The 226,722-nt window shown below is 59.0% G+C and carries 214 protein-coding genes and 6 tRNA genes (2 of these 220 only partly in view); 126 read left to right on the forward strand and 94 right to left on the reverse strand.

Features of this window, described 5'->3' with window-relative positions:
* On the reverse strand, positions 1-1,422 hold the 5' portion of the coding sequence (locus tag WNZ14_RS12170; protein WP_342868923.1) for a hypothetical protein. 3,933 nt of this gene lie to the left of the window's left edge; the window shows 1,422 of its 5,355 coding nt (coding positions 1-1,422); its start codon is at positions 1,420-1,422; its stop codon lies off the left edge, out of view.
* Positions 1,423-1,797: 375 nt separating this feature from the next.
* Between WNZ14_RS12170 and WNZ14_RS12175 the strand changes: the two genes are divergently transcribed.
* The 3 genes from WNZ14_RS12175 to WNZ14_RS12185 all read left to right on the forward strand — a co-directional run bounded on the left by WNZ14_RS12175 (position 1,798) and on the right by WNZ14_RS12185 (position 3,683).
* A complete protein-coding gene (locus WNZ14_RS12175) occupies positions 1,798-2,166 on the forward strand; it encodes an Hpt domain-containing protein (RefSeq protein ID WP_342868924.1) in 369 nt (122 codons plus the stop codon).
* 143 nt (positions 2,167-2,309) lie between these two features.
* Entirely contained in the window at positions 2,310-2,630 is a 321-nt protein-coding gene (locus WNZ14_RS12180; protein ID WP_342868925.1) for a 2Fe-2S iron-sulfur cluster-binding protein, read from the forward strand.
* A gap of 27 nt (positions 2,631-2,657) precedes the next feature.
* On the forward strand, positions 2,658-3,683 hold the full coding sequence (locus tag WNZ14_RS12185) for an NAD(P)/FAD-dependent oxidoreductase (protein WP_342868926.1): 1,026 nt from the start codon (positions 2,658-2,660) through the stop codon (positions 3,681-3,683).
* Between the two features lie 509 nt (positions 3,684-4,192).
* Here WNZ14_RS12185 and WNZ14_RS12190 read toward each other — a convergent pair.
* Positions 4,193-4,810, reverse strand: coding sequence for a DUF922 domain-containing protein (locus WNZ14_RS12190; RefSeq protein WP_342868927.1), 618 nt, complete (start codon positions 4,808-4,810; stop codon positions 4,193-4,195).
* 106 nt (positions 4,811-4,916) lie between these two features.
* Here WNZ14_RS12190 and folP point away from each other — a divergent pair, with 106 nt between their 5' ends.
* Genes folP through folK form a run of 3 tightly spaced genes read left to right on the forward strand, consistent with a single transcriptional unit; the run spans position 4,917 to position 6,664 of the window.
* Positions 4,917-5,795, forward strand: a complete 879-nt coding sequence (gene folP / locus WNZ14_RS12195; RefSeq protein WP_342868928.1) for a dihydropteroate synthase — start codon at positions 4,917-4,919, stop codon at positions 5,793-5,795.
* The gene (gene folB, locus WNZ14_RS12200) at positions 5,788-6,156 is read left to right on the forward strand and encodes a dihydroneopterin aldolase (protein ID WP_342868929.1); all 369 of its coding nucleotides are present in this window, start codon (positions 5,788-5,790) and stop codon (positions 6,154-6,156) included. Before folP ends, folB begins: the two co-directional genes overlap by 8 nt.
* Positions 6,149-6,664 carry a 2-amino-4-hydroxy-6-hydroxymethyldihydropteridine diphosphokinase gene (gene folK / locus WNZ14_RS12205; RefSeq protein ID WP_342868930.1) on the forward strand — a complete coding sequence of 172 codons (516 nt, stop codon included), beginning with the start codon at positions 6,149-6,151 and terminating at the stop codon, positions 6,662-6,664. Before folB ends, folK begins: the two co-directional genes overlap by 8 nt.
* Before the next feature lie 22 nt (positions 6,665-6,686).
* Here the strand turns inward: folK and WNZ14_RS12210 are convergent, their stop codons facing one another.
* From WNZ14_RS12210 to WNZ14_RS12225, 4 genes are all read right to left on the reverse strand, one after another.
* Positions 6,687-7,226, reverse strand: a complete 540-nt coding sequence (locus WNZ14_RS12210; RefSeq protein WP_342868931.1) for a hypothetical protein — start codon at positions 7,224-7,226, stop codon at positions 6,687-6,689.
* A 97-nt stretch (positions 7,227-7,323) separates the two neighbouring features.
* Entirely contained in the window at positions 7,324-8,433 is a 1,110-nt protein-coding gene (locus WNZ14_RS12215) for a TIGR01620 family protein (RefSeq protein ID WP_342868932.1), read from the reverse strand.
* The gene (locus WNZ14_RS12220) at positions 8,430-9,902 is read right to left on the reverse strand and encodes a YcjX family protein (RefSeq protein ID WP_342868933.1); all 1,473 of its coding nucleotides are present in this window, start codon (positions 9,900-9,902) and stop codon (positions 8,430-8,432) included. Before WNZ14_RS12220 ends, WNZ14_RS12215 begins: the two co-directional genes overlap by 4 nt.
* 111 nt (positions 9,903-10,013) lie before the next feature.
* Positions 10,014-10,523, reverse strand: coding sequence for a histidine phosphatase family protein (locus tag WNZ14_RS12225; RefSeq protein WP_342868934.1), 510 nt, complete (start codon positions 10,521-10,523; stop codon positions 10,014-10,016).
* A 317-nt stretch (positions 10,524-10,840) separates the two neighbouring features.
* Between WNZ14_RS12225 and dksA the strand changes: the two genes are divergently transcribed.
* Positions 10,841-11,260, forward strand: coding sequence for an RNA polymerase-binding protein DksA (gene dksA / locus WNZ14_RS12230; RefSeq protein ID WP_342868935.1), 420 nt, complete (start codon positions 10,841-10,843; stop codon positions 11,258-11,260).
* A gap of 110 nt (positions 11,261-11,370) precedes the next feature.
* Here dksA and WNZ14_RS12235 read toward each other — a convergent pair whose 3' ends face one another.
* Positions 11,371-12,552, reverse strand: coding sequence for a hypothetical protein (locus tag WNZ14_RS12235; RefSeq protein ID WP_342868936.1), 1,182 nt, complete (start codon positions 12,550-12,552; stop codon positions 11,371-11,373).
* A 309-nt stretch (positions 12,553-12,861) separates the two neighbouring features.
* On the opposite strand from WNZ14_RS12235, the gene WNZ14_RS12240 reads away from it, so the two are divergent.
* The 3 genes from WNZ14_RS12240 to WNZ14_RS12250 all read left to right on the forward strand — a co-directional run bounded on the left by WNZ14_RS12240 (position 12,862) and on the right by WNZ14_RS12250 (position 16,939).
* The gene (locus WNZ14_RS12240) at positions 12,862-15,468 is read left to right on the forward strand and encodes an ATP-binding protein (RefSeq protein ID WP_342868937.1); all 2,607 of its coding nucleotides are present in this window, start codon (positions 12,862-12,864) and stop codon (positions 15,466-15,468) included.
* Between the two features lie 123 nt (positions 15,469-15,591).
* Positions 15,592-16,239, forward strand: a complete 648-nt coding sequence (locus tag WNZ14_RS12245) for an OmpA family protein (RefSeq protein WP_342868938.1) — start codon at positions 15,592-15,594, stop codon at positions 16,237-16,239.
* Positions 16,240-16,372: 133 nt separating this feature from the next.
* Positions 16,373-16,939, forward strand: coding sequence for a hypothetical protein (locus WNZ14_RS12250; protein ID WP_342868939.1), 567 nt, complete (start codon positions 16,373-16,375; stop codon positions 16,937-16,939).
* Between the two features lie 105 nt (positions 16,940-17,044).
* On the opposite strand, the gene WNZ14_RS12255 is transcribed toward WNZ14_RS12250, so the two are convergent.
* From WNZ14_RS12255 to WNZ14_RS12265, 3 genes are read right to left on the reverse strand one after another with little or no spacing between them, the layout of a single operon-like run.
* Complete coding sequence (locus WNZ14_RS12255; protein ID WP_342868940.1) at positions 17,045-17,278, reverse strand: BrnA antitoxin family protein; 234 nt, start codon at positions 17,276-17,278, stop codon at positions 17,045-17,047.
* A gap of 42 nt (positions 17,279-17,320) precedes the next feature.
* Positions 17,321-18,244, reverse strand: a complete 924-nt coding sequence (locus tag WNZ14_RS12260) for a pseudouridine-5'-phosphate glycosidase (protein WP_342868941.1) — start codon at positions 18,242-18,244, stop codon at positions 17,321-17,323.
* A 24-nt stretch (positions 18,245-18,268) separates the two neighbouring features.
* Entirely contained in the window at positions 18,269-19,219 is a 951-nt protein-coding gene (locus WNZ14_RS12265) for a PfkB family carbohydrate kinase (RefSeq protein ID WP_342868942.1), read from the reverse strand.
* A gap of 244 nt (positions 19,220-19,463) precedes the next feature.
* Here WNZ14_RS12265 and recA point away from each other — a divergent pair, with 244 nt between their 5' ends.
* From recA to WNZ14_RS12280, 3 genes are all read left to right on the forward strand, one after another.
* Positions 19,464-20,558: a recombinase RecA gene (recA, locus tag WNZ14_RS12270; RefSeq protein ID WP_342868943.1), complete on the forward strand. Its 1,095-nt coding sequence runs from the start codon at positions 19,464-19,466 to the stop codon at positions 20,556-20,558.
* 216 nt (positions 20,559-20,774) lie between these two features.
* Entirely contained in the window at positions 20,775-23,426 is a 2,652-nt protein-coding gene (gene alaS, locus WNZ14_RS12275; RefSeq protein ID WP_342868944.1) for an alanine--tRNA ligase, read from the forward strand.
* Between the two features lie 181 nt (positions 23,427-23,607).
* Entirely contained in the window at positions 23,608-24,459 is an 852-nt protein-coding gene (locus WNZ14_RS12280; protein WP_342868945.1) for an AraC family transcriptional regulator, read from the forward strand.
* A gap of 92 nt (positions 24,460-24,551) precedes the next feature.
* On the opposite strand, the gene WNZ14_RS12285 is transcribed toward WNZ14_RS12280, so the two are convergent.
* The 4 genes from WNZ14_RS12285 to WNZ14_RS12300 all read right to left on the reverse strand — a co-directional run bounded on the left by WNZ14_RS12285 (position 24,552) and on the right by WNZ14_RS12300 (position 27,349).
* Positions 24,552-24,866: a DUF1883 domain-containing protein gene (locus WNZ14_RS12285; protein WP_342868946.1), complete on the reverse strand. Its 315-nt coding sequence runs from the start codon at positions 24,864-24,866 to the stop codon at positions 24,552-24,554.
* A 216-nt stretch (positions 24,867-25,082) separates the two neighbouring features.
* On the reverse strand, positions 25,083-25,709 hold the full coding sequence (locus WNZ14_RS12290; RefSeq protein WP_342868947.1) for a VTT domain-containing protein: 627 nt from the start codon (positions 25,707-25,709) through the stop codon (positions 25,083-25,085).
* Entirely contained in the window at positions 25,706-26,134 is a 429-nt protein-coding gene (locus WNZ14_RS12295) for a hypothetical protein (protein ID WP_342868948.1), read from the reverse strand. The genes WNZ14_RS12290 and WNZ14_RS12295 overlap by 4 nt, the downstream gene beginning before the upstream one ends.
* A 3-nt stretch (positions 26,135-26,137) precedes the next feature.
* Positions 26,138-27,349: an NADP-dependent isocitrate dehydrogenase gene (locus WNZ14_RS12300; RefSeq protein ID WP_342868949.1), complete on the reverse strand. Its 1,212-nt coding sequence runs from the start codon at positions 27,347-27,349 to the stop codon at positions 26,138-26,140.
* Positions 27,350-27,626: 277 nt separating this feature from the next.
* Between WNZ14_RS12300 and WNZ14_RS12305 the strand changes: the two genes are divergently transcribed.
* The 5 genes from WNZ14_RS12305 to WNZ14_RS12325 all read left to right on the forward strand — a co-directional run bounded on the left by WNZ14_RS12305 (position 27,627) and on the right by WNZ14_RS12325 (position 32,295).
* The gene (locus tag WNZ14_RS12305) at positions 27,627-28,220 is read left to right on the forward strand and encodes a GNAT family protein (protein WP_342868950.1); all 594 of its coding nucleotides are present in this window, start codon (positions 27,627-27,629) and stop codon (positions 28,218-28,220) included.
* Complete coding sequence (locus WNZ14_RS12310; RefSeq protein WP_342868951.1) at positions 28,207-29,016, forward strand: RNA methyltransferase; 810 nt, start codon at positions 28,207-28,209, stop codon at positions 29,014-29,016. Before WNZ14_RS12305 ends, WNZ14_RS12310 begins: the two co-directional genes overlap by 14 nt.
* Complete coding sequence (murI, locus tag WNZ14_RS12315; protein WP_342868952.1) at positions 29,013-29,804, forward strand: glutamate racemase; 792 nt, start codon at positions 29,013-29,015, stop codon at positions 29,802-29,804. Before WNZ14_RS12310 ends, murI begins: the two co-directional genes overlap by 4 nt.
* 136 nt (positions 29,805-29,940) lie before the next feature.
* The gene (locus WNZ14_RS12320; protein WP_342868953.1) at positions 29,941-31,467 is read left to right on the forward strand and encodes an ATP-binding protein; all 1,527 of its coding nucleotides are present in this window, start codon (positions 29,941-29,943) and stop codon (positions 31,465-31,467) included.
* Between the two features lie 24 nt (positions 31,468-31,491).
* Entirely contained in the window at positions 31,492-32,295 is an 804-nt protein-coding gene (locus WNZ14_RS12325) for an AAA family ATPase (RefSeq protein ID WP_342868954.1), read from the forward strand.
* 78 nt (positions 32,296-32,373) lie between these two features.
* Here WNZ14_RS12325 and WNZ14_RS12330 read toward each other — a convergent pair whose 3' ends face one another.
* Entirely contained in the window at positions 32,374-33,594 is a 1,221-nt protein-coding gene (locus WNZ14_RS12330) for an MFS transporter (RefSeq protein WP_342868955.1), read from the reverse strand.
* 31 nt (positions 33,595-33,625) lie between these two features.
* Between WNZ14_RS12330 and WNZ14_RS12335 the strand changes: the two genes are divergently transcribed.
* Positions 33,626-34,120 carry an Lrp/AsnC family transcriptional regulator gene (locus WNZ14_RS12335; protein WP_342868956.1) on the forward strand — a complete coding sequence of 165 codons (495 nt, stop codon included), beginning with the start codon at positions 33,626-33,628 and terminating at the stop codon, positions 34,118-34,120.
* Positions 34,121-34,281: 161 nt separating this feature from the next.
* Here WNZ14_RS12335 and WNZ14_RS12340 read toward each other — a convergent pair whose 3' ends face one another.
* Positions 34,282-34,530: a hypothetical protein gene (locus WNZ14_RS12340; RefSeq protein WP_342868957.1), complete on the reverse strand. Its 249-nt coding sequence runs from the start codon at positions 34,528-34,530 to the stop codon at positions 34,282-34,284.
* Between WNZ14_RS12340 and WNZ14_RS12345 the strand changes: the two genes are divergently transcribed.
* Both WNZ14_RS12345 and WNZ14_RS12350 read left to right on the forward strand, forming a co-directional pair.
* A complete protein-coding gene (locus WNZ14_RS12345; protein ID WP_342868958.1) occupies positions 34,529-35,017 on the forward strand; it encodes a twin-arginine translocation pathway signal in 489 nt (162 codons plus the stop codon). The two genes, WNZ14_RS12340 and WNZ14_RS12345, sit on opposite strands and share 2 nt — an antisense overlap.
* A gap of 12 nt (positions 35,018-35,029) precedes the next feature.
* A complete protein-coding gene (locus tag WNZ14_RS12350) occupies positions 35,030-35,641 on the forward strand; it encodes a ferric reductase-like transmembrane domain-containing protein (RefSeq protein ID WP_342868959.1) in 612 nt (203 codons plus the stop codon).
* A gap of 36 nt (positions 35,642-35,677) precedes the next feature.
* On the opposite strand, the gene WNZ14_RS12355 is transcribed toward WNZ14_RS12350, so the two are convergent.
* The 3 genes from WNZ14_RS12355 to pepT all read right to left on the reverse strand — a co-directional run bounded on the left by WNZ14_RS12355 (position 35,678) and on the right by pepT (position 38,245).
* Complete coding sequence (locus tag WNZ14_RS12355) at positions 35,678-36,196, reverse strand: YetF domain-containing protein (protein ID WP_342868960.1); 519 nt, start codon at positions 36,194-36,196, stop codon at positions 35,678-35,680.
* A 72-nt stretch (positions 36,197-36,268) separates the two neighbouring features.
* Positions 36,269-36,904, reverse strand: a complete 636-nt coding sequence (locus WNZ14_RS12360; protein WP_342868961.1) for a DUF998 domain-containing protein — start codon at positions 36,902-36,904, stop codon at positions 36,269-36,271.
* Positions 36,905-37,012: 108 nt separating this feature from the next.
* On the reverse strand, positions 37,013-38,245 hold the full coding sequence (gene pepT, locus WNZ14_RS12365; protein ID WP_342868962.1) for a peptidase T: 1,233 nt from the start codon (positions 38,243-38,245) through the stop codon (positions 37,013-37,015).
* A 318-nt stretch (positions 38,246-38,563) separates the two neighbouring features.
* Between pepT and rpsD the strand changes: the two genes are divergently transcribed.
* From rpsD to WNZ14_RS12385, 4 genes are all read left to right on the forward strand, one after another.
* Positions 38,564-39,181 carry a 30S ribosomal protein S4 gene (gene rpsD / locus WNZ14_RS12370; RefSeq protein ID WP_342868963.1) on the forward strand — a complete coding sequence of 206 codons (618 nt, stop codon included), beginning with the start codon at positions 38,564-38,566 and terminating at the stop codon, positions 39,179-39,181.
* Positions 39,182-39,372: 191 nt separating this feature from the next.
* Positions 39,373-40,302 carry a glutaminase gene (locus tag WNZ14_RS12375; protein WP_342868964.1) on the forward strand — a complete coding sequence of 310 codons (930 nt, stop codon included), beginning with the start codon at positions 39,373-39,375 and terminating at the stop codon, positions 40,300-40,302.
* 32 nt (positions 40,303-40,334) lie between these two features.
* A complete protein-coding gene (ttcA, locus tag WNZ14_RS12380) occupies positions 40,335-41,231 on the forward strand; it encodes a tRNA 2-thiocytidine(32) synthetase TtcA (RefSeq protein ID WP_342870219.1) in 897 nt (298 codons plus the stop codon).
* Positions 41,228-42,064, forward strand: a complete 837-nt coding sequence (locus WNZ14_RS12385) for an inositol monophosphatase family protein (protein ID WP_342868965.1) — start codon at positions 41,228-41,230, stop codon at positions 42,062-42,064. Before ttcA ends, WNZ14_RS12385 begins: the two co-directional genes overlap by 4 nt.
* Positions 42,065-42,076: 12 nt before the next feature.
* On the opposite strand, the gene WNZ14_RS12390 is transcribed toward WNZ14_RS12385, so the two are convergent.
* Positions 42,077-43,273, reverse strand: a complete 1,197-nt coding sequence (locus WNZ14_RS12390) for a multidrug effflux MFS transporter (protein ID WP_342870220.1) — start codon at positions 43,271-43,273, stop codon at positions 42,077-42,079.
* 477 nt (positions 43,274-43,750) lie between these two features.
* On the opposite strand from WNZ14_RS12390, the gene WNZ14_RS12395 reads away from it, so the two are divergent.
* On the forward strand, positions 43,751-44,800 hold the full coding sequence (locus tag WNZ14_RS12395; protein ID WP_342868966.1) for a Gfo/Idh/MocA family oxidoreductase: 1,050 nt from the start codon (positions 43,751-43,753) through the stop codon (positions 44,798-44,800).
* 51 nt (positions 44,801-44,851) lie between these two features.
* Here WNZ14_RS12395 and WNZ14_RS12400 read toward each other — a convergent pair whose 3' ends face one another.
* The 4 genes from WNZ14_RS12400 to grxD form a co-directional block, all read right to left on the reverse strand.
* Positions 44,852-45,565, reverse strand: a complete 714-nt coding sequence (locus WNZ14_RS12400) for a TIGR02453 family protein (RefSeq protein ID WP_342868967.1) — start codon at positions 45,563-45,565, stop codon at positions 44,852-44,854.
* Positions 45,566-45,592: 27 nt separating this feature from the next.
* Complete coding sequence (locus WNZ14_RS12405; protein ID WP_342868968.1) at positions 45,593-46,474, reverse strand: hypothetical protein; 882 nt, start codon at positions 46,472-46,474, stop codon at positions 45,593-45,595.
* Between the two features lie 95 nt (positions 46,475-46,569).
* Positions 46,570-47,055 carry a YtoQ family protein gene (locus WNZ14_RS12410; RefSeq protein ID WP_342868969.1) on the reverse strand — a complete coding sequence of 162 codons (486 nt, stop codon included), beginning with the start codon at positions 47,053-47,055 and terminating at the stop codon, positions 46,570-46,572.
* A gap of 122 nt (positions 47,056-47,177) precedes the next feature.
* Positions 47,178-47,510: a Grx4 family monothiol glutaredoxin gene (grxD, locus tag WNZ14_RS12415; RefSeq protein WP_342868970.1), complete on the reverse strand. Its 333-nt coding sequence runs from the start codon at positions 47,508-47,510 to the stop codon at positions 47,178-47,180.
* Between the two features lie 234 nt (positions 47,511-47,744).
* Between grxD and WNZ14_RS12420 the strand changes: the two genes are divergently transcribed.
* Positions 47,745-48,449 (forward strand): phosphodiester glycosidase family protein, encoded by a 705-nt coding sequence (locus tag WNZ14_RS12420; protein WP_342868971.1) that lies wholly within the window; start codon positions 47,745-47,747, stop codon positions 48,447-48,449.
* Between the two features lie 16 nt (positions 48,450-48,465).
* Here WNZ14_RS12420 and WNZ14_RS12425 read toward each other — a convergent pair whose 3' ends face one another.
* From WNZ14_RS12425 to purC, 7 genes are all read right to left on the reverse strand, one after another.
* Entirely contained in the window at positions 48,466-48,762 is a 297-nt protein-coding gene (locus WNZ14_RS12425; RefSeq protein WP_342868972.1) for a hypothetical protein, read from the reverse strand.
* A 9-nt stretch (positions 48,763-48,771) separates the two neighbouring features.
* On the reverse strand, positions 48,772-49,005 hold the full coding sequence (locus tag WNZ14_RS12430) for a BolA family transcriptional regulator (RefSeq protein WP_342868973.1): 234 nt from the start codon (positions 49,003-49,005) through the stop codon (positions 48,772-48,774).
* A 20-nt stretch (positions 49,006-49,025) separates the two neighbouring features.
* Positions 49,026-51,257 carry a phosphoribosylformylglycinamidine synthase subunit PurL gene (gene purL / locus WNZ14_RS12435; protein WP_342868974.1) on the reverse strand — a complete coding sequence of 744 codons (2,232 nt, stop codon included), beginning with the start codon at positions 51,255-51,257 and terminating at the stop codon, positions 49,026-49,028.
* 145 nt (positions 51,258-51,402) lie between these two features.
* Complete coding sequence (locus tag WNZ14_RS12440; RefSeq protein ID WP_342868975.1) at positions 51,403-51,780, reverse strand: hypothetical protein; 378 nt, start codon at positions 51,778-51,780, stop codon at positions 51,403-51,405.
* A 140-nt stretch (positions 51,781-51,920) separates the two neighbouring features.
* Positions 51,921-52,595 carry a phosphoribosylformylglycinamidine synthase subunit PurQ gene (gene purQ, locus WNZ14_RS12445; protein WP_342868976.1) on the reverse strand — a complete coding sequence of 225 codons (675 nt, stop codon included), beginning with the start codon at positions 52,593-52,595 and terminating at the stop codon, positions 51,921-51,923.
* Between the two features lie 3 nt (positions 52,596-52,598).
* Positions 52,599-52,841, reverse strand: a complete 243-nt coding sequence (purS, locus tag WNZ14_RS12450; protein WP_342868977.1) for a phosphoribosylformylglycinamidine synthase subunit PurS — start codon at positions 52,839-52,841, stop codon at positions 52,599-52,601.
* An 18-nt stretch (positions 52,842-52,859) separates the two neighbouring features.
* Positions 52,860-53,624, reverse strand: coding sequence for a phosphoribosylaminoimidazolesuccinocarboxamide synthase (gene purC, locus WNZ14_RS12455; RefSeq protein WP_342868978.1), 765 nt, complete (start codon positions 53,622-53,624; stop codon positions 52,860-52,862).
* 224 nt (positions 53,625-53,848) lie between these two features.
* Here purC and WNZ14_RS12460 point away from each other — a divergent pair, with 224 nt between their 5' ends.
* Both WNZ14_RS12460 and WNZ14_RS12465 read left to right on the forward strand, forming a co-directional pair.
* Complete coding sequence (locus WNZ14_RS12460; RefSeq protein ID WP_342868979.1) at positions 53,849-54,169, forward strand: DUF1476 domain-containing protein; 321 nt, start codon at positions 53,849-53,851, stop codon at positions 54,167-54,169.
* Positions 54,170-54,286: 117 nt separating this feature from the next.
* On the forward strand, positions 54,287-55,048 hold the full coding sequence (locus WNZ14_RS12465) for an aldolase/citrate lyase family protein (RefSeq protein WP_342868980.1): 762 nt from the start codon (positions 54,287-54,289) through the stop codon (positions 55,046-55,048).
* Positions 55,049-55,064: 16 nt separating this feature from the next.
* On the opposite strand, the gene WNZ14_RS12470 is transcribed toward WNZ14_RS12465, so the two are convergent.
* The 6 genes from WNZ14_RS12470 to WNZ14_RS12495 all read right to left on the reverse strand — a co-directional run bounded on the left by WNZ14_RS12470 (position 55,065) and on the right by WNZ14_RS12495 (position 60,366).
* The gene (locus WNZ14_RS12470) at positions 55,065-55,619 is read right to left on the reverse strand and encodes an alpha/beta hydrolase (RefSeq protein WP_342868981.1); all 555 of its coding nucleotides are present in this window, start codon (positions 55,617-55,619) and stop codon (positions 55,065-55,067) included.
* 136 nt (positions 55,620-55,755) lie between these two features.
* Positions 55,756-55,989, reverse strand: coding sequence for a hypothetical protein (locus tag WNZ14_RS12475; protein ID WP_342868982.1), 234 nt, complete (start codon positions 55,987-55,989; stop codon positions 55,756-55,758).
* Between the two features lie 135 nt (positions 55,990-56,124).
* Entirely contained in the window at positions 56,125-57,453 is a 1,329-nt protein-coding gene (gene purB, locus WNZ14_RS12480) for an adenylosuccinate lyase (protein WP_342868983.1), read from the reverse strand.
* Positions 57,454-57,531: 78 nt separating this feature from the next.
* On the reverse strand, positions 57,532-58,116 hold the full coding sequence (locus tag WNZ14_RS12485; RefSeq protein ID WP_342868984.1) for a hypothetical protein: 585 nt from the start codon (positions 58,114-58,116) through the stop codon (positions 57,532-57,534).
* Positions 58,117-58,261: 145 nt separating this feature from the next.
* Entirely contained in the window at positions 58,262-59,269 is a 1,008-nt protein-coding gene (locus WNZ14_RS12490) for a P1 family peptidase (protein ID WP_342870221.1), read from the reverse strand.
* Between the two features lie 11 nt (positions 59,270-59,280).
* Complete coding sequence (locus tag WNZ14_RS12495) at positions 59,281-60,366, reverse strand: ABC transporter substrate-binding protein (protein ID WP_342868985.1); 1,086 nt, start codon at positions 60,364-60,366, stop codon at positions 59,281-59,283.
* Between the two features lie 215 nt (positions 60,367-60,581).
* Between WNZ14_RS12495 and WNZ14_RS12500 the strand changes: the two genes are divergently transcribed.
* The 6 genes from WNZ14_RS12500 to WNZ14_RS12525 all read left to right on the forward strand — a co-directional run bounded on the left by WNZ14_RS12500 (position 60,582) and on the right by WNZ14_RS12525 (position 66,033).
* Positions 60,582-61,076, forward strand: coding sequence for a flavin reductase (locus WNZ14_RS12500; RefSeq protein WP_342868986.1), 495 nt, complete (start codon positions 60,582-60,584; stop codon positions 61,074-61,076).
* Positions 61,077-61,120: 44 nt separating this feature from the next.
* The gene (locus WNZ14_RS12505; protein WP_342868987.1) at positions 61,121-62,044 is read left to right on the forward strand and encodes a MoxR family ATPase; all 924 of its coding nucleotides are present in this window, start codon (positions 61,121-61,123) and stop codon (positions 62,042-62,044) included.
* Positions 62,044-63,270 carry a VWA domain-containing protein gene (locus WNZ14_RS12510; RefSeq protein ID WP_342868988.1) on the forward strand — a complete coding sequence of 409 codons (1,227 nt, stop codon included), beginning with the start codon at positions 62,044-62,046 and terminating at the stop codon, positions 63,268-63,270. Before WNZ14_RS12505 ends, WNZ14_RS12510 begins: the two co-directional genes overlap by 1 nt.
* A 61-nt stretch (positions 63,271-63,331) precedes the next feature.
* Positions 63,332-63,679 carry an XdhC family protein gene (locus tag WNZ14_RS12515; RefSeq protein WP_342868989.1) on the forward strand — a complete coding sequence of 116 codons (348 nt, stop codon included), beginning with the start codon at positions 63,332-63,334 and terminating at the stop codon, positions 63,677-63,679.
* A complete protein-coding gene (locus WNZ14_RS12520; RefSeq protein WP_342868990.1) occupies positions 63,679-64,389 on the forward strand; it encodes an XdhC family protein in 711 nt (236 codons plus the stop codon). The genes WNZ14_RS12515 and WNZ14_RS12520 overlap by 1 nt, the downstream gene beginning before the upstream one ends.
* 3 nt (positions 64,390-64,392) lie before the next feature.
* Entirely contained in the window at positions 64,393-66,033 is a 1,641-nt protein-coding gene (locus WNZ14_RS12525) for a molybdopterin-binding/glycosyltransferase family 2 protein (RefSeq protein WP_342868991.1), read from the forward strand.
* On the opposite strand, the gene WNZ14_RS12530 is transcribed toward WNZ14_RS12525, so the two are convergent.
* A complete protein-coding gene (locus tag WNZ14_RS12530) occupies positions 66,030-66,188 on the reverse strand; it encodes a DUF2256 domain-containing protein (RefSeq protein WP_342868992.1) in 159 nt (52 codons plus the stop codon). The two genes, WNZ14_RS12525 and WNZ14_RS12530, sit on opposite strands and share 4 nt — an antisense overlap.
* 109 nt (positions 66,189-66,297) lie before the next feature.
* Here WNZ14_RS12530 and WNZ14_RS12535 point away from each other — a divergent pair, with 109 nt between their 5' ends.
* Positions 66,298-66,615 carry a TfoX/Sxy family protein gene (locus tag WNZ14_RS12535; RefSeq protein ID WP_342868993.1) on the forward strand — a complete coding sequence of 106 codons (318 nt, stop codon included), beginning with the start codon at positions 66,298-66,300 and terminating at the stop codon, positions 66,613-66,615.
* A gap of 107 nt (positions 66,616-66,722) precedes the next feature.
* Here the strand turns inward: WNZ14_RS12535 and WNZ14_RS12540 are convergent, their stop codons facing one another.
* Positions 66,723-68,282, reverse strand: coding sequence for a DEAD/DEAH box helicase (locus WNZ14_RS12540; protein WP_342868994.1), 1,560 nt, complete (start codon positions 68,280-68,282; stop codon positions 66,723-66,725).
* A 295-nt stretch (positions 68,283-68,577) separates the two neighbouring features.
* On the opposite strand from WNZ14_RS12540, the gene WNZ14_RS12545 reads away from it, so the two are divergent.
* Positions 68,578-69,075: a fasciclin domain-containing protein gene (locus WNZ14_RS12545; RefSeq protein ID WP_342868995.1), complete on the forward strand. Its 498-nt coding sequence runs from the start codon at positions 68,578-68,580 to the stop codon at positions 69,073-69,075.
* Between the two features lie 86 nt (positions 69,076-69,161).
* Here WNZ14_RS12545 and WNZ14_RS12550 read toward each other — a convergent pair whose 3' ends face one another.
* The 3 genes from WNZ14_RS12550 to bcp all read right to left on the reverse strand — a co-directional run bounded on the left by WNZ14_RS12550 (position 69,162) and on the right by bcp (position 71,902).
* A complete protein-coding gene (locus WNZ14_RS12550) occupies positions 69,162-70,463 on the reverse strand; it encodes a M23 family metallopeptidase (protein WP_342868996.1) in 1,302 nt (433 codons plus the stop codon).
* A 108-nt stretch (positions 70,464-70,571) separates the two neighbouring features.
* Positions 70,572-71,345 (reverse strand): ferritin-like domain-containing protein, encoded by a 774-nt coding sequence (locus tag WNZ14_RS12555; RefSeq protein WP_342870222.1) that lies wholly within the window; start codon positions 71,343-71,345, stop codon positions 70,572-70,574.
* 89 nt (positions 71,346-71,434) lie between these two features.
* Positions 71,435-71,902: a thioredoxin-dependent thiol peroxidase gene (gene bcp, locus WNZ14_RS12560; RefSeq protein ID WP_342868997.1), complete on the reverse strand. Its 468-nt coding sequence runs from the start codon at positions 71,900-71,902 to the stop codon at positions 71,435-71,437.
* A 126-nt stretch (positions 71,903-72,028) separates the two neighbouring features.
* On the opposite strand from bcp, the gene WNZ14_RS12565 reads away from it, so the two are divergent.
* A complete protein-coding gene (locus WNZ14_RS12565; protein WP_342868998.1) occupies positions 72,029-75,421 on the forward strand; it encodes a DUF3971 domain-containing protein in 3,393 nt (1,130 codons plus the stop codon).
* 60 nt (positions 75,422-75,481) lie between these two features.
* Here the strand turns inward: WNZ14_RS12565 and tyrS are convergent, their stop codons facing one another.
* A complete protein-coding gene (gene tyrS, locus WNZ14_RS12570) occupies positions 75,482-76,735 on the reverse strand; it encodes a tyrosine--tRNA ligase (RefSeq protein ID WP_342868999.1) in 1,254 nt (417 codons plus the stop codon).
* 218 nt (positions 76,736-76,953) lie between these two features.
* Between tyrS and WNZ14_RS12575 the strand changes: the two genes are divergently transcribed.
* Positions 76,954-78,096, forward strand: a complete 1,143-nt coding sequence (locus WNZ14_RS12575; RefSeq protein WP_342870223.1) for an anhydro-N-acetylmuramic acid kinase — start codon at positions 76,954-76,956, stop codon at positions 78,094-78,096.
* A gap of 46 nt (positions 78,097-78,142) precedes the next feature.
* On the opposite strand, the gene WNZ14_RS12580 is transcribed toward WNZ14_RS12575, so the two are convergent.
* Positions 78,143-78,218 (reverse strand) — tRNA-Val (locus tag WNZ14_RS12580).
* Between the two features lie 247 nt (positions 78,219-78,465).
* Between WNZ14_RS12580 and WNZ14_RS12585 the strand changes: the two genes are divergently transcribed.
* A tRNA-Asp gene (locus tag WNZ14_RS12585) sits at positions 78,466-78,542 on the forward strand.
* A 303-nt stretch (positions 78,543-78,845) separates the two neighbouring features.
* On the opposite strand, the gene WNZ14_RS12590 is transcribed toward WNZ14_RS12585, so the two are convergent.
* Positions 78,846-79,313 carry an SRPBCC family protein gene (locus WNZ14_RS12590; protein WP_342869000.1) on the reverse strand — a complete coding sequence of 156 codons (468 nt, stop codon included), beginning with the start codon at positions 79,311-79,313 and terminating at the stop codon, positions 78,846-78,848.
* 45 nt (positions 79,314-79,358) lie between these two features.
* Between WNZ14_RS12590 and WNZ14_RS12595 the strand changes: the two genes are divergently transcribed.
* From WNZ14_RS12595 to WNZ14_RS12710, 24 genes are all read left to right on the forward strand, one after another.
* Complete coding sequence (locus WNZ14_RS12595; RefSeq protein ID WP_342869001.1) at positions 79,359-79,931, forward strand: TetR/AcrR family transcriptional regulator; 573 nt, start codon at positions 79,359-79,361, stop codon at positions 79,929-79,931.
* 272 nt (positions 79,932-80,203) lie between these two features.
* Positions 80,204-80,569, forward strand: a complete 366-nt coding sequence (locus WNZ14_RS12600; RefSeq protein WP_269386589.1) for an NADH-quinone oxidoreductase subunit A — start codon at positions 80,204-80,206, stop codon at positions 80,567-80,569.
* Complete coding sequence (locus tag WNZ14_RS12605) at positions 80,560-81,135, forward strand: NADH-quinone oxidoreductase subunit B (protein WP_342869002.1); 576 nt, start codon at positions 80,560-80,562, stop codon at positions 81,133-81,135. Before WNZ14_RS12600 ends, WNZ14_RS12605 begins: the two co-directional genes overlap by 10 nt.
* A gap of 11 nt (positions 81,136-81,146) precedes the next feature.
* Complete coding sequence (locus WNZ14_RS12610) at positions 81,147-81,749, forward strand: NADH-quinone oxidoreductase subunit C (RefSeq protein ID WP_342869003.1); 603 nt, start codon at positions 81,147-81,149, stop codon at positions 81,747-81,749.
* A gap of 11 nt (positions 81,750-81,760) precedes the next feature.
* Positions 81,761-82,951: an NADH-quinone oxidoreductase subunit D gene (locus tag WNZ14_RS12615; RefSeq protein ID WP_342869004.1), complete on the forward strand. Its 1,191-nt coding sequence runs from the start codon at positions 81,761-81,763 to the stop codon at positions 82,949-82,951.
* Positions 82,952-83,034: 83 nt separating this feature from the next.
* Complete coding sequence (locus WNZ14_RS12620) at positions 83,035-84,291, forward strand: NADH-quinone oxidoreductase subunit E (RefSeq protein WP_342869005.1); 1,257 nt, start codon at positions 83,035-83,037, stop codon at positions 84,289-84,291.
* A gap of 9 nt (positions 84,292-84,300) precedes the next feature.
* The gene (gene nuoF, locus WNZ14_RS12625) at positions 84,301-85,608 is read left to right on the forward strand and encodes an NADH-quinone oxidoreductase subunit NuoF (RefSeq protein ID WP_342870224.1); all 1,308 of its coding nucleotides are present in this window, start codon (positions 84,301-84,303) and stop codon (positions 85,606-85,608) included.
* 78 nt (positions 85,609-85,686) lie between these two features.
* A complete protein-coding gene (locus WNZ14_RS12630; RefSeq protein ID WP_342869006.1) occupies positions 85,687-86,541 on the forward strand; it encodes an NADH-ubiquinone dehydrogenase in 855 nt (284 codons plus the stop codon).
* Between the two features lie 106 nt (positions 86,542-86,647).
* Positions 86,648-88,729, forward strand: a complete 2,082-nt coding sequence (gene nuoG / locus WNZ14_RS12635; protein ID WP_342869007.1) for an NADH-quinone oxidoreductase subunit NuoG — start codon at positions 86,648-86,650, stop codon at positions 88,727-88,729.
* A 14-nt stretch (positions 88,730-88,743) separates the two neighbouring features.
* Positions 88,744-89,790 carry an NADH-quinone oxidoreductase subunit NuoH gene (gene nuoH / locus WNZ14_RS12640; protein WP_342869008.1) on the forward strand — a complete coding sequence of 349 codons (1,047 nt, stop codon included), beginning with the start codon at positions 88,744-88,746 and terminating at the stop codon, positions 89,788-89,790.
* Between the two features lie 55 nt (positions 89,791-89,845).
* Positions 89,846-90,337, forward strand: a complete 492-nt coding sequence (gene nuoI / locus WNZ14_RS12645) for an NADH-quinone oxidoreductase subunit NuoI (protein WP_342869009.1) — start codon at positions 89,846-89,848, stop codon at positions 90,335-90,337.
* Between the two features lie 143 nt (positions 90,338-90,480).
* Complete coding sequence (locus tag WNZ14_RS12650; RefSeq protein ID WP_342870225.1) at positions 90,481-91,095, forward strand: NADH-quinone oxidoreductase subunit J; 615 nt, start codon at positions 90,481-90,483, stop codon at positions 91,093-91,095.
* A 26-nt stretch (positions 91,096-91,121) separates the two neighbouring features.
* Positions 91,122-91,430, forward strand: a complete 309-nt coding sequence (nuoK, locus tag WNZ14_RS12655; RefSeq protein WP_047029814.1) for an NADH-quinone oxidoreductase subunit NuoK — start codon at positions 91,122-91,124, stop codon at positions 91,428-91,430.
* 7 nt (positions 91,431-91,437) lie between these two features.
* On the forward strand, positions 91,438-93,423 hold the full coding sequence (gene nuoL, locus WNZ14_RS12660; RefSeq protein ID WP_342869010.1) for an NADH-quinone oxidoreductase subunit L: 1,986 nt from the start codon (positions 91,438-91,440) through the stop codon (positions 93,421-93,423).
* Entirely contained in the window at positions 93,423-94,934 is a 1,512-nt protein-coding gene (locus WNZ14_RS12665) for an NADH-quinone oxidoreductase subunit M (RefSeq protein ID WP_342869011.1), read from the forward strand. The genes nuoL and WNZ14_RS12665 overlap by 1 nt, the downstream gene beginning before the upstream one ends.
* A 20-nt stretch (positions 94,935-94,954) precedes the next feature.
* A complete protein-coding gene (gene nuoN / locus WNZ14_RS12670) occupies positions 94,955-96,397 on the forward strand; it encodes an NADH-quinone oxidoreductase subunit NuoN (protein WP_342869012.1) in 1,443 nt (480 codons plus the stop codon).
* A gap of 18 nt (positions 96,398-96,415) precedes the next feature.
* Positions 96,416-97,159, forward strand: a complete 744-nt coding sequence (locus tag WNZ14_RS12675) for a biotin--[acetyl-CoA-carboxylase] ligase (RefSeq protein ID WP_342869013.1) — start codon at positions 96,416-96,418, stop codon at positions 97,157-97,159.
* A 135-nt stretch (positions 97,160-97,294) separates the two neighbouring features.
* Positions 97,295-98,965: a ribonuclease J gene (locus WNZ14_RS12680; RefSeq protein ID WP_342869014.1), complete on the forward strand. Its 1,671-nt coding sequence runs from the start codon at positions 97,295-97,297 to the stop codon at positions 98,963-98,965.
* Between the two features lie 10 nt (positions 98,966-98,975).
* Positions 98,976-99,380, forward strand: a complete 405-nt coding sequence (gene mce, locus WNZ14_RS12685; protein WP_342869015.1) for a methylmalonyl-CoA epimerase — start codon at positions 98,976-98,978, stop codon at positions 99,378-99,380.
* Positions 99,381-99,391: 11 nt separating this feature from the next.
* Positions 99,392-99,673: a DUF1467 family protein gene (locus tag WNZ14_RS12690; RefSeq protein ID WP_342869016.1), complete on the forward strand. Its 282-nt coding sequence runs from the start codon at positions 99,392-99,394 to the stop codon at positions 99,671-99,673.
* A 131-nt stretch (positions 99,674-99,804) separates the two neighbouring features.
* Positions 99,805-100,038: a hypothetical protein gene (locus WNZ14_RS12695; RefSeq protein WP_342869017.1), complete on the forward strand. Its 234-nt coding sequence runs from the start codon at positions 99,805-99,807 to the stop codon at positions 100,036-100,038.
* A gap of 484 nt (positions 100,039-100,522) precedes the next feature.
* Positions 100,523-101,866, forward strand: coding sequence for a proline--tRNA ligase (gene proS / locus WNZ14_RS12700; RefSeq protein ID WP_342869018.1), 1,344 nt, complete (start codon positions 100,523-100,525; stop codon positions 101,864-101,866).
* 27 nt (positions 101,867-101,893) lie between these two features.
* Positions 101,894-103,189, forward strand: coding sequence for a lipoprotein-releasing ABC transporter permease subunit (locus WNZ14_RS12705; RefSeq protein WP_342869019.1), 1,296 nt, complete (start codon positions 101,894-101,896; stop codon positions 103,187-103,189).
* 4 nt (positions 103,190-103,193) lie between these two features.
* Positions 103,194-103,883, forward strand: coding sequence for an ABC transporter ATP-binding protein (locus WNZ14_RS12710; RefSeq protein ID WP_342869020.1), 690 nt, complete (start codon positions 103,194-103,196; stop codon positions 103,881-103,883).
* Between the two features lie 425 nt (positions 103,884-104,308).
* On the opposite strand, the gene WNZ14_RS12715 is transcribed toward WNZ14_RS12710, so the two are convergent.
* Positions 104,309-104,902, reverse strand: a complete 594-nt coding sequence (locus WNZ14_RS12715; protein WP_342869021.1) for a TetR/AcrR family transcriptional regulator — start codon at positions 104,900-104,902, stop codon at positions 104,309-104,311.
* A gap of 541 nt (positions 104,903-105,443) precedes the next feature.
* Here WNZ14_RS12715 and WNZ14_RS12720 point away from each other — a divergent pair.
* On the forward strand, positions 105,444-105,809 hold the full coding sequence (locus WNZ14_RS12720) for a hypothetical protein (protein ID WP_342869022.1): 366 nt from the start codon (positions 105,444-105,446) through the stop codon (positions 105,807-105,809).
* A 352-nt stretch (positions 105,810-106,161) separates the two neighbouring features.
* Here WNZ14_RS12720 and WNZ14_RS12725 read toward each other — a convergent pair whose 3' ends face one another.
* On the reverse strand, positions 106,162-106,938 hold the full coding sequence (locus WNZ14_RS12725; protein WP_342870226.1) for a hypothetical protein: 777 nt from the start codon (positions 106,936-106,938) through the stop codon (positions 106,162-106,164).
* A gap of 17 nt (positions 106,939-106,955) precedes the next feature.
* On the reverse strand, positions 106,956-108,263 hold the full coding sequence (locus tag WNZ14_RS12730) for a hypothetical protein (RefSeq protein ID WP_342869023.1): 1,308 nt from the start codon (positions 108,261-108,263) through the stop codon (positions 106,956-106,958).
* 504 nt (positions 108,264-108,767) lie between these two features.
* On the opposite strand from WNZ14_RS12730, the gene WNZ14_RS12735 reads away from it, so the two are divergent.
* Both WNZ14_RS12735 and WNZ14_RS12740 read left to right on the forward strand, forming a co-directional pair.
* Positions 108,768-109,769, forward strand: coding sequence for a TAXI family TRAP transporter solute-binding subunit (locus tag WNZ14_RS12735; protein ID WP_342869024.1), 1,002 nt, complete (start codon positions 108,768-108,770; stop codon positions 109,767-109,769).
* Between the two features lie 101 nt (positions 109,770-109,870).
* Positions 109,871-111,952: a TRAP transporter permease gene (locus WNZ14_RS12740; RefSeq protein WP_342869025.1), complete on the forward strand. Its 2,082-nt coding sequence runs from the start codon at positions 109,871-109,873 to the stop codon at positions 111,950-111,952.
* Between the two features lie 283 nt (positions 111,953-112,235).
* Here the strand turns inward: WNZ14_RS12740 and WNZ14_RS12745 are convergent, their stop codons facing one another.
* Positions 112,236-112,913, reverse strand: a complete 678-nt coding sequence (locus WNZ14_RS12745) for an alpha/beta hydrolase (RefSeq protein WP_342869026.1) — start codon at positions 112,911-112,913, stop codon at positions 112,236-112,238.
* 245 nt (positions 112,914-113,158) lie between these two features.
* Between WNZ14_RS12745 and WNZ14_RS12750 the strand changes: the two genes are divergently transcribed.
* From WNZ14_RS12750 to sufA, 9 genes are all read left to right on the forward strand, one after another.
* Positions 113,159-114,331 carry a cysteine desulfurase family protein gene (locus WNZ14_RS12750; RefSeq protein WP_342869027.1) on the forward strand — a complete coding sequence of 391 codons (1,173 nt, stop codon included), beginning with the start codon at positions 113,159-113,161 and terminating at the stop codon, positions 114,329-114,331.
* Positions 114,332-114,482: 151 nt separating this feature from the next.
* Positions 114,483-115,952, forward strand: a complete 1,470-nt coding sequence (gene sufB / locus WNZ14_RS12755; RefSeq protein ID WP_342869028.1) for a Fe-S cluster assembly protein SufB — start codon at positions 114,483-114,485, stop codon at positions 115,950-115,952.
* Between the two features lie 81 nt (positions 115,953-116,033).
* The gene (locus WNZ14_RS12760) at positions 116,034-116,243 is read left to right on the forward strand and encodes a hypothetical protein (RefSeq protein WP_342869029.1); all 210 of its coding nucleotides are present in this window, start codon (positions 116,034-116,036) and stop codon (positions 116,241-116,243) included.
* The gene (locus tag WNZ14_RS12765; RefSeq protein WP_342869030.1) at positions 116,236-116,664 is read left to right on the forward strand and encodes a DoxX family protein; all 429 of its coding nucleotides are present in this window, start codon (positions 116,236-116,238) and stop codon (positions 116,662-116,664) included. The genes WNZ14_RS12760 and WNZ14_RS12765 overlap by 8 nt, the downstream gene beginning before the upstream one ends.
* Positions 116,657-117,412 (forward strand): Fe-S cluster assembly ATPase SufC, encoded by a 756-nt coding sequence (gene sufC, locus WNZ14_RS12770; RefSeq protein ID WP_342869031.1) that lies wholly within the window; start codon positions 116,657-116,659, stop codon positions 117,410-117,412. Before WNZ14_RS12765 ends, sufC begins: the two co-directional genes overlap by 8 nt.
* Positions 117,413-117,456: 44 nt before the next feature.
* A complete protein-coding gene (gene sufD, locus WNZ14_RS12775; RefSeq protein ID WP_342869032.1) occupies positions 117,457-118,728 on the forward strand; it encodes a Fe-S cluster assembly protein SufD in 1,272 nt (423 codons plus the stop codon).
* Entirely contained in the window at positions 118,721-119,959 is a 1,239-nt protein-coding gene (locus WNZ14_RS12780) for a cysteine desulfurase (protein ID WP_342869033.1), read from the forward strand. Before sufD ends, WNZ14_RS12780 begins: the two co-directional genes overlap by 8 nt.
* A 103-nt stretch (positions 119,960-120,062) precedes the next feature.
* The gene (locus tag WNZ14_RS12785; RefSeq protein ID WP_342869034.1) at positions 120,063-120,452 is read left to right on the forward strand and encodes an SUF system Fe-S cluster assembly protein; all 390 of its coding nucleotides are present in this window, start codon (positions 120,063-120,065) and stop codon (positions 120,450-120,452) included.
* A 106-nt stretch (positions 120,453-120,558) separates the two neighbouring features.
* Positions 120,559-120,948 carry a Fe-S cluster assembly scaffold SufA gene (gene sufA / locus WNZ14_RS12790; protein ID WP_342869035.1) on the forward strand — a complete coding sequence of 130 codons (390 nt, stop codon included), beginning with the start codon at positions 120,559-120,561 and terminating at the stop codon, positions 120,946-120,948.
* Between the two features lie 130 nt (positions 120,949-121,078).
* Here the strand turns inward: sufA and WNZ14_RS12795 are convergent, their stop codons facing one another.
* The gene (locus tag WNZ14_RS12795; RefSeq protein WP_342869036.1) at positions 121,079-121,891 is read right to left on the reverse strand and encodes a fumarylacetoacetate hydrolase family protein; all 813 of its coding nucleotides are present in this window, start codon (positions 121,889-121,891) and stop codon (positions 121,079-121,081) included.
* Between the two features lie 4 nt (positions 121,892-121,895).
* The gene (locus WNZ14_RS12800) at positions 121,896-124,451 is read right to left on the reverse strand and encodes an FAD-dependent oxidoreductase (protein WP_342869037.1); all 2,556 of its coding nucleotides are present in this window, start codon (positions 124,449-124,451) and stop codon (positions 121,896-121,898) included.
* 188 nt (positions 124,452-124,639) lie between these two features.
* On the opposite strand from WNZ14_RS12800, the gene WNZ14_RS12805 reads away from it, so the two are divergent.
* The 7 genes from WNZ14_RS12805 to WNZ14_RS12835 all read left to right on the forward strand — a co-directional run bounded on the left by WNZ14_RS12805 (position 124,640) and on the right by WNZ14_RS12835 (position 135,371).
* Positions 124,640-125,146: a DUF1993 domain-containing protein gene (locus WNZ14_RS12805; protein WP_342869038.1), complete on the forward strand. Its 507-nt coding sequence runs from the start codon at positions 124,640-124,642 to the stop codon at positions 125,144-125,146.
* A gap of 254 nt (positions 125,147-125,400) precedes the next feature.
* Positions 125,401-127,206 (forward strand): autotransporter assembly complex family protein, encoded by a 1,806-nt coding sequence (locus WNZ14_RS12810; protein WP_342869039.1) that lies wholly within the window; start codon positions 125,401-125,403, stop codon positions 127,204-127,206.
* 1 nt (position 127,207) lies between these two features.
* On the forward strand, positions 127,208-131,404 hold the full coding sequence (locus WNZ14_RS12815; protein ID WP_342869040.1) for a translocation/assembly module TamB domain-containing protein: 4,197 nt from the start codon (positions 127,208-127,210) through the stop codon (positions 131,402-131,404).
* A gap of 140 nt (positions 131,405-131,544) precedes the next feature.
* Positions 131,545-131,994, forward strand: a complete 450-nt coding sequence (gene msrB, locus WNZ14_RS12820; protein WP_342869041.1) for a peptide-methionine (R)-S-oxide reductase MsrB — start codon at positions 131,545-131,547, stop codon at positions 131,992-131,994.
* Positions 131,995-132,501: a peptide-methionine (S)-S-oxide reductase MsrA gene (gene msrA, locus WNZ14_RS12825; RefSeq protein WP_342869042.1), complete on the forward strand. Its 507-nt coding sequence runs from the start codon at positions 131,995-131,997 to the stop codon at positions 132,499-132,501.
* A 102-nt stretch (positions 132,502-132,603) separates the two neighbouring features.
* A complete protein-coding gene (locus tag WNZ14_RS12830; RefSeq protein ID WP_342869043.1) occupies positions 132,604-134,082 on the forward strand; it encodes a YdiU family protein in 1,479 nt (492 codons plus the stop codon).
* Between the two features lie 83 nt (positions 134,083-134,165).
* Entirely contained in the window at positions 134,166-135,371 is a 1,206-nt protein-coding gene (locus WNZ14_RS12835) for a sodium:proton antiporter (RefSeq protein ID WP_342869044.1), read from the forward strand.
* A 21-nt stretch (positions 135,372-135,392) separates the two neighbouring features.
* On the opposite strand, the gene WNZ14_RS12840 is transcribed toward WNZ14_RS12835, so the two are convergent.
* Positions 135,393-135,611 (reverse strand): alkylphosphonate utilization protein, encoded by a 219-nt coding sequence (locus tag WNZ14_RS12840; RefSeq protein ID WP_342869045.1) that lies wholly within the window; start codon positions 135,609-135,611, stop codon positions 135,393-135,395.
* Between the two features lie 187 nt (positions 135,612-135,798).
* Here WNZ14_RS12840 and WNZ14_RS12845 point away from each other — a divergent pair, with 187 nt between their 5' ends.
* The gene (locus WNZ14_RS12845) at positions 135,799-137,016 is read left to right on the forward strand and encodes a glycerophosphodiester phosphodiesterase family protein (RefSeq protein ID WP_342869046.1); all 1,218 of its coding nucleotides are present in this window, start codon (positions 135,799-135,801) and stop codon (positions 137,014-137,016) included.
* Positions 137,017-137,120: 104 nt separating this feature from the next.
* Here the strand turns inward: WNZ14_RS12845 and WNZ14_RS12850 are convergent, their stop codons facing one another.
* Positions 137,121-137,870 (reverse strand): metallophosphoesterase family protein, encoded by a 750-nt coding sequence (locus WNZ14_RS12850; RefSeq protein WP_342869047.1) that lies wholly within the window; start codon positions 137,868-137,870, stop codon positions 137,121-137,123.
* Positions 137,871-138,289: 419 nt separating this feature from the next.
* On the opposite strand from WNZ14_RS12850, the gene WNZ14_RS12855 reads away from it, so the two are divergent.
* Positions 138,290-138,616 (forward strand): DUF6481 family protein, encoded by a 327-nt coding sequence (locus WNZ14_RS12855; RefSeq protein WP_342870227.1) that lies wholly within the window; start codon positions 138,290-138,292, stop codon positions 138,614-138,616.
* Between the two features lie 892 nt (positions 138,617-139,508).
* On the forward strand, positions 139,509-139,871 hold the full coding sequence (locus WNZ14_RS12860; protein WP_342869048.1) for a DUF559 domain-containing protein: 363 nt from the start codon (positions 139,509-139,511) through the stop codon (positions 139,869-139,871).
* A 149-nt stretch (positions 139,872-140,020) separates the two neighbouring features.
* Here WNZ14_RS12860 and WNZ14_RS12865 read toward each other — a convergent pair whose 3' ends face one another.
* From WNZ14_RS12865 to gpt, 5 genes are all read right to left on the reverse strand, one after another.
* Positions 140,021-141,388 carry a hypothetical protein gene (locus tag WNZ14_RS12865; RefSeq protein WP_342869049.1) on the reverse strand — a complete coding sequence of 456 codons (1,368 nt, stop codon included), beginning with the start codon at positions 141,386-141,388 and terminating at the stop codon, positions 140,021-140,023.
* A gap of 197 nt (positions 141,389-141,585) precedes the next feature.
* Positions 141,586-145,419 carry a vitamin B12-dependent ribonucleotide reductase gene (locus WNZ14_RS12870; RefSeq protein WP_342869050.1) on the reverse strand — a complete coding sequence of 1,278 codons (3,834 nt, stop codon included), beginning with the start codon at positions 145,417-145,419 and terminating at the stop codon, positions 141,586-141,588.
* A gap of 744 nt (positions 145,420-146,163) precedes the next feature.
* A complete protein-coding gene (locus WNZ14_RS12875; protein ID WP_342869051.1) occupies positions 146,164-146,664 on the reverse strand; it encodes an NUDIX hydrolase in 501 nt (166 codons plus the stop codon).
* 252 nt (positions 146,665-146,916) lie between these two features.
* Positions 146,917-148,614, reverse strand: coding sequence for a methyl-accepting chemotaxis protein (locus tag WNZ14_RS12880; protein WP_342869052.1), 1,698 nt, complete (start codon positions 148,612-148,614; stop codon positions 146,917-146,919).
* A 661-nt stretch (positions 148,615-149,275) separates the two neighbouring features.
* Positions 149,276-149,773 carry a xanthine phosphoribosyltransferase gene (gene gpt, locus WNZ14_RS12885; protein ID WP_342869053.1) on the reverse strand — a complete coding sequence of 166 codons (498 nt, stop codon included), beginning with the start codon at positions 149,771-149,773 and terminating at the stop codon, positions 149,276-149,278.
* 195 nt (positions 149,774-149,968) lie between these two features.
* Between gpt and WNZ14_RS12890 the strand changes: the two genes are divergently transcribed.
* Entirely contained in the window at positions 149,969-150,565 is a 597-nt protein-coding gene (locus WNZ14_RS12890) for a LysE family translocator (protein WP_342869054.1), read from the forward strand.
* Positions 150,566-150,605: 40 nt separating this feature from the next.
* Here WNZ14_RS12890 and WNZ14_RS12895 read toward each other — a convergent pair whose 3' ends face one another.
* Both WNZ14_RS12895 and WNZ14_RS12900 read right to left on the reverse strand, forming a co-directional pair.
* Positions 150,606-151,448, reverse strand: a complete 843-nt coding sequence (locus WNZ14_RS12895) for a universal stress protein (protein WP_342869055.1) — start codon at positions 151,446-151,448, stop codon at positions 150,606-150,608.
* Positions 151,449-151,531: 83 nt separating this feature from the next.
* Complete coding sequence (locus tag WNZ14_RS12900) at positions 151,532-152,293, reverse strand: competence/damage-inducible protein A (RefSeq protein WP_342869056.1); 762 nt, start codon at positions 152,291-152,293, stop codon at positions 151,532-151,534.
* A gap of 190 nt (positions 152,294-152,483) precedes the next feature.
* Between WNZ14_RS12900 and wrbA the strand changes: the two genes are divergently transcribed.
* Both wrbA and WNZ14_RS12910 read left to right on the forward strand, forming a co-directional pair.
* Entirely contained in the window at positions 152,484-153,083 is a 600-nt protein-coding gene (gene wrbA / locus WNZ14_RS12905) for an NAD(P)H:quinone oxidoreductase (protein WP_342869057.1), read from the forward strand.
* A 140-nt stretch (positions 153,084-153,223) separates the two neighbouring features.
* Positions 153,224-153,310, forward strand: a tRNA-Leu gene (locus WNZ14_RS12910).
* A gap of 45 nt (positions 153,311-153,355) precedes the next feature.
* On the opposite strand, the gene WNZ14_RS12915 is transcribed toward WNZ14_RS12910, so the two are convergent.
* The gene (locus WNZ14_RS12915; RefSeq protein WP_342869058.1) at positions 153,356-154,882 is read right to left on the reverse strand and encodes a methyl-accepting chemotaxis protein; all 1,527 of its coding nucleotides are present in this window, start codon (positions 154,880-154,882) and stop codon (positions 153,356-153,358) included.
* An 86-nt stretch (positions 154,883-154,968) separates the two neighbouring features.
* Positions 154,969-156,423, reverse strand: coding sequence for a TrkH family potassium uptake protein (locus WNZ14_RS12920; protein WP_342869059.1), 1,455 nt, complete (start codon positions 156,421-156,423; stop codon positions 154,969-154,971).
* A gap of 74 nt (positions 156,424-156,497) precedes the next feature.
* On the opposite strand from WNZ14_RS12920, the gene ilvA reads away from it, so the two are divergent.
* Positions 156,498-157,772, forward strand: coding sequence for a threonine ammonia-lyase IlvA (ilvA, locus tag WNZ14_RS12925; RefSeq protein WP_342869060.1), 1,275 nt, complete (start codon positions 156,498-156,500; stop codon positions 157,770-157,772).
* 24 nt (positions 157,773-157,796) lie between these two features.
* Here the strand turns inward: ilvA and WNZ14_RS12930 are convergent, their stop codons facing one another.
* The 3 genes from WNZ14_RS12930 to WNZ14_RS12940 all read right to left on the reverse strand — a co-directional run bounded on the left by WNZ14_RS12930 (position 157,797) and on the right by WNZ14_RS12940 (position 161,379).
* Positions 157,797-158,756 carry an alpha/beta hydrolase gene (locus WNZ14_RS12930; protein ID WP_342869061.1) on the reverse strand — a complete coding sequence of 320 codons (960 nt, stop codon included), beginning with the start codon at positions 158,754-158,756 and terminating at the stop codon, positions 157,797-157,799.
* Between the two features lie 133 nt (positions 158,757-158,889).
* Positions 158,890-159,198 (reverse strand): PilZ domain-containing protein, encoded by a 309-nt coding sequence (locus WNZ14_RS12935; RefSeq protein WP_342869062.1) that lies wholly within the window; start codon positions 159,196-159,198, stop codon positions 158,890-158,892.
* 189 nt (positions 159,199-159,387) lie between these two features.
* Positions 159,388-161,379 carry a bifunctional 2',3'-cyclic-nucleotide 2'-phosphodiesterase/3'-nucleotidase gene (locus WNZ14_RS12940; RefSeq protein ID WP_342869063.1) on the reverse strand — a complete coding sequence of 664 codons (1,992 nt, stop codon included), beginning with the start codon at positions 161,377-161,379 and terminating at the stop codon, positions 159,388-159,390.
* A 218-nt stretch (positions 161,380-161,597) separates the two neighbouring features.
* Between WNZ14_RS12940 and WNZ14_RS12945 the strand changes: the two genes are divergently transcribed.
* The gene (locus WNZ14_RS12945; RefSeq protein ID WP_342869064.1) at positions 161,598-161,894 is read left to right on the forward strand and encodes an HlyU family transcriptional regulator; all 297 of its coding nucleotides are present in this window, start codon (positions 161,598-161,600) and stop codon (positions 161,892-161,894) included.
* 85 nt (positions 161,895-161,979) lie between these two features.
* Here the strand turns inward: WNZ14_RS12945 and WNZ14_RS12950 are convergent, their stop codons facing one another.
* The 3 genes from WNZ14_RS12950 to WNZ14_RS12960 form a co-directional block, all read right to left on the reverse strand.
* Positions 161,980-162,348, reverse strand: a complete 369-nt coding sequence (locus WNZ14_RS12950) for a hypothetical protein (protein WP_342869065.1) — start codon at positions 162,346-162,348, stop codon at positions 161,980-161,982.
* A gap of 103 nt (positions 162,349-162,451) precedes the next feature.
* On the reverse strand, positions 162,452-163,198 hold the full coding sequence (locus WNZ14_RS12955; RefSeq protein WP_342869066.1) for a siderophore-interacting protein: 747 nt from the start codon (positions 163,196-163,198) through the stop codon (positions 162,452-162,454).
* An 80-nt stretch (positions 163,199-163,278) separates the two neighbouring features.
* Positions 163,279-163,743, reverse strand: a complete 465-nt coding sequence (locus tag WNZ14_RS12960) for an Lrp/AsnC family transcriptional regulator (protein ID WP_342869067.1) — start codon at positions 163,741-163,743, stop codon at positions 163,279-163,281.
* Between the two features lie 165 nt (positions 163,744-163,908).
* On the opposite strand from WNZ14_RS12960, the gene ald reads away from it, so the two are divergent.
* Positions 163,909-165,027 carry an alanine dehydrogenase gene (gene ald / locus WNZ14_RS12965; protein ID WP_342869068.1) on the forward strand — a complete coding sequence of 373 codons (1,119 nt, stop codon included), beginning with the start codon at positions 163,909-163,911 and terminating at the stop codon, positions 165,025-165,027.
* A gap of 99 nt (positions 165,028-165,126) precedes the next feature.
* Here ald and WNZ14_RS12970 read toward each other — a convergent pair whose 3' ends face one another.
* The 6 genes from WNZ14_RS12970 to WNZ14_RS12995 form a co-directional block, all read right to left on the reverse strand.
* Positions 165,127-165,606 carry a DUF1203 domain-containing protein gene (locus tag WNZ14_RS12970; protein ID WP_342869069.1) on the reverse strand — a complete coding sequence of 160 codons (480 nt, stop codon included), beginning with the start codon at positions 165,604-165,606 and terminating at the stop codon, positions 165,127-165,129.
* A gap of 66 nt (positions 165,607-165,672) precedes the next feature.
* A complete protein-coding gene (locus WNZ14_RS12975) occupies positions 165,673-166,254 on the reverse strand; it encodes a GNAT family N-acetyltransferase (RefSeq protein ID WP_342869070.1) in 582 nt (193 codons plus the stop codon).
* A gap of 1 nt (position 166,255) precedes the next feature.
* On the reverse strand, positions 166,256-167,119 hold the full coding sequence (sseA, locus tag WNZ14_RS12980; protein WP_342869071.1) for a 3-mercaptopyruvate sulfurtransferase: 864 nt from the start codon (positions 167,117-167,119) through the stop codon (positions 166,256-166,258).
* 158 nt (positions 167,120-167,277) lie between these two features.
* Positions 167,278-167,607: a hypothetical protein gene (locus WNZ14_RS12985; protein WP_342869072.1), complete on the reverse strand. Its 330-nt coding sequence runs from the start codon at positions 167,605-167,607 to the stop codon at positions 167,278-167,280.
* 315 nt (positions 167,608-167,922) lie between these two features.
* Entirely contained in the window at positions 167,923-168,648 is a 726-nt protein-coding gene (locus WNZ14_RS12990; protein WP_342869073.1) for an alanyl-tRNA editing protein, read from the reverse strand.
* Between the two features lie 5 nt (positions 168,649-168,653).
* Positions 168,654-169,691: a cysteine synthase A gene (locus WNZ14_RS12995; RefSeq protein ID WP_342869074.1), complete on the reverse strand. Its 1,038-nt coding sequence runs from the start codon at positions 169,689-169,691 to the stop codon at positions 168,654-168,656.
* On the opposite strand from WNZ14_RS12995, the gene WNZ14_RS13000 reads away from it, so the two are divergent.
* The 3 genes from WNZ14_RS13000 to WNZ14_RS13010 all read left to right on the forward strand — a co-directional run bounded on the left by WNZ14_RS13000 (position 169,681) and on the right by WNZ14_RS13010 (position 171,494).
* Positions 169,681-169,956, forward strand: a complete 276-nt coding sequence (locus WNZ14_RS13000) for a hypothetical protein (protein WP_342869075.1) — start codon at positions 169,681-169,683, stop codon at positions 169,954-169,956. The genes WNZ14_RS12995 and WNZ14_RS13000 overlap by 11 nt on opposite strands.
* Before the next feature lie 6 nt (positions 169,957-169,962).
* Complete coding sequence (locus WNZ14_RS13005; RefSeq protein WP_342869076.1) at positions 169,963-170,607, forward strand: ChrR family anti-sigma-E factor; 645 nt, start codon at positions 169,963-169,965, stop codon at positions 170,605-170,607.
* Positions 170,608-170,690: 83 nt separating this feature from the next.
* Positions 170,691-171,494 carry an SDR family NAD(P)-dependent oxidoreductase gene (locus WNZ14_RS13010; RefSeq protein WP_342869077.1) on the forward strand — a complete coding sequence of 268 codons (804 nt, stop codon included), beginning with the start codon at positions 170,691-170,693 and terminating at the stop codon, positions 171,492-171,494.
* Positions 171,495-171,504: 10 nt separating this feature from the next.
* Here WNZ14_RS13010 and WNZ14_RS13015 read toward each other — a convergent pair whose 3' ends face one another.
* The 7 genes from WNZ14_RS13015 to WNZ14_RS13045 all read right to left on the reverse strand — a co-directional run bounded on the left by WNZ14_RS13015 (position 171,505) and on the right by WNZ14_RS13045 (position 179,423).
* Positions 171,505-172,869: an MFS transporter gene (locus tag WNZ14_RS13015; protein WP_342869078.1), complete on the reverse strand. Its 1,365-nt coding sequence runs from the start codon at positions 172,867-172,869 to the stop codon at positions 171,505-171,507.
* Between the two features lie 139 nt (positions 172,870-173,008).
* Positions 173,009-173,971 (reverse strand): YihY/virulence factor BrkB family protein, encoded by a 963-nt coding sequence (locus WNZ14_RS13020; protein WP_342869079.1) that lies wholly within the window; start codon positions 173,969-173,971, stop codon positions 173,009-173,011.
* A 257-nt stretch (positions 173,972-174,228) separates the two neighbouring features.
* Entirely contained in the window at positions 174,229-175,479 is a 1,251-nt protein-coding gene (locus WNZ14_RS13025) for a cyclopropane-fatty-acyl-phospholipid synthase family protein (RefSeq protein WP_342869080.1), read from the reverse strand.
* Positions 175,480-175,513: 34 nt separating this feature from the next.
* Positions 175,514-176,344, reverse strand: a complete 831-nt coding sequence (locus tag WNZ14_RS13030; RefSeq protein ID WP_342869081.1) for a DUF1365 domain-containing protein — start codon at positions 176,342-176,344, stop codon at positions 175,514-175,516.
* Between the two features lie 26 nt (positions 176,345-176,370).
* Positions 176,371-177,711, reverse strand: coding sequence for an FAD-dependent oxidoreductase (locus WNZ14_RS13035; RefSeq protein ID WP_342869082.1), 1,341 nt, complete (start codon positions 177,709-177,711; stop codon positions 176,371-176,373).
* The gene (locus WNZ14_RS13040; protein WP_342869083.1) at positions 177,708-179,168 is read right to left on the reverse strand and encodes a deoxyribodipyrimidine photo-lyase; all 1,461 of its coding nucleotides are present in this window, start codon (positions 179,166-179,168) and stop codon (positions 177,708-177,710) included. Before WNZ14_RS13040 ends, WNZ14_RS13035 begins: the two co-directional genes overlap by 4 nt.
* Before the next feature lie 180 nt (positions 179,169-179,348).
* A tRNA-Asn gene (locus tag WNZ14_RS13045) sits at positions 179,349-179,423 on the reverse strand.
* A 171-nt stretch (positions 179,424-179,594) separates the two neighbouring features.
* On the opposite strand from WNZ14_RS13045, the gene WNZ14_RS13050 reads away from it, so the two are divergent.
* Entirely contained in the window at positions 179,595-179,921 is a 327-nt protein-coding gene (locus WNZ14_RS13050) for a hypothetical protein (RefSeq protein ID WP_342869084.1), read from the forward strand.
* A 3-nt stretch (positions 179,922-179,924) separates the two neighbouring features.
* Here WNZ14_RS13050 and WNZ14_RS13055 read toward each other — a convergent pair.
* Positions 179,925-179,998, reverse strand: a tRNA-Cys gene (locus WNZ14_RS13055).
* A gap of 202 nt (positions 179,999-180,200) precedes the next feature.
* On the opposite strand from WNZ14_RS13055, the gene WNZ14_RS13060 reads away from it, so the two are divergent.
* From WNZ14_RS13060 to WNZ14_RS13085, 6 genes are all read left to right on the forward strand, one after another.
* Positions 180,201-180,875 carry a protein-L-isoaspartate O-methyltransferase gene (locus tag WNZ14_RS13060; RefSeq protein WP_342869085.1) on the forward strand — a complete coding sequence of 225 codons (675 nt, stop codon included), beginning with the start codon at positions 180,201-180,203 and terminating at the stop codon, positions 180,873-180,875.
* A 184-nt stretch (positions 180,876-181,059) separates the two neighbouring features.
* On the forward strand, positions 181,060-182,409 hold the full coding sequence (locus WNZ14_RS13065; protein ID WP_342869086.1) for a TolC family outer membrane protein: 1,350 nt from the start codon (positions 181,060-181,062) through the stop codon (positions 182,407-182,409).
* 172 nt (positions 182,410-182,581) lie between these two features.
* On the forward strand, positions 182,582-183,391 hold the full coding sequence (locus WNZ14_RS13070; RefSeq protein ID WP_342869087.1) for a DUF2497 domain-containing protein: 810 nt from the start codon (positions 182,582-182,584) through the stop codon (positions 183,389-183,391).
* Between the two features lie 301 nt (positions 183,392-183,692).
* Entirely contained in the window at positions 183,693-186,506 is a 2,814-nt protein-coding gene (locus WNZ14_RS13075) for a valine--tRNA ligase (protein ID WP_342869088.1), read from the forward strand.
* A 505-nt stretch (positions 186,507-187,011) separates the two neighbouring features.
* Entirely contained in the window at positions 187,012-188,736 is a 1,725-nt protein-coding gene (ilvD, locus tag WNZ14_RS13080; protein WP_342869089.1) for a dihydroxy-acid dehydratase, read from the forward strand.
* Entirely contained in the window at positions 188,723-189,520 is a 798-nt protein-coding gene (locus WNZ14_RS13085; RefSeq protein ID WP_342869090.1) for a tetratricopeptide repeat protein, read from the forward strand. The genes ilvD and WNZ14_RS13085 overlap by 14 nt, the downstream gene beginning before the upstream one ends.
* Before the next feature lie 72 nt (positions 189,521-189,592).
* Here WNZ14_RS13085 and WNZ14_RS13090 read toward each other — a convergent pair whose 3' ends face one another.
* The 3 genes from WNZ14_RS13090 to erpA all read right to left on the reverse strand — a co-directional run bounded on the left by WNZ14_RS13090 (position 189,593) and on the right by erpA (position 191,129).
* Positions 189,593-189,868 carry a hypothetical protein gene (locus tag WNZ14_RS13090; RefSeq protein ID WP_342869091.1) on the reverse strand — a complete coding sequence of 92 codons (276 nt, stop codon included), beginning with the start codon at positions 189,866-189,868 and terminating at the stop codon, positions 189,593-189,595.
* A 90-nt stretch (positions 189,869-189,958) separates the two neighbouring features.
* Entirely contained in the window at positions 189,959-190,741 is a 783-nt protein-coding gene (gene xth, locus WNZ14_RS13095; protein ID WP_342869092.1) for an exodeoxyribonuclease III, read from the reverse strand.
* Positions 190,742-190,793: 52 nt separating this feature from the next.
* Positions 190,794-191,129: an iron-sulfur cluster insertion protein ErpA gene (gene erpA / locus WNZ14_RS13100; protein ID WP_342869093.1), complete on the reverse strand. Its 336-nt coding sequence runs from the start codon at positions 191,127-191,129 to the stop codon at positions 190,794-190,796.
* 139 nt (positions 191,130-191,268) lie between these two features.
* Here erpA and WNZ14_RS13105 point away from each other — a divergent pair, with 139 nt between their 5' ends.
* The 14 genes from WNZ14_RS13105 to WNZ14_RS13170 all read left to right on the forward strand — a co-directional run bounded on the left by WNZ14_RS13105 (position 191,269) and on the right by WNZ14_RS13170 (position 207,865).
* Positions 191,269-192,474 (forward strand): deoxyguanosinetriphosphate triphosphohydrolase, encoded by a 1,206-nt coding sequence (locus tag WNZ14_RS13105; protein ID WP_342869094.1) that lies wholly within the window; start codon positions 191,269-191,271, stop codon positions 192,472-192,474.
* A 64-nt stretch (positions 192,475-192,538) separates the two neighbouring features.
* Positions 192,539-194,299 (forward strand): arginine--tRNA ligase, encoded by a 1,761-nt coding sequence (gene argS / locus WNZ14_RS13110; RefSeq protein WP_342869095.1) that lies wholly within the window; start codon positions 192,539-192,541, stop codon positions 194,297-194,299.
* Between the two features lie 60 nt (positions 194,300-194,359).
* Positions 194,360-197,473, forward strand: a complete 3,114-nt coding sequence (locus WNZ14_RS13115; RefSeq protein ID WP_342869096.1) for an SPOR domain-containing protein — start codon at positions 194,360-194,362, stop codon at positions 197,471-197,473.
* Positions 197,474-197,592: 119 nt separating this feature from the next.
* The gene (gene nagZ, locus WNZ14_RS13120) at positions 197,593-198,609 is read left to right on the forward strand and encodes a beta-N-acetylhexosaminidase (RefSeq protein ID WP_342869097.1); all 1,017 of its coding nucleotides are present in this window, start codon (positions 197,593-197,595) and stop codon (positions 198,607-198,609) included.
* Positions 198,610-198,696: 87 nt separating this feature from the next.
* Positions 198,697-199,497 (forward strand): ScpA family protein, encoded by an 801-nt coding sequence (locus WNZ14_RS13125; RefSeq protein ID WP_342870228.1) that lies wholly within the window; start codon positions 198,697-198,699, stop codon positions 199,495-199,497.
* Positions 199,498-199,565: 68 nt separating this feature from the next.
* Entirely contained in the window at positions 199,566-200,252 is a 687-nt protein-coding gene (gene scpB / locus WNZ14_RS13130; RefSeq protein ID WP_342870229.1) for an SMC-Scp complex subunit ScpB, read from the forward strand.
* Between the two features lie 32 nt (positions 200,253-200,284).
* On the forward strand, positions 200,285-201,406 hold the full coding sequence (locus WNZ14_RS13135) for an ABC transporter ATP-binding protein (protein WP_342869098.1): 1,122 nt from the start codon (positions 200,285-200,287) through the stop codon (positions 201,404-201,406).
* A gap of 38 nt (positions 201,407-201,444) precedes the next feature.
* Entirely contained in the window at positions 201,445-201,648 is a 204-nt protein-coding gene (locus tag WNZ14_RS13140; protein WP_342869099.1) for a twin-arginine translocase TatA/TatE family subunit, read from the forward strand.
* Between the two features lie 41 nt (positions 201,649-201,689).
* Positions 201,690-202,430 (forward strand): Sec-independent protein translocase protein TatB, encoded by a 741-nt coding sequence (tatB, locus tag WNZ14_RS13145; RefSeq protein WP_342869100.1) that lies wholly within the window; start codon positions 201,690-201,692, stop codon positions 202,428-202,430.
* A complete protein-coding gene (gene tatC / locus WNZ14_RS13150) occupies positions 202,427-203,263 on the forward strand; it encodes a twin-arginine translocase subunit TatC (protein ID WP_342869101.1) in 837 nt (278 codons plus the stop codon). The genes tatB and tatC overlap by 4 nt, the downstream gene beginning before the upstream one ends.
* 80 nt (positions 203,264-203,343) lie before the next feature.
* Positions 203,344-204,627: a serine--tRNA ligase gene (gene serS, locus WNZ14_RS13155; RefSeq protein ID WP_342869102.1), complete on the forward strand. Its 1,284-nt coding sequence runs from the start codon at positions 203,344-203,346 to the stop codon at positions 204,625-204,627.
* Between the two features lie 25 nt (positions 204,628-204,652).
* Positions 204,653-205,411, forward strand: a complete 759-nt coding sequence (surE, locus tag WNZ14_RS13160; RefSeq protein ID WP_342869103.1) for a 5'/3'-nucleotidase SurE — start codon at positions 204,653-204,655, stop codon at positions 205,409-205,411.
* Between the two features lie 3 nt (positions 205,412-205,414).
* A complete protein-coding gene (locus WNZ14_RS13165) occupies positions 205,415-206,068 on the forward strand; it encodes a protein-L-isoaspartate(D-aspartate) O-methyltransferase (protein ID WP_342869104.1) in 654 nt (217 codons plus the stop codon).
* Between the two features lie 105 nt (positions 206,069-206,173).
* Positions 206,174-207,865, forward strand: coding sequence for a peptidoglycan DD-metalloendopeptidase family protein (locus WNZ14_RS13170; RefSeq protein WP_342869105.1), 1,692 nt, complete (start codon positions 206,174-206,176; stop codon positions 207,863-207,865).
* Between the two features lie 78 nt (positions 207,866-207,943).
* Here WNZ14_RS13170 and WNZ14_RS13175 read toward each other — a convergent pair whose 3' ends face one another.
* On the reverse strand, positions 207,944-208,813 hold the full coding sequence (locus WNZ14_RS13175) for an ATP-binding protein (RefSeq protein ID WP_342869106.1): 870 nt from the start codon (positions 208,811-208,813) through the stop codon (positions 207,944-207,946).
* Between the two features lie 301 nt (positions 208,814-209,114).
* On the opposite strand from WNZ14_RS13175, the gene yajC reads away from it, so the two are divergent.
* The 5 genes from yajC to WNZ14_RS13200 all read left to right on the forward strand — a co-directional run bounded on the left by yajC (position 209,115) and on the right by WNZ14_RS13200 (position 213,975).
* Positions 209,115-209,444 (forward strand): preprotein translocase subunit YajC, encoded by a 330-nt coding sequence (gene yajC / locus WNZ14_RS13180; protein ID WP_342869107.1) that lies wholly within the window; start codon positions 209,115-209,117, stop codon positions 209,442-209,444.
* A 94-nt stretch (positions 209,445-209,538) separates the two neighbouring features.
* Entirely contained in the window at positions 209,539-212,109 is a 2,571-nt protein-coding gene (secDF, locus tag WNZ14_RS13185; protein ID WP_342869108.1) for a protein translocase subunit SecDF, read from the forward strand.
* A 3-nt stretch (positions 212,110-212,112) separates the two neighbouring features.
* Entirely contained in the window at positions 212,113-212,499 is a 387-nt protein-coding gene (locus WNZ14_RS13190) for an Mth938-like domain-containing protein (protein ID WP_342869109.1), read from the forward strand.
* A 5-nt stretch (positions 212,500-212,504) separates the two neighbouring features.
* Complete coding sequence (locus WNZ14_RS13195) at positions 212,505-213,371, forward strand: phytoene/squalene synthase family protein (RefSeq protein WP_342869110.1); 867 nt, start codon at positions 212,505-212,507, stop codon at positions 213,369-213,371.
* 145 nt (positions 213,372-213,516) lie between these two features.
* Complete coding sequence (locus WNZ14_RS13200) at positions 213,517-213,975, forward strand: hypothetical protein (protein ID WP_342869111.1); 459 nt, start codon at positions 213,517-213,519, stop codon at positions 213,973-213,975.
* A 37-nt stretch (positions 213,976-214,012) separates the two neighbouring features.
* Here the strand turns inward: WNZ14_RS13200 and trmFO are convergent, their stop codons facing one another.
* From trmFO to WNZ14_RS13220, 4 genes are all read right to left on the reverse strand, one after another.
* Positions 214,013-215,449, reverse strand: coding sequence for a methylenetetrahydrofolate--tRNA-(uracil(54)-C(5))-methyltransferase (FADH(2)-oxidizing) TrmFO (trmFO, locus tag WNZ14_RS13205; protein ID WP_342869112.1), 1,437 nt, complete (start codon positions 215,447-215,449; stop codon positions 214,013-214,015).
* A 110-nt stretch (positions 215,450-215,559) separates the two neighbouring features.
* A complete protein-coding gene (locus tag WNZ14_RS13210; RefSeq protein WP_342869113.1) occupies positions 215,560-215,706 on the reverse strand; it encodes a DUF1127 domain-containing protein in 147 nt (48 codons plus the stop codon).
* A gap of 321 nt (positions 215,707-216,027) precedes the next feature.
* On the reverse strand, positions 216,028-216,171 hold the full coding sequence (locus tag WNZ14_RS13215) for a DUF1127 domain-containing protein (protein WP_290772570.1): 144 nt from the start codon (positions 216,169-216,171) through the stop codon (positions 216,028-216,030).
* A 423-nt stretch (positions 216,172-216,594) separates the two neighbouring features.
* Entirely contained in the window at positions 216,595-216,735 is a 141-nt protein-coding gene (locus tag WNZ14_RS13220; RefSeq protein WP_342869114.1) for a DUF1127 domain-containing protein, read from the reverse strand.
* A 269-nt stretch (positions 216,736-217,004) separates the two neighbouring features.
* Here WNZ14_RS13220 and WNZ14_RS13225 point away from each other — a divergent pair, with 269 nt between their 5' ends.
* The 5 genes from WNZ14_RS13225 to WNZ14_RS13245 all read left to right on the forward strand — a co-directional run bounded on the left by WNZ14_RS13225 (position 217,005) and on the right by WNZ14_RS13245 (position 222,334).
* Entirely contained in the window at positions 217,005-218,117 is a 1,113-nt protein-coding gene (locus WNZ14_RS13225) for a DUF2157 domain-containing protein (protein WP_342869115.1), read from the forward strand.
* A complete protein-coding gene (locus tag WNZ14_RS13230; protein WP_342869116.1) occupies positions 218,114-218,722 on the forward strand; it encodes a GDYXXLXY domain-containing protein in 609 nt (202 codons plus the stop codon). The genes WNZ14_RS13225 and WNZ14_RS13230 overlap by 4 nt, the downstream gene beginning before the upstream one ends.
* A gap of 150 nt (positions 218,723-218,872) precedes the next feature.
* Positions 218,873-218,957 (forward strand) — tRNA-Leu (locus WNZ14_RS13235).
* Positions 218,958-219,137: 180 nt separating this feature from the next.
* Positions 219,138-220,559 carry a trigger factor gene (gene tig / locus WNZ14_RS13240; RefSeq protein WP_342869117.1) on the forward strand — a complete coding sequence of 474 codons (1,422 nt, stop codon included), beginning with the start codon at positions 219,138-219,140 and terminating at the stop codon, positions 220,557-220,559.
* A 197-nt stretch (positions 220,560-220,756) separates the two neighbouring features.
* A complete protein-coding gene (locus WNZ14_RS13245; protein WP_342869118.1) occupies positions 220,757-222,334 on the forward strand; it encodes a cryptochrome/photolyase family protein in 1,578 nt (525 codons plus the stop codon).
* Here WNZ14_RS13245 and radC read toward each other — a convergent pair.
* The 4 genes from radC to phaC form a co-directional block, all read right to left on the reverse strand.
* On the reverse strand, positions 222,331-223,140 hold the full coding sequence (radC, locus tag WNZ14_RS13250; RefSeq protein WP_342869119.1) for a DNA repair protein RadC: 810 nt from the start codon (positions 223,138-223,140) through the stop codon (positions 222,331-222,333). The genes WNZ14_RS13245 and radC overlap by 4 nt on opposite strands.
* 65 nt (positions 223,141-223,205) lie before the next feature.
* Positions 223,206-224,033: a type I methionyl aminopeptidase gene (map, locus tag WNZ14_RS13255; protein ID WP_342869120.1), complete on the reverse strand. Its 828-nt coding sequence runs from the start codon at positions 224,031-224,033 to the stop codon at positions 223,206-223,208.
* A 46-nt stretch (positions 224,034-224,079) separates the two neighbouring features.
* Complete coding sequence (sfsA, locus tag WNZ14_RS13260) at positions 224,080-224,802, reverse strand: DNA/RNA nuclease SfsA (RefSeq protein ID WP_342869121.1); 723 nt, start codon at positions 224,800-224,802, stop codon at positions 224,080-224,082.
* A 93-nt stretch (positions 224,803-224,895) separates the two neighbouring features.
* Positions 224,896-226,722 carry the 3' portion of a class I poly(R)-hydroxyalkanoic acid synthase gene (phaC, locus tag WNZ14_RS13265; protein WP_342869122.1) on the reverse strand. It continues 9 nt past the right edge of the window, so 1,827 of the gene's 1,836 nt are visible here — the last part of the coding sequence; the start codon falls outside the window, past its right edge; its stop codon occupies positions 224,896-224,898.

A 226,722-nucleotide genomic window follows, 5' to 3' on the forward strand; every position in this document is an offset into this window, starting at 1 on the left:
AAAGCCGGAGCGCAGGTCGAGATCCATGATCGCGTCGTCGGCGCTTGACTTGAGCGCCTGGCTGAAGCTCGAGCCCTTTGCATCAAGCGAGGAGTTGAGCGATGCGAGCGTTTCCTCGAGGCCTGAGGAAATCGCCTGCTGGCCTGCAAACAGGCTGTCCGAAATCTCGCGGGTGCGGGCGATGAGGGTCTCGTTGAGCTGACGGGCACGCTCGCCCAGAGCCGCATTGAGCTTTTCGGTATTGGCGTCGAGTGTCGATGCCCGGGTTTCGAACTCCGACAACAAGGCCTTGCCGCGATGGTTGAGCTGGACATTGAGCATTTCCAGCCGCGTGTCGAACTCGTCGGTCAATTCGCCGCCGGAAGTCCTCAGCGTTGTCATCAGCGCTTCGGTGCGGCCTTCGAGCATGTTTTCCAGCTCGCGGCTGGTTTTGCTGGTGCGTTCCTGCAGGGCAGCCGCACGGGTTTCCATAAGCTGGGCGAAAGCCTCTCCCGACGTCGAAATACGGTTCGAGATTTCCTCGCTCGCGGTCGTCAGTTCTTCCTTGAGCTGCTCATGAGCGCCGGCGATCGAGGCGCGAATGCGCTCGGCGTGGCTGACGATGGAATCGCGCTCGCTTCCGAGTTCCTGAACAAGGCCACGGACGCGCATCTCGTTGTCGGAATAGCTGCGCTCGAGTGCGTTGACTTCGGAATGGACAAGTGTCTCGAGTTCCGAGGCGCGCGCAATGGTGCGCTCAATGCCCTCGTTCATGGCCGAGACTTCGCGGCGCACAGCCTGGCCGACGGTGAGGATGCGGTCTCCGGCAACGTTTTCCGGTTCAGCAAGGCGAAGTGCCACTTCGGCCATCGAACGGGCCGCAGACCGCATCTCGCGGGCGCGGGCCATCATGATAGAGAACGAGAAGAACACCATGATCGGGATGATGATTCCGACCAGCAGGCCGATGGCTGCCGGCATCGCCAGAAGATCAGCCATGGAGCGGATCTGCCAGATTGCCGGTGAATAAAGCAGGTTGGCCAGGCCGATGCCGCCAACGCTCCAGAGCACTGACAGGATGACGGCGTTGCGGAAAGCGCCGCGGCTGGAACGGCCTTCGAGCGTGCGCAGCAAACCGGCCGTGTTCTTGCGGCTGTCGTCGTTGGCAGGCGCCATCGGGCCTGCGGGCGTGAAGGGGGGTGTCGGTGTTCTTGGCGCTGTGTTTTCGCCCGGGACCGGTTGCTGGGATTGAGTCGAGGCCCGAGGTGTTGCGCCTGCGCTCTTGAGTTCGCGGGCGGCATTGGAAACCTTGTCTTCCAGCTCGTCCAACGAAATATCATCGAGCACACCGAGGCCGTCATTGCCCAGATCGATTTTCAAAGCGTCTTCAAGCGCTTCGAAAGTCTGCTCTTCAATGGTCTTGTCCGCTGGTGTCTTACTCATGCCACTCAAGCCTCATTACTCCAAACAGGGTTCGCGCATGTTCCCCGTCATTTTCGCACTCACAGATCAGCGCACCGGGCGCGCTCGTGACGTGCGACGAGACCCGGAAAACAGCTTTCCGGCCCCTTAAACTACCAATTAAGTGACACACGCGGCTCCAATTCACAAATGAAACCGGTGGGATGGCCCCTGAATCCACTGGTTTTTAACGCTCGCCTGTCTCAAAAAGATGCACAAACGTCAATGAAACGCCACATTTACGGGTCGTTAACCATTTCAACAGGTTTCGTGGCTCGCACCCTCGAGATGTTTACCCGATCTAGAGACTGCGTGCGGCATTGTTGTCCCACTATTGTCAAGCAAAGGAAAACCGCCATGGCGGCACTTGGTATCGCGTTCGAAGTTCAGGAATTAAACCCTCAGCCGCGCCCATCGGGTGGCAGGCCGATCGATCTGGTGCATCTTGCACGCCAGACCGGCGGTGACAAGTCGCTCGAAACAGAGGTTCTGGCGCTGTTTGCGCGTCAGGCGCGGCAGGCTGTGGCCCAAATCGGCAATCTGGAACAACAGGCACGCTCCGAACTGGCACACAAGCTTGCTGGTGCGGCAAAGGGAGTAGGGGCGTCCGATGTGGCCCGCTGCGCCTCTGCGGTTGAGCTCGAGCCTGGCAACTCGGCAGCGATTGCAGCGTTCACCAAGGCGGTTGTCGACGCGGACAACTTCATTGTCGGGCTGATGCGCTGAAGCTTCCTACGATTTCTGCCCGGAAATCGGCAAATTGGAAAACCATGCCGCGAATCGAGGTCGCAGGGTGGTTTTCATTCTTGCCTCACACAGTCCAGCGTGTATGAAAGCCTCATATCCCTGAGACTATGCCAGAGGCCGTAATGACCAAAATCACCCTCGTCGCTTTTGACGGTACGCGTTTTGATGTTGATGCCGAGAATGGCTCGACCGTGATGGAAAACGCAATCCGCAATTCCGTTCCAGGCATCGAAGCCGAATGTGGCGGTGCTTGCGCCTGCGCAACCTGCCATGTCTATATCGATGAAAAATGGACCGAGATTGTCGGTGCGCCGGAGCCGATGGAGGAGGACATGCTCGATTTCGCATTCGACGTGCGTCCGACCTCGCGGCTGTCCTGCCAGATCAAGGTTCGTGATGAACTTGACGGTCTGGTGGTCAATGTGCCCGAGCGGCAGGCCTGATTTCCCTCATTATACCGGATGCATTCCATGTCTACCCCGATTGAAACCGATGTCGTGATTATTGGCGCCGGGCCGGTTGGCCTGTTCGCCGTGTTTGAACTTGGCCTGTATGACCTCAAGTGCCACCTGATTGATATTCTCGATCGTCCCGGCGGCCAGTGCGCCGAGCTCTACCCGGAAAAGCCGATCTACGACATTCCGGCCTGGCCGGAAATTTCAGGCCAGGCGCTGACCGACCGTTTGATGGAGCAGATCGCGCCGTTTTCGCCGCAGTTCCATTTCAACCGCATGGTCCAGGGCTTCCGCAAGCTGGAGAACGGCCGGTTTGAAGTCGAGACCGACGAGGGCGAGCTGTTTCATGCCCATGCCGTCGTGGTCGCTGCAGGTGGCGGATCATTCCAGCCCAAGCGGCCGCCGGTCCCCGGCATTGAGGCCTATGAGGCAAAGAGCGTGTTTTACTCCGTGCGGCGCATGGAAGAATTCCGCGACAAGGACCTGCTGATTGTCGGCGGCGGCGATTCAGCGCTTGACTGGACGCTCAATCTTCAGCCGGTGGCGAAATCGGTCACGCTGGTGCATCGCCGGCCTGATTTCCGCGCGGCTCCAGACAGTGTCAACAAGATGTTTGCCATGCGCGAAGAGGGCAAGATTGACTTCCAGGTCGGGCAGGTGACAGGGCTGAAGGGCACCGACGGCCAGCTCGAGGCTGCGACCATCAAGGGTCCGGACGGCGAAGTCGAGGTCGCCTGCAACCGCATGCTGCCGTTCTTCGGCCTGACGATGAAGCTCGGCCCGATCGCCGACTGGGGCCTCAATCAGCACGAAAACCTGATCAAGGTCGATACCGAGAAATTCGAAACCAGCATTCCCGGCGTGTTCGCCATCGGTGACATCAACTGGTATCCGGGTAAGCTCAAGCTTATCCTGTCGGGCTTCCATGAAGCAGCCCTGATGACCCAGGCCGTCAAGCGGCTGGCGCATCCGGGCGAGAAGATGGTGTTCCAGTACACCACGTCGTCGACCAGCCTGCAGAAGAAGCTCGGCGTCCAGTAGACGCGGCTTCGGCCTCTCGTCCTCTCCAGATAGCAGCCAAAAAAAGCCTCGCTTTCCCGTGAAGGGAAAACGAGGCTAATGGGCGCTTCGGTATCAAACCTGACGAGGGAGGACCGCCAGGTGGCTTCCATGCGCCGGGGAACCCGAATCAATTGCTTAAAACTGCCCCTTAAGTCAGAGCTTACCTAATGTAGCTTGAGCGAATATTGCCATTAATGCCGGGTGGAAACTTGGGGTGTGCACTATTGCTGCAGTTTATCTGAGGTTCTATTTGGCCGCACAGCGGAAATATTGGAATTTTCCGCAGCCGAGCGACGGTAAGGCGATCAAGGTTGCTGCTGTTGTTTTGAGGGGCAAGATCAGAGGCGCGGGTTTCATTCTTGCCGCAGAGGCCCAAGCCGAATTGAGGGCTTTGAAGTGGCGACTCTCATTGTCCCCGTTTGCCATGCAGCTTTCAGCTGGCCATGAGGACAGTAGTAATAGAGGCACGCAGTCAATTGAATGCGGGATCAGCTGCGGCCGTTGAGTTTTTCCACCTTGAAGCGCAGCATTCTGCGCATGCGGCGTTCGAAGCTTGCTGCTTCGGCCCGGTCGAACCTTTGCTGGTCGGCGGAGTGCTTCTCTATGATTGACTTGCTGGTCTCCGCGACGCGGGCTTCCATCCGTTCGCAAGTGCTCTGTGGATAAAGCGATTCGAGCGCCTGTTCGAGCTTGCGGGCCCATTGCCGGGCAATCTCGGCATGGCGTTCTTCATGACGCTTGATGTCGGAATACAGTGTGTCCCAGACCAGCACCGTTTCCCTGTTGGCCCGGTTGCGGTCTTTCCAGCGCGGCAGGGTCAACTGGGTCTCCAGCGTGACTTTGGCGTCGAGCACCCTGCATCTCCGATCGGCTTTCTGATAGTCAACCGATCCGCCGAGCTTGATCTTGGTGGCGCCGGGATGGCGGGCGCCGGTTTCTGCCAGCAGCGGGCCGTGCTTTGACAATTCGCGCTCGAGATCGGCTCCGGTCAGTCCGCTGATGGTGAAATAGGAATAGGTCTTCTTGATCTCCGGGGCCGATGCGACCGTAACCGCTGATGCACACAGCAACGTCAGGGCCGTGACGGCGAGGCGTAGGCTGTGCATGGAGAACTCCCGGTGAGAAACACTTCCACCGAACTTGCGCCATGGAGCCGGGTCATGCAACAGGAACCGGCAGCCATATTGCCACAGTTCACGGGATAAAAGCCTCATGCAGTTGCCGCCCGACAGCGTCTTTCATCCAAGAACCCTGCGGCTTGGCCGTGGCAGGGCGATGGAACTTGGCCCGCGTTCACGGCTGATGGGCATTCTCAACGTGACGCCGGATTCGTTTTCCGATGGCGGGCTTCATGTCGATGCGTCGAGCGCCGTTGACGCCGCACTGCAAATGATCGGCGAGGGCGCCGACATTATCGATATCGGCGGTGAGTCGACACGGCCCGGGGCCGATCCGGTGAGCGCGCTCGAGGAGCAGCGCCGGATCATGCCGGTGATCGAGGCGCTGGGCGGGCGTGAGGATGTGCTGATCTCGGTTGATACTTGGCGGGCTCAAACGGCGCGGCTGGCGCTGGCAGCCGGCGCGCACCTGATCAACGATGTCTGGGGGCTGCAGCGCGAGCCGGAAATGGCGCGGGTTGCTGCGGACGCCGGCGCTGCGGTTGCCATCATGCATACGGGCCGCGAGCGCGAGCGCCTGCCGGATCTGGTACAGGACCAGTTTCACTGGTTTGCCGCTTCGCTGGAGTTGGCCCGGCAGGCTGGTATCAAGGACGACCAGATCGTGCTTGATCCGGGATTTGGCTTTGCCAAGGATGCGGACGACAATCTCGACCTGATGGCCCGGTTTGCCGAATTGCACGGCCTGGCGCTGCCCTTGCTGGCGGGCACCTCGCGCAAACGGTTTCTCGGTGGCTTGACAGGACGTGACGCATCTGACCGGGACGTGGCAACGGTAGCGACCAGCGTTGCGCTGAGGCTCGCCGGGGCTGCGATGTTTCGGGTCCACAATGTCGCTTTCAACAAGGACGGGCTTGCGGTTGCTGACGCTATGGTTCAAAGCAGCCGCAAAAGGGAGCCTGGCCATGGCTGACAGCTATACAATCCGCCTTGCCAATTGCGCGTTCTTCGCCCGCCATGGCGTGCATGACGAGGAAGAATTCCTCGGCCAGCGCTTCTTTGTCGATGCCGAGCTTGAGGTCGATCCCGGTGACGCGCTTCAAACCGACGACATCGAAGGCACGGTTCATTACGGCATTGCATTCAAGGTGATCGAGGACATTGTCATGGGCAAGCGTCGCTACCTGATCGAAGCGCTGGCGATGGACATCGCCAAGGCGCTGACGGACCGGTTTTCGCAGATCCGCCTGGCGCGCATCACCGTGCGCAAACCGAGTGCTGCTGTGCCCGGTATTCTTGATCATGTCGAAGTGATGGTCGAACACCGTGCCTGATCGCAAGACCGACATCGCCGCGATCGGGCTGGGCGGCAATATCGGCAATCCGCGCAGAACGATGGCGCGGGCCTTGAAGCTCCTGGATGCGCGCGACGATATCACCATCCGCACAGTGTCGCGGCTCTACCGGACGCCGCCGTGGGGCAAGACGGACCAGGAATGGTTTCACAATGCCTGCGCGCTGGTGGAAACCACGCTCGATCCGCATGAGCTCTTGAAAGTCTGCCTGGATATCGAATTGCAGCTCGACCGGGTGCGCACCGACCGGTGGGGGCCCAGAACGATCGATCTCGATGTGCTGCTGCACGGCGACTTCCTGTCTGACCACGCCGACCTGACGGTGCCGCATCCGCGCATGACCGAGCGGGCCTTCGTGATGGTGCCGCTGGCAGACATCGCGCCTCAGGCTGTGGTCAATCTGCAAAGTATCGCGGACTGGTCGAGCGAAGTGGATTCGGAAGGTATCGAAACGCTGAGCCGTTCCGGCGACTGGTGGCAGGCCTAGGATTAAACCGGGCTGCTTGAGCTCAGCGCAACGCGCCGGTGGTGATCTTCTGGGCGCCGCGCTTGAGCGTCATGCCGATGACCGGGACCATTTCCTTGCCGACCTTGACAGAAATCGTCACGTTCATGGTTTCCTCGTCGTGGAGGCGAGCAATCATGGCGCCATCAAGCGTCTTGCGGTTGATGGCCATCACGGCGCGGTCGCCTGTGATCTTGCCCGAGACGATGTCGAGGCCGTCGCCGGCCGAGCCGTCAAGGAAGCGACCGGTATAGGTCTTGCCCTTGCGGGTGATCAGGGCCGACATTTTCTGGTTGAAGACGCCGACACGGCAGGTGCCGTCAAGCGAAATGCCGACGGCAATGCCCTCGACGGAATCACCGATGAGATTGCAGACGAATTTCGTGCCCTTGTATTTGCCGGCAACGATTTCGCCGGGGCCCTTCCAGGTGCCAGCCACAGATTCGAAGAACACAGTGTCCTTGTCGCGCGACAGTGCAGGGGAGGCTGAGAGAAGGGCAGTTGCCGCAAGACAAAGCGGAATGATGCGAAACTTGGAGAACATGGTCACACCTGTTGCGGCTGGAAACGAAATCTGAAAATGACCCAGAATGGTTAATGGATCGTAATCAGCGCCGATATATCCACATTTTCAGCGGATTTCATAGCCCGTCGGTGGGTTTTCCAGTCTTAGCCGACTTGCCGGCAAAGTTGGCGATGTCTGACATGAAGTCGCCGATGCCGGGTCGTTTGAGCGCCTTGAACGGCATCGGGCGGCACAGATCCATCGCGGAAATACCAATGCGGGCGGTCATCAGCCCGTTGATCACGCCTTCGCCAAGTCGTGCGGAGAGCTTGGCCGCAACCCCGTGGCCGACCACCTGCTGGATCAGGCTGTCGCCTGCGGCGATGGCGCCGGTGACGGCCAGATGGGCAATGACATCGCGAAACAGGCGGAACATTCCGATGGTGCCGGGCCGTCCGCCATAGAGTTCCGCCAGGGCGCGGATCAGGCGGATGGCTTCATAGCCGACATAGGCAAGGTCGACAAAGGCGCGCGGGCTGACGGCGGTGACAACCGAGACGCGCTTGGCCGCATTGGCGGTCAGAAGCCGCGCCTGGCGGTCAAGCGGGGCCATCAGTTCGCGTTCGGCAAAGGCCAGATAATGCGGTCCGTCGATGATCTCGTCATCGAGTGACTTGAGGCTCTTGCGTCCGCGCGCCGAAAGCGGGTTGACGGCGATGAGGCTGGAGACCTCTGCGGTGAGGGCACGTGCTTCCTTGGCCGTCGCTGACATGGCTATGGCTGCGATGCCTTCACGCAAATGCGCCACTTTGGCCAGGCGGCGGATGCCGAGGATTTCCTTGATCACAAGGGCTAGCAGCGCCAATGCCGCGATTGCTGCGACGATTGTGGCAGCCCAGCCAAGCCAGGGTATGCGCTCGAACAGGCTGCGGATCAGCGTGTCGGTCCAGATGCCCACCGCCAGGGCGAGGAGGAAGCCGAGGCTCGCTGTGAGCACCTTGCCTGCGGTCAGACGCCGGGGCCGAGATGTTGCCGGCGGCGGCGTCAGTGCCTCGAGTTCTTCCTGCCGAGACAGGAACGGGTCATCTTCTTCCATCGTCATCGAGACGGTAACAGGCATGGCGGCGGGCTTGCGCGCTGGTTTGGTCTGCTGGCCCGGTGCTTCGGGCTTTGCCTTTGTTGCAGGATCGTCAACAGTGAAAGAGCGTGGCTTGCGGATGGGCGATGAGGCATCTTTTTCGGTCATGCCAGGCGGTCTCCCAGAAGATATTGCATGGCCCGGTCGAGGCGAATGTGGGGCAGTGAAAGCTTGATGCCGCTGTCGCTCTCCTCGATCAGGGGCGGGCGGAAGCGGACGATGTTGAGCTCCGGCAAAAGCGGTTGCGACGATGAATCAACTGCCTTGAAGAATGAATCCGGATTCGTCGGCAAGTCCCCGGGAAATATGGCTGTTTTACGGTTGCCATCAAAAAGTTCGCCGGCGATGCGTTCGCCCTCCAACGGAGTGCCGACGATAACCGGAAGCTCCTCGCCATCCTGCCTCACGGTGGCTTCACGGGTGGCCCTCACTGCAGCCAGCGCCAGCACTTCAATATTGGCGCCAGATGAGCCGATATTGCTCGAGGCGCGTTCGACAATGCGCCGCGCAATGGCCTCGAGCCGGTCGTGGCTTTCATGGTGCAGGTGATCGGCCTTTGTGGCGGCGATCAGCACCTTGTCGATGCGCCGCGAAACCAGGCTGGTGAGAAGGCTGCCGCTTCCCGGACGGAAACAGGAGAGCACGTCAGAGAGCGCGCGTTCGAGATCGATGACCGCTTCGCGGCCGGCGTTCATCGCCTGCATCGCATCAATGAGCACGATCTGGCGGTCGAGGCGGGCGACATGCTCGCGAAAGAAGGGTTTGACCACGACCGACTTGTAGCTCTCGAACCGCCGCTCCATCATCGCCATCAGCGAGCCTTTGGGCGCAGATGTGTCAGGCAGGTTGGGCAGTGGCGCGAAGGTGAGCGCTGGTGATCCGTCGAGATCTCCGGGCATCAGGAAGCGACCCGGGGGAAGGGTGGAGAGGGCGCGTTCATCCTTCTTGCAGGCTCTGAGGTAATCGGTGAACAGCCGCGCCAGATCGCGCGCATCGGCTTCATCGGCCGGTTTGAGCGGATCAATGGAATTGGCTTTTTCGAGCCAAGGTGCTGCCAGATCGGCGCGGACGGGGGATCGGGCGAGCGAGGCGGCGTTGAGCGAGAAGGCCGCAAAGTCCTGGCCGAGCAACGGCAGGTCGAGCAGCCATTCGCCGGGATAATCAACGATATCAAGGCATAGCCTGCCGCCTGAGAAGAAGCGGTTCCAGCCGCTGGCCGATTCATACTCGATAACCAGCCGCAGCTCTGAAATGGCGCGCGTCGAGTCCGGCCAGATGCGCTCGCTGATCATTTTGGCTGCATGATCCTCGTATTGAAACCGGGGCACAGCATCATCAGGCTGGGGTTCGAGAAAAGAACGCGCAAGCCTGCCAGAATGGGCGGCTTCGAACATCGGCAAGCGGCCGCCATGCAAGAGGTTATGGATCAGGGAGGTGATGAACACCGTCTTCCCGGCGCGCGACAGCCCGGTGACGCCCAGCCGCAAGGTGGGCTGGATCAGATTGCTGGCACGGTCGGTCAGCGTGTCGAAGGCGATTAAGGCCTCATCGGTGAATGTGGTGATTGACGATGACACGTTGAGATCCGCTCCGAATTGCTTCTAACGATATAGGAGAACGCCGGAACGATTAAAAGCGGGCGAGGGAAATGCAGTGCCGGCGAAAGTCTTTGGCCGCCGGCGTTGAGTTCAAGCGTCAACGGGTGAAAGGAGGCTCGTGAACCTTGCGCCGCCATTGACAACGCTGTCGCCGCGCTGGTCGGAATCAAGGATCAGCAGGCCCGCAGTCGGGAAGCCAAAGCCAAGTGCGGCTTCATAGGTTGCCGGGTCATTTTGCAGCAAGGCCTGGGCGGTGTCTTCGAGCATCGGATTGTGCCCGATGATCATGATCGACTGGACGGCTTCGTCGCGCACGGATCCGATCAGATCGAGATAGACGTCATGGCTCGCGGCATAGAGCGCGTCGCGGTATTCAATCTTCGGTCTGATGCTGGTGCGTGTTCGCACGATTTCGAGGGTTTCCAGACACCGACGAGCGGGGGAACAGTAAACCAGGTCCGGTTCAAACCCGTTGACCGATATGGTTGCTGCAAGCCGGGCGGCTTCCTCGCGACCCGGTTCGTCAAGTGGCCGGTCGAAATCGCGCACGCCGGGCAGGGCCCATGCGGCATGGGCATGGCGGATCAGAAAAATACGCAAGCTTGGGTGCGATACAGGGTTCATTTTCTGAATGTAGCTATTTGCGGCCGCGCTTCAATTCACCAAAAGCACAAAGTGCACTGCAATAAAAAATCGCTTTTGCGAGTGGTCCGCCTTGTGCATCGCGTCAGAAATCCGTTTTTGGACGTATTGGTTTGCAAGAGCTGCCTGTTTCAGTCGAAAAAGCCTGTATTTTTCAAATTACTAAAATGATTCAACAGTTCACTGAAATCGCACTGGTCGGACACTTTACCGCTTGTACGGTTGCCCCCGTCTGGCTATACAGCCCCCGAATTGGCTTAGCCGGGAGAATCGTGATGAGTGAAGACTTCGATTTTTCCTCTTATGTGCCCTCTGAAAACGAGGATTTCATGAACGCCAAGCAGAAGGCCTATTTCAGGTCCAAGCTGATTGACTGGCGCAATGATATCCTGAAAGAGGCTCGCGAGACGCTTGACCATCTCGCGGAGGAAAGTGCCAACCACCCAGATGTGGCCGACCGCGCATCTTCTGAAACTGACCGCGCAATCGAATTGCGCGCCCGTGACCGTCAACGCAAGCTGATCGGCAAGATCGATGCGGCGCTGGGACGAATTGATGACGGCACCTATGGATATTGCGAAGAGACCGGCGAGCCGATCAGCCTGAAGCGGCTGGATGCACGGCCGATCGCGACCTTGTCGATCGAGGCGCAGGAGCGGCACGAGCGGCGCGAGAAGGTCTACCGGGACGAATAGGCTTTGCCTGATGATGCAGCGCTTGCAAGTTAGGGCCTGACACATCCAGAATATAAAAAGCCGGCCTTGCAAGGCCGGCTTTTTCATTTTCCGTAAACTGGCGGAGACCTTCAGGGTCTGCGCGAGAGATCCCCGAGCAGTTTTTCCATCTCAGCCTCAAGTGAATCGCGCGATGGCTGCGGCTCGGGCGCAACTTCCGGCGCTTCCAGACGATCAGCTTCGTCATCGTCGAGCTGGTGCTCGTTGTACTGAGCAGTGATGAAACTGCTCCGGGGAGGTTCGATTTTCAGATCCTGCGACAGTTCCTCGGCAAGTACGGTTTCGAAATCGGAAGATGCTGGTGCCACCGGTGTCGCGGGCTCGGCAGCCGGCGCAAATGACCGTGGGGCTGGCGAGGCAGGCTCGTTGGCTACCGGATCAGCCGTCAGTTCATCAAAGGCGCTCTCATCAAAGCTTGGTTCTTCGAAAACCCGTGTCCTGACATTTTCAAGAACGTCGGCGGCTTCTGCCTGGGCGGGATCAGCCGGAGTGGTGGCTGCGGGAGCCCTGGGTGATGATACCGCAGTGGGGGCGTTCTGTGGTGGTGCGGGCCTTGTCGGAGCGACAGGAGCCGGAGCCATCTGGGCAGGCCGCGCGGGTGCGACCGTCAAATCATCAAAATCGGCTTCGTCGAAGCTCGGCTCTTCGAACACCCTTGTCCTGACTGTCTCAAGCAGATCGGCGGCTTCGGTGCGGATGGAGCTTGCCGCACCGGCGGTCGCGGCGGTTGCCGCCATTGCAGGTGCGGAAACTGAAGGCTGCTGGCGGGTGCCCGGTTGCGGCGCGACCTCTGGCCGTCTTGCTGGGCTGTCGAGCGATGGGGCGACAGGCTGGGCCTGCGCCGGGCTGCGCGGTTGCTGGGGGGCGGACGGACGCGCGGCGGCGGGCGAGGCTACTCTTGGCTCTCGCTGGGGCGTTGGCGATGGTGCAGCGTGGTCGGCTGGCTGGGGAGCCCGGCCATGATCGCCGTGCTGGATGCGGCTTTCGATGACGATATCGGTCGGTCCGCCGATCATGACAAGATGCTCGACGTCATCGCGGCGGATCAGCACCAGCCGGCGACGGGTGTCGACGGCGGTCGCGTCCAGAACCGCAAGCCGCGGCAAGCGGTTCTTGCCGCCGCGAATAAAGGTCGATGCCGCACGATTGCGGATGAGCCAGAAGACTCCGACAAGCGCCAGAAGCGCCACTGCGACGATGATGATGGCGGTCAACAATGTTGCACCCTGGCCGCCCAAGAGATTATCCGGCATCCAGTGTCCTCCGGTTTCATTCGATACAAGTCGATATTAAAGTGGCGTCTTGCCGGATTTGATCGTTAGCAGGCTTCATTTGACGTTTTTCCGCCGCGTCCACAAGCCGTGGAAGGCGTAATTCCCATGAGATAATGACTCTATGGCGAGGATATGATCTTCGTGCGGAAATCTTTTGGGCGCGTCCGGTGTGTCGGTTTTCCCTGCAAACTCGGTAGCTAAACTGGCGGCAGCGGTGTTTGGGCTTCCCATCAGCGGCGGAATGTGATTCAAACCGGACGGATCCGTTGCGGGGCGAAAGAGCGATTCATGACCGAGACGACACCAGCGGCGGCAAACCCGGCAGCGCTTGTAGACAGAAGCGCAAAATCACGCTCGGTGTCGAGGCTGATTTTCCTCGCTGTCGTGATGATCGGCGCGTCGATCGTGTTCTTTCTGTTCAAGGACAGGCTCAACAGTCAATTGATGCTCGGCATTCTCGGTGTGCTGGCGGTGGTCGGGATCTTCTTCCTTGTCTCCACTGTAATCGGCTTTGTCGACATCATGCCGAAGACGACCGCTGATCCGCTAGCCCGTGCCTTTATCGATACCCATCCCGAAGGCACGCTCGTAACCGACGAGAAGGGCCGGGTGATCTACGCCAACCACGCCTATGGACGTCTGACCGGATCGACCAGTGCCGCTGACGTGCAATCGATCGAGGCGATCCTGTCGCGCCACCGCGAATCCGCTGAAGCGGTCTACCGGCTGACCAACCAGATGCGCGAAGGAAAGGGCGGCCAGGAAGAATTCCGCATGACCCAGCCGCTGGGCAGCGCGCAGGACAGCACCGAAGCAGGGCACTGGTACCGGTTGCGCGGCCGCCCGATCGTTTCAGGCGACAAGGGCGCCCAGCTGATGGCCTGGCAATTGTCCGACATCAGCCATGAACGCACCGAACAGGAAATGGTGTTCAAGGAACTGCAGAACGCCATCAATTATCTCGATCATGCGCCGGTCGGCTTTTTCTCGGCCGGTCGTGACGGCGATATCGTATACGTTAACGCAACGCTCGCCGACTGGCTTGGGATGGACCTGACGTCGTTCCTGCCTGGCAAGGTGATGCTGCGCGATCTGGTTGCCGGCGCAGGCATGGCGCTGGTGGAATCGGTGCAGGCCGAGCCGGGCCTCAACCGCACGGCCCAGCTCGATCTTGATCTGTTGAAATCCAACGGCCAGAGCCTGCCGGTGCGACTGGTGCACCGGGTCAGCGCCACACGCGACGGCTCGCCTGGCGAAAGCCGCACCATTGTCATCAGCCGGGAAGACGGCGGCTCGGGCGTCCAAGACGCCGCGAGCGCTGAAATGCGGTTCACCCGGTTCTTCAACAACACGCCGATGGCCATTGCCTCTGTGGACGGGAACGGCAAGATCCTGCGCACCAACGGGCCATTCCTGAAGATGTTCAATGGTCTGGTGACGCGTGACGACATGGAACGCGGATCGCTGTTTGAAACCGTGCTGCGCGAGGATGACCGCAAGGGCTTTCAGGATGCGCTGAGGCAGGCAGCGGACAAGCAGGGCGATATCTCGCCGATCGACAGCCGCCGCGCCGACGATGAGGAGCGGCATTTCCGCTTTTACGTCAATGCCGTGATCGAACATTCGGAAGAGGCGCCCGAGGAAACAGCGATCATCTATGCGGTGGAGACCACCGAGCAGAAGGCGCTGGAAGCGCAGATGGCGCAGACCCAGAAGATGAATGCGGTCGGCACGCTCGCCGGCGGTATCGCGCACGACTTCAACAATGTTCTGACCGCCATCCTGCTGTCAGCCGATCACCTTCTGATGTCGCTCAGGCCAGCCGATTCCAGTTTTGCCGATCTCATCGAGATCAAGCGCAATGCCAACCGGGCCGCCGTGCTGGTGCGCCAGCTGCTGGCGTTCTCGCGCAAGCAGACGATGCGGCCCACCGTGCTGTCGATGACCGATGTGATCGGTGATCTGAGGATGCTGGTCGACCGTCTGATCGGGACCAACGTCAAGCTCGAGCTCGAATTCGGCCGCGATCTGTGGCCGGTGAAGACCGATCTGGGCCAGTTCGAGCAGGTGCTGATCAATCTCGCGGTCAATGCCAGGGACGCCATGCCGGAAGGCGGCACGATTACCGTCAGGACCCGCAATGTCGAGGCGGACGAGGTCGAACGGCTCAATCACCGGGGCATGGAAGTGGGCGATTATGTGCTCATCGAACTTGCGGACGCAGGCACAGGGATCCCGCCCGAAGTGATGGAAAAGATCTTCGAGCCGTTCTTCACCACAAAGGATGTCGGCAAGGGCACCGGGCTTGGCCTGTCGATGGTTTACGGCATCGTCAAGCAGTCGGGCGGCTATATCTATCCGGAATCAGAAGTCGGCAAAGGCACCACATTCCGCATCTACCTGCCACGTCATGTCGAGGATGAGGCCGAGAAGGCTGTTGCTGCGGCCGAAGCCGCAGCTGCGCTTGAGGCGGGCACAGCCAGACAGGCAAAGATTGCCGCTGAGGGGCCGGAAGATCTTACCGGCGGTTCCGCGGTGGTGCTGCTTGTGGAAGACGAGGAAGCGGTGCGCCGGGGCGGCAAGCGCATGCTCGAGGCGCGCGGCTATGAAGTGCATGAGGCAGGCACAGGCGTGGAAGCGCTGGAGGTGCTGGCCGAACTCGATGGCAAGGTCGACATCGTGGTCTCCGACGTGGTGATGCCGGAGATGGACGGGCCGACGCTGCTCGTCGAGCTGCGCAAGGACTATCCCGACATGAAGTTCATCTTCGTCTCGGGCTATGCCGAGGACGCGTTTGCGAAGAACCTGCCCGCCGACGCCAAGTTCGGCTTTCTGGCAAAGCCGTTCTCGCTCAAGCAGCTGGCGACCTCGGTGCGTGAGATGCTGGACGAATAGGTCTGTTCATGCCGCCGGTGGTGGCGCGCGGCACAGGGTTAATTTCGCGGTGACGAATTGTTCATCATCCTGCCGCATTTTCGGCTAGACTTCGCATTTCGAGTTTCGCCAAGAGGGGCCATCATGAAATCCAAACTCCTGATCGCGGCGCTGGCTGCCGTCTTCGTATCCGGCTGCACGACCGATCCTTACACGGGCCAGTCCAAGGTCTCCAACCTGGCTGGTGGTGCGGCGCTTGGCGCGCTTGGCGGCGCGGCTCTCGGTACGCTTGCAGGCGGCGACGATCGCAGGAACGCGCTGATCGGCGCTGGCATCGGCGCACTCGCCGGTGGCGCTGTGGGCGGCTACATGGACCAGCAGGAAGCGCAATTGCGCGCCCAACTGCAGGGCACCGGCGTTTCGGTGACGCGCATGGGCGACCGTATCGTGCTCAACATGCCGTCCAACATCACCTTTGACAGCGACCAGGCCGCGGTGAAGCCGGAATTCTACGGCACGCTCAATTCGGTGGCCCTGGTGCTGCAGAAGTTCAACCGGTCGCTTGTTGATGTTGCCGGACACACTGATTCGACCGGATCTGACAGCTACAACCTGACGCTCTCGCAGCAGCGCGCGCAGTCGGTGTCGAGCTACCTGATCTCGCAGGGCAACGACCCGCGCCGGTTCTACACGCAGGGCTTCGGCGAAAGCCGCCCGATCGCCGACAATGGCTCGGATGCCGGTCGCGCCGCCAACCGCCGCGTGGAAATCCAGATCTCGCCGCTGAGCTGATCAGCGACACCAAATCGTTTGAGGCGATATCAGACCCGGCTGCGAAAGTGGCCGGGTCTTTTTTGTTGAAAACATATCAACCTTTTATTGTTATCCGGCGATGGTATTTTTAGATAATCTCAAGGAAACCAGAATGGCACTTGATTTCAATTCTGCCCATAAAGCCTATGCCAATGCAGTGATGACCGCTGAAGCCCACAAGGCATTCGGCAAACGCGGACCATCGGCAGCGGTCGCCAAGAAGGCGAGCTGGAGCTCATCGGTTGCTGCCGACAAGGCGGCGCGCGGCAAGGAGAGCGGCTACGCCAAGTCCTGGAGCACCTACACCGCCGACCGAATCAACGATGCGATTGAAGGCGCGGCAAAATCTGCCATCAAGACCGCCTACAAGGACTGGAAGAAAAACAACAAGGGGAAGAAGAGCTCCGCTCTGGACGTCGATCTTCTTGTTGCCCCTGCGATGCTCGGTCTTGCGGTTGCAGCAAAGAACCAGGCTGTGGCCGGTGGCGAAGGGGGGATTTCCCGTCGTCACCTGCTGACCGGAATGGGCGCATTCGCTGCGGTGACACTGCTTGGGACGACTGCGGCTTTTGCCAAAAACGCTGCCTATATCAGCACGGTGAAACGGGCGTTGCAAAGCTACACAACTTCAAATTCTCCGGCCATTATCCGCGGCGTCGGTGCTGGCATTCGCGGATAGGCCGATGGCACCCAATCACAAGATTGCATGACGCGATCCAAGACCCGGCGGCGAGAGCTGCTGGGTCTTCTTGTTTGCTGCTGGCGGCCGGACTGTCGCTTGTGGTCAGCTATCCAGCCCTGCAGCCTTTCGCAGCGCCGCGTTGATGCGATCCTGCCAGCCGGGGCCGTCTTCCTGGAAATGCTCAAGCACGGCGCGGTCGAGCCTGAGCGAGACCATTTCCTTGCCTTCGGGCACTGTCGCTGGTTTGGGCGCTGCTTCGACCGGCTTGGTGGTTGCTGACTTGAAGGCTGCTTCGGCGCGCTCGAAGGCGCTGCCGGTGCGTCTGGGTGGCTTCATCGAAAATGTCCTCTCATTTTGACACCAGGCTTAGGCTTGCAATCACCTTGTGCCAAGTGTCAGCGCTGCGGCAATGCGCGCTGCGAGCCGTGCATTGTTGAGCACCAGGGCTATGTTGGTTTTCAGGCTGGCGCCATCGGTCAGGTTCAGGATCTCGCCCAGCAGGAAAGGCGTGACCGCCTTGCCTTCGATGCCCTTGGCTTTGGCCGTGGCCAGTGCTGATGCGATATGGCGGTTCATCTCGGATGCTGCGATTTCGTCTTCGAGCGGCACAGGATTGGCGATCAGCATACCGCCATGGCCGCCAAGTGCGCGACGTTTGCTCTCAAAGCGGGCAATGGCGGTGGCGTCATCGAGACGCAGCGGCGCCTTGAGACCGGAATTGCGTGACCAGAAGGCGGGCATTTCGTCCTGCCCAAAAGCCACAACCGGGACGCCGCGGGTTTCGAGCGCTTCCAGCGTCTTCGGGATGTCTAGAATGGCCTTGGCTCCGGCGGAAACCACGATCACCGGCGTGCGGCCCAGTTCATCGAGATCGGCGGAGATATCGAAGCTGGTTTCCGCGCCCTGATGCACGCCCCCGATGCCGCCCGTGGCAAAGACGCTGATGCCTGCTAGCTTGGCTGCCATCATGGTGGCTGCCACGGTGGTGGCGCCGGTGCGGCCTTCAGAGAGGGCAAAGGCAAAATCAGCGCGCGACAGCTTCATCACATCTTTTGCCTGGGCCAGCTTGGTGATGGTGGCCTCATCAAGGCCTGCATGCAGGCGGCCGTCGATGACGGCGATGGTGGCGGGCACCGCGCCTTCGGCACGGATCACCGCCTCGACCTCAAGCGCCATGTCGCGGTTTCCCGGCCAGGGCATGCCATGGGTGATGATGGTGGATTCGAGCGCCACCACAGGCCGGCCTTCGGACAGCGCGTCTTTCACCTCCGGGGTGGTTTCGATGGTGATGGGTCCGGTCATGGGTGGGCTCCTGAAAGCTGGGGTCTAGGTTTGCGCTGGCTTTGGCATGGCGGCAAGCGCCTGAGCAAGCAGGTCTCGCGACAAATCCGGCCGCACCGGACCGCGGATGCCTGCCGTCAGCCGTGCCAGAGCGATGCCACGCGTCAGATTGACCTCGATAGCACCGCCCGAAAGCAGGCCATCAAGATAGCCCGAGGCGAGCGCATCACCGGCGCCGATGACATCCTGAAGGCTGTCCAGCCCGGGTGGCAGAAGCGTTATTGTATGGGTGCCGGAACGATCGGTAGCAAAGGCTGCCACCGCTCCGGCGCCTGCGCTCACCAGCCCACCGCGCAATCCGCTACGGGTGAGCAGCGTGAGCCATTGCTCCGGGGTTTGTACATCCGTCCCGGTCAGGGCTGCGGCCTCGGCTGTGTTCATCGCCAGACAGCTGATCTTTGAAAAGCTTGTGCGCCAGCGAACCACTTTGGCAGGAGAGACCGCGATGACGGCAAGTGGCACGTCAAAGTCTGATGCGGCATCAGCGAGTGCCACCAAAGCGCTTTCGGGCAGATTGGAGTCGGCCAGCAGCAGATCGGCCGCAGCCAGCCGCTTGCGCAGCCGCGAGCTCAGAAGTCGTCGCGCCGGAACCTGATTGTAAAGCGCCATGTCGGCAAGCGCCGTCACCAGATTTCCATTGGGCTCGAGGATCGCCGAATAGCTCGGCGTTGTGCGATCGAGAAAGGTGAGGGGGCAATCCTCAATGCCTGCGTCTTCGGCTGCCCGGGCGACCAGATCTGCCGCAGCGTCGCCGCCGCGGGGTGCGACAAGCGCGACCTGGTGGCCAAGGCGTGCGAGATTGCGCGCTGCGTTGAAGGCGCCACCGCCAGCCTCGGTTTCCCAGTGGCCCGGGTTGGAGGCGCCGGTCTTGTGCGGGCTCGACAACCAGCCCTTGCGGTCGATATGGGCGCCGCCAATCGCCAGAATTCGCGCCATGCCTATATCTCCTTGACCAGTACGCCTGGGCGAATCGCGGAACCGCAGGATGGGCACGAAAGAGTGCTATGGGTGAGCTGGTCGGATTTCAGCATCGTGAAAAAACAAAAAAAGAACACGGTCTCGTTTATCATTTCTTTTCAGTGCCTTGACTGGGTCTTGCGCATGCGGAACAAATAGGGTACAAATTAGACAAACGAGCACTCATTGCTTGCTGCGGCACGATAACCTAAAGGTGAACGAAATGGCACAGAACTCTTTGCGACTGGTAGAGGAAAAATCCGTGGATAAAAGCAAGGCGCTCGACGCCGCACTTTCCCAGATCGAACGTTCGTTCGGCAAGGGCTCTATCATGAAGCTCGGCGCCAATGAAGGTGTGGTCGAGATCGAAACTGTTCCAACCGGTTCTCTGGGTCTCGACATTGCGCTTGGCATCGGAGGTTTGCCGCGCGGCCGGGTGATCGAGATTTTCGGACCGGAAAGCTCGGGCAAGACCACGCTCGCACTGCAGACCATTGCCGAAGCACAGAAGAAGGGCGGCATTTGCGGCTTTATCGACGCTGAACACGCGCTCGACCCGGTCTATGCCCGCAAGCTCGGCGTCGATCTCGAGAGCCTTCTGATTTCGCAGCCCGACAATGGCGAGCAGGCGCTCGAGATTACCGATACGCTGGTGCGCTCCGGCGCTATCGACGTGCTGGTCATCGATTCGGTGGCGGCGCTGACGCCGCGCGCGGAAATCGAAGGCGAGATGGGCGACAGCCTTCCCGGCCTGCAGGCGCGCCTGATGAGCCAGGCGCTGCGCAAGCTGACCGCGTCGATCTCGCGCTCGAACTGCATGGTGATCTTCATCAACCAGATCCGCATGAAGATCGGGGTGATGTTCGGTTCGCCTGAAACCACCACTGGCGGCAATGCGCTGAAATTCTACGCCTCCGTGCGGCTTGATATCCGCCGCATCGGTTCGGTCAAGGACCGCGACGAGGTGGTGGGCAACCAGACCCGGGTCAAGGTTGTCAAGAACAAGATGGCACCGCCCTTCAAGCAGGTCGAATTCGACATCATGTATGGCGAAGGCGTTTCCAAGGTCGGCGAGTTGATCGATCTGGGCGTCAAGGCCGGGATTGTCGAGAAATCCGGTGCCTGGTTCTCCTACAACAGTCAGCGGTTGGGCCAGGGACGCGAGAACTCGAAGCAGTTCCTGAGGGACAATCCGGTGCTGGCTGACGAAATCGAGTTGTCGCTGCGCCAGAATGCCGGGCTGATTGCCGAGAAGTTCCTGGATGAGGACCGCAGCGCGGGTGAGGATGACGACACGCCAGATAGCGCTGAAATGTAGATCTTTTCGACGCTCTTGATGATGGTTTCAAACCGGCCGTCGGTCCTCAAGCGGACTGACGGCCGGTTTTCCTTTGATTGCAGGGGCTCTGGCGTCTGGACAGGCATTCGGGCGAGCGATAAAAGCGGCGGTCCGTCAGTGGCACGACGGATCTGAAAACGGTGCCCCCGAAACGGTTCCAAGTGCACTGCCTGCCTATCAGACAAAGGGTTGATCATGAGTGGCGTGAATGAAATCCGGTCGGCGTTTCTCGACTATTTCAAGAAGAACGGGCACGAAGTTGTGGCCTCCAGCCCGCTGGTGCCGCGCAACGACCCGACACTGATGTTCACCAATGCGGGCATGGTGCAGTTCAAGAACGTGTTTACCGGTCTCGAACAGCGTCCCTACACTACGGCGACAACCTCGCAGAAGTGCGTGCGCGCCGGTGGCAAGCACAATGACCTCGACAATGTCGGTTATACCGCGCGCCACCACACCTTCTTCGAGATGCTCGGCAATTTCTCCTTTGGCGACTATTTCAAGGAGCGCGCCATCGAGCTTGCCTGGAATCTGCTGACCAAGGATTTCGGGATCAACAAAGAGCGTCTGCTGGTTACGGTTTACCACACAGACGACGATGCATTCGACCTGTGGCGCAAGATCGCCGGTATCCCGGAAAACCGTATCATCCGGATCCCGACCAATGACAATTTCTGGGCGATGGGCGACACCGGGCCGTGCGGACCATGCTCGGAGATCTTCTATGATCATGGCGACCACATTTGGGGCGGACCTCCCGGTTCAGCTGATGAGGATGGCGACCGGTTCATCGAGATCTGGAACCTGGTTTTCATGCAGTTTGAACAGACCGCTGATGAACGGCTTGATCTGCCGCGGCCATCGATCGACACCGGCATGGGCCTCGAGCGCATCGCGGCTCTCCTGCAGGGCAAGCACGACAATTACGATATCGACCTGTTCCGGCGTCTGATTTCTGCCTCGGTGGAGGCCACCGGCGTGCCTGCAGAGGGCAAGAACCGCGCTAGCCACCGGGTGATTGCCGATCATCTGCGTTCGGCGGCTTTCCTGATTGCGGATGGCGTTTTGCCGTCCAATGAAGGCCGGGGCTATGTGCTCAGGCGCATCATGCGGCGTGCCATGCGCCACGCACAGCTGCTGGGTGCGCGCGATCCGCTGATGTACCGGTTGCTGCCGACGCTTGTAGCCGAGATGGGCCGGGCCTATCCGGAACTGCAGCGTGCCGAAGCGCTGATTTCGGAAACGCTGAAGCTTGAGGAAACCCGCTTCCGCAAGACGCTGGAACGCGGTCTGAGCCTGCTTGATGATGCCAGCGCCGATCTTGGCGAAGGCGACCGGCTTGATGGCGAAACCGCGTTCAAGCTCTATGACACCTATGGCTTTCCGCTTGACCTGACCCAGGACGCGCTGAGGCAGCGCGGTGTGGATGTCGACACCGACGCGTTCAATGTGGCGATGGAGCGGCAGAAGGCCGAAGCCCGCAAGCACTGGTCGGGTTCGGGCGATGCGGCGACGGAGACCATCTGGTACGAAATCAAGGACAAGGCCGGGGCTACGGATTTCCTCGGCTATGACACCGAGGCCGCGGAAGGCGTCATTCTGGCGCTGGTGCGCGACGGCAAACAGGTTGATGCAGCCCAGTCCGGTGAGCTGGTCGATGTGGTGGTCAACCAGACGCCGTTCTATGGCGAGTCAGGTGGCCAGATGGGCGATCAGGGCACAATTTCGGGCGAGGGCTATCAGCTTGAAGTGAGCGATACCCAGAAGCGTGGCGAAGGGGTGTTCGTGCACCGGGCCAAGGTTGTCAAAGGCAAGGTGACGCGCGGTGCTGTGGCGCAGCTCGCGGTCAATCATGGCCGGCGTGCCAAGATACGCGCCAATCATTCGGCAACCCACCTGCTGCATGAAGCGCTCCGCGAAGTCCTTGGCACTCATGTGGCGCAGAAGGGCTCGCTGGTTGCACCCGAGCGGCTCAGGTTCGACGTCTCGCACCCCAAGCCGATGACAGCCCAGGAGCTTGCCGAGGTCGAGACCATGGCCAACGAGATCATTCTTCAGAATAGCCCGGTGACAACCAGGCTTATGGCAGTGGATGATGCGATCGCCGAAGGTGCGATGGCACTGTTCGGCGAGAAGTACGGCGACGAGGTTCGTGTCGTGTCGATGGGCACTGGTGTGCGCGGGGCGAAGGCGAACCGGTCCTATTCGACCGAATTGTGCGGTGGAACCCACGTTGCGGCCACCGGCGAGATTGGCCTTGTGCGGGTGCTCTCCGACAGCGCGGTCAGCGCCGGCGTACGCCGCATCGAGGCATTGACCGGGGAGGCGGCGCGCCAGCACCTGACCGATCAGGACGAGAAGCTCAGGCATGTGGCGTCTATCCTGAAAGTGCAGACCGGCGATGTTGCCGCGCGGATCGAATCGCTGATGGATGAGCGCAAGAAGCTCGAGCGCGAGTTGATGGAAGCGCGCAAGAAGCTGGCGCTTGGCGGCAGTTCAGATGGCGGTGATGAAAGCCGCGACATCGGCGGCGTGAAATATCTCGGCAAGGTGGTCACCGGCGTTTTGCCGAAGGATCTCAAGGGTCTGGTTGATGCAGCCAAGGCTTCGCTCGGCTCCGGCGTGGCGGCCTTTGTTGCTGTCGGGGAAGACGGCAAGGCAAGCGTTGTCGTCGGTGTCACCGAAGATCTGACCTCACGGCTGTCGGCGGTTGATCTTGTGCGCGCGGCCTCTGAAGCCATCGGCGGCAAGGGCGGCGGCGGACGGCCCGACATGGCCCAGGCCGGCGGCCCGGACGGCGTCAATGCCGATGCTGCAATTGATGCTGTGGCTGCCGCGTTGAGCTGAAGTCGAGGCTGCCAGACGGCAGCGATAAATGGAATCATCAAACGCTCGGGATTTTGTCCCGGGCGTTTTGCGTTTGGGTTGCCCGAAATTGCTTGTGGGGATGCAGTTGCCATTCCTCAACTCAGCAAGATTTGTGCGGTCTAAGCGTGCTGTTAGTGTGGGGACCGACGGAGGGACAGGGATGGCGAAAGACGCAGGCATCAGGGACTATCGTGCGCGACTTGCGCGGGTTCGGACCTATATCCGGGCCAATCTTGATCGACCGCTCAACCTTGATGACCTGGCTGATGTTGCCTGCCTGTCCCGGTTTCACTGGCATCGCACCTATCGCGGCATGACCGGTGAAACCGTGTGGCAGACGGTCAAGCGGCTGAGACTGCACCGCGCGGCCTCCGACCTCGTCAATGGATCATTGTCGATCGAGGAGATCGCCAAACGCTCGGGATATACCAATCCGCGCGCTTTCAGCCAGGCCTTCAAGGCCGATTTCGGTCTGCCACCGCTTCGCTACCGCGCCGAGGGCGGTCACCGGCGCTATGACAATCCTGACTGGCAGGAGACTGAAGATATGTATGACGTGCGAGTAGAAGACCATGGTCCGGTGACAATCGCGGGCCTGATTCATACCGGCCCCTACATCGATGTCGGCGCCACTTTCGAGCGGTTTGGCTCGCATCTGGCGATGACAGGAGGTTGGGAGAAATCGGCTGGCATGGCCGCGGTCTATTTCTCCGATCCCGACATCACGCCGCCCGAAGAGCTGAAATCACTGGCCGGCATGGCGCTGAAACCTGGCGAGGCGCCACCTGCTGGCGTGGAGACCTGCGCGTTGCCGGCTGGACGATATGCGGTGTTGACCCACAAGGGTCCCTATGCGGAGCTTGCCAAGGCCTATCACTGGTTGTTCGGCGTATGGCTGGCTGAAAGCGGCGAGAGTGCCGGGCCGGCACCGGCGGTGGAGCGCTATCTCAACACGCCGCTCGATGCCGCGCCGAGCGAGCTTCTGACCGAGATCCAGATGCAGCTTGGGTGAACAGACTGGTTGCCGTCCTGCGCTTCGGACTCCGACCCTCAAGAAGGGTGGTTGGCGAATTCGTCATCCGTGGCAGTGGGATCCGCGTTCTCTTACGCTGCGGCGGATGACTTTGTCTGTTTTGGACCGGGTGGCAACATGGCGCGGACATTGGAATTTGCCAGAGTCTGAAATTCGGCCTTGTCGACAACAACGTGCCATTCACCGTTGGCCGGGATGGTTAGGCGTGCTGGCGATTTCTCTGCTCGCCCGCCTATGGCCTTGTAGGATTTGGCTTCCGCGTAGCGGGCGAAATTCTCCTGGTCCATAAGGAAGACGTTGTTGATACAGGAGAGCCTGACTTCGACGGTTGTTCCGAACGGCTGTTCGCCAAGATTATAATGCTTGTAGCGTGGGGAAGGTTTCACGGTCCGATCCTGTTGATGTTGGCATTAGCCGGAACATGCCAGCCGGCAGTTAATGTTTTACTTATGTCGAGTAACAGAATAAGTGAAATAATTCTAATTTAACAAGTACTTAAGTGGCTAAAGATCTCGCCTTCTGTCCAGGCAGAACAGCATGTTCCTGCTGCGCGGGGCGGTCTCTGTCGAGAGCTGACCAGGTCTGCACTCCCTGCCACGTCCTCATGGCAGGTCGTCGGGGCTTTGGTGCGCGCGGGCGTGCGCGGATTGCAACGCCAGCTTGATCCGCCAGCCAAGGAAAGCAGCCAGTGCCAGCATGGCGAGCGCCATCGAAAGGTTGCCAAGGATGCCGGACAGGGTCTCGATGTTGGAGCCGAAGCTGTAGCCGAGCCCGATATAGATCGAGACCCACACAACTTCGCCAGCCACGGCCCATGCGGTGAACCGGACCCAGGGGAGGCCTGTGATACCGCTGGCGATGTTGATGGCCGGGCCGAGAGGTGTGAACAGCCAGCGGGTGAAGAACACGCCGCTTGCGCCCCATTTTTCAAGCTTCGGCTCGGCCGCTCGGGCTTTCCTGGCCATTCCACTGAGGAAACCGGGGCGGCCCTCGGCGGAGCGGGCGACAAAACGACCTGCAAGAAAGCCAGCCTGATCGCCCAACGTCGTGCCGGTGAGCGCCCATATGAAAGCGGTCCAGAGCTCGGCGTCGCCATTGGCCGCCAGCGCGCCCAGTGTCAGCAATGCCAGCGAGGTTGGCAGGGGCGCGCCGAACTGACCGATGGCCAGAAGGAGTGCGGCGGCAGCAACGCCATAGAGTGTGAGAAACTCGAGCAATTGCCCGGTCATGGCTGCGGTTTGGCCGGTTCGGTGGCTTGCGGCAATGCTGCGCTGGAAGGGGTCGTGGAAGTCCCGGGGAGTGCGTGGGCCGCACGATCCAGCCTGATTGCGTCGAGGATGCGCGCAGTCAGCACATCGAGCGGCTGTCCCTGTTCGCGGGCGATCTTGATCAGAGGCCGGCGATCCGGGCCGCTGTCGGGCAAGCCCACGGCGTCATGAACGATCTTCGGATCGACCCGGTAGGACCGGGCGACATAGCGGACGGTCATCCAGCCTTCGATCGGCTCATCCGCGTGGCTTTGCCAATAGGCAAAAAAAATGCTGGCGCGGATGATGAACACCAGCGCCAGCGTCAATGCAATTATGAAAGCGAGGGCGAGCCACCGGTTCTGCCGCCACAGCTTCTTGAGCGTGACGACAGGTCCGGTGGCCATCAGTCAGCCCATGGCCTTCTGCAGGTTCTCGTCGATCTTGTCGAGGAAGCCGGTGGTCGACAGCCAAGGCTGGTCGGGGCCGATCAAGAGCGCCAGATCCTTGGTCATGAAGCCTGATTCGACGGTCTGGATGCAGACGCGCTCCAGCGTGTCAGCAAATGTGGCCAGTTCTGCATTGTCGTCGAGCTTGGCGCGGTGAGCGAGGCCACGTGTCCAGGCGAAGATCGAGGCGATCGAGTTGGTCGAGGTTTCCTCGCCCTTCTGATGCTGGCGATAGTGACGTGTCACCGTGCCGTGGGCGGCTTCGGCTTCCACGGTCTTGCCATCCGGGGTCATCAGGACCGAGGTCATCAGGCCGAGCGAGCCAAAGCCCTGGGCAACGATGTCGGACTGGACGTCGCCATCGTAGTTCTTGCAGGCCCAGACGTAACCGCCGGACCATTTCAGCGCGGAGGCGACCATGTCGTCGATAAGGCGGTGCTCGTACCAGATCTTGGCTTCCGCATACTTGTCCTTGAATTCTGCCTGGAAGACCTCCTCGAACAGATCCTTGAAGCGGCCGTCATAAGCCTTGAGGATGGTGTTTTTGGTCGACAGGTAGCAGGGCACGCCGCGCATCAGCGCGTAGTTGAGCGAAGCGCGGGCAAAATCGCGGATCGAATCATCAAGGTTGTACATGGCCATTGCAACGCCGGCGGACGGCGCGTCATAGACTTCGTGCTCGATGGTTTCGCCATCATCGCCAACGAACTTGATCGACAGCTTGCCCTTGCCGGGGAACTTGAAATCGGTGGCGCGGTACTGGTCGCCGAAGGCATGACGGCCGACGATGATCGGCTTGGTCCAGCCTGGAACCAGACGCGGCACGTTCTTCATGATGATCGGCTCGCGGAAGATCACGCCACCAAGGATGTTGCGGATGGTGCCGTTTGGCGAACGCCACATCTTCTTGAGGCCAAATTCCTCGACGCGGGCTTCATCCGGCGTGATGGTGGCGCACTTGATGCCGACGCCGTGCTTCTTGATGGCGTTGGCCGCGTCGATGGTGACCTGGTCATTGGTTTCGTCGCGATACTCGACCGAGAGGTCGTAATAGTCGATCGGCAGATCGAGGTAGGGCAGGATCAGCTTTTCCTTGATGAACTGCCAGATGATGCGTGTCATCTCATCGCCGTCGAGATCCACGACGGGGTTTGCAACCTTGATCTTTGCCATTCGGGGTAACCTTTTGAGAGGGTTGTCGGAGGGAGGCCGAAAGCCACCCGTTCAATTGGCGCTTCTCTTAACAAAACAGTGGGCGGCGCACAACATGCCGCAGGGCCGCAGCTGCATGTTGGTACGGATGATTTTGACTTATGGCCCGAGGCCTGGCCGCTGGTGCAGCAATACCCGCATGGGGGATTCGGGTGGTCGGTGGTTGCCGGGTTCGCGCCGCCTTGATTGTGCGGCATGGCGGCAGTAGTGGTGTCGGCCTGACAGAAGCGGGGCCGCCTTGGCTGATTTGACCCATTCCATTGCAACCGAGAGATTGCTGCTGCGTCCGTTCACGCTGGCGGATGTGGATGCCGTGCATGCCTATCACAGCCTTAAAGCAGTTGCCCATTATCAGATGTGGGAGCCGCGAACGCGTGATCAGGTGGCGGCCGAGATCGAGACATGGACTTCGCAATCCCTGGATGCCGGAGGTGTCTGCCGTGCAGTGATTCTAAAGGCCGACGGCAAGCTGATTGGCGATATCACCCTGATGCATCGTGACATCGAGGCGCGGCAGGCCGAGATCGGGTTTTCCTTCAGCCCCGAATATGGAGGGCAGGGATACGCCACGGAAGCTGCAATCGCGCTTATGGCGTTTGGCTTCGGTCCGCTGAAGCTGCACCGGATCTTTGGCCGCTGCGATGCGCGCAACACGCCGTCCTGGCGGGTGATGGAGCGGATCGGCATGCGGCGGGAAGCCCATTTTCGCGAGCATGCGATATTCAAGGGCGAGTGGGATGAAGAATTCTACTATGCAATGCTGCACAGCGAATGGGTTGCAGGGCGAATGGGCGGAATTGCGCCGGGGAGCGGATTGAGTGGCCGGAACTGACAGGAAACGCGAGATCATGACCGGTGGCCCGGCGATCATTCTGGTGGAGCCGCAACTGGGCGAGAACATCGGCATGGTGGCGCGTGCGATGGCGAATTTCGGGCTGTCCAATCTTCGCATCGTCAATCCGCGCGATGGCTGGCCGAATGAAAAGGCGATCAGCGCTGCAGCTCGCGCCGACCATGTGATTGAAGGCGCGATTGTGTTTGCGACGCTGGAGGCAGCACTTGCGGACCTGAGTTTTGTCTATGCCACCACTGCGCGGCCACGCGACGGGCACAAGCCGGTCAAGGGGCCGGTGGAAGCGGGCGAGATATTGCGCGGGCGGGAGAATTCGGGCGAGCGCACCGGGATCCTGTTCGGGCGCGAGCGAATCGGCTTGCGCAACTGGGAAGTCGGGCTTGCCGACGAGATCGTCACATTTCCGGTCAACCCGGCCTATGCGTCGCTCAACATCGCCCAGGCCGTGCTGCTGATGTCTTATGAGTGGATGAAATCCGGCCTTGCCAGTCCGCACCAGACCGCCTTTGACAAACCGGATGTCGAGCCGGCGGCGAAAGCCGATCTGCACGGGTTGTTCGCCCAGATCGAGGAGGGGCTTGAGGCGCGGGGGTATTTCCGCTCCGAGACCAAAAAGATGAAGGCGGTCGACAATTTGCGCGCTGTTCTGACAAGGCCTGGATTTTCCACTGACGAAATCAACGTGCTGCGCGGTCTTTTTGCCTCATTTGACCGGTTTGCTCGTCCCGGGCAGCGGTTGCCTGCAGGTGACGGCGAAACGGGAGATGACGAATGAGGGAACAACCGGTTCTGGTGTTTGACAGCGGCATTGGCGGGCTGAGTGTGTTGCGCGAGGCACGTGTGATCATGCCGGGGCGGCGCTTTGTCTATGTTGCCGATGATGCCGGCTTTCCCTATGGACGCTGGGAGGAGGGCGCACTGAGCGACAGGATCGTCGAGCTGTTTGCCGGGCTGATCAAACGTCACGACCCCGCTCTTGCGCTGATTGCCTGCAACACCGCCTCGACCATCGTGATGCCTGCGCTTCGGGCGGCTTACCCGGATCTGCCGTTTGTCGGCACGGTGCCGGCGATCAAGCCTGCTGCCGAGCGGACACGGTCGGGTCTGGTCTCGGTGCTGGCGACGCCGGGCACGGTCAAGCGGCAATATACACGAGACCTGATCCGCGATTATGCCGACAAGGTGCATGTGCGGCTGGTGGGGTCTGAAAATCTCGCAAGCCTGGCCGAGACATACATGCGCAAGGGCTTTGTCGACGAGGCGGCGGTGAAGGCGGAAATCGAGCCGTGCTTTGTCGAGCTTGACGGCAGGCAGACCGATATCGTGGTGCTGGCCTGCACCCATTTTCCGTTTCTGGTCAACCGCATGCGCAAGGTGGCTCCCTGGCCGGTGGACTGGATCGACCCGGCCGAGGCGATTGCCCGCCGGGCGCTGGCGATTGTCGAAACGCTTCCCGGCGGCGACGCGCTGCCCGACGCCAAGGACACGGTCGTTTTCACCTCGGGCGATCCGGACACAAACCTGCAGCGGTTGATGCACGGGTTTGGACTAACGGCTTCCTAAGCGGTCTTGCGCCTTAAATCCTGTGTATTTCCCAGATCGCAGGCGGCGCGGCAGCAATTATCTGCTAGACGGTGCGATGGCCGATTTTTGTGAGAATCGGTGAGATGCCGCGTCGTGTTTACGGAGTAAAGCCAGAGTGAAGGTCGGAATTGACATGGGGAGCCTGACCGGCGGACAGCCGGCCAAGCTCGACATTGAAGAGCTGCTGGCGACCCGTCTTCTGGTGCAGGGCAATTCCGGTTCCGGCAAGTCGCACCTTCTCAGACGCCTGCTGGAACAGTCGGCGCAATGGGTGCAGCAGGTGATCATCGATCCGGAAGGTGACTTCGTCACGCTGTCGGACAAATACGGCCATCTGGTTGTCGAAGGCGAGCGCAGTGAGGCGGAACTCGCGGGTATCGCCAGCCGCATCAGGCGGCATCGCGTCTCTTGTGTGCTGTCGCTGGAAGGGCTTGATGTCGAGCAGCAGATGCGCGCGGCTGCGGTGTTTCTCAATGCCATGTTCGATGCCGAGCACGAGTTCTGGTATCCGGTTCTGGTGGTGGTGGACGAGGCGCAGCTGTTTGCGCCCGCCGTTGGTGGCGACGTCTCCGAGGACGCGCGCAAGATGTCACTTGGGGCCATGACCAACCTGATGTGTCGCGGTCGCAAGCGCGGACTGGCCGGCGTGATTGCCACGCAGCGGCTGGCAAAACTTGCCAAGAACGTGGCTGCGGAAGCCTCTAACTTCCTGATGGGCCGGACATTCCTCGACATCGACATGGCCCGCGCCGCCGATCTGCTCGGCATGGACCGGCGCCAGGCGGAGATGTTCCGCGATCTGCAGCGTGGCAATTTTGTCGGACTCGGACCGGCCTTGTCGCGCAGGCCGCTGCCGATCGCGATTGGCGCGGTAGAGACGCAGGCGCGTTCCTCGAGCCCCAAGCTGATGCCGATGCCGGAGAGCTTGGCCGATGTGGAAGACCTGATCTTCACGCCCGACCCGGAAGAACTCAACCGTCAACTGGCGCCGCGCCGTGCGCGCCCGGCACCTCGGCCGACAACCGACATTCTGGCGGAACTCTCGCGTGCGACGCCGCTCAGCGATGCACCGATTGCGAAGTCTGGCACGGATTCTGCAGCGCCCGGCATTTCGGCGGAAGAGCGCGAACAACGGGTTGCGGCTGTGCTTTCCGAGATTCTGGGTGATCCGGAATCGGGTTACCGAACAGATTCCGCGCTGTATCAGGACTTTCTGGTGCGGCTGAGGATGCGGCGCGTGAGTGGCTCGCCTATGTCGCTGAGTGCCTTCCGTCACCGCGTTGCGGTGGCACGTTCCGGGGTTGATGCCGAGACCGCCGCAACCGAAGCCTGGGAGACGGCGCTGAGGCTCTCGCGTGCAGTGTCCGAGGATCTGCAGGGCGTGTTCCTGATGCTCGCCAATGCCGCGATCCGGGGCGAGTCGTGTCCATCAGACGCTCGCATTGCGCGGGCCTACGGCACCCATTCGGCTCGCCGGGCGCGACGGCTTCTGGGGTATTTCGAGGAGCAGGAGCTGATCATCGTGCATGCCGATCATTCCGGAAAGCGTATCGTCGGCATTCCCGAGCTGCAGGCGGAGACTGCGCCGGGAGCTGCGGATGCGCCGGATGAGGATGCCGGGAGCGCCGAAGCGGCGGAGTAACGTCCTGCTCCAACGCCAAAGGAAATGTCATTGGCCCGCGACAAGCGACAAACCAGACTGCCAGCACCCTATTTGAAGCGGCTGACGCTTCAAGATGACAAGATGGCGAACAAGACCGGCTATCCGTTTGATTTGCCCTGGTTGCGTGATGAGAGTTTCGATCTTCGTTTTACCACCCCGGTCACCATTATCATCGGCGAAAACGGGACGGGAAAATCAACGCTGGTGGAGGCCATTGCGGCTTTATGCGGCTATGACGAAGCGGGTGGCGGAAAGGGCTATAGCCCGGTTGATCACGACAGGGCGATCGACAAAAGCGGGGCCGGGCTGGCGGAGATGTTCAGGGGCGCATGGTTGCCCAAAGTCACAACGGGCTGGTTCTTCAAGGCCGAGACATTCTTTTCAGTGGCGCGCTATCTTGATGTTGCTGCGCTTGACGATCTGCGGCCGGGAGCACCGCCGCCACCTGATTTCCTGTCATGGAGCCACGGCGAAGGTTTTGTGCGGTTCTTTGAAGAACGGATGTCGAGACAGGGCATCTACTTCATGGATGAGCCGGAGAGTGCCTTGTCGCCCAAACGCCAACTGGAGTTGGTGCGGATCTTAAATACCATTCAGGAGCGCGCGACGGCGCAGGTCATCGCGGCGACCCATTCGCCTATCCTGATGGCCTTGCCAGGTGCCCGTCTTCTGGAAATCACCCGGCACGGCATTCAGGAGACAAACTACCGCGATACCCAGCACTTCAAACTGTATCGGTCTTTCACGTCTGATCCTGAACAATTCATCGCAGATGCTATCGGCGAAGAGGGAGAGTTTGAATTCTAGGTTGGATTTGACCGCTACAGGCGTTTGCCGACCTCCGCGAGCGCCGAGTTGACACTCATCTGGCTTAGGCGCTAAGGGTCACGATACGGAACGAGTTGGCGATGCAGCAGGGGCTTCAATCGACTTCCAGCTGGCAACTGCGCCGATCACCACGAAGGCGGCAGCAAGACCGGATACTGCTGAAAAACCAGCTGTCGCGTAGACTGATCCCATCACCACCGGTCCTGTGAAAGCGGCAAAATAGGTAACGGCGCTGTTCAAACCCATGACCGCCCCGCGGGCTTCGAATGCTCGCTGGTTCAAAGACACAACAATCGCGTTCAGCCCAAGCTGATTGAGAAACCCCCACATTGCGGCGGCTGCGAAAGCCACGGAAGGCGTCGCCAGCGCGAAGCGCCAGCAGAAATAGCTGGCCGCGATGCTGCACAGGACCAGCACGATATATCCCCGACTGATTTTTGGCGCGAGGATGCTGAGGCCGACACCCGCTACACCAAATCCAAGCCCATATGCCAGGACAAACAAGCCGGTGCCTTGCGCTGAGAGAGCAAAGGCGTTTCGCAATCCCTCTCCGAAAAAGGCAAAACAGCCGTAGAACGCGGTCATATAGGCGAACAGCACCACAAGCAGTCGTGCAACGCCCGGCAATCGCACTGCACGCCATGGCGACGTTCGCATTGCCGGTCCGGCCAAAGTGCCGCGCAGCACCAGCATCAGAACGATGCCGACCAGCAGGGACAATCCGGCCAGAAGGGCATAGACCGTCCGCCATCCGAATTTTTCTGTGACAACTGCAGCCAGCGGAACGGCAAGCACCAGAGACAGCGCCCAGCCCGTCAGCACGAGCCCTAAACGGGCAGCCTCGCGGCCCTTCGGTGCGGTCGCAGCTGCCGTTGCATAGGTGCCGGGCAGAAGAATGCCCACTGCAACCCCTGCGATCGCCTGCGACAGTCCGAGCCAGAGCCAACTCTGGCTCAGTGCACTCAACATCTGGGCCAAGGCGAGCAGCAGTGCTGCCCCGCCCAGGACGCGCCCTGCCGGCATCCTGTCGATCAGCCCGGCCAGCGACAGGGCGGAAACCGCCGTTGCGGCCCCAAAGGCTGAAATCGACCAGGCGATGCGGAACGCTTGGGTGTCCAGATCCTTCGCCACGTCCGACAGGATGGGACTGAGCACAAATGCGTTCGACCCAACAAGGAGAATCGCGCCGAGCAGCGTGATCGGGAGAATGTGCCGAATAGCATTCGGATTTTTATCAATTTCACGGTATGACATATTGGCTTTAGGCACGAGCGGCATGACTTAGGCAACTAAAAATGGGCAGATAGAGATGAAAACGAACCCTATTCGGCAAAAGGAGCCGCATCTGTCAGGTCTCGATCGCACTGACCGAATGCTGTTAAGGCTTCTGGCGGAACGGGCTGATCGATCCTATGCCGAACTTTCAAAGCTGGTTCATCTTTCTGCTCCGGCCGTGCACGAGCGGGTGAAACGTCTCAGACGCGACGGTGTCATTCAGGCCACTGTGGCGAAACTCGACGGCGAGAAGATCGGCTGCATGCTGCTGTCCTTCATTCATGTCGCCACCGAAGGCTGGAGCATGACCAAGCCGATCCTCGAACTCAAGGCTCTGGCCGATGTGGAGGAGATACATACGGTCACCGGGGATGCCGGTCTGATCCTGAAGGTTCGCACCTCCGGCCCCGCCAGCCTCGAAAAGTTGCTGTCGCGCATTCAGGAAATCCAGGGGGTCCGTTCAACCCAAAGCTATGTTGCGCTCGGCACCTATCTTGAGCGCGGGCCGATGCCAGAAATGCCTGAATAGTAGGTTCGGTGTTGAAGCGAGTGTTTCGGGCCGTTTCCTCCCGGATGTTGCCGTACGGCACCCGGCCCAGCGGTGTTCGTTCAAATCTGATTGTGTACTTGATCTTGCGAGGCGATCGAATTCATGTTGCGAAACAATCATGACAGGCTGGCCCCCTGTGTTTATGTCCGCTCTTCCCAGACCTTTTCCGGCAGCAAAATGCGTTCCACCGGCATTTCCACGTCTGGGGAGCTGAGCAATTCCCGCCGGCGCATATCCGTGGCCATGCTCACAAATCCGTGACGATCGTTTTTCATGTTCTTGTCCATCTGCACCTTGGGATTGCTCGGTCGCGCGCTATAGTTACCCATGAGCCATGATCGGGTCGTTTTTCGACCTTGAACCACATAGCCCATGAGGAAAATCATCATGACCGACATCATCACAACCCGCCGTACATTGCTGGCCGCCACCGGAGCGATCGTTTCCACCGGGATAGCTGGCCTGATACTGCCTGCACAGGCCAAGGGCGTTGCTGCGACGCCTTCGATGCGGGGTGGAGCCAACAATTATCTTTCCGGCGCCCCAATCGTGGAGCGGATCGGCGGTGGCGGGTTCTGGATGACCGGTACCGTTCGCCGCGCGGGTGATGGCGCTCCGCTTCAAGGTCAACGTATTCAGGTCTGGGCCCATACGACAGAGGGCGATGAGCGTGATGCCAGAAGCCATGGTGCCACGTTGACCGATGCAAATGGCGAGTTTCGCCTTGAGATGCCGCAGATTGTGCCTGCTTTCGGGCAGGCTCATGCCCATCTGGCCTATGACAGCGATGAGTTTGAAACGGTCTTCTTGCGCCCCGTCATGGCGAGCGCAAGCGAAACCAGGCTCAGTGCGGACTTCGTGCTGCAGCCGGCCTGACGCCCTTTGCCAATGAAAGGATCGAGCCGGGCCCACGCTGCCCTGATCTGGGCCGTGGTCGTGACCGCAATTGCTGTGCCGATAGCGGCAGCCGCCATGAGCCCGCTGCTTCAGTGGCGGGGGGCGGTTTATATTGCCGCGGGCTTTGCAGGCATTGTCGCCATGGCTCTGCTGCTGCTTCAACCACTGCTTGTCGCCGGCGCCCTGCCGGGCCTTTCCGGTCGGAGCGGGCGTCTCGTGCATCGTTGGGCCGGAGGGCTTCTGGTAGTGACGGTTGTCGTTCACGTCGCTGCCCTTTGGGTAACCAGCCCGCCGGATGTCATCGACGCACTTCTGTTTGCATCACCAACGCCGTTCTCGTTCTGGGGTGTTGTCGCCATGTGGGCAGTCTTCGCGTCCGCACTTCTGGCCGCCTTGCGCTGGCGTCTGCCGCTGCGGCCTCAAACCTGGCGTCTGGCTCACACGGGTCTGGCGGCGGTGATTGTCGTGGGAAGCGTTGTCCATGCGATGCTGATCGAGGGCACGATGGAGACGATATCGAAATTTGTGCTGTGCGCCTTGGTCACCGTCGCGACGCTAAAGGTGATCGTTGGATTGAACATCCGTATTCGGCGAAGTCGATAGCGGTACAGGGAAGTTGAGCCGGTCTGGCTGTGAGTATCACGGCATACGGTTGACGCTGTCTAGAAGGCGTTCCTGCAATTTGGGGCCGTGGAGGACCGAGATGTCTCCCGTCGTCTCCAGAACCACTGCCCGGACATCGGCAAAATCCAGCACATTGGCCTCCCGCAGCTTGGCGATCAGATCGTCCCTGGCAACGCGCGTGGCGGTGAGTGCATCTTCATTGATCTCGCCGTCACGCATCAACAGGACAGGGGCATTCTGGACTATAGCTTCAAAGCGTTCCGATCTCTTGCGCAAGCGGGCGGTGACGTACTGAACGCCGAGCAGGCCTGCCATGGCGAGCGTCGCCTGGAAAAAAGCAGGCCAGGTTGTGGCCTGAGCGGCCCCGGCGAGCAGAGAGCCGGTGGCAACAGTTACGACAAAATCAAACGCCGTCATCTTCGAGAACGCGCGCAGTCCGATGACGCGAACAAGCAGGACGACCCAGACGACCGCTATCGCGGAAAGGGCAAAGGCTCTGACAATGGTATCGAGGTATTCTGTTGCAAGAAACATGATCTGATCAACCTTTCTACGGCAATTGGGAGGAGCGGGCGAGGGGCTTTGCCGAAACCTCGATTGGGCGCATCACCGCAGACGGATGGCATGGCGGATGAAGAGCCACGCCATCGTACCGACGGTGAAAAAGGAAATGAGCCCGAGATAGCGTTCGTAAATGCCGTCAATGTCGTTGGGAAGGAAGAAGAAGACTGGCGCGGACAGGCTCCAGAGGATCGAAATCGCGATCAGGATGCGGCTGGCGTTGCTGCTGATTCGCGCCGCGCCTCGCGACATAGCCCATGGCAAGAGCGCCATCAGGAGCCCCAGAGCGTAAACCAGATAGACATGGATGATCCAGCCGTCGCTGTCATTGTCACCATATTCGTTGCGAGCGCCGACCAGAAAGACGATCAGTCCGAGGACAGCAAAACCGACTGCTCCCAAGCTCCATCTCCAACCGCCGAGGTGGTCATGGGCGGCAAGCAGAGCAATCGAGATCAGCGATGCGGCAAATGCGTAGATGCCGATGTCGACTATGAATTCGTATTTGCCCGCACCCAGATCGCTGATCGTGTCTGCGATCCAGTTGTGATCGGGCACCACGAAATCGGCAATCAGTATGGCAATGGCGAACAGGATGCAGCCCAGCAGCGCATAGGATCCGAGCGATATCATGAACAAGGGCCTTAAATTGGCCTCGGGCAATCCCGTCTCGTCCCGCATTGGTTGTGTCCCCTCTATTGTGGAACCCAACGTCGCCAGGAGCAAATCGTTCCTCGGGCTACCGATGCGCGCTTGTTTGGTCCGGCAGGAGAGGGAGGCCCGGTATGCTCACGCTCGCTCTTCCCAGACCTTCACCAGTTCGACAATCGTCTCGACCGACTTCTCCATATCCTGGACGCTGATCCATTCCAGCGGCGAGTGGTAGGAGTGGCCGCCGGTGTAGATGTTGGGGCAGGGCAGCCCCATAAAGGAGAGGCGGGAGCCGTCGGTGCCGCCGCGGATCGAGTTTGTGACTGGCTCCAGGCCGACGCGGCGCACGGCCTCGACCAGATTGGCCATTATTTCGGGCTGGCGGTCGAGCACTTCCTTCATGTTGCGGTACTGTTCGGTGACCTTGAAGCTCATGCTCGAGCCCGGATAGGCGGTCATCACATCCTCGGCGATTGCCTTGAGCAGCGTCTCTTTTTCGGTGAGGCCCTCGTTGACGAAATCACGGATGATGAATTGCAGCTTGGCCTTGTCCATCGAGCCGGAAATGCCGGTGGGATGGATGAAGCCTTCAAGTCCTTCGGTGGTTTCAGGCGCAAGATCCTTTGGCAGACGCGCGACGATGTCGCTTGCGATCTTGATCGCGTTTTCCATCACACCCTTGGAGGTGCCCGGGTGCTGGGCCACGCCGACAATCTCGATCTCGACGCCATCTGCCGAGAAGGTCTGGTCGTCGACTTCGCCAATGGTGCTGCCATCCATGGTGTAGCCGAAGGCAGCGCCGAGCTTCTTGATGTCAACCTTGTCGGCGCCGCGGCCGATTTCCTCGTCGGTGGTGAACAGGATCCTGATCGCGCCGTGCCGGATCTCCGGATTGGCCAGAAGTGTTGCCGCGGCAGTCATGATTTCCGCGACGCCGGCCTTGTCGTCGGCTCCGAGCAGTGTGGTGCCGTCGGTGGTGACAATGTCGTGGCCGATCTGGTCATTGAGGTCGGGATGCTCGCTCACGCGGATGATCCGGGTTGTGTCACCGGTGAGCTGGATATCGCCGCCCTGATAGTTCCTGACGACGTTGGGCTTTACATTTGTCCCGGTAAAGTCGGGGGCGGTGTCCATGTGTGAGCAGAAGCAGATCACTGGAACGTTCTTGTCAGTGTTCGATGGAACCGTTGCATAGATATTGCCGTGCTCGTCCATGTGCGCGTCGGAGAGCCCGAGCGCCAGCAGCTCGGCAACCAGCACGCGGCCGAGGTCTTTCTGTTTTTCAGTCGAGGGCTGCGCGGAGGAAGTTGGGTCGGACTGGGTGTCAATGACGACATAACGGAGCAGGCGGTCTAATACAGTGTCAGTCATGGCAGGGTCCGATTCCAATTGGGGGCAGACCCTGCTATAGCCGTCCTTGCGCGGTTCGGGAATATCGTGCGGCCCTGCAGTCGCACCTGGCCATGGCCGCTTACCGATACCAGCGTTGACAGCTCCCACGGGATACTCTAGACACCCGGCCAGCGCGAGGGTTCATGCCCTCGCGTTTTCTTACGTGTCCCGTGGACGGTTTATCACAATGCGTGCGTGAACCGTTCTGTCAGGTCTCAAAAACAGGGGCCAGAGGAGGGCGCGTTTCCTTAATCCGGTTTGGCGACAGACCGGATCAACCTTTTGAGAGGAAATGCGATGAGCAAGCGCGAATCGGCAAAATACAAACTAGACCGCCGCATGGGCGAAAATATCTGGGGTCGTCCCAAGTCCCCGGTCAACCGCCGCGAATACGGACCCGGCCAGCATGGCCAGCGCCGCAAGAGCAAGCTTTCCGACTTCGGTGTGCAGCTGCGCGCCAAACAGAAGCTTAAGGGCTACTACGGCGATATTTCGGAAAAGCAGTTCCGCAAGATTTACGACGAAGCCAACCGGTTGAAGGGCGATACGCCTGAAAACCTGATCGGCCTGCTCGAGTCGCGTCTGGACGCTGTTGTCTACCGCGCCAAGTTCGTTGCAACGATCTTCGCAGCACGCCAGTTCGTCAACCACGGTCACGTCACCGTCAATGGCAAGCGCGTCAACATCGGTTCGTACCGTTGCAAGCCGGGCGATGTGGTTGCGGTCAAGGAAAAGTCCAAGCAGCTGGCGTTCGTTATCGAAGCTTCGCAGCTGGCTGAACGCGATGTTCCTGAATATGTTGAAGCCGACCACCACAAGATGAGCGCCACTTACGTTCGCGTGCCGGCACTCTCCGACGTTCCTTACGCCGTCGTGATGGAACCGAACCTGGTCGTCGAATTCTATTCGCGCTGATCCGTTTATTACGGATCGCGCCAGATCAAGGCCGCCCTTCGGGGCGGCTTTTTTGTGTCGGTGATTGTCACGCTACAGCGCCGCGCATCCAATTTGATGCGCAAAGGTCGCTGTAACACTTTGAATGAATGCATGTACGTTATCGCTCAATTGAGCGCGACACGCATTAGGCTGTGCGGGGGAGGCAGGGAATGATGGACCTGCAGCAAGTGCTTGACGAGATCGCCTTCGATGCGGCCGTTGCCGCTGATCGGGGCGTGGTGGCGCAGTATATTCCGGAACTTGCCAAGGTGGATCCGGGCCAGTTCGGAATTGCCGTGGCGCTGCCCGACGGGCAGGTGCTGTCTGCCGGTGACGCGGGGACGGCGTTTTCGATCCAGAGCGTGTCCAAGGTGTTCACGCTGTCGCTGGCGCTTGGGAAGCTCGGCGATTCGCTGTGGGCCCGTGTCGGGCGCGAGCCATCGGGCAATCCGTTCAATTCGATTGTCCAGCTTGAGCAGGAAAAAGGCAGGCCGCGCAATCCTTTCATCAATGCCGGCGCCATAGCGGTTGCCGATCTGATCCTTTCCGGCCACCAGCCGCGCGAGGCGATTGGCGAGATCGTCCGCTTCATGCGCTATCTGGCCGATGACGACACGATCCTGATTGACGAGCGTGTGGCCCGCTCGGAGACGGCGCATGGCGACCGCAACGCGTCGCTAGCGCATTTCATGCGCTCTTTCGGCAGCATCGTTCACCCGGTCGACCATGTTCTGGGCGTTTATTTTCATCAGTGCGCCATTGCCATGAATTGCAAGCAACTGGCACGCGCGGGCTTGTTTCTGGCAAGCCAAGGGCAAAATCCGCTGACCGGCTCGCAAGTGGTGCCACCGCAGCGGGCGCGGCGCATCAACGCCATCATGCTGATGTGCGGCCATTACGATGGTTCTGGTGAATTCGCCTATCGCGTCGGCCTGCCAGGCAAGAGCGGTGTCGGCGGTGGAATTCTGGCAATTGCGCCCGGAATTGCCTCGATTGCGGTCTGGTCGCCGGGCCTTGATACGGTCGGCAATTCGAAGCTCGGCAGTGCAGCACTTGAACAATTGACCAAGCGGATGGAATGGTCGGTGTTCGGGGCTTGACTGTTCTTGTCAAAGCCATCATCCCCGGGGCCATGAGTGACGTGACAGACCAATTGGACATCAATGAGTTGGAGCCGAAGCCCGAGGCAGGGCCGTCGCTCTATTCCGACGCGCCGTCGAGCGTGTCGTTCAACAAGCTGCGCAAGCGGCTGATCCGCAATGTGCGGCAGGCGATCGATGATTTCTCGATGGTGTCTGCGGCGGGTGAAACCGGCACGCGACCGCGCTGGCTGGTGGCGCTGTCGGGCGGCAAGGATTCCTACGGGCTGTTGGCGCTGCTGATGGATCTTCAGTGGCGCGGCATGCTGCCTGTCGATCTGATTGCCTGTAATCTCGATCAGGGTCAGCCGAATTTTCCCAAACACATTCTGCCCGACTATCTCAAAGCGCATGATGTGCCGCACCGGATCGAATACCGCGACACCTATTCGGTGGTGACATCGAAGGTGCCGGAAGGCGCAACCTATTGCGCGCTCTGCTCCCGGCTCAGGCGCGGCAACCTCTACCGCATCGCGCGCGAAGAGGGCTGCGAGGCGCTGGTGCTCGGCCACCACCGGGATGATATTCTCGAGACCTTCTTCCTCAATTTCTTTCATGGCGGGCGGCTGGAAGCGATGCCGCCGAAGCTGCTAAACGATGACGGCGACGTGATGGTGCTTCGCCCGATGGCCTATTGCGCCGAGGAAGATCTGATGCGCTTTGCCGAAGCACTGAAGTTCCCGATCATTCCGTGCGACCTCTGCGGTTCGCAAGACGGCCTGCAGCGCAACGCCATGAAGCTGATGATCGGCGATATCGAACGACGCATGCCGGGCCGCAAGGATTCGATGATCCGGGCCTTGTCCAACACACGGCCGTCACATCTGCTTGATAGATCGCTGTTTGATTTTGCAGCACTTTCGGTTCAACCCAAAAAGGCAGACACATGACCATTCTCAGCTCGGAAGATATGGATTGGCTGGCGGCGCTTTTGCTCGATGTCGGCACAGCCGAAATCATGCCGCGCTTCCGCAATCTGGGCGATGGCGCCATCCAGCAGAAAACATCTGCCGCTGATCTTGTCACCGAAGCCGATATCAACGCCGAGCGAGTGATCACCCAGGCCCTGCTTGAGCGGTATCCGGATGCCATCGTGATTGGCGAGGAAGCGGTTGCCGACACGCCAGCGCTGCTTGATGGCTGGAGCAAGACAGAAAAGCTGGCCTTCGTGATCGATCCGGTCGATGGCACCTTCAATTTCGCGTCCGGCGTGGCCTCTTTCGGGGTGATGCTGTCTGTGGTCAGCAATGGTGAAACGATCGCGGGCATCATTCATGATCCGGTTGGCAAGGACTGGATCATGGCTGAGAAGGGCAGCGGGGCTATCCTGCGCCGGCTTGACGGTCGCGAGAGCGCTTTGAAGGTGGCACAACCCGTGGGCTCCGTCGGAGCGATGATCGGGGCGGCCTCATGGCAATACATGCAGGAACCGGAACGCAGCACCATTGCGCGCAATCAGGGGGTATGTCTCGGCAGTGTGGCCTACCGCTGCGCGGCCCAGGAATACCGGTTGCTGTGCGGAGGGCATATTCACTTCGCCCTCTACAACAAGCTTATGCCCTGGGATCACCTGGCCGGCACGCTGATCACTGAAGAAGCGGGCGGCTATGTCCGCCGTTTCGATGGCAGCGTCTACCGGCCCGAGCATCTTGATGGCGGCATCCTGGCGGCAACGGACCTCGACAGCTGGCACATGGTGCGCGAAGAGCTGTGGCGCGCTTAGACTGACCCCAAATCAGTCCGGCGATCCGACGCCGAACAGCTTGCCTTTTTCCGCGATCAACACCATCACCAGCGCAACCGCCGAGACCATTGCGTAACCGGCGGCGAGCGGGAAGACCGTTCCGTTGTAAGCCTGGCCAATGAGCGCACCAACAACACCGCCGCCAACTGTCTGGGCAAAGCCCAGCGTCGAGGATGCGGTGCCGGCAATTGCGCCCAGCGGCTCCATGGCTATCGAGTTGAAGTTCGAGCCGACAAAGCCGAACAGCGGCATCATCAGCATTGAAAGGCCGAAGAACAGCCAGAACGGGATCGGACCCATAGCCGTCAGCCCGGCCAGAATCACGCCCAGAACGAGATAGGCGATCAACGCACCATGGGACAGCCTGCGCTGGCCGAAACGGCCAACAAGCCTTGAGTTGAGAAAGGACGATCCGGCCATCACCACGGCAACCGCTGCGAAGGCAATGGGGAAATAATTTCCCAGACCGTAGATGCCGACATAGATCGGCTGCGCGACATTCAGAAAGCCAAACAGGGAGCCGAAATAGAAGCTCGTCGCCAGCGTGTAGAACAGCGCGATGCGGTTGGTCAGGACGATGGCGAAGGCTTCGCCGATGCTTTTGAGCGTCAGCGGCCGACGGTTTTCTTCCCTCAGCGTTTCAGGCAGCCGGAAAGCCGCCCAGGCGCCAACCAGAAGCGACACCACGGCCATGAACACGAAAATCAGATGCCAGTCGCCGGCCAGAATGATTACCTGGCCGATCATAGGGGCGAACACTGGAACCACCATGAAAACCATCATGACCAGCGACATGGTGGCGGCCATGCCGCGACCAGAGTGCGTGTCGCGCACCACGGAAAGAGCGATCACGCGGGTCGCCGCGGCGCCAATGCCTTGCAGGAAACGCGCAACAAGCAGGAATTCGAAACTGGGGGAGAATGCGCCGGCGACGGAGCAGATCGCATAGAGCGCGATGCCGACGAACAGCGGGGTGCGCCGACCGAACCGGTCAGAGATCGGTCCGAAGAACAGCTGTGCGCCGCCAAAACCGATGATGTAGGACAACAGCACGAACTGCACCTGATTGGCGTCGACTATGTCCAGGCTCTCGGCAATATTGGGAAATGCCGGCAGCATGATGTCAATGGCAAGCGCGTTGAGCGCCATCATGGACGCCACGATCGCGATGAATTGCGAGCGGCCGATGCCACCGATTTTTTCAGGCTGGCTTGCGGGGTGCGCCGTTGTTCCGTGCATCGATGATTCCATCCTAACGGGAACAGAAAGAGACTGAATATCTGTTCATTGCAAAGCCGAGCCCCACATGTGCCCGTTCGGGGCGTGCCATGCCTGGACCAGTCGAGGTCTGGGGATCGGGAGGCGGGCCATCGTGGCCTTTACCGGGGTCGTTCTTAAACCGCGTTTTCCGATCCGGCAAGCCTCTGAATTGGCGGGGTGTTTGGTTGCAACACTGTTCTGCGATCGAGCCAGCACCAAGCTGCAAGACTGATGCAACTCAACGAAAGTGAACCGGGCCAAAAGCGGCCAATAGGGAGGCTATGGCCTTTGGGGTACCTTGCTGCGTGGCTGGATTTGATCACAACAAAGTGAAGCTGCTATGCATCGTCTGGATAGGCCGCGCTGAGCGTTTGGTGTGCCGAATTGTCCGGGGAGAGACCAAGCATGGATGAAATCAGGCCCGTGCGCCTTGCGCTGATCGGCCTCGGCATGGCGACGAAACCACACCTTGAAGCGCTGATGGATCCATCCTGTCGCGTTGAGGTGGCGGGTATCTATAACCGCAGCCGCGCCAGGGCCGAGATTGTCGCCGAAAGCAACGGCTACAGGATTTTTGAAAGCCTTGAGCAGATTGCAAACGACCCGGATATTGAAGGTGTGATTGTCACCACCCCGCCAGACCAGCGTCATGAGATCGTCGAGATGATGGCGCGGACGGGCAAGCACATCCTGATGGAAAAGCCGATCGAGCGAAGCTTTACAGCCGCCATCAACCTGGTGGAGATCTGCGAACGCCATCACGTGCATCTTGGCATCGTACTGCAGCACCGGTTTCGCGCAGGCGCACAGCGCTTGCAGAGCCTGACGGAAAGCGGCGCTTTGGGGCAGATCGCGCTGGTCCGGGTCGAAGTGCCGTGGTGGCGCGGTCAGGATTATTATGATCAGACCGGGCGCGGCACCTACGCAAGGGATGGCGGCGGAGTGCTCCTAAGCCAGGCAATCCACGTGCTGGACCTGATGCTGAGCCTTGTCGGTCCTGCCGAGACGGTTCAGGCCTTTTTCGCCACGACCAGCCTGCACAGGATGGAAGCCGAGGATTTTGCCACCGCCGGCGTCAGGTTTGTATCAGGGGCGGTTGGCTCGATCGTGGCAACCACGTCGACGTTTCCGGGCTCGGCTGAATCCATAGTGATTGATGGCGCCTTGGGAACTGCGGTGCTTCGCGCAGGTCATCTCGAAGTGAACTGGCGCGACGGGCGCAAAGAGGAAACAGGTGAAGCTGCAGCGACCGGTGGTGGAGCTGATCCGATGGCGTTTCCGTGCGACTGGCACAAGGCGCTCATAGCTGATTTTGCGACTGCGATCCGTGAGGACCGGTCACCACGCATTACCGGACGCGAGGCGCTCAATGTGCATGCGCTGATCGAAGCGATGACAAGATCTGCCAGCGAAGGAGCGGTCGCGCAGGTTGCCTCTGTTGCAACGTCCCGATGAGAAGTTCACGGCAGCTGGCACCAAATCTGTCGATCGAGCAAAAGCTGTTGTCTATTGATTTTTCTCGTCGCGGGCGGCGCGGACGGGATCAATCACGCGCCAGCCGAAGCTCAGAAACGGCTGCGCAACGGTCGCGAGTTCGGTGAGATCATCGAGCAGCGCCGTGCCTTTGAGCCTGTCTTCGGAAAAACGGCGCGACAGCGTCAGGTGCTTGAGACGGAGCAGATCCAAGATCGCAGGATCGGTGATGTCTTCAAAGCCGCGCGGCGTGCGCTTGAGGCTGTTTTCCTGGTCAAACACGAAACCCAGCGTCGTGAGCGGTTTTAGAGCTGCGTCGAACTGGTCCTTGCGGGCGACGATGGCCTCGCGGAATGCGCGGAGCTCGTCAGATTCCATCGAATGGAAACCGACGGCCAGAAAGGAATCATCCGGCGAGACATGCAAATAGAGCAGGCCCTGGTCCTTCTTTGTGCCGGAGCGGGTGACCACCGCGCTGACATGGGTGTTGTAGGGATGCTTTTCCTTGGCGAAGCGAACGTCTCGGTTGATGCGAAAGGTCGAGGTCTTGCGGTTGCAGGTGAGCGGGATCTTCGTCTCCGCCAGACGCACGGCCAGATCGTCAATCAGCCTGCCACGCGGCTCATTGAGGTTTGCCTCGAAGATGTACTTGTTTTCATGAAACCATTCGCGGTTCTGGTGAAACCCGAGCGCCTTGAGGAAGGGAAGGGCCTTATCGCCAAAGCCAGTGTAGGAGGTATCAGTCATTGTTCATCGCCTTCATGGATTTCGATTTCAGGCGCCGTTACCTGTTTCTACCGGAATCAGACAGTCAGTATAATAGCCTGTCGCAGGCAAATTGACCGGCGCGTTGATTGTGTGGGTAAAAATCCTGTTGTTCGAAATGATCCCGGCGGCGTCTCCAACCTGATCTTTGGGCACTGTCACAGCGAAGAGATCAAGTTCGTCAATTTGCCGGTAGGATTCTTCAGAAGGAGGCAGACGATAGGTTGTCAATATGACCTCCTTGTATCCGAGTTCCCGTACGGCGCTGTATTCGGAGACATCATATATCTGCGGTATGAAGCGATGCTGCAGTGACCCAGCCCGGCTGGCGATCAGGGCCAATCCTTCAATGTTGTCCGTCTTGAAATCGGTGACAACCTGACCCGGATTGGTGCGGAGCCACTCGATCAATGTGTCCAGTGTCAGGCGGGTCAGTCCGAAGTTGGGTGCGCTGGCCTGCAAGCTGACGGAGGAAGGTACGGCATAGAAGGACGCCAGCCATTCACTCCAACCAAGATTGTTCCAATACCGATATTCATCTTTCCAATCATGGACGATCGCCAGCTCGCCATCGCTGGTCCAGTTGAAATCCAGTTCGAACAAGATGAAACCGTTGGCCGCCGATTGGTCTAGCGCTTCTTTCGAGTTCGAATAGTCGCCCTGCTTCAGACCTCCGCCAGCATGAGCAATCAGAGTGACCCCCGCTGGTGCACTCACATATGCGCTACACTGGTGGCGGTCGCCCTTGTTGAGCCGTTCTATAGCCGGTGTCGAGACAATGACGGACAAGCCAACTGTAGCAATGAACACCAGCAGCCAAGATGATTTCGACATCAGCGGTTTGCCCGCTTCCTTGCTGCCTTGTCGGGGCGGGGGCGGCTCTGTGATCAACTCGGAATCCTAACATGCAAACATGCAGCGTGTGGAGTTCGAGCTTGACCTGCAGAAATTAAGATTTTCCGCAGCCAACGATCCTGATCGGTGGTTTATTGCGCGGCTTCCTGAACCTTGTCGGTGTAGCCGGGCAAAGCGCCGTTGATAACGTATTGCAGGATCGACACGACCTGATCTGGCGTCTTGGCGACGGCAAGTGCAGCAGCATCGACTTCCTTGAGCGCATGGGCGTGCTCGTCCTGATGCAGGATGATCAGGGGCTTGCCGAGTGCCGCGGCATAGCCGGCGTCAAACGCCGCGTTCCATTGCTTGTATTTCTCGCCGAAGCGGACGACGACGATATCGGCCTTTTCGAGCAATGTGCGGGTGCGGATGGCATTGATCTGCGCGCCCTTGTGATCGTGCCAGAACTTGTCGGGCTCTGCTCCCAGAATGGCGACGCCGACATCATCGGACGCTTCGTGATGGGTTACCGGGGCGCTGAAGCTGACAGGGAGGCCTGCAGCACGTGCGCCGGTTTCAATCTGTTCGCGCCAGTCGGAGTGGATTTCGCCCGAGAGATAGATTGTACAGGTCATGATCATGTCTCCAGTCGTATTTTCTTATGGTCGGGAAGGACGGTTCTCGGTTTTCCTTGCCGCTGAAACGAAAAGAGGCGGAAAATCCGCCTCTTGCCGCATCGTCAGTCAGATAGATGGTGTCAGGCGGCTTTGACCGGCACGCCGGCGTCGGTCATGTGCTGCTGCAGTTCGCTCGACTGGAACATCTCGCGGATGATATCGCAGCCGCCGATGAACTCGCCCTTGACGTAGAGCTGAGGGATGGTCGGCCAGTTGGAATATTCCTTGATGCCGTTGCGCAGGGCATCGTCAGCCAGAACATTCACGCCCTTGTAGGGAACGCCCAGGTAATCGAGAATCTGGACGACCTGACCGGAAAATCCACATTGCGGGAATTGCGGCGTGCCCTTCATGAACAGCACCACGTCGTTGCTTTTCACTTCGTTGTCGATGAAATCATTGATGCCGGACATCGTTGGATCCTTTCAAAACGTGTGGCCACGATATTTCTTGCCCTTCAGATAACGCGCGCGGCATGACAAGACAAGAACCTAGGCCCTATAAGTGATGAGATGTGGATGGTGCGCGCCGGTTATTTTGTCTTGGTGCTGCTGGCGGTCGCCGGCGGCGTCGTCTTGTGGCTGGTGCTATCGCCCTCGGGCTCGCGGCCCGGGCCGGAGGTGACGGGGCAGAACGGGAGTGGGACAATGACGCAAGCGAAAAGTCCGGACATCTGCGAGGAAACCGTGTTCGAGGGCGCGCGGGCAATCCTCTGCGTCGCTGATCCCGAAGTCCATGATATCCGTGTGGTCTACCGGGGCAAGGAAAGCGAGCCCTATGCAAGTGTGCCCAAGGCTGTTGTGGCATTGGCAGCAGCCGGCGAGACACCGGTGCTGGCCATGAATGCCGGCATGTATCACGCCGACATGATGCCGGTGGGGCTCTATGTCGAGAATGGCACGGAGTTCTCGCCGCTCAATCATGATGACGGGTTCGGCAATTTCTTTCTCAAGCCGAATGGCGTGTTCTTTATCGACAAGGATAATAGCGCCGGTGTGATGGAGACCGAAACCTATGCGAGCGCAGGCATTTCGTCGATGTTTGCCACCCAATCTGGCCCGATGCTGGTGATCAATGGCGCTATCCATCCGCGCTTCCTACCCGATGGAACGACGAAGTACATTCGCAACGGGATCGGGGTGAGGGCGGACGGCAAGGTGGTCTTGGCGATCACCCGGGATCCGGTGAGTCTGGGTTCCTTCGCGCGACTGTTCAGGGATGTAGCCGAGTGTCCCGATGCGCTGTTCTTTGACGGCGGCGTCTCAAGCCTTGCCTGGGGCACCGACATGGAGATCGATTCGGGCGACCCGGCGGGGCCGATTGTGGCGGTGTTTGGCAAAACAGATGGCTGAAGGCCAAGGGCCTGACCTAAGATGAGCGCTTGCTTGCTGTAGACTTGCGCCGTGTCGTGCGCATTTTCTTGGCTGTCGTCCGGCGGGTTCGGGTGCGCTTGGCTGACGGCTTTTTGCCGGTCAGCGCCTCGATCAGCACCTTCTCGATTGTCGATGTCGTGGCCGGGCGCTTGCGTCGTGCGGTGGTTTTGCGGCGGGTCGTCTTGCTCCGCGTGGTTGAGCGGCGGCGTTTGCGGGTGACGGCGCCTTTGGCCATTCCATCAACGACGCCGTCGATAACCTCGGTGATCAAACCTTCCAGAAAGCCCGCCACCGCTTTCGCCTACTCCGGGATGCTGGTCTGCAGGGCGAGAGCGTGCAGAACGCCGCCCATGTTGCCCTCAAGCGCGTTGTAGACCATCTGGTGCTGCTGTACCCGGCTCTTGCCGCGGAAGCTCTCTGAGACAACCTCCGCCGCATAGTGATCGCCATCGCCGGCAAGATCGCGGATCGTGACCTTGGCGTCAGGAATTCCGGTCTTGATAAGTTTTTCGATATCGCCTGCGTTCATTGGCATTTGGGAAGGCTCCTGATTGGCTATTCGGCGGCAAGCGCTGCGGGGGTGTCCATGAATGCAGGGAACCACGATTCATGGGTGCTGCGCAATGCGGATACGGGGACCGACATCAGTCCTTCGATCTTCAGGCTGTCACCTGACATGGTGCCGAGATTGCGGAAGGGAACACCCGCGCCTTCGGCGCTTGCCATGATGTAACCTGACAGATCGGAAGGCACTGTGATGACATAGCGTGCCTGGTCTTCGCCAAACAGCAGAGCGTGGGCCGGGCCATTGCTGGAGGACAGGTCGAGATCCATGCCGAGATCGGAGGCCATGGCCATTTCAGCCAGGGTGGTTACCAGTCCGCCCGACGAAATGTCGTGGCAGGATGTGACCTGACCATTTCGGATGGCGGAGCGGATGAAAAAGCCATTGCGGCGTTCTTCGGCCAGGTCAACGGACGGCGGAGCGCCTTCGGACCGGCCAAGGCAGTCGCGCATCCAGGCTGACTGGCCGAGATGGGTGCCATCGCCGCCGATCAGGATAACAGCGTCTCCGGCCTTGGCGCCGCCAATGCGGGCCATCTGGTTCCAGTCATCAATCAGGCCGACGCCGCCGATGGTTGGTGTGGGCAGGATCGCCTCGCCATTGGTCTCGTTGTAGAGCGAGACATTGCCAGACACGATGGGGAAATCGAGCGCCAGGCAGGCTTCTCCGATGCCCTGGATCGCCATCACCAGCTGACCCATGATCTCGGGCCGCTCGGGGTTGCCAAAATTGAGGTTGTCGGTGGAGGCCAGCGGCTCGGCGCCGGTGGCAGTCAGGTTGCGCCAACATTCGGCGACGGCCTGCTTGCCGCCCTCATAGGGGTTGGCTTCAACATAGCGCGGCGTCACATCAGACGAGAAGGCCAAGGCCTTGGTTTCATGGCCTTCCACGCGGACGACGCCGGCGTCGCCGCCGGGGATCTGCAGCGAGTTGCCCTGGATCAGCGTGTCATATTGCTCCCAGACCCAGCGCTTGGACGCATTGTTGGGCGAACCGAGCAGGTCGAGCAGCGCCTGGCCATAATCTTCCGGCTCCTCGACATCGGAATAGGAAATCGCGGACAAGCCACCGATTTCGCGCCATTCGCGGTCATACTCAGGGGCTTCGTCGCCCAGATCCTTGATCGGCAGGTTGGCGACTTCCTCGCCCTGATGCAGGATGCGGAAGCGCAGGTCATCAGTCGTCTTGCCGACAATGGCGAAGTCGAGGCCCCATTTTACGAAGATCGCCTTGGCTTCTGCTTCCTTCTCGGGCTCGAGCACCATAAGCATGCGCTCCTGGCTTTCCGACAGCATCATCTCGTAGGCGGTCATGTTCTCTTCGCGCACCGGCACCTTGTCGAGATCGAGCTCGATGCCGAGGCCGCCCTTGGCGCCCATTTCGACTGCCGAGCACGTCAGACCCGCTGCGCCCATGTCCTGGATGGCGATGACCGCGCCGGTCTGCATCAGTTCAAGGCAGGCCTCGAGCAGGCATTTCTCGGTGAACGGGTCACCAACCTGAACGGTGGGGCGTTTTTCCTCGATCGATTCATCAAATTCGGCCGATGCCATGGTGGCGCCGCCAACGCCGTCGCGTCCGGTCTTGGCGCCGAGATAGACAACCGGCAGGCCGACGCCCTTGGCTTCGGACAGGAAGATCGCGTCGGTTTTGGCAATGCCTGCGGCAAAGGCGTTGACCAGGCAGTTGCCGTTGTAGCGCGCGTCGAATTCGACCTCGCCGCCGACAGTTGGCACGCCAAAGGAATTGCCGTAGCCGCCAACGCCTGCAACGACGCCTGATACCAGATGGCGGGTCTTCGGGTGATCGGGCGAGCCAAACCGCAGTGCGTTCATGGCCGCAATCGGACGCGCGCCCATGGTGAAGACGTCGCGCAGAATGCCGCCGACGCCGGTGGCCGCACCCTGGTAGGGCTCGATGTAGGAGGGGTGATTGTGGCTTTCCATCTTGAAGACCACGCAGTCGCCGTCGCCGATATCAACCACACCGGCATTCTCGCCGGGCCCCTGTATGACCCGAGGTCCGGTGGTCGGCAGCGTTTTCAGCCACTTCTTCGAGGATTTGTAAGAGCAATGCTCGTTCCACATCGCCGAGAAGATCCCGAGCTCGGTAAAGCTCGGTTCGCGACCGATGAGATCGAGAATGCGCTGATACTCGTCGGGCTTGAGCCCGTGAGCAGCAATCAGATCTTCGGTGATAGGGATGATATTTGGAATGTTCATGGCGGTGGTCGCCCTTTTTATCCTGCGCGTGCTGCAGCCTATAGCGCAATGGCGGGCCGGTTGGCACCTGGAAATTGGGTTTCAGGCAGAAAGAAAGCGCTATTCTGTGGACACCGGTGGCAGTGAACCACGTGGTTTGTACCCTTTAGCAGCCGGTTCCGCCCGATGCCCAACGTGAGATATCGCTGTTGATCCGTCCAGCCAGCGGCGAGGTCGAGAGGGGACCGTAGAACTGGGCATTGCCGGCCGAAGCAACGATCACCGCCTGAGGCAGTGATTGTGGCTTGCCGCGCGGAATGATCAGCAGTCTTGGCGTGCTGGTGGTGTCGAGTTCGGGCACGATGCCATAGCTGGCAAACTCGTTGTCCTTGAGCCAGCAGGCATGAGCCTGGCTGTTCACCCGTTGCAGTGTCGAGACTGCGACTAAATTGGAGCTTATGCTGGAAGCAGGGCCTGCGGCGGGCGAACAGGCTGACATGGCGAGCCCGGACATCAGCACCAATATCAACGAATTCTTGTTCAAGGGTGCTCCGGGCATCAGCCAGATGACAGTGAAGGGAAGGCTGCAATAGCACGATTCCCGTTCGCGCGATTGCTCGCAATCGGGCCGCACGAAATCATTGCTTATTCAGGCGAGTGGCCTGCGACGTCGCCCGCGTCTTGTCAGGCGTTGACGAGTCCGAGCGCGGATTCGAACAGCGCGCGCCCATCGGAGCCGCCGTGCGCGTCCTCGATCAGATTTTCCGGATGCGGCATCATGCCCAACACGTTGCCCGCCTTGTTGACGATGCCGGCGATGTTGTTGAGCGAGCCATTCGGATTGGTGTCGGCCGTGTAGCGGAACGCGACCTGATTGCCAGCTTCGATTTCGGCCAGCGTATCAGGATCGGTGAAATAGTTGCCGTCGTGATGCGCCACCGGGCAGCGGATGATCTGGCCCTGCGAATAGCCCTGCGTGAAGGCTGTTCCTGCGTTGGCGACTTCGAGCTTCACTTCGCGGCAGACGAACTTGAGCGATGCGTTGCGCATCAGTGCGCCGGGGAGGAGCCCGCTTTCAACCAGGATCTGAAAGCCGTTGCAAACGCCGATGACACGGGTGCCTTTTTCGGCCTTCTCGCGCACAGCCTGCATCACCGGCATGCGTGCGGCAATCGCGCCGCAACGCAGATAGTCGCCATAGGAGAAGCCGCCGGGGATGACAATCAGGTCGACGTCGTCGTCAATCGATGTCTCGGTCTGCCAGATGGTTTGCGGTGCCTGGCCTGAAATCTTGGTGAGCGCCGCAATCATGTCGCGATCACGATTGAGGCCGGGAAGCAGGATGACGGCAGCTTTCATGGCTCAGAGCACCTCGACCGAGAAATCCTCGATCACCGTATTGGCGAGCAGTTTTTCGCCCATGGCCTTGAGTTCGGCTTCGGCCTTGGCGCGGTCGGATGTTTCTAGAACCACGTCAAACACCTTGCCCTGGCGAATGGAATCGACGCCGGAAAACCCGAGGCCGCCGAGCGCATGTTCGATGGCCTTGCCTTGCGGATCGAGAACACCGTTTTTCAGCGTCACGGTGACGCGTGCCTTGATCATGTCCGGATCTCCTGACGCTTACTTGACCAGAACCGGTCCGGAAGGACGGTTCATCTCGTTCTCGTTCATGATTCCGAGCCTGCGGGCGACTTCCTGATAGGCTTCGACAAGATTGCCGAGATCGCGACGGAAGACGTCCTTGTCGAACTTCTGGTTGGTGTTGACGTCCCAGAGGCGGCAGGAATCGGGCGAGATCTCGTCGGCGACGACGATGCGCATCATGTCGCCTTCAAACAGACGACCGCATTCGATCTTGAAATCGACCAGCTGGATGCCGACGCCCAGGAACAGGCCGGTGAGGAAGTCGTTGACGCGGATGGCAAGCGCCATGATGTCGTCGATTTCCTGCGGGCTGGCCCAGCCAAAGGCGGTGACATGCTCTTCAGACACCATCGGGTCGTCGAGCGCATCGGCCTTGTAATAGAATTCTATGATCGAGCGGGGCAGGACGGTGCCTTCCTCGATGCCGAGGCGCTTGGACAGCGAGCCGGCCGCAACATTGCGCACAACCACTTCAAGCGGGATGATCTCGACTTCCTTGATCAACTGCTCGCGCATGTTGATGCGCTTGATGAAGTGGGTCGGGATGCCGATCCGGTTCAGATGCGAGAATATGTACTCGGAGATCCGGTTGTTGAGCACGCCCTTGCCATCAACAACGTCATGTTTCTTCTTGTTGAACGCGGTTGCGTCGTCCTTGAAGAACTGGATCAATGTGCCGGGCTCGGGGCCTTCATACAAAATCTTGGCCTTGCCTTCGTAGATACGGCGGCGACGGGTCATGGGGCATCTCTGTCAATTTGTGCCGGCTGAAGCCGCGGCAACTCGGCTGAAGGATATTTTGAGCCGTGGTTTATCGGATTGTCCGGGCTTTCACAACGCCGTTGTAGGGTATGTCCCCTGATTTGCACGGTTCATGCGGGTTTAGATTGCACTTTCGGCGGTCTTTTGTTTTATGGGGCAAACACCCATATAGGGTTTATCGATTCAACGACGGGAGCCAGCTCATGAGCAACATGAATGATCGCGAAAATGCATTTGAAAACAAGTTTGCCCATGATGCGGAGCTGAAATTCAAGGCAGAAGCTCGCCGCAACAAGCTTTTGGGGCTTTGGGCCGCCGAATTGCTGGGCAAAACAGGTGAAGAAGCCGAAACCTATGCCAAAAGCGTCGTCATGGCCGATTTCGAGGAAGCGGGCGATGAAGACGTTTTCCGCAAGGTGCGCGGCGATTTCGACGAAGCCGGTGTAGATCAATCCGACCACCAGTTGCGTCGCAAGATGAATGAACTGCTGGTCGTCGCCGTCGAGCAGATCCAGAGCAGCTGACGCACTGCTGCCTGAGTTACATGAAACCGCCTGCGGCTTGCCGGGGGCGGTTTTTTGTTGGAATGAAGGTCAGGAGCGCCCGTTGCGGGCGAAATAGCGATTCGGGAGGAGTTAGCCGTGCAATTGCGAGACAAGTTTGATCAGGACAAGATGCTGATCACCGCCTGGTCGACGTCACCGTCTGCCGAGATGGCAGGGGCGCTGGCTCGCTGTCCTTTCGATACAGTCACCGTCGACATGCAGCACGGCGCGCACAGCGAATCGACCGCTTTTGCCTCTGCCAAGGCGATCTTTGCTGCGGGCAAGCCTGCGATCATGCGGGTACCTGTGGGGCGCAATGATCTCGCCAGTCGCGCGCTCGACATGGGTTTCGAGGCTGTCATTGCACCGATGATCAATTCGGTCGCCGACGCCGAAGCCTTTGCAAATGCGATGAAGTATCCGCCGATCGGAGAGCGCTCTTGGGGGCCGACCAAGGCGCTGCAGATGCATACGTCCTACTCGGCGGAGAGCTATTTCCGGGCTGCCAACACCAAGACAATGGCGCTGGCGATGATCGAGACACGGGAAGCGTTCGCGGCACTCGACGGAATTCTGGCAACCAGGGGAATTGACGGGATCTTTGTCGGACCATCCGATCTCTCGATTTCCTGGTCGAATGGCGCTGGTGTTGATCCCCAGAATGAAGAACTTCAGGATGTCATCGCCGAAATTGGCGGCCGCGCACGCGGTGCAGGCAAGTTTGCGGCGATTTTTGCCGTTGATCCCGCCGATGTTCCGCGCTTTGGCACGATGGGCTACCGGCTTGCTGCCTTGAACACCGATCCAGGGATCATACACGCCGGTGCGGCCGTGATGCTGGACAAGGCGCGGGGCTGACGTCTGGTTTGGATCGTCAGGGCTTCAGACGGGCGAGGAAATGGGCAAACACCATAATGCCTTCCGGCCAAGGACCGTGGCCTGATTCGGCGTTGATGTGGCCTGCTTCGCCAGCGTCCACCAAAACCGATCCCCAGGCGTTGGCCATATCGCCCGCATGCTCGAAGGATCCGAACGGATCGTTGTGGCTCGCCACGACGATCGACGGGAAGTCGAGCGGATCTTGCTTGTAGGGCCCAAAGGTCATCAGGTGCTTTGGCCGGATTTTCGGATTATTGACTTCCGGCGGCGCCACCAGAAACGCGCCGGCAATCTTGTTCCTGCAGTCCGGCAAGGCCTGTAACACGGTCGCCACTCCCAGCGAGTGGGCAATCACGACAACCGGTTTCTCGGCCTCGTTGACGGCTTCGGCGAAGCGCGCGGTCCAGTCTTCACACACGGGTTTTGCCCATGAGTCCTGTTCGACGCGCCGGGCTGTCGACAGCCGCGTCTGCCAACGCGATTGCCAATGGTCCGGGCCGGAGTTTGTGTAACCAGGGACGATGAGGATGTCTGCTTCGGCAACTTTCATGCAGCCGAGTTGGGCGAGGCCGGATCAAATGTCAACCGGTGGAGCGGCTTGAAAAAGCCCGCTGGCGCCTCAAATTGTTTTTGAGCCACAATTCCGGATCGGTTTCGGGGCTGCGGCCCGCTAATCGAAGGATTCTCTAACGGTTGGCTGCGGGGTATGCGCTGATCTGGGTGGGTGGCGTGATGACGAATGGTCCGCCGCCGTTCTTCAACTGGCCTTGGCTGAACACCATCAAGATGCCAAGCGAGATGATCACTGCCGCAACCGCAATCCAGATGCTGATGCCGGAGTCACGGCTCTGGCGGAGTTCTGAATCGGTTTCGCGGTGTCGTTCGCGGCCGTGATCGGCAAGGGGCGGATAGTCCTGCATGATATGTGCTCCAGTCTGTCGGAAGATCCACAGAATGGGTGGCAACCGCGGCAAGATGGGGGCAACAGCAGGGCGAGATAATGACACACATTCACTTCGTATGAATGCGTGTCATTAATGTCTCAGATGGGCTGATCAGCTCTCGCCGAACACGCGTGTAAAGATGGTGTCGACATGCTTGGTGTGATAGCCGAGATCGAAACGGTCGCGGATCTCCGTTTCGGAAAGATACTTGCGCACATCTTCGTCGGCCAGAAGCTCGGTGAGGAAGTCGACCTCTGAATCGCCTGAGACCTGGTAGCTGTTCCAGACCTTCATGGCATTGCGCTGGACCAGGCGGTATGCGTCCTCGCGCGATGAGCCTGCCTGGGTGAGCGCCAGCAGGATCCGCTGCGAGTGCACCAGACCGCCAAGACGGTTCATGTTGCCGGCCATGCGCTCTGGATAGACCATCAGCTTGTCGATGACATTGGTCATGCGGGCCAGCGCAAAGTCGAGCGTTACAGTGGTGTCCGGACCGATCATGCGCTCGACGGACGAGTGCGAGATGTCCCGCTCATGCCACAGGGCAACGTTTTCCATCGCCGGCGTGACGGCCATTCGCACCAGCCGAGACAGGCCGGTGAGGTTTTCGGTCAGCACGGGGTTGCGCTTGTGCGGCATTGCCGACGAGCCCTTCTGGCCGGGTGAGAAATACTCCTCGGCTTCCAGAACCTCGGTGCGCTGCAGATGGCGGATTTCGGTGGCGACGCGCTCGATCGACGAGGCGATGACACCGAGCGTTGCGAAGAACATCGCGTGGCGGTCGCGCGGGATGACCTGGGTCGAGACCGGTTCTGAGGTCAGGCCCATGGCCTTGGCGACATGCTCTTCAACGCGCGGATCGATATTGGCGAAGGTGCCGACGGCGCCCGAGATGGCGCATGTGGCGATTTCAGCCCGCGCATTGACCAGGCGAGTGCGGCAACGGTCGAATTCGGCATAGGCTTCGGCCATCTTGAGGCCGAATGTCACCGGTTCGGCGTGGATGCCGTGCGAACGGCCAATGCAGACGGTTTTCTTGTGCTCGAATGCACGGCGCTTGATGGCGGCGAGAAGAGCATCCATGTCGGCGAGCATCAGGTCGGTGGCCTTGACCAGCTGGACACTAAAGCAGGTGTCGAGAACATCCGACGAGGTCATGCCCTGATGCACGAAACGGGCATCCGGGCCGACGATTTCGGCGAGATGTGTCAGAAACGCGATGACATCGTGCTTGGTTTCGCGCTCGATCTCGTCGATGCGGTCGATGTCAAAAGTGGCGGCGTTGCCCTTTTCCCAGATGGTCTTGGCGGCCTCTTTCGGGATCACGCCCAGTTCGGCCAGCGCATCGCAGGCGTGGGCCTCGATCTCGAACCAGATGCGGAACTTCGATTCTGGTGACCAGACAGCGACCATTTCCGGGCGGGAGTAACGAGGTATCATGACGTAATCCGTGGATGTGTTGCGTTGCGGCGGGTCTAGACCATTTCCGCACGGAATCAAACTTCGGATCGTGCGCGGTTAAGCGATAGGAACGGTTTTTGCCGGTTTGGCGGCAGAATGTCTGCTGGCGAGCAGGTAAGAGGCGCCGAAAAGGAATATCACACCTAGCGGGAGATAGAGGCGTACTCCCTGGACCGCGAATTGGTAGAGTGCGGACGCTGTCGTGAACACCAGCTGGTAGAGCCAAAGTTTCGTAAATGTATCGCCGTGCCATTGCGCATAGAAATTGCGGTAGACGATTGCGAACATCAGCGAGGTGACGCCAATGGTGAACACCGTCAGGCATATGAAAGCCGTGGCAAATGCCGCTTCGCGCGCTCGTCTGAAGGCAATGAAGCGGAATGCCGCAAGGCTCATTGGCCAGGCAAGGGCAGCGCCACAGAATGCCAGCGCGGTCAGGTTCCAGTAATGGCTGGTTACTGCGCCCATCGACAACCACAACCAGGCCTGGGCGGAAAGTGCCATGGCTGCGCCCCAGCCGATCGAGCCATAGACGACGTCGCGCCACTCGAGCCTGGCGGCCTCAAATCGATCACGCAGATTGGAGTTGTCGTTGGCCGGTTTTGGCGTCGGGCCCTTGTGCCGTTTGACTGGATTGTTCATCGATTGCATCTGGTCACAGCGGTCCACCTGAGAGGTCCGGCATTGAATTCGGGGAATTTGCGGCGCGCAGACGTCATGGAGCTCTCTAGCTTTGTTGCCAGCACCGCGTATCATTGCCGGGGCGTGCGGGCAACCGAAGGCCGGTTCAGGCGCTGCGACAGGACCACGCCGGCATAAGGTCGCGCTCGTCAGACGTCGCTTCATAGATGCCGCGGGCGATGGCGCGGCTCATAGTCGAGGCGGCTGCGGCGCACAGGTCGAGGAATTCGTCGTGCGACGGTTTGCGCCCAGACGCGCCTGTGGCAAGCGCAAACACCAGATCGCCGTCAAACGGGGTGTGGCTTGGCCAGATGGCCCTTGCAAAACCCGCATGGGCCGCAATTGCCAAGCGCTTGGCTTCGGCCTTGGTGAGGCTTGCATCGGTGGCGATGACGGCGATGGTGGTGTTGGACACGCCGCGGGTCATGTCGCGGAACTTGATTTTCAGGTCCGTCGCGTCCTCGGGCAGGGGGGATGGCATGCCAAGACCGCCGAATTCATCACCGATCTCGAAGGGCGCTGCCCAGAAATGCTGTGTGTCGCCGATTGTGGCGGTCCCCATCGGGTTGGCGGCTACCAGCGCTCCTATGGTAATCCCATCAGCGACAAGCGCCGAGGCAGAGCCAAGCCCGCCCTTGAATGTTGCAGTAAGCGCGCCGGTGCCTGCACCTGCGGTTCCTATTTCAAAATGCTGTGAGGCCGCTGCTGTGGCCTGATAGCCCAGCTCGCGATAGGGCGGGTAGGTCCCCCAATCCTTGTCGCCGCCATTGATCAGATCAAACAGGATCGCTGCAGGTATGATCGGGATGCGGTGAGGGCCGACTTCAAATCCCTTGCCCTGTTCACGCAAGCAGGCCTGCGCACCGCTGGCGGCATCAAGGCCAAAGGCGGAGCCGCCGGACAGGATGAGCCCGTTGACGGTCTCGACCGTGTTGTGGGGCTCGAGCAGATCGGTCTCACGGGTGCCGGGCGCGCCGCCGAGCACCTGCACTGCAGCGGTTGCAGGCAGATCGCAGACAATAGACGTTACCCCGGAGTTGAGCCCGGTGTCGCTGGCATTGCCGACCAGCAGCCCCGCGACATCTGTAATGAGGTTGCGCGGTCCGGTCTTCATTGCAGTTTTGCTCATTGGCTCTCTCCGGCGATTCGTGCCGTTTCTTCCACACTCAGTCTGGTGAACTCGCCATCCCGCAGGATGGCCAGCACAAAACTTGGTTCCCGTCGTTCGCCGTTTTCATCAAATGTCACAGGACCGAGTGCGGTGGAAAAGGTGGTTGTGCGCAGGGCCTCAACGAGACCGGTTGCGCTGTAATCCATCCGGTTGGAAATCGTGCCCAGAATTTCGGCCGCCGCGTAGGCAGGAATGCGCAGCCCTTCGGCAATCAGGCCAAGGCTTTCGAACGCAGCCCTTGCCGCTTCGGCCTCTGGGCCCGGTGTGGCGCCTGCAGCAAGCACGGCGATGGTGCCATCGGGCAAAGGAATTTCGCCCTGCGGCGCATGCAGCGAATCGCCGCCCATGAACTTGAGCGCAACGCCCTGACGCTCGGCTTCCATTGCGATGACCGCCATGTCGGAGCGCTCGCCACCGACAAAGACGCGAGAAACGCCGGCAGACTTGAGCCTGCGCACCAGGCTTGGCTGGGTGGCCTGGCCGGGGCGGAAATTGTCGACGAAATTTGGCTTCAGGCCGCGGTTTTCAAGATTGACCCGGATGGCTTCGACAAGCTCCCGCCCGGAAATGGCGCCGTCCTCGATCAGTGCGAAAGACTTATCGGCCCATAGACGCAGGATCGCATCTGCCGCGATTTCCGCTTCCGAGCCCGCGCGCGGGGCAAGGCGAAAAAAGTTCCACCCGAGCCGCGAAGCTTCCTCACCGATGATGTCGGCGCGCACAGTCAGCGTGATGACCGGGATGTTTTCATCCGACAGCAACGGCAACGCCGCAGCGAGGCTTTCGGTGCAGAGGAAGCCGACAACGACATTGACGCCTGCCTCGATCATGGCTGCAGCGGCATCAACGCCGGCCTGTTCCGAGCAACCGTCGTCACCCTCGACAATGTCCTCGAAAGCGCCGGGATTAGCTGATTCCCAGACGGCAAACGCCTCGCGGACATGATCGCCGAGCGGTTTGAACTGACCCGATTGCGGAATCACAATCCCGACATGCAACGCTTCCGCCCGCACGGGGGCGGTCGCCAAAAGCAGGGCCATGACAGGTGTCAGGCATGAAAGCGCAAACCGGATAATCATGGTCGGTATTTAGCCCGGCAGGCCTGCCTAATCAAAGCAAAATCCGTCACTTGGGCTGCTCTTGGCGGCGCCAGGGGAGAAAAAGTCGCGGGCGGCGGGTTTCAAAATCGCTTTCACACTTTATGTATGGAGCACAGTCCGGCATTTGGGACTGGTCCCAAGATTGAGGCGCAGGCGTGTTGAAACGGCATACGATTGATTCCAAGGATTACCGCGACGCCATGGCGCGCTATGCCGGTCACGTGCAGATTGCCACGACCATGCATGAGGGCGTGCGGCGCGGCGTAACCGTGACGGCCGCCTGTTCGGTATCCGACAATCCCGGAACGCTGCTGGTGTGTCTCAATCATTCCAATCCGAACAACGAGATCTTTGCCGAATCAGGTGTCTTCGCGCTCAACAGCCTGATGGCGGGGCACGAGCATCTGGCGTCGGCATTTTCCGGTCTTGTCGATCTGAGCGTCGATGAGCGGTTTGCGCAGGCTGAATGGGATACGATCACCACAGATGCGCCGGCGCTTGTGGGGGCTGCGGCGGTGTTTGACTGCCGCCTGATCGATGCGAAGATCGTGGCCACCCATACGGTGCTGTTTGGCGAGGTCACGGGATTGAGGCTAGGTCCTGCGGGGCCTGCACTTTTGTATCTGGACCGCGGATATCATTCTGTTTAGCCTTCCGTCTGGAGGGATGTTGCAAACCTCGATCCGGAGCCAAGATGACGATTACGCAAACGCTGCCCAACTCGATTGACGAAACGCTGGCCTTGCTTTCGAGCCAGGATTACGTCGCAAACAGGGCGCTGGCGACGGTGTTGTTTCTGAGCCTCAGGATGAAGCGACCGCTGTTTCTCGAAGGCGAGGCCGGCGTCGGCAAGACCGAAATCGCCAAGGTACTGGCCAAGGCTCTCGACAGACCGCTGATCCGGCTGCAGTGCTATGAAGGCCTCGATGTGTCCTCTGCTGTCTACGAGTGGAACTATCCGGCGCAGATGCTGGAGATCCGGCTTGCGGAAGCCACCGGCGAGGATGACCGGGGCGCGATTGAGCGTAACATTTTTTCTGAAAAACATCTCATTCGCCGTCCGGTGCTTCAGGCGCTCGAAGGCAAAGACGGTCGCGCGCCGGTGTTCCTGATTGACGAGCTTGACCGGACAGACGAGGCCTTCGAGGCGTTCCTGCTGGAAATCCTGTCGGACTACCAGGTGACGATCCCAGAGCTTGGCACGATCAAGGCTGAGGAGCCGCCGATCGTCATCATCACCACCAACCGCACCCGCGAGATCCATGACGCGCTGAAGCGGCGCTGCCTGTATCACTGGGTGGATTATCCCGGTGCCGAGGTCGAGCTCGAGATCGTCCGGCTGAAAGTGCCTGGATGCCATGAGGAGCTGTCGCGGCAGGTGGTCGCCTATGTGCAGAAGCTCAGGCAGATGGATCTGTTCAAGAGCCCGGGAGTTGCCGAAACCATAGATTGGGCAACGGCGCTCACGGAACTCGATCGGTTGGCGCTCGATCCGGAGACAGTCTCCGACACGCTCGGAACACTGCTCAAATATCAGGATGACATCGCCCGTATCGAGGGAAGCGCCGGACGGAAACTGCTGGACGAGGTAAAGACCGAGCTGGCACAGGCGATCTGATGGCGGAAGCCGCAAACGCCATCAACTTCAAGGGCGGCGACGGCCGGATCGTCAACAACATCGTCTATTTTGCGCGGGTGCTGCGCAAGGCCGGCCTGAAAGTCGGCCCGGCGACGGTTCGCGATGCGGTGGAAGCGGTTCAGATCGCGGGCATTGGCAGCCGCGAGGAATTCTACTGGGTTCTGCATTCGGTGTTCGTCAAGCGGCGCGAGGATCACGAGGTCTTCGATCAGGCGTTCAGGCTGTTCTGGCGGACCCGCGATCTGGTTGAAAAGATGATCGCGATGTTTGCTCCCGTGGCGATGGAAAACAAGCAGCGCGAGAAACTGAAAGCCGGCGAGACCCGTGTCAGTCAGGCGCTTTTTGAGGGTCACGAGAAAAAGCGTCCGCCCGAGGACAAGCCGCTCATTGAAATAGATGCGCGGGAGACGATGTCGGGCGACGAGGTGTTGAGGCAGCAGGATTTTGCCCAGATGACAGCGTTCGAGCTGGGTGAAGCCAAGCGCTCCATCGCCAAGCTGACATTGCCGTTCGACCAAGTCGAAACGCGACGCTACAAAGCCGCCGCATCGGCCCAGAAAATCGACCCTCGCGCCACAATGCGCGCTGCGATGCGGACGGGCGGCGATCTCATCCTGCCGCGGTTCCGCAAGCACCGTAAAGTGCATCCGCCGCTGGTGATCATTGCCGATATCTCCGGATCGATGAGCCAGTACACCCGGATCTTTCTGCATTTCATGCATGTGATGAGCGAGAAACGGCGCGGTGTTCACACCTTCCTGTTCGGCACGCGGCTCACCAACATCACCCGGCAGATGCGCAACAAGGACCCTGACGAGGCGGTCGACCAGTGCACTGGTGCGGTCAAGGACTGGTCCGGCGGCACCCGGATCGGTGAAGCGCTCAGGCTGTTCAACCGGCAATGGTCGCGCCGGGTTCTGGGGCAGGGTGCAGTGGTGATCCTGATCACAGACGGGCTGGAGCGCGATTCGATCGAAGAGCTGGACGAGGAAATGGACCGGCTGCACCGGTCCTGCCGGCGGCTGATCTGGCTCAATCCGTTGCTGCGGTTCGATGCCTTTGAAGCCCGCGCGCGTGGCGTGCGCACGATGCTCGACCATGTCGATGAATTCCGCCCGGTGCACAACATCGCGGCGATGGCCGATCTTGTCTCAGCCCTTGGTGAAAGGGGTGCGTCCAAGGCCGATCCCCGGCGCTATATGTAATCTCACTTGTAATCACCCGGCGGCAATGGCCATATCCCTTGAGCAGATGATGGAGGCTGGCATGACATCACAGACCACTTCTCAGACAAACGATGATCAACTTGATCCGCTGATGGTTGCCGAGCGCTGGATGCTGGACGGGCGCGATGTGGCGGTGGCGACCGTGATCGAGACCTGGGGGTCTGCGCCCCGGCCGGTCGGCAGTCATCTGGTAATCGACACTGACGGCAATTTCAGCGGCTCGGTTTCGGGCGGTTGCGTTGAAGGTGCGGTGATTGCGGAAGCCGCGGATGTGATTGCCAGCGGTGAGCCTAAGATGCTCGAATTCGGGGTGGCGGACGAGACCGCCTGGCGTGTCGGGCTGTCCTGCGGCGGCAAGATCCAGGTCTATCTCGAGCGAGTCGGCTGATGGATCCGCATCTGCTCCGGAAACTCAATGCAGCGCGACGCGACCGGCAGGCTGCAATCATGCTCACGGACCTTGCTGACGGCCGCAACCGGCTGGTGATGAAGGGTGATCCGATCGCCGGAGAGCTGGGTGAGGCCGTCGAAAAGGCCTTCCGGACCGCCAAGTCGGGCGCGGTGGAGGCTGAAGGACAGCGCTTCTTTCTCAATGTGCATGTGCCCTCGCCACGAATGGTGATCATTGGCGCCGTGCATATCTCGCAAGCGCTGGCGCCGATGGCGACGATGGCCGGCTTTGATGTGAAGGTGATTGATCCGCGAACGGCCTTCGCGACGCCGGATCGGTTTGAAAACGTGGATCTGACAGCCGACTGGCCGGAGGATGCGCTCAAGGACAGTCCGATTGATGCATTCACGGCGCTTGTGGCGGTGACGCATGATCCGAAGATTGATGACTGGCCGTTGATCTCGGCCCTGAAGACAGGTGCCTTCTATGTGGGTGCTCTGGGCTCCCGCAAGACCCACGGGCGGCGGGTGGAACGGCTGACGGAAGCCGGGCTTCGCGAAGCAGAGATTGGCCGGATCGCAGCCCCCATAGGCCTTGATATCGGTGCGCAAAGCCCTGAAGAGATTGCCGTGGCAATTCTGGCGCAGGTGATTGCCGCGCTGCGCAAGCCCTCGCAGCCGATGCCTGCCCACCCTGGGAAAGACTGAAACATGCAATTTGGCCCGGTTCCGCTGTCTGAGGCCGAGGGCGCGGTGCTGGCGCATTCACTCACGGCTGGCACACTGCAGCTCAGGAAAGGCCATGTGCTCAGCGCAGACGACCTGAAGCTCATCGGGCAGGGCGGCGTTGACGAAGTGATAGTTGCCCGCTTGCGCGAGGGTGATGTCGGAGAGGATGCAGCCGCCGAAGCACTGGCACAGGCCTTCACCGGTGCCAATATCCGGGCAGCAAATGCTTCGACCGGGCGGGTCAATCTTCACGCCACATGCGCTGGTCTGTTTCGGGCCGACAAACTTATGGTAGATGCGTTCAATGCAATTGATCCCGCCATCACATTTGCCAGTCTTGCCGATCTGAATGCGGTTCAAGCCGGTGAAATGGTGGCGACGATCAAGATCATTCCGCTGGCGGTGGAGGGCGCTTCGCTTGGACGCGCCAAAGCTGCAATCGGCGTCCGTGATCTGGCCCATGTCCTGCCGTTCCGCTCTGTCCGGGCCGGTCTGATTTCCACTATGTTGCCGTCGCTCAAGACTTCGGTGATGGACAAGACCAGCCAGCTACTGGCCGGACGGCTATCGCTGAGCGGTTCCGAGCTTATCGAGGAAAGCCGCGTCGACCATGATGCTGAGGCGGTTGCGGGCGAGATCGTCCGGATGGCAAAGATCCACGAGATGATTGTGATCTTTGGTGCGTCCGCTGTCACCGATCCCGAGGATGTGATCCCGGCTGCGATCCGCAATGCCGGTGGCGAGGTCGAGCGGGTGGGCATGCCGGTCGATCCGGGCAATCTGCTGGTGCTGGGCTCGCTCGGCGATGTTCCGATCATCGGCGCGCCGGGGTGCGCCCGCAGCCCCAAGGAAAATGGGTTTGACTGGGTGCTGGCGCGTATTCTGGCTGGCCAGACGCCGACCTCGATGGATATCGCCCGTATGGGAGTTGGGGGGCTTCTCAAGGAAATTCCGACCCGGCCACAGCCACGGCAACCCGGTGGCTCAGCGCAGAAGGGCAAATCCGCTCCAGACGTCGGCGTGGTGCTGCTGGCAGCGGGGCGTGCCAGTCGAATGGGTGATCAGGCAGGGCACAAGCTTCTGGCGGCGTTTGACGGAGAGCCGCTGATCCGCAGGATGGCTGGCACGGCGCTCGCATCCACGGCCCGCCAGACGGTGGTGGTGACCGGGCACCGCAACGAAGACATCGCGGCAAGCCTCGCCGGCATTGATGTCGAGCTGGTTCACAACTCCGACTTCGCATCGGGGATGGCGTCTTCGCTGAAACAAGGACTGTCATTGCTTGATGAGGGCGTTCAGGGTGCGCTGGTCCTGCTTGGCGACATGCCAGCGCTTACCCGCCGTCATCTGGACAGGCTGATCGAGGTTTTTGCCGAACATCAGGGGGCGGCGATTATCCGCGCATGTGACGGGGATCGGCGCGGCAATCCGGTGATCCTGCCGCGGGCTGCCTTTGCCGAGGCGATGAAGCTCTCTGGAGATGTGGGCGCGCGCGCGCTGATCGAAAGCGGGGTCTGGTCAGTCATCGATGTCGAAATCGGTCCAGCGGCGCGTCTTGATGTCGACACACCCGATGCGGTTCGAGCTGCCGGCGGTGTAACGGAAATCCCAGCGCCCGACTAGCGCGGAGTTTTGCGCCGGGCTTCGTTGCGGCAGCGGTCGGAGCAGTATTTGACCTCCGTCCAGACCAGAGCCCATTTGCGCCGCCACGTGAACGGGCGCTTGCAATGCACGCAAGGCTTTTGTGGCAGGTTGGACTTGGCGATCGTCTTGCTCATTGGAGCGATATGGAACGCGATCCCGCCGGAACAAGCTTGCCGTTGTGAAAAATGCCCTGCACATTGTCACTTCATGTGAGGCACACCAATCCGGAGCACAATTCCAGCCATGGATAATGATCGGATCCGCGAGATGTTCGACAGCCTCGGCGAGGTGACGATCAAGCGCATGTTCGGTGGCAAGGGGATCTACCACCAAGGCAAGATACTGGCCCTCGAAGTAGGGGGCGACCTTCTGCTCAAGGCTGATGCGGGGAGCGCGCCTGACTTTGCCGATGCAGGCGCCAGCCAGTGGATTTATGACGGCAAGAACAAGCGGGTGGCGATGCCCTACTGGTCGATTCCCGAAGAAGCGCTCGATGATCCGGATGAGCTATCCAGATGGGTCGCTCTTGCCTGGGCTGCAGCGCTACGGGCGAAAAAGTAGGCTTCTTCTCCGGGAAATCGCCCAAACATGCTGCTGGATGAGCAAAGAAAAAGCCGCCGGCGAAGACGCAGGCGGCTTGGTATCCAAGAGCGGATCAGATTGTCTGATCAGCTGCCAATCATCATGAAGGCCGGGATCTCGTCGCCGAAACCGACAGGTGTCGGCTCGCGGTCGTCATTGTCGCGGCCACCACGGCGGTTGCGATTGCGATTGCGGTCGTCATTGGCATTGGCCGGTTCCGGTGCGCGCTGTGGCGCCGGACGGTTTTCGCGTTCCTGACGTGGTTGGCGCTCTTCGCGCTCCTGACGCGGCTGGCGCTCTTCGCGTTCGCGACGCGGTTCTGCTTCCCTGGCTGCCACGATCTCGACGACCTCCGCAGGTTTCACGGCTTCCACTGGGGCTTCAGCCACCGCAACGGGCTCTGACTTTTCGTCGTGGTTGCGCTTTTCGCCTCGACCTGAGCGGCGCGCGGGCGATTTGCTTTCGCCACGGCGGCCACGGCCGGGCTTGTCATCTGCCGGGTCGGAAGCCTGGATGGCGTCCTGACCATCAAGCCACTCGATCTCGCGATCAATCAGCTTGGTGATGGCGTCAACATATTTGGCGTCACGACGCGAAACCATCGTGAACGAGGCTCCGGCGCGGCCGGCGCGACCGGTGCGGCCGATGCGGTGCACATAGTCTTCGGCATGGATCGGCACGTCAAAATTGAAGACGTGGCTCACGGCCGGGATATCGAGGCCGCGGGCCGCAACATCGGAGGCCACAAGAAGCGTGATTTCATTGTCCTTGAAGCCCTGCAGCATGTTGGTGCGCGAGCGCTGGTCCATGTCGCCATGCAAGGCTCCAACGGAGAAGCCGTGCTTTTCGAGCGATTTGTAGAGATCGGCCACGTCTTTCTTGCGGTTGCAGAAAATGATGGCGTTGGTCAGCTCGGTCTGGGATTTGATCAGGTCACGCAGGCGTTCGCGCTTTTCAAAGTCCTTGCTGCCGCAGGCAACAAGCCGCTGCACCACAGTTGCCGCAGTCGACGAGGGCGGAGCAACTTCGATGCGTGCCGGGTTCTGCAAGAACTTGTCGGCGAGCTTCTGGATTTCCGGCGGCATGGTGGCCGAGAAAAACAGGGTCTGACGGGTGAACGGAATGAATTTAACAATACGTTCGATGTCGGGAATGAACCCCATGTCGAGCATTCGGTCAGCTTCGTCGATAACAAGGATTTCAACGCCGGTCATCAACAGCTTGCCGCGCTCGGTATGGTCGAGCAGTCGGCCCGGGGTGGCGATCAGCACATCGGCACCACGTTCGAGCTTGCGGTCCTGTTCGTCAAAGGAGACGCCGCCGATCAGCAGAACGATGTTGAGACGGTGGTTCTTGCCGTACTTCTCGAAGTTCTCATGAACCTGGGCAGCGAGTTCGCGCGTTGGTTCAAGGATCAGGGTGCGTGGCATGCGGGCCCTTGCGCGGCCGCGCTCCAGCATGGTCAGCATCGGCAGAACGAAGCCGGCGGTCTTGCCGGTTCCGGTCTGGGCGATGCCCAGAATGTCGCGCCTTTCGAGTGCCGGCGGTATTGCACCAGCCTGGATCGGGGTTGGCGTCGTGTAGCCGGCGTCAGTTACGGCGGACAGTACTTTTTGGCTTAAGCCAAGATCAGCAAAAGTGGTCAATTGGGAGCGTTTTCCGTTTCGGAGTTTGCGGCAAGGCGCGGGAGCGCGCTTTTCAACGCAGTCCCATTCCGTTCCGAATAGTCGTTGCGCTGCATTAAGTCAAGGAAAAGCCCGGAACAGCGCTGTCCCGACTTGATTTCTGCTTAGGCGCGTCGGCGAATTTTCAAGGTCGATGAACCGGCAAAAGCGCTGGCTTGTCTTTACCCGATTGGTTGGCCGATGGAGGTGAACCGATCCAGTGCGAGTTTCGTGAAAGGGTGCGCGGGGGCATTCAAACCTCACAATGGAGTTAAACATGAAATTTATAAAGACAATCGCAGCAGCCTTCATCGCAATCGGTCTGACCGGCGCTTCTGCAATGGCGGCGTCCCATTCGGGCAAGAAGGACATTGTCGACACAGCGGTCGAAGCAGGAAGCTTTTCAACGCTGGTTGCAGCCGTTCAGGCTGCGGGTCTTGTCGACACACTGAAGAGCGAAGGCCCGTTCACGGTATTCGCGCCGACGGACGAAGCGTTCGCAGCGCTCGGCATGACCGTTCAGGACCTGCTCAAGCCAGAAAACAAGGACAAGCTGGTGGCAGTGCTTACCTATCATGTCGTCCCCGGAAAAGTGATGTCGACTGATCTCGTGGACGATTCCACCCCGGCGACCGTTCAGGGTTCGATGGTCACGATTGATCTCGACAACGGAGCAATGGTCAATGATGCCACGGTAGTGACCGCAGACATCGAGACATCCAATGGCGTCATTCACGTCATTGACAAGGTGCTGGTGCCTGAAGGCGTTCTGTAAATCAGGATTGCACGACAACTGGAAAGGGCCGCATCTGCGGCCCTTTTTGTGTTCAGCCTATCCGCGATGGATAGGGAGCTGATCAATCAGTTGGATACAAGGAGCGGCTTGAGCATCTTGGCCGCCTTGAGAAAACGCATGGGATCGACCGCGTCGCCGTTGCGTCGCACTTCATAATGCAGATGCGGGCCTGTGGAGCGGCCTGTGGAGCCGGACTTTCCGAGGCGCACGCCGATTGTCACACGATCGCCTTCGCGGACTTCGACAGCCGAGAGGTGAGCGTAGCGGGTGGTAATGCCGTTGCCGTGGTCGATCTCGACCATCTTGCCGTAGCCGCCATTGCGACCTGCATGAATGATAATGCCCGAACCCGTGGCATAAATGGGGGTTCCCGTCGGGGTGCGGAAGTCGATGCCGCCATGGAAGGCGAGGCGACCCAGAAACGGATCGCGGCGGTTTCCGAAACGAGAGGTGATTTCTCTTCCCGGGGCTGGAATGCCGATCGGCAACTTGCGCGCATGACGCCGCACCGTGTCCAGCCGGCCGAGGGCCTGGTCGAGATCGTCAAGTGTGGCCTCAAAGGCGTTGGGGTCGTTTGGCCGCACGAAAGGGCCGCCCACGGCGCTGTCTTCGCCAGCAAGCACCGGCAGACCTGCCGACTTGATAATCTCGTCGATTTCCGATGCGGTTTCAAAGGCATCGATTGCGAGGCCTTGCATCTTCTCGATCTGTTCGCGTTCGATAGACTTGAGCGAAAGGGTCACGCTCGAAAAAATCCTGTCGGCGCGTTCGCCAACTGATTCCCGCTCCACGCTGGTCGATCCGCTGGCGTAGGCGAGGGCATTGATATTCCGTTCCGCTGGATCGGCGACAATGCTCGAGCTCGAGGCCAGAGCAGCAAGCCGTGCCGTCTTGTTGGTTGGCGTTGACAACAGTGCCTGCTTCTTCGGGTTTTCGGTCGGAACCGGGATCTGGTTCGGCGAGACGCCAACCCGATCCAGCAATGGCCCAAGCTTGCCATGGCGATTGCTCAATGCATTCTGCCGGGCAATCAGCTCGGCAACTTTCTCTTCCATCAATTGCTGATCGAGCAGTTGCCGACTTGTGACACGGTCGACTTGCGACCTGAGGGCGGCGATTCGGTCTTCATAGGCATGCTGCATGCGCGCCTGACGCGCCATGGAAGCGCCGATCAGGTCATCGCGGAGCACGAGATAGGAAGTGGCGCCCAGATAGCCTATTGCCATCACGCCCAACACAGACATCAGCAATCCGGCGATCCATGGGCGAATTGTGATATGCCTGATGGTTTCACCGCTGGCGAAGATGATGGTGTGGGAATGCTTTGGCTTTTTGCCAAATACGCGGCTGTCCTGCCTCTGCGACACTCGGTAATCCTCGTCAGAACTGTTTGCCGTTAATTGTTCAGGAGGATTACAACCTGTTAAGGTTAACAAAGGTTTGAACGTGGGCCTTTCAGAGGCAATTGATTAGCATCAAGACATGTTTTGACTGGTCAGGGCGCGATAGAAAGTCGGCGTCAGCCCGGCGGCAGCGCGTGCGAGGTCATTGAAGGGCGGTTTCAAGCCGCCGCGGAAATTGGCGCGCACCAAAAGCCTGAAAGTCTCGGCAGGGTCCTTGCCTTCGCGTGCACAGATGAACCGGAACCATTTGGCGCCGACTGCCACATGCTTTTTCTCATCCTCGTAGATCACATCAAGCACATCGGCGGTGTCATGATCGCCAACCTCACGCATCTTGGCTCTGAGCGATGGCGTGACATCAAGCCCCCTCGCTTCCAGAATCAGCGGCACGATGGCCAGCCGTGCGGTCAGGTCGTTGCGGGTGTCGTGGGCTGCCTGCCACAAGCCGTCATGGGCTGGCAGGTCGCCGTAATCTGCGTCCAGCAGGTGAAGCCGTTGCCTGATCAGATTGAAATGCTTTGCTTCTTCAAAGGCCACCTGCATCCACCCATCGAAAAAGCTTTGCGGCATCGGGGCGGTGGCAAAACGGGCAACGATGTCGAGCGCCAGATCAACGGCGTTGAGTTCTATGTGAGCAATGGCATGCAGCATGGCGATCCGCCCGTGGGGCGAATGCAGCGAGCGACGCTTGACCTGCGTCGGTGGCACCAGTTCCGGTTTGGACGGGCGTCCAGGCCTTAACGGTGCAAGAGTGTCGAGCGGTGAGCGAAGCGAAAGCCGCCGCGCGTGCCAGCGCCCCGCAACCTCCTGGGCGAGGGTGGTTTTTTCAGTGAGATCCTCAGCCATTATGGCCTTGGCTGCGCCGTCACGCAGGGACAGAATGGTATGTGTTGCGGTGGTCAATCTTGATCCAGACACTGGTTGTCAGCCGCGTTTCAAACGGCCTGAACCGCCTCGAGTACCGCCTGGGCATGTCCGGGCACCTTTACCTTGCGCCAGACCCGGGCAATTTTTCCGCTGCCGTCAATGAGGAAGGTCGAACGTTCCACGCCCATGTACTTGCGACCGTACATGCTCTTTTCCTGCCAAACGCCATAGGCCTCGAGCACGGATTTCTCCTCGTCGGAGGCAAGTATGACGCCGAGATTGTGCTTGGCGACGAACTTGTCGTGGGCCTTGACCGGATCGGGCGACACGCCAACAACAACAGCACCGGCACTCTCGAATTCGCTTGCCATTGCGGTAAAGTCCAGAGCCTCGGTGGTGCAGCCGCTGGTGTCGTCCTTGGGGTAAAAATACAGCACAACCTTCTTGCCAGCAAAATCGGCCAATGACACGTTTCCGCCGCCATCACGTGGCAGATCCATCTGCGGCGCCTTCGCGCCTTCAACAACTTCAGTCACAATGGATTCCTTTCGTGGTTGTCTCAAGTTTTTAGCAGGTGACCCTGCCTCAGGGCGATATATAAACGAAGTCCATACAGTCCAGAAGAATCACCGATAAAACAGAAAGATAACATTCCTAAGCCCATGCCGGATAAGCCGATAGACAAGGTTCTGTTCAAACGACGCGACATTATCGGTCTGCACGAATACCCGTCGGCGAATGCGGAAGACACCATTCTGGTGCGCGGGCACCATCCGCGGCACTGGAGCGGTTCGGCAATGCGCTGGATGCTGGGAACCGTTTTATTGCTGGCGCTGCTTGCCGGTGGGCTCCTGGCTGCCCTTGAGACCGGTATCGCAGACGGGTTTATACGGGATCGGGCACGAATGGCACTGGCGCAGGCCGTCGGTCCTGAAAGGCGGGCAGAGCTAAGTTCGGCAGCTATACGTCTGACCAGCCAAGGCCATCTTGCGCTTTTGGCGCGTGATGTTCTGGTGGAAAATCGGGATGGAACGTCACCGGCCAGTCGAGCCGAAAGCATTCTGATCGCTCTGGATGCTAAAGCACTTCTAACCGGTCAAATCACCATCCAGTCGGTTGATATTGGTGGTGTGGAGCTGGTCGCGCCGCAAGGCAAGGGTTTCAATCTGACTGATCTCGCGCAGTTCCGGGTCGATGGCACGGATGCGATGATCGAGCAGATGTTCACTGCTTTGAACCGTATTGCCATCCAGGTGGATGCGGTGGATGCCGGGGCATTTCGTTTTTCTGACATACGAATTTCGGGCGCTGGTGTGCCTGTCGTAATTGAAAATGGTCTGGTGCGCCGGGTTGATGCCAAACACTATCAGGTCGAAGCCGATATCGAACGTGACGGACACCGGATTGGCATCAAGGGAACGGCCAGCGCCAGGGCCAATGACACGGAACTTTCAAAGATTTCCGGAGAAGTTGACGGCCTGGCAATCGATTTCCTGACGGAAGGCCCAAGTGACCGACAGAACGGAGTGAGGGCGCCGCTCGGGATCAACTTCACTGCGGGGCGGGCGACGCCGAACCGAAAACCGACGCTGTCGATCAAGGTCGCCGCGGTTGACGGAACGATGACGATGGGTGGCGTCGAGGCAGACGTTCGCGATGCAAGCGTCAATCTCGTCTACATGCCAAAGATGCACAAGATCGAGATCACTTCATCCATGATCCGGATTGGTGAAACCAGTATTCCGTTCACCGGCGGTTTGATTGATGCGGACCGGCTTGAACCGGCAACCGGCGTGGGCATTGCATTTGACTTTGTCGTCGACAAGGGACTTGCCGCTCCCGGCGATTCCGATGAGGCGCCAATCCCGTTTGCCGGCAAGGCTTTCGGTTGGTTTGACGCAGCAAACAGAAAGCTGGTCGCCGAAGAGCTGACCGTTGCGTCAGCGCAAGGCGCCATGTTCGGTTCCGCATCCTGGCGCTTTGTCGAAGGGATTTCGCCTGAAATAAATCTGGTTGCCCAGGCCGAGCGCATGTCGACGGCGGCGGTCAAGCAGCTTTGGCCCTATTGGGTGGGTAAACGGGCGCGACAATGGGTGCTCGAAAATCTCTATGGCGGCACCGTCAGCAATGCGCGCATTCAACTCGCAGCGCCAGCGGGTCACTACAAACCCTATGAAGATGTCTTTTTTGACGAAAACCAGTTGCAGATCGATTTTGACATCGAGCGGGCGCGAATGAATGTCGCCGGTGACATACCGCCATTGCGTGATGCGATCGGCCACATGCGGCTCCGCGGATCGGAGATCAGCTTCAATATTGCTTCTGCTACTGCGTTTTTTCCGACCGGCCGAACGGTTGATGTGAATGATGCGGTGTTTGCGATTCCGGAAGCCGACAAGCAACCGCTGATGGCCGAACTGTCGATGTCGGTTCGCGGTAACGCAGATGCGGTGGCCGAACTCATTACCTACCACCCGATCAATGCGCTCGACAGGATAGGGTTGAAGCCCTCGGAACTCAGTGGCCAGATCTCCTCGGTAGTAACCGCGCGGTTCGGACTTATCCAGGATCAGTCACCCCCACCGCCGGAATGGGACGTCAATCTTGACATGGTTGGTGTTGATATCGCCAAACCTGTCGAAGGCAGAATGCTGACGGATATGGACGGAAACCTTTCCGTGACACCGGAGCGGGCTGTGCTGAAAGCCGATGCACTGGTGGACGGGGCAAGAATGAGCCTCGATGTCGTGCAGCCGGTAGGTGAAGATTCCAAGGTGCCATTGAGCCGCAGGCTCTCCGGAACCCTCGGTCCGCAAGACCGCGAAAAGATTGCACCGGGCAGCAGCGCGTTGTTTTCAGGCCCCGTTGGCTTTTCCTTTGAAGTCGATGGCAATGCCGACGGCAAACAGCTGGTCAGCCTGGATCTGACGGCAGCAAAGCTCACGGTTCCCGGTATCGGCTGGACGAAGGGCGAGGGTGTGGCAGCCAAGCTCGATTTTACGCTGCAGACCGACGGCGATTCCATAAAGCTCGAAGATCTCAAACTGTCGGGGAAGGGGTTTGCTGCTTCCGGCAAAGTCTCCCTGAAGAAGGGGCAGTTGGTGAACGCGACGTTTGACCGCGTCGGTCTTTCGCCGCGGGACAATTATCAGGCTGCGATTGTGCGCAAGGGCAAGGGCTACAACGTCAAGGTCAACGGTGCATCCATTGATCTTCGCCCGATCATCACACTGGCGAAATCCGCGGAATCAGCTGACCCGAATGCCGGGGCCAATTCCATGCCGGTTGATGTGAGCGGCAGTATAGAGGAAATGCATGGCTATTCCGACGAGAAGCTGTCCAACGGAAAAGTGAGCTACAAGGGGCGGGGTGACAGGATCGAACTGCTCGATTTCAAGGCGGTAACGAAATCCGGTCAGGCGGTGGTGATTGCGATTGCCGGAGGCGATGCTGGCGAAACCATTTCGATGACGAGCGGTGATGCAGGGGCATTTTCCCGCTTCGCTGGCATTTACTCGCGCATCCAGGGTGGGTTGGTGAACGTCAGGCTGAAACGCCAGGGCGGACCATTGCGGCGCGGCACGCTCGATCTGAGGAATTTTCAGGTGGTTGGGGAGCCACGGCTGGGCTCTCTTGTGGCCACCCCCAGCAAGAAAGATGGCAAGAGCCTCAAGGACGCGGTGAAGGGCGATATCGATGTGTCAGAGGCGCGGTTCGAGGTTGCCAGTGCGCGCCTTGTTTCTGGCAATGGTGAGCTTCGTATCAGCGAAGGCGTTGTCCGTGGCCCGCAAATCGGTGCGTCATTTCAGGGCAAGATTCACGATGCCAAGGGGCGCATTGATATGACCGGCACGTTCATGCCGGCCTATGGGGTCAACCGGTTGTTCAGTGAGTTGCCGCTGATCGGCGTTCTTCTGGGTAACGGACGAGACCGTGGCCTGATCGGCATCACATTCAGGTTGACGGGAGAAACATCTTCACCGCTGCTCGAGGTCAATCCGCTTTCTGTCATCGCACCGGGCGTGTTTCGCTCGATTTTCGAGTTCAGACCATAAAAAGACCGCCGGATCCGGGGATCGGGCGGTCCTGATTTTCAAGGCTCTTGCGGCTGTATGCTATTGCGGGCGAACCAGCACGTGCTTCTTCTTGCCGAGCGAGAGTTTGATCACGCCGTCATCGTTGAGATATCCGCCATTGACCAGCGTCTTGTCGTCGGTGATTGACACATCATTGATCTTGATCGCGCCGCCTTGAACATGACGCCGGGCTTCGCCATTCGATCCGGCCAGACCGGCACTCACGAACAAGGCCAGCAGGCCGATACCTGCTTCAAGCTCTGAAGCTGCAACCGTGATCGTCGGCAGATTGTCCGAGATCGCGCCTTCCTCGAATGTCTTTCGCGCGGTCTCGGCTGCTTCTTCGGCTGCAGCGCGGCCATGCAGCAGTGCTGTGACCTCGGTCGCCAGGATCTTCTTGGCTTCGTTGATCTCTGCTCCGCCGAGGGCCTCAAGCCGGGCAATTTCGTCAAGCGGCAGGGTGGTGTAAAGCTTGAGGAACCGCGCGATGTCGGCATCCTCACTGTTGCGCCAGTACTGCCAGAAATCATAGGCGCTGAGCATGTCGGCGTTGAGCCAGATCGCACCAGAGGCGGATTTGCCCATCTTGGCGCCCGACGAGGTGGTCAGCAACGGCGAGGTCAGCGCATAGAGCTGCGGGCAATCCATACGGTGACCGAGATCGATACCGTTGATGATGTTGCCCCATTGGTCCGAGCCGCCCATCTGCAGCCGGCAGCCATAGCGCTTGTTCAGCTCGACAAAGTCGTAGGCCTGAAGGATCATGTAGTTGAATTCGAGGAATGACAGTGACTGCTCGCGGTCGAGCCGTGTTTTCACCGAATCGAACGCCAGCATCCTGTTGACCGAAAAATGCCGTCCGACATCGCGCAGGAACTCAACGTAGTTGAGGCCCATAAGCCAGTCGGCATTGTCGACCATCAGGGCATCCTGCGGTCCGTCTCCGAAATTGAGATAATTGGCGAACACGCTCTTGATGCCGGAAATGTTCTCTACAATCAGCTCCGGTGTCAGCAGCTTGCGGGCTTCGTCCTTGAACGAAGGGTCTCCGATCATTCCGGTGCCGCCGCCCATCAGGGCGATGGGCTGGTGGCCGGTCTGCTGCATCCAGTGCAGCATCATGATCTGGATCAGGCCGCCCGCATGCAGGCTCGGCGCCGTCGGATCGAAGCCGATATAGGCGGTGACTGTCTCTTTCAGGAACAATTCGTCAAGACCGGCCTGATCGGAGGTCTGGTGAAGAAACCCGCGCTCATCGAGCGTGCGCAGGAAATCGGACTTGAAAGCTGACATATCACTGTCCTCGAGGTTGTCGGCAATTCCGGAAAACAAGACGTGCGCCGCCGGGTGTACGACGCTCGGGCGGGCCTTTAGCACTAGCCAGTGGCGCATTCAACCAAAGCCACCATTGCGGCTGCTGACGCGCAGTGCGCGCGCATGTAGGTTTCTGCCTTGCATCAGGGATGATTCCCTCCGGCGATGGTCAAGCAGAGGCAGTGACAATGAACTCAATGGCGAAACAAGGCACCCTCAAGCGCGCCATTGGACTGATGAGTGGCACTTCGATGGATGGCATTGACCTGGCCTTGGTCGAGACCGATGGCGACAAGGTGGTCCGGCGAGGCGCATCGTCTTTCACAGCTTACGACCCACAATTCCGAAAGCAGCTTGAGCAGGCGCTGGAGACGGCGAAGGCAATCAAGGTGCGCGGCGAGAGGCCGGACGATCTTTCCGGCCTCGAGGCAGAGCTGACCGATAGGCACGTGGCAGCGGTGGAAGCGTTTCTTCTGCGTGAAGGGCTGGCTGCGGACGACATAGATGTGATCGGCTTCCATGGCCAGACTGTGCTGCACCGGCCGCTTGAGGCCCTCACGGTACAGCTCGGCGATGGCGCGCGTCTGACCGAACGGCTTGGTATCGACGTCGTCTACGACATGCGCGCCCATGACATGACCCTTGGCGGGCAGGGCGCGCCGCTTGTGCCGGCCTATCATCGTGCACTTGCGGCAGGACTGCCGGCCGAGTGGGCCAAAGAGACGCCGGTTGTCTTCGTCAACATCGGCGGTATCTCCAACATCACCTATGTCGGCCCTGACGATGATCTGCGCGCCTTTGACAGCGGACCCGGCAATATGCTGATCGATCAGTGGGTGACGCGGCATGCGGGCATCCCCTTTGATTCGGGTGGAGCAATCGCATCGGAGGGCCGGGTGCTTTCCGGCCTTGCAAACCGCTACCTCGATTCGCCCTTCTTCACCGCAAAAGAGCGTATCTCACTCGACCGCAATGATTTCACGGTCCCGGATGATACCGAGGCGGGGCTGGAAGACGGCGCGCGCACGCTGGCTTTCGTGACGGCCGCTGCGATTGCCAAGGCGCAAGTGCATCTACCTGAAAAACCGAAACTGTGGATCCTGACAGGCGGTGGCCGTCACAACCGGCTGATCGTCGAGGATCTGACGGTGGCGACCCGGCACACAGGCCAGGTGATTCTGGCGGAAGAGGCTGGGCTCAACGGTGATTCGATGGAAGCCGAGGCCTGGGCATGGCTGGCAGTCCGCTCGCTTCGCGGCCTGCCGCTGACCTATCCCGGCACCACGGGCGCCCGAGGACCTGCAACCGGCGGCGTGCTGGCGCGCACTAGGAAGGCATGACTGCTTTTGCGGTCATGGACTGACTGAAAATATCGGAAGGTCCGAATGGTGGGCGATGAGAGACTCGAACTCCCGACATCCTCGGTGTAAACGAGGCGCTCTACCAACTGAGCTAATCGCCCTCAGTTCGGTGGCGCATGCTTTAGGGGGTTCGTGCCGGTTCCGCAAGAAAAAATGTGCGTCGATAATCATGAATTTGTGAATGAACCGGGCCGCGCCATATTCTCCCTCGCATCTATAGGGAGGCTTTTTGAACAAGTTTGAATTTTGTCGAATTTCCTTCGCAATCGACGCTTGACACCTCTGTGCGAACCCCGTAATTCACCGCTCACGGAACGGCGGTCACACACTGTTTCGTCAGAAAAATGCGCGGGTGTAGCTCAGTTGGTTAGAGTGCCGGCCTGTCACGCCGGAGGTCGCGGGTTCGAGCCCCGTCACTCGCGCCACTTCTCTTCTTGAGGGGTGGACAAATTTTTCGAAAAAGGCCCGGTCTAGCGACCGGGCCTTTTCGTTTTATCGCCGGGCTGTTGCTAACCGCCAGCTGGTTTGATCGTATGTTCTTGGTGGGATGTTCCATAAAGTCAGATCGAAACTTGGTGCGTGTGTTGCCGTGAGGCACCCTTACCGTATGTCCGAACGCAATTTCAGGGCTCTGCCGTCGAATTGACCGCCGGTCGCGGCAGCGCGACGCAGTGTCCGCTGCTGCTTCTGATCATGCGGTTGACCGGTATTCCCAGACCGGTCTTGCATCACGGGCTTTCCAGAATGGCCTTCAGCTTCGGAAGGGCGACCGCGGCGTGATCGGTGAGCGCCTTCCCGGCAAGCAGCCGAACCAGTGCCCTGCCGAGCGCGGAGCCTGTTCGGCTGCTGAATACCCAGCGCAACAGTGTAACGTCCCCGTCAATTGCTTCCAGCTGGTATTCCATGCGCGGGTTCAAGAGAGCAAATTTGCCCTCGGTCGCCAGTTGAAGGGGAGGGTTGCTTTCCACCAACGGTATCGAAATTCTCTTCTTCCATCCGGTCGGCAGCCGAATCGTTTCGGTGTAATGTTTCCCGACTGTTCCATGAGGCTCGGACGGATCTGATGTGATCGAGATCACATCCGGAAACCAAAGAGCGTAGTTTTCATGATTTGCCAAAAAGGCAAACACCTGGTCGATCGGGCGATCGATGATAATTGTCTGATCGACAAGAACAAGATGAGGTTTTGATGTCATGGGCAAAGTTTACACAATTAGATCAGAATGTAAAGTTCATCGATAATGGACACTGATTTTCCGGACCGGACGCCTGCGGTCGAAGCCCTGCTCGATGCCGCTCTTGCGGAGTTTGGCACGCATGGCTTCGCCAAAACCACAATGACGGACATCGCAAAGGCGTCGGGCCTGTCTCGCACGGCTTTGTACAATCATTTTCAGACCAAGGAAGACGTGTTCAGGGCGATCAGCCAGCGGCTGAACTCGGAGGTTTACCAAGCCGTGATGGACGCGGTGCACGGAAGGGACGGGCGGGATGCGCGATTGATGGCTGTGATGCATGCGCGGGTCAGCTGGGTGTATCAGCTTCTTAAAGCATCGCAGTTCGGGCGTGAGCTCATTGACGAGAAAAACCGGATCTGCGGCGGCCAGGTTATCAGTGCAAACGACCAGTTTTCCAGGATCGTCGCAACTGTGATCGAAGAATATCCGCATCTGCCTGACGACGCGGATGTGCTGGCATCCCTGCTCATTCAGTCGGTCAACGGCGTGCTCGAACACGCCAAAAACCACGATGGCGCACAGGCTAGCGTCCATACCCTGGTGACGGTCTTTTGCCGGGGGCTGAACAGCCGATGAAGTCGGCGCAAAGGTGATTCTCCTGAGCTGGAAAAACAGCCTTGCTGATGGGGCATAATGGCACGGAGAATGTGTGTTTGACCCGATCATTCAAACATTGAGTGGCGAAAGCTGGCACTATCTGATCAAATGCTTCATGTGCTCTTGCGCCGGCTTGCGGGCTGCGCTAACCACGCCGCGTTGCAACATGATCAGCCGCACAGGTGATGGCGGGCTCCAGACCTTCGGGTAAGGTAGGCGCTTTGACTGTGGCGGATACAGGAACGGACGTCATGACGGAACTTCTGGGCGCTTATGTGCCAATTGCTATTTTCATCGGTCTGGCTTTGGTTATCGGTCTTGCTTTGCTGATCGCGCCATTCGCGATCGCTTACAAAAATCCTGACCCGGAAAAGCTGTCGGCCTACGAGTGCGGGTTTAACGCATTCGATGATGCGCGCATGAAGTTCGATGTGAGGTTTTACCTGGTTTCGATCCTGTTCATCATCTTTGACCTCGAGGTTGCATTTCTGTTTCCCTGGGCGGTGTCATTCGGCGATATCGGCTGGATGGGTTTCTGGTCGATGATGGCGTTTCTCGGCGTGTTGACTGTCGGCTTTGTCTACGAATGGAAAAAGGGAGCCCTGGAATGGGAGTAAGCAACGCACCATTGGTGGCGCCTGCGCCCAAGGGAATCATTGATCCCAACACCGGCAAGCCGGTTGGCAGCGACGATGCGTTTTTCGGCGAAGTCAACAATGAGCTTGCCGACAAGGGCTTTCTGGTCACATCCACTGACGAGCTGATCAACTGGTCGCGTACCGGTTCGCTGATGTGGATGACCTTCGGTCTTGCCTGTTGCGCAGTCGAGATGATGCAGATGTCGATGCCGCGCTATGACGCCGAGCGTTTTGGCTTTGCGCCGCGCGCCTCACCGCGCCAGTCGGACGTGATGATCGTTGCTGGTACACTGACCAACAAGATGGCCCCGGCGCTCAGGAAGGTCTACGACCAGATGCCTGAGCCGCGTTATGTCATTTCCATGGGGTCGTGCGCCAATGGCGGCGGCTACTACCATTATTCCTACTCGGTGGTGCGCGGATGCGACCGGGTTGTTCCGGTGGACATCTATGTCCCGGGCTGCCCGCCAACAGCCGAGGCGCTTTTGTACGGTGTGCTGCTTCTGCAGAAGAAGATCCGCCGCACCGGCACGATCGAGCGATAGGAGGGCCGACCATGAGCCAAGTCCTGAAGGAACTTTCCGACTACCTCACGGAAGTCAAAGGCAACCTCATTGATCGCGCCGAGCTTGCCTATGACGAGCTGACATTGATCGCCGTGCCGGGCAATCTGATCGAACTGATGACCTTTCTCCGTGATGACACGCAGTGCCAGTTTGTCAGCTTCATCGACATCTGCGGCGTCGACTGGCCGGGCCGGGCGGATCGCTTCGATGTGGTCTACCACCTGCTGTCGCCGCGCCAGAATTTCCGGATCCGGGTCAAGATCATGACCTCCGAGGATGTTCCGGTGCCGTCGCTGACGCCGGTGTTTCCGGGCGCTGACTGGTTCGAGCGCGAAGCTTACGATCTTTACGGTATTCTGTTCACCGGTCACCCTGACCTGCGTCGCATCCTCACCGACTACGGTTTCGAGGGGCATCCGCTCAGGAAGGATTTCCCGCTGACCGGTTTCGTCGAAGTTCGCTACGATGATGAAGTCAAGCGAGTCGTCTATGAGCCGGTCGAGCTCAGGCAGGAGTTCCGCAATTTCGATTTTCTCTCGCCCTGGGAAGGCACCGACTATGTGCTGCCGGGCGATGAAAAAGCCAAGGGTTGAGGACGGGTACCATGAACGAACATAATGTCCGTAACTTCAACATCAATTTCGGTCCCCAGCACCCGGCTGCGCACGGCGTGCTGCGGCTGGTGCTGGAGCTCGACGGCGAAATCGTCGAGCGCGTTGACCCGCATATCGGGCTTCTGCATCGCGGCACCGAGAAGCTGATCGAAGCCAAGACCTATCTGCAGGCCATTCCCTACTTCGACCGCCTCGATTACGTGGCCCCGATGAACCAGGAGCATGCGTTTGCCCTGGCGGTTGAGAAGCTTGCAGGTGTGACGGTGCCGAAGCGCGGGCAGCTGATCCGGGTTCTCTATTCGGAAATCGGCCGCATTCTGTCGCATCTCTTGAACATCACCACCCAGGCTCTCGACGTCGGCGCACTGACGCCGCCGCTGTGGGGCTTTGAAGAGCGCGAAAAGCTGATGGTGTTTTACGAGCGGGCCTGTGGCGCGCGGTTGCACGCAGCTTATTTCCGTCCCGGCGGTGTGCATCAGGATCTGCCGCATGAACTGGTCGAGGATATCGGCAAGTGGTGCGATCCGTTCCTCAAGACCTGCGATGACATCGAGGGTCTCTTGACCGACAACCGCATCTTCAAGCAGCGCAATGTCGACATTGCCATCGTCAAGCTGGACGATGCGTGGGCCTGGGGCTTCTCGGGTGTGATGGTTCGCGGCTCGGGTGCCGCATGGGATCTTCGTCGTTCGCAGCCTTACGAGTGCTACTCGGAGCTCGATTTCGATATTCCGATCGGTAAGAATGGCGATTGCTACGACCGTTACCTGATCCGCATGCAGGAAATGCGTGAATCGGTGAAGATCATGAAGCAGTGCGTCGAGCAGCTTCTGGGCAAGGAAAAGGTCGGACCTGTTTCGACAACCGACGGCAAGATCGTGCCGCCCAAGCGGGGCGAGATGAAGCGGTCGATGGAAGCGCTGATCCATCATTTCAAGCTCTACACCGAGGGCTACCGGGTGCCGGAGGGCGCGGTCTATGCCGCCGTCGAAGCGCCAAAGGGCGAGTTTGGCGTTTATCTGGTGTCGGATGGCTCCAACAAGCCGTACCGGTGCAAGATCCGGGCTCCGGGCTACGCACACTTGCAGGCAATGGACTTTGTCTGCCGCGGCCACCAGCTGGCCGACGTATCGGCTGCTCTGGGCTCGCTCGATATCGTGTTCGGGGAGGTCGATCGATGAGAGCCTCTGACAGGTTTGCCTCCATGCCCAAGTCGCCGCTCGGCGAATTCAAATAGGCCGGAAATAAGACAAAAGAGTTCATCATGTCCGTTCGTCGACTTGCCGAAGATAATGTCCAGCCAGCGGAATTCGCCTTCAACCGCGAATTTTCCGCGCAGGCGAAGGTATGGATCAAGAAGTATCCCAAGGAGCGCGCACAATCGGCGGTGATCCCGCTGTTGATGCTGGCTCAGGAGCAGGACGGCTGGGTGACCAAGCGGGCGATCGAATCGATCGCCGACATGCTGGGCATGCCCTATATCCGGGCGCTGGAAGTTGCGACTTTCTACACCCAGTTCCAGCTCAAGCCGGTGGGAACGCGGGCGCATATCCAGGTTTGTGGCACCACGCCGTGCATGCTGCGCGGCTCGGAAGCACTGATGGACGTTTGCCGCTCCAAGATCAATCCGGAGCCGTTTCATCTCAACGAGAGTGGAACGCTGTCGTGGGAAGAAGTCGAATGCCAGGGCGCCTGCGTGAACGCGCCAATGGTCATGATCTTCAAGGACTCCTTTGAGGACCTGACGCCCGAACGCCTGGCCTACATCATTGACCGTTTCGAAGCCGGTCGTCCCGGCGATGTTGAGCCGGGCCCGCAGATCGACCGGATCTATTCCGGGCCCGCAGGCGGACTGACAACGCTCAAGGAAGAGATCAAGCCTGGTGGCAAGGCTGGTGCTAAGACATCGGCCGCCAAGGCGAAGTCCCCTGCTGCGACCAAGGCGGCACGGCCGAAAACGCCTTCGACAGAAACCGAGACCAAGTCTCCCGCTGCCGCGAAAGCCAATGTGAAGGCGGATGCCAACTCTGCGGCGACCGCCACGGATGCACCAAAGTTGAGCGCCGCGCGCAAGGCTTCGGCGACGGCCAAGGGCAATTCGACCGCTGCGGTGGCGTCGACTGCAAAATCCGTGACGCCGGCGAAGAAGGCTGCCAAGCCGGTTTCTCAGGGCAACCCGACGATGGCCGTTGCGGCAACTGCCAAGGGCAGCGCCAAGTCGGCTCCTGCGCCGGCATTGGAAGACAAGAACCGTCCCGCCGGTATCGACAAGCCCGCCCAGCCGGATGATCTGAAGATGATTTCCGGGGTAGGCCCGAAGATCGAAGGCATCTTGCATTCGCTGGGCATCTACACCTACGCGCAAGTTGCGTCGTGGAAGAAGGCAGAGCGCGAATGGGTTGACGGGTATCTCAAGTTCAAGGGCCGCATCGAGCGCGAAGACTGGCTCAAGCAGGCCAAGGCGCTGGCCAAGGGCGGCGAGGCCGAGTACATCAAAGTCTTCGGCAAGAAGCCGCGATAGAGGTGAATGATGTTAGCTGATAAAGACCGGATTTTCACCAATATCTACGGCGTTTACGACAAGTCGCTGAAGGGTGCGATGGCGCGTGGCCATTGGGATGGAACCAAGGGCATCCTTGAAAAGGGGCGCGACTGGATCATCAACGAGATGAAGGCCTCGGGCCTTCGCGGCCGCGGCGGGGCAGGGTTCCCGACCGGGCTGAAATGGTCGTTCATGCCCAAGGAAAGCGACGGACGTCCGCACTATCTCGTTATCAATGCGGATGAATCCGAGCCTGGCACCTGCAAGGACCGCGACATCATGCGCCATGATCCGCATACGCTGATCGAAGGCTGCGTGATCGCCGGCTTCTCGATGGGCGCGCATGCGACCTATATCTATGTCCGCGGTGAATACATGCGCGAACGCGAAGCGCTGCAGGCTGCGATCGACGAATGCTACGAAGCAGGGCTTCTCGGCAAGAATTCCAAGCTTGGCTATGACATGGATGTCTATGTGCACCATGGCGCCGGTGCCTATATCTGCGGCGAGGAAACAGCGCTGCTCGAAAGCCTCGAAGGCAAGAAGGGCCAGCCACGGCTGAAGCCTCCGTTCCCGGCCAACATGGGTCTCTACGGCTGCCCGACGACGGTCAACAATGTTGAATCGATCGCCGTCGCGCCGACCATCCTGCGCCGTGGCGGCGCCTGGTTCGCGGGCATCGGTCGACCCAACAACACCGGCACCAAGCTGTTTTGCGTCTCGGGTCACGTCAACACGCCGTGCACGGTGGAAGAGGCGATGTCGATCCCGTTCCGTGAACTGATCGAAACCCATTGCGGTGGCATTCGTGGCGGCTGGGACAATCTGCTGGCGGTTATCCCGGGTGGATCTTCCGTGCCGATGGTGCCCGCAGCCGATATCATCGACACGCCGATGGATTTTGACAGCCTGCGCGACCTCAAGTCGGGTCTCGGTACAGCTGCGGTGATCGTCATGGACAAATCGACAGATGTGGTCAAAGCCATCTGGCGCTTGTCGGCCTTCTACAAGCATGAGAGCTGCGGCCAGTGCACCCCTTGCCGCGAGGGCACAGGCTGGATGATGCGGGTGATGGACCGCATGGTCAAAGGCAATGCGCAGAAGCGCGAGATCGATATGCTGTTTGATGTTACAAAGCAGATCGAAGGCCACACCATCTGCGCGCTCGGCGACGCGGCGGCCTGGCCGATCCAGGGCCTGATCCGGCATTTCCGTCCCGAGATGGAAGCGCGGATCGATCAGTACACACGCAATGCTGTCCAGAGCCGCAACACGCGGTTGGAAGCGGCTGAATAAGAGGCCCGCGAAGCCGGGCCCGGCAAGCAAGGAAACGTCACAAGGGACGAGAACCAACACACGACTAAGGAGAGACTGATGTCGATGTTTTCTTTTCCCGCAGACATGAATACGAACGAGATGATGAGATCGATGACCGCCATGACTGACTGGACCAAAGCGGGGGACCTTAATGTCTCGCCGCTCATGGTCTATCCGTTGGGCGCGGCGGCTGCAGCAACCGCAGTCGGTTTCGGCATCGCCGGGCAAATGGCCGGTATGATGATGGGCGCAATGCAGGGCGCCATGCAAAGCCAGACTTCGGTGCTGGGGCAAAATCCGGACTTCAGCTGGATGATGCCGACGCTGACCAAACCTCTTGCGCCCGAAGAAGACGACGTTGAAACCGTCGCCGTTGCCGAGCCTGTGGTCAGATCGAAGTCGGCCGAGATTGTCGAGCTGAAGCCAGCCGCAAAGCCGGCGACACAGAAAGCCAAGGCCAAGGTAGCTCCTGTGAAGCGAGCCAAGCCAAAGGCCACCCCGGCAAAGGCTGAAAAGGCCGCGGAACCGGTCAATACTGCCACTGGGGCTGCGGTTGAGAAGTTGAAGTCTGATGCCGAGGTTGCAGCCGCTGTGGCCAGTGAGACCGCGCCGGTATCCGATGGAGCGCCTGTCGCGAATGTAGCCGAGCTGGCGCCCGAAGATTTTCGTCGCCCGGCGGAAATCGAGAAGCCTGGCACGCCTGACGATCTCAAGCTGATCTCCGGTGTCGGACCAAAGCTTGAACAAGTGCTCAATGGTCTGGGGGTCTGGACATTTGCCCAGATCGCCGGCTGGCAGCCGGAAGAGGCGGCCTGGGTTGACGATTACCTGCAGTTTAGCGGCCGGATCGGTCGCGATGACTGGATTTCGCAGGCCAGCGCGCTGGCAAAGGGCGGGGCAACCGCCGAATAGGACTACAAAGCCGGGCGGCTAATCGCCGTCCGGCGAAACACAATCAGGTCCCGTTGAGGGATGGTACGCGGTCGTTTCGACCGTTCGCAAAGGTAGGACTGCTTGCATGGCCAAGATCAAGGTTGATGGAAACGAGATCGAAGTGCCGGATCACTACACGCTGTTGCAGGCGTGTGAGGAGGCCGGCGCGGAAGTGCCGCGGTTCTGTTTTCACGAACGGCTGTCGGTCGCCGGCAATTGCCGGATGTGTCTGGTTGAGGTGAAGGGTGGACCGCCCAAGCCTGCCGCTTCCTGCGCCATGGGCGTTCGCGATTTGCGGCCTGGCCCGAACGGCGAAGCACCGGAAGTGTTCACCAACACGCCGATGGTCAAGAAGGCGCGCGAAGGGGTGATGGAGTTCCTGCTCATCAACCACCCGCTTGATTGCCCGATCTGCGACCAGGGTGGCGAATGCGACCTGCAGGACCAGGCCATGGCCTTCGGCATGGACAATTCGCGCTACGCCGAGAACAAGCGTGCCGTTGAAGACAAATATATAGGACCGCTGGTCAAGACGATCATGAACCGCTGCATTCACTGCACGCGCTGTGTTCGTTTCACCACCGAAGTGGCGGGTATTTCCGAGCTTGGCCTGATCGGTCGTGGCGAGGACGCAGAGATCACAACCTATCTCGAGCATGCGATGAGCTCGGAATTGCAGGGCAACGTGATCGATCTGTGCCCGGTCGGCGCTCTGACCTCGCGGCCTTACGCATTCCAGGCGCGTCCGTGGGAATTGAACAAGACTGAATCAGTCGACGTGATGGACGCCTGCGGATCGGCAATCCGGGTGGATACACGCGGTCGCGAAGTGATGCGGGTGATGCCGCGCGTCAACGAAGCGATCAACGAGGAATGGATTTCCGACAAGACCCGCTTCATCTGGGACGGATTGCGCACGCAGCGCCTTGACCGTCCTTATGTGCGCCGTAACGGTCGTCTGGAAGCGGCATCCTGGGGTGAAGCCTTCGGCGCTATCGCAACTGCAGTCGCCGGTGCCAAGCCCGACCGCATTGGGGCGATTGCCGGCGATCTGGCTGCGGTCGAGGAAATGTACGCGCTCAAGGCGCTGATCAGCTCGCTCGGCTCGGCCAATATCGATTGCCGTCAGGATGGCGCAGCGCTTGATCCGGCACTTGGCCGCGCAAGCTACATCTTCAATCCGACCATCGAGGGCATCGAGGATGCGGATGCGATCCTGATCATCGGATCCAATCCGCGCCGTGAAGCTGCGATCCTGAATGCGCGCATTCGCAAGCGCTGGCGGATGGGCGAATTGCCGATCGGTCTGATCGGCGAACAGGCTGATCTTCGCTACGGTCATGAATATCTCGGCGCAGGTCCGGAAACGCTGAAGGAGCTGGTCGACGGCACCAACAAGTTCACGGCAAAGCTCAAGCGCGCCAAGAAGCCGATGATCATCATCGGTCAGGGCGCACTGGCACGCGGCGATGGCGCCGGCATTCTGGCCAACGCAGCAAAGCTCGCCGACGCCGTCGGCGCAGTGAAGGGCGACTGGAACGGTTTTGCGGTGCTGCACACGGCAGCTGCGCGCGTTGGCGGTCTTGATCTCGGTCTGGTGCCGGGCGAGGGCGGGCTTGATGCTGCAGCCATGCTGACGGGCACTGACGTGCTGTTCCTGCTCGGCGCGGACGAGCTTGATTTCACCAAGAAGACCGCCGGTTTCACCGTCTACATCGGTACGCACGGCGACAATGGTGCGCACCATGCGGACGTGATCCTGCCTGCTGCGACCTACACCGAGAAATCCGGTACCTATGTGAACACCGAAGGCCGGGTGCAACTGGGCAGCCGCGCTGCTTTTGCACCGGGTGAGGCGCGCGAGGACTGGGCGATTCTCAGGGCGCTCTCTGATGTGCTGGGCAAGAAGCTTCCCTATGATTCGCTCGTGGCGTTGCGGGCAGCGCTCTATGCGGAGTATCCGCATTTCGCTGAAATCGACATGATTTCCACCGGCGATAATGGCGCAATTACTGCAATTGCGAAGAAAGCGGGCCGGATGAACAAATCGGCGTTTGCGTCTGCGGTCAAAGACTTCTATTTGACCAACCCGATTGCACGCGCTTCTGCGGTGATGGCTGAGTGCTCGGCCTTGGCGAAGACCGCCAAGGCAGTGGCGGCGGAATAAGGGCGGGAAACATCATGGACGGTTTCATCACAACTTATGTCTGGCCCGGGGCCATCATTCTGGCGCAGTCGCTGCTGGTTCTGGTGGCTCTGCTCCTGTTCATTGCTTACATCCTTTACGCCGACCGCAAGATCTGGGCTGCCGTTCAGCTTCGTCGCGGCCCGAACGTGGTTGGCCCTTGGGGACTGTTCCAGTCCTTCGCCGACCTTCTGAAGTTTGTCTTCAAGGAGCCGGTCATTCCGTCAGGCGCCAACAAGGGCGTGTTCCTGCTGGCGCCTCTGGTCGCAGTGACGCTGGCCTTGGCGACATGGGCAGTCATTCCCTTTGACGCCGGTTGGGTGATCGCCGATATCAATGTTGGCATCCTGTTTGTCTTCGCGATCTCCTCGCTCGAGGTCTACGGTATCATCATGGGTGGCTGGGCTTCGAACTCGAAGTACCCGTTCCTTGGCGCGCTTCGTTCGGCTGCGCAGATGGTGTCCTACGAAGTTTCGATCGGCTTCGTGATCGTATCGGTGTTGCTCTGCGTCGGCTCGCTCAACCTGACCGATATCGTGATGGCGCAGGCTGATGGTATCGGCACGCGGATCGGCTTGCCCAATTCGCTGTTTGATTGGCACTGGTTCGCGCTGTTCCCGCTGTTTGTCATCTTCTTCATCTCCGCACTGGCTGAAACCAACCGTCCTCCTTTCGATCTGCCCGAGGCGGAATCGGAACTGGTTGCCGGCTTCATGGTCGAGTATGGCTCGACACCCTACATGATGTTCATGCTCGGCGAGTATGCGGCCATCGTGTTGATGTGTGCGCTGACCACGATCCTGTTCCTGGGTGGCTGGCTGCCGCCGCTGGATGTGTGGTTCCTCAACTGGGTTCCGGGCATCATCTGGTTCGTGCTCAAGGTCTGCCTGGTGTTTTTCATGATCTCCATGGTGAAGGCTTTTGTGCCGCGCTACCGCTATGACCAGCTGATGCGGCTTGGCTGGAAGGTCTTCCTGCCGATCTCGCTCGGCATGCTGGTGATCGTTGCCTTCGTGCTCAAGCTGACGGGGACGGCACCGTGAAGATGACTTCCATCCATTCACAATTCCGGCTGATCAAGCCAAACCAGAGCGGAGAATGACCATGTTGGCTCAAGCCGCAAAATCACTGTTCCTGAAGGAATTCGTCAGTGCCTTCTTCATGTCGATGCGCTACTTCTTCGCACCGAAGGCGACGTTGAACTATCCGAACGAAAAAGGCCCGGTCAGCGCGCGTTTCCGCGGTGAGCACGCGCTCAGGCGTTATCCGAATGGCGAAGAACGCTGCATCGCCTGCAAACTGTGCGAGGCCATCTGCCCGGCACAGGCGATCACCATTGAGGCCGGTCCGCGACGCAATGACGGCACGCGCCGCACCGTGCGCTACGACATCGACATGGTGAAGTGCATCTATTGCGGCTTCTGCCAGGAAGCCTGTCCGGTCGACGCAATCGTCGAGGGACCGAACTTCGAATTCGCGACCGAAACACGCGAAGAGCTTTACTACGACAAGGACCGGCTGCTCGCCAATGGTGACCGCTGGGAACGGGAAATCGCTCGCAACATCGCGATCGATTCACCCTACAGGTAAGACACGGGGACGGTGCACCATTCGGGCGCGCCGTTTAGAAATCACATGCGGGGGCAGGGGACGGCTTTGGCCAATCCCGCCTCCATTCGGGGCGGGAGCACATGTTCCTGTCACTCCGGGGGAAAGACGAAAAGGCGCCGATCATGGGTCTGCAGGCTCTGTTTTTCTATTTGTTTGCCTTTGTGGCAGTGGCATCCGCTTTCATGGTGATCGCGGCACGCAATCCGGTGCATTCCGTTTTGTTCCTGATCCTCACCTTCTTCAATGCGGCCGGGCTGTTTCTGCTCACCGGTGCTGAATTCCTGGCGATGATCTTGCTGGTGGTTTATGTCGGCGCTGTGGCGGTGTTGTTCCTGTTTGTGGTGATGATGCTGGATGTCGACTTTGCCGAGATGAAGTCCGGCGCTCTCGAGTACGCCCCGATGGGGGCGCTTGTCGGGATCATTCTGGCGGCAGAGTTGATTGTCGTTCTGGCGGGTAACACGTTTAGCCCTGCAGCGGCTGGCAGCGGGGCAAGTGCAATACCCGCGCTGAGCGAGCGCACCAACACCCAGGCGCTCGGCGACGTTCTCTACACGGACTATATCTTCTACTTCCAGATCTCCGGAATGGTGCTTCTGGTGGCCATGATCGGCGCCATCGTGCTGACGCTCAGGCATCGTGAACATATCAAGCGGCAAGACATCAACCAGCAGGTCGCCCGGACACCGGAGACCGCCATCGAGGTGGTCAAGGTCAAGCCCGGCCAGGGCATTTGAACGCGGCGACGTGAAGGAATAATCGCATGGAAATCGGACTCTCCCATTACCTGACTGTCAGCGCGATCCTGTTCACGCTTGGCATTTTCGGGATTTTCCTGAACCGCAAGAACGTGATCGTCATCCTGATGTCGATCGAGTTGATCCTGCTCGCCGTCAACCTCAACATGGTGGCGTTCTCGATGCATCTCAATGACATTGTCGGGCAGGTGTTCGCGCTTCTGATCCTGACGGTTGCTGCAGCGGAAGCGGCCATCGGGCTTGCCATTCTCGTCGTCTTTTATCGCAACCGCGGCTCCATTGCCGTGGAAGACGTCAACATGATGAAGGGCTGAGAGAGCCATGTACCAAGCTATCGTCTTTCTTCCTCTCATCGGCGCTCTGATTGCCGGCTTTGGTGGCCGCGCCATCGGCGCCAAGGCGTCGGAATACGTGACAACGCTGTTCCTGATTGTGGCGGCGCTGCTCTCGTGGGTGGCGTTCTTCTCGATTGCCATGGGCCATGGCGAGATGGTTCGCATTCCGATCATGCGCTGGATGGATTCGGGTTCGCTCAATGTTGAATGGGCGCTGCGCATCGACACGCTGACCGCAGTGATGCTGGTGGTGGTCAACACCGTCTCCTGCCTGGTCCATGTCTATTCGATCGGCTACATGCATCACGATCCGCATCGGCCGCGGTTCTTTGCCTACCTGTCGTTCTTCACCTTCGCCATGCTGATGCTGGTGACGTCGGACAATCTGTTGCAGATGTTCTTTGGCTGGGAAGGCGTGGGCGTTGCCTCGTACCTTCTGATCGGCTTCTGGTACAAGAAGCCCTCGGCCAATGCTGCTGCGATGAAAGCGTTCATCGTCAACCGCGTCGGCGACTTCGGCTTTCTGCTTGGGATCTTCGGGCTCTTCGTTCTGTTCGGCTCGGCCTCGTTTGACGCGATCTTCGCTGGTGCCGCTGACTTCCTGCCAGCCGAAGGCGCAGAGGGCGGCGAAACCGTACTGACGCTGTTCGGCATGCATCTCGACAAGGCTCATGCACTGACCGGCGTTTGCCTGCTCCTGTTCATGGGCGCGATGGGCAAGTCGGCGCAGTTCCTGCTCCACACCTGGTTGCCTGATGCGATGGAAGGCCCGACCCCTGTTTCTGCGCTGATCCATGCCGCCACCATGGTGACGGCCGGTGTGTTCCTGGTCGCGCGCATGTCGCCGGTGTTTGAACACGCTCCCGATGCGTTGACCGTCGTGACCTGGGTCGGCGCCATCACCGCATTCTTCGCGGCGACCGTCGGTCTGGTTCAGAACGACATCAAGCGCGTTATTGCCTATTCGACCTGTTCGCAGCTGGGCTACATGTTCGTGGCACTGGGGATAGGCGCCTATGGCGGTGCAGTCTTCCACCTTTTCACGCACGCCTTCTTCAAGGCTCTCCTGTTCCTTGGCGCCGGTTCGGTGATCCATGCGGTTTCCGACGAGCAGGACATGCGGCGCATGGGTGGCCTTCGCAAGAAGATCCCGATGACCTACTGGATGATGATTGTCGGCACGATTGCGCTGACCGGCGTCGGCATTCCGGGCACCATGATCGGCACCGCCGGTTTCTTCTCCAAGGACATCATCATCGAGTCGGCTTACGTGGCGCACAATCCAGCTGCCGGTGTCGCCTTCGGCCTTCTGGTGATTGCCGCGCTGTTCACGAGCTTCTATTCCTGGCGTCTGATCTTCATGACCTTCCACGGCAAGCCTCGCGCTTCGGCTGATGTGATGCACCACGTGCATGAATCTCCATTGGTGATGCTGGTTCCGCTGTTCATCCTGGCTGCCGGTGCACTGTTTGCAGGTGTGCTGTTCGAGGGCTATTTCTTCGGCCATCACTATGCCGAATTCTGGAAGGGGGCATTGTTCACCGGTCCGGAAAACGAGATCCTCGAGGAATTCCATCACGTGCCGCTTTGGGTCAAACTCAGCCCGTTTGTCGCCATGCTGCTTGGTCTGGTGACTGCTTGGTTCTTCTACATCCGCTCGCCTGAAACACCCAAGCGCTTGGCAGAGGATCACCAGATGCTCTACCGGTTCCTACTCAACAAATGGTATTTTGACGAGCTGTACGATTTCATCTTTGTCCGCCCTGCAAAATGGCTCGGCAGCTTCCTGTGGAAACAGGGCGATGTTCGCGTCATTGACGGTTACGGCCCGAACGGCATTGTCGCACGGGTGCAGGACCTCACCGGCTGGGTTGTCCGGCTGCAGACCGGATATCTTTACCACTACGCCTTCGTGATGCTGATCGGAATTGCAGCGCTTGTCACATGGATGATGCTCGGGAGTGCATTCTGATGACCGATTGGCCACTTCTGTCAGTTGTCACCTTCATACCGCTTATTTGCGTTCTGTTTCTTCTGCCGATCAAGGATGACACCGAGATCGGGCGTCGCAACATTCGTCAGGTAGCCCTGCTCGGGACGACCGCGACCTTCGTGATGTCGCTTCTGATCTGGGCGAGCTTTGATCTCAGCGATCCCGGTTTCCAGATGGTGGAGAGTATCGATCTTCCGGGTTCGATGTTCTCCTATGCGATGGGCGTAGACGGCATCTCGATGCTGTTTGTCATCCTGACCACCTTCCTGATGCCGCTGTGCATTCTGGCAAGCTGGAATTCGATCGAAACCCGCGTGCGGGAATACATGATCGCGTTTCTGGTGCTTGAGACCATGATGATCGGCGTGTTCTGCGCGCTCGACATCGTGCTGTTCTACGTGTTCTTCGAGGCTGGTCTCATTCCGATGTTCATCATCATCGGTGTGTGGGGTGGCAAGCGCCGCGTCTACGCCAGCTTCAAGTTCTTCCTCTACACGCTTGCGGGCTCTGTCCTGATGCTGCTCGCGATCATGGCGATGTACTGGGATGCAGGCACGACCGACATACGTATGCTGCTCGCACATAATTTCCCGGCGGAGATGCAAACCTGGCTATGGCTGGCGTTCTTTGCGTCGTTTGCAGTGAAGATGCCGATGTGGCCGGTCCATACCTGGTTGCCGGATGCGCACGTCGAGGCGCCCACGGCAGGGTCCGTGATCCTGGCCGGTGTTCTGCTCAAGCTTGGTGGCTACGGTTTCCTTCGGTTCTCGCTGCCTATGTTCCCGCTGGCGTCTGCTGATTTTGCACCGTTCATCTTCACGCTGTCGGTTGTTGCCATTGTCTACACCTCGCTGGTGGCGCTGATGCAGGAAGATATCAAGAAGCTGATTGCGTACTCTTCGGTCGCGCATATGGGCTTTGTGACCATGGGCATCTTTGCGGCCAACCAGCAGGGCGTTCAGGGTGCGATCTTCCAGATGCTGAGCCATGGCCTGGTCTCAGGTGCCTTGTTCCTCTGCGTCGGTGTTGTCTACGACCGGTTGCACACAAGAGAGATTTCCGCCTATGGCGGACTGGTCAACAACATGCCGAAATATGCGGTCGTGTTCATGATCTTCACCATGGCGAATGTCGGCTTGCCCGGCACTTCGGGCTTTGTCGGTGAGTTCCTGACCCTGATGGGCGTGTTTCAGGTCAACACCTGGGTGGCGCTGTTTGCCACAACCGGCGTTATCCTGTCGGCATGTTATGCTCTGTGGCTCTACCGGCGGGTTATCTTCGGTGCGCTGGAGAAGGAAAGCCTGAAGGCCATGCTCGACCTGTCGAGCCGCGAGAAGCTGATCCTTTATCCGCTGATCGTGCTGACAATCTTCTTTGGTGTCTATCCGGCACCGATCTTTGATGTGACGGCAGCCTCGGTTGACGCACTTATCAACAATTACACGGCTTCGCTGCAGGCAGCGCGCGATCTCGCGCTGTCGGTTAACTGAGCTACGGAGACTGCGGGACCATGACGCCAGAAATTCTCTCATCCAGCCTACAGCTTTCCGTGCCCGAGCTCATGCTGGCCGTCGGCGCCATGGTGCTCCTGGTGATCGGCGTGTTCTCCGGCGAGAAGTCGGTGACGCTGGTCAACGGGTTGGCGGTAGCGCTCCTGATCATGGCGGGGCTGGTGCTGGTGCTGGTGACCGGCAACGGTGAAGCCTTCAACGGCGCGTTCCTGTCCGATCCGTTCGCCCGGTTCATGAAGGTGCTTGCGCTGATCGGCTCGATCACCGCCATGGTTATGACCGTTGGTCACGCGAAGGCCGAGCGGATCGACAAGTTCGAGCTTCCGGTGCTGTTCGTCCTGGCGACGCTCGGCATGATGCTGATGATCTCGGCCAACGACATGATTGCGCTCTATATGGGTCTCGAGCTTCAGTCGCTCGCGCTCTACGTGGTGGCGGCAATCAATCGGGACAGCCAGCGCTCCACAGAAGCGGGCCTGAAGTATTTCGTGCTGGGCGCCCTGTCGTCGGGCATGCTGCTTTACGGTGCGTCGCTGGTTTACGGTTACACCGGCTACACGGGCTTTGACGAGATCGCAGCCGCGATTTCCGGCGGCGAACGGTCACTCGGCCTGATCTTCGGATTGGTTTTCCTGCTTGCAGGCGTTGCCTTCAAGATCTCGGCCGTGCCGTTCCACATGTGGACGCCGGACGTTTATGAAGGCGCTCCGACACCTGTTACAGCGTTCTTCTCCGCAGCTCCCAAGGTTGCGGCCATGGCGCTGTTTGTCCGCATCGTCATCGTGGCATTCGAGCCGGTGACGCTCGACTGGCAGCAGATCGTCGTGTTCCTCGCCATCGCATCGATGGTGCTGGGCGCGTTTGCGGCCATCGGCCAGAAGAACATCAAGCGGCTGATGGCCTATTCCTCCATAGCGCATATGGGTTTTGCGCTCGTCGGACTTGCTGCGGGCAGCCAGGCCGGTGTTCGTGGCGTCATCCTCTATATGCTGATCTACATGGTCATGACGCTCGGCACCTTTGCCTGCATTCTGGCGATGCGGCGCAAGGAAGATGGCAATGTCGAGCAGATCGACGATCTCGCAGGCCTGTCGTCAACCAATCCGTTCATGGCGCTGATGCTGACCATCCTGATGTTCTCGCTCGCGGGCATTCCGCCTCTGGCAGGCTTCTTCGGCAAATACTTCGTCTTTGTCGCGGCGATCGAGGCCAAGCTTTATGGTCTCGCCATTATCGGTGTTCTGGCTTCAGTCGTTGGCGCCTATTACTACCTCCGGATCATCAAGATCATGTGGTTTGATCAGCCCAACGGTTCGTTTGTGCCTGTTGCAGGCGAACTCAAGCTGGTGTTTGGCATTTCCGGTCTGTTCGTGCTGTTTTATGTGGTCGTGTCCAATCCTCTGGGCCTTGCTGCCGACGTCGCCGCGAAGACATTCTTCTAGAATGCCTCGGCGGGCTGCATGAAGGGGCCGGATTTCCGGCACATCGAATTGGGGGATGTTTCATCCACCAATCTGGAGTGCATCGAAAGGGCGCGGGCAGGCGATGCCGGCCGTTTGTGGATCACGGCTGTGCGCCAGACCGGCGGCAGGGCACGCCGGGGCAGGGCCTGGGTTTCCGAGCCCGGGAACCTATACTCTTCACTGTTGCTGATTGATCCGTGTCCGTGGGAGGCCATGGCCTCGCTGCCTTTGGCGGTGACGCTTGCAGTGCACGGGGCAATTGCTTCGGTTCTTCCGGGCGAGACTGCTGAAACGCTGCGCATCAAGTGGCCGAACGATATGCTGATCGACGGGCACAAAACCTCCGGTATTCTCATCGAAGCAGAACAGCTACCCGATGGCCGCAGGGCGGTTGTGATCGGCTGCGGTGTCAACATCGCCCATTTCCCCGACTCCAGTCTGTATCCTGCCACCTGCCTCATGGACCAGGGAAGTGCCGCCACGCCGCAGGAGTTGTTCGCGCGGCTGGTGGTTTGCATGGATCAAACATTGAACGATTGGGATCAGGGGCGAGGCCTGACCGGGATACGCGACGCCTGGATCGAGCGAGCGCAAGGGATCGGACAGCCGGTGACGGTGAATTTGCCAGACCGCCAAATCCGTGGTCTGTTTGACGGAATTGATGATGAAGGCAGGCTGTTGCTTGCAATGCCGGACGGGAATAGACAGATGATTGCTTCAGGCGACGTTTTCTTTTCCTGAGACCGCATGAGTTTCACCTTGATCCGGCTTTGGCTCCAGATGAAAACCATGCACAACCTTTTTAGTCCTGCGGCGACCGCTCCGCGTCAAACCTGACGCATGGCGCAGCAGTGAAATGATCAGACAGGATAGTTGATGACAAAAGACAATGATCTCGTGTTCGTACCGCTTGGCGGCGTGGGCGAAATCGGCATGAACCTGGCACTCTACGGTTACGGTTCACCCAAGCTACGCGAATGGATCATGGTCGATTGCGGCGTGACATTTCCCGGGCCTGAGCTTCCCGGTGTTGATCTGGTCCTGCCGGACATCAAATTCGTCAAAAGCCTGGGCAAGCAGCTCAAGGCGATCATCATCACCCACGCCCATGAGGACCATTACGGCGCGCTCGCGCAGCTTTGGCCGCGGCTCGACAATGTGCCGGTCTACGCATCCGCCTTCACAGCCGGAATGCTGGAAGCCAAGCGCGCCTATGAGCGGACGCGGTCGGAAGTGCCGATCAATGTGTTCAAGGCCGGTGACCGCTTTACCGTGGGGCCGTTCGAGATCGAGCCGGTTGCCGTCAACCATTCGATTCCGGAGCCGTTTTCGCTGGCGATCCGTACGCCGCTCGGCAACCTCATTCACACCGGAGACTGGAAGATCGACATCACGCCTTCGCTCGGACCGCTGACGGACGAGAATCGTTTCCGGCAGCTGGGCGAGGAAGGCATCCTGGCCATGATGTGCGATTCCACCAACGCCATGCGTGAGGGGATTTCGCCATCCGAGAAGGAAGTCAGCGCAGGCTTGCGCGAAGTCATTGAAAAGGCCGAGGGCCGGGTGGCGATCACCACGTTCTCGTCGAACGTCGGTCGTATCCGCTCCATCGCGGAAGCAGCGCGCGACGCAGGTCGCGAGGTTCTTCTGCTTGGAAGCTCGATCAAGCGGGTGGTCAATGTCGCCACCGAACTTGGCATGATGGACGGTATCCCCGAGTTTCTGGCCGAAGACGAATATGGCTATATTCCGCGCGACAAGGTGGTTGTCATACTGACCGGCAGCCAGGGCGAACCGCGCGCAGCGCTCGCCAAGCTGTCACGCGATGAAATGCGCAATGTCGCGCTCTCGTCGGGCGACACTGTGGTGTTCTCCTCGCGCTCGATTCCGGGCAATGAAAAGGGCATCATCGATATCAAGAACGGCCTGATCGAGCAGGGCGTCAAGATCATCACCGACGCAGATGCCCTGGTTCATGTGTCGGGCCATCCGCGTCGCAGTGAACTTGTGCAGATGTACGAATGGGTCAAGCCGAAGATCCTTGTGCCGGTGCATGGCGAGGCAGCGCATCTGACTGCCCAGGCCGAACTGGCTCAGGCATCTGGCATCGCGATCACGCCGCGGGTTCGCAACGGCTCTATTCTGCGGCTGGCGCCCGGAGAGCCTGAAGTGATCGGCGAAGCCCATCATGGACGCATCTACAAGGATGGCCAGCTGATCGGCGACTTTGACGAGATGGGCATATCGGATCGTCGCAAGCTGTCTTTTGCCGGCCATGTGGCTGTTAATGTGGTGCTTGACCATAAGTTGGAGTTTCAGCGTGATCCGGTGGTTTCGGCAATGGGTCTGCCGGAGTTCGATGCCGAAGGCGATGAAATGGAGGACATCCTCTATGATTCCGTGCTTGGCGCCGTCGAGAGCATTCCGCGCGGACGCCGTAAGGACCTCGACGGGGTACGCGAGGCAATTCGCCGCTCTGTTCGCGCCGCCGCAAACGAGGTATGGGGCAAGAAGCCTGTGGTGACGGTCTTCGTCACCAAGGTGTGAGAGGACGATCATGCTTGGACGCCTGAACCATGTGGCAATCGCGGTGCCTGATCTGGCCGCCGCGAGCGCCCAGTACCGCACCATGCTGGGTGCCGAGGTGACCGATCCGCAGGCTCTGCCCGAGCACGGCGTGACCGTGGTGTTCATCCACTTGCCGAACACCAAGATCGAGCTTTTGGAGCCACTTGGTGAAGGATCGCCGATTGCGGCCTTCCTGGAAAAAAATCCGTCTGGCGGCATGCATCATGTCTGCTACGAGGTGGAGGACATTCTGGCCGCCCGTGACCATCTCCGCAAGGAAGGCGCGCGGGTGCTCGGCGATGGAGAGCCCAAGATCGGTGCGCATAACAAGCCGGTGCTGTTCCTGCATCCCAAGGACTTCAACGGTACCCTGATCGAACTCGAGCAGGTTTGAGGAGCACGACAATGGGTTTTGGAACAGGTTTTGCGATTTACTTCATCATATGGTGGGTGGTTCTGTTTACCGTGCTGCCGTTTTCGGCCCGCAGCCAGGCCGACGAGGGCGAGGTGACGCTGGGGACGACTCACAGCGCGCCGGCAGATTTCCATTTCTGGCCGATCTTCTGGCGGACAACGCTGATTTCGGGTGCGGTCTTTGCGACCTATTTCCTCGTGACCGTAGTCGGTGGCTATTCGCTCGATGACCTGATCGCGATGTCGCCGGACTTCAAGCCTGTCGGCAACTGAGTCGATACCGTTAGCTGCCGCTTACGTGCGTGCTCCAGAATTTCCGGAGTGCGATTATCAAGTTATCCATGGAACGTTGTTGCTTTCTTGGCGTTGTGCTGAGACCAGCAATCAATCCATGGAGTTCCATAATGTCCCAGAACCAGAACAAGACGTCCCGCCTGACAGAGGCTGATCTCGCGCAGGACAAGATGGGTGACAACTCCCTGCAGGGCAATGACCAGGCGAATGTCCGCAATCAGCGCCAGGCTGTGCCCGACGTCAAGCAGAAGCCCGATGACGGCGTGGTTGATAGTCTTGAGAAAATGGACAAGGACGTTCGCGCTGAAAAAGAACTTGGCAAGGGCGCTCGCAAGCAAGACTGAGCAGCTATCATCGGCGCTCTTGGCTCCTGTCATTTGAAAAGATGGCCGGAGCCGCTCGTCCTGATACTGGCGACTACAGTAAACGACAGAAATCAAAGCAAAAAAAAACAAGGCATGAAGCCTTGTTGTGCAGGTGTCGCGTGATCTGTTTCCCGGTTGCCCGGGGGCTGCGAACAAAGCGCGCCTGAGATCCTATCCTCCCAAGACTTTGACCGCGAATTGGGCAGCACCCAGTGGGTTTTGCCTCTTTAGTGAGCTTTATTTAGCCCAAGAGAGACAGCTTGTCACGCGTTTTATGACAGCTATGTGGCGGGTTTTACAATATAAGACATGGATGTAGCGGAAGAGGCCTTCAAGCGGCTCCTGAACGGGTTTTCTTTGCCTGACGAAGCGGTTATGAACGCATGAATCCTGACCCACGTCACGCCAACCCTCATTTTGCCCGATTCAGCCTTCAAGGCTTGAAGCCAAACCGGATCATCCCATGCGTCTGTCAAAATACTTTCTGCCCATTCTCAAGGAAAACCCCAAGGACGCGGAAATCGTCTCCCACCGCCTTATGGCGCGTGCAGGCATGATCAAGCAGCAGTCCGCGGGCGTTTATTCCTGGCTGCCGCTTGGCAAGCGGGTTCTCGACAAGGTTTGCAATATCGTCCGGGAGGAGCAGAACCGGGCAGGGGCAATCGAAATCCTGATGCCCACCGTGCAGCCTGCAGACCTGTGGAAGGAAAGCGGTCGCTACGATGATTACGGTCAGGAAATGCTGCGCATCAATGATCGCAATGATCGTGAAATGCTCTACGGGCCGACCAACGAGGAGATGGTCACCGATATCTTCCGCTCCTACGTCAAGTCCTACAAGAACCTGCCGCTTAATCTCTATCATATCCAGTGGAAATTCCGTGATGAACGCCGGCCCCGTTTTGGCGTCATGCGCGGCCGCGAATTCCTGATGAAGGATGCCTATTCCTTCGATCTCGACTACGAGGCCTCAAAGGCTGCCTATAACCGGATGTTCGTGTCCTACCTGCGCACCTTTGAGCGCTGCGGTCTGAAATCAATTCCCATGCGTGCGGATACCGGGCCGATTGGCGGCAGTCTGAGCCATGAATTCATCGTGCTGGCTGAAACCGGTGAATCCCAGGTATTCTGCCATCGCGATTTCGAGAATTTTGCGGTACCGCCTTCAGACATGAATTACGACGATGCCGCCGTTGTCGCGTCCATTGTCGAGAAGTGGACGACGCCGTTTGCGGCCACTGACGAGATCATGGAGAAGGAAGAGTGGGCACGCGAGGCTTGGGACGGGCTTGGCGAGGACGTCCGCGTCTCCGCCCGCGGCATTGAAGTTGGCCACATCTTCCATTTCGGCACCAAGTATTCCGAGCCGATGAACGCTTTCGTTCAGGGGCCCGACGGCAAGCAGCATTTCGTTTCGATGGGCTCTTACGGCATTGGCCCGTCGCGGCTGCTCGGCGCCATCATCGAAGCCTCGCATGACGAGAACGGCATCATCTGGCCCAAGGGCGTTGCGCCATTCGATGTCGGTCTGATCAACATGAAACCAGGCGATGCCGGCTGCGATGCGGCCAGCGAGAAGATCGAGACTGCGCTTGAAAATGCCGGGCTTGAGGTGCTTTACGACGACACCGACGAGCGTGCCGGCGGCAAATTTGCCACGGCTGATCTGATCGGTCTGCCTATCCAGGTGATTGCCGGTCCGCGGTCCGTGGCTGAAGGCAATGTGGAAATCAAGGTGCGGGCGACGGGCGAGCGCGAAACGCTGTCCATCGACGACGCCATCAACCGCCTCGCACAAGCCCGTTAGGCCAAGCATGGTCCAAAGGATATGCCTATGACCGATCCGGACGTCGCCTCGATCTCTGCTGCTGCCTCAGCCAAACCGTTTTCGGCGTTTGAACGGATGGTGGCGTGGCGCTACCTTCGTTCGCGGCGGAAAGAAGCGTTCATTTCGGTGATCGCCGGGTTCTCGTTTGTCGGCATCATGCTCGGCGTTGCCACGCTGATCATCGTGATGTCGGTGATGAACGGTTTTCGGGGCGAGTTGATCACGCGGATCCTGGGCATCAATGGCCACATGATCGTTCAGCCGATCGATCGTCCGCTCGATGACTATGCGGCCTTGGCGACCCGATTCAAGGCCGTTGAGGGGGTTGCCAATGCGATCCCGCTGGTCGAGGGCCAGACGCTTGCTTCAGGCGCTGGTGGGGCCGGAACCGGCGCTCTGGTGCGCGGCATCCGGGCCGAAGACTTTCAGTCGATGAAGATCATTTCGGAAAACATCCGGTCTGGCGACATGGTCGGCTTCGTGGCAGGCGAGGGCGTGGCGATCGGCTCGCGCATGGCCCAGTCGCTGGGACTCGTTGCCGGTGACATGATCACGCTGGTGGCGCCGGAGGGCGATGTGACGCCATTCGGCATGACCCCGCGGGTCAAGGCCTATCCGGTGTCGGCCATCTTTGAAGTCGGTATGTCGGAATATGATTCGTCGATCATCTACATGCCGCTTCAGGAAGCGCAGCTCTATTTCAACGCCGAAGGCCTGGTTCAGTCGATCGAGATCTATGTCGACAAGCCCGATGACATCGACACGATGCGCCCGCTGATCGAAGCTGCGGCAGAGCGGCAGGTCTTCATCACCGACTGGCGGCAGCGCAACCAGACGTTTTTCTCGGCCCTGCAGGTCGAGCGCAACGTCATGTTCATGATCCTGACGCTGATCATCCTTGTGGCAGCACTCAACATCGTTTCGGGTCTGATCATGCTGGTCAAGGACAAGGGGCGCGATATCGCCATCCTGCGCACGATGGGCGCGACCTCCGGATCGATCATGCGGATCTTCTTCATGACCGGTGCCGCGATCGGCGTCACCGGGACCATTGCAGGCTTTCTGCTGGGTGTGGTGGTCTGCCTCAATGTCGAGAGCATCAGGCAGTTCTTCTCCTGGCTGTCGGGCACGACCCTGTTCAATCCGGAACTCTATTTCCTCAGCCAATTGCCGGCCGACATGGATTCAGGCGAAACCATTGTCGTCCTCGTCGTGGCGCTGGCGCTCTCCTTTATCGCAACCCTGATCCCGTCCTGGCGAGCTTCCAAGCTCGATCCGGTTCAGGCGCTACGTTATGAGTGATCGCATGGCCAAAGGTGCACATCCCGTTCTGCAGATGACTGGCGTGAGCCGCTATTTCGTGCAGGGCGAAAACCAGATTTCCATTCTGGACAATGCAAATTTCGCGCTGAAGGCGGGGGAGACGGTTGCGCTTGTTGCGCCGTCTGGGACTGGAAAATCCACGCTTCTGCATCTGGCTGGTCTGCTCGAGCATCCCGATGAAGGCGATGTGTTTATCGATGGCGAAGCCTGCGGAGACCTGTCCGATGATCGGCGCACGGCAATCCGTCGCTCCGAGATCGGGTTCGTCTACCAGTTTCACCATCTGCTGCCCGAATTTACGGCACTTGAAAACATCATGATGCCGCAGCTGATTTCGGGATTGTCGAAGGCCGACGCCAGCGAGCGAGCAGAGCAGTTGCTGGATTACATGCGGATCGGACATCGCGGCCATCACCGGCCGGCCGAGCTTTCAGGCGGCGAGCAGCAACGCGTGGCAATCGCCCGTGCTGTCGCCAATGCGCCGCTGGTGCTGCTGGCTGATGAGCCCACCGGCAATCTCGACCCGGAAACAGCCGGCTATGTGTTTGAAGCGCTTGATGCGCTGGTGCGGCAATCGGGCCTTTCAGCGGTGATTGCTACGCACAATCACGATCTGGCGAGCCTGATGAACCGCAGGGTGACACTTCAGGACGGCAAGGTGGTCGAGCTTTAATGGGGTCAGAGCGGCTCGCCGCTTGACCTGTCGAGGCCTTGGATGCTGGTGCTCTGTGGCAGGCTGCCAAGGCGCGAGAAGGCCTGCAGGAAAAACTGGCTGTCGAACGAAGATCTTCCGGCCCAATAGGCCGATCAGCCGACGATGCCCGCTCCCTCCACGATGCAAACGTGTTCTGATTTATCGCCTGGGACCTCGACAGAGCCCTCAGGCTCGCTTGACTGTTTGTTTTGCTCCCTGTTCGGCGGCGCCTCGGTTGCCTACCCGGCAATGAACGGACTGCCTCGGTGGTCGTGGCGCTGACGGGGAAAGCCTGGCGCATAGTGCGTTTATCCATCGGGGAGAATTGCGCCATCAAAACCTGAGATCAAGCGCTTATGATGAGCGCAAAAAAATTATGGCGCCTTGGGACCGCGCGTGATGAGTCAGGTATTGTGTTTCTTGGCTAGCGCCATCAGGCCCTCCAGCGCGTCCATCGTCACCTTTGTCTCGGCTCCAAAAAGACCTTCTGTGACGTTTAACCCCCACAGAAAAACAAAGATGAAACTGGCCGCCTGATCCTTGGTTATACCATTGGATTCCCACGACACGGATGCCCCGAGCTGCGCAATCAAATCTGCGTATCGTTTGCGCAACATCTCATGTGTGACGGGGTCATGACGCGCTTGTTCCATCCCAACGGTCGCCAGGCTTTTGAAATCTACTCCGTCCTCGCTTTCGAGTGCGGAGAGCGCCGCCCACAAGGACACGATCACATCAGCGATAGATGTTTCGTCGCTTGCCTTCGAGGCTGATGCCGCAACCATCGACAGCAGGTCCTGGGACTGCTGGATGCTCTGACGCACCAACTGCTCCTTGCTGTCGAAATATGTGTAAACCGCTCCCGCCGACATCCCGGATTTCTGGATTATGTCGGTCATAGAGGTGTTTCGAATGCCATTGGTCTGAAAACAAAGGCGCGCTGCCGTGAGGATACGGTCCTTTTGCTGTTGTCTTCTTTGCTCGGAAATACGTGGCATCGGCAACCTTTATAGTCTGACCAGGTGCTTGACAACATTTGCTGTACGGCTACAAAAAGAACGGATATTCTTTTTAATTTGATTGCCGAACGACCTTGGAAAAGGCGTGCGCGCGACCGGAGAAGTTATGCCGAAGCGAGACGCATCCCGGGATCTCAGCTCCCTTATACGTGGGTGGCCCGGTCCTTGGGCCGTTCGACAATTCCTTTCCGATCATGCAGGGCGGGCGCATCGCGCTGGTGCCGACACCAGGCCATTGCACCGGTCATGTCTGAGTTGTCGTCGCGCAGGTGACGTCAGATATTTCCTTTCCGGCGGTGCGACCTACAGCGAAGACAGCCTGCATGCGGGCTGTATTGATGGAGCCACCAATGATGTGATCGCCTACAAAGACACCTCCGCGCGGATCAGGTCATCCTGTAGAGCGCACAAGATGATCATCCTGCCATTTCATGACGACCAAGCCGTCCAACGCATGGCAATTATGCAGCCCTACTAACAGCGTGCTGATGCCCAGTCATCACTCAAAAGGAAACCATCGATGTTCAAACTGACAGCTACAATCGGCACCGCAATGTGTGGAAGCCTATTCCTGTTATGCTTCTTCGTTCCTGCGACTTTCGTGATGCTTTACGGCGCCAGTGCCGACGCAGGAGCCGCCTTCATGGGCCGTCGCGCATCGGTGTTGTTCCTGGGCCTCGCCGTTATCTTCTGGCTCGCGCGCGATGCCGAAAAAAGTGCCCTTCGCGATGCGATCTGCCTTGGCGCAGCGGTCGCTTTCGGCGGCGCTGCGCTAACCGGTTTCTGGAGCTACTTCAGCGGTACATCGGGGCCCCAGATGATCTTGTCCGCTCTGGGCGAGGCAGGCCTGGCGGCCTTGTTCTTTTTGTCAACAAAACGGCCCTGAAGCCTGTCTCTACGAGGCTGTTTCGGCGGAGAACCTGCAAGCACCCAAAGACTGACACCTTATCACGCCAAAATGCCGTTCGCTGCCGTTCAGTCACCGGTTTGGAACGGCAGCAACGTCCGCTTCTTCGATTTTGGCGACGGTCTTCCGATTGATCCCGTAGTGCCTCCGGAGAGCCTTCAGGCTCGTTTGACGACTTTGTATTGCTCCCCTCTCGGCGGCGCTCCGCTTGGCTGCCGGGTATTGAACTGTTTGCCCCAGTCATCGTGGCACTGGCGTGTAAAACCCGGCCCATGGTGCGTCCCGCCATTCCAGGGAAAATAGTGTGCAATCAGGAACCTGGCATCAAAATCTAGTCCGCCTGCTTTGCCGTCACTACCGGTGCGGTTGTCAGCTTGAACTCCACCATTTCCTGAGGCGTCAGGTAGTAAAGCCGGTCCGGAGGCGTTTCCAGGGCGTGGATCCAGAGCCCGTTGCCGATGCTCATCTCGTCGAGATGCCGGGCGATGCGCGCCGTCATGCTCTGGGCACGGGACATGGCCTGCTCGGGAGAAGGCTTTTCCTGTCCGGCATTGAAGACCTGATGGACGCCGAGAATGGCGTCCTCTTCCGCCTCGCGAGACACACCGCCTGCAAAGACCAGCGGGCAGGAGGACGCGCAGAGCGCCTTCGTCGCCACCTTGGTATTGAGACCCTTTTCCCGGATCAGCGTCGACATCGTCAGCGCATCGTCGACGGAGCCGCCCGGCGAATTCAGCGACACCGCCGTCACATACTCGCCGCGCGCCGCGATTTCCTCAGTGAAACGCTCGGCTGCACCCGGATCGATCGTTCCTTCCGCCTTGAGCATGCCGCCGGGCAGGAGTTCGAAGCGCATCGGTTGGCGCAGGACTTCGGGAGAACTCTCCGGCTCGATCGGCGGCGCTTGTGGAACGCCGTCCGTCAGCGCCGGCGGAAGCACAGGGGCGTCCCTCGTCATCGGGTCATAGCCAGGAAGCGCGGCGCTTGCCTGCCTCATTTCCCGCAGGTCCAGGAAAAGGAAGGCGCCCGCTGCCACCAGAAGCGAGAAGAATGCACCGCGCATCAGCAGGCCGTCATCAGCACGCAGAAAGGCTGTCTTGAGGCGCAGGGCGAGCGACGGGGGCTTCACGCGGGCGGGCCCTTGCGCGGCGCCTTCACCGACGTGTCGAGGCTGGTGATGTTGGAGTCTGTCCTCCCGCGCTCGTCCTCGATTTCAACCGTCTGCAACGCCTGCTCGACGTCGATCCCGTGGCGGCCAAGGGCGCGCTGTACCTCCAGCGCCTCCAGAAGTTCTGCCGCGGTGATCCGCTGCGCGAATGGCAGGCGCTCCTCTTGGCTCCGGATCGCGCCGTGAACGACTGCCAGGATGAGGACGAGAACGGCGGGAAGCAGGTCGATGGAGATTGCGCCTGCCCAGGCCGGAATGAAATCGCTCGCATAGCGCAGAACAGCTTCTGCGGAAGACAGCGGCACGAAGCGGCGCTCCGCCACCGGCTCTCGCGCCAGAATATCGTCTGCCGCCTGCGAAAGCACCAGTGACTGGGCGGATACCGAAGCGCGGATGGTCTGCATGACCTCGTCCTGGCGGTTCGCAAGACCGGCAGTCTGGCCATCAGCAACCGGCGCGATGAAGCCGAGCGACAGGTCTTCGGCTGCGCGCTTGACCGACGGTGCAATCGAGGTCTGTTCCAGCGAGGTTATGACGCCTGAGAGCGCCACGACTTCGGCAGAGAAGTCGTCGCTGCGCGGCGTAACAGCCCCTGGCGCCGACACAAGCGTGCGCATGGTCGTCAGATGGCTGCGCCCCTGGTCAAACAGCGTCGTGACCCGTTCACGCGAGGCAATGATGCCGGTCTCGAGCTCGCTGAGCTGCGAGGACATCTGCGACAGAAGCTGGACGACGCTGCCGGATCCGGTTGTTCCGGTCAGTGCGCCGTTCTGGCGCTCGTCGTCTGCAAGCCTTGAAAAGCGTTCCGAGGTCCGCTGGATGTCCGGCAGCAGGCTTTGGGCTGCGAGCGCGTTCTGATGCGCCTGGTCGAGGTCGGCCGTGTAGTCCTGCACCGTCTCGGCCAGATGCTGTTCTAGCGCTGCAGACCCGGCAAGGGCTGCCGCGTTGAGCCAGCTCGACATGGCGATGATCATGGCGCAACCCATTGCCATCACGCCGATCAGGGCGCCGCGGGACGCAGCTCCCGTGACGTGCGGATAGAAACGCGCCATGTAGGACCAGAAGGCGTAGATCGCCACCGAGACCGACGCCGAGTAGATGATGGCGGCGAAGAAGATCGAGGTCGGCGAACCGTCGAGGAGACTGCGGACCCCTAGATAGGTATAGACGCCGGACGCGAGAGCCAGGACAGCAAGCGCAAAGCGCGTCATGGTTTCGACGGCGAGGACGCCGTCCTGCAAGCGATGCGATGCGCCAAGCGCCATGAAGACCTCCAAAGGTAACGAATTCTTAACAAGCTCTGAAAAAGGGGGCAAAATGAAGGCTGTAGCCTGTCTTCTTTGCCAGTTCTGCCGTTTCGGTTTACTCGCGCCTTGATTGAGCGTGGCTTTCCCTCAGGCGTGGCCGTCTGTGTGTCTGTTGCGATCTTCTGGCACTTGAGCGCATGCGCAGGTTGCTGCCTGCCCACGGCTGCTGACGCGCCATTATCGCCGTTCGGTTGTTCCTTCGGTAAAAAGCCCCGCCGCGCTTTTTATTTGGCATCAGAGCCTATTTTTACAACGTCCACGCAGGAGCCTTGGGTTTGCCAAGCAACCGTAAATCCGCGCTTTTGGCACCTTTTCTACCGTGCCGTTTGGGTTGCCAGGTGACGTAGTGGCAAATTTGCAAGTTGATCTTCACATCAATGCCGTTAAGCACAGGTGCCTTGCACGGGTGCGGCAACGCAAATAAGCTGCCGAGAAACTGCAAGAGAAAAACAGGGAGTTATCATGAAACATTTCAAATTCATCGCTGGCGCTACGCTGGCCCTCGGCCTGGCGACCTCCGCCGTGGCGCAGGACATGTCTTTCTTCCGTATCGGCACAGGCGGCACCGCCGGAACCTACTATCCAATCGGTGGTTTGCTGGCCAATGCGATCTCGAACCCTCCCGGTTCGCGTCCGTGCGAAGAAGGTGGCTCATGCGGCGTCCCTGGTCTTGTTGCTTCGGCACTGTCGGCCAACGGCTCGGTTGCCAACATCAACGCCATCGCCGGCGGCACTCTGGAATCAGGCTTCGCCCAGTCCGATGTTGCGACCTGGGCCTATACCGGCACCGGCATCTGGGATGGCAAGCCCGCTGTTGAAAAACTGCGCGCGATTGCCAACCTCTATCCCGAGAGCATCCACCTGGTGGCAAGCGCCGGGTCCGGCATAAACAGCGTTGCAGACCTCAAGGGAAAGCGCGTTTCGCTTGACGAGCCAGGCTCCGGCACCCTTGTCGACGCCCGCGTTATTCTGGAAGGCTACGGCCTGTCGGAAGCTGACATTACGCCCGAATTCCTCAAGCCCGATCAGGCTGCAGACCGGATGCGTGACGGCGCCATGGACGCGTTCTTCTTCGTTGGCGGCTATCCGGCCGGCGCTATTGCCGAGCTCGCCAGCCAGCATGACGTGAAGCTGGTTCCGATCACCTGCGACGAAGCTCCGTCAATCTGTGAGCAATACACGTTCTTTGCATCCGACACCGTTCCGGGCGGCACCTATGAAGGCAATGCGGATGACGTGAAGACGCTCGCAGTTGGTGCGCAGTGGGTCACCAGCGCCGATCAGCCGGAAGACCTGATCTACGGCATCACCAAGGCACTGTGGAACGACAACACCCGCAAGCAGCTTGATGCCGGCCACGCCAAGGGCAAGGCCATCACCGCGGAAACCGCGCTTGACGGCGTCGGCATACCGCTGCATCCGGGTGCAGAGAAGTTCTACAAGGAAGCAGGGCTTCTGCAGTAGGACTAAGACCGGTTGCGTCTTGAACAAGAGCGATCTCCAAGGGGCCGCGCATAAACTGCGCGGCCCTCAGTTTCTAAAGCTCTCAAAAGGTGGTGGGGCCCATGAGTGTGGATAAGCAAAAGCCGGAATCAGCCGATGACACCCGTCAACTGACCGCGGATGAATTGCAGGCGATCGAAGAGACCTACGATCCTGAGCTTCGCTTTCGCGTTCTTGTCTGGCCTTTGACGATAATTACGGCGGCAATCCTTTTCCTGCTGTCGTGCTACCACTATTATACCGCAGGTTTTGGCATCCCGCAGGCCACCGTGCATCGCGGTCTCCATCTCGGTGTCACGCTGCTTGTTGTCTTCCTGAGCTTTTCGGCTTTCGGCAAGAAAGAGATGAAGCCGGGTGCGCTGACACCTTTCGGATTGCCGCTCGTGGACTGGGTTCTCGGCATAGCAGGGTTGATCGCGGCACTCTATGTGCCCTGGATCTACAGCGAGCTAGCCTTCCGTGTCGGAAATCCACTGCCCATCGACGTCGTCATGGGGACGATCCTGATCGTAGTGCTTCTGGAAGCGGTGCGCCGCTCCATGGGCTGGCCGCTGCCGGTCATTGCCCTTTTGTTCATTGCCTATGCCTATTTCGGAAAGTCGATGCCCGGCATTTTTGTTCACCCGGGTGCGAGCTGGTCGAATATCGTCAATCACCTCTATCTGACTTCTCAGGGCATTTACGGCACCGCGCTCGGGGTTATTGCCACCTACGTGTTTCATTTTGTGCTGTTCGGGGTGATGGCGACCCGAATCGGGCTTGGTCAGTTGTTCATCGACGTGGCATCCGCGCTCGCCGGTCGCTACGCCGGCGGACCCGCCAAGGTATCCGTCCTGTCGTCGGCGCTTCTGGGTTCGATTTCGGGGTCATCGATCGCCAATACCGTGACCACCGGTGCGTTGACCATTCCCGCCATGATCCGGATCGGCTATCCCCGTCACTTTGCAGCAGCCGTCGAAGCTGCGGCTTCGACCGGGGGGCAGATCACGCCGCCGGTCATGGGTGCAGTCGCCTTTCTGATGATCGAATATCTCGGCCTGCCGTTGACCACCATTCTGACAGCTGCCCTGGTTCCCGCCTTCATGCACTTTTTCGGCGTTCTGGTGCAGGTGCATCTGGAAGCCCGGCGTCTCGGCCTCCGCGGCCTGTCTGCTGCTGAACTGCCCAATGCCTGGAAAGTCCTGAAAGAAGGCTGGCTGTCGGTTTTTCCTCTCTTCGTTCTGGTCGCCATCCTGTTGTCCGGGCGCACGCCTTTCTCTGCGGCCTTCTGGTCGATCACGGCCTGTATCGGCGTTCTTGTGATCCAGCAGGTTCGGGCAGGCGGTATCGTTGATGGCCTGCGCGGCACATTCCACGGCGTATCAGAGGGCTTCATCCTTGGAGCCAAGCAGTCGCTTTCCGTGACCGCTGCCGCAGCACTTGTGGGAGTGGTGATCGGAGTGGTGACACTGACCGGCGTCGGCTTCAAGATCGCCTATATGGTCACAGGCATTGCGCAGGACTGGGCTGGTTCCATTCACAGCCTACTGTCATTCCTGCCTTTCGAGCTGATGGGCGTTCCGACGCTGACACTGCTCTTCACCCTGATCCTGACGGCGATCGTCTGCATCCTGATGGGCTGCGGCATTCCGACAACCGCGAACTACATCATCATGGTCGCTGTTGCCGCGCCAATCCTTGGCCTTCTGGGGGTCCAGCCACTGGTCGCGCACTTCTTCGTCTTCTACTACGGAGTGCTGGCAGATGTGACGCCTCCGGTTGCCATGGCTGCCTATGCCGGCGCCGGCATTGCCAATGCCAATGCCTTCAAGGCCGGCAATACAGCCTTTAGGCTCAGCATGGGCAAGGCGCTGGTGCCCTTCGTGTTTGCCTTCCAGCCGGCGCTGCTGCTGGTCACCGACAACTTTACCTGGACAGCATTCTTCCTCGCTTTCGGCGGTACGGTGCTGGGGATCTGGGCTCTGGCTGCAGCGGTGTCCAATTGGCTTTTCGCGCCGCTTCGCTGGTATGAACGCATCGGGCTGGTTCTGGCGGCCATCCTGCTGGTTGCGCCTGATTTGGTGGCAACGGTGGTCGGCCTTCTGCTCGTTGCACCGGTCGCTGCAAGGCAATTGCTACAGAAGCGTCGTGCAGCGCCTGGCTAGGGGCGTCCTGTCACAAATCTGGATCTCGCCATGACAGGCTTTTGTTCCGAGCATCAGCCTGTCAGCATGTCGAAATGCAAAGGGACCGGCACGGTCTGCTTGCAGAGCTGTAACACTTTGAAATGATGCATGTCGGTATCCGCCAGTTTCAGCTTTCAGCCCCATCGATTCGCCCCGATCAGCAGACCCTGACCCAGCCCGTATTCCGGTACCCAATTCACACACAAAAAAGGCATGGCGGATATCCCCGCCATGCCTTTGCAATCAGCTCTGTTTGATGCGTCTAGCGCAGGCGCTTGGCGGCCGTTTCGGGCACCAGTTCCCCGGCCAGGCGGCGGTCGAGGTAGTCTTCGCACTCGCCCATCAGTTCATCCACCTTGCCGGTGAAGAAGTGGTTTGCGCCGGCCATTGTCTTCTGGGTGATCAGAATGCCCTTCTGCAGCTTGAGCTTTTCAACCAGGCCGTTGACGTCCTTTTCAGGCGCGACCTTGTCGGCGTCGCCGTGAATGATCAGCCCCGACGACGGGCAGGGCGCCAGGAACGAGAAGTCATAGGTGTTGGGCTGTGGCGCAATCGAGAAGAAGCCCTCGATTTCCGGGCGGCGCATGAGCAGCTGCATGCCGATCCAGGCGCCGAAGGAGTAACCGGCGACCCAGCAGCTTTTCGAATCCGGATGCAGGCTCTGCACCCAGTCGAGCGCACCGGCGGCATCGGAGAGTTCGCCTGCGCCGTGGTCGAAATCGCCCTGGCTGCGGCCGATCGAGCGGAAATTGAAGCGAAGTGTCGTAAACCCGCGCTGCTGGAACATGTAGAACAACTGATAGACAATCTGGTTGTTCATGGTTCCGCCAAACTGCGGATGAGGATGCAATATGATCGCGATCGGGGCGTTCTTTTCCTTGCCCGGCTGGTAGCGGCCTTCGAGGCGACCCGCAGGTCCGTTGAAAATGACTTCAGGCATTGATACTCCATGCATGGGCTGGGTTCGCGCGGCCTGCCGTCCGGATTGTGGATGGCGACAGGTGGTTGGATATCGCTTCCGCGCCCTTGACTGGGGCAGGGCGGCTCCCTAGAACCTAGTTTAGAATAGTTCGAAACTGCAGCGTGATCGCTGAAAGTTTGTGTGTCTTACGGCATCGGGTACAGAAAATTCAAGAAAAATGCGTCTGCCGAACCGGCTGATCGCATTTGCAGGCAAAGAGAAACATGGCCAAAGGGCGTCTTTATTTCGATCATAACGCGACTGCGCCGCTTCTCACGGTGGCGCAGACAGCGATGATCGATGCGATGCAGCTGCCCGGAAACCCGTCCTCGGTTCATGCCGAGGGGCGCAAGGCCCGTGTGGTTGTTACCAACGCTCGCGAGTCGGTGGCGCGGCTGTGCAATGTTCCCGCAGCCCACGTCACGTTTTGCTCTGGTGCGACCGAAGCTGCCAATCACGTGCTGACACCGGATTACCGGATGGGACGATCGCCGGTTCGGGTATCGCGGCTGTTGGTTTCAGCCGTTGAGCATCCTGCATTTCTGGCGGGCGGACGCTTTCCGGCAGACCACATCAGCGTGCTCGCGGTTGATGCTGAGGGACGACTTGATCTTGAAGGTCTCGCCAAGGCCTTGGCTACACATGATCAGTCAAGCGGCCAGGCGATGCTGGGGCTGCAACTGGCCAACAATGAAACTGGCGTGATCCAGCCGTTCCTGGAAGCTGCAGAGATTGTCAAAGCCCATCACGGGCTTATGGTTGTTGATGCGGTGCAGGCTGCAGGCCGTCTTCCGCTGGCGCTTGATGCGCTCGGCGCCGACTTCCTGATTCTCTCCGGTCACAAGATCGGCGGTCCCAAGGGCATCGGCGCGCTCGTGAGTGCAGGTGAAACGCTGATGCCGGCACCGCTGCTGCGTGGCGGCGGCCAGGAAAAAGGCCATCGCGGCGGAACCGAGAACCTGATTTGCATCGCAGGCTTTGGTGCGGCGGCTGAGGCGGCGCGCGAAGCGCTGGGCGATGTCGACTGTATTGCCGTGTTGCGTGACAGGATGGAAGCCGGGTTGCGCGATCTGGCTCCCGATGTGATCCTGCATGGCGTAACCGTCGACCGTCTTGCCAACACAAGTTTCTTCTCGCTTCCGGGTTTGAAAGCCGAGACGGCTCAAATTGCCTTCGATATGGAAGGCGTTGCGGTTTCGGCGGGGGCAGCCTGTTCGTCGGGCAAGATCGGGTTGAGCCACGTGCTTGAAGCCATGGGCGCAGACGCCGATCTCGGTGCAATCCGGATCAGTCTGGGCCGTGAACACACAGAAAATGACATTGAGCGGTTCCTTGAAGCGTTCAAAGCGATTAATACCCGGCGGATTGCCCGCATGGCAGCCGCCGTGGCCGCATGACGCGGCAACGAAATCTGTCCACGAGAGTGGGATATTTTGCGGACTATATGGCGTAGACAGGTGTCACGCCCTACATAGTGACCACCCATTTGGGTAAGTCACACGACGTTAACAAGCTGCCGGCCTTGACCCGGCGAGATTGGAGAGCGCCATGCCTGCAGTGCAGGAGACCATAGATCAGGTCCGTCAGATTGACGTCGACCAGTACAAGTACGGTTTCGAGACCGTTATCGAAAGCGATACCGCACCGAAGGGTCTTACCGAAGACACCATCCGGATGATCTCGGCCAAGAAGAACGAGCCGGAATGGATGCTGGAATGGCGTCTGGATGCGTTCAAGCGCTGGCTGACGCTCGAAGAGCCAAGCTGGGCACGCGTCCATTATCCGAAGATCGATTTCCAGGACATTCACTATTACTCGGCGCCCAAGAGCACGGCTGGTCCGACATCGATTGACGATGTCGATCCTGAGTTGCTGCGGGTCTATGAGAAGCTCGGCATTCCTCTGCGCGAGCAGGAAATCCTGGCCGGTGTGCAGAAATCCAAGATCGCGGTTGATGCGGTGTTCGATTCGGTCTCGGTCGTCACCACGTTCAAGAAAGAGCTGTCGCAGGCCGGCGTGATCTTCATGTCGATCTCGGAAGCCATGCGCGAGCATCCCGAACTGGTGCAGAAGTATCTGGGCACCGTGGTTCCGGTGACTGACAATTACTACGCCACGCTCAATGCGGCGGTATTTACCGACGGATCGTTCGTCTACGTGCCCAAGGGCGTGCGCTGCCCGATGGAGCTGTCGACCTATTTCCGCATCAACGAGAAGAACACCGGCCAGTTCGAACGGACGCTGATCATCGCCGAAGAAGGCGCTTACGTGTCCTATCTCGAGGGCTGCACAGCGCCTCAGCGCGACGAGAACCAGCTGCATGCGGCTGTCGTTGAGCTCGTCGCCATGGACGACGCCGAGATCAAGTATTCGACGGTGCAGAACTGGTATCCGGGCGACAAGGACGGCAAGGGCGGGATCTACAACTTCGTCACCAAGCGCGGCGATTGCCGCGGCAAGAACTCGAAGATCTCATGGACCCAGGTTGAAACCGGGTCCGCGATCACCTGGAAGTACCCGTCCTGCATTTTGCGCGGCGATGGCTCTCGCGGCGAGTTCTATTCGATTGCGGTGTCGAACGGCTACCAGCAGATCGATTCGGGCACCAAGATGATCCATCTCGGCAAGAACACCTCCAGCCGGATCATCTCCAAGGGGATTTCCGCGGGGCATTCGTCCAACACCTATCGCGGCCAGGTTTCGGCCCACCGCAAGGCGTCGAATGCGCGCAATTTCACCCAGTGCGACAGCCTGCTGATCGGCAATGACTGCGGTGCGCACACGGTGCCTTACATCGAGGCAAAGAATTCGACCGCGCAGTTCGAGCACGAAGCCACGACGTCGAAGATTTCCGAGGACCAGCTATTCTATTGTCTGGCCCGCGGCATTCCCGAGGAAGAAGCTATCGCGCTGATCGTCAACGGGTTCGTCAAGGAAGTCATTCAGGAGCTGCCGATGGAGTTTGCCGTCGAAGCCCAGAAGCTGATCGGCATCTCGCTTGAGGGAAGCGTCGGTTGATCCTTAAGGAGATGTAGCCGGGCCGGATGCAACGCAGCCTGCGGCCCGGGTGAAATGCTAGCGAATGATTGGATATCCGCCATGAAATTGAAAGCAGAAACCAAGGTCGAGATCGACAAGCTGAAGAAGCGTTACAAGGATCTGGGCGGCTCGATTGATGATCTGCTTGAGGCTCTTTCCCGGGGCTCCACGACAAGTGACGAGGTGCTGAGCCGGGAGTTGACGAAAGCACGCATGGAACTGTCTTCCATCGCGCGGCGACTGCAGGGTCTGCAGACCGACGATGACTGAGACGGGTTACGCCGACCGCGCAGGCGCCGGGATGTTGGCAGTGGCGCGGTTGGCCTTCGGAGTGTTTTTTGTGGGCTCGGCGGTGCTGAAGCTCATGGCCACGGGGACCATGGTGAAGATGCTCGGCGGCGCTGGCTTCGCGCATCCGCTGCCATGGATCTGGTTTGCCGCCCTTAGCCAGTTGGCAGGTGGCATGGCGCTGATAGTCAACCGTCTGGTGCGGTTGGCTTGTATTGGCCTGATCGTCTACGTGACGCTGGTCAATGTCATATTGCATGGGTTCTGGACCCTCGACGGCGAAGCCGCGTCGATCCAGTTCCAGTTGTTTTCGAAGAATCTCGGCATCATTGCCGGCCTTCTGGCCATTGGTGGTGTTGCAGGGACCTGGGGCTTGGCCCGCAAAGAGGTAAGTTATGCTTGAAATCAAAAACCTTCGTGCCCGCATTGCCGAAGACGGCACAGAGATCATTCGCGGCCTGAACCTGACGGTCAAGGCCGGCGAAGTCGCCGCCATCATGGGGCCGAACGGCTCAGGCAAGTCGACGCTGTCCTACATTCTTGCCGGCCGTGACGACTATGAAGTCACCGAAGGTGACATCCTCTACAATGGCGAGAGCATTCTTGAGCTCGACCCGGCCGAGCGCGCTGCCAAGGGCATCTTCCTGGCGTTCCAGTATCCGGTCGAGATCCCGGGTGTCGCCACCATGCAGTTCCTCAAGGTGGCGATGAACGAGCAGCGCAAGGCGCGCGGCGAGGAAGAGCTGAAGACACCGGACTTCATCAAGCTGGTCAAGGAAGCCGCCGCAGGCCTTCAGATCGACATGAACATGCTCAAGCGTCCGCTCAATGTCGGGTTTTCCGGCGGCGAGAAGAAGCGCGCCGAGATCCTGCAGATGAAACTGCTGGCGCCGCAGCTGTGCGTGCTCGACGAGACCGATTCAGGCCTCGACATCGATGCGCTGAAAATCGTGTCCGACGGTGTCAACGCGCTTCGCTCGCCGGACCGTGCCGTCATTGTCATCACCCACTATCAGCGCCTGCTCGAGTACATCGTGCCTGATAGCGTGCATGTGCTTTACAAGGGGCAGGTGATCAAGACCGGGTCCAAGGATCTGGCGCTCGACCTCGAAGCCAATGGCTATGCCGGGATCATCGAAGCCGCCGCTTGAAGCGACGCGAAAAAAGACGGGCCGCAAGGCCAGGAGAGACAGGCATGAACATGCAGACAAAGCCGCCACACACCGCCGCTGAACAGGCGATACTCGACAGTTTCGCCGAAATGATCGGTCAATTGCCGGGTGACGCGCCGGTGACTGCTGCGCGCGACAGGTTGCTCAGCGACATCAGCAATGCCGGCCTTCCAACCCGACGGATCGAAAGCTGGCATTACACGGACCTTCGCAGCCTGCTGCGCGACGTGCCAAAGCGGAGCAGCGGGTCGGCCAGAAAGCTTGAGCCTCTGGTTCGCGGCAGTGTGGTGCTGCCGGTGGTTCAGGGCCTGAGTTCGGATATGAGCGCGCCTGCGGGCGTGGATCTGGAGCCGTACCTCGATCTTCTGGTCTCCGGTGCCGCAGCGAAAAGTCTTGTCGGGCGTGGTTCGGATGATCTGATTGGGAAGCTCAATGGTGCCTTCGTTCAGGACGGCTACAGCTTCTCGATAGCTGCTGATCAGGCAATCGAAGAGATAATCGAAATCCAGTCGGTCCAGTCCGGCGGTCAGGTGCATAACCGGTTCGTGGCGGCTTTCGGGGCGAACGCCAAAGCGACCGTGATTGAACGCCATCTGGGTGATGAGGGTGAGGCGGGGTTGTCGACGGCTGTCACCACGCTTGATCTGGCCAATGGAGCTGAAGCGACCTGGATCATCCTGCAGGGCTGCGGCCAGCACGACCAGCATCTGGGTCAGCTCAATGCACGGCTCGGCGCGGATGCAAAGCTCAAGCTCTATGTGATCAATGCCGGCGGCAAGCTGGTGCGGCAGGAGCTGCACGTCGAGGCTGCGGGCGAGGGATCGCATCTTGATCTGCGCTGCGTCAATCTTTTGGCAGGCGACAGCCATACCGATGTGACGCTGACACTCGGACACAACGTGCCCAACACCACCTCATCCGAGATTATCCGCAATGTGGTGCTGGACCGCGCACGCGGCGTTTTCCAGGGCCAGATCAGGGTTGCACAGATCGCGCAGAAAACCGACGCGCAGATGGCTTGCAACACGTTGCTGCTGTCGGATGAGGGCGAGTTCGCGGCCAAGCCGGAGCTCGAGATTTTTGCCGATGACGTGATCTGTGCCCATGGCGCCACCGTCATCGATATCGATCACAATCACCTGTTCTACCTGATGGCACGTGGCATCACCGAGAAATCGGCGCGCGGGCTTCTGGTCAATGGTTTTGTCGATGAGCTGATTGGTGAACTCGACAATGAAGAACTGGTTGAAGTGCTTGAAACGCTTATAGAACAATGGCTTGCTGACCATGGCTGAGGCTCTGAATCAGGATTATGATGTCGATGCCGTACGCAAGGATTTTCCGATCCTGTCGCGCATGGTGCATGGCAAGCCGCTGGTCTATCTCGACAATGGCGCATCGGCACAGAAGCCGCAGGTGATGATTGACGCGGTCAGCCACGCCTATTCAAACGAATATGCCAATGTGCACCGCGGCCTGCATTTCCTCTCCAATGCGGCTACCGACGCCTATGAGAACGCCCGCGAGATCGTGAAGCGTTTCATCAATGCGCCATCGGTCGACAATGTGGTATTCACCAAGTCGACCACAGAGGCGATCAACACGGTCGCCTATGGTTACGGCATGCCGAATATCGGTGAAGGTGACGAGATCGTCATCACCATCATGGAGCATCACTCCAACATCGTGCCATGGCATTTTCTGCGCGAACGTCAGGGTGCGAAGATTGTCTGGGTCGGTGTTGATGACCAGGGCACTTTCGATCTGGACGATTTCCGCAACGCGCTCACAGACCGGACAAAGCTGGTTGCGGTGGCGCACATGTCGAACGTGCTCGGCACCGTTGTTGATGTGAAGGAAGTCTGCCGCATTGCACATGAGCGCGGCATCAAGGTTCTCATCGACGGCAGTCAGGCGGCCGTGCACATGCCGGTCGATATGCAGGATATCGACTGCGACTGGTACGTGATGACCGGTCACAAGCTCTACGGTCCTTCGGGCATCGGCGTGCTCTATGGCAAGACAGATGCGCTTAAATCGATGCAGCCTTTCATGGGCGGCGGTGAGATGATCATCGATGTGAGCGAAGACGCTGTCACCTACAATGATCCGCCGCACAGGTTTGAGGCAGGCACGCCGCCGATCGTGCAGGCGATCGGGCTGGGTGCCTCGCTCGAGTACATGGAGAAGCTTGGCCGTGAGCGGATCGCTGCGCACGAAGCCGATCTCGCAGCCTATGCCTCAGAGAAGCTCTCGGCAGTCAATGCGCTCAGGCTGATCGGCACCGCGCCGGGCAAGGGTGCGATCTTCGCCTTCGAGATAGAGGGCATCCACGCCCATGATATCTCGATGCTGATTGACCGCTCCGGCGTGGCCGTGCGGGCGGGCACCCATTGCGCCCAGCCGCTGCTGAAGCGTTTTGGTGCGACGTCCACTTGCCGTGCCTCGATGGGGCTTTACAATACGCGTGCAGAGATTGATGTGCTGGTTGAGGCACTCGACAAGGCACGTGCGTTTTTCTCCTAGACCTTGTCTGGACCAGACAAGGTCTTATTTTCGTGTTTTTGTTTGTCTCGTCGGGAAAACCGGTTCCCACTTTCCCGGACAAACTCTTTAAGGATATGAGCCAATGAGCGATGCATCCGAAACTGACACAACTGCCGTGACCGAAACAGCCAATGCTGTGACGGAATCCGCAATCCCGCGCGACGAGCTTGCGCGGCTGAGCGACGACATCATCTCGGCTTTGAAAACGGTTTATGATCCCGAGATTCCGTCCGACATCTACGAGCTCGGTCTGATCTACAAGATCGACATCGAGGATGACCGCATGGTCAAGATCCAGATGACCCTGACCGCACCGGGTTGCCCGGTCGCTGGCGAAATGCCGGGCTGGGTCGAAAACGCCGTCAACACAGTCGAGGGCATTTCGGGAGTCGATGTGTCGATGACATTCGATCCGCCCTGGACCCCGGACCGGATGAGCGAAGAAGCGCAGGTGGCTGTCGGCTGGTATTAAGCGCACGGATGAGGCGCTGTTGGCTGCTTGTTAAGTTGACTGATCCACACTACATTCATGGAACGAAGCAGCGGGCCTTGAACCCGTGTAGCCGAAGGAGACCGTGATGGGTTTTGCTGTAATGACTTTGACGCCGGCTGCGGCCGAGCGTGTCAAGACGATCCTGAAGACATCCGATGGTGCGCATGGCATACGCGTCAGCATCAAGAAAGGTGGCTGCGCCGGGATGGAATATGCCATCGACATGGCGACCGAAGTCAATCCGAAGGATGACCGCATCGAGCGCGACGGCGCGTCGGTGTTTGTAGCACCCGAAGCCGTGCTCTATCTGCTCGGTACCGAGATGGATTACGAAGTCACCAAGCTGCGATCGGGTTTCGTGTTCAACAACCCCAACCAGACGTCAGCCTGCGGCTGCGGTGAATCGGTCGAGCTGAAGCCAGCCGATCTCGCCAAGCTGGCCGAGGCCGGCAATGCGGTTGTTCGCGCCGATTGAGCTGGCCGACACCTCCAGCAGGTTGAGTTAAGAGCTTTGCAGGTTGAGTCCTGAAATGCCCGCAAGTCGCTGACTTCGCGGGCATTTTTGCGCTTGGGCCGGGCGGTATTTCTGTTGGGTGCCCGGCGCGCTAGGTCAATGTGATCTGAAGACCGTCGAGCGGCAGCCCACTGACCATTGTCGACCATGTCTCGCCCGGCTTGACCGGCAACGCGCGTGTCACCGTACCGGTGGTGACGATCTCGCCGGCGGAAATCGGGTCGGCGCCGGGATCGTTTGTGATCACCTCGATGGCATGACGCAACGCCGACAAAGGGCTGCCAAGAACATTGGAGCCGTGGCCAATGTCGAGCGTTTCGCCATCGCGCAAGATTTCTATCTGGAAGCGTTGCAACGCGGACCGCAGCATCGCCGCGTCTTCATCCGTCATTTGCCGGCGCGGTCCGCACAGATAGGCACCGTGCAGGCCGAAGGCGGCCACAGTGTCGGCAGCCTTGAATTTCCAGTCTTTGTAAAGCGAATCCACGATCTCAAAGCCGTGCGCATACCAGGCAATCTTACCGAGCAATTCGTCCTCGCTTTCTCCGATCCTGGGAGCGCGCGAGAATCCGAAGGCGATTTCGGGTTCAATCCGCGGTTCGCAGAAAGGGGCGAGAGAAAACCGGGTCTCCACCGACGAAACCTCGTGGAAGGTCCTGTCATACATATAGCCCCATATCGGGGCATGGACCTGGTATTCGTCCCAGATGGTGCGGTTGGTGAAGCCGAGCTTTCGCCCGATGACACGCTCGCCTTCTTCCGTGCGCAGATCCCTGATCCGTCGGCTGATCCTGTAGGCTGCTTCAATCGAAAGTTCTTCGGGCTTGGAACAGGCAATCTGCCGCCTGTCGCGGCGGGCATCCAGGATCTGCTGTGCGCGGTTCTCCTCCTCGGTTTCCGTCATCGGTTCACCCCCGCATCTTCTCGCCCATCGGGTCGAACGGCGCCTCGAGCGCGATGCGGGCAGGACGGCGGATGCCCATGATTTCGATTTCGAACATGCCTTCGTCGCCGTTGGTTGCCAGCGCTGCCGGGATATAGCCCTGCGCCATCGATGAGCCGATGGAGTGGGCATAGCCGCCGGAGGTGATCCAGCCAACGACTCGCCAGTCGCCATCGCGCAATGTGCCGCCTTCGGGCTTGGCGATCTCCTTGCCGTTCGCATCAAAGCGTGGCGCGCCGTATCCGTGCGGGGCTTCGACGGTGCCGTAGTCGGTATCGCCGACCCTGGCCCAGACAGGCTCATCGCCCATCACGTCGGCGTCAAGCGCATCGACCAGGAACGAGGTTCGCATCAGTTTCGGGCCGTCAGCATGTTCCTTTGCAGCCGCCTCGCGGCCGATGAAGTCGTTCTTTGAAAGCTTGATGAAGCGGTCCATCGCGGCCTCATAAGGGCCGTAGATGGGACGCAGTTCGCGGAACCAGGTCGGGAAGTTCTTTTCAAGCCGCATCGCCAGAAGCGCGCGCATGCCGAAATCGGCAAGGCCGAACTCTTCGCCTGCTGCCTTGATCGCCCGGTAGACCGCCTGCTGGTAGCAGGGCTCCATCCAGATCTCGTAGCCAAGGTCGCCGGTGTAGGTGACGCGGTTGACCATGCAGGGCGCGCCGCCGACATCCATCTTGCGGAAATCCATGAAGCGGAACGCGCCATTGGAGACGTCGTCATCTGTCAGCTTGGCGAGCAGGTCGCGGGCGCGGGGGCCTGCAATCGAGAGGCCGACCAGATTGAGATCAAAGCGGTGGACCCGGATCGAGCCGTCCTTGGGCAGGTGCTTTTCGAACCAGCGCATGTGGTAGCGCTGCGCTGCGGACGAGCCCCAGACCATGAAGTCCTCGTCCGCCACCTTGGCGATGGTGAAATCGCCAATCAGCTTGCCGAACTCGTTGAGCATCGGGGTCAGCACGATGCGGCCAAGCTTCGGCATGGTGTTGGTCATCAGATATGACAGCCAGGCTTCCGAGCCCTGACCGCTGACACGGTATTTGGCAAAGTTGGCAATCTCGGTGACGCCGACGCGCTCGCGTACGGCACGGACTTCGTTGCCGATATGCGCGAAATCGTTGGAGCGGTGGAATGAGAGCACATCATGTGCTTCTTCTGCGGAGGGTGCGAACCACAGCGGCGTTTCCAGCCCCCAGCTATCGCCCATCACCGCGTGATTGTCGCGAACCATGACGTCGTAGAGCGGCGTGGTCTGCTGCGGGCGTGCTGCCGGCAGTTCCTCGTTGGGGAAGCGGATCGAGAAACGGCGCGAATAGTTCTCGCGCACCTTGGCGTTGGTGTAGCGCAGCGTCGACCACTCGCCGAAGCGAGCGACATCCATGCCCCAGATATCGGCGCCCGGATCGCCATGGACCATCCAGTTTGACAGCGCGAGGCCAACGCCGCCGCCCTGGGAGAAGCCAGCCATAACAGCGCAGGCGGTCCAGTAATTGGTCAGGCCTGGCACTGGCCCGACCAGCGGGTTGCCGTCGGGCGCGAAAGTGAAGGGGCCATTGATGACCTGCTTGATGCCGGCATTTTCCATCGCCGGGAAATGGCGGAATCCGACTTCCAGCGATGGCGCGATGCGATCAAGATCGGGCGCCAGCAGTTCATGGCCGAAATCCCACGGCGTGGTGACCGGAGACCAGGGCTTGCAGGCCTTCTCGTAGGTTCCGAGCAGGATGCCCGAGCGTTCCTGGCGGGTGTAGATCTCGCCCTTGAAATCGATGACGCCGACGAGTTCGCGTCCGGTCTTGGCGTTGAATTCGAGAACCTCGGGCATTTCCTCGGTGAGCAGATACATGTGCTCCATGGCGAGAAGTGGCAATTCGAGGCCGACCATGCGGCCGACTTCGCGCGCCCACAATCCGCCGGCATTGACCACGTGATCGGCCTTGACCGTGCCTTGCTCGGTGACGACGTTCCAAGTTCCGTCAACTTCCTGGGTAAGTTCAATGACGCGGTTGCGCAGTACGATTTCCGCCCCCAGCTTTTTCGCGGCCTTGGCATAGGCATGGGTGGTGCCCGACGGGTCGAGGTGGCCTTCGACCGGATCCCACAGCGCGCCGACGAAATTGCTTTCATCCATCAGCGGGAACATGGCTTTCGCTTCCGACGGGGTGATCAGCTCGGTTTCCATGCCGAGGTAGCGACCCTTGGCGTGGACGAGGCGGAGGAAATCCATGCGCTCGGGCGTGTCAGCCATCATCACGCCACCGGTCAGGTGCAGGCCGCAGGACTGGCCGGAGAGCTCTTCAAGCTCCTGGTAGAGGCTGACGGTGTAGGCCTGCAGTTTGGCGACGTTGGGATCGCCATTGAGCGTGTGAAAGCCGCCTGCCGCGTGCCAGGAGGAGCCGGATGTCAGTTCCGAGCGTTCGATCAGCATGACATCGGTCCAGCCGGCCTTGGCCAGGTGGTACAGCACGGAACATCCGACAACGCCGCCGCCGATTACAACTGCCCTTACATGCGATTTCATTGACCGTCTCCGTGCTTAAATTCGGCGGCAGATTGCGAAATCGAAACCCGGCGCACAAGAGGTAAATGCGACATTGCCAACAAAGAAAATTTGGCCCCGGACACGAACGCGGCTTGTCTTCATTCCGGTGACATTCCACATACAGCCCGCCGGGAAATCATCTCCCGTGCGTCCAACGGGGGTGTTCAATGACAATTTCCATGTATTCCATGACGGTGCCTTACTATGCGTCCATGCTCAGTAACCTGAGCCATGTACTTGCAAAGGCCGAGGCCTGGGCGACCGAGCGCAAGATTGATCCGGCAGTGCTGCTTAATGATCGGCTGGCACCCGACATGTTCACGCTGAAGCGGCAGGTTCAGATCGCCACCGACCACGCCAAGGGAGCGGCCGCGCGTCTGGGCGGCGTGGACGTTCCGTCCTTCCCCGACACGGAAGAAACCTTCGCCGACCTTCATACACGCATCACCAAGGTGCGGGATTTTGTCCTCAGCGTGCCGGAATCGGGCTTTGACGGGGCCGAAACTCGGGACATAACGCTCAAGGTCGGGCCTCAGGAAATGACGTTTTCTGCTCCGCAGTATCTCCAGGGCTTCGCGTTCCCGAATTTCTACTTCCATATGTCTGCTGCCTACGCGATCCTGCGTCACAATGGCGTGCCGCTGGGCAAGGGCGATTTCTTCGGGCGCGGCTGACTTAGAGAGGGGACAAACCAGCCGAGTGTTCTATATAAGGAAATTATGTGGTTAGCTAAGTACATGGAAAATTGGCTGCGATGTTCAGTAACCGTTCATTGCAGCCTGCTAGATTGATGATGATGACAGATGCGCAGGACATAATCTCCACGGCGCGCGGCCGGTTTTGGCTGCGTACCCTTTCGGCTGTCCTGTTTCTGGCGAGCGCCCTATGCGTTGTTCCGGATCGGGCGGATGCTTTCGAAATTTTCGGCATGAAATTTTTTGAAAGCGATACGGTCGATGAAGTGGCAGTCGTCGATCCGCTTTCCTATTCGGTCACGCTCGAAGTCACTGGCGACGATCCCGACGGCGAATTGCGTTCCGAACTGGAAACGGCTTCACAGCTGATGCGAGAATCTGATCGTCCGGTATCGGGCTCGATCGGTCTGATCCAGCGGGCAAATGGCGATTTTGAGCAACTGATCGCAGCACTTTATGAAAATGCCCGATATGCCGGTGAAGTCCGCATTCTGCTTGATGGCAGGCGTCTGGCGGAGCTGCCGCCGGATGCCAACCTTCGGGGCACGGGCCCGGTTCCTGTTCGTATTGTGGTTGATCCGGGCAAACAGTTCCGCTTCGGTGATGTCTCGGTTCGTGATGTTGACGGGCGCGCCTACGCGGCTGATGAGCAGGGATTGACGCCGGGCCAGCTCGCGAAATCGACCGTCATTCTCGATGCCGAAGAGGCGCTGGTTCGGGAGCTGGAAAAGAGTGGGCATCCGTTTGCGCAGGTTTCAAACCGAGATGTTGTGGCCGATCATGCGCGCGGAGTTCTTGATGTATCGCTTCAGCTAGAGGCAGGGCCGATTGCGCCATTTGGCCAGACAGCGGTTGATGGCGCGGAAAGCGTGGATTCCGAATTCATCGCCAGGATGGCGGGTGTCCAGCAAGGCGAGCAGTATGACCCGGCAGCGCTGGCGGCAGCTGAAAAGCGTCTGCGTGCGCTCGAAGTGTTCTCAAGCGTGACTGTGCGTGGCAGCGAAAGCCTTTCGGCGGACGGTTCCGTTCCTGTTCAAGTCTCGGTGGCCGAACGCAAGCATCGGTTCCTGGGGGCGGGCGCCACCTATTCATCCACCGATGGCGGTGGTCTGGAGGCCTATTGGGGCCATCGAAATCTGTTTGGCCGGGCTGAAAAACTCCGTATCGAAGGCTCGGTGAGCAGCCTGGGTAAGACCGGCAAGGCCAAGGACATGACCTGGCGCGGCGCGATGTTGTTTGAAAAGCCCGGCGTTCTTGGTCCGGCATCCAAATTTACATCGAGGCTCGTGGTCCAGCAGGAAAACCCTGACGCATACCGCCGTTTTTCAGTCGAGGCGGCAGCAGGGGTTTCCTATGAGCTGACCCCTGAGCAGACAGTCTCGGCTGGGCTTGATGCAGAGTATGCCAGGCTGACCGACAGCTTCAATGCGAACCTTGAAACCATCACATTGGCCGTGCCGCTTGAGTATGTTCGTGATACGCGCGACAGCACACTCAATCCAACCACCGGAACCCGGTTATCGCTTCTTGTCGAGCCGGCCTATGAAATCTACGGCAGCGCGGCCTTCGTCAAGCTGCGCGCGGAAGTTTCCGCCTACCGGGCGCTCGACGCCGAGAAGCGGTTCGTGCTCGCCGGCCGAGTGGCCGCCGGTTCAATTTATGGCGCCAGTCTCGCCGCGATACCGGCAAACCGCCGCTTTTACGCTGGTGGTGGTGGTTCTGTGCGTGGCTATGGCTATCAGGACATCGGTCCGATCAATGCTGCTGGCCAGGCAACCGGCGGTCGTTCGGTGATCGAGACGTCGGCTGAATTGCGTATCGGTATCACTGACACCATCGGTATCGTGCCGTTTGTCGATGCGGGACTGGTCAGCGCAAACCAGAATTTCTCCAACACCGAGTTCAAGGCCGGTGCCGGGGTAGGCTTGCGCTATGTAACCCCGTTCGGGCCACTTCGCATCGACGTCGCCGTGCCGCTGAACAAGGGGCCAACAGATCCGGGTTACGGGATTTATGCCGGGATCGGACAGGCATTCTGACATGGCGGAGAAGCAAAGAGACAAATCCCGTCCGGGGCTGACCTGGCGCGTGGTTCGCTGGCTGGCCGTCGGCATTCTGGTGCTTTTGGCGGCCGTGATCGTGATATTCACCACGACGCCTGGTGGCTGGCTCATTGCGCTGACATTGAACCGGCTCGGCTCCGGTCCCAGCCAAAGTGTGGAAATCGATTCCATAGGCGGCCTGCTGTCCGGGTCGACGCGCATCGGTCATGTTTTGTTGAAGGATGCGGATGGAGAGCCCTGGCTGCTCCTGAAGGGGATCCAGATCGACTGGTCGCCGCTGGCGCTGTTGAGCGCCGGGCTGGCAATTGATGATCTTACTATCGATGCCGTGGAGCTTGCGCAGCTTCCCAAGGGCTCCGAAAGCCAGTCGGAAGGTGGGTCCTTTGCACTGCCCTTGGCCTTTGACATCAAGCGGTTTTCAGCCCCCGACATCCTTGTTGGTGAGCCGGTCGCAGGCCGCGTTGCGCGTTTTGAAGCCAAGGGAAGTGCCCGCGTCGATGGATCTGTATCGACGGCACTGGCTGACCTCGTGGTCAAGCGGATCGACGGGGTTGGTGGCGAGCTGACGCTGGATGCCGACTATCTGGAAGCCGAAGACCGGTTCAATATATCGGCCACGCTCTCCGAGCCTGCCGGCGGCGTGATGGCAAATCTCCTCAACCTTTCGACTGAAGACGCGATCAGCCTGACCGCGACGTCGCAAGGATCGCTTGCTGACTGGCGATTGAATGCAGCCGGTACGATCAATAACGAGATCGTGGCGGAAGCCAATTTGCAGATGGCTGCAGGCGAGTCCGGTGACGCGGTTTCACTTCAGGCCAATGGCAGGTTTGACCGTTTCCTGCCGCCGTCGCTGGCTCAGCTGCTTTCTGGCCCCAGTAATCTGGTGCTTGAAGGCCTGATTGAGCCCGAGCGGAACGGCGCGGTGATCGACGTCTTCACCTTCACTTCTTCGCAATTGTCGGCTCAAGGGCGCGGTCGTGTGGCGCGCGAGGGAGACGTTGATCTGACGGCGTCAGTTTCTTCGCAACCGGGCGCAACGCCGCTGCAATTTGGCGAGGGTTCATCCCGGGTGAGCATCCGGGGGCCGGAGGCAAAGGTCCGGATAACCGGTAACGCCCAGGAAGCCGCGGTGCGCCTCGAAGTGTCCACAGAAAGTGTTGCTGGATCCGATTTCAGTGCCGACGGGATTTCTGCGGTTGCTGATTTCGACCGTTTCTCGCTCGACACACGGAGCGGCACCGGATCCGTCAATGTGAAGGTCGAGGCAGTTGGTCTGAGCAATGATATAGCGGCGCGCGCCGTGGCGGGTGGCGTGAACCTGTCTGGCGAGATTGCGATTGCCGAAGACGGCTCCATCTCTAGCGATGCATTGCAGGTTGAAACCGGCGTGGCTGCGGTGACGATCAAGGATTTCTCGTTTGATGGCGCTGGCGGTTTGGCAGCAAGCCTTTCGGGCACGATCCGCAATGCCGTGCTGTCGGCGCAGGCACCAGAGTTCATTGGTCCAGAACTGGCATTCGAGGGTACGGTTTCGCGTGACGAGGCCGGCGCGGTGAACGTGAGCGATCTGCAGGCTTCGTCTGAATTTGCCAAACTGTCAGGCGAGGCCGCGCTCACCAGTGAAGGCGAGATTTCGGCGAACATCGAAGCCAGTCTGTCAAAGCTTGCTGGTGCCGAGAATTCAATATCCGGCGGGCTCGATCTGACGGCCAGCATTTCCGGCCAATCTTCCGCTCCGGCCTTTGATGTGAAGCTGAGCGGCAATCAGTTGAAGGTTCAGGGGCGTGACCTTTCGGATCTGGTGCTCACGGCCAAGGGTGTGGCTGATCCAGCCTCTCCGCAGGCCGATGTTGAACTGACCGGGGCACTTGAGGGGCAGCCGGTCAACGGCAGCGTGGTGCTGGCCCAATCGGATGGCGTTGTGCGGATTGACCCATTGCGGCTTCAGGTGGCTGATAATCTGATCTCCGGGTCGCTCGTTCTCGACGAGGCTTATCGCCCAAAAGGGGTGATTGATCTCGATCTCAAGGATATCGGGTCGCTGTCTGCATTGGCGTTGCAGGCAATCAATGGCAGTGGTGGCGGGTCGATCAAGTTCGATGTGAAGGACGACAAGTCTATCGCCGATATCGGGGTTGGGTTTCCCAAACTTTCGGGCGACGGATTTTCGATCCGCGATGCGCAGGTGCGCCTCAGTGTTGCCGATCTCTACGGCGCACCCAAACCCGTCGGAACGCTTGATGTGGCTGCCTTGAGTGCCAGCGGAACCGATGTTTCCGCTCTCAAGGCATCATTCTCCCAGTCCGAGGGCTGGACCGTGATTGAGGGCAAGGCGCAGGCTGCCGGATTTCCGGTCTCGATCAACGCCCGGGTACGGCAGGGAGATGCCGGAACCGAACTCGAAGTCGAGACCGCACGAACGGCATGGAAAGGTCTGGAGATCAACCTGAGCGAACCTGCACGCGTTGTCGTGCGTGACGGTGTCGCCCAGATCGAGCGGCTTGTGATCTCGCCAGGCGGCGGACGCGTGTCTGTATCAGGATCTGCCGGCCAAACGCTTGACCTCGACATTGCCCTTTCCGGTTTGCCGCTGACCTCGGTCAATGCGATCGCGCCGGGCGCCGGGCTTTCGGGCAATCTGTCGGGTAAGGTCAGCGTCAGCGGCCAAGCCTCTGCCCCGGTCGTGGACTTTGACCTGGATGCCGGTGGTGTGCGCGCGGCTGCGGCCTCGTCGGTTGCCGACGTGCCTCTCTCGATAAGCGCCACGGGAGGGTTTAATGCCGGAAAGCTGCGCTTTAATGCCAATGCCAATGCCAATGGCAGCGGGCTGGCGTTCACAGCATCGGGTCAGCTGGATACGGCAGGCGCGCGCGCGATATCGGCAAAGATCAATGGCAGCGTTCCATTCTCTCTTTTGTCGGGAGTGATTGCCAAGCAGGGTCTGGCGCTCAGCGGTGCCGCCCAGGCCAACATCTCGATTGACGGCTCTCTGGGCGCGCCGCAGATTTCGGGAACCATCACCACATCCGACAGCCGGCTGGTTGACGGACGATCCGGCATCGCCCTTGACAATCTGTCGGCGGAAATTGGCCTGACTTCGGGGCAGGCTACGATCCGTTCTCTGTCCGGAGATCTTTCTTCTGGCGGCAAGATCAGCGGTTCCGGGACGGTGCGGCTCGATCCGGCGTCGAATTTCCCGGCTGATCTGAATTTGAAAGTGGCGCGAGGTCGTTACGCCGATGGCCAGATGGTTGCAACGCGTTTCGATGCCGATCTGACGCTCAGCGGCCCGCTGACTGCGTTGCCGCAACTCGGTGGCAGTGTTCGGCTGGACGAAACCACGATTACCGTTCCGGAATCGCTTCCCAGCTCGATCGCGGGGCTTGATGTCTCCCACAAGAATGCCCCCGCCGACATTCAGTTGCAGGCTGAACGTCTGTCCGGTGACAGCGGTGGCGGATCTACGGGTGGATTGGGGCTCGATGTTCGAGTGCAGGCGAGCCGGATCTTCGTCCGTGGGCGGGGCATGGACGTTGAACTTGGCGGATCCCTGCGGCTGACCGGCACGACCGGTGCGCCGGTGGCCGCTGGCGGGTTCGACCTGGTGCGTGGACGACTGAGTGTCTTGGGAAAACGGCTTGATTTCACCCGTGGCAGGCTCGGTTTCGCCGGTTCTGTTGTGCCGATCCTTGATCTGGCGGCATCAAGCACTTCGGGCAGCACCACGGTGACCGTATCGATCACCGGCCCTGCGAATGAGCCGGAATTCAGTTTTACCTCAAGCCCGGAACTCCCAGAGGATGAAGTGCTGGCACAGCTTGTGTTCGGACGCTCGATCAGCAGCCTTTCACCGTTGCAGATTGCCCAGCTTGCCGAAGCCGCGGGGCAATTGACCGGCGCCGTTAAAGGCGGCGGTGTGCTGGAGCGTTTGCGCCGTGCAACTGGCGTCGATGACATTGACGTGCGCACCGACGAGGAAACCGGAGCCACATCGTTGGGCGTCGGCAAATATCTCAATGACCGTACTTATCTCGGGATCGAGAGCGGGTCGTCAGCAGGATCCGGCAAGGCCCGTATTGACCTCGATATCGGCAAGGGTATCAAATTGCGTGGTGAGGCCAGTTCCGGTGGGGAAACCAAGGGCGGTATTTTCTACGAGCGCGAATACTGAGTGCATGCCACTCGGTCTCACCTTAATTTGACCCCTCGTGAAGCAAATCGACTGATGGCACGCGGAGCGGGCGATTGAAAATCATGGTGTAGTGGCCCATCTTTGTTGGGACACCATGAGCCTTCGAGAAGGGATCCGCCATGACCAAAGCTTTTGCCAAGACCGATGAAGCCATTGCACGGCTGACGCCCGAACAGTTCCGGGTCACCCAGCAGAATGGAACCGAGCGACCCTTTACCGGCGAATACAACAGCAACAAGGCTGTCGGCATCTATGTCGACATCGTATCGGGCGAACCGCTGTTTGCATCTTCGGACAAATTTGAAAGCGGCTGCGGCTGGCCAAGTTTCACCAAGCCGATCGAGCCCGCGCACGTGGCCGAGCTTCGCGATGTGAGCCACGGGATGGTTCGCATAGAGGTGCGCTCTAGAGATGGCGACAGCCATCTCGGACATGTGTTCCCTGACGGTCCCCAGGACCGTGGCGGGCTGCGTTATTGCATCAATTCCGCGTCGTTGCGGTTCGTGGCGAAAGCCGACATGGCCGATGAAGGCTATGGTGACTATCTTGACCAGGTGGAGGATATCTAAATGAGCGAGCGAGCAGTTCTTGCCGGCGGGTGCTTCTGGGGCATGGAGGATCTGATCCGAAAGATGCCCGGTGTTGAAGACACTCGTGTCGGCTATACCGGCGGTGACGTGAAGAACGCCACCTACGGCAATCACGGCACCCATGCCGAAGGGATCGAGATCATCTATGATCCGAACCGGATCAGCTACCGTCAGCTGCTGGAGTTCTTCTTCCAGATCCATGATCCTTCCACGCCCAACCGTCAGGGCAATGACCGTGGCATGTCCTATCGTTCGGCGATCTACTACACGGATGATCAGCAGCGCGAGATCGCGCTCGACACCATCGCAGATGTCGATGCGTCGGGTCTTTGGCCTGGCAAGGTGGTGACGGAAGTTGAGCCGGTTGGTGATTTCTGGGAAGCCGAGCCAGAGCATCAGGATTATCTCGAGCGGATCCCGCATGGATACACCTGCCACTTTGTGCGGCCCGACTGGGTGTTGCCAAAGCGGGATGCGGCCGAATAGGCCGAACTCGAAGACGACTGAGACAAAAGCGACCGGCCAGCTACGGATTTGTCAGGGCCGGTAGCTTGCATTTGTACAATGACCTTGCAGAAGGACTTTCCCATGAGCATCGCAGGATTTCACTTTGACAATTCCTACGCCCGCGAGCTTGAGGGGTTTTACGTGCCGTGGAAGGGAGCCGAGGTGCCTGCACCACGGATTATCCGCTTCAACCGTTCGCTGGTGCTAGAGCTGGGACTGGATCCCGAGGTGCTGGATACGGATGCAGGTGCAGCCATTTTTGCCGGTCATGACGCCCCCGAGGGGGCCGAACCGCTGGCGATGGCCTATGCCGGGCACCAGTTTGGCGGGTTCTCGCCGCAGCTTGGTGATGGTCGGGCGCTGCTTCTGGGCGAAGTGATCGACAGCCACGGCAAACGCCGCGACATCCACCTCAAGGGCTCCGGACGCACGCCGTTTTCGCGCGGTGGCGACGGCAAGGCGGTGGTTGGTCCGGTGTTGCGCGAATACATCATCGGCGAAGCGATGCATGCTCTCGGCGTGCCAACCACGCGGGCGCTGGCAGCCGTTTCGACCGGCGAGGAGATCATGCGTCAGGACGGCCCTGCGCCGGGTGCGGTGCTGGCGCGGGTGGCGTCAAGCCATCTTCGGGTGGGCACATTCCAGTTCTTTGCAGCGCGCGGCGAGACTGATCGGCTGAGGCAACTGGCTGACTATGCCATTGCGCGGCATTATCCGGAACTTGCCGATAAGCCGGACCGCTATCTCGGGCTTCTCAAAGCCGTGCGTGACCGGCAGGCAGCGCTGATTGCGCAATGGATGCTGCTTGGCTTCGTGCACGGGGTGATGAACACCGATAACATGACGATTTCTGGCGAGACCATCGATTATGGCCCTTGCGCCTTCATCGATGGCTACGATCCGGCGACCGTTTTCAGCTCGATCGACCAGTACGGCCGCTATGCCTATGGCAACCAGCCGCAGATCGCGCAGTGGAACCTGGCGCGGCTGGCCGAAACAATGCTTGACCTGATCAATCCGAACGACAGTGACGACGCGGTGCGTCAGGCAGGCGAAGTCATAGATGGATTTCCGCTGGCTTATGAACGCGCCTGGCTTGCGGGCATGCGCACCAAGCTCGGGCTGGTCAAGGAGGAGCCTGAGGACAGGGAGCTTGCCACCGGACTGCTCGCGGTTCTGGAAACTCAAGCTGCCGATTACACCCGCGTGTTCCGCAGTCTTGCAAAGGCAGCGTCGGGCGATGCTGCGCAGGCCCGGGCCCTGTTTGCCAATCCTGCCGGGTTCGATGTCTGGCTGCCGCTGTGGCAGGCGCGATTTGCGCGTGAGGACGTGGCCGCCGAAGATAGGATTGCAGCCATGAACCGGGTCAACCCGGTCTATATCCCGCGCAACCACATGGTCGAGGCTGCACTGGGGTCGGCGACCAAGGGAGACCTCGCGCCATTCGAGCGTCTGGTCGATGTGCTGGCGGATCCGTTCACCGAGCGGGCCGGGCTCGAGGTGTTTGCGCTCGGTGCGCCATCGGATTTCGGACCTTACACCACCTATTGCGGCACCTGAGGCTTTCAGTCGGCAATGCCGGTGGCAAAGCAGGTCGGGGCAGGCCATAGTCGCCCCGACTCTGCAACCACAAGGCATCAAGAATGGGCGAGGGCATACATTTCGATCTGGTGGCCCTGGGTGTTCTTGCGGCTTTCATAGCCTATTCGCTGCTCAGCCGGGTGATCGGTCGGTCGATGCTGACCCTGCCGATCATTTTCATGGTCGTGGGCTACATGCTGTCGGAGCCGTTGCGCACCACCGCGCCGCCTGAGGTGCTCGATGAGGGCAAACGGCTGCTGGCCGAAATCACGCTGGTTCTGGTGCTGTTTTCCGATGCCTCGCATGTGCAGTTCTCCCAGCTCAAGCATAACTGGCGATTGCCGGCCCGGATGCTGGTTGTCGGCCTGCCGCTGTCAGTTGCCTTCGGCACGTTTGTCACCTGGCTGATCAGTCCGGAAGGCGGGATCGCCATGGCGCTGCTAACTGCCGCGGTACTGACGCCCACCGACGCGGCGCTCGGTCAGAGTGTCGTGAAGAACTCGGGCGTGCCCGAAGATCTGAGCGAAACCATCAATGTCGAAAGCGGATTGAACGATGGTCTGGTTCTGCCATTCGTGCTGCTTGGCGCGACGCTGGCCTCGGCCGGGATCGGAGCAGCCGATACCGGCGGGTTGGCGCTCGCGGCATTGACACAAGTGGTGCTGGGGCCGCTTGCAGGTATTGCGACCGGCTGGGTTATTGCCCGGCTGATGGATGCAGCGCAGAAGCGGCGGTTTATCGATGCAACGGCGGAAGGAGTGGTGTTTCTGACTGCGGCCTTTACGGCGTTTGTGTTTGCGGACGTCATCGGCGGCAACGGATTTATCGCTGCTTTCGTTGCCGGCATGGTGTTTGGCAACAGCTACAGGCACAACCTCGCTTTTGTCCGCGAATTCATGGAAGGCGCAGGCCAGATTCTGACCATGGCGGCGTTTCTGGTGTTTGGCGCGCTGCTGCTGCCAGAGGGGCTCGCGCATGCATCATTCAAGACTGTGGTGATCGCGGTTCTGTTTCTCACCGTGGTGCGGATGGGGTCGATCTGGATGTCGCTTCTGGGCTCCGGGCTCAAGAGCCGGGAGAAGCTGTTTCTGGGCTGGTTCGGACCGCGCGGGCTGGCGTCGATCCTGTTCACCTTGCTTATGACCGACGCCTTCGATTTTGAAGGCCAGGCCGAGCTTCTGGCTTGCGTCTCGGTAACAGTGGCGCTGTCGATCCTCGCCCATGGCCTGAGCGCAAGGCCGCTCACCCGCTGGATTGCCAAGGGGTAAGGGGCTTTTGCGCCGTTCTGGTCAGGCCTTTTTCAGAAACTCGGTCCTGAGCACCAGGCCCTTGATCTTTTCGACCCGGCACTCGACCTCGTCGGGATTGCCGGTGAGGCGGATGCCCTTGACCATGGTGCCGCGCTTGATCGTGGACGAGGTACCCTTGACCTTGAGGTCCTTGATCACGGTCACATTGTCGCCGTCAGCCAGCACTGCGCCATTGGAATCCCGGGTTTCGTCGCTCATTTGCTTTGCCTTTCAGATTGATTTGCGGGTGGTGTAGCGCCTGGGACAGGCGAGGGGAAGGGGCGCGCAGCAAGCCAGATTCCGGGAGGGTGATTCGTGCTGCCTGTTTCGAACTCAGTCGCCTGATGACATGTAGCTGTCGTGTTGGGGTATTATGGCACTGGTGAACATCTCATGGAGCCCAATGATGACCAGATTCACCCAATTGCTTGTCGGAGCCGCCCTATTGGCTGCGCCCTTTATCACCACAGTTTCAGCCTCCGACATTGAAGTCGGCCCGCGGCCTTCGTTTCTGATTGAAAAAATGGCTGAGGGTCCGCTCAAGGACGAATTGCTTGCCTGTGCCGCCAATCCTGTAGCCAGAACCCTGTTTTCGATCGGTCACCGCGGTGCGCCGCTGCAATTTCCCGAGCATACGCGCGAATCCTACATGGCGGCTGCGAAGATGGGGGCGGGCATCATCGAGTGCGACGTGACCTTCACCAAGGACAAGGAGCTGGTCTGCCGTCACGCCCAGAATGATCTGCACACCACGACCAACATTCTGGCGACGGGCCTTGCGGACAAGTGCACCAAGGGGTTCACCCCTGCAGGGGACGGCAAGGCGTCGGCCGAGTGCCGCACGTCCGATATCACCCTGGCCGAGTTCAGGACGCTGAACGGCAAGATGGATGCGGCCAACAGCATTGCCGAGACCGTCGAAGACTACATCAACGGAACACCCGGCTGGCGGACCGATCTCTATGCTGCGGCCAATGGCACGGTGATGACGCACAAGGAGTCTATCGCGCTGATTGCCTCGCTTGGCGGCAAATTTACGCCCGAGCTGAAAGCGCCGTCGGTCGAGATGCCCTATGAAGGGTTCACCCAGGCCGATTACGCGCAGAAAATGATTGACGAGTACAAGGCTGCGGGGATTCCGGCCTCTGATGTCTGGCCTCAATCCTTCAATCTGGAAGACGTTCTCTACTGGATCAAGAACGAGCCTGCCTTTGGCGCCCAGGCGGTCTTTCTCGATGGACGCTCCAGCGGCGACGGGTTCGACTATCTCAATCCTGCAAGCTTCAAGCCGTCAATGCAGGAGCTGGCCGATCAGGGCGTCAATTACATTGCGCCGCCGATCTGGATGCTGCTGACGGTTGCGGATGGCAAGATCGTGGCCTCGCCCTATGCCGTCGAGGCGAAAAAGGCCGGTCTGAAGATCATTGCCTGGTCGTTCGAACGCGCCGGCCCGCTCAACACAGGCGGCGGCTGGTACTATCAATCCGTCAAGGACGTCATCAACAATGACGGCCAGATGTATGAGGTGCTCGACGTTCTGGCGCGGCAGGTCGGCATTGTCGGCATGTTCTCCGACTGGCCGGCTACGGTGAGCTATTACGCGAGTTGCACGGGTCTGAAATAAGGTCTCTTCATTCAACTCATTGCGCTGCTGATGGCCACGCCAATTGCGGTGTGGCCGCTACGCCTTCAATCCTTCGCTGCCAACTGCGGTTGCCTTGCCGGTTGTTACCGGTAATCGAGCGCGCGGATCTCGCTCACCTCGATGGCCCGTCCGTGGTCGTCGGTTGCGAGAAACCTCGGCGGGGTGTCGCCGTCAAAGATACCGCAGGTGAGGTGACCTGACCGGACCGCACCGGTGTCGAGCGCGATGCGGTTGCGATAAAGCTCCGGCAGCGACGCATCGGTCATGGTGTGGCCGTGGACAACGATTTTCGGCAGAGGCCCGGTGAACTTGAGAAACTTCTCGCGAATCCAGCGTGTGGTCTTCGGGTCCTGTTCGGCCAGCGGCAGGTGCGGATCGATGCCACCGTGAACGAAGACGTGGCCATCGCTCTCGACCATCCAGTTGGCCTCGCGAAGGGTGGCAATATGGTCCGGAACATCATCGGCCAACTGCCTGGCAATGGCATCAAAGCCTACGGTATCGGCAAATCCGTAGGACATGAGTGTTTCGCTGCCGCCATTGGGCAGCCAGCGGTGGGCCGCCGTCTCGTGCTCGGCGGTGGTCGCGGCATCGAGGAAATCGAGCATGAATTCCTCGTGATTGCCCAGAATGAGTTTTGATCCGGGATGGCGCTCAAGGGTCAGGATCACCAGATCGAGGCACTGCCGGCTTTCCGGTCCGCGGTCAATGATGTCGCCCAGAAAGATGATACGGGCATCGCGGTCGCCCATATCGGCGCGGATTGCCGCGAGCAGAGTCTCGAGCAGATCGCGCCGGCCGTGAATGTCGCCAATGGCGTAGGTGAGGGGCATGCGGGGTTCCTTGCGGATTCGGTGCGGCCATTGTCGCATGGCCGCGGCTTGAATTGCACGTCATCGCTTCTCTGACGCTTTGGGGGCTTTGGCTCAAGCCAAGCCGCCAGTCTGGTTTGCCGATGCTCCCTTTCATCAGGTCAGACAGGCTTTTCAGTGGCGAGCGTTTCCTCTGCGGGCCGTTCTGGCGTCGATCGAGAGGCAAACCTGAGCGATTTCCTCCCGCAAACGCATGGTTTTGGCAAGAGAACCTCGGTCAAAATGGCGCAGCAGGGTTGCACAAATGCGGCTGGAGCGTCACATAGAACACGGATCGCCGCATTTGGCGGCTTGCCGCATCGGCATTGATCTCAACCCAGGACGAATTCAGTTTGAAAAAGCAAGTACGCACCACCTTCACCGACCGCCGTCAGGATGCCATGGAAGCAAAGCAGAAGCTTCTGGACAAGATGAAGGCCGCGCCGAATGCGGATGACCCGGAAATGATTGCCAAGCGCGCCGAGCGCGAGGCAGTAGCCAATGCGCGGGAGGAACGCCGCGCCGAACGCGAACGCCTGAAGGCCGAAGAACAGGCCCGCAAGGCAGCGCAGGACGCCGCAGATGCCGAAGCCGCCTATGCGGCTGAACATGCCGAGCGCATTGCCCGCGAGGCCGACGAAGCTGCCCGCGCCGATCGCGCCGTGGCCGACATGGCCGCGATGAAGGAAAAGCGCGACAAGCGCTATGCCGCCCGCAAGGCCAGATAGTTGGTTTCTCCCTCTCCCTGAAGGGCGAGGGAAGGTCGACACGATTGGTCTCCTGATCGTCGTTCCCGATACGCCGATATCCGCGCGTGACAGTGTCACCGACGGTCTGTTCAGTCCGGGTTCCGGTTTCTGTCTCTGACAGGCCGGAATGCGGGGCGCTCGGGCGTGCCCGAATGGATACTAGGGGGTTGGCTTTGGCTCGCTTGCGCTCACCCCGCCGGTGTCGGACCCGATGCCTTCCGGGCGTCGGGTGGTTCCAGAATTGTCTCCCTATCACGCGCACGGACGGTTCGTTTTGTTTGGCGGCCCGCGCCGCCGAACCCGTCCTGCCCGAAAGCCACTCCGGTCTTGCGACCATCAGGTGTTCGGGTCTGCCGGTGGCTAACACGGGTCAGCGTGTTCACCGGCACCGGCACGGCTGTCTAAGCCTCTTGCCGCGATGATGATCCTCAATCCCTCCGACTGACACGGTTCGGCTCCGCGCAGGCCGGATCTACCGTCCTCCGCCGCTCCGGGATCCGTGGTCCCGAAACATCCGATCTGGCGAAAGGCAGGGCCAGTGTCGCATGTGGTGATGAGGTGGGGATAAAATGGGGCTGGATTTTGGGCAAGGGATTGTGATGTTTGGTGGTGGGGGTGGGGATTGTGCGCGGGTGTTGTAAGGTTTTGTACTTGTGCCCGACCCCCTCACCAACAAAATCTGCGATTTAGCTGCGCTAAGACCGCGATTTTGTATCCTCTCCCACCAAGGGAGAGGTAGGGTGCCGCGCGATCCGCATTCTCCTCGCCCCTTGTGGGAGAGGAAGGAAAATCACGGTCTTGGCTTTAGCCAAGTCGTAGATTTTCCAGGTGAGGGGATCAGTGCTATCCTCCCTTAAGTGGAGATTGCACCATGCGCCATCAGCCGCCTGCCACACACCGGCAACGCGCCAAAGAGATGCGTTTCGATGCGACGCGTCCGGAGGCCAGACTTTGGGATGCTTTGCGCGGGCGGCAGCTGGAGGGCTTCAAGTTCCGTCGCCAGGTGCCGCTCAAGGGCTATATTCTGGACTTTGTCTGTTTTGCCCCGAAACTCATTGTCGAGGTTGACGGCTGGCAGCATGCCGACAGCGAGCATGATCGGCGCCGTGACGCCGTGTTCGGCGCGGATGGGTTTCGCATTCTGCGGTTCTGGAATGAGGAGGTTCAGACCAATCTGGATGGCGTCTGTCTGACGATCCTGGCAGAGCTGAGGAATACTGGCGAGGGGCGATAATGTCAGCTCTCCTCTTGAGCGCTGCGCGTGCGTGTGTCCACCTCTCCCCTTGTGGGAGAGGAAGCAATTTCAGCGTCTTAGCCGAAGGCTAAGTGCTACAAATTGCAGGTGAGGGGATCGCTTCTGTCTGCCTTGCAATCAAGTGTCATCTATTCCGTGGAGCTGTTGCGGTTGGCTACCTCAATCTCAGCTTCGTCGCGCAATGCTGCTGTGTTGACGTCTTCGGCATCGTTTTTCTCAGGCTTTATTTTTGGCGCTTGCGGTTGCCACGCTTTCAGATGCTGCCCAATTTGCTCATAGAATTCGGGAATTGCGTGCTCAAGATCGACAATGAAATTCCGCCTTTGCGAAAATCTTGCTCCGAGATCACACGCGAACACCACTTCAAATGAGGTGGCCACCTTGCCATTTTCTTCAGCTTTCTCGGGGGTTTCCCTCAGTACTGCAATTGGATGTTGCGTGAATGGGCCGCGACCGGGCCAAAACAGCCGTATGTAGACATTATCGGATTTCGACTTTTGAAGCTGCCTTAGAAGCCAGTTCAGTCTTGCTTTCGTGGACTTCTTATCTGCTGGCGCATTTACCCTCATGGAGGCGAACACTGATTTTTTCCGAAAATCAGCGGACACCAAAATGGCTCCCGCAGTGTTGGGAATAACAAAGGTTGCATGAAGGCAGTTTTCTGTTGCCAGAACCTGTGCATCAGATTTGAGGCGCGCAACAGGATCGGACGCGTGAACCCGCGGGACCTTGACATTCACGTCCTCGCCAAGCTGCCGACTTAGAATGAGGCATAGGTCTCGTATTTCTTGATACCAAGCCCCCACAACTTCCTGAACGTCATTCGATTTGGGAGAAATAGAACCGCCAGCTTGCACCGCACCGGTAATTGCAGACCATGATGCGGGCATCTGTTCAAAGCTCTTTACACCTGCACTGGGGTGACTGAGAAAGCGCACCATTTCGTTGAGAATGATGCGCTGCTCTTTGTCTTCGATGTCGCCATTTCCTAACTGCAGCGTCGCCTGCGTCAACACATACATCCAGGACCAGTGCAGCACTGTAGCCTTCTTTAGAGATGCTGCACTCAATTGTACCGGGTGGTGCGAAGGTAAAGGTGAGAATTGATTGGAGATCGTTATGAGCGCATCAATGCCGTTTAGCTTTGCAATTTCCAGATAGCTATCGAGCTGTTCTGAAGAAAGTTCTGAATTTCCTACTTTCGCCTCGACAAGCGCGGACCAGGTCTTTGATCCGGTCTTCAGGATGAGTAGTCCATCCGGTCTAGCAGTCTTGTCACTGCCTTTCTTTAGAACCACTTCCGTATAGGTTTCCAGTTTGGATCTGGCTCCAGCCTTAATTCCAAGATCGGCGAGCAAGGATTTGCCGAACCCGTCCACGCTTTCCATACAGGCGAGAAGAATCGATAGAGTTCGACCTTCTTTGGACGTGTCAGCAAGCACTGGGAAAAGGCGCGCTCGCTCTCCTTGGATCAGATTATCAGGCCTATCACTCATCTTAGCCACCCCTCCAAAATGCACCCAGAGATTGAATTTGACCACGCTTGGTTGATATTTGTAAAGCCAATTGTATTTCTGTGAGGAGCTGATTGCCGTTTGGTTGTGATGGCTGACCAACTGAGCAGCGTTTTCTCAAACAAAAAGCCCGGAGCTTCCGCCCCGGGCTGATTTCATCAATTCAATTCAATTCGATCTTACGAACACCCGCTCGTTGACCCGCACGTGTCGCACTTCTCGCAGGTGCCGTTGCGCACCATGGTGAAGTTCTGGCATTCGGAGCACATGTTGCCGGTATACCCTTGCGCGATCGAGCGCAGGCGGCGGTCGGCTTCGAGCTTCTTGGCCTGGGTCTGGGCGTCGGCCTTCGCACTTGCCGCATCCTGAGCCGCGTCATCGGAGAACAGGGTTTCCTCAACCTCGATCTCGATGGCCAGTTCCTCGGCGCGTTCCTCGTAGTCACGCTTGAAGGCAACGGCGCCGTCGGTGAGGAGTGTTTCAGGCTGGGATTTCATCGCCAGGCTGCCGGTGGTCGAGCCTGAAGGGCCCTTGGCCGGAAACGAAGCGGTGATTACCGATGCGCCGGAGGAGGGTGCCTTGGCAGGCGTTGCCGCCTGGCCCTTGGGCTCGCCCGTGCTGCCAATGCTGTTGCCAGCGCCGGTGACGACCTTGAGCGATGCGCCGCGGGTCAGGCCCTTGGAGAATGGCTGCGCCTTGCCTTCGGAAATGCCCTTGCCGAGCGCGGTGTTGCCGAAGTCGGAGGTGTCGACATGGGCCAGATCGTGACGCGACAGGTAGGAGACGGCCAGCTCGCGGAAGATGTAATCCAGGATCGAGGTGGCGTTCTTGATCGCGTCGTTGCCCTGCACCATGCCAGCCGGTTCGAACTTGGTGAAGGTGAAGGCCTCCACATATTCTTCCAGCGGCACGCCATATTGCAGGCCAAGCGAGATGGCGATGGCGAAGTTGTTCATCATCGCACGGAAGGCGGCACCTTCCTTGTGCATGTCGATGAAGATCTCGCCGATGCGGCCATCGTCGAATTCACCGGTGCGCAGATACACCTTGTGGCCGCCGATGACGGCTTTCTGGGTGTAGCCCTTGCGGCGATTGGGCAGCTTTTCGCGGTCGCGATAGAGCCGTTCGACGACGCGCTCGACGATCTTCTCGGTGACGGCGACGGCCTGGGCCGAGGCGGGCATGGCCACCAATGCCTCGATTGCATCATCCTCGTCCTCGTCATCCTCGATCAGCGAGGAATTGAGCGGCTGTGAGAGCTTCGAGCCATCGCGGTAAAGCGCGTTGGCCTTCAGCGCCAGCTTCCAAGACAGCATGTAGGCGTTCTTGCAATCATCAACGGTTGCGTCGTTTGGCATGTTGATGGTCTTGGAGATGGCGCCCGAGATGAACGGCTGGGCTGCCGCCATCATGCGGATGTGGCTTTCCACCGACAGGTAGCGCTTGCCGACCTTGCCGCATGGGTTGGCGCAATCAAACACCGGATAGTGCTCGACCTTGAGGTGCGGTGCGCCTTCCAGCGTCATCGCGCCGCAGACGTGGATGTTGGCAGCCTCGATGTCCTTCTTCGAGAAGCCGATGGCCGACAGCATGTCGAAGGAGAAATCATCCATCTGTGCGTCGGTGAGGCCGAGCACGGATTTGCAGAAATCCTCGCCGAGCGTCCACTTGTTGAAGACGAACTTGATGTCGAAGGCAGCCTTGGTGGCGCCGTTGATGGCTTCGATCTTCTCGTCGGTGAAGCCCTTGGCCTTGAGCGAACCGGGGTTGATGCCGGGCGCCTGGTTGATGTTGCCGTGACCGACTGCATAGGCCTCGATCTCGGCCAGATTGGCCTCAGAGTAGCCGAGCGTGCGCAGGGCTTCAGGCACCGCGTTGTTGATGATCTTGAAGTAGCCGCCGCCGGCAAGCTTCTTGAACTTCACCAGCGCGAAGTCAGGCTCGATGCCGGTGGTGTCGCAATCCATCACCAGGCCGATGGTGCCGGTTGGGGCAATCACGGTGGCCTGCGCATTGCGGAAGCCATGCTTTTCGCCAAGCTTCAGCGCCTTGTCCCAGGCAGCGGTAGCATGGGTGATCAGGTCCTGATCCGGGCAATCCTCATGGATCAGCGCGACCGGGTTGACCGACAGGTCTTCATAGCCGGTGGACTGGCCGTGGGCTGCGAGGCGATGATTGCGGATGACCCGCAGCATGTTCTTCTTGTTTTCCTTGTAGCCCGGGAAGGTGCCGATCTCGCTCGCCATTTCCGCAGACGTTGCATAGGCAACGCCGGTCATGATCGCGGTCAGCGCACCGCAGATGGCGCGGCCTTCCTTGGAGTCGTAAGGAATGCCGGTGGTCATCAGCAGGCCGCCGATATTGGCAAAGCCGAGACCCAGGGTGCGGTATTTGTAGGACCGCTCGGCAATCTGGTGGGACGGGAACTGCGCCATCATCACCGAGACTTCAAGCACGATGGTCCAGAGCCGTACGGCGTGCTCGTAATCGGCGATGTCGATGCGCTTGGTGCCTGCGTCCTTGAACTGCAGCAGGTTGAGCGAGGCCAGATTGCAGGCCGTGTCATCGAGGAACATGTATTCCGAGCACGGGTTGGAGGCGCGGATCGGGCCTTCAGCCGGGCAGGTGTGCCAGTCGTTCATGGTGGTGTTGTAGTGCAGGCCCGGGTCAGCCGACGCCCATGCTGCGTGGCCGATGGTTTCCCACAGATCGCGGGCTTTGAGCGTCTTCATCACCTTGCCGTCCTTGCGGGCGGTCAGGTTCCAGTCGCCGTCGGTTTCGACCGCGCGGAGGAAGTCGTCCTTGATCGAGACCGAGTTGTTGGAATTCTGGCCCGATACCGTGAGGTATGCTTCCGAATCCCAGTCGGTGTCGTAGGTCTTGAATTCGATGTCGGTGTAGCCCTGCTTGGCGAACTGGATGACGCGCTTGACGTAGTTCTCAGGCACCTGATCCTTCTTGGCAGCCTTGATCTCGCGCTTGAGGGCAGGGTTCTGCTTGGGGTCGAAGCAGGCGTCGTTGTCAGCCTCGCAGTTGAGGCAGGCCTTCATGATCGCGGTGAGGTGCATCGCCACGATCTTGGAGCCAGTGACAAGGGCTGCAACCTTCTGCTCTTCCTTGACCTTCCAGTTGATGTAGGCCTCGATATCGGGGTGATCGATGTCGACCACGACCATCTTGGCCGCACGGCGGGTGGTGCCGCCCGACTTGATGGCGCCGGCAGCACGGTCACCGATCTTGAGGAAGCTCATCAGGCCCGACGACTTGCCGCCGCCCGAGAGCTTTTCGCCTTCGCCGCGCAGGTGGGAGAAGTTGGAGCCGGTGCCCGAGCCATATTTGAACAGGCGAGCTTCACGCACCCACAGGTCCATGATGCCGTTCTCGTTGACGAGATCGTCCTCGACCGACTGGATGAAGCACGCATGCGGCTGCGGGTGCTCGTAGGAGGATTTTGACTTGGTCAGCTTGCCGGTGAACGGGTCGACATAGAAGTGGCCCTGGCCGGGGCCGTCGATGCCGTAAGCCCAGTGCAGGCCGGTGTTGAACCACTGCGGCGAGTTTGGAGCGACGCGCTGGGTTGCGAGCATGTAGCACTGCTCGTCCATGAAGGCGCGGGCATCTTCTTCGGAGGTGAAGTAGCCACCCTTCCAGCCCCAGTAGGTCCAGGTACCGGCCAGCCGGTCAAAGACCTGGCGCGCATCGATTTCAGAGCCGTAGCGCTCCTCTTCGGGAAGCTCGGCGAGAGCTGCTTCATCAGCCACAGAGCGCCAGAGCCAGGACGGCACGGAGTTCTCTTCGACCTTCTTCAGGCGTGCAGGAACGCCAGCCTTGCGGAAATATTTCTGGGCCAGGATGTCGGCTGCGACCTGGCTGAACTGAACCGGCACATCGATGTCGGCGAGACGGAAAACGATCGACCCATCCGGGTTCCTGATCTCGCTCGTTGCCTTGCGGAATGCAATTTCCGCGTAGGCTGATTGCCCCTCTTTGGTGAACCGGCGTTCAATGCGCATTGTCGTCCTCTTTTTTGAATTCGCAGCCGAGCGCATTCTTGCGTCACGACAAAATATAACCCGCAGGCTGCGCAATCATTGTGCAGCCAGTTTTTCTACTCGATCACTCGGTGTGATTCCCGCTAGGGGGAATCCTCTATCTTGTGGGTAGGTTGGCTGTAAACACTAAATATAGTGTTAACAACTCGTTTATGCCAGTCCCCATTATGGCAGATCGTCGTCATTTTTCCGCATCAAAACGCGCCCGCCAAACCACCGCGAAAACCGCAGGGAAAGATGCTTTGAACCGAAAAATGTCGGGATTTGACTGGCCTCTAAACATTCCAGCCGCGCTGCCGCCGCAACGTTGATCCTATAAGCAGCGACTCGGACCGATGCGTCAAGAGGTTGTCGCTTGCAGATTCTTGCACACCATATCTAGTGGATGAGGACTGTGGAAAACGAGGACAAATGATCCTTTTCCGCCTTGGGCCATTGCGCCCAGAAACGCCAAGAAACCGGCGGTGAGGGCATGCGGGCAATCCAATACCGACTCAGGTCAAACAGCGAGTGAGCCAAATCAAAGCGTTAGGATTTGTTTTGCCAGCTTGCCTATAGAGGTGAGGGGGGCAAGTAACCTGGAGCCAGGAGGATCCACGGATTGTATTCGGGTTCTGTTTTAGTCGTTCAAAACTTGTTGCCGAATGGATACGCAGCGACATTGTTTTTGCCGAAGGTGGCGCCAGGGTTTTGCGGAAGGTGGCGTCAGGCGACTTTGAGAATCTGGAAGGCGTCACGGATGACATCCTTCAACCCGTCTTCCGCGACCAGTCCAATTGCGGTGGCAATCGGAAACCATTTTCGCCGGCGCTGATCTTTCTCCGGCCATTGATCGCGCTCTTCGAGCAGCTTGAGAAGATAGACATCAACATCACAGATGGCATCGCCGCGCCGCGCCCTTTGCTTGATGTAACGATATTGCCCCACAGGGCCGCCCGGCAGTATTTCGCCGATCAGGCCTGCTTCTTCCCATGTTTCCCGCAATGCCGCTTCAGCGCCGTCTTCGCCGTCTTCGATCCACCCCTTGGGAACGATCCAGCGTCCGGTGTCGCGGCTGGTCACCAGCAGCAGCTCGCGCGTGTCACCCGAGCCGCGGAAAACCGCAGCCGCCGACTGGCGCCTGGACTTCCTTTTCAGACCCTTCTTGGTCTCAACAGGATGCCTGAACAGGTCCAGCAGGTGTTTGAGCCTGTCAAATGCGGTCATGTCGAATGATTCTCCTCGTGGTTTGACCTTCGCATGGGACTGTGACGGTTTTGCTACACCCGTACCAAACAGCTCGGTCGAAGGTAGCGCTGACACCGTAGCTTGATTCGCCCCGTTGCGCCGCGCCTTGTCCGCAAAGCACCACATGACCAAAAAAGGGGACACAACATTAGCTGTGTCCCCAATATAGCGCTTCAATTGATCAGCCCAAGGTCTGTGTCGCGATATGGCTGATCCATTCTCGCCGGACGATCAGAATTCATCCCACTCCTGCGCGACCGCTACCGCGGCTCCGCCACCGGAATGCCGGACTGCCTTGGGGGCAGGCGCAGCAGGCCTCGATGCAGGAGCTGCGGGCTTGGTCCTGGATGCGGAACGGGACGTGTTGCGTTCATTGACGCTAAACACGGCCAGCTTGGTCAAAAGCCCTTCCGCGTCGGTCGCAAGGTTACGGATCGATTTCGTGGTGTCAGCAACGAGGGCTGTATTCTGTTGGGTCGTCTGGTCCATGTTGACCACGGCCGAGTTGATCTCGGAGATGTCGGAGGCCTGTTCCCGGGCCGTGTCGACAATCTTGGCGATGTAGTCGTTGATATTCTTGACCTGCTCGCCGATCGAGCGGAGCGATTCTCCGGTCTGGTTGACCAGCGTCACGCCGCTGCTCACCTGGGTCGAAGACGTTTCAATAAGGGCGTTGATTTCCTTGGCCGCAGCTGCCGAACGCTGCGCCAGTTCGCGCACTTCCTGGGCCACGACCGCGAAGCCCTTGCCTGCCTCTCCGGCACGGGCTGCTTCCACGCCGGCGTTGAGGGCCAGAAGATTGGTCTGGAAGGCGATTTCGTCGATCACGGTGATGATCTGTCCGATCTGACGCGATGATCCTTCGATCTCGGTCATGGCATTGACAGCCTTGGAGACGATCGCTTCTGAGACCGAGGCGTTCTTCGTCGTTTCGTCTACCAGGCGCCCGGCTTCGCTGGCACGCTTTGAAGCGCTCTGCACGTTTTCGGTGATACGGCCGATCGCAGCGGCCGTTTCTTCCAGCGAGACAGCCTGCTGTTCGGTGCGTTTGGAAATGCGTTCGGCATCTGCGCACACGCCGTTGGAGCCTTCGCTCATCTGACGGGCAGAACTGCCGAGTTCTGCTACCAGCTGCTCAAGTGTTTCCATGGATGAGTTGAAGTCACTTCTGAGCACTTCCAGCGTTTCATCAAAACGGTCGGTCAGGCGAAAACGAAGATCGCCTTCTGCCAGCTGACGAAGTCCACGGCCAATGGATTCGATGGCAAACTGCTGCCGCGCGGCATCATCGGCACGTTCGGCTTCGCGGCGTTTGGCATCACCAAGGTTCTGTTGCTGTGCATTCTCGGCCTTCTGCGACATTTCCTTTGCCTGCGCATTGGCGACTTCTGTATTGCGCATGGCTTCATCGCTCTGAGCAAAGGCACTGGCGAGCGAATGGCCCAAAGCCACCAATGCACCGGCTTCGAGAATAAGAATGCCAGCGTGCAGGATAACCCGGCTCAGATCGGTTTCGCCGGGGAACACGGCAGCAGGAATGACGAAGAAGAGCACCAGATGGTGGACAGCCGTCAGACCGGCGAATGCCAGAATTGGCTGCCAGTTGACCCAGGATGCACAGATCGCGAGGCTCGCGAAGAAATACATGTGCATGTCAATCTGGAGCGGTGAACCGGAGAAGGCGTAAACCAGCAGAGCCACACTCGCGGCGTGGGCAAGGGCGGTCGAGATTTGGGTTGCCGTTCCGGTTCGGTCATTCCACCAGGTCAGGGTCGCGACAGCAGCGATTGCGGCGCCTCCGCCCAGAACGATAACGGGATCGGCTTCCATGCCCCACAGAAATCGCAGGAACATCATACCGAGGTTGATCCACAGCAGCGAAACGATAGCGATAGCTGCGCGGGTGCGAAGCGAGGTCATGTAATTCATAGCGAAGATGTACTCCTGCAAAAGAAAGCGAGACTGCCGTCGAGAACCAGCATTGCGCCGGATTTGAATAAGCGTAAGGCGAAACCAGGTTCGTCTGAGTATGCGATGGCCGCATAGGGAGCGCCGGTTCCGTTCATGACGGATCCACCGGCGTCGGAAATGACATCGATTACGCGGCCGGGTTCACTCCAGGGTGCGACAATCACCAAAGCCTGACCATTCCGGGGAACGATTGCGGCCGCCGACAGCACAACCAGAATCACGGCAAGGTTTATGCCGACAATGCGGAATTGGCTGAGCGCGTTGCGCGAAGTTGATGTGGAATGCTGCATGCTTGTGAATGAAATGCCAAATGGCCGCGGTGCATGCCTGCAAGAGGCTCTTACGAGCTGACATCATTTCAGCTGGGGATCTTCCGATCGACCGATATTGTTACAAATGTGTATAAGGTCTGGTTAATATTTCCGGCAATAAATTAGTTTTTATGCATGTTTGACACAGTTAGAAGGCTGCTGGAAAAAACCGGGCCATGCAGCAGCGCGTGCCAACCGCACAAGCATGCGACAGATCAGGGGGCATCCGGATGGGAGGGACGCGCCAATATGTTGAAAACTGGCTGCCGTTTGTCGCGCTCCACGATATCTGATCAGTAGAAGCGCAGTTAGCCGCGGGAATCCTTGGCGATCGGCTCGACATAGGCAAAGCCCATGTCCCAGGGGAAGTAGATCCAGGTATCCTGGCTGACTTCGGTTACGAAGGTATCGACCAGTGGCCGGCCCTTCGGCTTGGCATAAACTGTGGCGAAATGTGCCTTTGGCAGCATTGCGCGAACAATGGCTGCAGTCTTGCCGGTATCAGTCAGGTCATCGACAATGAGAACGCCCTGGCCTTCTGTCTCAAGAATATCGGAGTTGATTTCCTTCAGAACCTGCATTTCGCCCTGATTGACATAGTCATGGTAGGAGGCGACCGAGACGGTATCAATCCGGCGTATGTCGAGTTCGCGGGAAATGATGGCCGCCGGTACAAGCCCGCCACGGGTGATGCAGACAATCGCGCTCCAGGCCTGACCGGTGCCGCTCAGCCGCCATGCGAGCGCACGCGCGTCACGGTGAAACTGGTCCCACGAGACCGGAAAGGCTTTGTCTGGAAGAGACATGGCTGGCTTCCTTGAATGTGCAGGCAATCCCGCAGGCTGCTGTTTGATGACTTAAGCGCGGCAAATAGCCGAAATCAGGTGGCGAAAGCAAGTCAGGTGACGCGATCATATTGTTCTTACGAAAGCTGGTATCGGGTGGCGGCGTGTCAGACAGCGCGCGAAAGTTGGAGGGTAAGGCAAAAAGAGGATGCTTTCATGACCCTGTTCGTTCTCGCCCTCCTGGTTTTTCTGTTTCCGCTGGCCTACAGCCCCGGACCGGGCAACATGTTTTTTGCGGCCCTTGGCGCCCGGTTTGGTGTGTCAGCCACTCTTGCCGCCAATGCCGGGTATCACGTCGCCACACTGCTGGTGACAGCGCTGATCGGAGCGGGCCTGGTCAGTCTGATCGATCCGGATTCGGCGGTGTTTTTCGCCTTGAAAACAGGCGGATCGATCTATGTGCTTTGGTTGGCATGGAAGATGGCTGTTGCCGGGAGGTCCGCCGCCGAGATGCGTGTTGGTTCGGCCGGTTTTCTAGACGGGGTCATGCTGCTTGTTCTCAACCCGAAAGCCTATGTGATCATCGTATTGATGTACTCGCAATTCGGCGGGGTGGGGCTTGCCAGCACGGGTGAACGTGTTGCCGTGATTTCGCTGGTGTTCACGTTGAACAATCTGCTGGCTTTCCTGCTGTGGACGTTGGCAGGTGATGGTCTGGGGCGGGTGTTTCGCAGCGAGGCCGGCGCACGCCGATTGAACCTGGTTTTTGCCGTCGTGCTTGCAGGTGTGGCTTTCTGGATGATGTTTGGGTGATGCGCGCGGCGCAGTCTGGCCGCGCGCCGGTTGGCATCGACTATCGTGACATCAGAACCGGAACATCGGAGCGTTCGAGGAAGGCGCGGGTGACGCCGCCGAACAGCCATTCCCTGAGCCGCTGATGCGTATAGGCGCCCATGACAACAAGATCTGCATTGCTGGCCGTGACCTGGGCGGTTATCGCTTCGGCAGTGGAGCCTGAGCCCTTTGACACGGCTGTGATGTTGACATGGATGCCGTGCCGCGACAGGCAGCTTGCGATATCTGTGCCGGCAAGCGGCGCGTCTATATCGGGCAGTTTGTCGGCGTCGACGATGACGATTTCCACGGCTTCGGCAGCCTTGAGCAGCGGCAGCGCATCATGAGTGGCGCGGGCTGCTTCCCTAGAGCCGTCCCAGGCGATGACAACTCGCTTGATCGGTGTTGCCAGCTTGCCATTCGAGGGCAGGAACAGCACAGGGCGTCCGCCTTCAAACAGCAGTGCTTCGACATTGGTGGCCATATCTTCATTGGCCGCCCGATCGGGTTGGCGCACGACCACCAGATCGGCAGAGCGGGCGCTGACAAGAGCGGAGATGGCGCTGTCGCCGCCGGGAGAGCGGACTGGACGCCACTCATGCGACAGCCCTTCTGTTTCGCACGCCTTGCTGAACGCATCACCGACTTCGCGCATGCGCGCATCGGCCTGTTCATAGAGTGCGGCGATGGTGGCCGCATCGGGAACGTCGATGGGAGCTGAAAGCACAACGAATTGCGACGGTTCGCCGTGGCACCCAATCAGATGCACTTCGCTGTCGGCTGCGAAACCGGCAATTGCCGAGGTCACCGGTGCGACGTCGGCGGTTGTTGCATAGACAGCGAGGATCGTATGATAGCCCATGATGAGGTCTCCCTTGTGTGGCGCGATTGATGCGTCAGTGGAATCACAATGCTTTGAGCAGTCTGTCTTCGCATTGATCCTTATCAAACAGCTTTTGTGTGGAGTGTCGCTTCGACGCTCACCAACATTGCTTCGACATCAAGCCTGGCCTCTTCGATCGCGCTCTGGTCCCTGCCGCGGATGACAATTTCGGTCGAAAACTTGTCACCCGAAAATCGCGGATAGGAGCCGATATTGACGTCGGGATGGGCTTTGGCAATGGCGCTGAGCGGATCGCCGATATCGCCTTCTCCGAAAGGACAGCTGACCTTCTCGGAGAGGATTTTCACGCCCGTTCTCAACGTTGGCAGGACATTGTCGAGCATTGCCTGGAACACGGATGGGACGCCTGCCATGACATGGACATTGCCGATGACGAAACCCGGAGCGCGGCTCACAGGATTGTCGATATGTTTGCTGCCGACGGGCATCCTCGCCATGCGGCGGCGGGCTTCTGTGAATTCCAGGCCGCGCTCGGCGTAATTCGCGGCAAGCAGCGCCAGGGCATCGGCATCATGGGTGCAGGCGACGCCAAAAGCCTTGGAGACCGCGTCTGCGGTGATGTCGTCATGGGTCGGGCCGATGCCGCCGGAGGTGAAGACATAATCATGGCTTTGCCTGAGAGCATTGAGTGCATCGACAATGCGGTCCTCTTCATCCGGGACGATGCGGACTTCCTTCAGCTCTATGCCGGCCGCGGTCAGCAGTTCGGCCAGGTGACCTATGTTCTTGTCCCTGGTGCGGCCCGACAGCAATTCGTCGCCAATGGCGAGCGCTGCAGCGGTCACGGTTTGGGCGTCGCTCATGGTCATTCTCCTCCACCAAATCGCTTTGAATAAACCTGTTGCCGGTATTGGCGCAAGGGAGCCATACCATGCAATCAGTGTGAGCTTGTGAACAATCTGTGCTGCATTTGCGGGGTTTCGGTGAACAGCAAAACACCTATGTTTTCGGACTAGACCGTCGCTGGCGGAAAACACGGAAAAGGATTTGAAAATGGCAAAAGTACTGGTGCTTTACTATTCGAGCTGGGGTCACATGGAGACCATGGCACAGGCCGCTGCAAAGGGTGCGGCTGCTGGCGGGGCTGACGTGACCATCAAGCGCGTACCGGAATTGGTGCCTGAAGATGTAGCCAAGCAGTTCCATTATAAGATGGATCAGCAAGCGCCTGTCGCCGACCCGGCTGAACTTGCCGATTATGACGGCATCATTTTCGCTGTGCCGACTCGCTACGGCATGATGGCTTCGCAGATGAAGAACTTTCTCGATCAGACCGGCGCGCTTTGGGCAACCGGCGCACTGGTCGGCAAGGTCGGCTCGGTGATGGCATCGTCGGCGACACAGCATGGCGGTCAGGAATCGACCATTCTGAGCTTCCATACGGTACTTCTGCATCACGGCATGCTGATTGCCGGTCTGCCATACACTTTCCAGGGCCAGATGGGCGTCGGTGAGGTCAAGGGCGGTTCGCCTTACGGCGCAACGACAATCGCTGATGGCGATGGTTCGCGCCAGCCTTCCGCAGTTGAACTCGAAGGCGCGGAATTCCAGGGCAAGCGGGTTGCTGAAATCGCTGCCAAGCTGGTCACCTGATCGACCCACACGCAGCCACGCCTGTTGGTTGCCTTATCAAGCGCCCCGTTGTTTCGACAGCGGGGCGTTTTGGTTTTTTGCGCAATCGACCGCAGAAGTCTTGCCTGTATGCTGATCGTCAGTTACCGACTAGGTCACGTGCGGACGTGGCGAAACTGGTAGACGCAAGGGACTTAAAATCCCTCGGCCGCAAGGCTGTACGGGTTCGATTCCCGTCGTCCGCACCATTGATTGGCACTAGACCCTTCCGCCACTTTCTTATCGCATCACCCTCAAGCTGTGATCTTGAAGCCTATGCGCAGGCCGCCCCAGTGGCGTCCGTTGATGATGATGGGGGCTGACAGATCCTTCATCAGGCTGAAATTGCCGCCGCCCATGTCACGGCGGTAGGTTTGCAGCAGGAACGGCTTCTTGTTGCGGCCGGCGGCCAGGCCTGTGCGATCATTGAAAATGCGGCGGTTGCGGCAGTTGCCGGCGTTCCAGACGGGATCAGCACTCTGGGGTTGCGAGTAGATGTGGTTGTGGGTCGGCAGATAGCCATTGCGGTCAATTGCTGCGCAGAAGGTCACACGCGGATCAAAGTCCAGCATAGCCTCCTGAATCGGTGGCAGCAGACGGTCGGTGTGCCGCGTGAAACGCGTCATGTGCTGAAGCGGATCGGTCCCTGCAATGGCTGTGTACTTCTCGTCAAACAGATCGGAGAGGGAGATTTCTCCCGAACTGACTGCTTGCTCGAAGATCGAGGCCACTTCGTTTGCCTTGGCGATGCAATGGCGGATGAGGGGCGTGTCTTCGGTTTCAATTCCGCTCTCGGCAACTTCGCCAATGACGTTTTCCGAGAAGGAGACCAGACGGTCGATCTTGGCGCTGGCGGAGGTTAGCATTTCGGCGCTGGTGTGAACATGCTTGTCCAGATCGGACACCTTGGCGAGGACTGTAGAACAGGCCCGTGTGGTCTCTTCAACAGGGCCACTGATCCTCTCGATTTCAGTGATCATTCCCGCGACCGTCGCACTGAAGCCGGTAAATTTCTGCAACTCGCCGTCTATTTCGGTCGAACGCTGGTGCGCGGTGGTCGCCACCAGTTCGTTTTCCGCGTTTTGTTTCTGGAGCTTGTCGACAATCGAGCGCAAGGCATCGAGCCGGGAGACGATATCGCGTGAAACGGTGCCGGTCTTGTCTGCCAGTTGCTTGACCGCATCGGCGACAACGGCAAACCCGCGTCCTGCTTCGCCGGCATGGGCCGCCATGATGCCTGCGTTGACCGCCAGCATCTGGGTCTGGGTGGCAATTCCCTGGATCGATTCGGAGAACGAGTGGATTTCCTTGATCTGGCCCGACACCGAATTGAGAACCGTCGTGATTTCCGTGGCATTGGTTGCCATCGAGCTGATGTCCGAGACCGCGTTGACCAGGATGCCGTTGACGCTCTTGGTGGTGGTGTCGAGGCCGGCCTGTGTGGCCCTGGCAGCTTCGATTGCACCACGGGACGCATCGGCCACGGTCTGATTTGAGCGCGCAATCATCGAGATGTCGCGGGTCAGGGAATGGAATTCCTCGGCCTGCTTCGACATGGAAGTGGAGACGTCGCCGACCATTCCGCTGGTATCGGCGATATTGACGGACAATTCACCGATCTGCGAACCGATCACGTTCATCGCCCGCTCGAGCCTGGCCTGGTCTTGCGCGGGGGGCGCCAAGACTTGCGCGTCGTCTTGCCCGGTATCTGGCCCGGCATCTGGCCCGGCATCTGGATGATTGTCCGGCTCGTCGGCAAAAGAAACCTGCAAAGCATGCATTCGATTTTATCCTCCAGCTGGGTGGAGGTAAGCAGGTTTTGGTTAATTGTTGGATAATTTAGCGAGTTTGGGCAATCCTGGTTAGATTATTCGCGCCAGAAAGCTGGCAGCAAAAGCACTAGAACCACCAATATTTCCAGTCGGCCAAGCAACATCAAGAAAACCAGTATCATCTTGGCGGGGTCGCCGAGTGAGCTGAAGTTGCCTGCTGGGCCGATAACCGGACCGATCCCCGGACCTACGTTGGCGAGAGCGGTAATCGAGCCCGATACTGCTGTCTCGATGTCGAGGCCCGTGGCGGCAAGCGCAATCGAGCCGAGCGCCCAGATGCCGATATAGGCGCATACGAAGAGAAACACGGTGCGCTGCATGTCGGCCTCGACCGCGACTGAACCGTAGCGGACCGGACGAACAATATTGGGATAGATCAGCCGCATCAGGCCCGAGCGGATCGAGCTTGCAATGATAACCAGCCGGTAGGCCTTGATGCCGCCCGAGGTTGACCCCGAACATCCGCCGAGAAAAGTTGCCATGAACAGGATTGCAACGGTCAGCGGCCCCCAGAGCGTGTAGTCGGCGCTGGCAAAGCCTGTCGTGGTGACAACGGAGACGACATTGAAAGCTGCGTGGGTGAGGGCCATGCCGAAGCTCTCATTGTAGGACAGGCGCAGGCTGAGCGCGATCAGCACGGAGAGCACGAAGACGATGCCGGCATAGGCATAGATCTGCGGATCGCGCAGTGCATCAAGGCGGCCACGCACCGCAAACAGGATGAGAACGGAGAAGGGCAGGCCGGCGATGGCCATGAATATGGTCGCCGTCCAGATCAGGCCAGGTGACTGGAATGCGCCGAAGGATGCATCGTGGGTAGAGAAGCCTCCTGTCGCCATCGTGGTCATGGCATGGTTGAGGGCGTCAAAGTCGCTCATGCCCAGAAGCCGGTAGAGAACGGCGCAGGTCACCGTCAGGCCGATATAGATGGCAAAGAAGGCACGTACGAAAACCGCGAACCGGGCGAAAGGCTTTTCCGATGTGTCTGACGATTCCATCTTGAACACGGTGAAGCCGCCGACCTTGAGGAACGGCAGCACCAGAAGTCCGAGCGCGACGATGCCGATGCCGCCGATCCATTGCAGCAGGGAACGCCACAGCAAAAGCCCCGGAGGCGCCGAATCAAGTCCGGAGATGACGGTGGCCCCCGTCGTGGTCACGGCGGAGACGGATTCAAACAGCGCATCGGCCATGTCCAGCCCGAGGGAGGCAAGATAGAACGGAATGGCGCCGGTCACAGACAGCGTGATCCAAAGCAAGTTGACGACAAGGAAGCCCAGCCGCCTGGAGAAGGGGGCGTTGACGCCGCGATTGGCGGTGGCTGATGCAAGGCAGATCGCGCCGACGGAAAAAGATGAAACCGCAAAGACCTGCCAGTCGGGATTGCCGAAGTAGAAATCAACCGCTGCAGGAGCCAGCATGGCGACCGATAGATACAGCCCAGCCATGGATGCGATAAATACCGCCGATCGGATCGTATTGCCGTGCACCCGTTGCCCTCTCAAAAGCCGGAGATAACCAGATCTGGTTGGCAACCGGCAGGTTCCCGTGGCATAGACCCGTCATGACCGAAAAACAATCTCCCGATGCTTTCCGAGCTTCCGTCAACAGCGCTCTTGTCGAGATGCGGGAGCTGTTTGCGGAAACGCCGTTGCAGCTCAATGATCATCTGTCGGTGAAATTTGGTGCGAGAATCTGGCTCAAACGGGAGGATTTGTCGCCGGTCCGGTCCTACAAGATCCGCGGTGCCTTCAACTTCATCCGCAAGGCTCTGCTGGCAAATCCGCAACAGAACCTTTTTGTTTGCGCGTCTGCCGGAAACCACGCCCAAGGCTTTGCATATGTCTGCCGCCACTTCGGGCGCAAGGGTGTTGTTTTCATGCCGGTGACGACGCCGCAGCAGAAGATTGACAAGACGCGGGTTTTTGGCGGCGAATTTATCGAAATCCGTTTGACTGGAGATTTTTTCGACGCCTGTTACGATGCGGCACGTGAATTTGCCGTCACCGAGAACGCCCTGATGGCGCCGCCGTTCGATCATGACGACATCATCGAGGGGCAGGCGAGCGTCGGTGCCGAAATTGCGGCTCAGCTGCCGGACGGCGAGAGCCCGGATCTCATTGTGCTGCCCGTTGGTGGCGGTGGTCTTTCTGCAGGAGCAGCACGCTATTTCGAAGGTCAGGTGGATACCGAGCGCTTCCTTCTGGTTGAACCGGCTGGTGCGCCGAGCCTGAAGCAAAGTCTTGTAGCAGGTCACAGGGTCAAGCTCGGCAAGATCGACAATTTTGTCGATGGGGCTGCGGTGGCCGAAATAGGCGAACGCAATTTCGCGATCCTGCAGCGCTTCCGGTCCGATCAGGTGATGACTGTGCCTGAAAACGCCATCTGCCTGACGATGACCAGGATTCTCAACACCGAAGGCATCGTGCTTGAACCTGCCGGTGCGCTATCGATCTCTGCGCTTGAAGCGCTCGGTCCTGACAAGCTCTCCGGCAAGACCGTGATTGCGGTGGTGTCAGGCGGGAATTTTGATTTTGAACGGCTGCCCGACGTCAAGGAACGGGCCATGCGCTACGCCGGGACCAAGAAGTACTTCATCCTGCGTCTGCCGCAGCGACCTGGTGCCCTCAGGGATCTTCTGTCCCTGCTGGGACCGGAAGACGACATCGCCCGGTTCGAGTATCTCAAGAAATCCGCCAGGAACTTCGGCTCGATCCTGATCGGGATCGAGACCCGGGAACCTGAGAGCTTACTGCGGCTCACTGAGGCGTTTGATCAGGCTGGCATGAGTTACCAGGATATCACCGACAACGAGATCATCGCCAACCTGATCATCTGACCGGTACGGGGGGATACGCGACGGCTAGAGGTTTGCGATCCACTCGCCCGTCTGTGCGGCCAGTCTCTCGGTGGTTTGCGGTGAGAGGGCATCACCTGCAACGACATGATGAGTGGCGGTGCTGTCGTCGGTCACTTTGATGGTTCTTGTCGGCCCGCCCCAGTTTTCGGCTTTTGCCTTGACCAGTTCGGGCCGGATTACCTGATCAAGCGGCGAGTAGACAAACAGCGACGGCAGCGTAATCGTTCCGGCATCAGCGGCATTGGCGAGATCAACCAGTGCTGCCATCGGCAGCAAGGCGGCACTCGGGTATTCGGAGGTCCAGTACCTTGCGTGCAGGTCGTTGGTGGTCTCGAACGAACGGCGTTCACCGACGACCAATCGCACCATTTGCCTGGCCCACGGTATTGTCAGCAGGCTCGAACCTCTCGCCTGAATGCCGTAATTTGGTGAGAACTGAACCAGTCCGGCCACATCACGCATAAGCGCTGGCTGAGTGGCGGCCCAGGTGGTGAGCGACGCCCCGGTGGATGTCGCCATCACGATCACGCGTTCGCCAAGTTTTCGTCCAATTGCGACCGCTTCGGCAAAATCGTTGACCCAGCCATGAACCGAGGCCTCGATCATCGCGTCTCCGCTGCGACCGTGGCCCTTGAGGCGGGCATAGTAGAGATTGGCCCCCAGGCTCTTTGCAACGAGATCAGGCAGCGGGCGCAATTCGCCGGGGCTGGCGGAGAAACCATGAATATAGATAATCGCGATTGGCGTGCGGGCGCGCGAGGCCGGGTCCGCCCAGATGATCTGGCGTTCATTGCCGGGGCGCAAATCGTCATAACGCGCCTCTGAAGCTGCGAGATAAGCATCGAGGTCGTCGAGCAGGGTGGCTTCGTCAAAATCCACGGTCGTGTCAGCGGACGGGCGCGGCCCCAGGGTGAACGCGGCAAAGCCGGCAGCTATCAGAAAGCCCAAAAAATACAGCGTCATGCGTGTCCTTGAGGGGATGCCCTGATTTCGTGCGGCCTGCCAAGCCATCACCATTGCAAGGCATTTTGCTGACGCGATGTCGAGCGCAGAAAACCAGGGGCGCAGCAGCAGGCTGCTCCCGACTTCATGCAGCCTAACGGTTGTGGAGGAACATCTTGTAGTAGCTTTCCACCTTGGCGCGGTTGTTTGACGTCAGTACAAGTGCCGCGCCGATGCGGCCCCCCCTGATCCAGCGGATAGTGCCGATCAGCAGCCCCATCTCTTCGGTTTCGACATTGATCTTGTCGCCTGCCGCCATGGGAATGCCGGCATCAAGTTGCAGGCAGATGCCGTGCTGGGACAAGTCAATCACCGCTCCGGTGGTTTTCTGTCCCATGCAGTCAATCTTGGCCTTAACTCTGGTCTTGTCCCGCTTGAGGGCGCGGCCGCTCAATTCCATCATATCAAATCGCTCCCCTGGCTGGCTTGAGGGGAGTCTCGCACTTCGCGGTAATTAATTTGCTAAGGCTCCGACCATAAAAGCGAATTGGCGGCGAGCAAGCGGACGCCGGCAAAATGCCGGCCTCAAGGCAATGCGCCATACCCACGGCGCCGATGGTCGCGCCGCGGGTATGGGCAGTTGAACGCCAGACTAGAGTGTGATGCGAAACAGGGCGAAGCCGTCGGCGCCATCGCCTGCGGGTTCGATGGACACGCCCTTCACGTCGTCAACAAAATCCTTGGCTTTCGGCCCTGAGGAAAACAGAAGGCTGGCGCCTTCCACAGGGGCAAAGCTCCAGTTGGCATCGGCGGATGGATTGATGGTTCCCTGATCGATGATGTAACGCACGATCACGTCGCGGTTGGTGTCTGGTGCCTGAAACACAACCTTGTCCGTGCCGATCTCGGGGAAGTTGCCACCGCCGCCAGCGCGATAATTGTTTGTAGCGACCACAAATTTCTTCTCAGAATCAATAGGTTGGCCATTGAAGCTGAGGTCCTGAATCCGGTTGCTGCCGGCGTTCTCAAGTTCGCCCTTGGAGCTGTACTTGGCAGGCTGGGTCAGGTCGACACGGTAGGTCACGCCGTCGATGACATCGAAATTGTAGGACGGGAACGCGCTATTGATCAGCTCCGCATCCTTGGCACCGGGTTCGATCTGATTGAAGATGCCTGCCGACATTTCGAGCCAGTCCTTGACCTGTGCTCCGGTGATCACGACAGCCTGAACCGTGTTGGGATAAAGATAGAGATCGGCCACATTCTTGATGGCGACATCGCCTGCGGGAACGTCGGTGTAGTATTCCGCGCCGCCTCGGCCGCCGGCCTTGAAAGGGGCGGCAGCTGACAGGACCGGCAGGTCCTTCCACTCTGTCTCCTTGAGCATGTCCGCGATGTACCAGGTCTGGGCCTGGCTCACGATCTGAACAGAAGGATCGTCGGCGACAAGAGCGAAATAGGATTGCAGCGGCGCCGATGTCTTGCCGACAGCGGTGCGGACATAGGCAAGCGTTGCCTCATGATCTGCCTGTGCTGCGGCAAGCACTTCGGGCTTGTCGGCGACCAGGGCATTCACCTTCCGGTCAACGCGCTCGTAGATCGGCCGGGCTTCCGAGCTGTGGCCGATGATTTTCCACGCATTGCCGTCGCGCTCCAGCATCAGGTCGATCAAGCCCAGATGGGATCCCCAGAACCCGCCCATGACGCCGGGCTTGCCGGAGATCGTGCCCTTGGCATTATCGACACCCGCCACGCCATCGAACTTCGGTCCGGGAAAATCCAGATGGCTATGGCCGGTTACGATCGCGTCGATGCCGGGTATGGCGGCGAGGGGGACAGACGCGTTTTCGAGGTTTTCGGCCCACTCCTGCTGCCCAATGCCTGAATGCGAAAGCGCAATGACGACGTCGGCGCCTTCTTCCCGCATCTGCGGAACCCAGGCTTCTGCCGCCTTGACGATGTCGCGGGTGGCGGCATTTCCGCTCAGGTGCTTGGCGTCCCAGTTCATGATCTGCGGCGGGACAAAGCCGATCAGGCCGATCTTGATCTGGTGTTCTTCGCCGGCGCCATCCTTGATGGTGCGATCGAGGATCATGTAGGGCTTGAGGAACAAATCGTCATCGCGCGGGTTGGCGGCAAGTGCGCCTTTGGCCAGATTGGCGCAAACAAGCGGAAAATTTGCGCCGGCGATGACCTTGAACAGGAAGTCGAGGCCGTAGTTGAATTCGTGGTTGCCGAGTGTTCCCGCGTCATAGCCAAGCACATTCATGGCGGCGATGATCGGGTGCATGTCACCCTCCTTCATGCCCCGCTCATAGGCGATATAGTCGCCCATCGGATTGCCCTGAAGGAAGTCGCCATTGTCGACGAGGATAGAGTTCTGGGCCTCCGCGCGGATCTGGTCGATGATCGATGCGGTGCGGGCCAAACCCATGGTGTCATTGGGTTTGTCGCCGTAATAATCGTAGGCGAATACATGCACATGCAGGTCGGTGGTTTCCATGATGCGCAGATGCGCCTGGTTGGCGTTGGCGCGGGCTGTGAACGGGTGCACCATGACGAGCGCGCTGGTGGCGGCAAGGCCACCCAGCAGGGACCGTCGCGAGATTGGGTGCAGCATATCGAGAATGCGTTGGTCTTTCATGGACTTTCTCCCTGCGGTTGACCTAAAATGCATTGATGTCGGGTACTTCGGTACGCTTCAGCATTCCGGCTTTTCGTCACGTCTGGCGGCAAGCCATAGATGGCAAGTGTGATCCCGACATGACACTTGCGCAACCGAATTCATCGGCACCGCGAAAGGGGCCGAACTTGACCGGCAGATGCCGGCAATCAGATGGTTTTGAAAGTGAGGAGTTTGGCATGGCAGGCATTATGGACAGCATCCGCAATCTGTTTGGTGGCGGTTCCACGTCCGGTTCGCCGCAGGCCGCCAACGAGCCTGATACCTACAAGGATTGCCTGATCTATGCCGAGCCGATGGCAGAAGGCGGGCAGTGGCGGGTGGCAGGGCGTATTGTCAAGGGCGAGGGTGAGACTGCGAGGGAACACAAGTTCATTCGCGCCGATATTTTCTCGAGCCGCGATGAAGTCGAGGCTGCGACGATGCGCAAGGCACGGCAGATTATAGACGAGCAAGGGGCGGCGCTGTTCAAGTAGGACGCGAAAACTCCATGCACAAACGGCGCGCAACCAATGGTTCCGCGCCGTTTCATTCGATCTGCCTGTTCAGGCTGCGAATCGATCAGTCGAAGCTGACGTCGTTGTCTTCCAGATAGACGTTGCTGGCTTCGCAGATGTCGATGCTGATTGGCTCGTCGAGCACCTCGCCACCGCCATCACCGACCCAACCCACCTGCAAGACCTGTTCGCACGGGCCGGCATTGGCATGAAAGCGGGCTTCGGCGGATTCGCCCGGGCGCACCTGAATGGAAAGCCAATTGGTGCTCCAGGTATCGCCGTCGTCTTCGCTTGTGTAAAAGCCCGAGACAACATTGGTTTCAGTGTCATTGTGAATTGTGAAAACGCCGTCGGCGCCGGTGCCGGCAAATGCACTCGTTGCGGTGATGGCAGCGGCAAACAGAATTGCCGCGGATGTCTTGATAAATTTCATGAGCTTTCCTCAGTGGTGACGTCGTCGTCCCGGGCGCACTGGTAGCGGTTAGATGTCAAACGGTCCAGTAGGAATAAGGACTTAGGCATTGCCGTGCCAGATCTCAGGAAGCAACCATATTGGCGTCTTCGCGCTTTGCGATCTTGTGCGATTCCTCAGTGCTTCCGGCCTTCCAATAGCTGGAAATATAGAGATTTCCGGTGTCCAGACCGCGCTCTTTGCGGAAGTAGTCGCGCAATTGCCGCATTGTGGCGAACTCGCAAGCGGCCCAGACAGAAGGATTTTCAGCCGCGAAGGTGACGGCTTTGACGCGGTCAACCAGCAGCCCGCTGTCTCGACCGGGATGCGGATTGACCACCCATTCGATGATGAAATCGTTTGGTTTCTTCAAGTCCTGAATATCCGCTTCATCCATGATCTCGATAACAGCCGTGCCTTTGGCCGTTTCAGGAAGCATCTCGATGTTGCCTGAGATGGCGGGAAGCGCGGTCATGTCTCCCACCAGCAAATACCAGTCCGCGTCAGCATGAACGAGTTTGCGTGGTCCCGGGCCACCTACCATTATGCTGTCGCCTACCTGCGTATTCAGCGCCCAGAGGGTGGCGGGTCCGCAAATTTCGTGCAGGGCGAAATCCACATCGATTTCCGAAGCCCGATGTGAGCGCACCGTATAGGTCCGGACGACCTCGCGCTCGCTGTCGGTGTCTGGAACGCGGAGTTTGATATAGGCGCTCGTCTGGTTTTCCGGGAAATCTAACATCCCGGCGCCGCCTAGCGTTATCCGCAGCATGTTCGGGGTCACCTGCCGCTTGCCGACCACTTCCAGTTTCCGGGGTTCGGGACGCGCCATTGTCTTGCTCCTTCAGGTCAAATGTCTGGAGCCTCCCTAGCAGATCTATCTGAAAATAACATGAGTAATTTTGTCATGTATCAGGCAAGCCCTACATTCGGGCGGTCGATGATTTCGCGCAGGGCAAAGCTCGAGTTGATCTTGACCACATGGGGCAGGGCGGAAAGCCAGTCGCGGTGAATGCGTTCGTAGTCCTCGAGATCGCGGGCTGCGATGCGAAGGATGTAATCATATTCGCCGCTCATCAGGTAGCAGACCAGAACATTGGGGCAGCGCTTCACCGCGGCTTCGAACTCGGACAATGTCTTGGCGAATTGGCCGGAGAGCGAAATGTGCACGATGGCGATCATCCGGTAGTCGAGCGCCTTGTGCGACAATTGCGCGTGGTAGCCCTTGATGACGCCCGATTTCTCCAGAATATCGAGCCGCCGCGAGCAGGCCGAGGCCGAGAGGCCGACGCGTTCAGCCAAAGCCGAGTTGGAGATTCGCCCTTCGCTCTGAAGTGTCTTCAAAATGGCAGTATCGAGTGTGTCCAGCTCATGCATGTGTGGAATATCCGAATTTTGGTGCAATTGACGCAATAATATTCGAAAGCCATGGGTGCAACAAGGCCAGTTTGCAAGGACATTTCGGGGTGCAAATGTTCGAATTGATCGCATTGAAACTGGATCCGGCGCTTGAGGCGCCCATACCACTCGGAGGAGACATCAATGCGCGTCGGCTGCCCTAAGGAAATCAAGAACCATGAGTATCGTGTTGGCCTGACCCCAGGCGCGGTGCGCGAATATGTTGCGCATGGCCACGAGGTGATTGTCGAGACCAAGGCAGGCATGGGCATTGGCGAAGACGATGCGGCCTATCAGGCTGCTGGCGCGAAGATTGTCGGCAGCGCCAAGGAAATATTTGAGCGCTCTGACATGGTGGTCAAGGTCAAGGAACCGCAGCCGTCCGAATGGGCGCAACTGCGTGAAGGCCAGCTCCTCTACACCTATCTGCACCTGGCTCCGGATCCCGAGCAGACCAAGGGCCTGCTGGCATCGGGCTGCACTGCCATTGCCTACGAGACCGTAACTGACGATCGTGGCGGTCTGCCGCTGCTGGCGCCGATGTCGGAAGTGGCGGGCCGTCTCGCCATCCAGGCAGGCGCCACATCCTTGCAGAAGGCCACTGGTGGCCGCGGCATCCTGCTGGGCGGCGTTCCCGGTGTTCTGCCAGCGAAGATAACCATAATCGGCGGCGGTGTTGTCGGGCTGAACTCGGCCAAGATGGCTGTGGGCCTTGGCGCCGATGTGACCATCCTCGACCGTTCGATCCCGCGCCTGCGCCAGATCGACGACATCTTCAATGGCCGGGTTCATACCCGTTACTCGACTATCGAAGCGCTGGAAGATGAAGTGTTTTCGGCTGACGTGGTGGTTGGCGCCGTTCTGATCCCGGGTGCTGCCGCGCCCAAGCTGGTCACGCGCGAAATGCTGTCCGGCATGAAGAAGGGCTCGGTGATCGTTGATGTCGCCATCGACCAGGGCGGCTGCTTTGAAACCTCGCACGCCACAACTCATGCCGAGCCGACCTATGAAGTCGATGGCGTGATCCACTACTGCGTCGCCAACATGCCAGGCGCCGTACCGATCACTTCGGCGCATGCGCTCAACAATGCGACGCTGCAGTATGGCCTGATGTTGGCCGACAAGGGACTCAAGGCGATTGCCGAAGATCGGCATCTGCGCGCCGGCCTCAATGTTCACAAGGGCCGCATCACCAGCCGTCCTGTTGCCGATGCGCTCGGTTATGAACTGGCAGATATGGATCAGGCGCTGAAGGTGGCTTGAGCCGCCTGCAGCCAACAAGCTCCGTGGGCTCGTCCACAAGCCCGACCCGTCCGCATCAAATCATGCGGGCGGGTTTTTCGTTTGGGTGCCCTGCCAGCGTTAGGCGGTTTCTGCCCGTACCGCCTTGCAGTGATAGCAATTGTTGCGCGACGAGCGGATGTGGACGGCTTCAACGCCAGGACTTGTCAGGAGCTCTTCCAGCCGGGCCTCTATCTCAGACAGTTTGACGACGCCGCCGGTGCCATAGATCGTCCTCTGATCGGCGTCGTAGCCGCGCAGGATATAGTCCGGGCTTTGCAGAAACGCAGGCAGCTGATCCTGCTCGATGGGCGCGGGCGTGCAGAGATCGGCGTGAAGGAACACCGGTCCGGTTTCGGCATAGGCATGGGTTGCGGTGAAGGGGCGCCATGCCGCAATCAGATAGGGTTCACCCTTGCCAACCATCTGCATGCAACAGCGGCATGGAACGCCGGTTCCATCGGAAATCCGCCGTTCCGGCGCATTGCCGTTGGCATCCGCTCCACCGCTGCGCAAATGCTCGGCGGTAGCCTTGTCCATGGGTTCAAACTTGATGTGCATGAGTATCCTCGCTTGCTTGGTTAAGCAGCGAGTTAGCCCGGCCTGTTAGATCGCCGCCACCCGATTTCAGTCGGCGGTGTCACTTCCGGCTTTCATCAATGCCAGAATTTCCTCATCTGCCAGCGGCCGGATGATGGCCTGGTTTTGGCTCACCGGTTCGAAGCCCATCTTCTGATAGAGCGGCAAGGCGGCGGGGTGGTCCAGCGTATTGGTTGATACGATGACGCGGGCTGGTGTGGTTGACCAGGCGGTCGTTACGGCCTGCCCAAGCATCCATTCACCGAGGCCACGTTTGCGCACATGCTCCATCAGGCCGAAATAGGAGAGCTCCACGGTCGAATCATCGAGGTCGGCCAGTTCAAAGAACCCGGCCGGAGCGCCATCGACGCTGAGCACGAAAATGCGTGTGGTTTTTGCATGCACGATGACGGAAAGATGGTCATCACTCATGCGCAGGCGTGCGACCCAGTGCCATTCCTGGCCAACCTGCCACTGGAGATAGCGATAAAAATGCAGGGGTATGTCTGTTGCCTTCATCAAGGTCGCATGCAGATTGACGGGCAGGGGCGCGATCGCGCGAGGCCTGCGTTTCATCTCAAGGTGCGTGACAGTTGCCTTGAGCGATTTTGGTTTTGCTGACTTGGCCATCTCAGGCCTCTCCCGTGACAATAGGGGTGTCCTCGCGGCCGCCCCACTCGGACCACGAGCCATCGTAGAGCGTATTGTCGTGGTGGCCGGTTGATTGCAGAGCAAGGGTGATCACCGCCGCAGTCACACCGGATCCGCAACTTGTCACCACTGGTTTGTCGAGATCGAGCCCGGATGCTTCAAGTGCTGCGCGCAGGTCCTTGATGGGTTTGAGCTTTCCGCCCTCGGTCAATGTGGAGAACGGAACATTGCGTGCTCCCGGCATATGGCCGGAGCGCATGCCCTGGCGCGGTTCAGCTTCGACCCCGGTGAAACGACCGGGTCCGCGGGCATCGGCGATCTGCGAGGTTTGAGTGTCGACGATAGAGCGCATGGCGTCAAAATCGGTAATCGCCTGCAAGTTGAGAGTGGCATTGAACTCAGCGGGTTCAGGCGTTGCCGGTTCGCCGGTTTGGGTTGGCAGCCCTTCTGCCTTCCAGGTATCGAAACCGCCGTTGAGCACGTATGTGTTGCCTGCGCCAAAGATCCGCAGCAGCCACCAGACGCGGGGCGCCGTGAACATGCCGGGGCCGTCATAGACCACGATGGTGTCGGTTTCAGAAAGCCCAAGCTCTCCTGCTGCGCGGGCGAAATCGGCTTCATCCGGAATAGTATGTGGCAGGTTTGATCCCGGAGCGACGATCTTGTCCTGATCGAAGAACACCGCGCCAGGAATACGCGAAGCTGCAAATTCCGCAGCGCCGTTGCGGTTCTGGGCGGGCAGATACCATGAGGCGTCAACAATCTTCAGGCCTGGCTCATTGAGCCGGCTCTTCAGCCATTCGAACGAAACCACGAACGGACTTTGATCGGGTGAAGTGGTCATGCAGCAATCCTCATATGCGGGGCCGGGCCTGACATTGATGAATCTACTGCCCGGACCGCATGTTATGCGATGGCAATGGCTTGCGGCAATGAGGCAGGCCGACTTTACAGACAAAAACGGGCCGGTAACCGGCCCGTTCAAATCGAGATTCTACTGACTTAGTAGATTGATGTGGGGTAGTAGTTTTTCGCCTCGTCAAACTGGACCGCAGTCGTTTGCGTGGCGATGTCGTCAGCGTCATGATCGTTTTCGGTCGTCTCGTTTGTTCCCAGGAGCTTCAGGGCTGTTTCGCTTTCGCCGGCAGCTTCGTTCTGGTTCGCTCCGGCTTCGCGGGGACCCATTCCACCGACCGGGGGCGATGGCGGACCGTCCGGACGATTGCCCGCGGTCTTTACGCTTGGGTCCGTGGCGAGAAACGCGCTGACACGGTCTGACACAGTACGTCCGGCGTCAGCCTGGACAACGGTCTCTGTCTTGGGCGCAGGCAATTTGTTGCTGTTTCCCAGGGCGGGTGCGGGCACAACGCTCGGGACCATTGCGGAAACCGGGTAGGTAATGGCTTGAATGGAAGGCATCGGGTTGCTTTGCAAAGTTCGGTGCGAAGCCCCTAAAGGCTTCGATCACAGCGTGTATTTTAGACCGCCGGGCGCACGAAGCCCCCGGTTACAGGTCAATCTCTACGCTGATCCCTTTAACGAGCCGTCAAACAGAATCATAAAAATGTATGGATCGCTACTGATCACCACCTGCCAGCGACACCCGGCTTGCTGGCTTCAACCGGGATACGTCAAATCGCCGGGTGATCAGGCGGGCAGTGGTCCGAAACGGATGCGGAAGCGGCGGTTTTCCTTGCCCTTCTTTTCGATCTTGCCGATGTGGATTTCACCGACTTCAGCGGTTTCACCAACATGGGTCCCGCCGCACGGCTGGCTGTCGATCGATGAGCCTTCGCCGATGCAGACCAGGCGAATCCGGCCCTGTCCGCTTGGAGGGCGCACGTTCTTGGATTTGACCAGATCCGGGTTGGCTCTAAGTTCCTCTTCCGAGATCCATTGATTGAAGATCGGATGGTTGGCTTTGACCAGCTCCATCAGCTTTGCCGTCACCTCGGCCTTGTCGATGGTGTCGGTCATGTCGAAGTCGATCCGGCTGTCGGTCTCGCTGACTGCAGCCCCGGTTATAGGATAGGGGCAGACCACCGAGAGCAGGTGGCAGGCGGTGTGCATGCGCATCAGATTGTAGCGTCTGTCCCAGTCGATGTGCTGCACGAGCTTTTCGCCAACTGCAGGGACCGACTGGCCTGGTGCCGGGACAAGAATGATCTCCGCCTTGGTGTCGCCAGTCACGGTGCCCGCGATCTGGATCTTGTCGCCGTTTTCGCGCTCGAGAAACCCGGTATCGCCGGGCTGGCCGCCGGATGTGGCATAAAAGCATGTCTGCTCGAGCAGTATGCCGCCATCTTCCCGGATGCCGGTGACAAGTGATTCAACGGTCGAGAGATAGGCGTCTTCAAGGAAAAGGGCGGTCATGGAACTCATTCACTCATGTAGGGGACGGAAATATCGCTCGTGCGGGTCAGCCATTCGGGAACCGGGAGATCCTTGGACGTCAGGAACTCGGGATTGAACAGCTTGGACTGATAGCGGTTGCCGTAATCGCAAAGGATGGTGACGATGGTGTGGCCCGGTCCCATCTCGCGGGCCATGCGGATGGCGCCGGCGACGTTGATGCCGGATGATCCGCCAAGGCAGAGTCCTTCATGTTCGAGAAGATCAAAGACCAGCGGAACTGCTTCCGAATCAGGAATGTTGAAGGACATGTCGGGCGTGAACCCTTCCAGATTGGCCGTGATGCGGCCTTGGCCGATGCCCTCGGTGATGGAGTTGCCGGAGGATTTCATCTCGCCGGTGGTGTAGTAGCTGTAAAGCGCTGCCCCATCGGGGTCGGCCAGGCCGATCTTCACCGATTTCGAGAAGCCTCGAAGGCCTTCAGCCACGCCGGCTAGCGTGCCGCCCGATCCGACGGCGCAGATGAAGCCGTCGACCTTGCCATCGGTATCGCGCCAGATTTCGGGAGCAGTTGTCTTCACGTGGGCACGACGGTTGGCGACGTTGTCGAACTGGTTTGCCCAGATCGCACCATTGGGGTCTGACTTTGCGAGCTGCTCTGCAAGCCGGCCTGACAGCCGGACGTAATTGTTGGGATTGCGGTAAGGTGCTGCCGGCACCTCGACCAGCTCGGCGCCGAGCAGCCGCAGCGCATCCTTCTTCTCCTGGCTCTGGGTCTCGGGGATGACGATGACGGTCTTGTAGCCCAGAGCGCAGGCGACCAGTGCCAGTCCGATCCCGGTGTTGCCGGCGGTTCCTTCGACAATGGTGCCGCCCGGGCGCAGCAGGCCCTTTTCTTCGGCGTCACGGATGATTTCCAGCGCAGCTCTGTCCTTGACCGACTGGCCCGGATTGAGAAACTCGGCCTTGCCAAGGATAGTGCAGCCTGTGGCTTCCGACGCAGCGTTGAGTCGGATGAGAGGCGTGTTGCCGATGGCGTCGAGAACGGAATTGATGGCTGGCATGATTTATCCTGTTATTGGCTGTGGGTGCACAGGCTTGGCGAGAGTATGCAGCCAGTTCTGGCTTCTCAAGCGTCTTGTTGCAAGAAACCTGTTCTCCCTGTCACACAGTACAAGGGAAAATTTGCCTTCAGATGGCAAAAATGAGAAATGGCATATTCCGGTGATCCGTATTGTTCAGTCAGGCGTAAAGAGTGACAATCGGATTAGACAGAAACGGATGTTCGTTCGTCAGATCGAAGTCGTCGTTGAAAATTTGGAAAGCTGAAAACGCATGGTGCGTGAACACATCGATACCATCGACTCGCTGCTTGCCCGGTATGTCGCCGGTACCCTTCCTGCGCCCGCGCGGGTGCTGGTAGAGGCTCATCTGGAGTTGAAGGCCGAGAACAGGATCAAGGTTGCCAATCTTGAAGCCATGGCCGGTCTTGAATTGATGGCGACTGACCCGGTGGCACTTGAAAACCGTGATGCGATGCTGGCAGCGGTGCTTGCATCGAAATCTCCGGAAGCAATTGCTCCGGTGAGCACTGGCGAGAACCGGATCTTCCCCAAGGCGCTTTATGATTTTGTCGGCTTTGATGCCGGTGACGTGCCGTGGCGTACGCGCATGCCCGGTTTCAAGGAATATGACCTTGGCGACATCGAGGGATGCCATGTCAACCTTTTCTGGATCAAGCCGGGCCGCACCGTGCCTGCCCATACCCATGAGGGCAGTGAATTGTCTCTCGTGCTTGATGGAGCATTCAGCGATGCGCGCGGTCACTATGGCCGCGGCGATATCTCGGTTGCCGATGACAGCGTCGATCACCGTCCGAGTGCTGACAAGGGGCGTCCCTGCATAGGGCTTGCTGTCATGGATGCGCCCTTGAAGCTGACCGGCTCATTCCGGCAGTTGATTGGCGACATCATCGGCTAGCGCCGTCTTCTTCAGGCAGATTGAACCAACAGGCCGTCTGGAACGTAGTAGGTTCCAGACGGCCTTTTTGATTGGAGACATGCATGACCACGTTTACAGCCACGCCATCAGATGGAGCAGCCTGGGTGACTGGCGCCTCAAGCGGGATAGGCCGGGCCTTGGCGTTGGATCTGGCGGGCGAGGGGTTCACGGTTTACGCCACGGCGCGAAGTGAAGATGAACTGGCCGAGCTTGCGGGCGAGTCAACCGGTCTGAAGGGCCGGATCGTCGCCGCTCCCGGTGACGTGACGGATATGGATGCGATGGCGGCGATTGCCGCGCGCATTGATGCTGATGGAAACGGTCTGGCGCTGGCGGTGTTCAATGCCGGGGTCTATCTGCCGGTCCATGGCGAGACGCTGAAGGTTTCGGACTTTGACAAGACATTTGCGGTCAACCTGTCGGGCGTGGTCAGGGGACTGGTTCCTTCGATCGATCTTATGAAAGCACGCGGACGCGGTCAGATCGCCATCGTCTCATCGGTCACCGGCTACGGCGGGATGCCGACAAGTGCGGCCTATGGTGCAACCAAGGCAGCACTGATCAACATGGCCGAAAGCCTCAAGTTCGACCTCGACAAGTTCGGTGTACGGATCCAGGTGATCAATCCGGGATTTGTCGATACGCCTGCCACTGCAGACAATGCGTTTGAAATGCCCGCTCTGATACAGCCGGAAGAAGCGGCAAAGCGCATAGCCCAGGGGCTGAAGTCAGGGTCTTTCGAGATCACTTTCCCGCGCCGGTTCACCTATGTGCTCAAGGCGCTGCAGTTTCTTCCCTATCCGGCCTATTTCTGGCTGATGAATGCCGCAACGGGATGGAAAAAGCGACCGCTTGAAACCGGCTGATCGGGTTCAATCAGCTCGCTTCAATGCGGCTGCGAAGGGATTTCTGCGCTGCCTCGTCCAGCGGGAAATTCCACATGATTGCAATGCTGGCAAGCTTGAATGCGATCGGAATCCAGGCATAGGCAATTGCCAGAGCCATCAATCCCTTGCCGGAACCGCTGCCCGCAGCCGGATCAAAACCAAAGGCTGCCAGGGCTGGGAAAACCACACCAACGCCACCGGCAAGCGAGAGTTTGGTGGCGAGGCTCCAGGCGGCGAAATAAGTGCCTGAGCGCTGCTCGCCAGAGGCTGCAGTATCCACATCAATGACATCGGCCTGAATGGCCGGCGGTATGCTGAGATCAAAGCCCAAGAGCAGACCCGTCACGGCGCAGATTACGGCGAACGCGATCAGGCTGCCCTCGGGCAGAAGCGGCGCGGGCGCAAACGCGACACATGCAGCGAGCATGGCATAGCACCAGGCCCTGTGCTTTCCGAAGCGCCGCGCCGCCCACGTTGCCAATGGCACGCCGGCGATGGCACAGAGAAAATAGAAGAACAGTAAGGGACCACGGGCGTCTGGCAGACCCAAACGCGCCGAGACGAAATACAAAAACAGCGTAGCAGGAATGCCGTTTGCCAGTCCGTTGAGAAAGAACGCCACGATCAGGCGAACGAAGGGCCGATTGCCGATGAGGTGTGACAGCCCTGATTTCAGATTGACCCGCATGCGTGAGTGCTCTGCCGGTTCCGGCGTTGAGAAAACCGCCACTGCGCCAAGCAGAGGCAAAGCGACCAGAACGACGAGGCCGAGCACCGCCAGGCCATGCAGTCCTTCGGCCTGATCAAATCCGATCGTAAAAGGCAGGCCGATGGCAATCAGGGTTCCGACCAGGGTCAGTCCCTCGCGCCAGGCGGTGATCCGCGACCTGCCATGATAATCGGTTGCCAGTTCAGCGCCCCAAGCGGAAAACGGGATCAGCGCTGCTGTGTAGCCCAGTGACAACATCAGCCCCCACGCTGCAAGCCACAGGACGGTCGCGTCAACCGGCGGCCAGAACAGCATGAAGGCCGCAAGAGCCGTCAGCGGCAGGCTTAAGGCAAACAGCGAGCGGCGGCGGCCGAAGCGAGGTCGGAACCGGTCTGCCGCCCAGCCGATCAGAGGGTCATTGACGGCGTCAAAAATCCGAACCAGCAGCAAGGCAAAGCCCACAGAGGCCAGGGAGAGACCGAGTGTTTCCGTGTAGAACGTCGGAACCAGCACATAGAGCGGCAGCGTCAACGCAGCCAGCGGAATGGCTGGCAGCGCATAGGCTATGATCTGGGAAAGGGCCAACCCCGGCTCGGGCGCGGACCGTGTGCTGGTGGGGGCAGCGACGTTGCTTGGTGTTGTCACAGGTACATCCGGGGAAGGGCGTCATCCAGCAATGCGCGGGACTGGCTATGTTGCGTTTGACCATGTCTACGCAGCGGCGGGCCCACTGGTTCACCGCCGTTGCGGTTGCTGGCAAGCGGATCAGCCATCCGGGCCATGCCTAGTCCGGCAGGGTATCGGCGACAAATGCACCGCGTTCACCGATGGGCTGTGGATGACCAGCGGTGGAATCCACAGCCGTCTGGTGCTCGAGCTCCGCGTTGAACCTCGCGCCCAAAATGAGAATGACGATAGATACCCACATCCAGACCAGCGAGGCGATCAGCGCGCCAAGCGTGCCGTAGGTGGCGTTGTAATCGGCATATCGCTCCAGATAGACTGAAAAGAGGATGGAGCTGATCCACCAGGTGCCGGTCGCAACGACCGCGCCCCAACTGAGCCATCGCAGCTTGGCTTTTTCCCGGCTTGGTCCAAAGCGATAAAGCAGCGATATTCCAACCGAGATTACCAGAAGCAGGATCGGCCATCGTGTCAGTTTGACGATCGTATCGGACCATTGACTGAGCTGAAGGAGCGAGAGCACGGCCGGGACCACCGCGATCCCGGTGATCAAGCTGATCGCCATCACGAATGCGCCGAGAGTGAAGGCGAGGGTGATCAGGTTGAGCATGACGAAGCTGCGCTTCTCCGTCTCGCCATAGGCAACGTTCATGACTTGAAACAGTGCCTTGATCCCATTGTTCGCGCTCCAGAATGCGATGGCCAGACCGGCAACGAACGCCAGCCCCTGTGCGGAGGTTTTCTGTGTCGCCAGGGACTGCAACTGACCTGAAACAATCTTCAGGAAATCGGACGGAACGACCGTGGACAGGAACTCGATCTGGTCGTTGATATCGGCGGGATCAGCCACGAAGCCATACATGGCGACCATGACCGCAAGCGCTGGAAACACTGCCAGCAAGAGATAATAGGTAACTCCCGCAGCGACCAGGCTGACCCGCTCATCACTGAATATGGCTGCCGTGCGTTTCAAGACCTGCCAAAGCCCCTTGCGGGGGATCTCGCCGGGTGTTGTTGCGTCGCGACCCAATTCACTTTGCTCGGGTGCTTCTCCTGAACTCAAACCTTTCCTCCATTCTACGACTGGCTGCGCCTCGTCACACTGGTGCCGCTGATCGGGGGCCCGGTAGATCGGTTTGCGATCCGCCGTTGCCTTGGACTGCTTGGATCAAATAGTCGGCGGACACAAGCGACGGCGTCGAAGGAACAGGAGGCGGCATCACGGCCCTGTTTCAAAAACCTGTGGCTATTTGGTCCGACCTGCCCCCTCAGGGACTGGTTTCTTCGGCCCACGCGCCTGGGACGAGTGGCATGACCAGGTCAGCTGTAAACCACCTGCCGGACATTGATGTGCCCGGAGCGGAAGCCGGCTTCGCAATAATACATGTAGAATTCCCAAAGCCGCTTGAATCGGAGATCGAACCCCATCGGCTCGACTTCGTCCCAGGCATCCCAGAACCGCTGTCGCCATTCGGCGAGCGTGCGGCCATAGTCGGGACCGAAGGCGCGATGTCCGACCATCTCGAGACCTGCGGTTTCGCCCAGCGATTTGAGATGGTTTTCGGTCGGCAGCATGCCGCCTGGAAACACATAGCGCTGGATGAAATCCGGATTGGCGCGATAGGTTTCATAGGCTTCAGGCTTGATGGTGATGATCTGCAATCCGGCACGACCGCCGGGCTTGAGACATTCACGCACCTTGGAGAAATAGGTCGGCCAGTATTTCTCGCCGACAGCCTCGAACATCTCGATCGAAACGACGCCGTCATACTTGCCGGTTTCGTCACGGTAATCCTGGAAGCGCAGGTCGACCTTGTCGGAAAGTCCGGCCTTTTCAATGCGCTCGCGGGCAAACGCCAGCTGCTCCCTGGAAATTGTCAGGCCGGTGACGTGGCAGCCGATTTCACTTGCGGCAAACTCTGCAAAGCCGCCCCAGCCACAGCCGATTTCAAGCACATGGTCGCCAGCCTTCAAACCTGCCGCCTGCGCCAGAGCCCGGTACTTGGCGGTCTGTGCACTGGCCAGATCATTGGCGCCATCATCGTATAGCGCCGACGAATAGGTCATCGTTTCATCAAGCCATTTCGAATAGAACTCGTTGCCGAGGTCATAATGGGCGGAGATGTTCTTTCTCGCCTGAGACCGTGAATTTGATCTCAGCCAGTGGCGAACCAGTTCGACAACACGAGCGAGACCGCGCGCTCCGCCTGCCAGGGTGTCACCAACTTCGACATTGACCAGAAACAACTCGAGAAACGCCGTCACGTCAGGGCTTTCCCAGTCGCCGTCGATATAGGATTCCGCCACGCCGATGGTCCCTGCGGTCAGGGCCCGGTGCGCGAGGTTCCAGTTGTGCAAAATCAGAGTTGCTTCGGGGCCTTCCGCCCTGCCTTCGATCAGCACGGTGCGGCCGTCGGGCATGCGGATCGACAGTCGCCCGTGCCCCATATGAAGAAGCCCGCGCAACGCCATCTTTGCCTTGACCGGCAGTCCACGCAAATAGGCAGAAAGGTTGTCTGTCGACAGCTTTTCGCCAGCTTCATGTTCATTCCAGGTGGCTTCAGTCTTCATGATTCAAGCCTCCTCCATCCCAAAAATGTTTCACTCATCGCGGTTTCGCCACCTGATGTTCCAGCTTTCCCTGATCGTGAAAGCTTGCACTCGGCGGCGGCGCCGGGCGCGGCACATAACGCACCCCCTTGAGCCACAATCTGAGTGCCTCGAAGTGGATGCCTCCCACAATCTTCCACGTCAAAAGTGGAATCTGCAAGAGGCAGCCGAGAATTGACCCTGTCGCAAGGTTGCGCCTTTCGCCATTGTAGGTGGCCGCAAGCAGGGGGCCAGACGGGTCGGTTTCCAGAATACGCCACTTCAACTGCTCACCCGGCACATTCATCCGGAAATTGTACCTGGCTTCCATTTCGACAAACGGTGAAACGTAGAAAAGCTTCGAGCGGCTCTGGCGAATGCCTGCAGGGGTCAGGTCTCCCGCTTCAATCTTGCAGACATAGGTGTGGTTCTCGCCGAAGGTGTTTCGGACCTCGTAGACCAGCGCCAACGGATGTCCGTTGCCGTCATAGGCATAGTAGACCGACAGCGGGTTAAACACCTGGCCGAAAATGCGCGGATAGCAGGCCAGCTCAACGCGGGCAGCCGGCTGATCAAGCCCCGCTTCCTTGAGCAAGGCATCGATATGGGCGCGCAGTGAAGATTGTTCTGCGCCACGCAAATGGTCGGATTCGTGAAACGACATCACATTGGCACGGTTTACCGAGAACAGCTTTGAGAGGCCATCAGCTTCCTCGAGGCGGTCTAGATCAACCAGAATCGAATAGACCCTGTAGCGAAACCGGTGGCCGACGGGCTTCATGCGCTGATGCATGACGTCGCCGGCATAGAGGCTGGCCGGTGCGCCGAGAGGTTTTGCAGCTTTCATTGAAATTCTTGCACTCGCATTCATGCTCAGGCCGTCACTTTCGCGCTTTGGCCGGTGTTGGTGCGCCATGGTAGGACGGCGCCGAGCGCTTCTGCAACTTTGATTCCGGATGTCAGTCCGTCCTCATGAAAGCCGTACCCTGTCCAGGCCCCTGCGAAATAGGTGTTGTTGTCGCCCTGGATCTGGCTGAGCCTCGCCTGAACCTCCATCGCATCTGATCCGAATTGGGGATGATCATAGCTGTACTCGCCAAAAACCAGTTCCGGTCGAGGTTCACGGTCGGGATTGAGGGTTACGAACAAGGGCATTGAGGGATGAATGCCTTGCAGCCGGTTCATCCAGTAGGAGACAGCGACATTTGCATCGCTGCGCTGATCGGACGAGCGCAGATAGTTCCAGGATGCCCAGACCTTCTTGCGGGTGGGCATCAGGCGCTCATCGCGGTGCAGTATCACCCGGTTGGGGCTGTAGGGAATGGCGTTCAGGATTGACTGTTCCTGTTCGGTCGGCCGATCGAGAATTCGCAATGCCTGATCCGTGTGGCAGGCGAGGACAATTCGGTCGTAGGATTTCGTGGCTCCTGTGGTGTCGAGAATATCGACGCCTTCGGCGCTTCTGCGCACCGACACGACACCTGCATCCAGGTGAACCCGGTCACCGAGCGGTTCCAGCAGCTTGGTGAGATAATTACGGCTTCCACCGGTCACTGTGCGCCATGTTGGCCGCTCCAGATAAATCAGGCGGTGGTTTTCAAAGAAATTGACGAAATAGGTGGCAGGGAACTCCATCATCCGCTTGGCTGGCGTTGACCAGATCGCGGCAGCCATGGGCACCAGGTAATTGTTCATGAAGCCAGGCGAGAAACCGCGCCAGTTGAGGTAGTCACCGATCGAGCGCGCGGCCAGATGTCCGGCGGCGCGGTCCTGCAGGCAGATCTTGTTGAAGCGGAGGATTTCACGCAGCATCAGCAGGAAGGACGGACGCAGAAGGTTACGCTTCTGGGCAAACAGGGTCCACAGATTGTCGCCACCCCATTCCAGCTTGCCGTGATCGAGCGAAAGCGCAAAGCTCATGTCACTGTCATGGGTCTTGACTGCTAGGTGGTCAAACAGCGCGGTCAGATTGGGATAGTTGAGTTCGTTGTAGACGATGAAGCCCGTATCTACCGAAATCGATGTGCCGTCATAGTTGATGTCGACCGTAGCGGTGTGTCCGCCGGGGCGTTTTTCAGCCTCATAGAGTGTTACATCGTGCACGTCACGCAATGCCCAGGCAGCCGACGCGCCCGAGATGCCGGATCCGATGACGGCCACTTTCAAGCGTTCAGGACCGCTGGTGTCTGGCAAAGGGGTCAAATGAACGTTCATGCGGCATCCTTGATCTGCTGGTAGGCGGCCAGTGCGCGGTCGCGCGCCAGCATATGATCTACAATCGGGTTAGGGTAGGTGTCGCCAAGGCGAACGCCAGCTTCTTCCAGCACCTTCTGGGGCGCATTCCACGGTTTGTGGATGAATTTGGATGGCATTTTTTCCAGTTCGGGAACAAATGTGCGGACATAATCGCCGTCAGGGTCAAACTTCTCGCCCTGCAGCACTGGATTGAAAATCCGGAAATATGGAGCTGCATCCGCCCCGGAGCCGGCCACCCATTGCCAACTCGCGGCATTGGACGCGGGATCGGCGTCCACCAATGTGTCCCAGAACCAGTCTTCGCCCTTGCGCCAGTCAATCATCAGATGCTTGGTGAGAAAGGAGGCGACGACCATACGTACCCGATTGTGCATCCAGCCGGTCTGCCACAGCTGCCGCATGCCCGCATCAACCACAGGGTAGCCGGTGAGCCCTTTCTGCCAGGACGCGAGCGCCTTGGAATCGTTCAGCCAGGGGAACTCATCGAATTTCGGATTATGATTCTTTTCCGCCAGCCGTGGTTCGTTGGCGAGCAGATGCCATGAAAACTCACGCCACCCGACTTCCTTGCGAAATTTGCTGCGGTCGTCCGGTGCTGCATCGTTGTCAGTGCCCTTCAGCGCCTCAAAGATCTGAGCCGGGGTGATTTCGCCGTTGGCAAGGTGTGGCGAAAGCCCGGAAGTGGCATCGACACCGGGAATATCGCGGTGTTCGGAATACCCACGCATGCGGTTTTCGAGGAAGTCGGCAAGTCGCTCATGGGCGCCATGCTCGCCCGGAGTCCAAGCTTCGGCGAGGCCGCCGGACCAATCGGGTTTAGTCGGCAGCAAGCCCCAACTGTCGAGATTTTCGCTGGGGATGTCGGATAATCCGGTAAATCCATAAAGAGATTGCGGCGCGTCGAGCGGCGGTCGGCTTTCCACATCCGGTTCAATTGCCCGCCAGAAAGGGCTGTAAACCTTGTAATGGGTGCCAGAACCGGTGCGCAGTCGGCTTGGTTCGTGCAGCAGTTGACCGGCGAAGCTCTCCGCGATGAAGCCATCTGTCTGGAGATCTGCCTTCAACGTCGAATCAGCCTGCATAAACGCAGGGTCATAACGCCGGTTCCAGTAGACAGACGATGCCCCGGTGGATTTGATCAGGTCTGCAATCAGATCAGCCGGATCTCCGCTGAGCAAAATCAGCGGTGCACCAAGCTGCTTGAGAGCATCAGACAGTCTGGAAAGGGAGTGATGCAGCCACCAGGCGCGCGCCGCGCCAAGCGGGCGAGCAGGGCTGTTTGATTCCCTGATGTAGATCGGAACAAGCGAACGGTGCTGACTTGCCGCAACCAGAGCCTCGTTATCCGCTATGCGCAAATCGTTGCGGAACCAGATGATCGCAGGATCTTTGAAATAGGGTGTGTCGCGTTCCATCCGAAGCATTTTTTCCGTTTAGGCGAAAGTCGCCGGGCCTTTTGAATGTCTCTTACGGATCTACGCAAAAGACGGATCAAAAGTTTCACGAAAAAATGCAGTCTTTTCATAGAATCGCTGCAGCTTTTGGAAAACATAAAAAAGGCCGCAACCCTCGAAAGGATGCGGCCTTTTCAAATCTGGCTCCCCGGGCCGGATTCGAACCAGCGACCGATCGATTAACAGTCGATTGCTCTACCACTGAGCTACCGGGGATCACTGCGTCAAGCAGCGTGTGGGGCCTATAACAAATGCCTCTCTGATTTGCCAAGCGGTTTTTGAAGAAAATGTGTCGATCTTGCGAAGTTGGCTGTCCAGACCCATCTGTTGGCGGTGACCAACAGGGCTTTTCAGGCCCGCGCAACGCCACAGGCAGATCCGGCGCCTATGCCCCAGAAACGGTTTTTCAATTTCAATGCGGGACGGGGCGAGATCCGGATCGGAACGAAGATTTTCCGGCTGCCACAGCGTGCCCCGGCGCGAATCGCTTTGGGCGGAGGGCTGGTTGTCGGAGGAATCTTTGGATTCCTGCCGGTGTTGGGCTTCTGGATGGTTCCGCTCGGCTTGCTGGTTCTCTCCCAGGATCTGCCGGTTGTACGCCGGTGGCGCCGGTCTTTCGTCGTCCGAATGGAAAGGCGCGGAGGAAAAAGGCGCCGGCGACAAGGCATGCGGGCAGCAAAGCCGAAGGAAGACAGCGTCGATATGGAAGATTAGGAATGGAGGCCTCGCCCGGAATCGAACCGGGGTGCAAGGATTTGCAGTCCTCTGCGTAACCACTCCGCCACGAGGCCTCATGCCGATCATTGACCGGACGGCTGGCAAATAGACGGAGAATCAAAGCTGCGCAAGGGGCATGTTGGCAGCTGGCCTTGCTTTCTTCATGACTTGTTTGGTTGAAAACCCTTAATTCGACCGGCCAGCGCTTGGTTCAGCTTGAATCTCGCGGTGCGGCGATCTATTGAAGCGCAAGACCAGATGCATCGGAGAGACCGGATGGGCACCGACTATCAAGACGCGCGACAGAAAATGGTGGACAACCAGATCCGCACCACGGACGTGACATCGCATTCCGTGTTGAAAGCTTTCCTGACAGTTGCGCGTGAGAATTTCGTTCCGACGCCACTCAAGCCATTGGCCTATATCGACAGCGATATCCAGATTTCTGCGGGCGGGCCTGATGGCGTCGCCCGTTTTGTCATGGAAGCTTCGCCATTGGCCAAGATGCTGCAACTGGCGCAGATCACCCGCGAACATGTCGTGCTGGAGATCGGCTGCGGATCAGGTTATTGCGCCGCGCTTCTGTCGCTGGTTGCCGGATCGGTTGTTGCTGTCGAGAGCGATTCGGAGCTTGCCGATGCTGCGAGTGAACGATTGAGTGAAGGTGGCTATGACAATGTGGCCGTGGTTACCGGCGAACTTGAAAAAGGCTATGCGGCGGAAGGTCCCTATGACCTGATCTTCGTCAATGGCGCGGTGGAAACCGTGCCGGCAGCCTTGTTCGACCAGCTTCGTGAAGGCGGGCGACTGGTTGCTGCTGTCGGTTTCGGGCTTTCTGCGCAGGCGCATCTGTTTGTCAAGGATGGCGGCGTGGTGTCGAGCAGGCCGGCATTCAATATCTCTGTCAAGCCTCTGCCAGGTTTCCGCAAAAGCGAAGAATTCGTTTTCTAGAAATCTGCGCAGCACGAAAACCAGCCATGCTGCCAATTGTCGCGCTGTTGCGCGACGGCAACTTGATGGGGATTAGTGCTCTATTGGTGGTCGTTCGCGATTGCTTCTGACAGCGCTAGCCATCATATGTTTAAGAAACACCATGATAGTGTCCTGTGCTTGACCGGGGCGCCCGTTTTCGCGCATGTTGGAGTACATACTCGTGTCAATTTTAAAGAATTCGCTCGCTGCCGCCGTCGTTTCCATGATGGCCCTTGCTCCGCAGTCGGTTTCAGCCGAGACGATCTATCAGGCCATGGCGAAGGCTTACGAGAACAACCCTGATCTCAACGCTGCACGCGCGGGTTTGCGGGCGACGGACGAAGGTGTCGCGCTGGCGAAATCAGGATACCGTCCGATCATCGGCGCGGAAGCGGCGACATCTGTGGTGAACACCGAGGGACGGGTGGTCAAGTCGGCGAGCGTCGGGGTGTCGATCACCCAGACACTTTTTGATGGATTTCAGACCCGAAACAATGTTCGCGCGTCCGAGGCTGCGGTCTTCGCCGGGCGGGAGAACCTGCGCGGCACCGAAATTGATATCCTGCTTGCCACGGTTCAGGCCTATGCAAACGTAAACCGGGACAACCAGATCGTTGTCTTCCGCAAGCAGAATATTGCGTTCCTTCAGGAGCAGTTTTCAGCAGCCCGTGCCCGCTTTGACGTGGGTGAAAGCACCCGGACGGACGTGAGTCTCGCCGAAGCTCAGCTCGCAGGCGCCAAGGCCAGTTTGACGGCTGCCATAGCTCAGGCCAAGTCCAGTGCAGCAGTCTATGCCCAGATCGTGGGGTCGGTGCCAAATAACCTCAAGCCGGTTCCGCTCCCGCGCAAGCTGCTTCCGGGTTCGCTGGAGTTTGCTGTTGCGCAGGCGACGAAGGAGCACCCGGCCGTTCTGGCAGCGCTCTACGGGGTTGATGCTGCCGGATACAAGGTCAAATCCCAGGAAGGTGCGTTCCTTCCCGGCGTCAAGCTCAGCGGTTCGGTTGCCGAGGCTAGCGGCGGCATAACCACAAGTCAGATCCAGGCCAAGGTTACCGTGCCGCTCTATCAGGGTGGCGCAGCTTCTGCATCTGTGCGGCAGGCGAAGGAGCAATTGGGCCAGCAGCGCATTCTGGTCGATTCCGCACGGCGCGCAGTCGAGCAAGCCGTGGTGACGTCATGGACGCAGATGGAAGCTGCAACCGCGACCATCGGAGCGAACCGGGCGCAGCTTTCCGCAGCCAACCTGGCACTGAATGGTGTTGTCGAGGAGCGGCGCGTCGGGCAGCGGACCACGCTTGATGTGCTCAACGGACAGCAAACCGTTCTGAATGCCAAGGAAGCGATTTCCCAGTCGGAGCGAAACGCGATCGTCGCGAGCTTCTCGGTGCTTGCAAATACCGGAAAGCTGACAGTGGAACGTCTTGGCCTGAGAGTGGCCAACTACAAGCCCGAAGTTCACTACGAAGCGACCAAGGACCGTTGGTTCGGTCTGCGTACTGTGGACGGCCGCTGAGCCAGGCTGTCTGGCCTCGGAAAACTTCGTTTTTCGCGGCTCACGTGAATTCCTGTGCACGAACAACGAACCTGCGTCCGTTGCGATTCTCAAAACCTGGCTGATGCCGTAGACTGTCAAGGTGATTCGCCGGTTGGCATGAGCCTGGCGACGATAGTAACGGAGCGTAATCATGGGACAGGCCGGCGCGCAGCGCGAACCGTCAATGGAAGAAATTCTTGCTTCCATTCGCAGGATCATTGAAAACAACGAGCCTGGAGCGGATGGCATACCGCTTGGTGCGGGTGCGGTATTGAGCCAGCACGATGCTGATGACGATGCCTATGACACCGAGTATGCGGAACAGGAATCAGACAGCCAGCGGACTGCTGCAAATGACGCGCCTGTCGCTCAGCCAGTTTCTCTGGCTGATGTAGCTGCTCGCGCCCGCGCAGTTCCCGGGGCATTTGCAACGGAATCGTCCCATACAGTCGCTCGTCAGGAAGCAATGCCGGAAAGCGCACCAGAGGTCATGGATGTGGCAGCGGAGGAGCTTCGCGAAGCCTTGACGTCCGAAGAGCCTGTAGAAGCTGCAGCGGTCGCTGTTGCTCACGTAGAAGAGCCCAAGAAAGACGAACCTGTTGCACGGCAGCCAGCTGTTGAAGCGGCTCCGGCCCGGCATGCGGCTCCTGCCGAGCATGTCGAGCCTGCTGCTCCTGTCCAGCATGAGGAACCTGCGGCTGCTGCCGAGCATGAGGAGGCCGCTGTTGGACGCGACGCTGGCGGCCAACTGGTTTCGCTGCAAACCGGCGAAAAAGTTGCTGCGGCTTTCGGAGAACTTGATGCCGCCATCGCGGCTGGACAAAGACGCTCATTCGACGAAATTGCCGAAGAGATGCTGCGGCCCATGCTGACCCAATGGCTTGATGACAATCTGCCAACACTGGTGGAGCGGTTGGTGCGCGAAGAAATCGAGCGTGTGTCACGCGGCAACCGCCGCTGATCGGTCGCGCTCAGGCTGTCTGTTTGAGCGCGCCTCGGCCTGCTGCAAAGAGTTGTCATCGGCAAGCAAATGTCCTGCCGCAATGGTCACTCTTTGCGGCGGCATATTGCATGACGCTATTATTTTCGAGAAGTGCTAGGATTTCGGTCCGGCAGCGTTGGGTCAGTCTGGCTTTACGCTCGTGTTACGGATGCAATCGGTGAATTCGGTTGTCCCGGTTCGGCTCAGCTTGTGTTGACTCCACCATTCCGTTCCGGTTTATCACAGTCCTATCCCTTCAGATGCAAACGGTTCCCCGATTATGCTCGAAAAAACCTATGACGCCGCGGCCATAGAGCCCAAAATTGCGACACGCTGGGCAGAGGCGAATGCTTTCGCCGCTGGCGCAGGCGCACAACCCGAGCGGGATTCGTTTTGTATCGTGATCCCGCCGCCGAATGTAACGGGCTCGCTTCACATGGGCCATGCGCTCAACAATACGCTGCAGGACATCCTGGTGCGTTATCATCGCATGCTGGGAGAAAACGTTCTCTGGCAGCCAGGAATGGACCATGCCGGTATCGCCACCCAGATGGTGGTTGAGCGGCAATTGGCCGAGAAGCAGATCCATCGTCGCGAGATCGGTCGCGAGGCCTTTGTCGAAAAGATCTGGGAGTGGAAAGACCAGTCCGGCGGGATGATTTTCAATCAGCTCAAGCGGCTTGGTGCGTCTTGCGACTGGTCGCGCGAGCGCTTCACCATGGACGAGGGGCTGTCACGCGCAGTTCTGGAAGTGTTCGTCACCCTCTACAAGGAAGGCCTGATCTACAAGGACAAGCGGCTGGTCAACTGGGATCCGAAGTTGCTGACCGCGATTTCAGATCTCGAAGTCGAGCAGGTCGAGGTGCAGGGCAATCTCTGGCACTTCCGCTATCCTTTGGCGGACGGCGTCACCTACGAGCATCCTGTCTCCTATGACGAGGAGACCGAGACATCCACCTATGAGACCCGGGATTACATCATCGTCGCCACAACGCGGCCTGAAACCATGCTGGGTGACACTGCTGTCGCGGTCAATCCGGAAGATGTCCGCTACAAGGATCTGATCGGCAAGCATGTCGTTCTGCCGCTGGTCGGACGGCGCATCGCGATTGTTGGCGACGATTATGCGGATGAGACGGCTGGCTCCGGCGCGGTGAAGATTACGCCTGCGCATGATTTCAACGATTTCGAAGTCGGCAGACGTCACCATCTCAAGGCCATCAACATACTGACCACCGATGGTCGCATGGCGCTCAAGGACAATGAGGACTTCCTCGAAGATCTCAGTGTCGAGGGCAAGCTGATCGAGGTGATGGAAGAACTCGACGGTATGGACCGCTTTGCCGCGCGCAAGGAAGTCGTGACCAAGATGGAGGAGCTCGGGCTTCTCGATCATATCGAACCACACACGCACATGGTTCCGCATGGAGACCGGGGCGGGGTTCCGATCGAGCCTTTCCTTACGGACCAATGGTACGTCAACGCCGCCGAAATGGCGAAGCCCGCGATTGAGAGCGTGCGCGAGGGCCGGACCAATTTTGTGCCGAAGAACTGGGAAAAGACCTATTTCGAGTGGATGGAGAACATCCAGCCCTGGTGTATTTCGCGGCAATTGTGGTGGGGACACCAGATCCCGGCCTGGTACGGACCGGACGGACAGGTTTTTGTCGAAAAGGACGAGGAAACCGCGCTCGAGGCGGCGATCCAGCATTACCTCGCCCATGAAGGACCATGGAAAGCCTGGGTTGAAGAGAAGCTTGAGAATTTCAAGCCGGGCGAAATTCTGACCCGGGACGAAGATGTTCTCGATACCTGGTTCTCGTCTGCGCTGTGGCCGTTCTCGACACTTGGCTGGCCCGACGAGACGCCCGAGCTTGCCCGCTACTACCAGACTGATGTTCTGGTGACGGGCTTTGATATCATCTTCTTCTGGGTCGCCCGGATGATGATGATGGGGCTGCACTTCATGAAGGAAGAGCCGTTCCACACGGTCTATGTTCATGCGCTGGTCCGTGACAAGGACGGCGCCAAGATGTCGAAATCCAAGGGCAACGTCATCGATCCGCTCGATCTGATCGACGAGTATGGTGCTGACGCCCTGCGGTTTACGCTTGCCATCATGGCAGCGCAGGGCCGTGACGTGAAACTCGATCCGTCGCGGATTGCCGGATATCGCAATTTCGGTACCAAGCTTTGGAATGCGACACGGTTTGCCGACATGAATGGCGCGGTTCTGGATCCGGCTTTCGACCCGTCGTCGTCCAAGCTGACGATCAACCGCTGGATTCTGACTGAGCTGACCCGGACCTCGAACGAGGTGAAGGCCGCAATCGAGGCTTACAAGTTCAACGAGGCTTCGAGCGCGCTGTACCGGTTTGTCTGGAACCAGGTGTGCGACTGGTATCTGGAATTGCTCAAGCCGGTGTTCAACGGTGAGGACGAGGTTGCCAAGGTCGAGGCACGCGCGTGTGCAGCGCATGTGCTGGCTGAGGCTGTGAAGCTTCTGCATCCGTTCATGCCATTCATGACCGAGGAACTCTGGGAGCATCTGGCTGGTTCAAGTGCGGGCCTTGCCTGTCACGCAGCATGGCCAAAGCCGGTCTTTGCTGACGAGGCGGCCGCGTCGGAAATCAACTGGCTGATCGATCTGGTCTCGGGTTTGCGCTCTGTTCGTTCCGAGATGAATGTTCCGCCATCGGCGAAAGCGCCGCTGGTGATGGTTGGCAGCAACGCTGCAACCGGAGAACGGCTTGTTCGTCATGAGCCTGCAATCAAGCAACTGGCCCGCGTGACGAATATTGTGCTGGAAAGTGCAGTGCCGGCCGGCTCGGCGCAGATCGTTGTCGGGGAGGCAACGGCCTGCCTGCCTCTGGGTGATCTGATCGATCTGACGGCGGAGAAGGCGCGGCTTGAAAAAGCACGGTCAAAAATCGCTGATGATGTCGACAAGATCGAACGCAAGCTTGCCAACGAGAAATTCGTTGCCAATGCCAAGCCTGAAGTGGTCGAGGCCGAGCGCGAAAAACTTGTCGAGTTGCTGGGGCAGAAAGACAAGCTGGGCGAAGCGATTGAGCGGCTGACCCAGGCTGGCTGATATACCGTCCGGCGATAGAGGATTGATAAGGCGGCCCGCCAAGCGGGCCGCCTACCGTTTTTGAAAACATCTCGCAAATGGCTGAACCCAATCACAAGTGCGGCCTTCCAGATGGTTCAATTGACCGATCGGGAGGTCGGCGCTGATGAGGAACCCGAGCTCTGGTGGTGCGCCATGCAGCGTTCCTTCCCCTAAGGGTGCCGAACTGCGCCTTGGCCGGGCTTGAGCCTTTACCCAAACCCGTCCGGGTTGCCGAAGTATTTTCGTTGCGTGACAGTCCGGTGTCATCGCCTGATGTGCTCCGCCTGAGAATTCGGCCAGTTTTTGGCGTCACGGTGCTCGAGATCACGAAATGTGACGATTCAGCAACACTTTTTTTCTAAGCATCTGCTATGGATTTGTGCAGGCATAATGTGCCCATTTCCCGCCACAAACGGGGCGCAGGGCAGGACGTAAGTTCACCCCCGCGGCTAGGTCATGCAGGTCAGACGCGTCTGAGGATTTTATGAGCGCCACACCATTCGACAAATCCAAGCTTCCAAGCCGTTACACAACGGTTGGTCCCGCGCGTGCTCCGCACCGGTCGTTCCTCTATGCGATGGGACTATCGAGTGAGGAAATCGCCCAGCCACTCGTTGGCGTGGCTTCCTGCTGGAACGAAGCCGCACCGTGCAACATCTCGCTGATGCGGCAAGCGCAGGTGGTCAAGAAGGGCGTTGCCGCGGCCAAGGGTACGCCGCGCGAATTCTGTACGATCACTGTGACCGACGGCATTGCCATGGGCCATCAGGGCATGAAGGCTTCACTTGCCAGCCGTGACCTGATTGCCGATTCGGTTGAGCTGACGATGCGCGGGCATTGCTATGACGCCATTGTCGGTCTGGCTGGTTGCGACAAGTCGCTGCCGGGCATGATGATGTCGATGGTCCGGCTCAATGTGCCATCAATCTTCATTTATGGCGGCTCAATTCTTCCAGGCAATTTCCGCGGCCGGCAGATCACTGTGCAGGACGTGTTCGAGGCTGTGGGACAGCACTCGGTCGGCGATATGTCCGATGAGGATCTGCTCGAGATCGAACAGGCTGCTTGCCCTTCTGCCGGCTCTTGCGGCGCGCAGTTTACCGCCAACACCATGGCGACTGTTGCTGAGGCAATCGGTCTGGCGCTGCCATATTCCTGCGGCGCGCCTGCTCCTTACGAGATGCGCGACAAATTCTCCTACGCGGCCGGCGAGAAGGTGATGGAACTGATCGCAAAGCAGATCCGCCCGCGCGACATCGTTACGCTCAAGGCGCTGGAAAATGCTGCTGCCGTTGTTTCGGCGACTGGCGGGTCGACCAATGCGGCACTTCACCTGCCGGCGATAGCGCATGAATGCGGCATCGAGTTCGATCTCTTTGATGTTGCCAGGATTTTTGAACGCACTCCCTACATCGCCAATCTGAAGCCGGGCGGCAAGTATGTGGCCAAGGACATGTTCGAGGCTGGCGGCATTCCGGTGCTGATGAAGACCATGCTCGAGCACGGTTATCTGCACGGCGATTGCATGACAGTGACCGGCCGGACACTGGCTGAGAACATGGAGCATGTCCGCTGGAACGATCAGCAGGACGTGGTGCTACCGGCCAACAAGCCAATTACGACAACAGGCGGTGTCGTGGGTCTTAAAGGCAATCTGGCCGAGGATGGCGCCATCGTGAAGGTGGCCGGTATGTCGAAGCTGAAATTCAGCGGACCGGCTCGTTGCTTCGATTCTGAGGAAGAATGCTTCAATGCGGTCACAAATCGCATTTACAAGGAAGGTGAGGTTCTGGTGATCCGCTACGAGGGCCCCAAAGGTGGCCCTGGCATGCGTGAAATGCTGTCGACCACAGCGGCGCTCTACGGGCAGGGCATGGGCGACAAGGTTGCGCTGATCACCGATGGCCGGTTCTCCGGCGCGACCCGCGGTTTCTGTATCGGCCATGTCGGCCCGGAAGCAGCGGAAGGCGGGCCAATAGGTCTGCTTCAGGATGGCGACATCATCGATATCGATGCCGTCGAGGGAACTTTGAATGTGCAACTGTCCGACGAGGAACTGGCTGCACGCAGACAAAAATGGACAGCGCGGGAAACCGATTATGCATCGGGCGCGCTGTGGAAATACGCCCAGACGGTGGGATCAGCGCGCTATGGCGCGGTTACCCATCCGGGCGGAGCGAAAGAAAAGCACTGCTATGCAGACATCTAGCCGCACCCGGACGGGTCTTTTTGGTGTTGTACTTGCCTTTGCCATAGGCTCCGGCGGGCATGCCCTGGCGTTTGATCCAAATTCAGGTGTCACCAGCGAATCCGGTCCGTTCGACCTGTTCAAGTTTGGCTTTTCGGCCTACAAGAAAGGCCGCAAGGATGAGGCCGTAGAGGCCTACAAGTATGCAGCGGAGAAGGGCCACCCAGGTGCGCGCTGGGCGCTCGCCAACATGTACGCCTATGGCGACGGTGTGGTTGAGAACGACTACGAAGCCTTCAAGATTTACGATGATATCGCCCGTCAGGGTGTCGAACCTGGTTCGCAGGACACCGGCTATTTCGTCAATGCGCTGTTGTCGCTGGCGACCTATTACCAGAAGGGTATTCCCGGCAGCCCGATCAAGGCCAATCTGGGCGCTGCCCGTCAGCTCTATTTCCAGGCTGCTTCCGCATTCGGTGTGCCTGAAGCTCAGTACCGTCTTGGCCGCATGATCCTCGAAGGCGAGGGCGGTGCCAATGATATCCAGCAAGCGAAAAAATGGCTTAACCGGGCTCGGGTCAGCGGCCACCCAGCTGCGTCCGCAGTTCTTGGAAATGTCGTGTTCGATGAGGGCCAGACAGTTCGCGGACTTGCCTTCATGACGACTGCGCTTGAGCGCTCGCCAGCTTCCGACAAGGCCTGGATCCAGGCGATGCAGGAGCGCGCATTCTCGCTCGCCGGTGAAGCCGACCGCCGCACAGCCATTGCGCTGGCGCAGGATATGCTGGCCAAGGGCCTGAACTAGCAACCAAAAGTTCAGGCTGGCTTCTTCCTAGCCGCAGCCTTCGTTGATATTTCGGCAGTCGATTGAGGATTGTCAGCCTTGAATGAGCGCCGCGGATTTTAATGTCCAGGGCGACATCTGCGAGACAGGGCAACCGTCTGAAATCTTCTTCCAGCTTGTGTTGTTGAGATTGCGCTCGCAGCGTGCCAGGTAACGCTGGGACGAGCCGATCTGCAGGCAGATGACGCTGCCCTCCTTGATCCGTTTGCCGTTGCCCAGACATTCGCAATCCTGACCGGCGAAGGCAGGCGGCACGCAAAGCGTTGCAACGGCGATAAAACCGATGCTCAAAGCCAATTGCCGTGTCATTGCGCGTTTCATCCCTGAATAATGCGCTTACTGCGGTTTTTTGGCAAGGTTCGTGTTGACGAGGCAAAAGTCCGCGCCGTCCGCGCGCTCTCAAACGGCGAGCGAAATTGCCACCGGAACGTGATCTGACGGCTTTTCCCAAGCCCTTACGTGTTTCTCAACGTTTGCTGATTGCAGAAGAATTGCAGCTTCGGGCGAGAGCATCAGATGGTCGATGCGGATGCCATTGTTCTTGGGCCACGCGCCGGCCTGGTAGTCCCAGAACGTGTAGGTTTCCGGTGCGTCGTTGACCGAGCGCAAGGCATCGGTGAAGCCCATATTTTCGAGCTTTCTGAATGCGTTGCGGGATTCAGGCCGAAACAGGGCGTCGCCTTCCCAGGCCTTTGGGTCATGGCAATCGACAGGCTCGGGAATGACATTGTAATCGCCTGCGAGAACCAGCGGTTCCTCAAGCGCCAACCGGTCCGCAGCAAAGGCTTCCAGTCGCTCCATCCAGGACAGCTTGTAGGGGAATTTTGGTGTATCGACCGGGTTGCCGTTGGGCAGATAGAGCGACACCACGCGCAGAACCCCGCCGTCGACTGAGAACACTGCCTCTATGAAGCGTGCCTGCTCGTCGCTGTCATCGCCGGGCAGGCCGCGATTGACTTCATCGGGGCTCTGCTTGGAAAGTATCGCAACCCCGTTGAAGCCCTTTTGTCCATGGGTTTCAACGTGATAGCCGAGGGCTTCAATCTCGAGCCGCGGGAACCCCTCGTCGACCGACTTGATCTCCTGCAGGCAGGCAATGTCCGGATCGCTTTCCTTGAGCCAGACCTGCAGATTGTCGATCCGCGCCTTGACGCCATTGATGTTCCATGTGGCGATTTTCAAGGCATGCATCCTCTGGCAGGTAATCCGCTCAGTCGCGAATAAACTAGACTGATCAAATTGAGAAGCTGGTTCCGCAGCCGCAGGATGCGACCGCGTTCGGGTTCCTGATCTGAAAGGCCTGGCCCATCAGATTGTCAACGAAATCGATTTCAGATCCCGCCATGTAGACAAGCGAGACCTGGTCTATCAGAACCCGGGCTTCGTTCTTTTCCAGCACGATGTCGTCCTCATCGGCCTGGTCGGCGAGATCGAACTTGTAGGAAAAGCCCGAACATCCGCCGCCTTCAACGGATACGCGGAGCGCAGACTTGCCGGTTTCGGCCGAGACGATCTCCTTGATCCTGCGTGCAGCGGATTCCGAGAGTGTTACAGTGGCTGTTTCAGTCATGGTACCTCCTTGCCGGGGTCAAGGTCCGGAAGAGACGTGTTTCAAATCACTTCCTCTATAGGTATGAAGGCGCTGGCCCTGCGTCAATGCTTGGACGGACTGAGTCGAAGCCTGTTTGGCGCCTGTTGACGGGATAGGCATGGAAATCGACGTAAAAGAATTGGGTTTTGGAACCGGGGCGCATGCGCCATGGGCGGTTGACCAGTGGTCAAGCCGTGGGCGGTTGGTTGCCGAGCCCATCAGTCCGACCCGGTCGGAGTTCCAGCGCGACCGCGACCGGATCATTCACACCACCGCTTTCCGGCGGCTCAAACACAAGACGCAAGTCTTTGTCGCGCACGAAGGCGATCACTACCGGACGCGACTGACCCACACCATAGAAGTGGCGCAGATCGCCCGGGCGCTGGCGCGTGCGCTGAAGCTCGACGAGGATCTGGCCGAAGGCGTGGCGCTGGTGCATGATTTCGGACACACGCCGTTCGGCCATACCGGCGAAGAAGCGCTCGATGAGTTGATGGCGGGCGCAGGAGGGTTCGATCACAATGCCCAGTCGCTGCGTATCGTCACCAAGCTCGAGCAGCGCTATGCGGATTTTGATGGTCTCAATCTGAGTTGGGAAACGCTTGAGGGGCTGGTCAAGCACAATGGCCCGCTGATCGTGGAGGGCGGCAAGCCGGTTCCCGAGCCGATTGCGCACTACAATGCCGGGCACGATCTGTGGCTTTCGACCCATTCAAGCCTCGAATCGCAGGTTGCGGCGATTGCCGACGATATTGCCTACAACACCCACGACATTGATGATGGCCTGCGCTCCGGTCTGGTCACGATCGAGATGCTGGAGGAACTGCCGCTGCTCGCGCGTCTGCTTACTGAAGTCCGTGACCGCTATCCCGATCTCGAGGAGCCGCGATTGATCCATGAGGTGATGCGCAGGCAGATCACCAGGATGGTTGAGGACGTGATTGGCGTGACACAGGCCAACATTCAGGCGATCAAACCGCAATCCGCCGATGATGTCCGCCATGCGGGACAAACCATGGCGCATTTTTCCGAAGAGTTTGTCGAGGCCGACCGCAACATCAAGACGTTCCTGTACAGGCATCTGTACCGGCATCCCGATGTGATGCGGGTGAGGGCGTCAGCGACCCAGATCGTTCGGGATCTGTTTGCGGCTTTCATGGCGGCCCCATCTGAAATGGGCGACAAGCACCGTCATGCCGGGATCGAAGATCTGGCTGTCGAATTGCGGGCCCGGAAGGTCAGGGATTATCTCGCTGGAATGACCGACACTTATGCCATTGCCGCACACCGCCGTTTGTTTGACCATACGCCGGAATTGCGATAGGCAGCGCTCACCCGAGGCGAGCATCAGTTTCGCCCAGTTTTCCCGTCATATCCGGACTTAAGCCATGAATGTGTTCAAGGACTTCGAAAATAGAATCAAGCTGGCTGTTCAAACGCTTGATGCCGTCAAGGAAAAGGACGGCGAAGTCAGCTTTGACCGATTGACTGTAGAGCCTCCGCGCGATCCTGCTCATGGAGATATTTCGACCAATGCCGCAATGGTGCTGGCCAAGCCTCTTGGCATGAATCCGCGCGCGCTGGCGGAGATGATCGCGGCGCAGTTTGACGGTGATGCTGATGTGTCCGAGACAAGCGTGGCAGGGCCCGGTTTTCTCAACTTTCGGCTGACAGCGACCTTCTGGCAGCGGCTGGCATCGACGGTTATCCGTGAGGGCGTTGACTACGGGCGATCAAATGTCGGTGCGGACCGGAAGGTCAATGTCGAATACGTATCTGCAAACCCGACTGGCCCGATGCATGTCGGCCATTGCCGCGGCGCGGTGGTCGGCGATGCGCTGGCCAATCTGATGGGCTTTGCGGGCTATGACGTCACCAAGGAATACTACATCAACGACGCCGGGTCGCAGATCGATGTTCTGTCGAAGTCGGTCTATCTGAGATACCGCGAAGCGCTTGGCGAGGATATCGGCGAAATTCCGGCGGGTCTTTATCCCGGCGATTACCTGGTTCCTGTGGGGCAGGCGCTTGCGTCCGAGTTTGGTACCTCGATCCGCGCTATGTCGGAAGCCGAGCGTATGTCCCTGATCAAGGACCGCACGATTGATGCGATGATGGACATGATCCGGGCCGACCTGAAGGCGCTGAATGTAGAGCACGACGTGTTTTATTCCGAGCGCAGCCTGCATGCCGACGGTGAACGCGCGATCCGTAACGCTATCAACGACCTGACGTTCAAGGGCCATGTCTACAAGGGCAAGCTGCCGCCGCCGAAGGGCCAGACCGCTGAGGATTGGGAAGACCGGGAACAAACACTGTTCCGGTCGACCGAGGTTGGGGACGACATGGACCGCCCGCTGATCAAGTCGGATGGCAGCTATACCTACTTTGCCGCTGACGTTGCCTATTTCCGTGACAAGTTCGAGCGCGGCTTCAAAGAGATGATCTATGTGCTTGGTGCCGACCATGGTGGCTACATCAAGCGGCTTGAGGCTGTCGCCAAGGCCGTCTCGGCCGGTGAAGCCAAGCTGACGGTACTGTTATGCCAGCTCGTCAAGATCTACCGTGATGGCGAGCCCGTCCGGATGTCCAAACGCTCTGGCGATTTCGTCACGCTTCGTGACGTGGTGGATGAAGTGGGCGTGGATTCCGTTCGCTTCATGATGCTTTACCGCAAGAGTTCCGAATCGCTCGACTTTGATTTTGCCAAGGTCACCGAGCACTCCAAGGACAATCCGGTCTTCTACGTTCAGTACGCCCATGCACGCTGCGCTTCCGTGATGCGCCAGGCCCTTGAGACGTTTCCCGATCTGGACCTTTCGCCTGAAGCCCTGGCGTCGGCTGATCTGTCAGATCTTTCCCATGAGAGCGAACTGGCCCTGATCGCCAAGCTTGGCGAGTATCCGCGGATGATCGAGGCTGCGGCGTCCGGGCAGGAGCCGCACAGGGTGGCGTTTTACCTCTATGAGCTGGCAAGTTTGCTGCATTCGCACTGGAACAAGGGGCGTGACGAGCCAAGTTTGCGGTTTGTTAACGATAAAAACAGACAATCAACAAATGCCAGGTTGGGCCTGGTGTACGCAGTAGCGTCGGTGTTGAAGTCAGGACTCTCGATTACGGGTACTGATGCACCTGAAGAAATGCGCTAGGCGTCACCTTTTCCCCACATTGCTTTGGCAGTAGAGTGTGCGAGAGTATGTGAGTGATGCATGGCTGATCAATTCGATAACACTGCCCGGTCCCAGTATCCGGATGCCGAAATTGATGATCCCTTGGCGGAGCTTGCCAGGATTATCGGTTACGAGCGGCCGTCCGAGGTAACGCCTGCGGCTGAAAAAGCTCCTGAGTCGAGTGAATTCGATCTTGAGGCCGAACTGATGCGCGAGCTCGACGTGCCGCTTGCGCCATCAATTGATGAGCTGGACCGGATCGAAGCCGACGAGGCTTTGGATGTCTTGATGGCCGATGGCGGCTTTGATCAGGGCGTCGAGCAATCGCTTGCGGACGCAGACCGGAATGCCGCTTTCGACGCTCAATTTGACACCCCTTTCGATGACGCGCCTGCGCTTGATACCGCAGACTTCATCTCCGCCGAGGGGCGGTCGTCGGATGCGCTGCTCAAGGCAATTGAAAGCGAATTCCCCGTCGATCAGGCTGCTGAGCTGACAGAAGGCGAACTGTCTGGCGGCGACGACGACTGGATGCAGCGCCCGGATTCGGATTATTTTGCTGAAGAGCAACCTTCGACTGAGCCTGCACCGTTCAATGCGGATGAACAGCTAGCTTTTGAACCTTTTGCAGAAGAGGGTGCACCGGCAGCTGCCGCTGCTGTCATGACACCGCAGGCTGCAAGTGCGGACGATCTGTCGGGTGATGACGTTTTTGCCGATATGGTTCGCTTCGATCAGCGTTGCAATCCCCCGGTCGGTGCGGAAAGCGACGATCCGTCGGCCGTGTCGGACAACACGCAGCCCGAAGGCCAGTATGCTGATAAGCCGCTGGATTTCGAAGAGTATTTGTCGGCTGAGCTTGATGTCTTCGGGCAAGAAGTTGCGATTTCAGAGAGCAGCAACGACATCGAGCCATCTGATCAGGCTGCCATCGCAGATAACGGCGTCGATCTTGATGTCGAGACGGCTCTGGATGCATTGAATGACAGTGAACTTGATGACCAGGTTGCTGTCTTTGATGACGCGGCGGAAGAGTTGCTGGCTGCAATAAACGGCGATGTCGAAAACAGAAGCCTCGCCGGACCGGCACAAGACCACACTATTGATCCAACCGGTGAGTGGTCACTCGACAGCATTGAAGAAGGTGTTGCCGATGAGCTCGATGATGAGCTTGGTGACATGTTCGGTCTGCCTGAGCGTGCTCCGGACCCGGTTGCTGCGCAAGCCGATGCGACTGATGAGCTGGAGATTGATCTGGAGCAGGTCCTGGCTGACGGTTTCGATGATGACTGGGCCGAACCGGTAGAGGTGGTTTCTGTCAGTCAACGGACCGAACCGGCGGTGGAGGCCAACGACTGGCTGTCGGGCATTCCCGAGGCTGATCAGCAGGCCCAGCGCGATGAAATGACAGAGGCGTTCCTCGATTTCGTGCCACATGATGATGATGATGGCGAACCGGAATTGGCTTCCTCGAAAGCTGGCGAAGGCAATCGGTTGGATCGACCGGGTGCAGAGCCGCAGCAGAGCGACTGGCTTGATGGGTTCGAGACTTCCGAACAAATGGTGGAAGCCTCAAGTTCTGCTTCAGGGGCGGATGATTACTATTTTGATGCAGAGCTGATTTCCGAATCTGACGAGATGGTCGAGATTGTTACCGACATCGATGTTCCGGAGTTGGAACATGACGATCCGCAACTGGTTGACCCGGACTACGACACCGAGATCGAGCGCGAGTTCGCCGATATTGTTGAGCAAAACGAGCAGAATCTCGATGATCAGCCGGCAAATGTCGTTGGTGCTGCGTTGGGCTCTGCCGAAGATTGGAGCCGTGGGACAACGCCTCAGCGCGGCTATGAAGTGTCGGATGACTATATTGCGCTGGAACGCGAGCTTAGTTCCGGTGTGGATCACGCGTCCATTGTCGCTGCGACTGCGGGCTATGACGGTCAGGGCATGGTCGGGGAGTTTGATGGCCCCGATGCAATGGCTGCCGCTAGCGGTGAAACTGAAAATGGTTCCCGAGGCCCCGTACTGGCGATAGCGGTTCTCGGATTGGCAGTGCTTGCTGGTGTTGGAGCGTTTGGCTGGAGCATGATGTCAGGCGACGAGATGAGCGCTGACGGTGGTCCACGCATTATCCGTGCAGACACGGATCCGGTTAAGGTGCTTCCGGAGAACCCGGGTGGCGTGACTGTGCCCAACCAGGACAAGGCGGTCTACGATCGTGTTGCTGGCGGGGGCGGGGCTTCTCCCGGTCAGCCGGCGCTGATCAACTCTGCGGAAGAGCCTGTGGACGTTGTCCAGCGAACGCTCGATCCCGAGTTCCTGCCTCTGGAAGGTCGTGCGGATTTTGCCGGCAAATCTGAGGAACGCCTGTCTGCCGACGGGACAAGCGGCGAATCCACGGGCGATGGGTTGCCGGCTCCGGTTGTGTCACCGCGCAAGGTGCGCACGATGATCGTCAAACCGGATGGTTCGATTGTGGCAAGGGAAATCTCTGAGCCTGAGGTCTCGACAGCTGGAGATACGCCGCAGACTCTTGCAGCCGCGTCTCCGGAAAGTGCAGCCACGTCAGACACTGCACAGGTTCTCGAACCCGCTCAGGAGACGCCGTCTGAGGCCGCCGCGCCAGTTCAGGAACCGGCGGTTGGTACTGATATTGCAGCAACGGATGGCACGGTTGCACCAGTGCGGGTTGTCAAAACCCAGCCGATACGGCCCGTGGCCAATGCTCCGGTTCCGCAGGGCCGTCCCGCAGACCAGCCAGTCAATGTCGTGGGGACCGTTTCCCAAGCCGGCAGGGTTGGCGCTGCGCCCGCCGCAGCCGAGGCTGTTCCGGCAACGCCTGCTGCTCCTCAACCCGTCGCGGTTGCATCGGCTCCGGCAGCCGCCGCACCGGTCGCCAATCCGGGTGGGTACTATGTGCAGATTGCCTCACAGCCGACCGCAGAAGGGGCCCAGTCTTCCTGGCGCACCTTGTCAAATCGCTACAGTTCAGTGCTTGGCGGGCAGAGTGTTGATATCCAGCGTGCAGACATTCCCGGCAAGGGTGTGTTTCACAGGGTTCGGGTGCCTGCGGGCTCCCGAGATCAGGCAAATGCACTTTGCAGCCGCTACAAGTCTGCCGGTGGGAGTTGCTTTGTCTCGCGCTGATTTCTGAACGGCAAACAAATCTAGTTAGAAGGCCGCACAACACTGTGCGGCCTTTTTCATGTCGGCAGATCCTGTGATGCCGGACTTTCAAACGCGGTTGGTTCGACTACGATTGCGCAATGAGCGAATCAAAAGCAGTTATTTTGGGATGTGCGGGACCGGAGCTGAGCTCCAGCGAGGCATCATTCTTTGCCGATACCAGGCCATGGGGGTTTATCCTTTTTGGCCGCAATATCGTGAGCCTGAACCAGGTCGCCGACCTGACCGCCAATCTGCGTGAAAGCGTTGGCCGACCTGATGCGCCGGTGCTGATTGATCAGGAAGGTGGACGGGTGCAGCGGTTCAAGCCGCCGCTGGTTCCTCAATATCCTTCGGGTGCTGATCTCGGCGCACTTTATCTGGCCAACCGTGAAGCTGGTTTGCGCGCAACCTGGATCATGTCGCGTCTGCACGCATTCGATCTCTATCCGCTCGGCATTACTGTCGACTGCCTGCCTGTGCTTGATGTGCCGTCACCCGGCGGTCATGAAGTCATTGGCAGTCGTGCTTATGGCATAACACCAGATGTCGTTGCCATACTGGGGGCCGCGGCGTCTGAGGGTCTGAAGGCCGGAGGGATGTTGCCGGTGATCAAGCACATTCCCGGCCATGGCCGTGCCGGCGCTGACACGCATCATGAATTGCCACATGTGGACGCGTCCCACGCGGAGCTGTCGGCGCGTGATTTCGGACCGTTCAAGGCGCTTGCACATGAGGCCATGGCGATGTCGGCGCATGTGGTCTTTACCGATATCGATCCGGAGCATCCGGCGACAACGTCGCGTCGGGTGGTGGAGGAGATTATTCGCTCGGAAATCGGTTTTGATGGACTTTTGATGTCCGATGACGTGTCGATGAATGCGCTTTCTGGGGATTTCGCTACAAGGGCCAGTGCAATTTTCGCCGCAGGATGCGATGTCACATTGCACTGCAATGGCAATCGGGCGGAAATGGAAGCGGTGGCTTCCGTGACGCCGGACCTCAGGGACCAGGCCTTGCGGCGCGCCAATGACGTGATGGCAGCGTTTGGTGCTCCGGATGACAGTGACGAGATGGCATTGCGTGAAGAGTTCGAGGGGTTGATGGCGGCCTCCTAACCAGGGATCTGAAAGGCGGCAGGTGTGAACAACGGCAACCGGCAAAGCGGTGGCAATTCCGGCAAGACGGCCCCGGGCAGGACGCCCATGGACGTGATGTGGGATGATGCCAAGGCTGACCGGGCAACCGGAGACCCTGCGCTGGTGATCGACGTCGCCGGTTTCGAAGGCCCGCTCGATCTGTTGCTGCATCTGGCCCGCACCCAGCGCGTGGATCTTGCGCGGATTTCGGTTCTGGCGCTCGCAGAGCAGTATCTGCTTTTTGTCGAGAAGGCGCGCGCGCTGCGGCTGGAGCTTGCGGCTGACTATCTGGTCATGGCCGCATGGCTCGCCTATCTCAAATCAAAGCTTCTGATCCCGCAGAGCTCCAAGGGTGATGAACCGAGCGGTGAGGAAATGGCGGCGCAGCTTGCCTTCCGGCTCAAGCGGCTCGAGGCGATGCGCGAAGCGGCAACGCGGCTGGTCAACCGCAACCGGTTGGGCCGCGATGTGTTCGCCCGCGGCGCGCCGGAACCGATGGTGATCGACAAGACTTCAAATTTTGACGCCACGCTGTATGATCTGCTGACAGCCTATGCGGCGCAGAAGCAGCGCCAGACCATAACCCAGGTGACAATTTCACGCAGGCGGGTCTGGTCGCTCAGCGATGCGCGTGTGATCCTGTTCCGGCTGATCGGCGAACTCGCGGACTGGACGGCACTCGACCAGTATCTCTTGCGCTATTTGTCGGATCCGGAAGAGCGGGCAACCGCTATCGCCAGTTCGTTTGCCGCAAGCCTCGAGATGGTGCGGGAAGGGCGACTGGAAATTCGTCAGGACGGCGCATTCCAGCCTATCTTCATGCGACGGCCGCAACAGGCTGCCGTCAGCGCAGGGAGCAAAGCATGATCATGGACCCGAGCCACAGTGCCGCTTTTGCCCTTGAGGCGGACGCGGATGATGCAGAGGACAACGAGATGGGGTCGGATGCTCTGGATGCTCTCAGGGAGCGTGCTCTGCACGAGGCTGAACGCATTGCCGAAGCGCTTGTGTTTGCGTCCAGCGAACCGGTCGCGGAAAAACTGATCTCGGGCAAGCTTCCGGAAAACACGTCTGTCAGGGTGGTGATGGAGCGACTGGCCGAGCGCTATGCCTCGCGCGGCATCAATCTGGTTCGTATCGGCGATGCCTGGGCGTTCCGTACGGCTGCCGATCTGGGCTTTCTGATCCGGCGCGACGAGACCGAAGTCAAGAAACTCTCGCGCGCGGGCCTGGAGGTGCTGTCGACCATCGCCTATCATCAGCCGGTGACGCGGGCGGAAATCGAAGATGTTCGCGGCGTGGCCACCTCCAAGGGCACGCTTGATGTGCTTCTGGAAACCGGCTGGGTGCGCATGCGGGGCCGGAGAAGGTCGCCGGGGCGCCCGGTGACCTATGGAACGACGATGGCGTTTCTCGATCATTTTGGCCTTGAAGACCTGCGTGACTTGCCAGGAATGGATGAGCTAAAAGGGGCAGGTCTGCTCTCCGGCCGGGTTCCATCGAACTTTCAAGCGCCAATTCCATCCTCCGGCGACGATTTTGGCGATGACGAGGATCCTATCACCCAACTTGACCTGGAAGAGCTTGGTCTCTTGACTCCGATGGGTGAAGCGGAGGACTAAGCATCCGGTTCCGGAGTGCTCCGGGACAGTTGATGTCGACTACAAGGGTTCCGACCATCGTTACACAGCAGACAAGAACGGCGATCGCACGCAGGACTGCCGGTGTCACCTTCGCCGCGCGACTTGCATTTGAAGATGTTCACCATGCCTATGGCGATCAACCAACGCTGCGGGGCGTAACGCTCGCAGCGGAGCCGGGCGAGGTCTTGTGCCTGCTTGGTCCGTCGGGTTCCGGGAAAACAACGCTTTTGCGGATTGCTGCTGGGATCGAGCCTTTGGGTAGTGGTCGGCTGCTGCTCAATGACCGCGAGATTGCCGGGCCTGACATCAACCTGCCGCCCGAGCGCCGCGGCATCGGCCTGATGTTTCAGGATTTTGCGCTGTTTCCGCATCTGACGATCATCGACAATGTCCGGTTCGGTCTGACGGCCCTGTCATCTTCTGATGCCAAGCGGGAAGCGCTGGCAGCGCTCGACCGTGTCGGTATGGTGCACTACGCCCAAAACTATCCTCATTCGCTTTCAGGCGGCGAACAGCAGCGCGTGGCGCTTGCCCGTGCACTGGCGCCGCGTCCCGCGGTGCTGTTGATGGATGAGCCGTTTTCCGGTCTTGATTCCCGGTTGAAGGACAGCGTCAGGGCTGAAACGCTGGCAATTTTGCGCGAGGCGCGGGCCACAGCCATTGTGGTGACTCACGACGCCGAGGAAGCCATGCGGATGGGCGACAGGATTGCCTTGCTGAAGGATGGTGCGCTTGAGCAGGTCGGTACGGCTGAAGATCTCTATCACCGGCCAGCCAATCTTTTTGCCGCTGGTTTCTTCTCGGAAATCAATGTGTTTGAGAGCACCGTTTCCGGCGAATATGCGCAAACCCCGCTGGGGCCGGTCGAGGCGCAGGGTTTTAGAGATGGTGCTAACGTCTCGATTGCAATAAGGCTTCCGGGCGTTGAAGTTACGGAAACGCCTTGTGGTGTGTCGGCACGGATTGTGGCGCGGAGATTTCTCGGTGTGGAGGAATTGGTGACAGTTGTGGTTGCGGGTGGCGAAAACCCGATTGACGCGCGCATTCGCGCAGGTCAATTGAGGGCTGGAGTCCGTGATGTTTCGGTAACTGTCAACGCGCGTGACATTTTGGTGTTTGAAAGAAACGGATAAACACCCTAAATCAGGGTAGGTGCATACAGGAGAGTATCATGGGTTCATTCAGCATTTGGCATTGGCTAATCGTTCTGGTCGTCGTTCTGCTTCTTTTCGGTCGCGGCAAGATTCCGGAACTGATGGGCGACGTTGCCAAGGGAATCAAGAGCTTCAAGAAGGGCATGGGCGAGGATGAATCCGCTCCTGTCGAAACAAAGACAGTCGAAAGCAAGGCTGAAGAAGCCAAGGATCGCGGCTGACATCCCAATCCCGTTACCCTGACGGGTGAGGAGACGTCTGAATGTTCGACATCGGTTGGCCAGAGCTTCTGGTCGTCGCCATTGTGCTGATTGTCGTGGTTGGTCCCAAGGACCTGCCACCCATGCTGCGTGCCTTCGGGCGAACAACCAAGAAACTTCGAGCCATGGCTTCGGAGTTTCGCGGTCAGTTCGATGATGCGTTGCGTGAGGCGGAACTGGACGACGTCAAGAAGACGTTTGACAGCGCCCGCAAGCTCAATCCGATGCAGAGCATTCGCGATGCCGTAAATCCGCTCAAGGATACGGCGAGGGACATCAAGTCGGATCTGGAAAAATCGGTAAAGACTCCATCTTCGCCGGCGGAAGAGCCGCCGAAGATGGCTGCTCCTGAGCCGACGATGAAGCTTTCTGATGGACCGCCTGATTTCAAGGCGGAAGTGCCAGTGGCAAAAACGGCTGACGCTTCGGACAAGACTGAAGCCAAGCCAGCGGTCGCTGACACGACCGGTTCAAAGCCGGCCGCGGCCAAAGCAAGCAAGGCCGGCAAGGCACAGGCTTCCGCAAAGACAAAACCAGCCGCATCAACACCGGCAGCTTCAAAGGCTGCAGCGGCGCCAAAGTCTGCCGCTGCGAAACCTGCCGCAGCCAAGCCTGCGGCTTCAAAATCTGCCGCAAAAGCCACAACAGCATCAAGTTCCAAGCCAAAGGCGCCTGCAAAGCCGGCGTCGGCCAAAAGTGCGCCTCGCGCCAAAAAACCTAAGCAAGGCGAGGGCCAGGCGTGACCGACGACATCGATGACAAGCCGCAGCCGCTTCTGACGCACCTGCTGGAGCTGCGCAATCGGCTTATGTGGGCTATTGGTGCCTTCTTCGTGGCATTTCTGTTGTGTTTCTCGTTTGCGAAACCGCTGTTCAATCTTCTGGTCCTGCCATTTACATGGGCCGTCCATTGGGCCGGCATGACGGATCGCAAGATCGAGTTGATCTACACCGCGCCGCAGGAGTTCTTCTTCACGCAGATCAAGATCGGCATGTTTGGCGGCCTGGTGCTGGCGTTCCCAGTGATCGCGGCTCAGGTCTACAAGTTCGTGGCGCCGGGGCTTTACAAGAACGAGCGCGGAGCCTTTCTCCCGTTCCTTGTTGCCTCGCCTCTCTTGTTCATGCTCGGTGCGGCGCTGGTCTACTTCTTTTTCACCCCGATGGTGATGTGGTTCTTCCTGTCGATGGAACAGACAGGCGGTACCGGTGAAGCGTCGATCATGCTGCTGCCCAAGGTGTCCGAGTATCTCGGGCTGATCATGACACTGATCTTTGCCTTTGGTCTGGTGTTCCAGCTGCCTGTGGTGACCACGCTGTTGGCGAGGGTGGGACTGGTTTCCAGCCAAGGCCTCGCGGACAAGCGAAAATATGCCATCGTTGCAGCCTTCATCGCCGCAGCCGTGCTGACACCACCCGATCCGGTCTCCCAGATCGGGCTTGCGCTGCCAACCATCCTTCTTTACGAGATTGCCATCTATTGCGCCCGACTCGTGGAGCGCCAGCGCGCCGCGAGAGCGGCCATGGCGGAAGCCGATGAAGCATCGGCGGCAGCCTCTGATCCCGAAGGGGACGCCTGAGCTCCGGATTGATGTTGTGCCGTGCCGTCTGACGGCACGGTTGCGGGTTTGGCGCTGCCAATCGAGTACCGGAACCTGCCATGCTTGACATCAAATGGATACGTGAGAACCCTGAAGCTCTTGACGCGGCGCTTGCAAAGCGCGGAGCGGCAGCGCAGTCGGCACAGCTGATTGCGCTTGATGAAGCGCGCCGCAGTCATGTGGGTGCGCTTCAGGCCTTGCAGGAGCGCCGCAATGCGGCTTCCAAGGAAATCGGCAAGGCGATGGCCGCAAAGGACCAGGCTGGAGCTGACAGTCTGAAAGCTGAAGTTGCGACCATCAAGGACGAGCTTCAGGCCGGCGAGGCGAAAGAGCGCGAGCTTGACGAAGCGCTCAAGCATGCCTTGTCAGTGCTGCCCAATATCCCGCTTGATGAAGTGCCGGTCGGCAAGGACGAGAGCGATAACGTGGAGGTTCGGGTGTCGGGCTCCAAGCCGGATCTCGGTTTCGAGACTAAAGAACACTTTGAACTCGGCGAAGCGTTGGGGATGATGGACTTCGAACGTGCGGCCAAAATGTCTGGCTCACGGTTCACCATCCTGTCAGGTGGGCTGGCGCGGCTCGAACGCGCGCTTGGCCAGTACATGCTTGATCTTCATACCGGTGAGCATGGCTATACCGAGGTCAATCCGCCACTCATGGTCAATGACGCTGCGGCTTACGGCACAGACAAGCTGCCCAAATTTGACGACGATCTTTTCCGCACCACGGATGGCCGTTGGCTGATCCCAACTGCGGAAGTGCCACTGACCTATATGGCTGCGGGCGAAATCATTCCGGAAGAAGAATTGCCCAAACGCTATGTGGCGCAAACGGCCTGCTTCCGCTCTGAAGCCGGTTCTGCCGGCCGCGATACCCGCGGGATGCTGCGTCAGCATCAGTTCACCAAGGTTGAACTGGTCTCAGTGACCACTCCGGAAACCTCGCTTGACGAGCATGAGCGGATGACCGCGAGTGCCGAAGCCGTGCTCAAGGGTTTGGGCCTTCATTTCCGCACCATCGTGCTTTGCACAGGCGACATGGGGTTTGGCGCGCGCAAGACATATGACATCGAAGTGTGGCTGCCGGGGCAGGAAGCCTATCGCGAGATTTCGTCCTGTTCCGTGTGCGGTGATTTCCAGGCGCGCCGGATGAATGCACGCTGCCGCAAGGCGGGAGACAAGAACACGCGCTTTGTTCATACCCTGAACGGGTCCGGCGTGGCGGTTGGCCGCGCACTGATTGCAGTCATGGAAAATTATCAGAACGCCGACGGGTCCATTACCGTGCCCGACGTGCTTCGGCCCTACATGGGCGGGATCACGAAAATCGAAAAGGCGGCGTAACGCATTTATTTCAGGAGAGCAGGCAATGCGTATTCTCATCACCAATGACGACGGCATCCACGCCGAGGGGCTGGAGGTGCTTGAGCGCATCGCACGGACGCTTTCAGACGATGTCTGGATTGTCGCGCCTGAAACCGATCAGAGCGGTCTGGCACATTCTCTCACCTTGTCTGAGCCACTTCGGCTGCGAAAGGTTCGCGAAAAGACCTATGCCCTGCGCGGGACGCCGACGGACTGCGTCATCATGGCGATCAAGAGCCTGATGGACAAGGCACCGGATCTGGTGCTTTCGGGGGTGAATTCGGGGCAGAATGTTGCCGATGACGTGACCTATTCGGGCACGGTGGCAGGTGCGATGGAAGGCACGCTGCTGGGTGTCCGGTCGATCGCCATCAGTCAGGCCTATAATTTTGTAAACGGCAGGATTGTGCCCTGGGATGTGGTTGAGGCGCTTGCGCCTGATTTGCTCAAGAAGCTTGTCGAGATAGACCTTCCCGCGGGCACGCTGCTCAATGTCAATTTCCCCAATTGCCCGGTCGATGAGGTCAAGGGCGTTGTCGTGACCGATCAGGGGCAGATGACACACGGGCTTTCGATCGAGGAACGCCACGACGGGCGCGGCTTTCCCTATTTCTGGCTGAAGTTCGGCCGCCGTGATTTTTCTCCGGAAGCCAACAGTGACATCAAGGCCATTTCCAACGGATATATTTCGGTGACACCGTTGAAGTTGGATTTGACCAATCATGCGGTCCAGGAGCAGATCAGCAAAGCACTGGAAGACTGACCGATGAACGTGCGGCTGGCGGAAAAAGAGGGCTTCGCCGGACTTTTTCTGCGTCTCAGGGCGGAGGGGCTGGCAGACAAGGCGCTGTTGACAGCACTTGAGCAAACGCCGCGAACCGTTTTCCTGTCGGCCGCCTACTCCGATGCCGCCTATCAGGATCGGCTTGTGCCGATCGACTGTGGTGGTTTTGCCGAGAGTGCTGATCTTGTTGCAAGGCTGCTTGCAGCCTTGAGCATCGAGCCTGGTCACCGTGTTCTTGATCTGGGTACCGGGAGTGGTTTTCTGGCGGCGGTTGCGGCCCGGCTGGCCGAGCGGGTGGTGACGATCGACCGGTACAAGACACTTGTCCAGCTTGCGCAGCAGCGCTTTGGCCACCTCGGGCTCGGCAATGTCGTGTCGCGGCAGGCAGACGGGCTCAAGGGCATGAACGGGGAGGGCAGCTTCGACCGGATCATCGCAACCTGCGCTTTTGACGGCAACCCGCGCCAGTTTGTCGACCAGCTTGGATCCGGCGGCGTGATGCTGGCGCCAATCCTGCAGGAAGGCGGCCGGGCAAAAATGGCTCGGCTGACGAAAATTGGCAGCCGTTTTGAACGCGAAGATCTGTTTGAGGTTCCTTACCGAGCCTTCATCCCGGGTATAGCTGCGGCGCTTTAGGCTGGAAATTGCCACAAAAGCGGCCAATTCCCCCGGCCTTAACCGATGAGTAACACTAACGCGCTTTAATCATCACAATTGGTTTTGCGTTGATTGGGTAGTGTTATGCGTCTCAGACAGACTGTCGTTTCCGGCACATCGGTAACTCGTTTGCTCGGTGTTGCGCTCTTGGCGGGCTCCGCTGCAGCGTGCAGTTCGGATGCCAGCCGTTTTTCCTATCAAAATACCGACGGGTTGACGACGGCTTCTGTGCCGCAGCCATCTTCCGACAGGCTGGCGCCGATGGCTGCTGTGGGCGGCAATCAGCTCCCGCAGGGCTATCCTCAAGCTCAAGCCTATCCGCAGGCGGCAAGCTCAAACCAGCGAGGTTTCCCTCAGGCCCCGTCTTCGGTTTCGCAGGCCTTCCCGGGAGATTACCGCTCGTCGCCGCAGGGATATGACCCCACGTCGACCGGTTCCATACCGGGTTCTGTTGCGCGGTCAGCGTCGTCCTCTTCCAATCTGATCAACAACGGCGGAGCGACGGTTGCACGCAAGGCACTGCCATCGGCCCAGCCGGTCATGGAGCCAATGAACCGTCCAGTGGCCCAGGCCCCGCAGTCGCAGGCTTTTCCGGAACGGCCGCAGCAATTGTCGTCGGCAGTGCCGGTGAGTGCACGTTTCAAGGACGCTGAGCCCGTACTGGCACCTGATCCGATCGTCACTGGTACAGCGCCTCAGAGCGCAGGCTGGACCACCACAGGTGCAACACGCATCACGCTTGGTGAAGGCGAGACGATCTACAATCTTTCCAAGCGCTACGGTGTTCCTGCGAGCGAAATCATGAAGGCGAACGGCATTGCCGATGCCTCGCGGGTGTCGAGCGGAAAGCAGTTGCTGATTCCGATCTATGTCTATTCGCGCCAGGCGCCGGTTTCTGCTCCTGACAACAACCCCAAGACACGGTCCGCCAATTCGAGCTCCGGTCAGGTTGGCGAGGTCAAGCACGACAGGTTGCCCGTGCCGGGACAAGCGCCCGTTCGCGAGGTGGCGGTGCTGCCAAGTGCGCCTTCATTGCGGAACCCCGGCAGTGCTTCTGTCGCCAATGGCGCTGTTTCGGGGACGGCATCTAGCTCAGGCGAGGGCGCCAGCGGCGTTTATGTCGTCAAGAGCGGGGATACGCTGAGCAAGATCGCCCGCAATCATGGTGTCAGCGTTGATACGTTGAAATCGGCCAATGATCTGACGGCATCCAACATCAGGATTGGGCAGACACTGACCATTCCTGGGGCGGCTGGATCGAAACTCAACCCGTCTTCGACCGCTTCGGTCAATAACTCGTCGTCACCCAAGGCCTATACGCCGCCGGTGAATGTGGCTGGGGACAGTGTTGCAGCAAAGACCAAGGGCGACACCGCTTCTGTTGCACCAGCCGCTACGGGGATCGACAAGTTTCGTTGGCCGGCACGCGGACAGGTTATTACCGGCTTTGCCAAGACAGAGAACGGCAAGCGCAATGACGGTATCGATATTTCAATGCCGACTGGAACGCCGGTCAAGGCTGCCGAGAATGGCGTTGTCATCTACTCCGGCGATGGCCTGAAGGAATACGGAAAGACTGTTCTGATCCGGCACGACGACGGCCTGGTCACGGTCTACGCCCATGCCGACAAGCTCAATGTCAATCGCGGCGACAAGGTGGCGCGCGGTCAGGTGATTGCAAGTTCCGGAATGACCGGCGTAGCAAAGACACCGCGGCTGCACTTTGAAGTGCGCAAGAACGCATCGCCGGTCGATCCGACAAAATATCTCGAGTAAACGCCCCTCCAGGCGAAAGCGGAAAAGGCCGGCACTTCATCAGTGTCGGCCTTTTTCGGTTTCAGCATTGATAGCTGATTAAAGCTTGTGGCCGCTGCGTCCAGCGAGATCCTGGATAAATTGCCAGGCGACGCGGCCTGAGCGGGCGCCACGGGTGGTTGACCATTCGAGCGCCTGTGCTTGCAATTCGTCCGGTGCGATTTTCAGTTCGAAGTGCTCGGCATATCCAGAGATCATCTCAAGGTACTCGTCCTGAGAGCATTTGTGGAATCCAAGCCACAATCCGAAGCGATCGGACAGCGAGACTTTCTCCTCCACCGATTCACTCGGATTGATCGCCGTGGAGCGCTCGTTTTCGATCATGTCGCGCGGCAGCAGGTGGCGCCGGTTTGATGTTGCGTAAAGCACCACGTTTTCTGGTCTGCCTTCAATGCCGCCGTCGAGCGCCGCCTTGAGGGATTTGTAGGCGGTGTCATCATGGTCGAAAGACAAATCATCACAGAACAGGATGAAGCGTGAATGCGCCGGTCTGAGGATCGCCATCAGTTCGGGCAGCGAATTGATGTCCTCGCGGTGGATTTCGATCAGTTTCAACGGTGCGATCGTCTCTGCTTCGGCGGCCAGTTCCGCGTGCGCAGATTTGACCAGGGATGATTTGCCCATGCCGCGCGCGCCCCACAACAGAACATTGTTGGCTGGCAGGCCGCGGGCGAAGCGGCGGGTGTTGTCGACCAGGATATCGCGCACGTGATCGACGCCCTTGATCAGGTCTATGCCGATCCGGTTTGGTTTTCCGACCGGTGCAAGATGGTGCTCGTCCGCGTTCCAGACAAAACAATCGGCAGCATCGAAGTCATTTTCTGCGCGGGCTTTGGGCGCCAGTGATTCCACGGCCCGGGCAAGCCGGGTGAGTTCTGCGAGAATGTGTTGGGCGGTTTCGTCTTGCATTCGGTTATCCCGTCACCTGATCGATGGGGCGTGATGAGGCGGGCACATTGAACGACACGTGCATGGCTCAGTTCGTGGCCCCGTAAGGTTGATTTTCCTCCGCGCCGACGGAAAATCAACCGGGCGCAGCGTCTCCAGATGCGGGTAGCACGGCGTGCAGATGCCGAAAAGCGGTTTTGGGCAGGATTTCAGGTGGGCAGAGCCCATGTTTGCGTTGCAATCGCCTATCTTGCCACTATATTCCGCTCGAATGCTGGAGGCCTGGTGACGGGCCCTACGCCATATCTTCAAGGAGTTTTTCATGTTTGTTACCCCGGCCTATGCCCAGTCCCCATTTGGTGGCGGCGGCAGCGAGATCCTGATGTCGATCCTGCCCTTCCTGCTGATCTTCGTGATCATGTATTTCCTCATCATCCGTCCGCAGCGGACCCAGATGAAAAAGCGCGAGGAAATGCTCAAGAACGTGAGGCGTGGTGATCAGGTCGTGACGGGTGGCGGCATGATTGCAAAGGTCACCAAGGTGATCGACGACGCCGAACTGGAAGTAGAGATTGCCGATGGCGTCAAGGTTCGCCTGGTTCGCAGCCTGATTGCCGATGTTCGCGTCAAGGGCGAGCCTGTCAAGGAATAGCCGCAAACTGCGGACAGGACATAGCGCCTGTCCGCGTTTTTGCGTTCCTTATCACCTCACCCTTTTTCGTCCCCGAGGATGAACCGAGAGCCCCATGCTTTATTTCTCCCGTTGGAAGACCACTCTCATCTGGCTTGCTGTGTTTGCCAGCGTGGTGTTCGCGTTCCCGAACCTTCTGAGCCAACAGCAGGCAGATAACCTGCCGGACTGGGCGCCTTCGAAGAAAATGACCCTCGGGCTCGATTTGCAGGGCGGTTCCTACATGCTTCTGCAGGTGGACCGTCAGGACATTATCAAGGACCGGTTGACTACATCGGTTGATGATGTGCGGCGTCTGTTGCGCGAGGCGGGGATTGGGTACACGGGATTGTCAGGCACCGGCCAGATGGTTCAGGTCCGCATTCGCGATGAGGCAAAGGTCGAGGAAGCCAAGACAATTCTTGACGAGCTTTCGCAGCCGGTCAATTCAGGGCTGTTTGGCGGCGGGACGGTGTCGGAAGCGACCATCGAGGAGACCCAACCGGGTCAATTGCGCATACTCCTGACCGACGACGGTATCACCTATCGTGTCTCGTCGGCCGTGGCGCAATCAATCGAGGTGGTGCGCAAGCGTATTGACGAACTGGGAACGACCGAGCCGATCATCCAGCGGCAGGGTGTTGATCGTATTCTGGTTCAGGTTCCCGGGCTTGATGACCCGGAGCGGTTGAAAAACCTTCTCAACCAGACCGCAAAGCTCGCCTTCCGTATGGTGGATACGACCATGCCGGTGCAGGAAGCCATTCAGGGGCGTCCGCCGGCAAACTCCGAAGTTCTTTATACAACCGATGATCCGCCGGTGCCTTATCTGGTTCAGCGCTCGGTTCTGGTGTCGGGCGAAAATCTCGTCGATGCACAGGCCGGCTATGATCAGCGCACCAATGAACCGATTGTCAGTTTCAGGTTTGATTCCAAGGGTGGACAGCGTTTCGGCCAGGCGACCACGCAGAATGTCGGCTTGCCTTTTGCCATCGTGCTGGATGAGCAGGTTGTCTCGGCACCTGTTATCCGTGAACCCATTCTTGGTGGCACAGGTCAGATTTCCGGCAATTTCGATGTTCAGAGTGCCAACGATCTTGCGATCCTGCTGCGCGCGGGCGCTTTGCCGGCCACATTGACAGTGATTGAAGAACGTACGGTCGGTCCCGGCCTTGGCGCGGACTCGGTTGCTGCGGGCGAAATTGCCGGCATCATCGGCGCGATATTGGTTCTGGTGTTCATGTTCGTGGCCTACGGCATGCTCGGCTTCATCGCCAATCTGGCGCTGATCGCAAACGTGATCATGATCATTGCGGTTCTCACGCTTCTGGGGGCAACACTGACTTTGCCCGGCATTGCCGGCATCGTGCTGACTGTCGGGATGGCGGTCGACTCCAACGTACTGATCTACGAGCGCATTCGTGAGGAGCACCGGTCAGGACGTTCTCTGATCCAGGCGATTGATGCCGGTTTCAGCAAGGCTTTTGCCACCATTCTTGATGCCAACGTGACCACGCTGATTGCGGCCGTCATTCTGTTTTATCTCGGCACCGGTCCGGTCCGTGGCTTTGCCGTGACGCTTGCTGTCGGTATTGCCACCACGGTGTTCACCGCATTCACCTTCACACGCTGGATGGTGGCGGAATGGGTTCGTCGCAGGCGCCCCAAGTCCATGCCGAAGGGCGCGCTTGATGCGATCATTCGTGATTTCAACTTCCGCTTCATGAAGCTGCGCCGGTTCACTTTCGTGGCCTCGGCGATCCTGTCACTGGCCGCGATGGGCCTGTTTGCCACGATCAACATGAATTACGGCATCGATTTCAAGGGCGGATCGATGATCGAGGTTCAGGCCAAGGACGGAAACGCCGACGTCGGCGATATTCGTGCGCGGCTGTCGGAACTCAATCTTGGTGACATCCAGGCGCAGGAATTCGGGTCTCCACGTGAAGTCCTGATCCGGGTGCAGGCTCAGGGCGGTGGCGAGAATGCCGAGCAAACCGTTATCACGCTGGTGCGCGGTGAACTCGAAGGCGACTACGATATCCGCCGTGTCGAAGTTGTCGGGCCTACTGTTTCGGGTGAATTGGCTCAGGCCGGCACCATTGCGGTCATTGCCTCGTTGCTGGCTATCCTGGTCTATATCTGGTTCCGGTTCGAATGGCAGTTCGCGCTTGGTGCGATTATCGCAACCGTGCATGACGTGGTGCTGACGATCGGCATTTTCGTGGTGTCGGGAATCGAGTTCAACCTCTCGAGTATTGCGGCGGTGCTGACAATCGTCGGCTACTCGCTCAACGATACGGTTGTGGTCTACGACCGTGTTCGCGAGAACCTCAGGCGATACAAGAAGATGCCGCTGACGGGTCTGCTTGATCTGTCGATCAACCAGATGTTGCCACGGACCATTCTGACATCGTTGACAACGCTTCTGGCACTTCTCGCCCTGTTCATCTTTGGTGGAGAGGTCATCCGGTCGTTCACGTTCGCCATGATCTTCGGTGTGGTGGTCGGCACCTATTCATCGATCTTCATTGCGGCACCGGTTCTGATCCTGTTCAAGCTCCGCGCGGCCACTTTCCGTGTTGGAATGGACACCGAGGACGACGCGGAAGTTGCGCCCGAGGGTGCGGACCAGAGCAGGGCCTGACGCATGGCCTCAGGCATCGAAATCCGCGCTGCACATTTTCCCGGTCGGGCCCCCATTGATGCTTATGGCAATGGCGGGTTCCGATTCGCGGACATGTCGCACCGCGGCTCGATCCTGTGCCTGCCTTCAGGCGTGCATGGCTGGGATGTCATCGATGATCAGCCGCTGACAATGGACCTGTTTCAGCGCGTTCTGGCTGAAACCAAGGATATCGAGTTCCTGCTGGTCGGCACCGGCATGTCGATCCGGCCGCTGCCCGCCGATCTCAAAGCGGCATTGCGGGCTGCAAATGTGTCTTCGGACCCGATGAGCACCGGAGCTGCAGTGCGAACCTACAATGTGATGCTCGCCGAATCCCGGGCTGTTGCTGCCGCCCTGATCGCCGTCTGAGCGTGATGACGGTTTCAGCCACGCTGACTGTAGACACCCGCTCACAATTGCTTGCCGCCCTGCGCGAAGCGGACATGGATCGCTATCTGGCGCTCCTGCTGATGCCGGAGGGCGTGAGAGACGATCTTCTCGCACTGTTTCTGTTCAATGCCGAAATCGCGGCCATTCGCGACAGGGTTCGTGAACCGCTTCCGGGAGAAGTGCGGCTTCAGTGGTGGCGGGATGTGCTGTCGGGAGAGCGGAACGAGGAGGCGAGAGCCCATCCGGTGGCGTCGCTTCTGGTTGAGGTGATTGAGCGCCGCGCGATGCCGGTTGATCCGCTGCTTGCCATGTGCGACGCGCGGGTCTTTGATCTCTATGACGATCCGATGCCGGACCGGACAAGCTACGAGGGCTATGCTGGCGAGACAGCGTCATCGCTCTTGCAGATGTCGGCGTTCCTGATCGTTCCGGCAGCGTCTTCGACGACTGCCACAGCCAGCGGGCATGCAGGTGTCGCTCAGGCGGTTGCCGGGCATCTGATGCTGCTGCCGATCTCGCAAGCCAGGGGCCAGGTGTTTATTCCCGGAGATCTGCTCTCTGCCACCGGTCTCGACCGGACTGGTGTGCTGGCCAATGACAGCCCTGAACGGATGGCTGTTGCGGTGCGTGCCTTTGCCGGGTTTGGCCGTGAGCATCTGGACAAGGCGCGATCAGCCTATCAACAGGTTCCAAGTGTGGTCATGCCGGCCTATCTCCCGGTTGCGCTTGTCGAACCGGTTCTCAAGCGTGCCGAGAAGATTGGCGCTGATTGCTTCACGACTTCGGTTCGTCTGCCGCAATGGCGCAGACAGCTTCAGCTGTGGCGAGCGGCACGTCGCGGCACTATCTGATATATTCATGTCCGTACAGGTTGCCTGGCGCATCCAAAACGGCTTCGCGCAAGCCTGTTGTGGTGCGTTGCTGCAGGTCCGCAGCATGCGCGGCATAATCACACAACGTTGACGCGGTCGGGATCTACGTCAGTCGGAGGAACAGATGCATCTTGGAGCCTTGATTGTTATCGCCGCCTTTGCGGTCATACTGGTGATTGGCCTGATTCAATATACCGGTAGGTCCCGCCAGAAGAACGGTCGCGATCATGGCGAAGTTATCCTGGAGTTCGCCCGCGCCTATCCGGGCGAAGCGATCCGCTCGGTGACCATCACCAAGGACGGCAATGCAAGCTTCCTGAGGCTTGCCGACGGCAAGACCGGCTTCATTCAGAACATGGGCCGTCACAATGTGGCGCGTCTGATTCTGCCTGGCGATGTAGGCGTGCAGCCGATTGAAAATCCGCCGGGCTTGCGGATCGAGTTCCATGAATCATCGCTCAAGGGCGGAGACTATGTGTTTGATTCGGCTGAAGACGCAGCCGAGGTTTCGCTCTGGCTCTGCGGCAGTTTTGCACTGGCCAGCCCGGAATTCGAAAAACCGGGCGGCGACGGAGACGCCTGAGCTCAAGCACTAGATCGATTCGACCGGATTGGCGTCCTTATTCAGCAGCCTGCTGAACTTCGGTCTCTCCCAGCCACATGGCAAAATCACCAAGCGCCCTGCGTGCCATGGCCTGTTTCTTTGCCTTTGCCTTGTCCTTGCCGCGGAACCGACCGCCGCCTTCTGGGCGGATGATGGCACCGGGCTCAAGCGGCGGGAACAGGCCGAAATTGACGTTCATGGGCTGGAACGAGCGTTTGCCTGGTTCATCGTTGCTCAGGATGTGACCACCGGTAATGTGATTGAGCAGCGCTCCGAACGCCGAGGTCAACGGTGGCGGCGCGAGGTCTTCGCCGAGGCTTTCTGCTGCAGCAAAGCGTCCGGCGAGAAGGCCCATCGCGGCACTTTCGACATAGCCTTCGCAGCCAGTGATCTGTCCGGCAAACCTGAGGCCTGGCCTGCTCTTGAGGTGCAGCGTTCCATCAAGGAATTTTGGTGAATTCAGATAGGTGTTGCGGTGAAGGCCGCCGAGCCGTGCAAATTCTGCATCCTGCAGGCCGGGAATCATCCGGATGATGTCGGCCTGGGCGCCGTATTTCAATTTCGTCTGGAAGCCGACCATGTTGTAAAGTGTGCCGAGCGCATTGTCCTGGCGCAGCTGGACCACGGCGTAAGCCTTGATGTCGGGCTGGTGGGCATTGGTCAGGCCCATCGGCTTCATAGGGCCGTGACGCAAGGTTTCGCGTCCACGTTCGGCCATGATCTCGATTGGCAGGCAGCCATCGAAATAGGGCGTTCCTTCCCATTCCTTGAAGCCGGTTGTGTCGCCGGCAATCAGCGCGTCGACAAAGGCCTCGTACTGATCCTTGTCCATCGGGCAGTTGATGTAGTCCTTGCCGGTGCCGCCGGGGCCGACCTTGTCATAGCGCGACTGGAACCAGCAGATCGACATGTCGATCGAGTCGGTATGAATGATCGGGGCGATGGCGTCGAAAAAGGCGAGCGCATCCTGCCCGGTCTCCGCGCTGATGGCCTCTGCAAGCCCTGGAGCGGTCAGCGGACCTGTGGCGATGATGGTCTGCCCCCATTCTGCCGGAGGAAGCCCGGTGACTTCCTCGCGCGAAATGGTGATCAGCGGCTCGGCTTCAATCGCATCGGTTACGGACTGGGCAAAGCCCTCACGGTCAACAGCGAGCGCACCGCCGGCCGGAACCTGGTGGCTGTCGGCGCAGGACATGATGAGCGAGCCTGCCAAACGCATTTCAGCGTGAATGACGCCGACCGCATTGTTTTCCGCGTCATCCGAACGGAAGGAATTCGAGCACACCAGTTCGGCGAGACTGTCGGTCTTGTGGGCTTCAGTGCCACGCACCGGTCGCATCTCGTGCAGGACCACAGGCAAGCCGCGCCGGGCGATCTGCCAGGCTGCTTCGGAGCCTGCGAGGCCGCCGCCGATGACATGGATGGGGGAGTTGGAATAATTGGTCTTGGTCATAACGTCCGTTTACCACGGGCGCGATCCCGTCTCAAAGATGTTTTGTGTGAGACCACAAACGAAAACGGCGCCCCGAGGGACGCCGTAACGAACGGTCATGACAAAAGTGATTAGCGGGTACGAAGGCCGCGAGCCACGTTGTCGATGTCGAAACGGGTCAGGCCGATGTCAGCCAGGGTTTCGTTGGAGAGGTTTGCGAGCTCCTGTGCAGTCTGGCGGGTCTTCATCCAGGTGCGTGCTTTGCTGAAGAATTTCATCGTCGTTTTCCTTCGGTGCGCCCGTCCCGGGCGGTGATGTCGTTTTACTCAATCTGATGCCCTTCATATAGGCGATTGCCACTCAATTGTGCAGAGCAATATTCACAGACCAGATATGCGCGCCCGGAATGGCTGGATTATCAAAATATCAATATTTGTCTGTGCTGATTATTTAAGCATGGGCGGGGCGGTAAAATGATCGTCGGCCGGGCTACTCACCTCTACCGTCATCGAAAGCCAGAAACAGAAACAGCGCCCTGTTTCCAGGGCGCCGTTTGAATGACCGGTCGATTGGCCGGGCAGTATTTTTTGTCTTGTGTCTTACTGGCCGGGACGGCGAGCAACGAACGGGATGTCGCCGCGCGAGATACCCAGGTCATTGAGTTCGCGTTCTGACATGCGCGACAGTTCGTTGACGGTGTTGCGGTAGTCGCGCCAGTCTTTGTAAGCCTTACGGAAGTTCATGGTGTAGTCCTCTCATTGGGGCGCTGAAATCTGATCAGTGCGCCGTGTTTCGTTGATCCTGATATAGGTGCCTACAATCGATTTGTGCAGTGCAATAAATTGCAAAGGAGCCATGCGATTTGCGCAACGCGCCTTAACGAATCCTTGCTAAGGGTCTCGGATTTGCAAAGGTCTGCAGGTTTGATGCTTTGCGGTCGTCCTGATGAGCGGCGACGCTATGGCAGAGCACAAATGGTTTTGGTGATTTCCATCCCGGAGGTGTCCATGATCGATGGACAAAGCCCAAAAAATAACGCTCACCGGGGGAGGAGGATCCGGTGAGCGTCATTTTGGGAGACTGATGCTCGGGAGGAGGATGAACACCAGTCACATCGAAGCGGCTTTTTGGGAGGAGGAGGAGGCCGCTCCGAATTCTATAAACTCTTACAAGGCGCGCCGAGCGGCGAATGGGATGTCGCCCCGTGTCATGCCGATGTCACTCAACTCGCGCTCAGAAAGCCTGTTCAGCTCGACGCATGTTTCGCGATATTTCCGCCAGCTGGTATAGGAGTGGATCAGTTTCATCGAAGATCGTCCTCTTTGCTGCCGTTGTCCGGTTCACCACCGTGGCGTTCCGATGTTTTGAATATAGGGGCATTCAATCGATTTGTGCAGTGCAATATTCTCATGGAAGCTATTCCGGAAACGCATAGCTGGGGTGTATTCTTCTGAATTTTGCCTGATAGCTGTGCAACGCAAGCATGATTGGAGGCAAACTGCTCGTTATGTCGCCGTTGTTGGCTCGCGCGGTTGATGTAATCTGCAAACTGGCTCGTTCAAGGAAGAATCGTTTCATGTTCCGTAGATACCTGGCCCGAGAGATTGACCAGTGGACGAAGGCAGGGTTGCTGAAGCCCGGGCAGGGTGACGTTCTGCTGTCAGATCATGATCGTCGCCACACCGGTTTCAGCCTCTCCAGCGTTCTGGCTGTTCTTGCTGCGGTCCTGCTGGGTGCCGCGGTGATAGCGCTGATTGCTGCGAACTGGGAAGGCATTGCCCGACCGGCGCGGGTGCTGATGATTTTTGTCTTCATAGCCGGAGGTTTGACGGCTGCGGCGCTGGCTTTGCGCAAAAACGCATACTGGATCCTGGAGGCAGCGCTTGTGTTCACGCTGCTTTGTTATGGGGCAGGGATAGCGCTGGTTGGTCAAATGTATCATCTCAGTGGCGATGAAACGGCCTTCATGTTGGCCTGGACCATCGGCGCGCTGGTCGTTTCACTGGCATTTTCATCGGCAACGGCGGCGATCAGTGCGGGGCTTTTGGGCATTGGATATCTTATCGCCGAATCGTCGCTTTTTGGATCAGGCTATGCAGATGTGTTCGATATTTCGGCCTATGCGACGGCTCTTTCCGTAGTGGTCCTGATCGGGGTGTCGGCGGGGCGAACGCGATCAATAATCGCCGGGCACCTGTGCGCGCTGATGCTTGTCGGCTGGGTGATGTGGGTTGTTGATGAAACGACAGATGTCGATCCCGGCTACATTCTTGCCGTGACGGGTGCCGTTGCGTTCGCCATTGGATCGAAGGTCCCGCCGGCTATCGCGAACGCCCTTGAACGTCATGGGGTTGTGTCAGCCTATGGCGCAGTGCTGTTTCTTGGTGGCGTTGGTCTGATCCAGATCGATCTCGTGACGACCAGTCTTGCGGCTGAAATGGCGTTCGCAGGTTTCATACTTCTGGTCAGTGTCGCCATTCTCGCCATTGCCGGTCGGGAAAACCGTTTGATTCGCCGCTTTGCCTATTTCGCCTTTGCCTGCGAGACAATCTACGTAGTAGGCGAAACCCTTGGCTCGCTGTTAGGCAGTTCCGGTTTCCTTTTTCTGGGCGGCCTGGTGCTGGCAGTCATCGCCTTCGCGGTGATGAAAATTGAAAAACGGTTCAAGACAGTGGGGGAGCCCTCATGATCGGCCTGGATCAGACGCTTCGCCGTCAACTCAGTCCGGTGATTGCCGCCATTGTTTGCGCAGTGGTGCTGTTAGGCACTCTTATGTTAATGATCGGGCAGCGAGCCGCGATCCTGCGTGATGGTGCCGAGATCATTCTGAAGACGGCTCCGGTCGACCCGCGTGACCTGATGCGCGGTGATTATGTCAGGCTGCAATATGAAGGCATCTCGTTGGTGGAAAGTGCACTTCTTAGTGAGAGCTGGCCGGAGAAGAACAGCTATGGGCCGCTGTGGCTGACGCTTGAGCCCGGAGAAGATGGATTGGCCGAGGTCAAATCGGTCAGCCTGGAAAGACCCTCGCCGGCGAACCCGAATGCGGTTTATCTCAAAAGCAGGCCGGTGATGCTTTACGGTGTTGATCATCCGCGGTCAGGGAGTAGGAGCCTGTCGTTGCGTTTCGGCATCGAGCGCTATTATGTTCCGGAGGGCGAGGGGCTCGAGATCGAGAAGGCGCGGAACGCCCGCCGGACGACCGTTGCAATTCGTGTGTCGAAGGATGGCGAGCCGCAAATCGCCAGGCTGATGATCGACGGCGAGACACTTTATAATGAGCCACTTTACTGAATAGCCGGCTTCAAATTGGCGCTACAGCGTACAGGGAGCTAAAAACCGTGAGGCATAAGGTGATTTTTCCTTTGATCGCTGCCAAACGGGTGATATAGAGCGACCGCGTTCAGGGTCGCCTCGCGCGAGCGTGGTTTTGCGGCCCTAAGAGCGGGTATGGTGAAATTGGTAGACACGCCAGATTTAGGTTCTGGTGCCGTAAGGCGTGGGAGTTCAAGTCTCTCTACCCGCACCAAATTACAGTCCGGTCCGATTGCCACATGGCATTGGATGGCAGGGCGAGCACGAAGGGCGTTCAGTCGGTTGATCCGGTCTGGGGCTTACAATGAAGAAAGCCACAAGCGACGCCGGAAAACCGGCCCAGTCGCGGGGCCAACCCGAACGGTCGCAGTCGCGAGGAAATGAAGGTTTGAACATGCAGGTTACTGAAACGCTTGCCGAAGGGCTGAAGCGCGAATTGAAGATTGTCGTTCCCGTTGCGGAAATGGCATCGCAGCTCAATGAGAAGCTTGCCGAAGCCAAGGGCAAGATGCGGATCAACGGTTTCCGCCCCGGCAAAGTGCCGCTCTCGCACCTCAAGAAGGTGTATGGCAAATCGATCATGGCGCAGCTGGTCAATGAAATGATCCAGGAAAAGCCGGCGTCGATTCTGGCCGAGCGTGGCGAACGATCCGCCACACAGCCTGAGATCACGATGACCGAAGACGAGAAGGAAGCCGATCAGATCCTTAGCGGAGCGGCCGATTTCGAATTCACCATGGCTTATGAAGTGATCCCGGCTTTCGACATCGCTGACATGTCTAACGTCAAGGTTGTCCGTGAAGTTGTCGACGTGCCTGCCGAGGAAGTCGAAGAGCAGGTGCTTCGCGTTGCTGAAAACAGCCGCACATTCGAGCCCAAGAAGGGCAAGGCGGCCGATGGTGACAAGGTGACGATCGATTACCTTGGCAAGGTCGATGGCGAGCCTTTCGAAGGTGGAGCAGATCAGGACGCCGAGCTGGTCATCGGCTCGAACCGGTTCATTCCAGGTTTCGAAGAGCAGCTGATCGGCCTCAAGGAAGGCGACGAGAAGGTGATCACGGTCACATTCCCGGCCGACTATCAGGCTGCCCATCTTGCCGGCAAGGAAGCCACCTTCGACATCACGGTAAAGGCGATTGCCGCACCGGGCGCGCTGGAAATCAATGACGAGCTGGCAAAGACGCTGGGCCTTGATTCAGCCGACAAGCTGCGCGAAATCGTCCGCTCGCAGATCGAAGATCAGTATGGTCAGGTGACACGCCAGAAGCTGAAGCGTCAGATCCTTGACCAGCTTGATGAAGCGCACAAGTTCGACACACCTTCAAAGCTGGTCGACGCAGAGTTCGAAAGCATCTGGCGTCAGATCAATCAGGAACTGTCGGATAACGGCAAGACCTTTGCTGACGAGGACACCACCGAGGAAGCCGCTCGCGAAGAGTATCGTACTCTTGCCGAACGCCGCGTTCGTCTCGGGCTGGTGCTGTCGAAGGTCGGTGAAGAAGCCGGCATTCAGGTCAGCGACGAAGAACTGCAGCGCTCGCTGTTCGAACAGGTTCGCAAGTTCCCGGGCCAGGAACAGGAAATCTACGAATATTTCCAGAAGACTCCCGGCGCTGTCGCCTCGCTGCGTGCTCCAATCTTTGAAGAAAAGACCATTGACCACCTGATGACCGTTATTGATGTGACGGACAAGTCGGTGACCAAGGACGAGCTGATGGCCGATGACGAAGCCGAGGCTTCGGAAAAGCCTGCGGCAAAGAAAAAGGCGCCTGCCAAGAAGAAGGCTGCCAAAAAGGACGACGCGGCTTCAGAATAAGCCTGGTCCGATCCAGATTGTTGAAAACGCCGGGGCATTGCTCCGGCGTTTTTGCGTTTGGCCCCCGGACGTGAGACCGGGTTCCACGGAAGGCTGAAACAGCTAGGCTTCAGCCCAATCCATATCTCTTGTGAAACCGTAGACAGGGCGAGCCGCAGCACAGAGCTGGCGGAGCAGAAATTTTCGCCGGAGGCCCCATGTCAAACGAGAGAGTGTTGCGATTTGTGCTGGGGGACCAATTGTCCCGCGATATTTCCAGCCTGAATGATGCGCGGCCGGGCAGTGACGTCATCTTCATGGCTGAGGTGATGCAGGAAGCCACTTCGGTGCGGCACCACAAGAAAAAGATCGCCTTCGTGTTCTCGGCGATGCGGCATTTTGCCGATGCCTTGCGAAAAGAGGGCTTTGAGGTCGATTACCTGCATCTTGATGCGGAGGGGAACCCCGGCGACTTCGGACGTGCTCTGGCAGCCGCAGTCGAGCGCAACGGGCCGAGCCGTGTGGTCATGACCGAGCCGTCCGAGCTGCGGGTGCTTGAAGCGGCGGAGACATGGCGGGAGGAACTCGACGTCGATCTCGATATTCTTGCCGATACCCGCTTTCTTGCGAGTCATGAGGATTTTGTCAGCTGGGCGACGACCGATAGCGGTCGTCAGCCTAAAACGCTGCGGATGGAATATTTCTACCGCGAGATGCGCCGCAGCACCGGTTATCTGATGACAGATGGCGAGCCTGAAGGTGGGCAGTGGAACTACGATTCGGATAACCGAAAGGCTCTTCCGGATTCGGTCTCTATCCCCAAGCGCCCCGAATATACACCCGACAGCATCAGTCGGGAGGTAATGGAGCTGGTTGCCAACCGGTTTGGAGATCATTTCGGTGATCTTGAACCGTTCGACTACCCGGTCACGCGCGATGACGCCCTTGCCTATCTCGACTGGTTCAGTGCCGAGGCGCTTCCAGGGTTTGGTGACTGGCAGGACGCCATGAAGCAGGGGGAGCCGCTGCTTTTTCACAGTCACCTGTCGCCGCTGATCAATTGCGGTCTGCTCGGACCACGGGAATGCTGCGACAGGGCTGAGAGGGCTTACAGGGAGGGGCAGGCGCCGCTCAATGCGGTCGAGGGCTTTATCCGCCAGATCATCGGGTGGCGCGAGTTTGTTCGCGGGGTCTACTGGATGAAGATGCCGGACTATGGCGAAGCGAATGCGCTGGATGCGATGCGGCCATTGCCAGGCTTTTTCTGGACCGCTGAGACGTCGATGAATTGCCTCAGCCAGGCAATCTCGGAAACCCGCACGAACGCTTACGCCCACCACATACAGCGGCTGATGATCATCGGCAATTTCTGTCTGATCGCAGGGCTTGATCCGCGTCAGGTTCAGGAGTGGTTTCTCATCGTCTATTCCGACGCCTATGAATGGGTGGAAATGCCCAATGTGGTTGGCATGGCGCTGTTTGCGGATGGCGGCTTTGTTGCGTCCAAGCCCTATGCCGCTTCGGGTGCCTATATCAACAAGATGAGCGATTATTGCGCCTCCTGCAAATTCGATGTGAAGCAGAAGGGCGGCGAAAAGGCTTGTCCGTTCAATTACCTGTACTGGAGTTTCCTGTCGGAGAACGAAACGACCCTGCGGAAGAATCATCGCATGGGGCTGATCATGGGATCGCTTGGCAAGATGACGGACGAGCGGCTTGAAGAGGTGCGGGCCGATTCCCAGCGGTTTCTTGGCAGCGAGGAAATGAAGGGCTGGGACAACGGACCACCCGGCTAGATCAGCTTCAGCCCCTTCAGGCTGGCGTGACCGTCCTTGCCGATAATGATGTGGTCATGAACGGTAATGCCCAAAGGCTTGGCCGTGTCGATGATCAGTTTGGTCATCTCGATGTCCGCGCGTGACGGGGTTGGATCGCCTGACGGGTGATTGTGCACGAGAATGATCGCAGTGGCAGAGAGTTCGAGCGCCCGTTTGACCACTTCGCGCGGATAGACCGGGGTATGATCGACGGTGCCGGTTTGCTGAACTTCGTCAGCGATCAATGCGTTTTTCTTGTCGAGGAACAGCACGCGGAATTGTTCGCGTGCCTCAAATGCCATAGCCGCCCGGCAATACTCGATGACGGATGTCCAAGAGGCCAAGACCTGGCGGCCCTTGAGTTCGCCCTTGAGCATGCGGTGGGCAATGGAGGCGACAAGCTTGAGATCGGTGGCGACGCTTTCTCCGACGCCTTTGACTTCAGTGAGCAGATTGGCAGGCGCTCCAAGCACCTCTGGAAGCGATCCAAACCTTGCCAGCAGCGCCTTGGCGATAGGTTTGGTATCCCTGCGGGGAATCAGCCTGAACAGCAGCAGTTCAAGCAGTTCGTAATCGGCCAGCGCCCGGTCGCCGCTGTCGCGGAAACGCTGACGCAACCGGTCGCGATGGCCATGGAAATGTTCGTCCGCGCTTACGGATGTGGTTGCGGGATTGGCATCAAGTGCACGGCCCTTGGCCTTGCCCTGACGGCTTTCGGCGAAATAATCGCGTTCGTCTTGCTGCGCGTCGGTTTCGTTCGCATCGACTGATCCGTCGCCGTCCATGCCTTGCTCATTCAGACCCTTTTCATTCGGGCCCTTTGCAATTGGACTTGGGCGACGGCCTGATGTCATGCAGGCAAACCGGGTCGGTCCAGCCCGGCAGGAGAGAGGGTGAAGATCTCGCACCCGGTCTCGGTGACCCCAATCGTGTGCTCATATTGCGCGGTCAGGGAGCGATCCCGGGTAACAGCCGTCCATCCATCCGAGAGCACTTTGACATGCGGCCGGCCGAGGTTGATCATCGGTTCGATGGTGAAGATCATGCCGGGACGCATCTCTGGGCCTTCGTTGGCGCGGCCATAATGCAGGATGTTGGGCGCGTCGTGAAACAGCTTGCCCACGCCGTGACCACAGAAGTCGCGGACAACAGAACAACGTTCGGCTTCGGCGTATGTCTGGATTGCTTCGCCAATGGCGCCGGTGCGCACGCCGGGTTTGACAGCTTCGATACCGAGCATCAGGGTCTTGTGGGTAATTTCAAGCAGCCGCTCTGCTGCGCGCTTGATCTCGCCGACCGGATACATCCGGCTCGAATCGCCATGCCAGCCATCAAACACGTAGGTCACATCGATATTGACGATTTCGCCTTCGCGCAGCGGCTTGTCATTGGGGATGCCGTGACACACCACGTGGTTGATCGATGTGCAGCAGGATTTGGTGTAGCCGCGATAGTTCAATGTTGCAGGCAGGGCACCGTGATCTTTGCCGAACTCGTACACAAACCGGTCGATTTCGTTGGTGGTGACGCCTGGGGCCACGCGAGAGGCGAGTTCATCCAGGCAGCGTGCGGTGAGCTGGCAGGCCTTTCGCATGCCCTCAAAACCTTCCGCGCCATACAACCGGATCTGGCCGGTGTTTTTCATCGGGGCCGATGCGGCGTCAATATAGGTAACCATGTCAGGCTCGCTTTGTCTTGTTCCGTCCGGCATGGCCGGCGCGGTTTCATGATACGCTGTTCAGACCCTGTTCCTCAACGGGAACCATCGTGTCAGCATGTATTAGCTCAGATGTGATTTTGCACCGTATGGCGCAAGCTTCAACCCCGCGTTTCATGGCGCGGTCAAATGCTGATGAGTAGGCAGGGTCCAGATCGCGGCAAAGGCTGAGGCTGTCCACATCGTCGCGCTGGATCAGATAGACCATTATCGCGCGGTGCCCAGCTTCAACCATGTCGCCAAGTTCTTCAAGATGCTTCGCACCGCGGGTGGTGACGCTGTCAGGAAACTCGGCTAGTCTGCCGTTACGGCGAAAATGCACATTCTTGACCTCAACATAGGCCAAGCCCTTTGCCGGGTCGCGCATTAGGATGTCGATACGGGAGTTGATTCCGTATTTCTGTTCAGCCTTGCGCTCGGCATAGCCAGTAAGCGACCCGATCAGGCCTTCATCTATTGCCTCTTCCACCAGACGGTTCGGGCGCGCGGTGTTGATGCCCACCAGCGTATCATCTGCTTCGACCAGTTCGAGGGCGTAGCGGTACTTGCGGGTGCCGCCGGAATGTTCGGTGAGATAACAGAGTGACCCGGGGGCGGTGAGCCCACGCATGGAACCGGTGTTTGGGCAAAACCCGGTGATTACTTCACCTGTTTGCAGCTCGGCATCGAACAGGAACCGCTTGTAGCGTCGGATTAGTGTCGCAGGGACCAGGGGCGGTTCAAACTTCATGGACCGGGCGCGTAGCACAGTTTGCGCGGGCATGAAAACGCCGCTGCATTTTCACGACGCGCAAGATCGCGCCGGGCTTTCGAGACACTATCCTCAAACCCGGACGCGAACATAGGAGCCCGGTGCATCCTCAATGGGTTTGAGTTTCTTGCCACCCGGTTTGCGTGCCGGCACTTCTTCATCCGATGATGCACGGATCCACGTGTTCCAATGCGGCCACCAGGAGCCCGGGCTTTCCTTGGCGCCCGCCACCCAGTCGTCAAACTCGGCATTCTTCGGGCCATCAGACCAGAACTGATACTTGCCTGCAGCCGGCGGATTGACCACGCCGGCGATATGGCCTGAACCCGCCATGACATAGGTGACATCTCCACCAAACAGCTTGCCGCCGATATAGGCGGAGCGGGCAGGGGCGATGTGATCTTCCTTGGCTGCAAGATTGAAGACCGGGATCCTGATGTCTTTCAGTTTCAGCGTCTTGCCGGCGAGTTCCAGCTTGTCTTGAGACAGGTTGTTCTCAAGGTAGCAATTGCGCAGATAGTAGGAATGATTTGCTGCCGGCATCCTGGTCGCATCCGAGTTCCAGTAGAGCAGGTCGAAGGGCATCGGGTCCTTGCCCTTGAGGTAGTTGTTGACGACATAGGGCCAGATCAGATCAGAGGCGCGCAGCATATTGAAAGCTGTCGCCATCTTCGAGCCGTCAAGAAACCCGTTCTTCTCCATCGCGGTTTCGATCTGGCCGATCTGGGCTTCGTCGACAAAGACCTTGAGATCACCGGCATAGGTGAAATCGGTCTGGGTGGTAAAGAAGGTGGCCGTTGCAATCCGGGTGTCTTTTTCCTGGGCGTGCAATGCCAGCGTCGCCGCCAGCAGTGTGCCGCCGACGCAATAGCCGATCGCGTTGACCTCACGTTCGCCAGTGGCTTTCTCGATCGTGTCGAGGGCAAAGGAAATGCCTTCGCGTGAATAGGACTCCCAGTCTTTCTTGGCATGGCTCTGATCCGGGTTGACCCAGGAAATCACGAACACCGTGTGTCCCTGATCGACAGCCCACTTGATGAAGGATTTCTTCGGATTGAGATCGAGAATATAGAACTTGTTGATCCACGGCGGCACGATCATCAAAGGTCGCTTCAGCACTGTCTCTGTTGCCGGATCGTACTGAATGATCTGACAGATGTCGTCCTGGGCAATCACCTTGCCCGGCGAGACGGCGATATTCTCGCCCACCTTGAACTTGGACGCGTCGGATTGCCGTAACCTCAGTTCCCCCTTGCCGGCCGCGATGTCCTCGGCCAGCATGTGCATGCCCTTGACCAGGTTTTCACCGTTTGAGGCGACCATTTCCTTATAGAGCTCTGGATTGGTCGCGAGGAAATTGGCCGGCGAGAGAGCGCTGGTGATCTGGCGAACATAAAACGCCGCCTTGTGGCGGGTGTGTTCATCAAGGCCTTCACTCTCGTCGACGAGTTTGTTGGCCCAGTCCGAAGTAATGAAGTAGGCATTTTTCAGGAATTCGAAAAACGGATTGTTTTCCCAATCCGGATCGGAAAACCGTTTGTCCCTGGTTTTTACCTTAGGGCTGTCATCCTCGCCCGACATGCGCTTGACCGATTCGCTCCACATGCCGAAATAGCTTGTCAGAAGCGATGTCTGGGCCTCGATGGCGCGCTTTGGATCGGACAGCCAGTATTCGCCCACCTTGGAGAAGGTCTTGACCATATCCGTCATCGGTTCAGAGACGCTATCAACGACTTCGCCCCTTTCACGCGGTTCAACCCAGGCGGAGGCTGCCTTGCCCAGCTCTTCGAGCATGCGCGCAACATTGCGGGCGAAGGCTTCGGGATTCTTGACAACGTAGGCCTCTGCAGATGACGTGGCCGCGCCAGCGTCCTCGTTTCCGGTCGCGGATGTCCCCTT

Origin of the sequence: Hoeflea sp. AS60 (genome assembly GCF_038900115.1) — a bacterium.
Classification (GTDB): Bacteria; Pseudomonadota; Alphaproteobacteria; order Rhizobiales; family Rhizobiaceae; genus Hoeflea.

What these genes read in the sequence shown, in the direction of transcription:
- WNZ14_RS12175 (WP_342868924.1), top strand. Translation starts at nt 1,798, where the DNA reads ATGGCGGCACTTGGTATCGCGTTCGAAGTTCAGGAATTAAACCCTCAG.
- WNZ14_RS12180 (WP_342868925.1), top strand. Translation starts at nt 2,310, where the DNA reads ATGACCAAAATCACCCTCGTCGCTTTTGACGGTACGCGTTTTGATGTT.
- WNZ14_RS12185 (WP_342868926.1), top strand. Translation starts at nt 2,658, where the DNA reads ATGTCTACCCCGATTGAAACCGATGTCGTGATTATTGGCGCCGGGCCG.
- WNZ14_RS12190 (WP_342868927.1), bottom strand. Translation starts at nt 4,810, where the DNA reads ATGCACAGCCTACGCCTCGCCGTCACGGCCCTGACGTTGCTGTGTGCA.
- folP (WP_342868928.1), top strand. Translation starts at nt 4,917, where the DNA reads ATGCAGTTGCCGCCCGACAGCGTCTTTCATCCAAGAACCCTGCGGCTT.
- folB (WP_342868929.1), top strand. Translation starts at nt 5,788, where the DNA reads ATGGCTGACAGCTATACAATCCGCCTTGCCAATTGCGCGTTCTTCGCC.
- WNZ14_RS12210 (WP_342868931.1), bottom strand. Translation starts at nt 7,226, where the DNA reads ATGTTCTCCAAGTTTCGCATCATTCCGCTTTGTCTTGCGGCAACTGCC.
- WNZ14_RS12215 (WP_342868932.1), bottom strand. Translation starts at nt 8,433, where the DNA reads ATGACCGAAAAAGATGCCTCATCGCCCATCCGCAAGCCACGCTCTTTC.
- dksA (WP_342868935.1), top strand. Translation starts at nt 10,841, where the DNA reads ATGAGTGAAGACTTCGATTTTTCCTCTTATGTGCCCTCTGAAAACGAG.
- WNZ14_RS12235 (WP_342868936.1), bottom strand. Translation starts at nt 12,552, where the DNA reads ATGCCGGATAATCTCTTGGGCGGCCAGGGTGCAACATTGTTGACCGCC.
- WNZ14_RS12240 (WP_342868937.1), top strand. Translation starts at nt 12,862, where the DNA reads ATGACCGAGACGACACCAGCGGCGGCAAACCCGGCAGCGCTTGTAGAC.
- WNZ14_RS12245 (WP_342868938.1), top strand. Translation starts at nt 15,592, where the DNA reads ATGAAATCCAAACTCCTGATCGCGGCGCTGGCTGCCGTCTTCGTATCC.
- WNZ14_RS12250 (WP_342868939.1), top strand. Translation starts at nt 16,373, where the DNA reads ATGGCACTTGATTTCAATTCTGCCCATAAAGCCTATGCCAATGCAGTG.
- WNZ14_RS12255 (WP_342868940.1), bottom strand. Translation starts at nt 17,278, where the DNA reads ATGAAGCCACCCAGACGCACCGGCAGCGCCTTCGAGCGCGCCGAAGCA.
- WNZ14_RS12260 (WP_342868941.1), bottom strand. Translation starts at nt 18,244, where the DNA reads ATGACCGGACCCATCACCATCGAAACCACCCCGGAGGTGAAAGACGCG.
- WNZ14_RS12265 (WP_342868942.1), bottom strand. Translation starts at nt 19,219, where the DNA reads ATGGCGCGAATTCTGGCGATTGGCGGCGCCCATATCGACCGCAAGGGC.
- recA (WP_342868943.1), top strand. Translation starts at nt 19,464, where the DNA reads ATGGCACAGAACTCTTTGCGACTGGTAGAGGAAAAATCCGTGGATAAA.
- alaS (WP_342868944.1), top strand. Translation starts at nt 20,775, where the DNA reads ATGAGTGGCGTGAATGAAATCCGGTCGGCGTTTCTCGACTATTTCAAG.
- WNZ14_RS12280 (WP_342868945.1), top strand. Translation starts at nt 23,608, where the DNA reads ATGGCGAAAGACGCAGGCATCAGGGACTATCGTGCGCGACTTGCGCGG.
- WNZ14_RS12290 (WP_342868947.1), bottom strand. Translation starts at nt 25,709, where the DNA reads ATGACCGGGCAATTGCTCGAGTTTCTCACACTCTATGGCGTTGCTGCC.
- WNZ14_RS12295 (WP_342868948.1), bottom strand. Translation starts at nt 26,134, where the DNA reads ATGGCCACCGGACCTGTCGTCACGCTCAAGAAGCTGTGGCGGCAGAAC.
- WNZ14_RS12300 (WP_342868949.1), bottom strand. Translation starts at nt 27,349, where the DNA reads ATGGCAAAGATCAAGGTTGCAAACCCCGTCGTGGATCTCGACGGCGAT.
- murI (WP_342868952.1), top strand. Translation starts at nt 29,013, where the DNA reads ATGAGGGAACAACCGGTTCTGGTGTTTGACAGCGGCATTGGCGGGCTG.
- WNZ14_RS12325 (WP_342868954.1), top strand. Translation starts at nt 31,492, where the DNA reads ATGTCATTGGCCCGCGACAAGCGACAAACCAGACTGCCAGCACCCTAT.
- WNZ14_RS12330 (WP_342868955.1), bottom strand. Translation starts at nt 33,594, where the DNA reads ATGCCGCTCGTGCCTAAAGCCAATATGTCATACCGTGAAATTGATAAA.
- WNZ14_RS12335 (WP_342868956.1), top strand. Translation starts at nt 33,626, where the DNA reads ATGAAAACGAACCCTATTCGGCAAAAGGAGCCGCATCTGTCAGGTCTC.
- WNZ14_RS12345 (WP_342868958.1), top strand. Translation starts at nt 34,529, where the DNA reads ATGACCGACATCATCACAACCCGCCGTACATTGCTGGCCGCCACCGGA.
- WNZ14_RS12340 (WP_342868957.1), bottom strand. Translation starts at nt 34,530, where the DNA reads ATGATGATTTTCCTCATGGGCTATGTGGTTCAAGGTCGAAAAACGACC.
- WNZ14_RS12350 (WP_342868959.1), top strand. Translation starts at nt 35,030, where the DNA reads ATGAAAGGATCGAGCCGGGCCCACGCTGCCCTGATCTGGGCCGTGGTC.
- WNZ14_RS12355 (WP_342868960.1), bottom strand. Translation starts at nt 36,196, where the DNA reads ATGTTTCTTGCAACAGAATACCTCGATACCATTGTCAGAGCCTTTGCC.
- WNZ14_RS12360 (WP_342868961.1), bottom strand. Translation starts at nt 36,904, where the DNA reads ATGCGGGACGAGACGGGATTGCCCGAGGCCAATTTAAGGCCCTTGTTC.
- pepT (WP_342868962.1), bottom strand. Translation starts at nt 38,245, where the DNA reads ATGACTGACACTGTATTAGACCGCCTGCTCCGTTATGTCGTCATTGAC.
- rpsD (WP_342868963.1), top strand. Translation starts at nt 38,564, where the DNA reads ATGAGCAAGCGCGAATCGGCAAAATACAAACTAGACCGCCGCATGGGC.
- WNZ14_RS12375 (WP_342868964.1), top strand. Translation starts at nt 39,373, where the DNA reads ATGATGGACCTGCAGCAAGTGCTTGACGAGATCGCCTTCGATGCGGCC.
- ttcA (WP_342870219.1), top strand. Translation starts at nt 40,335, where the DNA reads ATGAGTGACGTGACAGACCAATTGGACATCAATGAGTTGGAGCCGAAG.
- WNZ14_RS12385 (WP_342868965.1), top strand. Translation starts at nt 41,228, where the DNA reads ATGACCATTCTCAGCTCGGAAGATATGGATTGGCTGGCGGCGCTTTTG.
- WNZ14_RS12395 (WP_342868966.1), top strand. Translation starts at nt 43,751, where the DNA reads ATGGATGAAATCAGGCCCGTGCGCCTTGCGCTGATCGGCCTCGGCATG.
- WNZ14_RS12400 (WP_342868967.1), bottom strand. Translation starts at nt 45,565, where the DNA reads ATGACTGATACCTCCTACACTGGCTTTGGCGATAAGGCCCTTCCCTTC.
- WNZ14_RS12410 (WP_342868969.1), bottom strand. Translation starts at nt 47,055, where the DNA reads ATGACCTGTACAATCTATCTCTCGGGCGAAATCCACTCCGACTGGCGC.
- grxD (WP_342868970.1), bottom strand. Translation starts at nt 47,510, where the DNA reads ATGTCCGGCATCAATGATTTCATCGACAACGAAGTGAAAAGCAACGAC.
- WNZ14_RS12420 (WP_342868971.1), top strand. Translation starts at nt 47,745, where the DNA reads ATGACGCAAGCGAAAAGTCCGGACATCTGCGAGGAAACCGTGTTCGAG.
- WNZ14_RS12430 (WP_342868973.1), bottom strand. Translation starts at nt 49,005, where the DNA reads ATGCCAATGAACGCAGGCGATATCGAAAAACTTATCAAGACCGGAATT.
- purL (WP_342868974.1), bottom strand. Translation starts at nt 51,257, where the DNA reads ATGAACATTCCAAATATCATCCCTATCACCGAAGATCTGATTGCTGCT.
- purQ (WP_342868976.1), bottom strand. Translation starts at nt 52,595, where the DNA reads ATGAAAGCTGCCGTCATCCTGCTTCCCGGCCTCAATCGTGATCGCGAC.
- purS (WP_342868977.1), bottom strand. Translation starts at nt 52,841, where the DNA reads ATGATCAAGGCACGCGTCACCGTGACGCTGAAAAACGGTGTTCTCGAT.
- purC (WP_342868978.1), bottom strand. Translation starts at nt 53,624, where the DNA reads ATGACCCGTCGCCGCCGTATCTACGAAGGCAAGGCCAAGATTTTGTAT.
- WNZ14_RS12460 (WP_342868979.1), top strand. Translation starts at nt 53,849, where the DNA reads ATGAGCAACATGAATGATCGCGAAAATGCATTTGAAAACAAGTTTGCC.
- WNZ14_RS12470 (WP_342868981.1), bottom strand. Translation starts at nt 55,619, where the DNA reads ATGAAAGTTGCCGAAGCAGACATCCTCATCGTCCCTGGTTACACAAAC.
- WNZ14_RS12475 (WP_342868982.1), bottom strand. Translation starts at nt 55,989, where the DNA reads ATGCAGGACTATCCGCCCCTTGCCGATCACGGCCGCGAACGACACCGC.
- purB (WP_342868983.1), bottom strand. Translation starts at nt 57,453, where the DNA reads ATGATACCTCGTTACTCCCGCCCGGAAATGGTCGCTGTCTGGTCACCA.
- WNZ14_RS12485 (WP_342868984.1), bottom strand. Translation starts at nt 58,116, where the DNA reads ATGAACAATCCAGTCAAACGGCACAAGGGCCCGACGCCAAAACCGGCC.
- WNZ14_RS12490 (WP_342870221.1), bottom strand. Translation starts at nt 59,269, where the DNA reads ATGAAGACCGGACCGCGCAACCTCATTACAGATGTCGCGGGGCTGCTG.
- WNZ14_RS12495 (WP_342868985.1), bottom strand. Translation starts at nt 60,366, where the DNA reads ATGGCCCTGCTTTTGGCGACCGCCCCCGTGCGGGCGGAAGCGTTGCAT.
- WNZ14_RS12505 (WP_342868987.1), top strand. Translation starts at nt 61,121, where the DNA reads ATGACGATTACGCAAACGCTGCCCAACTCGATTGACGAAACGCTGGCC.
- WNZ14_RS12510 (WP_342868988.1), top strand. Translation starts at nt 62,044, where the DNA reads ATGGCGGAAGCCGCAAACGCCATCAACTTCAAGGGCGGCGACGGCCGG.
- WNZ14_RS12515 (WP_342868989.1), top strand. Translation starts at nt 63,332, where the DNA reads ATGACATCACAGACCACTTCTCAGACAAACGATGATCAACTTGATCCG.
- WNZ14_RS12520 (WP_342868990.1), top strand. Translation starts at nt 63,679, where the DNA reads ATGGATCCGCATCTGCTCCGGAAACTCAATGCAGCGCGACGCGACCGG.
- WNZ14_RS12525 (WP_342868991.1), top strand. Translation starts at nt 64,393, where the DNA reads ATGCAATTTGGCCCGGTTCCGCTGTCTGAGGCCGAGGGCGCGGTGCTG.
- WNZ14_RS12530 (WP_342868992.1), bottom strand. Translation starts at nt 66,188, where the DNA reads ATGAGCAAGACGATCGCCAAGTCCAACCTGCCACAAAAGCCTTGCGTG.
- WNZ14_RS12535 (WP_342868993.1), top strand. Translation starts at nt 66,298, where the DNA reads ATGGATAATGATCGGATCCGCGAGATGTTCGACAGCCTCGGCGAGGTG.
- WNZ14_RS12545 (WP_342868995.1), top strand. Translation starts at nt 68,578, where the DNA reads ATGAAATTTATAAAGACAATCGCAGCAGCCTTCATCGCAATCGGTCTG.
- WNZ14_RS12555 (WP_342870222.1), bottom strand. Translation starts at nt 71,345, where the DNA reads ATGGCTGAGGATCTCACTGAAAAAACCACCCTCGCCCAGGAGGTTGCG.
- WNZ14_RS12565 (WP_342868998.1), top strand. Translation starts at nt 72,029, where the DNA reads ATGCCGGATAAGCCGATAGACAAGGTTCTGTTCAAACGACGCGACATT.
- tyrS (WP_342868999.1), bottom strand. Translation starts at nt 76,735, where the DNA reads ATGTCAGCTTTCAAGTCCGATTTCCTGCGCACGCTCGATGAGCGCGGG.
- WNZ14_RS12575 (WP_342870223.1), top strand. Translation starts at nt 76,954, where the DNA reads ATGGCGAAACAAGGCACCCTCAAGCGCGCCATTGGACTGATGAGTGGC.
- WNZ14_RS12590 (WP_342869000.1), bottom strand. Translation starts at nt 79,313, where the DNA reads ATGACATCAAAACCTCATCTTGTTCTTGTCGATCAGACAATTATCATC.
- WNZ14_RS12595 (WP_342869001.1), top strand. Translation starts at nt 79,359, where the DNA reads ATGGACACTGATTTTCCGGACCGGACGCCTGCGGTCGAAGCCCTGCTC.
- WNZ14_RS12600 (WP_269386589.1), top strand. Translation starts at nt 80,204, where the DNA reads ATGACGGAACTTCTGGGCGCTTATGTGCCAATTGCTATTTTCATCGGT.
- WNZ14_RS12605 (WP_342869002.1), top strand. Translation starts at nt 80,560, where the DNA reads ATGGGAGTAAGCAACGCACCATTGGTGGCGCCTGCGCCCAAGGGAATC.
- WNZ14_RS12610 (WP_342869003.1), top strand. Translation starts at nt 81,147, where the DNA reads ATGAGCCAAGTCCTGAAGGAACTTTCCGACTACCTCACGGAAGTCAAA.
- WNZ14_RS12615 (WP_342869004.1), top strand. Translation starts at nt 81,761, where the DNA reads ATGAACGAACATAATGTCCGTAACTTCAACATCAATTTCGGTCCCCAG.
- WNZ14_RS12620 (WP_342869005.1), top strand. Translation starts at nt 83,035, where the DNA reads ATGTCCGTTCGTCGACTTGCCGAAGATAATGTCCAGCCAGCGGAATTC.
- nuoF (WP_342870224.1), top strand. Translation starts at nt 84,301, where the DNA reads ATGTTAGCTGATAAAGACCGGATTTTCACCAATATCTACGGCGTTTAC.
- WNZ14_RS12630 (WP_342869006.1), top strand. Translation starts at nt 85,687, where the DNA reads ATGTCGATGTTTTCTTTTCCCGCAGACATGAATACGAACGAGATGATG.
- nuoG (WP_342869007.1), top strand. Translation starts at nt 86,648, where the DNA reads ATGGCCAAGATCAAGGTTGATGGAAACGAGATCGAAGTGCCGGATCAC.
- nuoH (WP_342869008.1), top strand. Translation starts at nt 88,744, where the DNA reads ATGGACGGTTTCATCACAACTTATGTCTGGCCCGGGGCCATCATTCTG.
- nuoI (WP_342869009.1), top strand. Translation starts at nt 89,846, where the DNA reads ATGACCATGTTGGCTCAAGCCGCAAAATCACTGTTCCTGAAGGAATTC.
- WNZ14_RS12650 (WP_342870225.1), top strand. Translation starts at nt 90,481, where the DNA reads ATGGGTCTGCAGGCTCTGTTTTTCTATTTGTTTGCCTTTGTGGCAGTG.
- nuoK (WP_047029814.1), top strand. Translation starts at nt 91,122, where the DNA reads ATGGAAATCGGACTCTCCCATTACCTGACTGTCAGCGCGATCCTGTTC.
- nuoL (WP_342869010.1), top strand. Translation starts at nt 91,438, where the DNA reads ATGTACCAAGCTATCGTCTTTCTTCCTCTCATCGGCGCTCTGATTGCC.
- WNZ14_RS12665 (WP_342869011.1), top strand. Translation starts at nt 93,423, where the DNA reads ATGACCGATTGGCCACTTCTGTCAGTTGTCACCTTCATACCGCTTATT.
- nuoN (WP_342869012.1), top strand. Translation starts at nt 94,955, where the DNA reads ATGACGCCAGAAATTCTCTCATCCAGCCTACAGCTTTCCGTGCCCGAG.
- WNZ14_RS12675 (WP_342869013.1), top strand. Translation starts at nt 96,416, where the DNA reads ATGAAGGGGCCGGATTTCCGGCACATCGAATTGGGGGATGTTTCATCC.
- WNZ14_RS12680 (WP_342869014.1), top strand. Translation starts at nt 97,295, where the DNA reads ATGACAAAAGACAATGATCTCGTGTTCGTACCGCTTGGCGGCGTGGGC.
- mce (WP_342869015.1), top strand. Translation starts at nt 98,976, where the DNA reads ATGCTTGGACGCCTGAACCATGTGGCAATCGCGGTGCCTGATCTGGCC.
- WNZ14_RS12690 (WP_342869016.1), top strand. Translation starts at nt 99,392, where the DNA reads ATGGGTTTTGGAACAGGTTTTGCGATTTACTTCATCATATGGTGGGTG.
- WNZ14_RS12695 (WP_342869017.1), top strand. Translation starts at nt 99,805, where the DNA reads ATGTCCCAGAACCAGAACAAGACGTCCCGCCTGACAGAGGCTGATCTC.
- proS (WP_342869018.1), top strand. Translation starts at nt 100,523, where the DNA reads ATGCGTCTGTCAAAATACTTTCTGCCCATTCTCAAGGAAAACCCCAAG.
- WNZ14_RS12705 (WP_342869019.1), top strand. Translation starts at nt 101,894, where the DNA reads ATGACCGATCCGGACGTCGCCTCGATCTCTGCTGCTGCCTCAGCCAAA.
- WNZ14_RS12710 (WP_342869020.1), top strand. Translation starts at nt 103,194, where the DNA reads ATGGCCAAAGGTGCACATCCCGTTCTGCAGATGACTGGCGTGAGCCGC.
- WNZ14_RS12715 (WP_342869021.1), bottom strand. Translation starts at nt 104,902, where the DNA reads ATGCCACGTATTTCCGAGCAAAGAAGACAACAGCAAAAGGACCGTATC.
- WNZ14_RS12720 (WP_342869022.1), top strand. Translation starts at nt 105,444, where the DNA reads ATGTTCAAACTGACAGCTACAATCGGCACCGCAATGTGTGGAAGCCTA.
- WNZ14_RS12730 (WP_342869023.1), bottom strand. Translation starts at nt 108,263, where the DNA reads ATGGCGCTTGGCGCATCGCATCGCTTGCAGGACGGCGTCCTCGCCGTC.
- WNZ14_RS12735 (WP_342869024.1), top strand. Translation starts at nt 108,768, where the DNA reads ATGAAACATTTCAAATTCATCGCTGGCGCTACGCTGGCCCTCGGCCTG.
- WNZ14_RS12740 (WP_342869025.1), top strand. Translation starts at nt 109,871, where the DNA reads ATGAGTGTGGATAAGCAAAAGCCGGAATCAGCCGATGACACCCGTCAA.
- WNZ14_RS12745 (WP_342869026.1), bottom strand. Translation starts at nt 112,913, where the DNA reads ATGCCTGAAGTCATTTTCAACGGACCTGCGGGTCGCCTCGAAGGCCGC.
- WNZ14_RS12750 (WP_342869027.1), top strand. Translation starts at nt 113,159, where the DNA reads ATGGCCAAAGGGCGTCTTTATTTCGATCATAACGCGACTGCGCCGCTT.
- sufB (WP_342869028.1), top strand. Translation starts at nt 114,483, where the DNA reads ATGCCTGCAGTGCAGGAGACCATAGATCAGGTCCGTCAGATTGACGTC.
- WNZ14_RS12760 (WP_342869029.1), top strand. Translation starts at nt 116,034, where the DNA reads ATGAAATTGAAAGCAGAAACCAAGGTCGAGATCGACAAGCTGAAGAAG.
- WNZ14_RS12765 (WP_342869030.1), top strand. Translation starts at nt 116,236, where the DNA reads ATGACTGAGACGGGTTACGCCGACCGCGCAGGCGCCGGGATGTTGGCA.
- sufC (WP_342869031.1), top strand. Translation starts at nt 116,657, where the DNA reads ATGCTTGAAATCAAAAACCTTCGTGCCCGCATTGCCGAAGACGGCACA.
- sufD (WP_342869032.1), top strand. Translation starts at nt 117,457, where the DNA reads ATGAACATGCAGACAAAGCCGCCACACACCGCCGCTGAACAGGCGATA.
- WNZ14_RS12780 (WP_342869033.1), top strand. Translation starts at nt 118,721, where the DNA reads ATGGCTGAGGCTCTGAATCAGGATTATGATGTCGATGCCGTACGCAAG.
- WNZ14_RS12785 (WP_342869034.1), top strand. Translation starts at nt 120,063, where the DNA reads ATGAGCGATGCATCCGAAACTGACACAACTGCCGTGACCGAAACAGCC.
- sufA (WP_342869035.1), top strand. Translation starts at nt 120,559, where the DNA reads ATGGGTTTTGCTGTAATGACTTTGACGCCGGCTGCGGCCGAGCGTGTC.
- WNZ14_RS12795 (WP_342869036.1), bottom strand. Translation starts at nt 121,891, where the DNA reads ATGACGGAAACCGAGGAGGAGAACCGCGCACAGCAGATCCTGGATGCC.
- WNZ14_RS12800 (WP_342869037.1), bottom strand. Translation starts at nt 124,451, where the DNA reads ATGAAATCGCATGTAAGGGCAGTTGTAATCGGCGGCGGCGTTGTCGGA.
- WNZ14_RS12805 (WP_342869038.1), top strand. Translation starts at nt 124,640, where the DNA reads ATGACAATTTCCATGTATTCCATGACGGTGCCTTACTATGCGTCCATG.
- WNZ14_RS12810 (WP_342869039.1), top strand. Translation starts at nt 125,401, where the DNA reads ATGAAATTTTTTGAAAGCGATACGGTCGATGAAGTGGCAGTCGTCGAT.
- WNZ14_RS12815 (WP_342869040.1), top strand. Translation starts at nt 127,208, where the DNA reads ATGGCGGAGAAGCAAAGAGACAAATCCCGTCCGGGGCTGACCTGGCGC.
- msrB (WP_342869041.1), top strand. Translation starts at nt 131,545, where the DNA reads ATGACCAAAGCTTTTGCCAAGACCGATGAAGCCATTGCACGGCTGACG.
- msrA (WP_342869042.1), top strand. Translation starts at nt 131,995, where the DNA reads ATGAGCGAGCGAGCAGTTCTTGCCGGCGGGTGCTTCTGGGGCATGGAG.
- WNZ14_RS12830 (WP_342869043.1), top strand. Translation starts at nt 132,604, where the DNA reads ATGAGCATCGCAGGATTTCACTTTGACAATTCCTACGCCCGCGAGCTT.
- WNZ14_RS12835 (WP_342869044.1), top strand. Translation starts at nt 134,166, where the DNA reads ATGGGCGAGGGCATACATTTCGATCTGGTGGCCCTGGGTGTTCTTGCG.
- WNZ14_RS12840 (WP_342869045.1), bottom strand. Translation starts at nt 135,611, where the DNA reads ATGAGCGACGAAACCCGGGATTCCAATGGCGCAGTGCTGGCTGACGGC.
- WNZ14_RS12845 (WP_342869046.1), top strand. Translation starts at nt 135,799, where the DNA reads ATGACCAGATTCACCCAATTGCTTGTCGGAGCCGCCCTATTGGCTGCG.
- WNZ14_RS12850 (WP_342869047.1), bottom strand. Translation starts at nt 137,870, where the DNA reads ATGCCCCTCACCTACGCCATTGGCGACATTCACGGCCGGCGCGATCTG.
- WNZ14_RS12855 (WP_342870227.1), top strand. Translation starts at nt 138,290, where the DNA reads ATGGAAGCAAAGCAGAAGCTTCTGGACAAGATGAAGGCCGCGCCGAAT.
- WNZ14_RS12860 (WP_342869048.1), top strand. Translation starts at nt 139,509, where the DNA reads ATGCGCCATCAGCCGCCTGCCACACACCGGCAACGCGCCAAAGAGATG.
- WNZ14_RS12865 (WP_342869049.1), bottom strand. Translation starts at nt 141,388, where the DNA reads ATGAGTGATAGGCCTGATAATCTGATCCAAGGAGAGCGAGCGCGCCTT.
- WNZ14_RS12870 (WP_342869050.1), bottom strand. Translation starts at nt 145,419, where the DNA reads ATGCGCATTGAACGCCGGTTCACCAAAGAGGGGCAATCAGCCTACGCG.
- WNZ14_RS12875 (WP_342869051.1), bottom strand. Translation starts at nt 146,664, where the DNA reads ATGACCGCATTTGACAGGCTCAAACACCTGCTGGACCTGTTCAGGCAT.
- WNZ14_RS12880 (WP_342869052.1), bottom strand. Translation starts at nt 148,614, where the DNA reads ATGAATTACATGACCTCGCTTCGCACCCGCGCAGCTATCGCTATCGTT.
- gpt (WP_342869053.1), bottom strand. Translation starts at nt 149,773, where the DNA reads ATGTCTCTTCCAGACAAAGCCTTTCCGGTCTCGTGGGACCAGTTTCAC.
- WNZ14_RS12890 (WP_342869054.1), top strand. Translation starts at nt 149,969, where the DNA reads ATGACCCTGTTCGTTCTCGCCCTCCTGGTTTTTCTGTTTCCGCTGGCC.
- WNZ14_RS12895 (WP_342869055.1), bottom strand. Translation starts at nt 151,448, where the DNA reads ATGGGCTATCATACGATCCTCGCTGTCTATGCAACAACCGCCGACGTC.
- WNZ14_RS12900 (WP_342869056.1), bottom strand. Translation starts at nt 152,293, where the DNA reads ATGAGCGACGCCCAAACCGTGACCGCTGCAGCGCTCGCCATTGGCGAC.
- wrbA (WP_342869057.1), top strand. Translation starts at nt 152,484, where the DNA reads ATGGCAAAAGTACTGGTGCTTTACTATTCGAGCTGGGGTCACATGGAG.
- WNZ14_RS12915 (WP_342869058.1), bottom strand. Translation starts at nt 154,882, where the DNA reads ATGCATGCTTTGCAGGTTTCTTTTGCCGACGAGCCGGACAATCATCCA.
- ilvA (WP_342869060.1), top strand. Translation starts at nt 156,498, where the DNA reads ATGACCGAAAAACAATCTCCCGATGCTTTCCGAGCTTCCGTCAACAGC.
- WNZ14_RS12930 (WP_342869061.1), bottom strand. Translation starts at nt 158,756, where the DNA reads ATGACGCTGTATTTTTTGGGCTTTCTGATAGCTGCCGGCTTTGCCGCG.
- WNZ14_RS12935 (WP_342869062.1), bottom strand. Translation starts at nt 159,198, where the DNA reads ATGATGGAATTGAGCGGCCGCGCCCTCAAGCGGGACAAGACCAGAGTT.
- WNZ14_RS12940 (WP_342869063.1), bottom strand. Translation starts at nt 161,379, where the DNA reads ATGAAAGACCAACGCATTCTCGATATGCTGCACCCAATCTCGCGACGG.
- WNZ14_RS12945 (WP_342869064.1), top strand. Translation starts at nt 161,598, where the DNA reads ATGGCAGGCATTATGGACAGCATCCGCAATCTGTTTGGTGGCGGTTCC.
- WNZ14_RS12950 (WP_342869065.1), bottom strand. Translation starts at nt 162,348, where the DNA reads ATGAAATTTATCAAGACATCCGCGGCAATTCTGTTTGCCGCTGCCATC.
- WNZ14_RS12955 (WP_342869066.1), bottom strand. Translation starts at nt 163,198, where the DNA reads ATGGCGCGTCCCGAACCCCGGAAACTGGAAGTGGTCGGCAAGCGGCAG.
- WNZ14_RS12960 (WP_342869067.1), bottom strand. Translation starts at nt 163,743, where the DNA reads ATGCATGAGCTGGACACACTCGATACTGCCATTTTGAAGACACTTCAG.
- ald (WP_342869068.1), top strand. Translation starts at nt 163,909, where the DNA reads ATGCGCGTCGGCTGCCCTAAGGAAATCAAGAACCATGAGTATCGTGTT.
- WNZ14_RS12970 (WP_342869069.1), bottom strand. Translation starts at nt 165,606, where the DNA reads ATGCACATCAAGTTTGAACCCATGGACAAGGCTACCGCCGAGCATTTG.
- WNZ14_RS12975 (WP_342869070.1), bottom strand. Translation starts at nt 166,254, where the DNA reads ATGGCCAAGTCAGCAAAACCAAAATCGCTCAAGGCAACTGTCACGCAC.
- sseA (WP_342869071.1), bottom strand. Translation starts at nt 167,119, where the DNA reads ATGACCACTTCACCCGATCAAAGTCCGTTCGTGGTTTCGTTCGAATGG.
- WNZ14_RS12990 (WP_342869073.1), bottom strand. Translation starts at nt 168,648, where the DNA reads ATGACCGCCCTTTTCCTTGAAGACGCCTATCTCTCGACCGTTGAATCA.
- WNZ14_RS13000 (WP_342869075.1), top strand. Translation starts at nt 169,681, where the DNA reads ATGGCTGGCATGATTTATCCTGTTATTGGCTGTGGGTGCACAGGCTTG.
- WNZ14_RS12995 (WP_342869074.1), bottom strand. Translation starts at nt 169,691, where the DNA reads ATGCCAGCCATCAATTCCGTTCTCGACGCCATCGGCAACACGCCTCTC.
- WNZ14_RS13005 (WP_342869076.1), top strand. Translation starts at nt 169,963, where the DNA reads ATGGTGCGTGAACACATCGATACCATCGACTCGCTGCTTGCCCGGTAT.
- WNZ14_RS13010 (WP_342869077.1), top strand. Translation starts at nt 170,691, where the DNA reads ATGACCACGTTTACAGCCACGCCATCAGATGGAGCAGCCTGGGTGACT.
- WNZ14_RS13025 (WP_342869080.1), bottom strand. Translation starts at nt 175,479, where the DNA reads ATGAAGACTGAAGCCACCTGGAATGAACATGAAGCTGGCGAAAAGCTG.
- WNZ14_RS13030 (WP_342869081.1), bottom strand. Translation starts at nt 176,344, where the DNA reads ATGAAAGCTGCAAAACCTCTCGGCGCACCGGCCAGCCTCTATGCCGGC.
- WNZ14_RS13035 (WP_342869082.1), bottom strand. Translation starts at nt 177,711, where the DNA reads ATGAACGTTCATTTGACCCCTTTGCCAGACACCAGCGGTCCTGAACGC.
- WNZ14_RS13040 (WP_342869083.1), bottom strand. Translation starts at nt 179,168, where the DNA reads ATGGAACGCGACACACCCTATTTCAAAGATCCTGCGATCATCTGGTTC.
- WNZ14_RS13050 (WP_342869084.1), top strand. Translation starts at nt 179,595, where the DNA reads ATGCCCCAGAAACGGTTTTTCAATTTCAATGCGGGACGGGGCGAGATC.
- WNZ14_RS13060 (WP_342869085.1), top strand. Translation starts at nt 180,201, where the DNA reads ATGGGCACCGACTATCAAGACGCGCGACAGAAAATGGTGGACAACCAG.
- WNZ14_RS13065 (WP_342869086.1), top strand. Translation starts at nt 181,060, where the DNA reads ATGTTGGAGTACATACTCGTGTCAATTTTAAAGAATTCGCTCGCTGCC.
- WNZ14_RS13070 (WP_342869087.1), top strand. Translation starts at nt 182,582, where the DNA reads ATGGGACAGGCCGGCGCGCAGCGCGAACCGTCAATGGAAGAAATTCTT.
- WNZ14_RS13075 (WP_342869088.1), top strand. Translation starts at nt 183,693, where the DNA reads ATGCTCGAAAAAACCTATGACGCCGCGGCCATAGAGCCCAAAATTGCG.
- ilvD (WP_342869089.1), top strand. Translation starts at nt 187,012, where the DNA reads ATGAGCGCCACACCATTCGACAAATCCAAGCTTCCAAGCCGTTACACA.
- WNZ14_RS13085 (WP_342869090.1), top strand. Translation starts at nt 188,723, where the DNA reads ATGCAGACATCTAGCCGCACCCGGACGGGTCTTTTTGGTGTTGTACTT.
- WNZ14_RS13090 (WP_342869091.1), bottom strand. Translation starts at nt 189,868, where the DNA reads ATGACACGGCAATTGGCTTTGAGCATCGGTTTTATCGCCGTTGCAACG.
- erpA (WP_342869093.1), bottom strand. Translation starts at nt 191,129, where the DNA reads ATGACTGAAACAGCCACTGTAACACTCTCGGAATCCGCTGCACGCAGG.
- WNZ14_RS13105 (WP_342869094.1), top strand. Translation starts at nt 191,269, where the DNA reads ATGGAAATCGACGTAAAAGAATTGGGTTTTGGAACCGGGGCGCATGCG.
- argS (WP_342869095.1), top strand. Translation starts at nt 192,539, where the DNA reads ATGAATGTGTTCAAGGACTTCGAAAATAGAATCAAGCTGGCTGTTCAA.
- WNZ14_RS13115 (WP_342869096.1), top strand. Translation starts at nt 194,360, where the DNA reads ATGGCTGATCAATTCGATAACACTGCCCGGTCCCAGTATCCGGATGCC.
- nagZ (WP_342869097.1), top strand. Translation starts at nt 197,593, where the DNA reads ATGAGCGAATCAAAAGCAGTTATTTTGGGATGTGCGGGACCGGAGCTG.
- WNZ14_RS13125 (WP_342870228.1), top strand. Translation starts at nt 198,697, where the DNA reads ATGGACGTGATGTGGGATGATGCCAAGGCTGACCGGGCAACCGGAGAC.
- scpB (WP_342870229.1), top strand. Translation starts at nt 199,566, where the DNA reads ATGGGGTCGGATGCTCTGGATGCTCTCAGGGAGCGTGCTCTGCACGAG.
- WNZ14_RS13135 (WP_342869098.1), top strand. Translation starts at nt 200,285, where the DNA reads ATGTCGACTACAAGGGTTCCGACCATCGTTACACAGCAGACAAGAACG.
- WNZ14_RS13140 (WP_342869099.1), top strand. Translation starts at nt 201,445, where the DNA reads ATGGGTTCATTCAGCATTTGGCATTGGCTAATCGTTCTGGTCGTCGTT.
- tatB (WP_342869100.1), top strand. Translation starts at nt 201,690, where the DNA reads ATGTTCGACATCGGTTGGCCAGAGCTTCTGGTCGTCGCCATTGTGCTG.
- serS (WP_342869102.1), top strand. Translation starts at nt 203,344, where the DNA reads ATGCTTGACATCAAATGGATACGTGAGAACCCTGAAGCTCTTGACGCG.
- surE (WP_342869103.1), top strand. Translation starts at nt 204,653, where the DNA reads ATGCGTATTCTCATCACCAATGACGACGGCATCCACGCCGAGGGGCTG.
- WNZ14_RS13165 (WP_342869104.1), top strand. Translation starts at nt 205,415, where the DNA reads ATGAACGTGCGGCTGGCGGAAAAAGAGGGCTTCGCCGGACTTTTTCTG.
- WNZ14_RS13170 (WP_342869105.1), top strand. Translation starts at nt 206,174, where the DNA reads ATGCGTCTCAGACAGACTGTCGTTTCCGGCACATCGGTAACTCGTTTG.
- WNZ14_RS13175 (WP_342869106.1), bottom strand. Translation starts at nt 208,813, where the DNA reads ATGCAAGACGAAACCGCCCAACACATTCTCGCAGAACTCACCCGGCTT.
- yajC (WP_342869107.1), top strand. Translation starts at nt 209,115, where the DNA reads ATGTTTGTTACCCCGGCCTATGCCCAGTCCCCATTTGGTGGCGGCGGC.
- secDF (WP_342869108.1), top strand. Translation starts at nt 209,539, where the DNA reads ATGCTTTATTTCTCCCGTTGGAAGACCACTCTCATCTGGCTTGCTGTG.
- WNZ14_RS13190 (WP_342869109.1), top strand. Translation starts at nt 212,113, where the DNA reads ATGGCCTCAGGCATCGAAATCCGCGCTGCACATTTTCCCGGTCGGGCC.
- WNZ14_RS13195 (WP_342869110.1), top strand. Translation starts at nt 212,505, where the DNA reads ATGACGGTTTCAGCCACGCTGACTGTAGACACCCGCTCACAATTGCTT.
- WNZ14_RS13200 (WP_342869111.1), top strand. Translation starts at nt 213,517, where the DNA reads ATGCATCTTGGAGCCTTGATTGTTATCGCCGCCTTTGCGGTCATACTG.
- trmFO (WP_342869112.1), bottom strand. Translation starts at nt 215,449, where the DNA reads ATGACCAAGACCAATTATTCCAACTCCCCCATCCATGTCATCGGCGGC.
- WNZ14_RS13210 (WP_342869113.1), bottom strand. Translation starts at nt 215,706, where the DNA reads ATGAAATTCTTCAGCAAAGCACGCACCTGGATGAAGACCCGCCAGACT.
- WNZ14_RS13215 (WP_290772570.1), bottom strand. Translation starts at nt 216,171, where the DNA reads ATGAACTTCCGTAAGGCTTACAAAGACTGGCGCGACTACCGCAACACC.
- WNZ14_RS13220 (WP_342869114.1), bottom strand. Translation starts at nt 216,735, where the DNA reads ATGAAACTGATCCACTCCTATACCAGCTGGCGGAAATATCGCGAAACA.
- WNZ14_RS13225 (WP_342869115.1), top strand. Translation starts at nt 217,005, where the DNA reads ATGTTCCGTAGATACCTGGCCCGAGAGATTGACCAGTGGACGAAGGCA.
- WNZ14_RS13230 (WP_342869116.1), top strand. Translation starts at nt 218,114, where the DNA reads ATGATCGGCCTGGATCAGACGCTTCGCCGTCAACTCAGTCCGGTGATT.
- tig (WP_342869117.1), top strand. Translation starts at nt 219,138, where the DNA reads ATGCAGGTTACTGAAACGCTTGCCGAAGGGCTGAAGCGCGAATTGAAG.
- WNZ14_RS13245 (WP_342869118.1), top strand. Translation starts at nt 220,757, where the DNA reads ATGTCAAACGAGAGAGTGTTGCGATTTGTGCTGGGGGACCAATTGTCC.
- radC (WP_342869119.1), bottom strand. Translation starts at nt 223,140, where the DNA reads ATGGACGGCGACGGATCAGTCGATGCGAACGAAACCGACGCGCAGCAA.
- map (WP_342869120.1), bottom strand. Translation starts at nt 224,033, where the DNA reads ATGGTTACCTATATTGACGCCGCATCGGCCCCGATGAAAAACACCGGC.
- sfsA (WP_342869121.1), bottom strand. Translation starts at nt 224,802, where the DNA reads ATGAAGTTTGAACCGCCCCTGGTCCCTGCGACACTAATCCGACGCTAC.